Origin of the sequence: Pseudomonas sp. PI1 (assembly GCF_000812405.1) — a bacterium.
GTDB classification, from domain to species: domain Bacteria; phylum Pseudomonadota; class Gammaproteobacteria; order Pseudomonadales; family Pseudomonadaceae; genus Pseudomonas; species Pseudomonas citronellolis.
The window spans coordinates 1-218,355 of record NZ_JWMC01000009.1; the positions used below are offsets into that span (position 1 = coordinate 1).

Consider the following 218,355-nt stretch of genomic DNA (forward strand, 5'->3'; position numbering starts at 1 on the left):
AGCAATTTCTTCATGCGGGTCTGAACCAGCTTCAGGTCGTGCAGTAAGTTTGTTTTCTTGGATGGCTATAGCCAAGAAGTTATGATTGCCAATCCGGTCTTTGGACTGGCAGCAAAGGAACCCTTGATGGCCCTTACCGTGTTTCTGGGTCCTCCTTAGGGGCTTGGACCATGTGTACGCTTAACTACGGCAGCGGGAATTCAAAGTCCTTAACCTTCAGCAATGGGAATTGGTTTTACTCCGGGAGTGGAACGCAAGTTGTTTACTGCTACAAATAGTTTTGCCAATCCGGCATTTGGACTTCCCCTACGGGAGTTAAGCTCGGAGACAAAGTGATAGGCGGTTACGTGTCCTATCACGACTCCTCGAACTCCGGGTCTGCTTACTGTCCCGACGGGGCGGTTCTCATTGGTTTAATAAACGACAAAAGCCTCGACAGCTACCACATGGCCTGTCAAATGCTGGGGGAATAGCGATTGCCACTAACCCCATTGCCAATCCGGTATGTGGAAAATGAATGGAGGAGGCGCACCTACCTGCAAGGCATATACGATACCTGGATATTCGGCCAACGACGTAACAACGTATGCCTGCCCCGCGGGCTATACAAAGATCGGGTGGGATACTTACGGGCAGGGATGGCGGTCCAGTAGCTCCTCTGGGATTATCATTGGCAGTAACGACTACTCGACAATTTTTTGCTGTCAATTCTAACCATTTTGCCAATCCGGTATTATTTAGAACTACACAGGTCATGCAGTTATATTGATACCATAAACTCTCGAAAGCGCACAGCGGCTGTCGTTACAAATATCCCACAAGTCCTTGCTCAATCTTTATCAGGCAAATCTTGCAAGCTTGCCTGATCGCGGGGATAATTTGGCAGGTGTATCTTTAAGTAATACCGGATTGGCAATCATAACTTCTTGGCTATAGCCATCCAAGAAAACAAACTTACTGCACGACCTGAAGCTGGTTCAGACCCGCATGAAGAAATTGCTGTTGACGCAGGACTGGCTCCCCCATACAACCTGAATCCCTTGGTAGTTAAGCTGTTGACCCGGTGGTCTATCGCGTCCATTGCACCATGGGCACATGGGGTAAATGGAAAAAGAAATTCGGACGAAACAATAACCTGAGGAATGCTTGGCATTTCCTCTTCGAATACAACATCAATATATGGCATTGAGTCGCATATCTTCTCCGCTTGGTTCGACCAGAACGAGCCACAGATTGACGTGTATGCTCGGCCGCTCAGGATCTTAGTTTCTTCTGCTGCCCGCCAGACACCGGATTGGCAAAGCGCTATTTAAAACATGCCCATCTATACTTGGCGGGCCAAGATCCACGATAGGTATACATGTACCAATTTCCTCCACTGAGATAGATGTACCCATCCTCATCCTCACCTGCTCCAGATACTCCTGTGAGAGTGCAATACCAACTTGAATCTGCTAATTGACATGTCTTGGATGACAGATATGGCGGCTGGCATACACCAGATATTTGTTGGCTTAAGCCTAATCCACCAATTACCTTCCAAACACCGGATTGGCAAGAGGACCTCTAACTACAGCACAACAAGTTAGCCGACTGCCCTCCGCCCTCGGTGGTTATGTAGATTCCCGCGGCTGTTTCACCTTGCTCGCAATAAACAGGGTTGTTGTTTAGTTCGTAAATCCGCCTGCAACTTGCGTAGCCGCCGTATCCACCTACGAGGGATTGTGTTCCGTTGCCGCCGCGCCACACCCCGAATTGGCAACCTTGCCTGTATGAAAAATTCCAGATATTCCTCCTTCAAAACGCTTCACGGATGCAGTTTTGCCGAGGTGAGACTTTCTCCTGTTTTTTCCAGCTGCAGTTGGCCCAACGCCCCGAGCTCCGTGGCTTTGCAGGCAGGGATGCCCGCGACTTTCGCTGAAAAAAAGTATTATGCTGCTGCAAGCGGGTCGATCATGACGATGTCCGCCTCATGAACGATGTCCAGGTACTGATCCGGCTGGGGTATGGTTTCGGCGTCCCGTATCGAGGTCATCAGGCGCCTCAACAGTTGGTCCTGTGCCAAGGTAATCGCAGACTCCTTCGTAGCAGCTGAAGCCGTCAGCCCTTCGAAGTCCAGCAGCCGAATCGTCACGTCCTTGCTTGTCCGAGCTACAGAGGCGGGATACGGAACAAGGTGGTTGATGACCACCTGGCGGCCCCGGCTCTTACCTCCTTCCAATTTCTTGACGAGGCGCTGCGCCTTGAGATGGGTGTACCTTTTGAGCATTGAAAGCGATTTATGACCGCTGATCGCGGCGACCTCCATCATGTCCAAGGTTCCAAGCTCAAAGAGCCTGCTAATCGCCTCGTGACGCAGGTCATGGAAGTGGAGGTCTTCAATTCCAAGCCGGAGCAGCATGACTCGCCATGTGGTCTTGAGTCCGGCGTTCGTGTAGGAGAACACCCGGCCATTGCCGGCAACACCTAGTTGGATTAAGGCGTCTCGTGCCTTGATGGAGAGAGGGACATCTCGGCGAGTTCCGTTCTTCGTATCGGGGAGATGTGCAATGCGCGTTTTGAGGTTGATGTGTTCCCACGAGAGGTTGAGGATTTCACCTTGCCGCATCGCTGTTTCCAGGGCAACGATGATGATCGCGTAGAGCTCAGAGTTCCCATAATTGTGGGCGTAACGGAGGATCAGGCGTTCCTCTCTTGAGGTCAGCCGACGCTCACGGCCAGGCGGCATTTTGGGCTTTCTAACCTTGAGGACTGGATTGTCATCGCAGATGCCCCACTCGATACGTCCAAGCTCGAACAGATTCGACAGCAAGGACATCTCGAGGCGAACGGTAGCCGGCGAGATCTGTTGACCAGTTTTGCCATTGAGCTGCTGAAGCCTTTCATCTCTGTAAGTCGCGATGTCAACAGATGTGATCTCGCGCACGATTTTCTCACCCAGGAGCGAGTTGGCTATCTGCTGAATGCGATAGCATTCTTGCTTGTAGCCCTTCTTGAGAATCGAGACTTTCTCACGGTAGTGATTAAGGGCTTCGCGAAGAGTCTTGGTTGTCATGCATCTCGTCCAACTGACTTTGGATGTGACTGGCGAGCTCTAGAACGCTCAAGCCGAACACGTCGCTAAGGGAAACGATAGTGTCAAGCGTGGGCGAACGCTCCCCGCGCTCGAGGACCGAGATGTAGGTGCGATCTAGACCAGCTTCAAACCCAAGCTGCTCTTGAGTGAGGTTGGCAGTTTTTCGCAGGTTTCGAAGTGCGCGGCCAAAGGCCACGTTGTGATTACGAAAATGGATAAGGCTGTCCCAGCTTGACACGCGAAAAGCTGGAATTTTGGGGATTCAGACTATAGTCGTCTTCCGCTTATAAGCGGAATTCGTCCCTCTCTTGCCCTGCTCGCTTCTCGTATTGATGTCTTCACAAGATCGGCTTTGCATGCACCGACTTGAATTTCATCCCCCCCCTTTCAACTGATTCAGGCCTACCCACCAAGTAATCTGCAGCCCTGTTCTTTTGTCTTGGAGCTGCAATGAACAACGATTTTCTCAAGCGCGTTTCCCAGTGGATCGTAGGGGAAGATACGGGTCTTTCCGCTATAGCGATTTGGTCGAGCATGATGGGCGTCCTGCCCGAGGATGGCTTCTGCACACCGTCCGATCCTTCTGACCTGGGTCGATGCCTGCGCCTGCTGGAACTGGTACCCGAGTGGAAGGCGCGAATCTCGGAGATGGCCATCCACGGACGCGAATGGGCTGCTCTCGTTTCGCATTGGGAGGAACTCCATCAGCTGATGGACGATGAGGTGGGGATCGACTGGAGTAAGGGGAACAGTGCCCTGCGCACCTACGAACGAATGAAGGCCATTCAAGGACATCATCGAACCTGAATCACATTCGCACGGGTTCTGGCACAGCCGGAGCGCCCTGATCATCTCCGGGTGATCAATTGGCCAGTTGGCCAGCTCCATCGAACCGCCGCGATAAATCTGCGGCCGCGAGTGAGAATGAAACGATGCGCACCACCCGACTCAAACACAAAGTCAGCGCCCCGGGTCAGGGCGAACTGTTCGCCGTCGACCAGATTGCGGGCATCTACAAGGCCAACCCCGACAAGCCCCTGACGAACACCGCGCTCTACGAGATCGTCACCAACCACCTTGGCGTTTCTACGGAAGCCTTGAACGAGCTTGCGCCTGTTGGGGAGAGTGGGCAGAAACACAGCCTGGTTCGCCGCGCTATCCGGTGGACTCAGCAATCACTGAAACAGATGGGTATCATCGAGCGCGTCAACGGAGAGCGCGGCGTGTGGCGCTTGACCGAAGATGCCAAACGCGACCTCAATCCAGCGAAGTCTGGTGTGAAGGTGCTCGGCTTTCGTACTGACCTGGGCCTGGCGATCTGGGGGCCAAGCGCGGATATCTTCAAAAGGCTCACTGTACCGGTCGTGCTTGCGCTCCAATCTCCGCCGTACCCGTTGAGGAAGGAAAGGGCTTACGGCAACCCTGATGAGCGGGAAATCGTCGACTTCATCTGCGCCACGCTCGAGCCTGTGGTCGAGGCGCTGGCAGAAGAAGGCAGTCTCGTCTTGAACGTATCGCAGGATTGCTTCCTCCCGGGACTACCGGCGCGCTCGACCTATGTGGAGCGCCTGGTACTGGAAGTCTGTGATCGATTTGGACTCTACCTGATGGACCGGCTCATCTGGGAAAACCCCGCAAAGGCTCCTGGTCCGGTTCAGTGGGCCTCGAAATCCCGTCAGCAACTCAATGTGGGGTATGAGCCTGTACTCTGGTTCGCAAAGAACCCGCTGAAATGCAAATCGAACAACAACCGCGTCCTCCAGCCGCATTCCGAACGGCATCTGCGGTTGATCCAGAATGGTGGCGAGAAACGCCACACGAACTACGGTGATGGCGCATATCGCCTACGTCCGGGCAGCTTCAGCAACGAGACTGCCGGATCGATCCCGAAGAACGTGATCACCCGTGGACACCGTTGCGCCTACGGCACTCAACACCGCAAAGCCGCAGAGGCCCTTGGCTTGCCGACCCACGGTGCTCCGATGCCCTTTTCGATTCCCGAGTTCCTGATTCAGTTTCTGACTGAGGAAGGCGATCTTGTAGTGGATGCCTGGGCCGGTCGCAACATGACATCCCTGGCAGCCGAGTTGCTCGGCCGCACCTGGATGTCGGGCGAACTGATGCTGCAGCACATCCGCACTGGCGCTGAATTGTTCCGTGGACGGCCAGGGTTCTGGCTCAATCCACAGATTGCTGCTGCTTTCGGCCGCTGAATCCCACGAAGGTTCTTCGACTAGCCCCTTGCCCGTTATCCTCAAACACTGATGGCGCGCCGTGGGGTCGGCCCTCCAACTGGGGCGAATTGACAGCTATGCAGCCTCCTAAGCCCCGACAATGGTTGGGATTCAACACAACGGAGAATGGCGTTATGCGTGACACATGGGCAAAGGTCCTTCGCTTCAGTTTGGACTGCCTCGGGCATCCGGCCTCCCTTGGGCATATGCTGCAGCAAAACCGCGATCTGAGGTTCGATTTACCAGGACAGCCCTGTTCGATTGCCTCATCAGAGGTCGTTCGGTGGCACGAGTGGGGCAAGGGGAGCTACTTGACCGGAAACTGGCGAGCACCGGGGGAGCTGCTTGGATGGAAGGCTGTTGGAACCGAATTCTGCAGCTACCACTACACCATCGATGCGCTGGCCAACGTTGGCTACACAGAGATCGTCGAGTCCTGGGAGTGTGAGATCCAGGATGTCCAGGGGCTTTGTGCCTCCAAGTCGGAGCTTCGAGATTTCGAGAGCCTCGATGCTATGGCTGTGGCCAGGACGCAGTATCTCGTAGGGGAGATCACTCACGCGAACCTTGAAAAGAGCCTGGGGTGGTACGAGATCCGCATCCTTCATCGCGACTCCACCGACGACTTCTTTGCATGCCACCAGTGGGACGGCCGAGTTTTCTTGATGAACTCTGGGGGTTCCCATCATTTCGTGGCTGGCCGCTACCTGGCTGCCCGGTTGGAAGTTCCCGTTCCTCTGAAAGGCCTTCTGCGCGTCCACCGCCTTTCTCAGGCCGCGGTGTCTCGGCTGGTTGGCGAGTATGAGGTGTTTGCCCTGAATGATGATTCAGAGGCTTTCCAACGATTCTTCGATGCAATGAGGGAATACCGGGCCGGTTTCCTTTGGACACCGTTGCCTCGCCACCTCGACGGCCGGGCGGTATTTCTCCCTCGAGGGGATGCAAGGGCAATGAGGATAGTGCCCTTGATGCGCGCGGCGGGCCACTTCGATCTGGGTGCGCACCTCCAGGAACTATCTGCCAGGCCAGTACGTCTCCCGCGCATTGCCTCAGCTCGCCGGCAGATGGAGCCTGTTGAGTAACCTATGGATAGCCAGACCCCGACTTGGAGAGAGTTCAGGCCGAGCAGCTGGACGCGCCGGGATATGGCGGGTGCGGCCCAGCCGCATGATGAAAACGATCAGCCAGAAGCCGACTATTGGCTGGCGTGGCCGCCGTACATTACCGGTGACAAGTCGGATATTGGTCATCCCTCGAAGGTGATGCGCCGTCGATTCCGCTCCCGCGAAGCTGCGATGGCGTATGCCGACCGCACCTGGCCCATTGATCCTAACTCTACCTGGCCGACTTCGCCTTACCGGCCTCAAGCTCGAGAAGACTCATGAATACCTTCGCCGTAGATGCAGAGTCCCTAATTGCGGTTGCCATCCCAGAGCAGGTTGTCACCTCCTCATTGAGCCCCATCATCGAGATCCACACCGCTGGCCTCAACGACCTTCCCTACCCCCTGTCCACCGCCACGCTTTGGGTGGCATGCTGTGAGTCATGGCCTCATGCCGATCCAGACTGGGAGGGGCTGTATTTCATCAACCTGGCGATTCAGGCTGATCACATGTTCTCCCAGGTTGGGTCCGACAATCAGTTCCTGACGCTGGATGTGAGGCCGGGGACCGTTTTTCTGACCAATCCTCTGGCCCTTCACTGGCTGCAGCCGAGCGATAAGCAATTGAACCGGATCGCGGAAGGACTGCAGGAGCGACGTAATGGCTACATCGGCCTGCAGTGGGAAGTCGCCTATCACGAGATAGATGCGAAGGTTCTTTGGTTGAAGGAAGAGTTAGAGAAGCTCGGAAACGTCGAGCAGCTGGGCTGCGACATTGCCCCCTTGCTTATCCAACCGGAAGCGGACTATGTCCAGGCCCCACCTGGTCACGATTTCGTAATTGGACCGGAGGTTCGGGCTTTGCCCCGCCGTAAGAGCTGACCAACCATACCAAGCGGCACCGGTTCTGGCACAACCTATCCCACCGAATACTGCGCCCATCTAGAAACTGATGGAGCGCAGTATGTCACCCGCAAAGCAGCACACCGACAACCTGGCCAAGCTCATTCATTCGGTGGGCTACCACCCACCCCGCGAGGTCTTTCAAGACTTCTGCGAGATGGCAGCCGTGGCGGTCTCAAACGCAGTAGACGTGCTCCACCGGGAGGCCCGGGAAGCCCAGTACATGCGGCTGATCCAAAGGTACAAGCCGAAGGATCAATACCTATTCCGTGCAATGCTCGATGAGTTACAGCAGGCCCTGGAAAAAGACCCCAGCGATATCTTGGGAAGGCTGTTCATGGAGGTAGGCGGCTCGAATTCTCGGAGTGGACAGTTTTTCACCCCAGAATCGATCAGCCAGGTCCTTACGGACCTGACGCTTGCTGATACAGGACATGTTCAAAGTCTTATCGAGGAGCGAGGGTTCATCACCCTTTCGGAACCCTCTTGTGGGGCTGGTGCGATGGTCATCGCGTTTGCACTTCGCCTGCGAGAATTGGGCATCAACTACCAGCAGCACCTGCACGCCACCCTGGTCGATATCGACTGCAGGGCCGTCCACATGGCGTATCTGCAACTAAGTCTTTTGCATATTCCTGCCGTGGTGGTGCACGGAGACACGTTGACCCTCAAGCAGCACAGCAGTTGGTACACCCTAGCCCACGCTATGGGCCTCTTTGGTATCAAACTGCGCCGGGGGTTTAGTTTGGACAGTGCAAGGGGGCGGGAGTTGATTGGCAATCAATCTGGTCAGGAGGACGCGGACTCTTTGCATGATCGGAGGATGGCCATGGCGATCGGCTGATCAGGTCTCTTGTTCAGCGTCATCCAACGGACGGGGATTTGCGCGCGACCCTTTGACTTTGGAGCATCGGAAGCGCCCGTTATCCTCCCTTCTTCGATGTAAACCCAGGGGGATCGGTGTGAACGAGAAACAGAATGCGCTGATGGCCGTTGCAGTTGGTGCCGTGGTGCTCGCGTTTTCCGCGGGCGGCTTTTTCATCGCTCTGGGCGCGAAGAAGACGGCCGACCAGTACGCCAGAGAAGTCGATCAGCTGAAGCAAGAGATTGCTGATCTACAGGGGCGTGCCGGCGACGCCGATGCCAAGATCGAGGGTGTGGTTAGGCTGGTGAAGGAAGTGGTCGAGCTTGCTCGCAGCCCTGCGGCAGCTGGCAAAGATGGTAACGGGAAGCCTCCGTCGTCTGTGCACGCCAGCCCGCTGGGAGCAACAACTGGCGAGGCCAAGTCTGCCCCAGGATCTACTACTACCCCAAGCGTCGGTACCGGAGTCAGCGGCCCCAAGACCAAGGCTCTGGCCGAGCTGCTGGACACTGAACAGAAAGTCGATGGGCCGGTCACTCCTGACAAAGTCGATAGCCTGCTGGTGGAGCGAATCAGTAGCAACTGGCACCGTCCGGCTAGTGCAAAGGATGGCATGCAGGTCACCATCGAAATCGAGATGGATCGGAAGGGCGTGATCAAGCAAGTCCGTGTTCATCAGTCGAGCGGCAATAAGGCATTTGACACCTCCGCGGTCAAAGCAATCCAGGACGTCAAGGCAATCCCGGAAATAGCCTCCCTTCCCACCGACGTGTATCAGAGCCTCTACAAGAACAGAAAAGTGCTCTTCACCCCCGAAAGTCTCGGGAAGTGATCGCAGTACCGCTTAAGCCCAGCAATCGCTGGGCTGAGGCCGTAGAAGCGGGCTATTTTTCGCGGCTAATTGCAGGAGGAATCATTTTGGATTTCTGGTTTTTGTTGTTTTTTGCGCCCTTTTTGTTGCTCGGGCTGGGGTGGGTGTCCTCCAGTTTGGACAGGATCGCTAATGAGATGCGTCGATCAAATGACTTGAAAGAAGCTGAGCAGCGACGACTTCACGCTGCCGAGGCTGACTCAGCTGCCAACAAGGCGGATTAATCAGGGTAAAGAGCACTTACCCACCGCTGCGCCAAAAGGAGTTTCGACCAGTGCACCGCCTTACCCAACATACTGACGACCCCGCCGAACAGGTGCCTCTGGATCTGAGCGAGGACCAGCGGGCCGCCATCAAGGCCACAGTCAAGAAGGCGCAGCAGAGTCTCGCCATTTTGCCGTTCCTTCTTGAACAGAGCACCGTGCCTGGCCTGACCCGTGCCCAGGCGCGCATGGCGATGGAAACGACCGAATTTGAGCTGGCCACCCTAGGCCGCTTGCTCGGCGTCGATACGGAGTCGAAAGCGACTATCGAGCAGCGTTTCGGCGAACTGCGTCAGGCCAATATGCGCATTCGCGACTTGGAGGCGCTGCTGGGCCGGCAGATGCCGGCGGAGGCCATACAGCCGGCACTCGGCAACTTGGCCCGCCAGTTGCGCGATTGGTGGCGGCTGGAGGGCTTCGGCCATACCAGCGAAATTCAGTTCGGGGAATATAGCTTGCAGGTGAGATTTTCCCTGCAGTCCCTTTCTGCTCGACCGCTCACTGCCGGCGCTGAGCATCTGTCCCACGCCGAGCGCAAGGCGCTCTGGCTGGCCGACCTGGAGCGCCGTGGCTTTGTCCTGCACGACGACGACGGCAAAGGCGTGACCGACTGCCCGGCATCCCGCGATGCGCTTCGGGCGCTGTTTGCCCAGAGCTTCCCGGGGACGCACAAGATCGCCCAGTTCGTCAGCCGTGAAGGCGACCACGCTTCCAAGCTGGTCAGCGTCGAGGTGTACGTCTATGACCTGGCGCAAATCCTAACCTTGCCCGCGCCGCCGCCGAATGCCCAAGACGTTGACGCCTGAACCCATTGATCAGGTCAAAAAAAGAGAGGGGAATATGCCGAGTCCGGAGCATGACAAGCTGACAGCCATGGGGGCCAGGTGGTTCAAGAAGAACGGCTTCCCTGTGGTTACTACCGAAATTTGGGCAGCAGGGAGCCGTGAGCGGCCCGATGTTCTGGGATTCCGCTCCATGTGTTCCGGAGTGATTGAGGTGAAGGTCAGCCTCAGTGACTTCCGGGCCGATCGCTTGAAGCCGGAGCGGGTTTCCGGAGGCTTGGGCAATTACCGTTTCTACCTCTGCCCGGAGGGGTTGATACGGCCGGAAGATCTTCCTGCCCGTTGGGGCTTGCTGTACGCAAAAGGAAGATCTGTTGTGCCGGTGGTTAGCCCCCCTGGTAACCTTTGGCCAGGCGTCCCTCGTAACGCGCTCGAGGAGGACCTGGCGGCTGAGTGGCTCCCCTTCCTCCACCGCCCCGACCTCGATGCGGAACGGGCCGCCCTCTTCTCAATCGCGCGCCGACTCAGTTGAAGTCCCCGCTCCTTGCTGCCAGCCTGTCCTGAAGATCACGGAACAGGTTGTCAGCATGGCGGACAGCAGCATCTTCACCAACAGCCCCGGCCAGGACCAAGTCCTCAGGCCTTTCCAGCGGCTTATCTCTACAGCGTCGCATATCCGGCTTGCAGCGCCCTACTTCACTCGCCCGGGCGAGATATTGGAGGCTGCGGAACGTGGCGCGAAGATAGATCTCCTGGTGGGGCTCAATCCAGCGACGAATCCCGCCGCCCTGCGCCAAGCACTCGAAGCCGACAACTGCTCCATCCGGTACTTCACGGATGGCTTCCATGCCAAGATCTTCCTCTTCGATGGCGTGGCCATGTTGGGCTCAGCAAACCTCACGGATGGCGGCCTGGTCAGCAACCGAGAAGCAGTCGTTCTGCTCGACCAGCCTGGCGATGAAGAGCGGATCAGAGACCTCGAGGCGCTGTTCGCTGTGCTTTGGGACAGTGCCGAGGTATTAACCAGGCAGGTCTATCTGAAATTCAAGGATGCCTGGGAGAAGGCCAGTCGGATGGACAGTCGGGATACCCCATTCCAAAGCCTCGCTGATGTAGAGCCTCCAACTGTCCTTGCCGGCAGCGGACATAAGACCGCTCAGCAGCATTACCTCAGTGATCTGAGGAAGACTATCTATGAGCAATACCTGCCGGCGTTTGAGGAGGTCGCCGCAATCCTTCGTGAGCAAGGCACTCGCCGACCTGAATTCAACGGCCTTGCATGGGGACCGGAGGTGAACCGCTACTTGAACTGGGTGCGACTCGAGCACGCCCCAGGAGATGCTGCGTGGCAGGATGCCCCCATCCGCAGGCCTCAAGATCGAAGGACCCAAATCCAAACCTTGGTAATGGAATGGCTTTCCACCGCTACTCCTCGGATTCCAGAGGACTACTTCGAACTGCTGGAAACACTGCACGCGGTGATGGAGAGCCCGGAGTCGATTCGTGCCAGCAGCAAGGAGCAGATCGCTGCAGCACTGATGTGTGTCCACGCATTCTCCGAGCAGCTCCGTTTCACATTGGGTGGCGCCGAGGCTCTGCCGGCCAAGTTTTGGGAAGGGAACCGGGAGGACCTCGGTCGTGTTCAGGACACCCTGATTTACCTGATTCATGGCCACGAGGAGTTTGCCGCACGCATTGGCTCCGTACTTTACGATCCGAAGTACAAACTCGCTTCCTTCGGCCGATTCTGTGCATTGGAGCTGGTCGGAACGCTGAAGCCAGAACAGGTGCCCCCAATCAACGGACGCATGGCCAAGGCTCTGCGGTTTCTCGGGTTTGACGTCCGCGCCACATAGAGACTTCGGGCGATCGAGCATTTTCTCAGGCACCGGCTAGTATCACATTGCAACCATCGAGAAAGCTGCGGCCGGCGCTGTGGGGTGACTGAAAGTCAGCGAGGACGGGGCTCATACCTTTACGTCAAGGAGGACAGCGCATGAGCCTGTTACTCGGTCCCATCCTTCATTTCCGCGGTATCCACAACGATCTGTACCAAGTCTCTGCTCTTGTTGTCCTGGATAAAGGTGACCCCAAACCGAAGCCTGAGCCCACAAACTGCGTGGTCGACAAGGTCACCCGTATCGCTTCGATCCCATTCGGAAGTCCAACCCAGGATGTCTGGAGGGTAGACCTATCAACGTCTCAGAAAGCTGCTAAGTCGCAGCAGTGCTCCTGCAGTGTGTCAGGAGGCAAGGCGAGCTTCTTCGTTCCTGCCCTTGGGGAGTCTCCGAGGGTTGCCTATGGCTCGTGCAACGGGTTCTCTGCTGACAAGTACCGCAAGAAGGTGAAGGATAGGCAGAACGAACGCTGGTTCGACATGGCTGCTCGTCACAAGATCAAGGGTAAAGAATTCCATGTCCTGGTCATGGGGGGAGACCAGGTCTACACCGATGACTTGATGGTGATACCCGGAGAGATGAAGGACTGGGCAGATCTGTGGCATAGCAAGCAGGTAGCTGCGAAATGGTCACGAAAGCTGGAAAAGCAGGTCGACGAATACTTCACCCAACTCTATGTCCAGCGCTGGAATCAGGCCGGCCCGCGCGAGATGCTGCAGTCGATCCCCTACGTGGCCATGTGGGACGACCACGACATCACCGATGGGTGGGGCTCATATCCTCAGGACCTGCATGAGTGCGACGTCTACCAGAACCTCTTCCGGCTGGCGACGCGGTACTACAGGCTCTTTCAGCAGCAGCTGGCTGAGGATGAAGTCCACCCCTCTGCGGTACCTAACCAGAGTCCGCAGGCCAAAGGCTTCAGCCTTGCCTACTCCGGTCTCGGCGAGGTCGCTTTTCTGGTTCCGGATTTGCGCAGCGAACGTCACCCTGACCTAAAACGTCCTGACGGCCTTAGCCCGACACAGATTGTCTCGGAGTACACCTGGGAAGCTATCTTCGCCTGGCTGGATCAGCTCGATACCTCCAAGCACAAGCATTTGATCGTGTACTCCAGCCTACCGGTCGCCTACCTTGACCTGAATGCCGCGGAGGTGGCTCTCAATGCTTTGCCCGGGCAGTGGGAGCTCGAGGACGATCTCCGCGATCATTGGCGTAGCAAACCCCACCGTGACGAAAGGCAGCGACTGATCAAGCGCTTGCTGAACTTCTCGGCAAAAGGCACTCGGGTGACTATCGTCAGCGGTGATGTCCACGTCGCTGCCGCCGCTGTAATCGAATCGATGCTGCCACAGCATGGAAATGGTGCTGGAGCCATCTTCCAGCTGGTATCTACGGGGATTGTGCACACACCGCCGCCGGCAGTTGCCGTCTACTTCATGGAGAAGTTCGGGGCAGGTGAAGAGGTCATTGAGTACGGTGTTCACGCCCGCATGCTGCCGATCGGCTTCAAGGGCCACTACCTGGTACCAGAACGAAACTGGCTCAGCCTGGAGCCTGATGGGAAGGGGCGGATCTGGGCCAACTGGCACGTGGAGGGGCATGATCACCTACTGACCCAGGTGATCGATCCGGTCGTCCTTCCGACGATGCTTCAGCCTGTCGTTATGAATCAGTAGGCTTGCCTACTTGGCAATCTTGGCCGGCCAGCGAGCGCTGGCCAGAGAGGATTGAGGGAAGCGGGTGACCCTTCCCTCAACGCTGGTCAGGAGGTAGTCACCGGACATTGGTTCAATCCGGAGAGTGCCGTGCAACTCGCACTCGGCGCTGGCGCAGTTTTTCAATCTGACCGTGGCGTGTTCGGCTTCGAAGAATGTTGCCGCAAGCCGATCCATGTTCCAGATGGCGATCAAGCCCAGGATCAACAGCGGAATCACCACCTCGGTCTTGAAGCTTTTCAGCTTGTCGCCACGCTGCACTTCAGGACTTCTCCGGAGTCACAAAGTCACCATTCGGCCGGCGAAGCGCCACACGACCCCCATCGCGCAGGACGCTCCACTTCTCCTCCTTCAGGCTCCCGCCTGCAGCTACGTCGGGAAACTTCACGTGCACCTCGGTCGCTGTCGGCGAAACCTCAACACATTTGTTGCTGCCCTCATAGGGATTGGGCCCGAACAATTTGGCCATAACGCCGTCCTGCGGTGGGCAAGTGTCTTCCCCGGTGATCGGTGTGGCCTTGCCGCCGATCATGACCTTGTAACCCGGAACGAACACCAGGCTGATCGGCTTCTGCAGGTCGGGGTATTGGGCAATAAACGCCTGGCTGACATTGGCAGCCATTTCGGTTAGGGCATCACAGCCGGCTACCGATGTAAGTACGAGTGACAAAACGATGGCACGTTTCATAGGCGAACTCAGTATTGGTGGTACTGGTGATGATAACGGCCGAGGTGAAGATTTCTCGGGATAGTGACGGCCTGGGTGATTTGCTACAGGAGTACGAGGACTGATGTTGGGATTCTTCCAGGTTTGGCTTCTGGCACAGTGAGGGGGCCGGAGAATGGTCGTCACCTTTCAACAGCACCTCAGAAGGAGCTCCAAATGACCGACTTCACCTCCGGCTTCAACACCACCAACCTCAAGGTTCTTCGTGGCTTGATCAACAGCGCACTGGCCAACCTCCATCCCGAAATCAGCATTGAGGCTGGAAAAATCACCTACGACCCGCAGGGGACCTGCACGATCAAGGTCGAGGCCACGGTAAAGGGCGCAAAGTCCAAAGCCCAAACTGAACTCGAACAAGCAGCCAACCTCTACGGATACGACGTGTCCCAAGCTAAACCGCATACCAGCCTGGGCCCCTGCAAGCTGGTGGGTTTCAACTCCCGGGCCAGAAAGTCGCCATGGATCGTTGAGTGCCCGAAGGGGCGCTACAAGCTTGAAGACGATGTAGTTGAGCGGATGTGGGGCCAGAGCAAGCAATAATCACATTCGACACGCGAGGGCGCTGCCGGGACCACTGGCAGCGTTCAAATCGCACAGGTCTGCGTTAGGATGCTTAGACCCTTTCAGCGACCTTGACTATGAGTAAGCGACCCGACAACGACAATGCCGGCAACAAGGTGATGGCCATGGACTTCGAGTTGAAGTCAGCCCTCATCGATAGCGCCGCAGGTAGCCCGAACACCGACAAGGCCTACCGGCAGGCTCGTGAGCATTTCAAAAGCAATGGGGGGCTGCTTCCTGCCACCGAGGAGATGGTGGATCGCTACGTCCGCACTTTTGCTGGAGAGCTCTCTGTCAACACCCTGCAGTTGCGAGTTGCAGCCATTGCGAAGTGGCACCAAGAGTTCGGTTTCCCTGACCCAACCAAGAGTAAGGTGAAGCGGACCATGAAGGGCATCCGGGCGTTGTTCAACAAAGCGCCCAAGAAGGCCCTCCCCATCGCGATCGAGAATCTGCGCAAGATGATCGACTACCTAGACACCGCTGAGCGCGCCGCAATTTCTGCCGGCGATCTCGCCAAGCAGCTGGCCGCTTCACGCAATCGCGCGCTGGTGCTAATCGGCTTCTGGCGTGCCTTCCGAAGCGACGAATTGAGCCGGATCGAAGCACACAACATCACGGTGATTCCAGACCGGGATATGCGGATTTTCCTTAGAAAAACCAAGCATGACCGTGATGCACTTGGCCAGGAATTCATCGTGCCGGCCCTCATCGAGCTTTGCCCCGTCAGGGCATACACGCATTGGCTCGAAGACTCTGGTATTCACTATGGGCCCGTCTTCCGACCTATCACTCGCTGGGGGCGGATGGCGGATGAGGGGCTCTCGAGTTCCGCTATCGGTCCCATCCTGCGGCGAGTAGCCGAAGCCGCCGGCGTAGAGCAGCGCTACACCAGCCACTCCTTCCGACATGGCTTTGCCAACTGGGCGATCGACGAGGGCTGGGACCTCATCAGCATGATGAGATATGTGGGTTGGAAGAGTGTTCAGAATGCCCAAGGGTACGTTCAGCCCAAGTTCAATTTTGGCAAGCTCGCCATCGGTCAGCCGGCCTCGCTCAGTGCGCCGCGGTGGGAGCCTGGCCATGGTGAGGTCTTCCCAGGCATCGCGGAGCGTCTGGAAGACGACGAGTAACGTCGTGATAACCTGCTACACCTCGCTTCAACCAAGATTTTTCAGGCACATCAGATGAACGCAGCCCACCAAGCCACTACTGCCGGGGAAGACCAGCTGGATCTGTTCCGCTCGCCGCAATCCCCATCTGATCTGGAGAAAAAGGCGCCGTGGCCCGTGCCGGCGGATGGCTTATGTGGTGACCGTTGGTTGGAAACTGGTAATCCCTGGCTTGAAGATCAGGTTGCGTAAAAAAACCGCCCTTGTGGCGGTTTTCTCTTTCACGGTTGCAGTGACAACCTGTCATCCGGAGCTTCCACCGTCTTCTCAGGTGGAACTGGCACAACCCTCACCGAGCATGTAAGCGTGGAGCTTGCTGAGTCGAAATCACAGTCATCGATTTGCGACTTTCCTTGCGGCCTGGTCTTCGGCAAGACGAAAAATCCAGACGTCTGAGGTTCTGCGTCGAACCTCACGTGCTGGACCGGGTTGAAGACGCCAGGCAGGGATTGAACATACCACCAGGCGGCTAGGGCAACGCCTGACAATGTCGCCAGGTCCTGCAAGAACTTGAACCGCACGAGAAGGCTTAGCGCTACCAGTAATAGGCCGGCCGCAGTCACCAGGTAGCTCACGGATACAGCCGGGCCGTATAGGGCCAGCAAGGTGAAGCCTGCGACCATAGCGAATGCTGTTGCGGATGCGACCCTCTTCAACCAGTACGATTTCCAACGGCGCTCGAGTACGTCGAGCCAACCGGTGAACCGTCCCCACTGGACGGCGATTTGATCCTTCAATTTCTTCAACATCAGTAGGAATGTCCTTTCTGAGAACGATGGAGTTATGGGAATCGAATGAGATCCGGCGGAAGGGTGACGTTGAAGTGTTGTGTCAACCCACCACAGAATCGCTCCCATTCTTCGGGCCCGGCCGGTTCGTGAGTGCAGTCCAGGCATTGGCCCTCCCCCGCCATCTGCTCTGCGATCGTCCGATGAAGGTCAATGCCGGCATGCTTGGAAAAGCGACCAACGCTGTTGCCGTCCGAACAGTTGACCCAGACGGTACCGCCGTCATGGCTGACGAGAACCTCGTAGATCAGTTCGCTGCCTTCTGGCTGGATGATGATCTGCTGTTGCATGACCGCGTCCTTCAAAGAAATTAGGGCTATTCAGCCTGGGATGATTGGGGGCTGCCGCTCATGTCGCAGTTGAAAGGCAGATCCCTTACCGCACGCCATGCGTCGGCGTAGCCGCGGTCGTGAGACGCACTTGGCACCACGACGGTGGACAGGCATTTTGCCTGGACCTGCAGGCTATACGCTCGTACGACTTCAGCAGGCACCACCTCGTCGTTTTGGCCGATCAAGTGCCTCTGGGGGATGCCGGCGAGGCGAGCCGAGTATTCCAGTGGCGAGAGCGATCCGAGCAGAGGGGTGATGTTCTTGAGCTTCGTCCAGGTCACAGGATCGACATTCCCTGCGATGGTTTGAACTTGTCCAACGTCATCACGCTCGCCGGCTAGGATCAAAGCTATGGCAGCGCCGCCGGAATATCCCACCAGTTCGAAGGACTCAGTCCGGTACCGGGATTTCAGGTTGTTCAAGGCGGAGTTCATGGCATCAACAGACGCCCGCCCAAAGCGTTCGGACGTCCAGAGCGCTGGTTTGCATGCACCAGTGATGACGAACTGGCAAGGCCGGGCCAAGTACGCTGCTGGCGCGGGATCTTCAGCCGCGAATTGAGCCATCAGAGACGTGTGAGGTGTAGGATCTGTGCTCGGTTGTGTTCGGGTGGCCCAGGCATGGCCATCGCCCTCGATGTACACCCGAAGTGTGCGGTATCTGGTACCGGCGGGCACTAAGGCCTGGATATTGTAGGGGGATGAAAGCAATACCTCAGGGTGCAGACTGGACCCGCTCGAGATTTCCTTGAGGTTGACGTTGTTGGCGCAGCCTGAGAGGGCTAGGAGCGCGCCGGCGGCGAGGATAATGCGGTTAAGGGCGATGTACATCGGCTTTCCTCGGTCACATGGACAATGGCCCGCACGAGGCGGGCCATTGTGATTTGCGGAACGACTTCCTGGTATGTCCTAGAAGTCGTAGCGAGCTTTCAGCGAGAAGGTGTCGGCGTTGAAGTCGGCTTTGCGCAGGTAGTTGTACGAGGCACCGAAGGTCATGGCACCGACGCTGTACTCCGCGCCTACGCCAGCCTCGTAGCTGTTGCGAGTCGGCTTGGCGGCGTTGCTGACGAAGGCGTTGCCACCCAGTACGAATGCGCTGGTGGTGTCAGCCTGGTCGGCGGCGAAGTCGTGGTAGGTCATCAGGGTGACTTCCGGCTTCAGAGTGCCGTTGCCGACGTTGAAGTCCTTGGCGAAGCGCACACCGGCGCCCAGCTCGGCAACTTCGATGCGCTGGCCATCTACCGACAGTGCCGCGGAGGAGCCCTTCTCGGTGTAGCCGTCGATCTTCAGGTTGCTGTAGCGCAGGGCTGCACGAGGTTCGACGATGTAGCCGTCACCCACGTTGAAGCCGTAGCCGCCCAGGACGTTCAGGCCGAACAGGTCGGAATCGTAGTCGCCCTTCGCGGTGGTGCCAGCGATGTGACGCTTGGATTCGTTGTCGTTCTTGCCGAAGGTCAGGCTGGCGTCGACGAAGACCGGACCTTGCTTCCAGCTGCCGTAGGCGATCAGAGCCTGGCTCTTCACATCGGTGCTGTTGCCGTCGTCGGAGTCGACATCGCTGGTGGCGTAGCTGTAGGCCAGACCGAGGGTGGTCTGCTCGTTCAGCTTGCCGTCGGCGCCGATGATGATGCCATCAGTATCGGCGCTGAAGCCTTCGATCTGATTGCGACGGTTTTGGTCGGCATCGCTATGCAGGGCCTTGATCCATACACCGGTTTCTTGCAGAACGTCGCCGGAGGACATGCCAGACGAGGAGCCCAGACGGGAGTTGATGGCGTTGGAAACCAGCGATTGGGTACCCATCGCAGCTTGGGTAGCGCCGCCGTTCACCTGGGGTGCCAGTTGCTCGGCCAGCTTGGCGAGTTCAGCTTCAGAAGCGTTGGCGAAGGCCTGGAAGACCTGGTCGTCGCTGCTCATGTTGCCCATGACCGAGTCCACGAAAGGAGTGATGGCGTTCAGCGCGTTACGGCTGGAGCCCTGGCCTTTCAGGATGTCCTGAGCGGCGTCACCGGTTTTGCCGGTAACCACGGCGGTGACCAGCTGCTCGCCGATTTCGTAGGACTTGACCTGCAGCAGAGCGGAGCTGCTCTTTACTTCGAGCCCAGAGTTCTGAATGTCGTCCGCTGATACCAGGGTATACGCAGTGCCCTGGCGGGTACCGGTGAAGTCGCCCGGGTTGGCGGTGACATTTAGCTTGCTGCCGGCAGCGAAACTGGCGGTGCCGTCGACGCTGACCACCGGAGTGTTCACGTTGGTGCTGTCGCTCAGGCGGACCTGCAGAGCTGCTCCGGAGGCGATGCTCAGGTTGCCGGTCAGGTCGGTGTGAAGGTTCGACAGGTTCAGTTGGCCGCCCTTGATCTGAACGTCATCGGCTTCGATTTCGCCACCGATGAAGTTGGCGTTGCCATTGACCTGCATGGAGTCCAGGCCTTCGATGTCGCCGGCGATGGTACCGCCGTTGAAGCGAAGGATGGTCTGCATGTTGCCATCGATGGATTTCTCGCCACCCTGAATCAGGCCGCCGTTCTGGGTGATGATGAAGTGGTCCGTACCGCTGCCATTGCCCGGGCGATTGCCGATCTGGATGGCGATGCCGTCGGCAACGATGTTGCCGCTGTTCACGATGCCGTTGTTGCCCAGGTCGGAGTTGGGGCCGGTGGAGTCCATCACCAGGATGCCGCGAGAGTCGGCACCGCGAGCGATGATGAGGCCGGTGTTGACGATGGCGTTGTAGTGGGTGTCGTCGACGGAAATGCCGATCGCATTGTCGCCCGCAGCGGAAATGCCGCCGTTGTTCAGGATGTCGTGGCCAAACTGCACGTCGTCCAGTTCGATGCCAATGGAGTTGTCGCCGGACACCGAGATGTTGCCCTTGTTTTCAACATCGGCGCCGATCTTGGTCTGGTTGTTCAGGTCAGCGCCGTTGGAGAAGGCGGTAATACCCTTCGCGCCTTCACCAGTGGCGACGATGTTGCCGCTGTTGATGACATCGCCTTCCAGCTTCGTGTTGCCGATCTCGATACCACGGGCTTTGTCGGTTTCTACGCCGTCCGGATCATCCAGGACGTCGATATTGCCGTTGTTGATCAGGCTGTTGGCACGGACGCCGTCCATCACGATACCGACCGCGCCGGCCCCGGTCAGGTCGATGTTGCCGTTGTTGATGATGTCGCCGGTGACTTCGGTTCGAGTGGCGTTCTGGTCGTCGCTGATGTCCAGGTCCAACCCGTCGACAGCCGAGCCGCGGGCGGTGATGTTGGCGTTGTTGACCAGATTGCCGTTGATCTTCACGCCTTCGAAGCCAACCCCATCCTCGCCTTCGATGCGCTGAGCATTGCCAGTCAGGGTGACGTTTCCGTGTTCGCTGAGCGACAGGGCGACTTCGGTATCACCGCTGACATCCTGGGTCAGGTCGGTTACGCCCGAGACAGCGTATACGTGAGTGCTTGCTGCGATCGATGCCGCCAGCAGAGTCTTGCGCAGGGTGCTCTTGTTCACAGGTACTTCATTCCTTGTCTGATGGTTTTCAGCCTCCTTGCACCTGACGAAGTCTCTACTTCGGGCATCGTAGCAGTGGAGGTGAATGGCCAGCATAACGAGGCAAGCTGTGGATTCAAGCCAAGACGCGCTTTTTTTGGCGCCATTTTGCCAGCATTTTCATTTCTCATATTCGGGAATGAATCTGGCGTTATGGTCAAGAAAAATCAGTGGTTTATCAAACCTCCAGGGCTTCAAAGGCCGATTTTCGGCGGAAAATTGGCGCCCGATATTTGGATGTGAAGCTTTTCACAGATGGCATGGCCTAGTAATATCACTGCCCGATGTCTCAGAGCAGACACATAAAGCTCCGCGCGTATGCGATTACGCAACCGTGGGGTCCGTTGAAATGAGGGGGGAGCAGTGCTCTCTACTAAAGCCGGTACCAGCCTGTGGCTCGGTTCCTTCGCCTCCATTCGCCGAGAGCGAAGGGACGGTTTCTGCTTTAGTAGAGCGCACCTTTTTGGGTGTTCCCCCCTGATCCATTGGAGGGGGGTACCATGCTGTCGAGTGCGACGATTTCTGTCGATGATCTTCAGGCCAGGGCGCTGGCCGCGGATGAGGCTGCAAAGCAGGAGTTTCGGAACAAGGTTCTCTCGTATGCGAACGACTTCAGATTCGCGCTGAAAGAAGCCAGCCGCCTGTTAGGAGTTAGTGCCGGGTTCCTTCGCAATTATGCCGCCCGGAACAACATCGAGTTCTCAGATCCTGAGCTCCGAACCAAAGAGGAGAGCAAGTCGATCTTCAAGCAGTACGAGGAGATCCGCTTGTCTAAGGAACCCAAGCGCGTTGAGCCGCGAAAGCCGTTGCTCAAGCCAGACGAACTCCAGTTACCGCCGCAACTCGACCTGCTTTCCAAGAAAGCGCACTGGGAGCGCCAGAACAAGTTCCTGGAGCGCGTCCAAGAGCTGGCCCAGACCATGACCATGAAAGAGGTCAGCAAACTGGTTGGTGTCAGCCTTCGTTTCCTCAAGAACTTCTCCTACGAACACGACATTGAGTTCGTGGGTTCCAAAGCCCGGCCGGTTAATGAGGCGCTGTCCCCTGTCTTCATCGCTGAAGAGCCGCCTTGCCCCAAACTGATCCAGTTCCTGTCCCGCCCCATGCCTCGGGCAACCGACATCTACGAGGACGAGATCACCGAGAGCGAAGAAGTCCTGAACACCGAGCAGGTCGACAGCCTCGCGATTGTAGAGGCCGTCACCGCCCCCGAATCGAGCGAGTGCACAGCACCCACTGAAGCTCAGGTGGAGGTCGTTCAGGACCAGAGTGTGGGTGGGAATTCAGAGTTCGATCGTTATAGTCCGAAAGCTCCTGCACTCCGGAGTGATACCGACTTGAACATCCTTACCCTCCCCCACAATCGGGCTGATGAGACAATATCGACATCAGCTTCCGTTGACCAACTAACCGCCGCCGGAGCCTCTCCAGGCATCAACGGTGAGCGTTTACTGGGCAACCTTCCACTGCCAGCGACATTTGTGAATCAGAGGAGCCAGGGCGCAGCCTGGACGGCCTGGTATGGTTCAGCAAAAGCGGTGGCCAGCGTATTTGAACAGATATGCAAAGCGAAGATCTCCGCCCTCGGCGATACGCGGATGCTGATGCGTGTACCGCCCCACGCCGCGCTGACCTCGTTGTTCATTTCTCCGCAGTGCTTCACCGCGATCGTGGACGCATTTCCGGCCGATGAAGCAGCCAATCTTTTCCCCGCTAGCCGCTTGGAGGCCAACCTCAAGCATTTGCTCGGTGCTGAAGTGGGAGAGATACGATCACTCAGTAATGGAGGTAGCGCAGCGGAGGTTGCCCGGGCCGTAGAGTCGATCTGGCCTTGGACATCGCGTCTCCATGACCATGGCGGCTTTTCTCGGCACAACTGCGTAACCCTGCTAACGATTGGTGCTCTGCTGAAGGCATTCCACCGGCCCAATCTCGCGTCGACGGATGGGTTCCGCATCGACATGGCCATCACGACACTTCTGTCGCTGCTTCCTGACCCGCTGGATCGTCTGATCGCCACGTCGTCGACACGGGTTCGGCAGATTGGATATGCGGGCCTAGCGGGAGTCGAGGTGGCTGATGAAGCTGGTGCTGGAGAGTTTTGGCAGGCGGTAGGGACTGAAACCTTTATTGCCTGTGTCAATGAGGTCAAACGGCGGGCTCCCAAAATTGAGTCGGGCCTCACTCGCGTTTCGTCTTCGGAGCTGAAGGTTTTCGAACTGGAACGAACGCTTTTGGCGGCGCGCCCCGACTCCCAGGTGCTACACGAAATCTACTCCGACTTTGTCAGTAATACCGGCTCGCCCAACTGGAACAGCTTGCTCGACTCTCTGGAGTCCTACTCGGCCACGACCGAGATTCCGTTGGACGCCAAAGTCTTCACCCGTGATCTGTTCAACAAGCCTATTCAGAAACTGCCGACTCCAACCCTGGAGGCAGTACAAATCTTGCGAAAAGCCATCTGTACCAGTCTTCTGCAGGAGGAGCCTCTGGCGTTCCAACAGCGTGCAGAGAGGCAGATGGACGCAGTCCAGAAGGTTCAGTCGCAAATCAAGGATCTGGGTGACAACCTGACCGCGGCGAACATGCTCAAGCTGGCTGATCTTGCAGAGCAAGGCCGGACTCAAATACTGGCGAGTCGTGAGTGGTTCGAATCGGAAATAAAGACCTACGCGGCCGAGGTTCAGCACTGGCGAGAGTTCTTCGCAGATTGGCAACGCCTGGCGGCTCCTGCGGAGCAACTCAAGGAGAAGGCCAAGTCTAAAGGCAAAGAGCAGCCCGTTCAGGTAGTGGAGCCTGTTCCCGAATCTGACGTGGTGAAGGAGTTGCGAAGTGAGCTCGCTGATGCAGAGGACCGTAACCAGCATCTCGAGCAGGAGCTGAAGGTAGCGAAGAGTGAGGCTCATCGCCTTCGCCAGGCTGCGGATGCCCGGCCACTTCCCACTCAACAGTTCGCGCCTGAAGTCGAGCCATCTCTACTGCGCCGTATTGCAACTCGCAAGGGCATCACTCCGGTCGACGTCCTTGCGTACCTGCAGGTGACTTCCGGTGATCGCGTTGAGATTCTGGAGTCAGCGTGGAAGTCGGCGAAGGCGTCGGAGAAGTTTGCCTACTCCGAGCGCATGCTGGATCTGCTGGACACGCTGGTGAACCCCTACTTCGACTCCCTGGCTGCGGGCAACCCGGACTCTGTGTCACGCGAACTCCTTGGCGGCGCCTATGTCGCCAAGGAGTCGGATGCGACCAGCAATTGCGGCAAGATGCGCGCTCAGCGTGAATTCAGCTACCAAGGCCAGCGGATGTACTTCGAGCGTCATCTGCGGGTTGGATCTGGCATTGGCAACCAGGTGTGCATGCGCATTTACTTTCAGATCATCGATTCTAAGATCGTCATTGCGTACGCCGGAGAGCACCTGGAGATTGCCAGTACGAATTGAGCGGTGACGTCGCCCGGCGGGCCATCAATCGATGGCCGGCCGGAGCGAGAGTTTTTTCGGCGTTGGTCCCCCCGCTTTCCCCCCCTGACTACCCCGAGCCTTGAGTTTCTTCAGCGCCTGGTTTTGCCGTTTCCGTTGCAGGAAGGTTCCCATTCCGCGATATTCCAGGAACAGCTCAAGTTCTTCATCCTTGTTGGGCCGTATCAATGCGATGTAACCCTTGGAAATGTAGCGAGCAGGCTTGTCCTCCCGCTTTCCTCCAAGCAGAAGGCCCTTGCGATCATGATCAAGCACAAAGCCGATGAAGTGGGTTCCTGAAATCAGAATGATGGAAATCTCTACCTTGTGCTTCAGGCAGTAATCGAGGTAGCGATTTTGCTCGACTTGGGAGCGATCAATCATTGGCGTTGGTGTCTGTTGGGGCATACACATCCTTGTGCCCTCATTGTTGGGTTTTCATCAGGCAGCATAGAGCCGCGCCACATTACCGGGGACGGCTCCTGAGCATTTTTCATACCGGATACTATCGGATTGCCATCGGATTTTCCCCTCTGTCATGCGCTAGAAGGGAAAAACATCAGAGCATTCCTATTTGGTTTCGCGCCTCGAGTAGAAGGTTTGGCGCGGCTTTGACTGGCGTCGTAGTAAAGAATTCTACGGATCACCGTAAGCTAGGCTGATAATTGTCAATTCATGGGTAATTGCAGGAATACCGTTGACGATCGGTGTTTCATCGTGCTCGAGGAAGCTCCCGCCAACTGGTCGTGTATGAGGGAGAAAGCATCTCGCGCCGCATCGCCCAGCCGGCTTCCACTGGGATTGATGCTACCCGCAATGCCCCGCGTCCGAATCGTTCATTCACCAGGTCCATTGTTGCCATGAGGCTGTCGACGTTTCGCCGCGGTTGCGGGGCGAACATATCGTGAGTCAGACCCTCCAGCTGGCTGAGCCTGCACAGTTGTATGGTGCATTTCGAATATGCGAATCCGTCCCGGTAGATCCCGTGAAGGCCCTGGTTTGCGGCCTGAATTAGGTCGCGGGTGTCTGCAGTTGGTGTTGGTAGGAGCATTCTGGCCCCGTTCCAGTAACGTTCTGCAGGATCGGCAAACGGGCTGGTTTGAACCGAGACAACAAGTTCGCTGCAGACGGAGTCCTGCTCCCGAAGCTTTTCCGCTGCGCGAGTGGTGTACGCGGCCACTGCCTGGCGCAATTCCTCAAGCAGGTAGACACGCCGGCCGAACATCTTGGACGACACGATCTCTTTCTTCGGATCAGGATCATCGTGCATTTTCAGCCACTGCTCCCCGCGTAGTTCCCGGGCGGTTCGTTCCAGAACCTTCGAGAACATCCTTCCGATGTGCCTCGGGTCCGCGCTGGCAAGGTCGAATGCGGTCTTGATCCCTAGAGTCTCGAGTTGACTGGAGAGCTTACGGCCTACACCCCACACCTCCCCCACCGGCGCGAGTTTCAAGAGTTTTTGCTGGCGCTGAGAGTCCATCAGGTTCACCACGCCGCCGGTTGCCGGCCAATTCTTCCCTGCCCACTGTGCGAGTTTGGCCAACGTCTTTGTCGGCCCGATGCCCACCCCAACTGGGATATTCACCCACTGTCGAACTCGTGCCTGAATATCCCGGCCCAACTGCTCCAGGTCGCCGGGCATTCCAGTAAGGTCACACCAACATTCGTCAACTGAGTAGACCTCGATGCTGGCGACCAGAGTGCTAATGGTCCGCATCACACGATTCGACACGTCGGCGTATAGCGCATAGTTGCTCGAAAAGGCTGTCACTCCCCTCTGGTCGAGAAACCGCTTCACTTTGAAGTATGGGTCGCCCATCTTTAGGCCCAACGCTTTAGCCTCCCGACTTCGTGCGATGATGCAGGCGTCGTTGTTCGAAAGGACCACGACTGCCTTCTGTGCCAAGTCCGGACGGAAGATCCGCTCACATGAGCAGTAAAAGCTGTTGCAATCGACCAGGGCAAAGACGCTCACAGCATGCTCCTGAGCAGCATGCTGATCACTCCCCATAGTTCCACCTGCTCTTCGTCGGCCAGGATTTCGCGATGGCGGCCGTCGGCTCCTACCCGTGCAAGATGTAGTCGTTCCAGTGCTACCCGCTCCACGAGCGCCAAATGATGCTCATGGTTCGCCACCACTATTACTACATTGCCGGCGCTAGGCTCGAGGGCGCGGTCGACCACGAGTACATCGTTCCGGTGCACTCCGATCCCAACAAGATCGTCGGTGTCGACTAGCCAAAGCCAAATGTTGGGTGCACCCCATCCCACCGCGGCGTCAAGGGAGGGAGGAAATAGCGAGTGATCCTCAGCCGGGCTCTGGAAACCAGTGATCTTCAGGCGCTGCTGCGCCAGGGCGAGACTGGACAGCCGCCGGCCGGGAGACGTAAAGCAGTCCATCTGGGCGGTCGTCTCAAAACTGTATATGCGTACAGTATAGAGATCAGCCCCGGGTTGGCGTCAAGCTGCGCGCACTGGGTATGTCACTGTCAGCGGGGAGGATTTTGCTGAAGGGGGGCCATCCATGGCCTCTACCGTGCAGTATATGGCCGGTAAATGTCCCAGGCGCGACTGCGGGTTACCGCCGGTCAGTTCGAGTCAGCGTGCATCGATTGCTGCGAAACGTGGAGCAAACCTCAATATGTGTTGGACAGGGAGCGTGGGCAGGATGGGCGGAAGGAATGGGATTTTCGGGGCAGGCTGGTCGGGACTCATCCTGCTGGCAGGGGTGGCGCTACTTGCGCCTGAAGCCGCATACGCTGGGAAGCTAGGACAGGCACTGGGCTCTGCTGCTGGCAGCGTCGGAGGGACTGCGGTTGGAGGCGTATCTGCAGAAGCAACCCGACAAGCTCTTGCTGCCAAGGGCATGACCGAGGATGACTTCTTCCGAATGCTGTTCGCTCGAGGCATCCCTCGCGCAAAGCAAGATCTCCCCAAGATGGTCGACGCAGAAACAGAATTTTATGACGTGACTGGTAGCGGTAGGGAATGGGGATACTGGTATCGATTCCGTCGGTATGCATCTCGAGACCTGGACCCTGCAGCGGTAAAAAAGGCACTCGGCCCAGAGATCATTTCGAAAGTCTGCGCGACGCCGAACATGGTCTCCCCGTTCATGGAGATGGGGGGAACCTATCGGTACAACTATGTTGGAAGGGATGGCCAACTGATCATGTCAGTTCGGGTGAGTCGGCAGGACTGCAACTGAGTCCTGCCCGACTCACGAGTTCGACTCTTTACTGCGGAACAGAACAGGCCTCGTATTCCTCACGACTCGATGCGCAGTTTTTGCCGAGGCAGGTGGACTGTCGGAATTTTCCTATAGTGTAGATTCGGCCGTTGTAGGCGAAGCTATCAGTCGCGTTGGCAACCTCTCCGATGTACTGCCCTAGGTAAAGCCGGTACCCCTGTTTCGGCCCACCGGTGTTCGACACGCCATGATCCCAGCCGGTGGCGTAGACCCCGTTCTTTGTGAATGAGGACCAAGCACAACTCGGGGTGCTCTGTTTGGTACCGACGGCTTGCTGGGAACGTGCTGCCTGGACAGTTTGATATAGCGGGATCACCCCCCCAACGTTTCGGACCTGGCCAGTCACCAGGCTCACTTCCCGGTTTTGTTGGTACGCGATCTGGTTTTGGTAGCAAACGGCAGACTGAGTGAATGATGTTCCCTGATTGATCGTGCTCGCGTCGGGTGACCAGGCGCTGCAACTGTACGGGGCTCCAGAGTCCTGCCAGGCTGAGTACATCGCACTGGTAGATACCCACTTATCGGTGAACGGCACAGTGATCTGCCCTGTACCTCCTTCCGCCGGCGACGTCGCGCTCACGGTGGCCCCGCCAATTGTCTTCGACGAAGTGAGAACGACCGATGTCTGGCCGTTCGCATCCGTCGTCGTCGTCGCAGCACTGAGACCGCCGTCGCTGGTGGTCCAGTTGATCACTACGCCCCTGCCGGCGTTGTTCCCATCGTAGTCCTGGACTGTTGCCACCAACGTCGCCTTCTCACCGAGGGCAGCGAGGGAGCCCGGGGTTGCCTGGATGACAATCGTCAATCCCATGTTGCAGGACCGCCATCCATTCCCCGATCGATCGCAAACGACCTTTTGCCACCCACTAGAGCTGGACCCGCTACGGATGGGCTTCCAAGAGTCCGCTGAGACAGTCGTCGTTACGGACATCAAAAAGAAGGCCCCGGCCACTGCCAGGGCCTTAAGGTTTGCAAACATAGAGATTCCCCGCACTGTCGAACGCCAAAGAGCCTTTCGGGAAGCTGGCACACGATTGACCTGTGCTTACGATCGCCGGGCTCCAGATAACCGACTTCACCCACTTGCCCCCTTGGCAGGTGAGTTGCGCACCGGTGGATGTCGTAGCGACGAGCCCCGCTTTCGCGCAGCCCCCTCCCTCTGCAGCCGTGCCGGTGAACTCGACGTAGCCGGCGGTGCTGATATTTCCGGTAGCAGCGACCGTTTGAGCGTTGACTGCGCCGGCAGCGTTGAGGGTTTGAGCGTTGACCGCATTGACCTCGTTGATGTCGTTGTTACCCATCAGCAGGTTGGTACGCATGCGGTTCATTTCCGCGTTCGCCGAGGCCAGGCGCGAGAGCTTCCCGTCCAGGGCTGGTTCAGTCCCTGGAACCCCAACAGTGGTGCGGATCTGGTAGGTGGATGAGTTGATGATTTGAGAACCCGGTAAACCATTCACCACAACCCCGTCCCAGTCTTGGGTGGTGTTCTGATCGACACTGAAGGTGTACTGGGTGCAGGAGGTTGTGATCGGGTAGTTGTAACGGTTGATATTTGACACCCCTGCGAGCATTGGCGGGGTTGTCGCTCCGAGCGCCTGAATAGCATTCGAGCATGTAGCATCACCTGGCCAGGTGCCCTTCTCGCTTCGATAGGCCCGTGCGGCGTCGATGATCGCCTGGGTGTCTTGGACTGTGGTGTCCGCGCGTTTCTGGTTCACCCTGGTCATGTAGTTTGGCACTGCTGCGGCGGCGAGCATCGCCGTGATCGCAAGCACTATTGCCAGCTCCATTAAGGTGAAGCCCTGCTGGCATTCCCGCCCCATCTTCATTGCTCCTAAGCAGAAGTTGTAGGCACCAATGCTACGAGCACATTTGTTGGACTCCATGTCAAAACGACACGCTGAAATTCCTACGATGTAGGCGGTTTCGGTAAATCGTGGAGCAAACCTCAGATCTGGATTAGGCTGTTCCGGTCAGCAAAAAGGAGGGACTCATGATGACTGACCCTGGTCCGGAGCAAGCTTCCGCCAATATTGGTGAACAGCTCGAAAGTCCATACACACGGATACGCTATGCAGGAGAGAAAGCCCTGCATCGACTCTTGCCCATTGCCCAAGGCGACGGCATCCAGAACCAGGTGGTCAGGTCGCTGCTGCTGGGCTGTTACAACGGCCAGGATTTCCCGATCGATCCTGCCTCGTTGAGGGTGCTTAATCGCAGCGTCATGGAAGACTGCATAGCTCTGTTGCTGATGGACTCCGCCCCCGCGATGGAGGTACACCAGTACGTAGAGAACGGAAGTTCGGTTTACAATGGAATGGCTGAGCGTTGGCAGCCACCGAGCCGCATCCAAATGCAGATACCGACGTCGGAGGACGAAACATCAGAGGTCCTTCGGACCCTCGGGAAGAAGTCCCTGCAGCATTTAATCGCTGTGGCTCAAGGCTTTTCTGGACAGTGCCGCCATATCGCGCGGTTCTTGGTGGGGTGTTACGACGGATGCCGATACCCCTTCGACCCCACCAGGTTCCGTTGTATCGACCATGACCTCTTCCTGGAGTGCATCGCGGTAATCCGCCTGCTGTACGAAACCCGCCATGGGATCGACAAGAACATCCTTGAGGGGGTGAGCGTGTTCAACAGGCTGATTCAGGATTGGTCGATCGAACCCTATAGCGCAGACGCGGAAGCTGTGCGATGAGGGTAGGCCAAGCCACGCGGTGCAGCTTCAGTTAGGGATGCCGGAAGGGCCTGGTTCAAACGGAGGAACCTGCGCTGCACTGACATTCCCAGCGGACGGCATCGCATGGCCCCGGCGGCTGAATCGTCTGTGATGGAAAGCGATTAGGAAAAGGGCCAGGTAGATCCAGATCGAGTGGGCGACCGAGCAGAGCACGTAGAACAGTCGCAGGATCACCCGGTGCGCGCCCACCGCATCGGCGTAGTCGACGATTACCTTGTAGAGGCCTGCCTTCCTGTACAGAAGAACGGCCGCAATGCTTCCTGTCTTTTCATCATTGTCGATGCCGACAGTGGTCCCCATTTCGGTAAATGGCCGAGTGGAGAGGTCGACATAGGTGCCGAAGATCTGGCCCCGGAGCGGCGCCGGAAAGTCTTCAGCACGTAACGACGTGCCTGACCAACACGCCACCCCCTCTGCCTTGCACCCGTCCTGAAATTCCGCACTGGGAAGATCGAGCAGGTTGCGGTGCTGCCAGGCGATGTTCCAGTTCCACCCCGGGAGGGCAGTTTGGACTAGGGTGACGTGGAAAATCAGCGTAGTGCCGATCACGGCGGCCTGGGCTCCCAACATGATTATCCGATCAAGCGTCCGCCACCGTCTCACGACGACCAGCAAGATGAGCCCACTGGCAGCAATGCCGGCGAGGAACGTTGGAACGAGCTGCGGATTCGACCCTTCCGGAAGGAGCAGGTGGCCAAGAGTTTGGTTTTCCCCGTAGCGGAAGATCACAAGAGCAAGAGCGAAGGCGCCAGTGATGAGTTTGGGCGAAAGCGTGCGACGGAAGAACAGGATCATCGAGAGCGAGAAGGACAGGTAGAGCAGGAACTGCGAGTAATCGATGACCAGGTCGAAAGCATGCCGAGAAAACCACTCTTGGAACGTGCCGGACTGCAGCTCCGTCAGGCTGTAAGGCGATGAGTCTGGGGAGGGTTTTAGAAAGGTCTTGAAGAGGTTTTCAGACATCGGAGGGCACGCATACCAAGGATCGAAATCTGGATGCTACTTCCCGATCGCCCGAGTACCAGCGAAACCGGTCTTGGAAAATCCCTAAACCGTAGGTTGGGAGCCCGCAAGGACTTTCGGCCACGAAAATGGGAGTGCAACCGTTACCATCAGGCCTGTAGCAACCTCCCTGAAGGAGTCCTTAGATGCAGTGCCGATGCGGGGCCGCCACCAAAGGCCGAAGCTCTGTCGTAAATAAGCTGGAAGCCGAGTTGTCGTACCAGGAGTGTGATCCCTGTGGCCGAGTCCACATCGAGCACCTGAAAGTGCGCGGCCAAATCGTAGCCCGCGGCCGCGATGCCAGTGAAATATTCAACGGCGACCTCGAGCGCTTCCTCAGCACACCCCAGCAGGCCGGGTTTGCGTTTTAACCTCTGGAGATAACCCAGGCCGCCTGGTGGTGACTGCCACCGCCCTCTCGCTGGTCGTGCCGTGGCCGACACTGGTCAAGTGTCGCGCGGGCGGTATCATGGTTCAAACCATTGATCACGTTCAGCGAGACAAGCATGCCAGAAATCCAGGAACTCCCTCCTGAGGAGATCCCGAAGCAGATCACCGCCAGGCATGTTACCCGAAGTCTTGGGCAGCACCTTGAAGCCTTCCTGGCTGCGAACAACCTGGAGGGGTGGAAAGCCGAGGAGGAGTATGTCCTACGGGACGACCGCCTGGCCGATCAGCTTTTGCTGTTGACCCAGGTAACCGGCCTCTATATCGGGCAGTTCAAGCGTTACAGTACCCGCTTGCTGAAGCTCGCACGAAGGAATGGGGCTGAGATCAGGCTGACTGAGGTACAAGGCATGGTGGCGCGCGCCTTGGGTTATAACTCCTATCATGTTGCCTATAAGTGCCGATCGGTTGACGATTTCATCGACAACCTCTGGCCCCAAGGTGCGGCAATGAGTCTGGTGAGTCTGGACGGCGCCGTCGCCGGCATGCGTCAGCAGAGCGCAGTGATACAGCGCCTGATCGACCGATACCGCTTCAACAAGGAGCGCGACAGGATGGTCAACGCCGGTGCTAAGCCGGGCGGCCAGGCCGATCCTAAGATGGCCAAAAAGATGCAGGGTGAGCGCCGTAGGCGCCATAGTCTGCATCGGAGCGACGGGATCAAACTTCGCGATTGACCCAGGTGGTAACTGCGAGGTCTGTGACATTCAAACGCTGGCGGACTTTGAACCAAAAGAAATGCAGAAACCGGGCTTGAAACCCGGTTTTTTGCATTTTGGCGACTCTGTGATCGGGCCGGCGGTTCGCCTGCTAGTCCAGGCTGACAAGCCGCGTTTCGAGGGTGTACTTCTTCCCGGCCGCAGTCCAGAAGATCGTCGACTCGCCGCCGTTTACGGCCGCCCCAGTACCCGAAGTGGCTAGTTGAGTTGCGCCGATTTCAGGAATGAACTGGTCGACGACCAGGTCGAAGGTCACCGCCTTTTCGGACTGCCGCTTCTCTGGGACGGCATAGGGATGGATGGCCACGATGTATCCCGAGCGTGATTTTTCGAGCGCGCCCTCTTTCACGATATGCAGCTGACGCCATTCCGCTTGAGTATTGAGCTGCGCGGCAATTCGGGGCCGCTGCAGCACGCGCTCCTGCTTGTTGGCATCGATTTCCTTGATCACGAACTCGAACGTGGCCACCTGTTGGGCGGGCGATTCTTTGAAGCAGGTGGAAGAACAGCCGGCCAGCGTCAGTGCAGCCGCCAGGGCAGTGAGAGTGGCAAATGAGCGTTTGACCATTGTTACCTCGGGTCTATGGGGAGCGATCGAGGCCAACGGTATCGAGCGAAAACAGCAAATCCCAGTCAAGTTGATGGCGCGGATTCCTTGTTGATGTCGGATTGCCGCGACATGCCAGGAACAGGCCTACACTTTCGAAAAACTGCCGGAAGCATCGCGATGCTTACCCAACACTTAACAGTTGCGCAAAGCAAGTATTTATTCATCGGCAAGGACTGCATGGCGTACCGGTGCACCGATGGATTGAATCCGCAAGATCTGGAGCGGCACGAACTACGTCCGCTTGTGGTCGCAACGCTCAGCGTTGAGGGGCTTGGGATCTACTGGCAGCGCTTGTACTTCGGTGATGAACCCATCCCACTCGAGTCTTTTTTGTACTTGGCATGGACAGAGTTCCACACCCTCGGGGGCATGCCTGGCCACCTTCTTGTGGAATCGGAATTGCTGGACGATTACCCGTTGCGGCGGGTCCTGGGGCAGATGGATAAAGAGAAAGTCATCAAGAAAGTGGCCATCGGCCATGGGCACCCATTTGGATCAACCAGGAGGCAATCACAGAACCTGGTCAAGCACAGCATGGTTTCCCTGGAGGAGTTGACGGAGCACCGGCTGGAGAGTCAAGAGGCGGTATTGGCTCGCTTGAACCAGGGCTTGGAGGGTTATCACCGGGTATGGGAAAACTCGCCGAGGCCTGGACATGCAGAGGATGCTTTCCAGAACCACCGCCTGAGACCGGTGCACCTTCCGCACTGGCCGCAGCACCTGGTGGGGCTGGATATTGCCGATTGGATGAAGCGCCAGGCGCGATCGGTACCACCGATGGCCCCTCATGAGGAGCTCAAAATCAAATACCAGACGGGATGGATGGTTTCCGTGACCAAGAAACCCGTTGCAACTGAGATGCTCCGTGAGGCATTTCGCACCGTGATGATGACCGGTGACCGTGAACCTGCAGGGCTCTACGACATAGAAGATCTGCTCTGGTTTAGGTCGGTGGTCCGGGGGCTGCCCTTCCCGCCTCAAGAACTGTTCGGCTCTGCTCTGGAGCCAGGGAAATGGCCGCCTTTTCTGAACGGAAGCCTGGCCATCAATGGCGCGACCGCGGATCGACTGGAGTCCTTGCTGGAGCGCAGCATGGAGCGAAAGGGTTTGGTGCTTTTTCCGGAAAGCGAGGATGCGTTCTGTGATTCGCTGAACCTGCTCGGTGGGGGTGGTGATGAGCGCTGCTGTGCTGAGCTGGTCGGTGGACCGTACCACGGATCGTTTCGCGTCTTTGCCCTGGACGACGATGTGTGGCTGAACATCTTGGCCATCCCGCGAGGATCACCGGCAGACACACCAGATCTGTCGGAGTGCCTTCATCAGACGCTTGGCGAAATCGATATTGGGCCTCCGGGCCTGGCCGCCATCAACTTCTGGCTGGAGAACCTCATCCAGGGCCACTCGTGGAACCAGAGCTTGCTACTTCTGGGGATGGTGGAGGTCATGCTGTCGACCATAGCGCTATGGCGTGAAGCCGATCGGCCTGCAGATTGCAGGTAACTCCCAAGCCTAGCAGGTAAAGAAGGTGAGGTCGGCTGGACTGAGATTCGAGTTGCCTGCAGCTACGACATATCCGGGCGTGGGCTACCTGACCAACGGCGGACCTCAGCTAGTGCTTGATCATCCAGCTGTGCCTGTAGCAGTGTCCAGGGGTTGATTCCATAACTGGAAAGTCTTTCGGTATTACACCTCACGTACAACTGTTGTGCCCACTCGCGCAGTTCAGCATCACTCATCGCTCTGGGGGAGCCAGTCGAATTGTCCTCCATGAGGTTCAGTTGTTCCATACCGAGCATCCGGCGAATGAACTGCAGCATGCTCATTTCTCCTAGTAGTGGTTGTCGCCGCTGATTTGCACACACAGCGGCTGATGTCCCTATAGGGTACCGCACCGCCCAATGTCGGTAAGCCAAACGGTACCTCAGTGGCTGCGGCCGTCTGGGGAGGTATACTCCCTCGCCTCAATACATCGAGGTCGACCAGGTGTTCCTACGCCAATTTTTCCTGAAATTCACTCTGTTCTTCAGCCTCATCATGCTAGGGCATCTGCTCATCCCAAAGGAGGTGGCAGAAACCCTGGTAGTTGGTGCCTGGCGTTACATCCTGTGTTTTGCCGGGGGAGCATGCGGACTCTGAGATAGGATGAGTGTCCGAGCTGCAGAGCAGCGGCTCGACATGTCCAAAGGAGCCCGCGTGAATCTTCTCTCCCACTACTGCCGGCATTTCACCGGCGCCTTCAAGTTCAAGAACCGACAGGGTCGGACTTTCTTCTGGCTCTGTCTGCTTGCCGACGTATTCCTGGTATCCGTTTTGGTCGCTTTGAGCCCCTTCGGGTTGCTCGGCAGACTTCTGATCCTCCTCGCGCTTCTGGTCATCGCCGGCAATGCCATTCAGCGTCTGAAAGACGCCGGCGTCACCCCTTGGATGCTTCTGCTGTGGTTCATCCCCTTCGTTGGCCTGGCAATCCTGGCCATCCTGCTCCTACTCCCCGGCCGTAAGCCGGTCGACCTGCCGGTCGCGCCTCCCTCCTCGCCTTATGTTGGCGGGAAGTGAGCGCTGAGCTGGCCGCACTGAGGCAAACTTATAACAACATAGCCGTCGGCGCTCTCCGGCCCGGCGGTGCTCCCTTTTCCTTCCGCGCCGGCGTCACCTCTGCAAAAGCCCAACCTGGCCTACTACCCTCGCCCTTGGCAGCTCGGTCGAATCCGGAGTGACCTATAACAACATAACCTGCGGTGGGCCTGATGGCGGCGCCCCTCCTGATACCCCCTTACCCTGTCCAACCCTTTAAAGGGCCTACCTGCCGGTGCCGGGTTGCCTACGCCGCGCGTGGAAAGAAATGGGGAAAAGGAAAGAAAAGAAAGGAAAGAAAAAGGGAAAGGGTTAGACAGGTATGGGGGTGGGTTATGCGATGCGGAGGTCCAGGCGGGTGGAGATGGTGCAGGAGGAACGCAGAAATGGCCTGAACCTCCTAGGTTATGTTGTTATAGGAGGTGGACAGGTAGCGCCCTTCGATCGAGGGAAGCCGCCTTAAAGGGTGAGGTTTTACAGAGGAGGTTCAGGATGGCGGTTGTAGCGTCGTGCGTTATGTTGTTATAGGTAGAAGTCCTATTGCGGAACCACTCCGTTGTCAAACAATAAAAACTGTCGCAAGAATTGGGGGGGCGTTGCCTAAGCCAGGGCACAGTGGCCTGGGAAATGAGCCATGCGCCTGCGAGTACCGGTGCCGGGTGCGACACTTTTTATTAGTTCATGCTTGGGCGGGGAGCGCATTCCAGCAACCTGTCTATCGTTACAGCATACGAAGAAGCCACTCTGGCGCGGAGGCAAACAATGGAGCAAGTAAGGCTAAGTGATCTTGGTAAAATTTTTGTAGATGAAGATTCGAAAGGCTCTGTTTTGCGACCGAGGGTGTCTAGTCGCGGTTATCTTCTTGTCTGTGATGACGAAGCGGTTAGAGATTCAGCAGTCAATTACCTAAAAAGGATAGATTACTTCAGGTATTTAGATTTCAATGCTGAACCTCAAGGAAAGCATATTTCGGAAATGGTAATGCAAATTTATGGCGTTCGATACTACGATCAAAAGCGGCTAGGGTATGAGGTTTCATTGTTAGCGCCCAAGTGTTGCGGGGACTCCTTGGTCGTGGATAACTTCCAGGACATAGGCTTGCTTATTGTTCGCGAAGTAAAGCTTGCACTCGCCTTTTTGAGGTCGCTTGGCAGAGAACCATATTCGATAACTGTCATCGGAGTGGGATCACTAGAGTCGTTGGATATTATTAAACTTGACCGCCAGTTGAATGCCGCATGGACAACTTACGAGCTTGTTGGGGATTCTATTAAACAAGAATGACTAAGAACGGTCCCTGAACCGCGCATGAAAAAGGCTGCTCGACGGCGGCCTGGCGACAACAAAGATTATGAGTGATCCGAACAATCGACCTTGATGGTTTTGAAATGCCAATCTCCAGTGAGTCACTGGCTCATCCGCTAGGGGACAGCGAGCGCGAGATCGTTTGTATCTGTCACAGGTACGACGTCGGTGAGCAGCAACAGTACCTGCAGAGCATCACTGGAGAGAGTCTGGCAAGACGAGCCGCGCTGTATTGCCAGCTCAAGGCAGAAATGTGGTTCGGTAGCGCAGTGCAGGTGAGCACCAGCGGAATAGCTGAGGCGCTATCGGCGCTTTACGGCTACGAGAAATTAAGAGCCCAGCAACCCTATTCCATAGTCGACCTCTACCAGGTACGAGCAACGGCTGTCCTCGCCGGTTACCATGAGGACCTGGTGAATGATTCGACGCTTGAGCGCACTGGCCTGAGAGATTTCCTCGAGCCGTATGTGCTTGGTCGGTAACCCAGATCCGACGAGGTGAGGCCATGGATCAAGTCCAGCTCGAGGTAGGCGTCATGCCGAGATAAAGGGAAAATTCATTCATTTGGTACGTAAGGCATTGTTTTACAAAGAGATTGTAAGGTCTGCAGGTTGGCTGTAAGTCCATGGTCTATCTTTTCGGCTTGGCCGAGAATGGAGCTATCCATGGCATCCCTCGAACGTACTGCATACCCCGCTTTGTCACGCTCCTATTCGAGAGCTGACTTGCAGCGTGATTTCACATTCTCGGCGGAAGAAATCACCTGGGTGAAGAGCCGCTCTAATGCATCCTTTCGATTGAATCTCGCCGTCTTGTTCAAGACCTTTCAGGTCCTGCGGTACTTCCCCGAAATCACTGAAGTGCCAGAGTTGGTGGTTGATTTCATCCGTACCCAGATAGGCCTACGAAACAAAGTCGCCCTGTCGTCCTATAAGTGGATGCAGCTGTACCGCCACATGAGTGCCGTGCGGGAAAAGCTAGGGGTTCAGCCGTACTACGGCTCGGACGGTCAGGAAATCGCTGCTGCACATGCGCAGTTGTTGGCTCCTCTGCTCGATCAGCGAGCCGACATCATCAACGCTGTTATCGAGGAGCTGATTAACCGAAATTACGAACTACCGGCCTATTCAACGTTGAACGATCTGGCAGAGGCCGCTAGGGCTGATGCTCAAGAGAAGATTTTCAATCTTGTGGTAACCCGAGCCCCCATAGCGGTGATCTACCAGCTAAAGGACTTGCTGGAGACGGATTTCGGGCGCCGGCAAAGCGACTTCAACGCCCTCAAGCAGGCACCCAGAAAGCCGTCCCGTAAGCATCTTGAGGTGTTGATAGACCATTTAGCCTGGCTAGATGGCTTTGGCGATCTGGACAACATTTTCGAGGGTATCGTCGAAACCAAAATCCGGCACTTTGCCGCTCAGGCTGCGGCCTCGGACGTCTCGGAGCTGAAGGATTGCTCGCTACCGAAACGCTATACCCTGATGCTGGCCTTGATTTATCGCATGCGGGTGCGAACCCGGGATCATCTCGCCGAGATGTTCATCCGACGTATTTCGACGATTCACAAACGCGCCAAGGAGGAGCTGGAGCAAATCCAAACCCGGCAACGCCAAAAGTTGGAGCGGCTCGTGGCCACCCTGGATGGCGTACTGCAAATTCTGGCCCAAGAACCGAATAACGAAGAAGCTGGCAGTCTGATACGGGAATACCTCTGCACCGACGGCAGCCTCGATCGGCTACGAGACTCCTGCGCCGAAGTACAGGCCACCGGGGGAAACAACTACTTGCCGTTGATCTGGAAGCACTTCAAATCTCATCGCTCACTACTGTTTCGATTGAGCCATCTTCTGCAATTGGAGCCAACCACCCAGGACCGCTCCCTAACTCAGGCGCTCCTGCTCATTCAGGACAATGAGAATTTGCATCGGGAGTGGATCGATGAGTATGTCGATCTGTCGTTTGCATCGGAGCGTTGGGGCAAGGTCGTGCGACGCCCTGCCAGCGAAGGCCCACCGACCAATCGGCGTTACCTCGAAGTATGCGTGTTCTCGTACTTGGCCAGCGAATTGCGCTCCGGTGATCTTTGCGTCCTGGGGTCCGAGTCCTTTGACGATTACCGAAGGCAGTTGCTCTCCTGGGAGGATTGCCAGGAACGGCTGCCGGCATACTGCGAAAAGGTTGGCCTGCCCGCCACAGCCAAGGAGTTTACTGCATCGCTAAAGGCTCAGTTAGAGGAAGCTGCGCAACACCTGGACGACAAGTTTCCCTCTTGTCGCGGCGATGTTTCGATCAATGAAGCCGGCGAACCGGTACTGCGACGAGTGATGGCACGGGACATTCCGCCATCGGCCATCTCACTGCAAACGGCTATTGTCCAACGCATGCCGGCGCGGCACGTGCTGGACATCATGGCCAACATCGAACATTGGATTCAGTTCACCCGCCATTTCGGGCCGATGTCCGGCAACGAGCCGAAGCTCAAAGATCCAGCCGAACGCTACCTGATGACCATCTTCGCTATGGGCTGCAATCTTGGGCCCAATCAGGCGGCTCGGCACCTCGCCGGGAATGTCACGCCGCACATGCTCTCCTATACCAATCGTCGTCACCTCTCGTTGGAGAAGTTGGACAAGGCCAATCGGGAGCTGGTGGAGCTCTACCTGCAACTCGACCTGCCAAAGCTCTGGGGCGATGGCAAGGCAGTGGCGGCGGATGGCACCCAGTTTGACTTCTATGACGACAATTTGCTGGCGGGTTACCACTTCCGCTATCGCAAGATGGGGGCGGTGGCCTACAGGCATGTGGCCAACAACTACATCGCCGTATTCCAGCATTTCATTCCGCCGGGCATATGGGAGGCGATCTACGTAATTGAAGGCCTGCTCAAGGCCGATCTCAGTGTCGAGCCTGATACCGTCTACTCGGACACCCAGGGACAGTCTGCCACGGTCTTTGCGTTTACCCATCTGCTGGGGATCAACCTGATGCCGCGTATCCGCAACTGGCGAGACCTGGTGATGTGTCGGCCAGAACGTGGCGCTTCCTACCAGCACATCAATCGCCTCTTCACAGACACCGCCGACTGGCAATTGATCGAAACCCACTGGCAGGACCTGATGCAGGTCGCCCTGTCGATCCAGGCCGGCAAGATTTCCTCGCCCATGTTGCTGCGTAAGCTGGGCTCCTACAGCCGGCGCAATCGCCTTTACCATGCCGCTCAGGCCCTCGGTGCGGTGGTGCGCACGATCTTCCTCGTTAACTGGATCAGTAGCCGCGAACTGCGCCAGGAGGTCACCGCCAACACCAACAAGATCGAGTCCTACAACGGCTTCTCCAAGTGGTTGTCGTTTGGCGGCGATGTGATCGCTGAAAACGATCCCGATGAGCAACAGAAGCGATTGCGCTACAACGACATGGTGGCGTCCTCGGTGATTCTGCAGAACACCGTGGACATGATGCGTATCCTGCAGAAATTGGCGCACGATGGTTGGCAGTTTACCGATGACGATGTTTCCTTCCTCAGTCCCTACCTCACAAGCAACGTCAAACGCTTTGGTGAGTTCAACCTCAAGCTGAACCGCCCGCCAGAGTCCTGGATCAAGGACTCGGTGTTCCAGCAGGCGGCCGGTTCGCTTCGAGCTGGTGTACCCAGTCAGGCTTCGGTGGAGGAAACCCCATGATCGACATCCCGCCGGCGTCATTTCGGGGCACGCCCTATGGTGAGGTCGATGCCGCCGCATTGGATCAGTTGCGAGAAGGCTTTGACACCTCTCAGCTTCTGCACCTAGTGGGCGGACTGGATGCCTGTCTCGCTGAAATGGGCGGTGTCATCGCGCTGCGCGACTCGCTGCTGAGGCTTCATGCAATGGCACTGACACTTGTAGAAGGTGCCGCATTATCGGTGTCTACCGAGAATGCCTGTGTCTGGGCGGAAGCTGAAGCTCTGCAACTGGACCTTGAAGCGTTGGGCAGGTGGACCCGTTGCGCAAAGCTATGTCTTGATCCTTTGGTCAAATTGGTGCCGGACCACGGGGGCGAGGGATAGTTTGTCGCCGATGCGTTTACGCGCAAAGAGAAGCCGCCCAGGGGCGGCCAGAGGGGGAAGTACACGGATGAGCTCTCAGTATAGGTAGATTTCCAATGCATGCGCGATTGCGACCGGCGACTCGACGACCAAGCGCCTTGCATCGCGCTTTATAAGCGCAATTCAGCCGTCGCCCACCGCGTGCATTTTCCGATTGCTTTGCTAATGTCCATCCTTAGGAGATGGCATTCCTCCTTTTAACCGCCCTTCGGCTGATGATGCCTACGCATAACCCTTCATGGGTGGCGTAGGCATTGCCGCGTTGTCCATGAGTGCGCCCATGGACAACCAACATGCCTAGCCCCTGCACCTGCCCCTGCTCCCTTCGAGACCGCCTGCGGCGACTAACACTCGTACCGCTGCAGAGTCGCTATTTGTTGCCTGACTGTTCCTGCTTTACGGCAAGGTTTCGCCCGCCGGCGGAAGGCGGTGCGCCGTGAAAGGCTACCAATTGACTTTCTTTACCCAGCAGGACCGCTTGGTCCATCACAAACCTATCGCCGAGTGGCTAATGGAGGAGGCGCTGCGCCTTGGTGTGCATGGCGCCACGCTACTGGCGGCGAAGGAAGGTTTCGGCCACCACCACAAGATGCATGCCGCGCGCTTCTTCGAGTTGGCCGATCAGCCTTTGGAGGTGGTGATGGTCGTCACTGAGGAGGAAATGGAGCGGATCTTCACCCGTTTTGCCGAGGAGCACCTGAAGCTGGTCTATGTGAAGGCGCCGATCGAGTTCGGCGTCCTGGGCGAAGACGATGCAGCGGCAAGCGGAGGTCGCCATGACTGAGATATGGACCCAGGCCGCCTTATGGCTCGGCCTCGCATTGGTAGCGACGCTGGTATCGATCTTCCTGCGCATAGCCACGGCTTTGTCGGAGATTGTCGTGGGTACTATCGCGCAGTTGATCATCGGTGCGGTTCTGGGCATGACGGTCCTGCAGGGCGATGCTTCTTGGATCAAGTTCCTTTCGGGAGCCGGGGCCTTATTGCTGACGTTCCTGGCCGGTGCCGAGCTGGACCCGAAGGTGTTCCGCCGCCACTGGAAACAGGCGACGGTGGTCGGCCTGATCGGCTTCGTCGTGCCCTTTCTCGGCTGCGCGGCGTTGGCCCGCTGGGGACTGGGCTGGAGTACACAGGCCAGTTGGCTGGCCGGTATCGCCATGTCCACCACATCGGTGGCGGTGGTCTATGCGGTGATGCTGGAGCTGGGGCTCAACACCAGCGAGTACGGCAAGATCGTCCTGGCCGCCTGCTTCGTCAACGACCTGGCGACGGTGATCGCGCTGGGCCTGATCTTCGCTCCCTTCACGTTGAAGACAGCCGGTTTCGCAGGAGCCCTGACCCTGGCGGCGGTGTGCCTGCCGTGGATCACTCCACGTTTCTTCCGACGCTTCGGCGGGCGACCTTCGGAACTGGAGGCCAAGTTCCTCATGCTCTGCCTGTTCGGTCTGGGCGCCATCGCCACCTGGGCCGGGAGCGAGGCGGTCCTGCCAGCCTACCTGATCGGCATGGTACTGGCGGGCACCGTGGGTAAAGACCACGCGTTGATCCGGCGTCTGCGCACCTTGACCTTCGGATTACTGACACCGTTCTACTTCATTCGCGCCGGATCGCTGGTGTCGCTACCGGCGCTGTACGCCGCGCCTGCTGCGTTTCTCTTGCTGCTGTTGGTGAAGATGCTGAGCAAGCTGGCTGGCGTCTATCCCGCCTGCGTGTTCTACGGTTCGCCACGCCAGGAGCGGATGTACACGACCCTGCTGATGTCCACCGGGCTGACCTTCGGCACCATCTCGGCACTGTTCGGCCTGTCCCACGGGCTGATCGACCAGGGCCAGTATTCGGCGCTGGTCGCGGCGGTGATCGGTAGTGCGGTGGTGCCCACGCTGATCGCCAATGCCTTCTTCCTGCCACGGCACCTGCTGCCTCGCAACGACGATGTCGACACAAGCCAGGCTGCAGAGGGCAAGCCAAGTACCTTGCGGGATGACGACTTGCACCCGGACCGAGTGCATAGGAGGTGAATGATGATCCAGAAAATCCTGGTGGCCTATGACGCCTCGGAGGCCGCGGCCCTGGCGCTGAGCTTCGCCAACGAACTGGCCGAGCACTTCGATGCCAAGCTGTTCATCCTATCGGTGGCGCAGCCCCCCGAGTTTGGCGACGAGGTGGAGACCGAGGCGGTGATCGAGCGCTCCCGGTCACATTTCCATCACGCCTTCAACCTGCTCGGCTACCGGCGACTGGCGCCCGAGGATCGACCGACTACCCACGTATCGGTCGGTCGCCCGGCGGAGCAGATCGTGCGCTATGCGGAGGAGCATGCCATCGACCACATCGTGATCGGTCACCGAGGCCATTCCGGCTTCGAGCGTTGGCTGCTGGGTTCGGTGGCGCGCCAAGTCATCGACCACGCGCCGTGTGCGGTTACGGTGATTCGCGGCTGAGCCATCATCAGGAGAAAGAGCATGCTGGAGATCGATATCCCCGGTGTCGGGAACCTACAGTTGAAGCACCTGATCTGCGACTACAACGGCACCCTTGCTCTGGATGGCCGCCTGATCGACGGTGTCGCCCAGCGCCTCGAAGTGCTGGGGCGTAGTCTCGCGCTGCATGTCGTCACCGGAGATCCCCTGGGGACTGCGGAGCGGGAACTCGCGGCGCTCGACGTCAACCTGCTGGTGCTGTCCGATAACGACCAGGCGATCTTCAAGGAAGACTACCTTCGTACCTTGGGTATGCACGGCGTGGTGGCCATCGGCAACGGCAGCAACGACCGGCACATGCTGCAGAAGTCGGCACTGGGTATCGCGGTGATTGGTCCCGAAGGTGCTTCGTCGGTGGCTTTAGGGGCGGCGGACCTGGTTGCCCTGGACGTCCTGTCGGCATTGGACATGCTGACCCACCCGCAGCGGATCATTACCAGCCTGCGCTGCTGAACTCAAAGGGAAGAGAATCATGACCCGAATCATTCTGACCCGGCATGGCCATGTCGATTGGATCGCCCCTGAGCGTTTCCGTGGGCGCGCGGAGCTGCCACTATCGGAGTTGGGGCGACGCCAAGCAGAGGCGCTGGCCCAGCGGATCGCCGAGTCCTGGCAGCCGGCGGCGATCTACACCAGCACACTATCGCGTTGCGTCGACACTGGAGCAGCCATCGCCCAGGCTACAGGGGCACCAGCGCAGGCGCTGGATGGACTGGTGGACACCGACTACGGTCAATGGCAGGGCCTGACCCACGATGAAGTGCGACAGCGTTGGCCGGAGGAACACCGTCTGTGGCTAGCGTCTCCCGACATGGCGATGATTCCCGGCGGCGAGAGTTTGGCCGACGTGTTAGCGCGAGGAACCAGGGTGCTGCGCGAGGTCTTGCACCAGCACGCCGGCAAGACCCTGGTGCTGGTCGGTCACGACAGCATAAACCGTGTCTTGCTACTGCAATGCCTGGGCTTGCCGTTGTCACGTTACTGGCGCCTCAAACAAGACCCTTGCTGCATAAATGTATTCGTTATCGAGGAAGATGCATTTACTCTTCATCGGCTTAATGAAACCTATCACTTGGCTGGAGTGGCGGCTGGATCCTAATAACTTTTAGCTGGAGGGGAGCTGGTGCATTTCATCTATGCGTCAGAAAGGAAGATTGAGATTTAAAGTTTAAGTCAAGGCCCTGTAGATCCTTTGTTGCCATAACGTCAAATTGAGCAGTTTATGACTTAATTTTCACGTCCCGAGCTTTAGCCTGCATGGGCTCGGACTCGTAATGGCGCAGAATAATTTCTGATCAGGATGATATGGCTAGAGGGATTTCGCTGTCATAGGTATAGCGGCTCCGAGTGATTATCTCATTCAGATCGGAGTCTTGCGATGAAGTCGTTTAACCTTTCCTTAGGGCGCCCTAGGCGCTGGACGTATTTCGTCGCCCTATTGGCGGCTTTGATGCTGCTTGGTGGACTTTTTGAGTTGAAGCACTCAGGGCCTGAGAATCTATTTAATGACCCAGCTGGCCGAGCTGCCGTTCTAGACAGCTGGAAAGCTGGCAATCTTATTGTTTTAGTTCGCCATGCTGAGCGTTGTGATCACTCTCAGGTGCCATGCCTATCTACCCCAGACGGTATTACTGCCCGCGCCCAAGATGTCGCAAGTAGGCTGGGGCATGACTTTGAAAACATTGGACTCGCTGACGCTGACATAATGAGTAGTCCGTTGACTCGAGCGGAGCAGACCGCAGAGTTTATGTTTGGAAGTTCCGAGCCCCGGCAAGACTGGCTGTTCAATTGCCGTGGCTCGATGCTGAAGAAAGTCCTTGAACATAAAAGAATTCATCACAACCTGATACTGGTTACCCATAGTGAGTGCATCAAGGATCTTGCATCGAGCATGGGGACTCCGCTTCATGGGAATCCGGAATATGCCTCTTCGATGTTCTTGGCTCCCACGGAATCAAGCAAGGCAAAGATGCTTGGCTATCTCGATGCGAACCAGTGGAATATTGGAAAGTGACAATGCTTGATTTTTGATCGACGCCTTGCGAGGGTTTATATATTTTAAAATTCTGATAAGCGATTGGGGCTGCAGCGCAGGTGTCTGCCTTGTCAGTATCTGTTGATTTTACCTCTATCCATGTGCTCTTCAGGCGGCATAGGTGAACGTTACAGTGAGCAGTGATATGCAGGAAACACAAAGGAAATACATTTATGGCTCCGTACTGGTTCTTCTGCTCGTGTCAATATTGACCGTCCTCGCCGTCATGGTTTCGAAAGGGGCGACTCAAGCATTCGACTCTTCATTTATCATGGAGCTTCGCAACGGGCAGAACCCCTCATTGCCCCTAGGTCCAGCTTGGCTCAAGGAAATGGGACGTGATGTAACCTCACTTGGAAGCTATGTGTTTCTGCTGTTTGTGGTGTTTTCATCGCTCGGATACTTGATGATCTTGCGAAAGCGCGGCGAGGCAGCGCTTCTTCTGATGGCCTTTGTCGGAGGCTCACTGCTAAGCGCGTTTCTAAAGGTGTTGGTTTCTAGGCCTCGTCCGAATATCGCTACTGACGTTCAGGTGTTTACCGCAAGTTTTCCGAGCGGTCACGCAACCTTGGCAACGGTGACTTTCCTGATTCTTGGTGTCATATTCGCGGGTGCGCATGAAAACAAGGCACTCAAGGTTTACCTTGTTGCCATCATGGCGTTATTGACGCTGATGGTTGGCCTCAGTCGACTCTATCTGGGAGTTCACTACCCAACTGACGTTATCGCCGGTTGGTGTCTGGGGGGCGCCTGGGCTACAGCGTGCGGATTGTTTGCGTCGCGTCTGCGCGAGCGAGGCGCATACATAAAATGATGTCCTGGTCGGCTTTATAAAAAGTCAATCGTCCCTCGCTAGGGTAGTTCAATAGCCAGGCTCCGTTAAAAACCAGTGGTTAACCCTCTTTCAGTTGCACCTGCTTCATTTGCCGCAGTCGGCTCAGGGTTCGACCAAAGTCCAGTAACGACCCCCCCGAGGCCATTTGGTCCAGGGGGACTGAGGCGTAGAGTTGCAACTGCAATCGCCTGTCGTAGGCGATATCGATGAAGTTCAAGAAGCGTTTCCCGACGTCTTCGGGATAGTCCAACAGTGGTCCGAGCCCGCTCACGGCCATTTGCGGATAGTGCTCGATCAACCACAGGTAGTCAGCGGCCGAGTGTGGTTGCTCGAACAACTCGTCGAACTCGAACCAGGCGCGGCCGTCATCCTGGGCGCGCACGCGCAGCGGATGATGGTTGACCTCAAGCACTTGGTCGAAGCGGGACTGCGAGCCGAGACCTAAGCGCTTCTTCACTAGCGACAGGCTGTCATTCGGCGTTGGCCACAGGTAGCTGCCCCAGTTATCCAACGGCGTTAGACGCAACCGGTAGTCCTCTCCATTGTCCAGGGCCAGTACCTCGAAGCGCTTTTCGATCAGTTCGACGACTGGGCGGAGACGCTCGCCGTATAGGGGATCGTCGCACAGAGCGGAGGGCGAATAGTTGGATGTGCATACTAGGCCAACCTCAAGTTCGACCAACATTTGCAGCGTCGGCCCCAGCAGCACGGCATCGCCAATGTCATGGATATGGAACTCGTCGAAGCACAGTAGGCGGGTTTCTTCGGCGATGCACCGTGCGGCCTTCGAAAGAGGATCTGGTTGGCCGTTGAACTCCTGCATTCGCGCCTGCAATTCGTCCAGGAATGCATGGAAATGCACGCGGCGCTTGCCCACCAGTGGCGCGGCGGCAAAGAAGGCGTCCATGACAAAGCTCTTCCCGCGGCCGACGTCTCCCCACAGGTAGGCCCCAGCGGTGGGTTTGCGGAACCAGCCATGGTGCCCGTGGAGGAAATGTTCGAGCCAGTTGGCCAAATGCTCGATGGCGGCCTGTTGCTGCGGGTCAGCGCGATAACCGCGTTCCTCCAGGGCAACCCTGAAGTGGCGGTGGATGCGGGCTGCAATTCCTTCCGGAGCGGCGAATCGGTCGGCGGCACTCATATGCTTTCCCCTGCAGTCCTGGGCACGGCTAGGTTGTGTTGCTGCTTGGCCGTCCCTGGCCCGAGCCGTTCAATGCACGAAGGCCTGATGACCTGCATAGTGGGCGGTGCCACCGAGTGTCTCCTCGATGCGCAGCAGCTGGTTGTATTTCTCCACCCGCTCGCCGCGACAGGGTGCCCCCGCTTTGAGGTGCCCGGTACCGAAGGCCACGGTGAGGTCGGCGATGAAGCTGTCGACGGTTTCGCCGCTGCGGTGCGAAACCATCGCGCCCCAACCGTTGTTGTGTGCCAGGAGCACGGTGGTGTGGGTTTCGCTTAGCGTGCCGACTTGATTGGGTTTGATCAGCACGGCGTTGGCGCTGTGCTCCTGAATGCCGCGCCGAATGCGCTCGGCGCTGGTGACGAAGAGATCGTCGCCAACCAGCTCGATGCGCTCTCCCAGGGCATGTGTCAGGCGCTTCCAGCCATCCCAGTCGTCCTCGGCCAGACCATCCTCGATCACCACCAGCGGGTAGCGCTGCACCCAGTCGCCGTACATTCCGATCATCTCGTCGGCATCCAGCAGACGGCCTTCGGAGTGCAGGCGGTAGAAACCGTTCTCGTAGAGCGCGCTAGGAGCCGGGTCGATTGCCAGTTGCACGTCTTCGCCGGGTCGGTAGCCCGCCGCCTCGATGGCCTTCATCAGCAGGTCGAGCGCCTCGCTGTTGTTGTTAAGTGGTGGTGCGAAGCCCCCTTCGTCGCCAACGGCCGTCGAGAAGCCCTTGGCTTCCAGGGTGATGCGCAGTTGCCGGTAGATTTCCGCCCCCCAGCGCAGGGCTTCGCGGAAGCTACCGGCGCCGGATGGGACGATCATGAACTCTTGGAAGTCCGTGCCTTGCCAATGGGCATGGATACCCCCGTTAAGCACGTTGAACATGGGCACCGGCATGCGCCTGGCATCGTCGCCGCCGAGGTAGCGGAACAGCGGCTTGCCTGAGGCATTGGCGGCCGCGCGCGCCACGGCCAGGCTGACGCCGAGGATGGCATTACTCCCCAGTCGGGACTTGCTCTGCGTGCCGTCGCGTTGCAGCATCGCCAGGTCCACTCCAGTCTGGTCGAAGGCGTCATGGCCGCGCAGCAGCGGCGCAAGTTCACTGCGCACGTTGTGGACGGCGCGTAGCACGCCCTTGCCGGCATAGCGCGCGGGGTCGCAATCGCGTAGCTCGACCGCCTCGTGCTTGCCGGTGGAGGCGCCCGAGGGCACCGAGGCGCGGCCCCGGCTGCCGTCGTCGAGCGTCACGTCCACCTCGAGGGTGGGATTGCCGCGGGAGTCGAGGATTTCTCGGGCTTCTATCTGTTGGATCAGAGTGGCCATGGCCGTCTCCTGGATACTCAGGAATATGCCCACGCAAGACACCGTGGGAATCACTTACAACTGGGGACGCCGATAACCACCGGCCACGCCGCGCTTGGACAGCACCCACTGCCAAAGCTGTATATCGCGTGCGCGGAAAGCACCGGCACAAGACAGCAGGTAGTAGCGCCACATGCGCCGGAAACGCTCGCCGAGCCTCGAGAAGCTCGGCCAGGCAGCTTCGAAGTTGGCGTACCAGGCCATCAGGGTGCGGTCGTAGTACGCGCCGAAGTTGTGAAGGTCCTCGACGACGAAGAGGCGGTCTGCGGCATCACCAATCTGACCGATGGAAGGCAAGTCACCATTGGGGAAGATGTAGCGGTCGGTCCAAGGGTCAGGGCGGCCGCGGCGCTCGTTCTTGCCAATGGTGTGCAGCAGGAGCAGGCCGTCATCGGCCAGGCAACGGTGGGCCACCTGCATGAACGTCCGGTGGTTCTTGTGCCCGACGTGCTCGAACATACCGACGCTAGCGATGCAGTCGAACTTCTCAGTCAGGCTCCGATAGTCCTGCAGACGAAACTCCAGCGGCAGCCCACGATAGCGGTCGCTTGCCCAATTCGCCTGCTCCTGGGACACGGTCACTCCCACGCATTCAACGCCATAGTGCTGTGCCGCATAGGACATCAGGCTGCCCCAGCCGCAGCCGATGTCCAGCAGGCGCATTCCGGGCCTAAGCTGGAGCTTGCGGCAGATCAGTTCGAGCTTGGCTTCCTGTGCCTGCTCCAGGGTTGTTGCGTTTTCCCAATAGCCGCAGCTGTAGGTCATGCGGGTGTCGAGCATGGCCCGATACAGCTCGTTGCCCAGGTCATAGTGCTGCTTGCCGACCTGCCAGGCGCGCCGGCTGCTCTGCAGGTTGAGCAGGCGGTAGCGCAGTGCGTGAACGAGCAAGCGTAGCGGCTGGACTTCACGGTCCAGGCGGGCGCGAAGTAGACGGTGGAAAAACTCGTCGAGGTGTTGCGCCTCCCAGTCGCCATCCATGTAGCTTTCGCCCAACCCAAGACTTCCTTGGCCCAGCACTCGCTCGAATACCTGTGGTCGCAGCACCTGCATGTCCCAGGGACGCTGGCCATTGATCTCGATATCCGCCTTCTGCAGCAGCTCGGCTGCAATTCTCTGGAGGTCCGGGTCTTTGCCCGGCTGCGAGTCCATCGAGTGATTTCCCAAGGCTTCGCTCATACAGGGCTCCTTGCATCTTCGATGGGCATGGATGCGAGGCTGTGCCAGGCCCGATTCGGTTCCTTGGCGAGCGAAGTTCGTCGCGCGCAGAGCATCTCGAGATAGAAGCCAACCCGGTAAATCGAAGCGTCTATGGCAAGGCTCGCGTAGCGCAGGCAGCAGTATGTGTCCCAGGCTTCCCGTGGTTCCGAGAAGACCAGGTACTGCGCAGCATTTTCGATCAACAGCGCCGAGCGCTTGAGGCCCTGCGTGTAGAGAACGTGGGCAAGGTGCTCCTGCTGTTCTCGGGCAATGCCAGGCGCAGTCGGATAGGTGATCTTCAGTAGGATTTGATGCGGTGGAAGCAGCCGGAGAAAGTCTTCCAGATCCTCGGATACAAGGCTGGTTACCGATGAAGACCAAACGGTGCTGCTGTGTGGTGATGTGCCCACATTGACCTCCAGGAGCGAAGCCAACCGACGCCTTGGGGCGGATCGGGGCTGGCCTTGTTTCTGCCTGAACGAAGTGGGCCGCGGACATAAAAATGCCTACCGCACCCGCCTTCGCAAGTTTGGTAGGCATCATTAGCTGACGACGTCAGCGGTTAATGGAGAATGCCATCTCCTTTGAAAACTCTATCACCGGTGCGGTGGCTTGCAAGCCGCACCGGTGAGATGGTCAATCCTCCAGCAGCGCCTTGTTGCGCACGGCGCCCTTGTCGGCACTGGTGGCCAGCAGGGCGTAGGCCTTCAGGGCGGTGCTGACCTTGCGTGCGCGCGGGGCGGCCGGCTTCCAGCCTTTCTTGTCCTGCTCGACGCGGCGGGCGGCCAGTTCTTCATCGCTCACCAGCAGGTTGATGCTGCGGTTGGGGATGTCGATCAGCACCTTGTCGCCGTCCTGCACCAGGCCGATGGCGCCGCCCGCGGCGGCTTCCGGCGAGGCGTGGCCGATCGACAGGCCCGAAGTGCCGCCGGAGAAGCGGCCGTCGGTGAGCAGGGCGCACGCCTTGCCCAGTCCCTTGGACTTCAGGTAGCTGGTCGGGTACAGCATTTCCTGCATGCCCGGGCCGCCTTTCGGGCCTTCGTAGCGGATGATCACGATGTCGCCGGCCTTCACTTCGTCGGCGAGGATGCCTTTCACGGCACCGTCCTGGCTCTCGAAGATCTTCGCGGTGCCTTCGAACACTTGGATCGACTCGTCGACGCCGGCGGTCTTCACCACGCAGCCGTCGAGGGCGATGTTGCCGTACAGCACGGCCAGGCCGCCTTCCTGCGAGTACGCGTGCTCGACGCTGCGGATGCAGCCTTCGGCGCGGTCGTCGTCCAGGGTGTCCCAGCGGGTGCTCTGGCTGAACGCGACCTGGGTCGGGATGCCCGCGGGGCCGGCCTTGAAGAAGGTGTGGACCTTCTCGTCCTGGGTCTGGGTGATGTCCCACTGGGCGATGGCGTCGGCCATGCTCGGGCTGTGCACGGTGCTCACGTCGGTGTGCAGCAGGCCGCCACGGGCCAGCTCGCCGAGGATGGAGAAGATGCCGCCGGCGCGGTGCACGTCTTCCATGTGGTACTTCTGGATGTTCGGCGCCACCTTGCACAGCTGCGGCACCTTGCGCGACAGGCGATCGATGTCGCGCAGGTCGAAGGCGATCTCCGCCTCCTGGGCGGCGGCCAGCAGGTGCAGGATGGTGTTGGTCGAGCCGCCCATGGCGATGTCGAGGGTCATGGCGTTCTCGAACGCCTTGAAGCTGGCGACGTTGCGCGGCAGCACCGACTCGTCGCCTTCGCCGTAGTAGCGCTGGCACAGCTCGACGGCCAGGCGGCCGGCGCGCAGGAACAGCTGCTCGCGGTCGGCGTGGGTGGCCAGGGTCGAGCCGTTGCCCGGCAGGGACAGGCCCAGGGCTTCGGTCAGGCAGTTCATCGAGTTGGCGGTGAACATGCCGGAGCAGGAACCGCAGGTCGGGCAGGCGCTGCGCTCGTACTCGGCGACTTTCTCGTCGGAGCAGGAGTCGTCGGCGGCGACGACCATGGCGTCGACCAGGTCCAGGCCGTGGCTGGCCAGCTTGGTCTTGCCGGCTTCCATCGGGCCGCCGGAGACGAACACCACCGGGATGTTCAGGCGCAGGGCGGCCATCAGCATGCCGGGGGTGATCTTGTCGCAGTTGGAGATGCAGACGATGGCGTCGGCGCAGTGGGCGTTGACCATGTACTCCACGGAGTCGGCGATGATCTCGCGCGACGGCAGCGAATACAGCATGCCGTCATGGCCCATGGCGATGCCGTCGTCCACGGCGATGGTGTTGAATTCCTTCGCCACGCCGCCGTGTTTTTCGATCTCGCGGGCGACCAGCTGGCCCAGGTCCTTCAGGTGCACGTGGCCGGGCACGAACTGGGTGAAGGAGTTGGCGATGGCGATGATCGGCTTCTTGAAGTCTTCGTCCTTCATCCCGGTGGCGCGCCAGAGGGCGCGGGCGCCGGCCATGTTGCGGCCGTGGGTGGAGGTTTTCGAGCGGTAATCGGGCATGACGGGTTCCTGCAGGCTATGCGGTTTTCTTGTGTTGAGGCACCGGCTCGCCGAAAACCAGGCGTACCAGTGCCACAGAGGCGAAAGCGATGAGTATGGGAAGAGCAACGCAGATGAACAGTTCGGGGAGTTCTCGGAGAGCCACGGTGTGCTGGCCATGTCGAATGAGCTCAAGAATTTCTGCGAACTTGGCGGAGCTCAGTACAACCCCGCTGGAGTAGCAAAGCGCGCTGCCTAGCTGACGGGAGTTGTCGGGGCAGATACGTGGCAAGAGCCAGGCAAACCCCATGCTCAGGGGAACCAGTCCAAACAACCCGGCAATCGAGTGGGCAAACAACCGGCCAGCGACGACACCTAGAGACAAACTACCGGCAAGTAGAAGCCAGGGGCCTTTTTCTACAGCGTCTAGCAGGGCCACCCCATTGGTGCTTTTACTCAATGCGTCGCTCCGTAGGCCAATACCGATTTCTGTATCTCCTCGCGCGCTTCGTTTGCACTGCCCCAACGCTCCATGCGCACCCATTTCCCCGGCTCGAGGGTCTTGTAGTTCTCGAAGAAGTGCTGGATCTGCTTCAACACCAAATCGCTCAGGTCGGAGCACTCGTGGATGCCCTGGTAGAGCGTACTCAGCTTGTCATGCGGCACCGCAACGATCTTGGCGTCCGGCCCTGCTTCGTCACTCATGTACATCACGCCTACCGGTCGGCAGCGCAACACCGTGCCGGGGGCCACCGGGCAGGGTGTGATGACCAGAATGTCCAGGGGATCGCCGTCCTCGCTCAATGTGCTGGGAATGAAGCCGTAGTTGGCTGGATAGAACATCGGCGTACTGAGGAATCGGTCGACGAACAGCTGACCGCTGGCCTTGTCCAGTTCGTACTTGATCGGTGCATGGTTGGCCGGAATTTCGATGACGGCGTAGACGTCATCCGGAGCCGCCTTACCGGCGGGTAGGTCGGTGAAGCTCATGCTGCAGGTCTCCAATGACTGTCAGGCGGAAGGGGTTTCCCGGTCGGCCTTGCGCTTGCCCACGGTGCCCATCTCCACCGGGGTCTTCACGTAGAACAGGGCCAGGTCTTCGCGTTCGAGTCGCTCGAACAACCGTTCGCACTCCTCCTCCGAAACGGCCAGGCAGATCTCCACCGGCTGGTCGGCCAGTTCGAAGAAGTGGTAGGAGTGCAATCGCCCGGCGTGGCCGAAACCTTCGGAGCCGAGCACCAGGGTCGCGCCCTTGAGCTTCATGCTCTTGGCCAGGTCGACCATCCAGTCGGTGATCAGCTTGCCGCCGTGGCGGCGGCTTTGTTGGGTGAAGAACGTCACCAGATACCCTTGCATCGGTTTGCCTCCCTCAGCGTGCGCTGAGTAATGAGTAGGTCAGGAGCCCAGCCGCGGTGGCCAGGAGAGAGCCGGTGACATGCACGGCTATGGCGCCCATGGCCCAGCCGACGCGGCCGGTCTGGAGCAGTGCCATGGTTTCCGCAGAGAACGTCGAGAAGGTGGTCAGGCCGCCGCAGAATCCGGTGACGATGAGCAAGCGCCACTGCGGATCGAGCGTTGGATTGGCGGCGAAGAAGGCTACGGCCAGGCCGATGACGTAACCGCCGATGATGTTGGCCGCCCAGGTACCTGGGGGAATGGTCGGGAACAAAGCGTTGAGCTGCAGGCCGAGGAACCAGCGCAGCAAGGCACCCAATCCGGCACCGCAGGCGATCGCTATTACGGATTTCAGCATGCCCGATAGCCTTCCACGGAGGATGATTTCCAGAGGGAAAGAGGCTCGGTTGCAGGTTGATGAGGGGCGAGGTGAGAAGCTGGAGTCACGGTCCGGTCCTTTTGTAAAAGGACAGGACGCACGCCTACGCACCCTGTCCAGGGTTCACGTAGGCATCATCAGCACGAAGGCGGTTATGAGGAGGAATGCCATCTCCTGCGTGAAAGCTAGCATTTTTTGCCGCGCTCGGGAAACCCCTGCCTAACCAACAGCCGATGCTCAGCACCATTTGCGCGGCAGATTGTGTTGATTCTGATTCGAGCTTTTTTACACAGGATTAGCAGCTTCTCCATTGGTTGCAATGGATCAATTATCCACTCAATAATGTTACGGTCGTAACTTTTTTAGTGAACGGTAGATGAGTCAGAACTGGTTGCTCCTCACTTACAAGGTTCCCTCTGAGCCAGCCAAGAAGCGGATAGCGCTTTGGCGAAAACTCAAGGGCATGGGAGCTGTATACCTGCAGAACGGTGTCTGTTTGCTTCCCAAAAGTGACGACCATGTTCGCCAACTGAAGATGCTCGAACACGAGATCGATTCGATGGCCGGTGATTCGGTGATCCTCGAGACAGTCGCGCTGGATCGTCTGCAAGAAGAGAAGGTGGTGTCTCGCTTTCGAGCGGATCGTGATGAGGAGTACCGGGAGCTCATCGACAAGTGCAATGACTTCGAGGCGGAGATCGCGAAGGAAACTGCAGATTGCCACTTCACGTACGCGGAACTGGAGGAGAACGATGTCGACCTGAAGAAGCTGCAGAACTGGCTAGCAAAGATTCGCAAGCTGGATTTCTACGGCGCTCAGCTCTTAGTGGAGGCGGAGCAGCGTCTGCAGGAGTGTGAAGCGTTACTGGATACCTACGCCCAGCGCGTATTTGAGGCGCAGGACGAGAACCGATAGCCGAATGAGTGTCCGATTCGGTGCAGCCAACGGGTACTCAAGTCTCATTCAGCACTCGCGCTGCCGCAACCGTCGACGCTCTTGTCGCTACACAGATTGACTACGTTTGAGTCTTTTGGCGCTGCGCCATTGGCGTCGAGCTCCCAACCTTCGAGGTAGCAACATGAATGAAGTCCAAGAGCGAACTCCTGGGGAAGGCAGTGCGCTTGTTCGTGGAAAAAATAGATCTGCCTGGCTCAACAGAACCGTTGGAGGAGCTGGTGTAACCAGTGCCTTGGGGGACTTCTGCTACGAGACCACTACCGTGATGCTTCCCGGGTTCTTGGCTGTCCTGGGGGTACCCGCAGCCGCCCTGGGAACGATCGAGGGGATTGCCGACGCCCTGGCCAGCTATACGAAAATGTTCTCTGGCTATATTGCCGACAAGCTAGGGCATCGTAAGTTGCTCGTCCTGATCGGCTATGGCCTGACGCCAATCGGTCAAGTGCTACTCGCCTTGGCGGTGGGGTGGCCGATGATTCTAATGGGGCGTTTAGTCTCCTGGTTCGGCAAGGGGCTGCGCGGCCCGTTACGCGATGCCATCGTAATCCAGGCGGTGACTGCCGATACTCGTGGTCGTGCCTTCGGCTTCCATCGCACGATGGACACCCTGGGCGCTGTAGTCGGTCCACTGCTTGGCGTTGCACTACTGGGGTGGGCCCAGCAGCTGCATTGGGATGACTCAGCCGGACCCTTCCGGCTGGTGCTTTGGTTGAGCACTATCCCCGGCTTCCTCGCTGTGGTGGCATTTCTAGCCATGGTCAAGGATCCGGAGCACTCGACGAATCCAGAGCTGAAATTACTCCAGACCCTGAAAGGCTTACCCGTACGCTTCAAGCGTTATCTCGGGGCTGTTGGGGTGTTCGGAGTGGGCGACTTCAGCCACAGCCTCCTCATCCTCGCCGCCACCCAGTTGCTAAGTGGAACGCTGGGGGTGGTCCAGGCGGCGCAGGTCGCCGGCTTGTTGTATGTCTGGCGCAACGTGGTTCAAGTTCTGGCCTCCTTTCCCATTGGCGTATTGGCAGATCGACTGGGTTCGCTGCCTGTCCTTGTCGTTGGCTACGCGCTGGGTGGCATGACAGCGCTTTTGGCGGCGCTGGCTTTCTGGCTGCGGCTAGAGAGCGTGCCACTGCTGGCACTGCTGTTTGCAGTCGCGGGCTTGTACGTATCGGTACAGGAGGCGCTGGAGTCAACCGTTACCGCTGAAATGGTAGAGTCGGAAACACTAGCCCTGAGCTATGGAGCCCTGGGCACAGTGAATGGCACTGCCAAGTTTGTTTCAAGCGCGACGGTCGGACTGATTTGGAGCGCTATCTCGCCTGTGCTTGCGTTCATATGCGCTGCCGTTCTCATGGTCTGCGGCACAATCGCGCTTTCCCGAATTTCCGCTCAGAGGGACTAGTGGCACTGGTATCCCTATCAGCACTGCTCACCGAGCAAGATTCGTGCGCCTACTTGAAGGGCATCGTCATGCCGCTGCCGACACGGCGGGCAAGTGAGCTTTTAGATCCGCTACCGCTTCGTTGGAGCAAAACCCTGACCGAGGGTGATCATGGTTCTGATCCCACGAGCGATTGCAATCGGGCAATGTTGCGGGACAGCGCCAAGATCAGCTATGACGCCAGACCTTTACCGAAGAGATCAGCAGGATCGCTGCCAGCAAAGGCAGGAGGTAGCCCGTTGGAATCAAGCCCAGCAGTTGACCGCCGATGAATGTACCTAGAATCGAGCCTACTGCCATGATCAAGATAAATGGCAACTGAGCCCGAATGATCGAGAAGCTCTGGTCGCGGCTGTAGCGGGTGAAGCCTACGATCATGGTCGGCAAGCTCACCGCCAGTGAAAGGCTGCCAGCCAGCTTAATGTCGGCACCAAAGAGCAGGACGATTGTGGGGATCAACAGCTCGCCTCCGGCGACTCCCATGAGAGCCGCAACCACGCCTATGCCGAAGCCGACGATGATTCCCACAATGGCTAAGATCACGCCCTGAAGTAGCGGAGTGCCGGTCGTGCTTGCTTCATGGCCGAATAAAAGCGCAGCGGCGATGCCTACCAACAGCACCGCCAGAACACGATAGAGCGTCTGACTTCTGAGCTTGGTAGCCCACCCTGCTCCGAACCAGGCGCCTGCCAGGCTTCCGGCAAGTAGAGTGGCGATAATATCCCACCGTTCGAAAACAGCCGCGTAGGGAACGCTGAATGCTCGGAACGGCAGCGCAGTAGCTACCACTACCAAGCTCATTGCCTTGTTGAGAATGACCGATTCCAGTGCACCAAAGCCGAAGAGGCCGATTAGCAGCGGAAGTCTGAACTCCGCACCACCAAGCCCTATCAATCCCCCCAAAGCACCGATGACGGTACCGCTACCAAATACTGTTAGCTTGTTCTTTGCTCTGTTGGTGGCCATCAGTCGCCTTTCAGTAGGTCGCGCCTTGGCGAGGTATGGCCGCGCCTTGGCTAGTTAGGACTCGTCGACGTTGGACGATGTAGACGCCCTAGTGCTGATTTTTGAGGCAGGCAACGTATAGGCCAGGCAAGCAATTGTCCATGTGCGGCGTCGCTTGGCCGGGCATGGGGCGGCAATCGTGAACATGCGGCAGGGCGTCAGAAAACAGGCAGGCGACACGAAGAGTTTGTAGCCAGATGGGATCGCGGGTTACTCAGATTCAACGTCATGCGAAATAAGATTATGAGACGTCGTCTTCTACCGCTGCACGACTCTCAGTGTTCAGGCCAACTCGGACAAGGATCGGTACGGCAATGACCTGACAGGCCACACAAAAGACCACACAGGTCGGTACGGATAGATCATAGAGGAAGCCAATCACGCTGCTTCCGGCGAACCAAGCGATGCCGTAGCCAGCGGTGAACAGGCCAAACGCCGAGGCGCGACGCGCGGCAGGCACCATGGGTGCAACAGCGGCCGGAATAATGGACTCGTGGACACCCATGCCCAGCCCCCAGATAGCCGCGCCGAGCAACGCGAGCCAGAACCCGCCAAGCAGGGTCAGCGGTGCGAACAAGCTGCTGAGCAGGGTGAGGCCAACCAGCAACTTGAAGCCGTAGCGATCGAACAATCGCCCGAACAGCAGCGAGCCACAGCCGCTCACCGCCATCGCCACCGCATAGAAGACGGCAATCCATTGCGTGGGCACACTGTCGGTATGGCTGAAGTGGTAGGCCAACAGCGGATAATCGGCGAAGCCGGCCGCCACCAGTGCGGCAGCGCTCAGGTACAGCCAGAACACACCTGGTAGGTGGTTGTGCAAAGGCTGAGATGGTTGAGCCTCCAGATCCTGTGGCCGTGGGTACAGCCAGCGCGTCAGTAGAACCAGGCTGATATTGATGGCCGCGGGCACCAGCAGGAGGGCGAAGGCACTGCGATAGTCCCCCTCGCGCGCGAGCACTGCCGCGACCAGCAAGGGACCCAACAGAGCGCCGAATTGATCGAGCGCTTCGTGGAGGCCGAAGGCCCAACCGTAGCCACCGACATGTCGGGCCGCATGCGACAACATGACGTCGCGCGGCGGGTTACGGATCGCTTTGCCTACCCGCTCGAGAATGATCAGTGCAGCTGCGCTAGGCCAGCTGTGCGTCAGGGCGAGAGCCGGCACTGCACTCATCTGCAGCACATAGCCGAAGATGGTGATGGGCCAGAACTGGCCGGTACTATCGGCAAGCCGCCCCGAGACCAGGCGTATGCTGTAACCCAGCAGTTCGCCAAACCCGGTCACCACGCCGACTACAGTTGCCGTGGCCCCCAGGGTTGCCAGGTACGGGCCGATACTGCTGCGAGCGCCCTCGTAGGTGAAGTCGGCGAAAAGGCTCAGCACCCCTATCAGCAGGATGAAGCGCAGGGCAACGCGCTGTGCAGGGTCAGGCGGATTCGGCGAAGACTTGCGCATAAAGATCGGTCCCGAATGCTGTTGCCTGTGGTGCGCCTTCGACGACCCGGAAGGTGCGCCCGCCGTCGTCACGACGCTCCGCGCGCAGGAACAGCGTGCCCTCCGGCGGTGTCTGGTACAGGCTCTCGGCAAAGTCGTAAAGGTGCGTGACGAAGAACATCTTCACCCCGGCCTCGGCCAGTGCGCGGACCACCTGGCGGGCGATTTCCGAGCCCTCGCGTTCGTTGGTGGCGGCAAAGGACTCGTTGAATAACAGCATCGAGCGTGGGCTGAGGTGATCGATGATTTCGCTGATGCGATACAGCTCCTCGTCCAGTTTCCCGCGTTTCATGCTCGCGTCCTCTTCACGCTTGTAGTGGGTGAAGAGCCCATCGCAGAGGTTGGCGCACATGCGCTTGGCAGGTGCGTACATGCCGCACTGCAGCATCATCTGGGCGATGCCGATGCTGCGCAGAAAAGTTGACTTACCTCCCTGGTTGGCGCCGGTGATGACGAACAGATGGCGGCCATCACCGGCAAGATCGTTGCCGACCACCGAACGCTGCATGTTCAGGGCGAGACAGACGTCGTACAGTCCTTCGAACGCCTCGCGGTACTCCCCAGCTGCCGCAACCTCGGCGAAGCAGATGTCAGCCCGCAGCTCGCACAGGCGTTCGCGCAGGTTGAGGCAGCCGATGTAGAACGCCAATTCGGTGCGTAGCATCGCGAAAAAGTGGGTGATGTGCTCGGCGGCCTGGGCCAGGGCATTGGCGACTTCGTTGCAGCCCCGGTCCGCCAGTTCGGCCAGCGCGGTGGCGCCCGTCTCGTCGCGTTCGGGGAGTTCGAAGACGTAGCTCTCCGGCTTCTTCTGCAGGAGCCGTTTGTACCAGGGCCCCTCGGGCTTCGGATAGCGCCGCAGGCAGTAGTCGACGCCGCGATTGAGCGTACCCAGGCGGGCGCTAATCAGGGCGCCCTTGCGTAGCTTGAGCTGCTCGACGTGATCGTTGAGCTCGGCGAAGTACTGGTCGCTGATCTCTTCGCGCACCAGTTGGAACAGCTTGGCGAAGCCCTCCGAAGCAAACTTCCGGCCCTCGCCGTCGGCCATGCGGCGCAGGCGCCGAAGCATGTCGATCTGCAGGTGCATCAGCTTCAGCGAGCGATGCATGATGCTGCTGGGGTACTTGGTCATGAAGCTCAAGTAGACCTGCTTGTCGAGGTCAAGCACGTCCAGGGTGATCTGATAGAGCTCGCGCACTGCCGACTGATGGGCCAGGCAGTCGCGCAGAATCGCCTGACGATGCCGGACGATTTCCGGCGTCGTATCGAAGGCCGTCAACAGTGCGCAGCGGGCGACCTGGCGGAGGAACTTGTCGTCGTCAGCCATGGCGTCGAACAGGGTGTCCAATTCGAGGTCCTGAACCAGCGCTTCGGCGTGCTGCGGTGGCTCCCGCTCCAGGTCGAAATCCGCCTGCGGGAACATCAGGTAGGCTTTCATGGGCGCATGCGCTCCTTCACGCTGTCGTAGGTCAGGCGGTGTTTACGGGCGATGGAGATCGCGTAGGAGAGCCGGTCGGCCGGCTTGCGCACCACCTGGAAGGTCCGCCGGGAAGGATCCTCGGGGTCGACGCAGCTCATCATGCTGACGATGCTCGCACCCATCTGCGTGAGCTCGTGGATGAAGGTGACGCACACGCAGAGCGCATCCAGGTCGATGATTCGCTGCAGGATCTTCTGGCCGAGGAATGCGGCGTCGCTGGCCGTAGTTGAGGAGAAAATCTCGTTGATCAGGATCAGACTGCGGCCACTGGCGTGATTGAGGATGTCACGTGCGCGAATCAGGTCGTCCTGCAGCTTGCCGCGCAGGTCGCCCGGGCGCTCCTGCTTCTCGAACAGGGTGAATAGCCGGTCGAAGAGAAACAGCTCGGCACGGCTTCCCGGTACCAGGCAACCGATGCAGGCCAGGTGGTGCAACTGGCCGAACAGCCGGGCGAAGGTGGTCTTGCCGCCCTGGTTGGGGCCGGAGACGACCAGGATGCGCTCGCGTCCGGAGAGTTCGAAGTCATTGCATACGACACTCAGCGTGTTGGTCGTCCTCACCAGTTGGCTGGCCAGGGCGAGATCGAACGTGTCATGAGCGAACACGGCCTTACTGTCGGCCCACACAGTCGGGAAGCAGAAGTCGACACCAGCGTCCAGCAGCGGCTCGATATAGGCGAGGTAGGCCAGGTAGAACTGCACTTCACGGTCGAAGTCACGGATGATCGGGTCGAGGAAGTCGGTGTGCCGGGCGCAGAAGTCGCTCTGCTCGGCAAAGGTCTCCGGATAGAGCTTGGCCACCATGTCGAGCACGGCGGCCTCGACGTGATTCATGCCTGGCCACTCGTTGAACTTCGCCCGGTAGTCGCGCACCTCGCCCTGGCGAAACTTGGCGAAGGTCCTGTCGATGGCGATGCTGATGTCGTCGGTGGGGACGTACTTCTGCACCTTGACCCGGTTGTCAGTGATCAGCATCGAGTAGGTCGCGGCACCGAGGGCATCGAGCAGATGGTGGACATCCCGCTGCAGCACCACGAAGGGCTCCGACGTCAGGTAGTCGCTCAGGTAGCTGCGAAAGGCCAGGAATCCTTGCGATGCGACTGGGCGAACGGCCAGCGATGCCGAGAGCTGGGCGAGGACGTCGCAGTAGAGGCGCGTGGCCTCGAGGAAGCTGCGCTCTTTCTGCCGTTGGTAATAGAGCTTCTCCTCAGGCTGCAGGCATTTGCGCACGCGGTGCATACCCGCGGCGAAGGCCTCGACAGCGGCGCGCAGTTCCGGGACCTGCAGGTCGGCCATGACTTCCTGGCGATAGCGGATGGTGTCGAGATCGTCCAGGTGGCTGTAGAAGAACGGCTTGAGGTCGTAGAACACCCGGTCGGCGGTAATAGCGTCGACGATCTGGTCAAGGTTGAGATCCTTGAAGCAGGGCGGTGGGCTCGACGGCAGCGATATGGGGCGCTGGTCGGGATAGAGGATGCTGCGGAACCTGCCGAGGGCAGTGACAGGTGAGTTCACCGCCATGCAGGGGACAGTGCCGACGTCGGCGGCAGCGCTCGCGAGAGGCTGTATGACTGATGACATGATCCGATCCTCAACGGAAGGCGAAGGATCCGGGGCGGAACCTCCGTCTGGGTCATGTAGGCATCATCAGCACAAGGCGGTTATAGGGAGGAATGCCATCTCCTTTAACTACCTTTGTTTGCCACCGCCTCTTTGTCAATAGGCGTCTGCCAAAGTCAGGCCGGTGAACGCCTCGAATTCGTTGAGGCGGCCTTCTCGCGGACCGGAGATGGCGCGCGAATTGGGATCGACGCGGCCGTAATCGTCTGTGTAAAGTAACCGCAGGGTGTCGTTTGCGCAGCGCAAACAGACAGGTTTCATGTGTTGGTCGGGCCGCCACACAAGCTGCTGAGTATTAGCGACCATGAACCAAGCCCCTTCTTCCAAGGCGCTGCCGGCTGCGCAGCGTATCGCCGATAAGGCCTTTTCCGCCCTCGAAAGATTCCTCCACATCGAAGCCGTCAGCGGCATCGTCCTACTGATTGCCGCGGCCGCGGCACTAATCTGGGCCAACTCCCCCTATGCCAGCAGCTATACGCAGCTCTGGCATTTGCCGCTGACGTTTGGAGTCGGCGATCTCGTCATCTCGAACTCGCTGCACTTCTGGATCAACGACGTCTTGATGACCGTGTTTTTCTTGGTGGTGGGCATGGAAATTCGCCGGGAGATTCATGAGGGCGCACTGTCCAACCTCAAGCTGGCTACCTTGCCGATGGTTGCCGCGTTTGGTGGTGTCCTGGTGCCGGCGTTGTTGTATCTCGCGTTCAACAATACCGAGGGACTGCGCCAGGGATGGGCGGTACCGACCGCCACTGACATTGCCTTCGCCGTCGGCGTCCTGGCCTTACTGGGTCGCTCGGTGCCGAACTCGGTGAGGGTGTTCCTGCTGGCCTTGGCGATCATCGATGACATAGTCGCAGTCCTGATCATCGCGCTGTTCTATTCCGGCGGCCTGGACCCGATGGGCTTTCTGCTCGCAGGTGTAGGGATCCTGCTGGTGCTCGGCCTGCAATGGATCGGCGTAGGTTCGGCCTTTGCTTACCTGCTCCCAGGAGCGTTGCTCTGGTTAGGCCTTCTGAAGACCGGTGCGCATCCGACCCTGGCAGGTGTGGTACTCGGCCTGATGACGCCGGTTCACCCGATGAAAAGGTTGGGGGCTCCGTTGCAGCTCGCAACGCAGGCCATCAATGAGTTTGCTGCGCGAGAACAGGCTACCAATGGCCGAGGGGCGGAGCTGCTGGAGCCCGTCAAGCAACTCCGGCAGGCCCAACGCGAACTGCTTCCGCCGGTGCTTCGGGTTCAGATGGCGTTGCACACCTGGGTGGCCTATCTAGTGATGCCGCTGTTTGCTTTGGCTAATGCAGGCGTAAGCCTCGATGGCGTCAGCCTGAGCGGTGGTGTTTCTTTGGCGGTGACGTCTGGGGTCGCTGCTGCCCTAATCCTGGGAAAACCTGTAGGCGTGCTTTGCAGCAGTTGGCTGATGGTACGGTTGGGCTGGTGCCGATTGCCGCTAGGCATTTCTTGGTCCTGGATGGCACTGATTGGCTGCTTGGCCGGCATTGGCTTCACCATGTCGATCTTCATCGCCAACCTCGCCTTCGCGCAGGGGGAACTACTGAGCGCGGCCAAGTTGGGGGTGTTGCTCGCATCGGTAGTCGCTGGCGTGGCCGGTTTGCTATACGGCCGCGTACTGGTTACCCGCACGCTTAAGGCCGATGCGCGTGCAAGCTCTCCGGCCGACTATTGAGGCGCAAACTATTCTCGTAGCCGGATATCTGCAATGGGGTTAATGGCCAAGCAAGCGCTTCCGCCCCAGGGCAGTCGGTCTATGAAAGTGCTTTACTCTTCAATTTCTTTTCCTAACAAGGACGCCAGGGGTCTACGTGGGTCATAAGGTTTAGCACCCTGTGACGCTGTAGGACTCTCGTGCGGGCCTCGACAGCGATTGCGTGGCTCGCCTCGACGGTCATCTGTGCATCGACCTCCAGGTGCGCATCTACCACAATCAGGTCACCCATCTTCCGCGTGCGAACATCATGTACCCCGGCCACCCCCGGCGTGCTGCGCAGGGTTTCGACGATGGCATCTACCTCTTCCTTGTCTGCCCCTCGGTCGGTGAGGTCATGCAGGGCGTCCCAGGCAAAGTCCCAGCCCATTTTCGCAACCATGCAGCCAACGATGAGTGCGGCGATTGGGTCGAGTATGGGGTAGCCGGCCAGGTTACCAATGATGCCAATGGCGACCACCAGTGACGAGGCGGCGTCGGAGCGCGCGTGCCAGGCATTGGCCACCAGCATGCTGGACTTGACCCGTTCGGCCACCGCGAGCATATAGCGGAACAGCACCTCCTTGGAGACAAGCGCGACACCTGCCACCCAGAGCGCAGCAGTGTGCACGGTTGGAATAGTATCGGGATACTCAAGCTTGCGCACCGCTGCCCAGAGCATACCCACCCCGACCATCAGCAGAATGGCACCGAGTGCCAGCGAGGCGGCGTTCTCGAAACGCTGGTGACCGTAGGGGTGGTTTTCGTCCGCGGCTTTGCCGCTATGGTGGCTGGCCAGTAGCACGATGAAGTCGGCGACCAGGTCGGAGAGCGAGTGGATGCCGTCGGCGATCAGGCCTTGAGAGCGGGAAAACAACCCCACCGTAATCTGCACTAGGCTGAGTGTCAGGTTGACCAGGATGCTTACAATCGTGCTGCGTTTCGCCGCGCGGCTTCGCTCCTCGGAACTGAAACACGGGTCTTCGTTGTCGGTCATGAAATCAGGTTGATGCATCGCTAGGGGTGTCCATGCAGTGAAAGGTCCACCGTTGGTGGCGCCGGGCCTCAGTCAGTAATTATCGGGGCTACGCTGTCAAAGAGGCGTCAAGTACACGCGTTCCAGGGGGTTCCCAAAGGCCCGCTCTGTTCGACAGCGAGGCAACAGTCTTCCGGAAAGGAAGCGCCGCCGGAGAGGCGGCGCTTGCTGTTCATTGCCAGCCGTAGCGGCGGGCAAACCACCCCTTCATGGCCTGCACCACGCTGGCATAGCCGAGCAGGATTGCCAGCAGGAACGGGAAGTAGCTCCACGGCAGTGCTTGCAGCTTGAAGTAGCCGGCCAGCGACGACATCGGCAGCAGCAAGCCGACCACGACTATCGCCAGGGTCATCGCCAGCAACGGCCACGCCGCGCGGCTGTGCACGAAGGGCAGCTTGCGCGTACGAATCAGGTGCACCACCAGCGTTTGCGAGAGCAGGCCCTCGACGAACCAGCCGGACTGGAACAGGGTCTGGTGTTCCGGCGTGTTGGCGGCGAAGACGTACCACATCAGCGCGTAGGTGAGGATGTCGAAGATCGAGCTCAGCGGGCCGAAGAACAGCATGAAGCGGCCGATGTCGTCGGCCTTCCAGCGCTGCGGCCGGTCCAGTTGCTCGGCGTCGACGTTGTCGAAGGGGATGGCGGTCTGGGACAGGTCGTACAGCAGGTTCTGCACCAGCAGGTGCAGCGGCAGCATCGGCAGGAAGGGCAGGAAGGCGCTGGCCACCAGCACGCTGAACACGTTGCCGAAGTTCGAGCTGGCGGTCATCTTGATGTACTTGAGCATGTTGGCGAAGGTCTTGCGGCCTTCCACCACGCCTTCCTCCAGCACCATCAGGCTCTTTTCCAGCAGGATGATGTCGGCCGCTTCCTTGGCGATGTCCACCGCCGAATCCACCGAGATGCCGACGTCGGCCGCGCGCAGCGCCGGGGCGTCGTTGATGCCGTCGCCCATGAAGCCGACCACGTGGCCGCGCTGGCGCAGCAGCACGACGATGCGCTCCTTGTGCGCCGGGGTGAGGCGGGCGAAGAGGTTGCATTCGGCGGCGCGTTCGCTCAGTTGCCGGTCGCTCAGCGCGTCGATGTCGCTGCCTAGCAGCATGCCTTCGATGGGCAGGCCGACCTCACGGCAGACGCGGCGGGTGACGCGTTCGTTGTCGCCGGTCAGCACCTTCACTGCCACGCCCTGGGAGGCCAGTGCGCGCAGCGCGGCGGCGGTGGTTTCCTTGGGCGGGTCGAGGAAGGCGATGTAGCCGGTCAGCAGCAGGTCGCTTTCATCGGCAACGTGGTACTGCTCGCGGTCGGCCGGCAGCTGCTTAACCGCCACGGCGACTACGCGCAGGCCTTCGTCGTTGAGGCTGGCGGTGTGTTCGCGGATACGCTCCAGCAGTGCGGCGTCCAGCGGTATTTCACACTCACCCAAGCGCACCCGGCTGCAGGCCGCGAGCACTTCCTCGAGCGCGCCCTTGCAGATCAGGCGATGGCCATCGCCCCGCTGGTGGACCACCACCGACATGCGCCGGCGCTGGAAGTCGAAGGGGATCTCGTCGACCTTGACGAAGCCCTCGCCCAGGTGCGCCTCGCGCTCGGCGCCGGCGTGCTCGAGCACGGCGACGTCGAGCAGGTTCTTCAGCCCGGTCTGGTGGTGGCTGTTGAGCCAGGCGTCGTCGAGCACCGCTTCGCAGGGGGTGCCGAACACGTCGGTGTGGCGTTCGAGGACGATGCGATCCTGCGTCAGGGTGCCTGTCTTGTCGGTGCAGAGCACGTCCATGGCGCCGAAGTTCTGGATGGCGTCGAGGCGTTTGACGATGACCTTCTTGCGCGACAGCACCACGGCGCCCTTGGCGAGCGTGGAGGTGACGATCATCGGGAGCATTTCCGGGGTCAGGCCGACGGCGATGGACAGGGCAAACAGCGAGGCTTCCAGCCAGTCGCCCTTGGTGAAGCCGTTGAGCAGCAGCACGAGCGGCGCCATCACCAGCATGAAGCGGATCAGCAGCCAGCTGACCTTGTTGACGCCTTGCTGGAAGGCCGTGGGTTCGCGGTCGCTGCTCAGCACGCGCTCGGCGAGGTTGCCGAAGTAGGTCCGCTGGCCGGTGCCGACCACCAGCGCGCGGGCGCTGCCGCTGACGACGTTGGTGCCCATGAAGCAGAGGTTGTCGCGCTCCAGGGGGCTACCGGCGGCACCGCGGTGCGGGTGCGGGAATTTCTCCACCGGCAGCGATTCGCCGGTGATCGCGACCTGGCTGATGAACAGGTCCTTGGCTTCGAGCACGCGCAGGTCGGCGGGGATCATGTCGCCCGCCGAGAGCAGCACCACGTCGCCGGGCACCAGGTCGCGGAAGGGCACCTCGACGGCGCCGCGCCGATCGGCGCCGGCGGCACCGGGACGCAGCACGCTGGCGGTGTTGCTCACCAGCGCCTTGAGCCGTTCGGCGGCGCGGTTGGAGCGCGACTCCTGGATGAAGCGCAGCAGCGTGGAGATCAGCACCATGCTGCCGATCACGGTCGCCGCCTTGAAGTCGTCGGTCAGCCAGGACACCAGGGCCAGCAGGCTGAGCAGCAGGTTAAAGGGGTTGCGGTAGCACCACCAGAGGTGCAGCAACGGCGAGACCGGTTTCTCCTGGTCGACGACGTTGGCGCCGACCTGCGCGAGCCGGGCCTCGGCGTGGGCAGTGTCGAGCCCGCCGAGCGCACTTCCGAGGCGGCGCAACAGAGCTGGGGCTTCGAGTTCGGCCGCGCTCGCCAGCTCCCGCACGAAGTCCGGTGGCAGGCTGCCTCGGGTGCTGCCATTACGCAGCAATTCCAGGACCGCCTGGCGGCGGAAGTGACGGCTGAGGCCGTGGTCGAAGAGGGCCAGCAGGCGCCGGCTGAAGTGTTTGAAAAGCATGATGCACTCCTGGGCGGCCGCAGCGAGGCGGCTTCCCTGTGGGGTTGCGGAGCGCAGGAACTGCGCCGCCGCCGGTCAGGCCGGACGGCGGCGCGAAGGGATCTCGCTAGCCGCCGTCCGGCCCGGGTCTGGGTGAATCGGGACTGGGGTCGGGGTTCATGGCCGGGCTCCGGGATCTCCTGTTCGGGTGGGTGGGAAAGGCCGCATCAGTCGGAGGCCAGTTCGTGGACTTGCCAGCGCACTGAGCTGACGCCCTTCTCGAGGCTGATGCGGCTGACCAAGCGCTCCAGCTGGGTGGTGGCGGTGTGGTTGCCGAGCAGTTCGGCGCGGACTTCCAGCTTGCTCGGGTTGGCCTGGTCCTCACTGTGCAGGGACTGCAAGCGCAGGGCGGCACCGTCGAGGCTGTGCAGCATCAGGCTGCGCACCTGGATCTCGTCCTCGGCACGGCAGACGATCTCCACGCCATAGCGATGCACCACTTCGCTAGCCGGCACCACGTCCTGGTGGTTGAGGCGCTGGGCGATGTCGCGCAGCAGGATGTTGGCGCAGAGCACCACTAGGCTGCCGAGGGTCGCCTCAAGCAGCAGGCCCATGCTGCACAGCACGCCGATGGCGGCGGTGCACCAGAGGGTGGCGGCGGTGTTCAGTCCGCGCACGTTGAGGCCGTCGCGCATGATCACGCCGCCACCGAGGAAACCGATGCCGGAAACCACGTAAGCGGCAATGCGCGAGGCATCGGAGGCCAGGCCGGGGACGCTCTGGGTCATCAGCACGAACAGGCAGGCGCCGGTGCTGACGAGCGCGTTGGTACGCAGGCCGGTGAGGCGCTGACGCAGTTGGCGTTCGGCGCCGATCAGGGCGCCGAGAATGAGGGCTGCGGCGGCGCGCAGCAGGAAGATTTTCCAATCCATGATTCACCTCGTTCGCGGCACAAGGCCGCCGTGGGCGCCGGATACGGCGCAGGCAAGGGTCGATGGATTGCGAGAGGTCGCACGGCTTCGCCCGCGAGCTATGGCTGTCGCGGAGAAAGCGTGGAGGAGAATGGGGATGCGTCATCCCGATCGGGATGCGGATCGCCACTGTCCGCTGTGTTCAGCGAGACAGTGGCAGGGGTGTACTGCCGGACGTGCTCGCTGTTCAGACCTGTCGCAATCGACTAGGGCAACTGTCCAAGGCAGGACTCCTGTGTGGGGAAACGAAACGCGGCGCACGGTACGCCGACAGCCCTGCTCCGTCAAGCCCTTTGGAGGGCTTCGAAACAGGACAAAGTATGGCACTGCCAGCTTACCGAAAGCTTAAGCTGTAGTTGCTACAACGCTCAGTGCTGCTGCGCGTTTTCGCGAACCGGGGGCTGGCAGCGGGTGCTAAAGGCGTACTCGTAGAGTTCGGCGTAGCGACCCCACTCGATGGCGAACTTGAGCACGCGCGCGGCCTCCTCGGCGTTCATGTACTCCATCAGGCGGTCGAGCACGGTTTTTCCCGCAGCCCTCGGGCTCCAGGCCATCTCAGTCCATTCGAGGCTGGTCTGAATACTCATTGCACCGTCGCCACTCTAGAGTGTCGATGTTAGTGAGGGGGTAGGCAGATTCGCCAAAGGGCTGGCAGAAGAGTCAAGCGAGGCCCTCGCCGCGAGACCACCGAAGGAGATCGCCGGGTCTACGTAGCGCATCGCTGACTTGATGTCCTTCCAGCCCACATAGGTCATCAGCGCCTTGATATCCCAACCGTTGGCCGTGGCCCAGGTGGCAAAACCGCGCCGCAGCGAGTGGCTGGTGTACGTCTCGGCCGGAACACCGGCCCGCTGCAGGGTCTGGCGCAGCAAGTTGATCAGGCTGCCTGGGTTCAAGGCTTCCTCATTCAGGTGGCCCCAACGATCCAGTCGGCGGAATACGGCGCCTCGAACAATCCCCGCCGCATTTATCCATTCCAAGTAGGCCTGCACGGGGCAGAGGCGTTTCAACGCCGGTGCGTAGTGTGTGGTGCCCTGGTTATTCCGGTCTGCCTTGCTCCAAGGCAGGAACAGCGTCATGCCGGCACCGGCTTCGGCCTGGATGTGCTCGACCTGCAGGCGGCATAGCTCATCGCTACGAAAACCACGCCAGAACCCAATCAGGAGTAGCGCGACATCGCGCCGACAGCGTAGATGGCCGGCCAACTCACCAGCTTGGTAGGTGCGCGCAGCCTCCTGTTCCAGCCAGTGAATAGCCTGCTCCAGGTGCAGCAATTGCAGCGGCGCCGCCTGCTTGACCTGAGTCGGGTGCAACGTGCGGACGCCTTTGAGGACCTGGCGCACCGTGGGCGTCTTGGTCGGATCGGGAAATCCCTGGCTGACATGCCACTGGGCCAGAGCGGCTAAGCGTTGCTTGAGCGTGTTGAAGCTGAGGCTGTCGGCGTAGTCCACCAGGTAGCGGACGATGCTGTCGCTGGTGGCCGGCAGAAAGCCGCCCCAGTGCACCTCAAAGTGCTCAATGGCGGACTGGTAACTGCGCCGGGTGTTCTCTCGGGTACCGGCCTGTAGGTACCGCTCGACGTCGCTCATCGCCCCTTCACGCTCGTTTCGTACCGGGAAGCGGGTCATCCTCGCCCAAATCTGGTCTTATCATGGAATAACCCTCGATTATTTTATCAGAAAAATTGTCTTCTCTCAGGATCGATGGGTCTTATAGTTAGTATGTATATACATGGTATGTACGTTGGTACGAAATCGTAGGAGTAGCTCATGGCTCGAGGCGGCATTAACAAGGCACTGGTTCAAAAGGCACGGCGAGCCATCCTGACTCGCGGCGAACACGCCAGCATTGATGCCGTACGGGTCGAACTCGGCAATACCGGTTCCAGAACCACAATCCACCGCTACCTGAAAGAACTGGAGGAGGCCGAGCGAGGGCGTAGCGAGGCAGCAATTCCGCTGAGCGGCCAATTGACCAATCTGGTGGCGCAGATGGCGGAGCAACTGGCTGAGGAGGCACAAGCGGCGGTAGCCGAGGAGCGGGAGCAGCTAGCCCGCGAGCGACGGGACTACCATGAGCGTATTCATCACGCGGAAAGCCGTAGCCAGCAATTCGAGGCGCAATGCACGGCCCTCGCGGAGAAGTTGCAGGCCTTAGAGCAAAGCCTCCAGCAGGAGCAGCAGCAACGGCAGCAGGCCGACGTTGAGAAAGCTCGCCTGCGGCAGGCCAACGGCGATCTGGAAACCCGCGTGCAGGATCGCGATGGGCAAATTCGCTCGCTGGAAGAGAAGCATCAGCACGCTCGCGATGCGCTGGAGCACTATCGCCAAGCCAGCAAGGAACAGCGTGAACAAGAGCAGCGTCGGCACGAGGCCCAGGTTCAACAACTGCAAATGGAGCTGCGGCAGTTACAACAGACCCTGATGATCAAGCAGGACGAGTTGACACAGCTGAATCGTGATAATGCACGCCTGCTCACCGAAATCCGGCAGGAGCAACGAGAGCGGCATTCGCAAGAGAAGCTCCTGGCGCAGACTAACCAGGCGCTGGCCAACGCCGAACGCACGAACGCGATCTTGGAGCAGCGACTCGAGGCGCTGCAGGTTGAAGCAAACAGCCTTCGCGATGCATCGACGGAGCAGATACTGCAAGCGCAGAGCCTTAAGGAGCGCCTGATCGAAGTCACCACGCAGTTGAAGTTGCTCGAGCAACCTAGCAGCCCGCAGCTTGGTCCGGGACGGGGGACTAGCTGAGGTTTTTTCGTCGGCGAATGATTTTAAAACCGAAAGCCAGGCCTCAGAGAAAGAACATAATTAACAATGAGTTACAGACCAAATGAATGAATTTTCCCCTTATCTCGGCATGACCCCAGGTACTCAGAGCTGAAGCAATAGCGGCCGACAGGTCCTTTTCCAAAGGTCGGCTTCGGGACGAGTTCCGGATGAAGCCGAAACCTGATGCGACGCCGGTGGCGCATTACAAGAACGGTTATGGTGGGACCTTCGGTGTGTACCGAATCGCGGACTGCCTCCCAATGCGGGAGCGCAAGGCTGCTGCCCCCTCCCCCAAGCAAGTCCGGGCGGCGGCCATACTTGCACTGAAGGGCCGGATGCAAAGCAAGGTGGCCAAGGCCTCTCATGTCGCGGTGCAATGGCTGGCCACAGCACCTCTCGTGCTTGATGCCGAGACCACCAATGCGCACCCGACGCATGTGCTCGGCGCGGGCATGTTCGTGGGCTGCTCGGTATTCATAGCGGCGGGTTCCGTCGTGGGTTCCTTTTACAGTTTGAGGATGCTGCTGAAGCAGTCCGCGTGATGAGGTCAAGCATCTCGGTAGTGGACAGAGAAAAAACCTGATCCTCGCCGGAAAGTGCGCTCCATTTTTCCAGCCCAAGATCTTCGGCTAGTGCTGCACTGGTGACAGCCATAGAAGAGTCATCAGTGAAGAGCACCACCAAGATACCTCCAACAACGTCGACCTCCTGGACGCCGGGGAGGGTCGCTAGGCTTTGAGGAGAAAGCGGTGTGTAGTCAGTAGCCATCGTGTGTTCCTCTGTTACGCGATTGGGACGATCCAATCCTCAAGCCGGGTACGCGGTCGAACTCTCGGCGGTTGTTGGTGACAACGATCAGCCCCTGAGAGTTGGCGTGCCCGGCGATCATCTGGTCATAAGGGCCGATTTGTTTGCCCAAGCGGGCCAGCTCAACGCGGAGCTGACCAGTGTGGGCGGCAGCCTCCAGAACAAACCCGACAACCAAGCGAGGGTGGATGTCGGGTTTGCGTATTAACGCCCTCACTCTCGAGCGAAATGGCTCTTGAGGGCTCCCAGCGCACTTCGTTGGAACCTGAACTTCCGTTTCGAAGATCCGTAGGGAGCGCCTGGCACGATCAGGCATTCGCCCCGACGTCCATTCACCATTTCTTCCAGCTGGAGTCTGCAATCATCCGAACGCAGTTCGCGGCTGCATTTGATGTGCAGGGAAAATGGATCGCCAACTGGTTCATCGGGAATGGTCTCGTGCTCCCACGGCCCCGGCTGTTTGCATAGGATCAGGCCAACACGCCACATGCGAGCAATCTCTGCCACGTCGACCAGACTTTGCCCTTTAGCGCAGTGGTAGCGCTCATCGAGCACAACCAGGTCTCCCCTTTCAGGTTTCGTAGGGCTCAAATCAAGAGGCCCCACCATGTGTGTTTGAGCCATACGTTCTGGGCAAACGACAAGAGCGCAACGTCCAGGATACTTCAGCGAAATTCGATCCCAGACATCCTGCCAGCCGCACTCAGAGACCTCTCCGACAACTGATGTCGGTTGGTGGTGAAGAAGGCTTACCAGGTGCACCCGGCCGCGGCAGGAAGACAGGTAACGATCAGCAATTAGCAATGCTGAGGTGGACTTTCCTGCTCGAGTTCGCCCCGTTACCGAAATCATGGGGCGTGTCTCAGTAAGAGATACAGTGAATACGCCGCCGGCGTACAGCGGGAGAGCAAACCTGGCCAGCAAAGTCTCGTCATCATCGCAGGCGAGGAACTCCTGGATGCGATGCCAGGGGACCTGAGCGCCATGCGCGGCGGCAGCTTGGTCCAGAGCCTCATGGAGACTGAGCCCCTCTGACTTGGCCAGCTTTTTGGCATCCTTCTTCACCTGGTCGAGGGATGCGCCGGAGGGGAAACGGTTAGAAATGGTCAAAGCATGCTCCTTGGCGGCAATCTTGTGCCACGCCCACTAGACACATTGCCTAGGGCAATGCTTGGAGGAAGAGAAGTATTGAAGCCATGGCCTAATCCGGCCTTCGCCCAAGGTGGGCGTGCGAGCGCTGGCCAGCGCTCCACTGCGATACTAACCCAACTCCAGTGCATTTCCAGCGAGGCACCTATGGATGATCCACTTTCCGAACTGCATGCAGACTTCGTGTGGTGCAGGCTTTCTGATTACTGGGGGCCTGTGACCTGGTCGGCCGGGGATGTTTGGATTACAAGGGATGAAGATGGCTGGTGGCTAGACGATGACCGCTCAGCGACGGAAGACCAGGTCAGAGAGCTTCTACAGCGAGCTAGAGGCAAGGTAGAGCTTCATGGCTGCGGCCCCCTGCGCCCCAGGTAGGGTTTGCAACGTAACCTATTGATAATCCTTCCCACCTTGGTGAAGGAGAGGCTGGAAAGCGGACCGCGAAACCAGCCTGGGCCAGCGCCCTTTCACAGTACGATCAGTCCTGAACTGGATGAGGACTGAATCCATGGATCACCTAGACATACATCATCCGCCGGCAGCGACTGAAGACGACTGGCAAGCCCGATGCGGTGTACAGAAGAGCGTGCAAACCGACCGTTATGGTTGCGGGGTAGCGTGTTTAGCGATGGTTACCGGCTGGACATATCAACGAGCTCGGGAGCATTTCGTAAGCCAGGGGCTTGGCAAAAGGAGGCATGGCCGACCGCCCTTCTCTACGAGTTCGGGCGAGATGAGGATGGCGGTGGCCACGGCAGGACTTCTGACAGTGACTCGCCGGTGGCGGGGATGGGCCGATCTTCACGGCCTGGCGATAGTCAAATTGCGCGACATACGTCCCGGAGAAAGGGAACGATGGCACTGGGCTGTGGCGTTTCGACACCCCGAGTTTGAAATCGCAGTCTTCGATCCGCACCGAGAATGGCCGGGGTTCATTCAACCGCCAATGGACACCCTCTGCACCATCTTTGAGGCATTTCAGCCGAAAGGCGAATGGTTGCAGGTCGAGCAGAGCTTCCCCTTAGCACCAGCTGTCATGTGACGTTTATGGTGCATGTCTCCCATTCTGACCTGATGGGAGACACTCGTTCTGCAGAGCCTCAGGCCTGGGGCAGCTTCACTACTCCCCACCCACTGCCGCCGGCGAGGACCACTGGCCGGTCAATGTTGGGAAGGTGCAATTCAGGAAAGTCGCAGTAGCGCTCCATTGCACGGGCAAATCGCATGGCCAACTCGAAGCCATTGTCGCGCTGCTCGGGCACAGGAAGAGTCTGGCCCGAGACAATGTCGACCACCACACTCCCCAACGATTTGGAGTTAGACGACAAGGTGAGATGCCATGCGCTCTGCCCTTCAAGGAAGCTGCCGAAGATCGAGGTTTCGACGTCATCGAGCACTCGAAGCTGTGGCTCCCTGAAAAAGACCACTGCGGTTTGTGCCTTCGCTCCCTGCGGTGAAGTGATCCATTCATAAATCGCATAGCTGGTCTGATCAGGGTTCAGCTCAGGGTCAGGCGCCAAGCCAGTCATGAACACAGGGACCGAGCCGAGTTCGGAGTCGCTGAAATAGCCCAACCGTGCGACAGGTAGTCCAAATGGTACGTCGTAGTCACGCCCGTCGCTGAGCTCCAGGTTCCAGCCGAGATGCTGGAACATCGCCATGTACACCCGCTCATTGGTGAAGTGGCAGCCTCGGCGGTAGTTTTCTTCAGTACCAGGAACAAGCGCTCGATTTTCTTGATCCAGAGCGATGAGGATTTTGTCCAACCTCGAGGAAGGCGACTCACCCTCCTGATAAAGGGCCTCTTTGACGGCCGCGCGAAGCGGCACGAGTTCAAATGAGCCCAGGGGATTTGCCCATAGGAAGAAATTGGCGGTCGCCGGCTTCACACCGAACTCGTGGATCAGGATTGAGCGATGTTCTGCAAGAGTCGAAAGCCGAAGTTCCGGACTCAAATCCTCAGTCATGAACACGCAGTTCTGTTCTGGGTTGCAGGCCTCGACCATTGCGTTCCAGTGATGCCACCCTGACAGCCTCAGGAACACTTCACGACTTCGATCTTTCAGGCCTGGAAGGAATCCGGCCAGACACCCGACCCACGCACGAGCATAGTCCTCCGCAGGGAAGATCATCGGCTTGTCCAGCTGGGGGGCAGATGTATTGGTCTTGATCACAAAAACTCCTAGAGGCGGTGAGCACTCTGCTCACTCGCCATGATTCGACAAGCAGCTCTTCTGCCAGTCCGTGCCGTGAATTCGTACAAAGGCCTCCATTTCAGGAGACAGCGGACTCTCGATCCTGAAGTCTCCATAGGCCTCAAGAAATCTCCCCCACCGTTCTCGCAACAGCCCGCCGCGCCTGTATTTAGGCGCCAGCCAGATCCAGGATAAAGTCCAGGGGCTGCCTGATGGTTTCGTTTCCGTCTCGTAAAGGAATGCACAAGCGCCTGCGATCGTGCCGTCAGCACCAGCTGGAATCAGGTAGCCGTGCCAGTCAGCCGTTGCTTTAGTCGACATCGTTCCGGGCCACTGGACAAAGTCGTAGGCAAAGTCCGAGCGGAAACGCTGGGCGCGCTTCAATACCTCCTGATGCATCCACATGGGCACCGATGCGTCTACCCGCTCGGCGCCAGCGCCACACTTGAGCCTGGCCGCAAACCGCTTGTTCGGGCCCGGGTCCAGTAACCGCTGTGTTTCTCTATGAACCTGACGATGTGCCTCACGATCATTACGACTGCTGGGCAGGTAGGTCGTACCGCAGTAGGCACAGGTTTTTAGTGCCGAGTTGACGTCACGATATCGGGGCCCGGCTACTTCCAGCGACAACACATCCTCCCCTTGGAGCACCAATGTGAAGCGGTTTCCTAACTCATCCCGGTGGCGCTTGGTCGTTGGAAATGCCGGCTGGCGCTCCACATCTGACCGGAGGACTGTCGTGGTACAGCCGCGGGAAACCTCATAGGTGAGGATGAGGTACTCCGACTCCGTCAGCATGGGCTTGCCTGCCAGGTTGCCCTTTATCGCCTGCACCAGCTGACCAGGTGAGACAGCGAAGCCCAGGCGTTCCATGAAGATCAGCAGAGCAACGGCATCGGCAACGGCATAGCCATCCAACCACAACACATCGTCGTCGAGGCGCCTGGGCTTCCGGCACAAGCTGACTTTAGGGATTCTGAAGTAGGCAGCCAGTGCCTCTGCGTATCGGCCGGCCGCAGCAAACCCGCGGTACTCAGTCGCGATAATCAAATCATCGAAGTCGGATCTCGAAATACCGCCACACTCCAACAGTGCACGCTCGGCCGGAGTTAATCTCATCCGATCATCAAGCCGGGGGCGCTTCTCCGTCAGCAGTTTGTAGATCCGCTGCAACTGATCACTGGAAAGCTTGCCGGTCAAAAGCTACCTCTCGTGTCGCGGCTGTTTGGGGAACAGGCAGTCTAACGACCGCCGGGCAAATTCAAAGGCGAATTCCCCGAGTGGTCACGTGCGGGTAGAAACGGATCAAGCTACTTTGAGGTTAACCATCCCTCAGAGGACCTCCAGATGACAGCCACAAGGAAGAGGCACAGCGCTGCCTGGTTGATCTCTACGGCTTGGATGCTGATGACTACCGCTGCAATGGCGGCAGAGAACCCTACCCAGGGCGACCCATTCTCACCAACCACACTCAAGGACTGGGTATCAGTCATCAGCACCCTGATCACCATGGCCCTGGCGATTTGGGGTATCTGGAGCGGCTTGAGGTCAGCCCGAAATGCGATCCAAGAGAAGCGAAAGGAACACCGTCAGAAGCAGCTTGCCGCTGCACGGGACATGATGAAGGAGATTTTCACAGATCCACTCGCCCGCTCTGCGATGCGAATGATGGACTGGTCAGGCCGGACCTTCACCCATGAAGGCCAGACCTACGTCGTTCACTGGAGGGACCTCAAACCAGCCCTTGTCGTGCATGAGAAGGGGATGGGGTTCAGCAAGCAGCAGGAGTTCATTCGTGACTGCTTTGAGGCCTTCTTCGATCACATGCTGGTGCTCGAGCACTTCCTTGATCAGGACTACCTGCACGAAGCCGACATTGCTGTGCCCTTGGAGTATTACGCCGGGCGCGTCATGTCATTTCCTGATACTTATGACGGGTTCCTGCGGGCTTATGGGTACAGCGAAGCACGCGCATTGATGCAACGCCTTGCGGAAGGCGGAAAATAGGGCCGGCACCAGGGCGAAATCCCACATTTCGTGCAAAGTGCCCTTGCTTACACGGCCTACGATGGGGCTTTGTCCCTTGCTGTCTGCTCTGCAGGAGTCCGCATGAAACTGAAGGCCTCCGCTGGGGCAGAATCACTCCATCGGCGGGGGGAGCAGGATGTCAGAGAAGGGCTCAGGCACCACCACATTGTAGGGTTTCAGCTGTTCGAGGAGCCCTTTGTAGCCGAGCAACGGAATGGTTCGAGCAGGTTCACCAAGGTCGTTGCCAAAGAAGTTTTCCCAGTGCCCCAACAGCACAAGACGCGGTTTGGTCACCCTGAGGAGCCCTGTGGGGTAGTAACTGACTTGATTCCACCCTCCCCCGCAAAGGATCTCGACGTCGACGCGCTTTGAGTCAGAGATTATGGGTGGAAAGCCCCATGGAGGTTCAGCGGCGCTGTCTTGATAGTGAATGCGGTAAACCGGCCGACCATCCTCCCCGAGGAGGTCAATCATCCAGGCCAGAGTTACTTCACCAAGTCTCCAGTCCAGCAGACCAGTCGGCAAATCGTCGAGTTCCCAGTCGTACTCACCTGGGATGAAGTTATGGCCGAAGAGGTGCCCGGCATGCATGCTTCTAATAGGCATCACACGGATCGAACCCACGGAATTTGCTCCGTTTACGTCCCCATCAGTGATGACCTTCCCGTCGGAGTAAAACCATGTACCAGGTCGGGAGGGATCACGATGGTCGGTTATCTGCTGCTGACTTGGCACCACCACCGCGCCAGCGCCAAAGATCCGCTGTCCTGAGCTGTTCTTTGCTGCATGAAGAATGTGCTTAACCGTTTCAGACCCGTATACGACCGCTTTCGGAGAGTGCTTATCTACGACCCGCGGCACATCGAGAAGATGATCGTAGTGCGCATGACCCACCAGAAGCATCGTCACGTCTGCTGCAGGCGGCATGTGTCTGTCGACCTTCTCGTTGTCGGCTACCACTCGGGCCGGGGGTATCCCAGGAATGCCGAGGCTGGCCGGGTTGGTGTACGAAGGCGCCAGCAATAGCCCCTCCCCACGCCAATGTATGAGCCAGCCACCTACGCCAAGAAACTGAATCTTCGGCTCATCGCCCCAATGGTGATTCTGAACCGGTAACCCTTCTGAAAGCGGCTCATGAGTACAGCCGACCAGCAAACTCAATCCCAGTACGATCGATAGCCCTCGCATGGTCGGCACCCCTGCTGTCAAGGTTCGAAGCGGTATACGCGGTGGTAGAAGGCCCAAAGCATGGAAAACATCGCGACCAGCAATACCCAGTGGGTTACCTCTGGCTTGAACAATGGCAAGAGGAAACCCAGTTTGAAGTAGTCGATTCCAAGAAGGCATACCAATAGCATGCCAAGGACCAATAGCCCCCTGGGCCCCTTCATCATGCGAAGTGGATGGGCAATAACAGCAGAGAGGGGAACTCCAAGCAGTGCCAAATAGACAACCCAGACCTGCTCCGAAGGGATCGGCTCGTTTAAGAAGCGAAGACCAGCGAAACCCAGTAGCAGCGTCAAGCAGTCCACCAGGTCAGAGACGAAGGCGCGCCTGGTGTAGCCCTTCCCAAGATCATAGTGCCTGACCATCAGCCTGCTGAATTGCAGGCAGTGGTAGCCAATGAACCAGGCAGCCATACACAGAGACCAGCCGTTTGGGGACGCGCTCTCGAGAAATACCCTGGCATGCAAGGCACTAACCGTCCAGACAAGAGCGGCTCCCAGCGCTGCCGGGTAAAGCAACCCTGAAACGAGAAAGTACATGCGGGGACCGACTTCCATGATGCAGCTCCTAGGTAAGAGATGTTCAGCCTGCATTTTGACTGATCATAGAACCTGAGGAGTGAGGAAGTAGGAAGATCGAAAGGAGAGTCGAGGGGGCATGCCCCCTCGCTGGAGGTCATGCTACACGCTGGCGCTGCGCACGACGTTCCTGAATCTCTTGAGCATCGATGCAAAGGCTTGCAGTCGGCGCGACCAAAAGGCGCTTGAGCCCAATCGGCTGCCCAAACTCAGCGCAGTAGCCATAATCTCCTTCTTCGATCCTTTTCAGTGCAGCCTCCACGTCCAACAACTCTGCCTGGTCCCGCTTCAGCATCCGCATTTCCATCGCGCGCTGCTCTTCCGCGGAGGCAGTATCCGCCGCATCCGGGAGACGCGCCTCGGAGTCATCGCGGAACGCCTCTGCTCGTTGAGCGAGCAGGCCCTGTAGGTGCAGTTTTCGATTGAGAAGAAGTTCCTTGAAGAAAGCCAGTTGCTGGTCGGACATGTAATCCGACTCCGGCGCGGAAAGCAGTTGCTGCTGAGTGAGTAAGGTGGACATAGGCGATTCCTTGTGAAGAGGTGGATGGCCCGAGCTTAACGAGGCCTCTCCCCTCTTCAACTCAAATGCCTCCGCTAAATCCCCGGCTACGCAGTCTTGAACCACAGGACTGCACCGTTATGGTCACCGTCCACACCAGCAGGAGGACATTCATGGAATTCAAAGCGTTGGGCACTGGCCGTTCCACATTCGATGAGCACTACGGGGCGGCAGCCTATTCCCTGGGCGATCAGCTCGGTTTCATTTACTTTCGCTCAACCGGCATCGAGCCGAGCCATTGGGAAAGCCGTATCTATGAGAACGGCCTGGTAGCAATGGCGCCAGTGGCTACTGACACGGCTATCCAGGAGGCATTCGACAAAGTGGATCTCTGTGCCGCGCATGCCAGAGCTTTCTCCAGAGCGATGGAAGCTCTGAGCGCGCATGGTTGCTCCGATGAGGTGCTCTGTTTGCTAACAGCGGCAGAGGGGCAAATTCAGGAGTTGATTTCCGCTGTTTAGCGCTGAAAGAGGCTGCTACCCTTGTCGTGAGAGTCAAGAGGAACGCGCTATGCAAACCACCGTCAAAAGCGCTGCAGAAATCGAAGTCGGCCCATTCCGCTATACCGAACGAGCCTTCCTAGCTACCTTGCTTTGCCTGGCCATCGGAGCGCTGGCGTTGGCATCGATGCTCGGGAGTCACCCCACGAGCGATGCCACCTTGGGCACACGCATGCTGTCAGTGCAGATGATCGCTGCCTACCTGATCGTACCAATCACCAGTGTGGGCGGTTTCCTGTGCCACAGAGCCGGCTCTAAGGCCCTTGCCGGAATGCTCCCCCTTATTGGAGCAGGCTTCTTGGCCGGCGCGCTGGGCGCAAGCTTGATCTGATTTCCCCTTAGGCTCGGCATTGCCGAGCCGTTTTCTTTTTGTGCGGCGCGTCTATGGAATCCAATCGCTGCAGAAGACCAGATTCACTTGGAGGCCACCAGGCCGCCGTTATACTGCTTACTTCACCCCCTGATTTACATGGAGAAATGCGTGAATAAACAAGAACTTATCAACCAAATCGCCGAGTCCGCGGACATCACCAAGGCTGTCGCTGGGAAAGCACTGGATGCGGTGATCGAGTCCGTGACTTCCGCGCTGAAGGCCGGTGACACTGTGACGCTGGTGGGCTTTGGCTCATTTTTGGTAAAGGAGCGCGCTGCGCGCGAGGGTCGCAATCCTCAAACCGGGAATCCTGTCCAGATTGCTGCTGCGAAGATTCCTGGCTTCAAGCCGGGCAAGGCGCTCAAGGACGCGATCAACTGATCGCTCCATCGCAAGACAACCCCGCCCTTCGGCGGGGTTTTTTTTGATATCCCCCAAAAAAGGGGCACTCCCTTTCCATTATTGGATTGAACAAGGATTTCAAGACATGAAATACATCCACACTCCTGAAGCGAAGGCATTCCTGGTCGACGGCAGCACTTGGCCGGCCACCATAAACACTTCGCTCCCCCATTTCCTCGCCAAGGCATCCGGCATGCTCTTTGGCGGCAAGAGCAGCCAGGAGATCCGCCTGGCTGAAGGTCAAGTTCTACCCAAAATTGAGCATGCGCGCAGTCTGGTACTACGCCAGCTCCGCCCATTCCTGTTTGTCGACCCGACAGGGCTGTTCAACGGCATGGAGCCGGTTGCTGCATACGATAAGTCGCTGATCGTCGCAGACCAGGTCCTGGTGGCTGTTGATCTGCTTGAGGACTTCGACATTTTCGTTGGGCTGACCCGTCTGTATCCGGCCTTGGTGAACGATGCTGCGGCCGTGAGAGCCGAACTCGCCAACCAGATTGCCCGTAGCTACAACGGCGTCCACAAGAGCGTACGGAACGTGAATAGCGGCCGCGCGCACCCAAGCGGATGAGCATGACTGATCGAATTCCTGACGGGGCTGAAGCCCTCACCCGCGAACGCGGTACCCTAGTCGATATTGTTTTCCGTGATCCCGCCGGTCCTTGGTCGGTTTGTACCTTCCGGCGGGAAGACAACACCTCCTTCACCGGTACCGGCAATTTCGGCAACGCAATCCTCTATGAGGACTACATCCTGTACGGCAAGCGCGTACCGGATATCGACGGCGCTGATTTCGATGTCAGCCAGTTCACCTCGATGCCACCAGCGAAGGTTGAGTCACTGGTTGGATATCTCAGCGTCCTCACTGGCGTCCCACGCAGCGTTACGAGCAAGGCAGTCCAGCACTTCGGCGAAAGTCTGATTCCAATTCTGGACCAATCACCAGATAGACTCGTGGAAGCTGGAATCTCCCCGCAAGAAGCCCAGGTCTTAGGCCAGGTTTGGGCTGATCAACGAAGTGAGCAACTCGCACTCGCACAGATCGACGTCGAGGGTATTCCGCCGGCGAAGCTGGCAACCCTGCAACGTCGCTTAGGCTATGCCGCGAACCTCAGTGAGGTTCTGAAAGAAGACCCTTATCTGCTCTACGTCCATTTCGAGGACATTCTCTTCACTTCCGCGCTGAACCTCGCGAAAAGGTTTGGAGTGACCAACAACACAGTCTCTGCAGTTAAAGGCGCGGTGGTCGGCGTGCTCCGCCGGGAGGCTTGGCTCGGGCACAGCTACGTTGAAGGGAGGCCGCTCATCGAGTCGGTCATGAAGATGCTTCGACTCACCAAAGATGAGATCAAGCCCCTCATTGCTCAGGCCGTAACCGACCTCGCCATGGCCAAGGTTGTCCATGCCAGCGGCGGACAGCTACAACTCCTGAGCCTGCACGAAGCAGAAAACAAACTGGCCGGCCTCGTGCGGAAATGGGCAGCACTGGACTGCAAAGACGCCGAGGACCTGGTGCCCACCGAAAAGATGGCCACCAAGCTCTTGAAGCCACTGGGCCTTGAAAACGGGACTGCGAAGACGTTCTCAGCAGGACTCCGCTCGCTCTTGGGAGAACGTTTTGCGCTGATCCAGTGCGAAACCCTCTCAGACCAAATGCTGGTTATCAAGGGCCTTCAACTCTTCCTGAAAGCCTTCGGCGCAGACGCCATCTATTCCGCTTATACAAACGAGATGGCTGACGAGGTCAACCGACTGCTCGATGACGACAGTGTCGTCGTCACGTACTCGGCCTTGATAGGCATTGATCCAAAGACAGGGGTGCCTTCACAGCATGGCAAAAGACCGATCAACGCGGATGTGTTGATTCTTGCCGGGGCGGACTCGCTTGGGATAGAGGAAATGGTGAACGTCCTGCGCGCCGTACCAGATTCGAGCAGGGTTTTCCTGCTTGGGGCAGCAAAGGACCTACCAGCTCACTCCATTGGCCAACCGTTCGCGGAGCTCACCCAAGGCGGGCCGGCGCGAGTTTTCCAGGCGAGCTTTTGGTTGCCACCCAGATCACCGCAACGCGAAGCATCGCGGCGTATCTGGAGCGGGACGCTCAAAGCGAACGACGAAACCTTCGACCCAACCCAAGCGATATCTTGGCTGTCGGTGCCATCCGAGCTGCTCATCGAGACCTTACCTGTTGTGGTTAGGGAGTTCGCCCAGCAGCTACAGGTAGACCCGCTGCTCGATATTAGGGTTGTAGTCCCAGCCGCCAAGGGGCCTCGAGGTGAGGACATGGTGGGCCCGCTGTCTGCAGCGATCGCTCGGGAGTTCACTGGCGAGGAGCACCTGGTTGAGTTCCATGGAAAAGGGCTGTTCAAAGGATTGCCTTTCGTAGTTAGGCAATCCGTCGCCAGCACAAACCATCCACCCTTTTCCGTGTTCACCGCCGCTGAAATCAATCCAGAGCGCCTGAACGCTGTAGACCGAGCTGGTAACCATTACTTGCTCAGCCTGGCAGAGCGCCTCGATGTGTTCCAGGGCGCTGTCATGACGCCGAAGCTCATCCGGGGGCGAGTCTACGACGTTGTCGTCTTGGTGGTCGGCGAGGGCCAGCAGGACCTCATCAACACCACCCTCATCTCGACTCTCCTGAACAGTGCGAAGACCACCTTGCTGGTGGTTGGCGCACTCGACGGATTGCTGACGGGATATTCCCTGCGCGAACCGACTGTTGCCCGGTCTCTTCTCCCTAAACGGATAAATCCAGATGTCGATCAAATCAGCGCGCCTTGAGGCGCTTGCCGCCGAGCATGCGGAAATTCAGCGACAGCGAAATATCGCAATCAGCCTTCCGTTGGTAGGGGCAGCAATTCCATTTGTGCCGCTCCCCTTGACGGTGGCCATCGCTGCAGGCTGTGCTATCTGGTCCCTGCTGCTTGATCGGAAAGAAGCTGAAGCGTCTACCACGGATATCTGGGACGCCGGTTACATCGAAGCCCCGATTCCGGATTGCGACTTCCGCCGCTCCACTTTTCTGGGCAAGGCCATTCCTTGGACAGAGTGGAAGGATCGCGTTGACGCGATCACGAGTACGAAGGGCATCGCCACCGCTGACGATATCCGCCGGGAGTTGATCGACACCTATCCATCAATGATCCCATTCATGCTGTCCGACGACATCATGACTCGCCATGTAGCGCTGCTCGCTGCAACCGGGACCGGCAAGACCGAACTGCTTCTGGCAATCATCCAACAACAGATAAAAAAAGGGGCCGGCCTTCTGTTAATCGAAGCGAAGTCAGACTCTGATTTCTCCGGCTCGATTTACGGAATGATGGAAGCGGCCGGCCGGCTCGATGAGCTGCTGATCATCAACTTCGAGTTCCCGGAAATGTCGCATACCTACAATCCGTTCTTCTCGGGCGGGGTCCGCGCAACCATTTCCACTGCAATGAAGCTCCAAGCCAACTCCAAAGAGGAGTTCTGGACGGACATTGCTCGCTACTCCCTGACTGCCGCGGTGCTGTCGCTGAAGCTGCAGCCCGGGGAGCCAGTGTTCCACATCAAGGACATCATTGCAGTGCTGTCCGACTTCGACCTGCTGCTGAGCTTTATCCGCAACATACGGGTATCCGACTCCATCTATCACAGCGATGGTGTCGAGTGGCTGCACTCATACCTTCGCTTCTGGTTCGACGAAGAAAAACAGGTGTGGAACCTGCGCGGGTACAAGCAGTTGCTCCAAGGACTTGTGTCAAAACTTTCGGCGTTCGCCCACTCCGAATACTCCAGCATCGTCAATACCTACAGCCCGGATGTCGACCTCAAAGAGGCGATCCTCCAGAACAAGGTTGTTGTGTTGTCCATGTCGTCGCTTGCCGACAAAGACGGTGTGGAGCTATTCGGCAAATTGTTCATCTCTGATCTTGCTCGAGCGATCGGCGAAATCCAGCTCTCGAAAGCCAAACCGCTGATGATGTGCCCGGCCATTTTCGACGAGTACCCATCATTCATGGACGAGAGCCAGGTATCCCTGTTCCAGCTGGCGCGATCGGCGAATGTGCCCATCATCATTGCTTTCCAGGGCGTTGGCTTCCTCCAGAACATTTCCCCTGCCTTCGTCGAGATGGTGCTGGGCAACTGCTGGACACACCTGTACTGCGACATCCGGGATGCCCAGACGCGGGAGTTCGCCGTCAAGCTTGCGGGGACGATGATCAAAAGGTTCGTCCAAGAGTCCTCTGGCAGCAGCACGGGACAGAGTTACGCATCCGAGCAATCAGGTCTCTACACAAACGACTCGGAAGGCGCCAGCTCAAGTACCGGATACAAGGCGACGCGGGAGGACATCCTGCAACCCGAAGACTTTGCGTCGCTCGACCAAGGCGACGGGATCATTGTCGCGAAGTCGGGAACCTATCGTGTCCGCATGCCGTTGGTGAGGAACAGCTTCCCGAATGTCCACTTCAAGGACATGCGACTGGTCCGCAGGCCACGTCGAGCGCGCTCGGGCGTCAACGCCTGGCAACGATTCCACGAGAAGAACAAGGCAATGCTGGAAAAGCTGACTCAGGGCTGAATTTAGCATGCGAAACTCGAGCATTGAGGAGACACCATGAATTGGCAAGACAAACTGCGGCAGTGGGATTGGGACTTCGGGGTTGTATGGGACTGGTTTCTCGATATTACCCAGTTCCATGTGCAGCGAATCGGTTGGCCCGCTTACTTGGCCATCGCTGCCGTGATCATCTGCCTCGGGCTTGCTTTCCAGCCTACTCGCGGCCTGACCTCTCTGCTGATTAACGCCTTCGTCCGCATGATTTTCACCTACGTGCAGATCGTGCTGTCGTTGGTAACCGTGCAGTTGTTTGGATTCCTGGGCAAGGTGCTGCTTGCACAATTCCATCGAACCAGGCGCTGGGTTGGCCAGCTGTTCGACGAGAAAAAAACCTCTTAACTCTCTGCTCCCCTCCCCTCGGGCCGGCCCAAAGCCGGCCTGTCACTACCGACCCTCAAAAAAGGGGCACTCACTTTCCACTATTTGGGAAAGGAGGGCCCTTTATGAACTTTCACGCATGGGCTTTAGGGATCGGATATCTGGCGGCCATTGCCGTTCAGCCAGCATTTGCTGAATCCGACCCGTACGTAATCGATCAGCGCGATCCCCGGTATCAGCGTGCCATTGAGCACCTGTCTCTCGCTGCTCAAAACCTTCGCATGGCTCAGGACGAACTCAAGAAGGCCGAAGCCAGCGCCCCACTTCCAGGGCTGGATCTCGTAAGGATGCTCGCACAGGTCCGGCCCGTGGAAGAGACCATCAACGTAGTTCTGCAACCGGAGCAAAAGCGGCTCCGGTACCAGACCGTTACCCCCGATGGCCTGTTTTTCACCCCAACTCGAGTCGGAGATTGACCCATGCAAATGACTGGCCTCGCGCCGCAACTGAAAACGGAGGACCTCAAACGCTTTGCGTTGGGGATTCTCGCACTGGCGGTGACCATCTTCATCGTCGCCATGCCCGATATCGCAATGGCTGCGTTCGACGGCGATTTCGCGCCGGACGAGACGATCGCGAAGAACTCCAACAACAGCTTCCTCTACTGGTGGCGTCTGATTGCCAGTTACGGTCTCTGGGCCGGGTTGGCACTTCTGCTGCTGTCGGTGCTTTTCGCAGGCGCACGCGGCTGGTGGGTATTCGTGCTCGTGGTTCTGATTTCCCTCTTCGGTGAAACCGTAGTGGTCAAGGCCGGTAACCTGGCCGGCTTCAACATGGCCGGTGGTACTGGTTCCAGTTCTTCGGGGACCAAGTAACCATGCGCTTGAGAGTCACAACTGAAGCACCGACTTATGCCTTCGCGACGAGCCCGGTGAACTTCGGAGGCCTCACCCAAGAGGACCTTCTGTTCTTCATCGTTCCCTTGGTGATCGTCAGCAAAACCACAGGCGAAAACCTTTGGGCCTTTGCCGTTGCATTTTTCTGCCTGTGGCTCTTCAAGCGTTCCACGAGAAATAAGCCTCAGGGCTTCCTAGCCCTGATGGCCTCAACTTTCGTAGGCGACCTCTACGTAATGACGAGCGAGTTCCCTGCCCTTCAAAAGGCAGTCGGGAAGTTCGGTCGCTTCACTGCGCGGATCTGGCTCGAGATCGGGCTGATTCCCTCACCGTCTTACTGCAACCGATACGAGCCCTGACATGAGTGAGCAATACGGCGCACCGTTGAAGTATTTCAATTTGCTCGGCGCAAGTGATCTTCGTGCGGGCAGAGCCATCATTACGCTGATCGCCATCTCAGCGGTTTTTGCAGTCGTTATCGCCGTGCTGGTTGGCATGAATAGGGAACTGCAGGAAACAAACCGGAGATTGCAAAGCGAGCGAATCATGTATGGATTCCCAAACTCTGAGGGGATCTTTATCAGCGAGCGGCAGATTCCACAGAGACACATCATTGCATTCGTGGCTGTCTTCCTTGACAACTACTACAACTTCACTCCTCTGTCTGCTCGAACCAATGCCGAAGAAGCATTGAGAATGATGTCGCCACGTCTCCGCGCGCTGAAGGAAGATAGTTTGAAGATCGTTGCAAACCAGTCGGTTGAGCAGCAGATCACACAGGTATTCACAAAATCTTCTCCATATCAAGTCGAAGTTACCCCACAGGGTTATGTGGTGTCCTTCACTGCTGAACGCCACAGGGCCACTTTGAATAGGGTTTTCAACAAGGCTAAGTACAATGTGAAAATTCTAATCAAGCCAGTCAAGCCTTCGAAGTTCTACGAGTGGGCGGTTGTGGCTGATGACTTCGACATCCAGGAGATTTAGGGTTGAAGAAGCGACTGATAGCTGCCGGCCTTTGCGCAGCCATGTCAACCACGATATTTGCGAGCGACGAGTGCAACCGGAATCCGCGCACTGTTGTTTACAACAACTCGCCAGTTGACATTTACATTTCAAACGACACCCAGCGTGCAGAGGTTTTGTTCCCCGAGCCCTACCTCGACGGTATTTATGTAGAGGTAACTCAGGGCATGGACTTCTACCCGTCCCCTATCAAAAACAAGCTCGCATTTCAAGCGACAGATCCGCTGTATACGGGCCTTGTTTATGTCGATGCGCCGTCCAAGCAAACGTACATTCTCAAACTTATAACCCGGCCTGGTTGCGCAGACAGCCAAGTCACTATTTCGGGCCAGCCGATCGCTGATAGGTCCGCCATGGCGCGAGACTCCCGCGGAAGAATTAAAGGTCTGATGAACTATCTCTACGATGGGAAACTGCCTTCGGGATATCGCGAACAGGATTTTTCCCGACTTTCAGAGACTGATCGTGTTGTGTTTCGGCAGGGCTCGCTGGAATTCAAACTTCGCTCCCAAGTTGTGGGTCCGAAGTACATCGGCACTACTTACGAAGTCATCAACAACGGTCGCACGTCAACAAAAGTCGCCATTGATCAAATCGACTATGGCAACAAGGCCGTACGCGAGTCCCTTGGAATTGCCAGACAAGTTTCCATGCTCCCTTCCTCTCGGATACTAGGCCCCTCCCCCGAATACATTACCGAGGTCTACGGAGAGTCACATCGCGGGTTGCTATTCATCGTATCGGAGAAAGTACAGTGAGCGCCGATAACGATCAGAAGAAGAACGTAATAACGAAGCAACGCGGCCTATATATCGTCGCTGCAGTTGGTGCGCTTGGTGTTGCCATGAACTTCATGGGCGGCAACAGCGAAACCACAGGTGCGACTTCGGTTGACGCACCCAAGGCAGTTGAGGTTGGCAGTGACAAAGTCAACTCGATCACCATCCAGGATAAAGATGCTGCACTGACTCAGTTCGCCAAGAAGATCGAAACCCTTGAGGACAAAATCAAGCGAGGCGAGGAGGATCGCGAGGCTCTCAAGGCGAAGATGCTTGAGGACCAACGCAAAGCAGAGCAGAAATCGAACACTGAGATTCGAGCTCTCAGTGAAGAAGTTGCACAACTACGAAAAGATCAGGTTGACGGTGTTTACGGTGGTATCAACAAGCTGGACAAAGGCTCCAGCATGCCATTGCCACCCTCCTCTTCTGAAGGACTAAACCTCGAGGACTTTTCACTCGAGCCGCCAATGCCGGCAGTCTCTGCAAACCCATCGAACTCCAACCGTTACGGTCCGAACTATTTCCTGCTCAATGGCGGGGACGCGGGCGGTCAGCAATTCAACGGAAAAAGCGGAGGCGGCGCGGGCTCAACTGCTGAGACCGAGCAACAGCTGTTTGCCAACATGTCAGCTCCTGAGTCGAATGGCATTCAGCGCGCTGGCGTGAATACCTACAACGAGACCGACGCGACCCTGGCAAAGCTGAACGGCCGCCAGCCGAACCCGGACCCGATGCCGGCAGCCCAGTCTCTCAACGCCTCCCTGCCAACCCAGAGTCCGCGCGAAACGTATGAAGTACCCGCCTTCTCTTTTGTGGAAGTCACCACGCTTCACGGGGTTGCGTGCCCGATCGGCGCCAACGCTCCTGGGGCATCCGAAGAAGGGAAAATTCCCGCTCGACCGGTAGTCCTTCCGGTGCGCGGCATCTTCAAGGGTCCCAACGGCGCCGAACGAGATCTCGGCACTATCCACCTGATGGGCCTCTGCTCTGGCAACCGCAACTCCAGCTCGAATACGGGCCGCGCGACCATTCGCATCGAGCAACTCTCCTACTGGGACGAGACCGGTGGTGCCCAGACGGTCCCTGCAACCGGGTACATCGTCGATACGCGAGACAACGAGCAAGACGTCTACGGCCGCCTGGACAAGGCCTCAGGCCGCACCCTCGCACTCCAGTCAGCTGCAGCAGCCGCAGCGGCATATGCCTCCACCCTGAGCCAGGCCGAGTTCACTACGAATAGCGCGATGGAAAACGGAACCAGCTCAACCACCAGCCAGTTAACCGGGAACGCCACGAAGGCGGCGGTCAACGAGGGCATCGCCGGGATGTTCAAGAAGATCTCGGAGCGATTCGAGCGAGAAGCAAACGCTGCGGTAGACACCGTCATCGTCGAGCCGGGCATCAAGCTGCGCTTCGTAACAGACCAAACCTTCCGTGTTTTGAAACCAGCTGAGGCGTTCGACATTGACCCCGGCATGTACGACACCCTGATCTAGGAACCAGCCATGAACATCCGCCCATTCTTGGCCTTGTCCACCGCATTGCTTCTCAGCGGTTGTGCCAGTGAGGAGCCTTTCAAAAACAGTGCTTCGATGGACCAGATCTACGATGCGGTCCATGGCAGCGCCAGCAGAGACACGGTCTCGCTCCTGCGCCAAGGCCTGCGCGCGCGGCCAGAGCTTGGCTCATCGGAACCGTACTTTCCGATCCGAAACCCGGACGTTGTAGCGCCGGTATGGGTGGTGCCATACGCCGACGCTAAAACCGGCGTGAAGCATGGCGGCCGCTGGGATTACATCATCGTGGAGGAAGCAGATTGGGCAAACTGACCATCGGCTTCTGTCTCCTGGCAGCGGCATCCACGGCTTTGGCTGAGGGTGTTCCCCAGATGTACAAGGATGCCATTCGCGAACACCACACAAAGATGATCCTGGGATCAGGCCAAGACCTGACTGTTCTTCAACCTGACGTCGTTCTCTATCGGAAAATTTTCCAAAAGGAAAACACAACCGATCACCGCGAGCTGATTCAGGCAGACGAAATCCCGTGGGCACAACTCTTCAAGAACCAAGACCTCACCCTTGGTGAAATCGTCCGACTCTCGGCCGCAGCGTCCGGCTACGACTCTCGCTTCGATCCGCAAGTCAACCAAGACCAAGTGATCAAGCTCAACTCGCATCCCAACTCGCTGCGCGACCTTGCGGAATACCTCACCCGAGTCAGTGGCGCTCGTGTGACCGTTTACCCGGAAGGGCGCGTGGTTACAGCAACACTCAAGGGGCAGGGTTGATGGCCAAGGTAAAAATTGACGACCTGCATCTCTACGACACTGAGTTGGCTGGCCTGGCTCGCCGCGGGTATCAGGGCGGCATGCCCATCCAGTTGCTTTCCGATGCATTCCTGTACGAGAAGCATGGCAGCTATTTCCACACCATCGATGGTCGCTTCGCCAAAATCTGGAAGCTACGAGGTATGGATGCCTCGCTCCTGAACAACGATGACCTGTGGTCCCTCAGTAAAGGTCTTGGTGATGTACTGAACAAGTATCCATCTGGATCGGCCGGTCAATTCATTCGTCACACCCATCGAGATATTCGCGAAGTTCTTGGGATCTACCGTGCAGGTATTGAAGGCGGAGAAGATGAGTTCGCTCTCGAAATCGCGAACTCGATCGTCGAACGACAGATTGTTGCGGCAAGCTCGCCTGAAGGTTTCTTCACAAAGCTCTCCACCGAGGTCCTTGAGCGCATGCGTGAGGACTCTCTGGCCGAGATCGAGGATGAGAAGCTTCGAAATAATGTGCGGACTCTTCTCATGGGCGGAGACCCCTGGGCGGAAGAGGGAGAGGATGACGTTCGGGCCAATGTCACCGAGCAGATTGAGCGCGAAGTAAGCCAAGGTCGCTATCCCTTTGTAACGGACTTCTACCTGGTCTTGCTCTGGAGTCCGGATTACCTCTTCGGCAAGTTCATCGACAACACCGCGAAGAACGCACTGGCTTCGATGGGGCTTATCGACGCCAACAAGCTGGCTCATAAGGAATACACGAAGCACGCAAGACGCTTTGGCCAACTCTGTCATGAGATCGGCCAGGCTTTGGCCACGTTCGGGTTCCAGCCGGGCTCGCTTAACGGCCAAGGCCTCATCAACCTTCAGTACCAGCTTTTCAACCCCGTTCGCTGCTTCAAGGTCGACCCGCCCAAGTACCGGCCTGACTTGCCCATCCTGGATTGCTTGAAGAACCCGAGCCAAGTCGCGTACCGGGAAACTCTCAACAATGCCCCGATGTTCGCCTCTGTCGAAACTGAGGAGAAAGGCTGGACGATTCACGATTCTGGCGTCCCCTACTTCATCCGCCCAGTCTCGGTACTGGGTAAACCAACCTCGAGCTTCCCGGGCATGCTGCAGGTGGCCATGTCGGGCATCGAGAGCGAATCGCTGATCACCATCAACTGGAGCGTGCCCTCCCCAGTAGCGATGATGAGCCGCCTATGGACTCGTGGGCGCATGCAATCCGGGAAAGAAGCCATGAAAATTGGCGACAAGGATCTGCTGGCTCAGCAGCGCAATGACCTGGAGAAGGTTAAATCCAAGATCAGTGCGGAAAACGCCAACAACCGCGAGCAGTTTTTTGACGTGTCGCTTCACATCAACCTGATGGGGTTCGTCGAGGCCCAGGTCGATGATCAAGCCATGCAGTTGGAGAACATGCTTTGGCGTGTGGGGCACAAAGAATCCCTTCGCGGCGACGCTGCTGTCAGGAACAGCATGCCGTTGAACTTCCGCAAGAGCAGCATGAAGCTCTTCCGTCGTGACACCCCTCACCTCACGGAAAGCTTGTCCCATCTGTGTCCGTTCTTTGTTGAATACCAAGGCTGCTCCGACCCTGCAATCCTGATGAACAACAGGGCGGGACAGCCGATCTATCTGGACCTGTGGGGCCAGATGACGAACACCGCGCATAGCCTGATTTGCGGTAGTACCGGTACTGGTAAGTCGTTCACCTTCAACAACCTGTTGATGGCCTTGAGGGTGAAGTACCGACCTAAAGTCTGGATCATCGACAAGGGCGACTCCTACGAGAGCCTCTGCCTGGTTCTCGATGGCAACTACATTCGCCTTGCGACCGAGCCGTTCAAAGAGCCGATCACCGGGCGGACCATCAACCCCATCTGTATCAACCCGTTCTGGATCGGTAAAAACGACGACGGCAACAACGAAATGCCGACGTTGGAAGACATGTTCTTCATTGCTCGCATGCTGGTGATGATGATCACCTCCAGCGCTGCAGAGCAGTCCAAAACATCGGTCATTACCCCAGTGACAGTGCCTCTGCTGTATCAGGCACTCAACGAGTTCTATACCGACTGGGTAGCTACCAAGCCGAAGGACGAACCTCGTTTCAGGGACTTCATCCCTTACCTCGACAAAACTGAGTTCACTGAACAGTCGGGCAGATCGCTCGTCCAGGCGCTCACCCTCTACTACGGGGCCGGGCCATTTGCAGCTCTCTTTGACGGCTTCCTGCAGGTCCAATGGGAGAACGACTTTACCGTTCTCGAAACCCAGCGGATGGCAAAGTCTCCTGCCCTACCCGTAGTCACTCTGGCCCTGTTCCGCCAGATCGACTTGTACTGCAAGTTCAAGCTTGAACGTAGCCGCAAGAAGATCGTGGCTGTCGACGAAGCGTGGGCAACCCTTTCTGACCCGACTGCCGCATCGGCGCTCTCCAGCTTCTATCGAGAACTCCGCCGCTATGGTGCCGGCTGCTTGCTGATTTCTCAGACCGTGAAGGACTTCGTCAACCTGATCCGTGCTGAGTCAGGTGGGAATGGCGAGTCACAGGACGGCATCCTCGAGAACACAAGCCATTACTTCTTCCTGGCCTGCTCGCAGTCGGACTACGACATCGCGAAGGAATTCCTCGCATTTACTGCCGAGGAGATTGAGCTTTGGCGATCGCTTGCATCTCTGCCCCCGCTGTACAGCGAAGTCTTTTACCGGATGCGGACAACCAAATCCGAATACTACAGCGGTGTCTTCCGGCTCTTCGCCAGCCCCATGGCGCTTTGGATCGCCTCGTCCCATCCGGACGACTACCAAATGCGCGAGCGCAAGACCCAGGAGCTTGTGCAGAAGCACTCCATCTCCGAATCAAAAGCTCGCCAGAAAGCAATCTCCGAGCTCGCAAAATCTCACCCGTATGGTGCTCGATACCATGTCAATCAAGCTGCTTAAAACCCTCGCGGCGGTAGCCGCACTCGCCTCGCTCGCAGCTTGTTCGTCGAAGTACGAACCGCGCGAAACGATCATCGAGGAGCAGGCCAAGCCTATTAAGCCCCTCTACGCCCCCAAAACCGAACTCGAGCGCCGCGCTTACGAGGAAGGCGTCACACAGGTCCTCACAGATCTGAAGGGAAAGATGCGTGCACGCGATCGGTTCACCTGGGACCCGCCGATCATTCAGTGCGGTGTTGATATTCCTGCACGGGTGCAAAACGGAATGCTGGTCCCTGGCCACAAGGAATGCGTCCAGATCGCTCCAGGTCGCTGGACCGAAGAAGCACCAACCTATCTGCCGGTATTGGGAAATTAAGCCATGAGCAACAACGAAGAAAAACCTTCCCTGAAGGACCTCGTCAATAAGATCAGCTCGGGGGTTGGCAACCTCGCACGTAAAAAGCCAGGACAGGACAGCGCCAGCCAAGGCACAGAGCCCACCATTGACCTTGGTTCGGCGGCCGCGAAAGAGTCGCCTCAAGCCGACGCACACGGCGACGAACTGGAGCCCTTGGAACCGATCATTGCGGAAGAAGATGATCAGAAACCCAAGAAGACCAACAAGCTTTCCCAACTCACGATGGGGCAAAAGCTGATTGCAGCGATCTTGGTCGTGGGGCTTGTCCTCTTCGCCAAAGGTCAGATGGAGGGTTCCAGTACAAGCCAAACGCCTTCTGAGAATGAAGCAGCGCAGGAGGCCCCTACCTCCAGCGAGGAAGGAATGGCCTTTGGTACAGAACCCGCCGATCACACCCAAGCAGAACTTGGCGCCCAGGATGATCTGTCTCTGCCTATTGATGGTCCCGGTCAAACTTCGCGGAGTCTCAGTTCTGAACCAGAGCCATTCCAAAAACCAACTGAAATCAGTTCGGCTCCTCCAGCATTCGGTGGGCTGGACCAGCCATTGAGCGAGGCGGCACCCCACACCACCGCATCCCCTGACCTGGGTGTCCCTGCTCCTGCTCCTGCTCCTGCTCTTGCTCCTGTCGCGGAGCCTTTCTCGCCGCATGAGGATTCGCCGGCAAATCCTTTCGGTGCTCAAGCACCAATAGCAAGCCAATCTGGGGCCGCAATTACCTCTTCGATTGGCGCGGAAAAGCAGCCCCCCGTTTTCGCTGGAACCCCCAGCGTCAACCCGGATAGTGCTCCCGTAAAGGAAGCGCCGAAAAGCAATGAGGCTTTGACAAAGGCTAACGCTGACATTGCCGCTCAGGCTGAAAAGATCTCAGCCCTCGAGCAGAAGCTCAGCAAGATGGAAGCCCAACTCAAAGCTGAAAAGGCCAAGCAAACCAAACCGGCTGTTCAGCAACGCATCACCAAAGCGCCGACAAGAACCCCAGTGGCGAAGTCGTCGCCAGTCGCGATAAGCAAGGCTCGTCCGCGGATTTGTGTGAAAGCAGTAGCAGAGGCGGCCAGGAACTGCAGCACCTGTGTTGCACACGCCTTCATCGTGCACGCGGGAGCAGAGGACATGGTTGGCCAAGGCGATTTCCTTGATGGGTACCGCGTTTCAATCGTGGGCGATCGCTTGGACCTGCAAGACAAAAACGGTCAAGTGGCCCACAAGTTCTGGAGTTCACCAAATGGCTGTAGCGCGATCTAACGTCCTCCGTCAGGTCTCACCGGATGAGCAACTCAATCTGGAGCGCCTGGCCGACGAGGTGAATCGCAGCTACTTCGGAAATTCCATCAACATTCGCCCGCGCTGGGGCATCCCCAGCGCCTGCGAGTCCCCAGAGCCTAAGACTGAGATCAATCATCTCTCTCCACAGGAGCTGAAGGATTTGCAGGCGGGTGTTGAGGCCTACCACAAAAAAGATCTTCAACAAGCCAAAACACTCCTGGAGCAGTTTTCACCTAACGGCCCAAGAGACGCAGCACTGCTGTACGTACGAGTGCTCACCCTGCTGAAAGATCCAACCTGGCCGGATGTGGCCAAATCGGTGAACAGAGTTTGCGACGACACGATCTACGTCGCCCCGGGCAGCATCGAAATGGTCAGCGGCGAGGAGTCGCTTCTGGTTCATCCGATCCTCTCAAGATCGGCCGGCAATGGAGCACCGATTTTCGTCATCCGGTACATCATCCATCACGAGATGGTTCACAAGTTCCTTGGTACCTCCTCTACGGACCCTCACCCGGAAGCTTTTCGACGTCTTGATGCCTGCGCACGTGATCGGTCACGCGCTTTGCAGTGGTTGCGCAAGAACCATTTCACAACGATCGAGGATTCGGCCCGATGAGATGGATTTTGATTGCACTCCTGTTGATCACCTCGGCCACTGTCTCGGCCCAGGACTATGACTACCTCATCGACGCTACTGCAGCCAGATACGGAAATGATCGACTCGTGTTCCGGGCAATGGTGCAGAAGGAATCCAGAAAACAGCCGTGGGTATTCAACGTAGACGGCGAAGGTTTTTGGTTCCAAACCAAAGACCAGGCCGTCAATGCCCTGTGGGCACTCACCTCCGCACCCTGGCTTGTAAAGATCATCCCGGACAAAAACTCCAAAGCAATACGGAGGTTCTTCCCATCTGAACGAGCTGCAATGAGTTTCGCCAATAGCTATCAGCGCAGCAGACAGGCCCAGGGCTTCCCCGCTCTCCTTCAACGAATGGATGACACGAAAGAGGTCCTCGATGGGCAACTGCGCGTGCGCAAAGTCTGGCTACTCAATACCGATCTCGGAATCGCGCAAATCAACTACCGCTTTCACGGCAAGGGAAAGGCCTCTGTCCAGCAGTGGCTCGATCCTGCTTTCAATCTTGACTACGCAGCCCGCCATCTCACGGACCTGAAAAAGCGGTACGGATCAGATCTTCAGGCGGTCGGCTACTACCACTCCAAGACCAAAAAGTACCGCGACATTTACATGAAAGAGTTCATGCCGATCTATCACGAGGAGAGAGCCCGTGCGGGTATTTCTATTGCTGCTAAGTAGCCTGCTGATCAGTACCTCACTGAACGCAGCGGAGAAAGGTCCTTCAGAGGATCAGCGCGTCGGCGAAGGCCTGGTACTCATGCTCAAAGGGGAAAACCAGAAGGCCTGGGATCTTCTTTTCCCCGAAGCCAAAGCAGGCAACGTTACGGCGATGTACCACCTCGGGATGATGATGATGCGGGCAACAAATACCCCGGATCATTTGCAGAGGGCAAAGACCTTCTTCGAGGCAGCTGCCAAGCGTGGCCATAAGGGCAGTGAGGCAATGCTCCTGCAGGTACAGAAATCCTTAGCTGCAGCCACGCCAGGCACCCTCCCCTCGATTGCCGGGAGAAGCGGCCTCCCGGTCCCGGCAGATCTGGAAGGAGCTAAACGGCAAGCCGAACGCATGAGGCAACAGGTTGGCCGTTTCATAGATCCTCTACGTGAGGCCGCTGCAGAAGTGACGATCATGTCGTTCGTGTCCGACAACTCGGATGCGGTCGAAAAGATTCGCTCTGCGATCGACGAGGTCCGGGCCCGTTTTGGTGATCGAGTAGACGCTCAGTTCTACGTCGTAATCGATCAGGCCACATGGGACCCCAAGCGAGTTTTCAATCAGCAATCCGGCCAACTTCCAATGTTGGGGTTCACCCCTGACATGGGTGGGCGGATTGCCAGCCAGTACGGTGTGCGAAGCACGCCGGCACTGGTCCTCATTCCCAAGAACGGACAACCCAGGGTCGTCAACAACCCTGCCTCATTGGTTGCCGATCTCACATCGTTCCTGAACTGAGGTCACCCTATGAACCACAAGCTCAAAATCGGGCTCGCCTTCGTCGCCGGCGCACTGATTTCCAACGCAGGCACTGTCATGTCCAACGTGCCCAACGGCCAGGATGTCCTCGCGGAAGCCTTGTCTTCGGCGCTGGATAAGGTGAATCGGACGGCACGGGATCGTGAGATTGAAGAACTCGACAAACTCCCGAACATCCTCGACTGCCAAAACATGCAGTGGATGAAAAACTGCACAGAGCTCAATCGAAACGCGAAGAAAAACCCGAACGCGCCTCTGCGAATTACCAACAACAAAGGGCTCGAATTCAACTTCCAACCGGGCACCCCGAGTGCAGTCATTCGCCTACAGCTAGAACAGTCTCCCGAGGCCGCCAACGAGCTGGTCAGCTACATGGACCAAACCTGGGGCCAGTATAAGCAAGCGGCGAATCTCTACCAGATGGCGATGTGGCAACGCGGTGACCTACAACACATCAAGGGGCTTGACGCGGCCATGGAAGAGTCCGCGGCGAAGAAGCCCATCGACACCGACTCGTTGAGCATCTCGGTATTCACTGAATCCACCTGCCCTGTCTGCGACCGTCAGTTGGCCACTCTTGGCAGGCTAGTTCAGAAATATCCGAAGCTGAAGGTGCGAGTCTTCCAACTCGATCGAGATGCAAAGGTCTTCGCAGAGAAAGTGACCGCGCGTGGCTTGACCGGGCGGATGCTCAGCCAAGCAGAAAGAGACAACGTCACGAAGATGGGCATCACAGCCTGGCCCATCACTTGGATCGACAACATGAAAGTTAGCCGAAGAGAAACTCTGGTTGGCAACAGAACCATGAACCAGCTGGAAGGCCGACTGATGGCAATGACTTACGTGAAGAACACCACTGTTGCGAAGAAGGATTCCAAATGAAGCTGAACAAACTTGCCGTCATGGTTTGCAGTGCTCTCATCAGTTTCAGCACCGCAACGGCGTTTGCCGATTATGGATACGGTCCTATTGATGGCGACGGTAAAAGCGACAGTTCTGACTCGCCCTGGTCCCGGCGAATGGATGATGTGACCGGATTGTTCGGTGCAAGGCTTAGTGGGAGTGCCGTTAACAAAGCTGGTCGTGGTGGAAGCGGTAGTTTCGATACCTTCACCCCCTTCCAGGATAAGCAGCAGTTCATTGTTGGAGCGTATGGCGCTACCCAGGTGGGTGTAGGTTGTGATGGACTCAACCTCGGCACAGTCTTGGACGGTCAGATCGGGCAGTACGGCGACATGGTTGAGCAGTTCATTCAGAACGCGCCGGCGCTCGCCATCATGTACCTCGCTTACAGCCAGCCAACCGTGAAATCGGTAATCGACGAGCTTAACGCTGTCGGACAGTTTGGCCTGGATCTTTCGAACCTCACCTGCAGTGGTGTACGGCAGCGTGCCGACAAGGCTTACGAAGAAAACATGCAGGTGATGGCCGAAGCTGACTGCACTGTCGAAGAGGGCTACAAGTCCGCGAAGTGCATGTCTGGTGACGGGATCACCAGCAGCCTCATTACCCGAATGAAGGACACCAAAAACACAATTACAAGCCGAGCGACATCATTGATGAATGGCGTGTCAGGGATGACCGGCGGCCTGGTTGGCGTGAAAGGTGGAGGCTCTTCAAGTGGGAGTTCGTCGGGATCGAGCGGGGGAGGATCAGGAAATGGTTCTGGTTCAGGCGCAGGTTCTGCTCCATTGCCCAGCAAGAACTGCGGTGCCAAGCCCGAAGATGGCAAAACCTCCCTCGTGCTGGCTGCATCTGAGCTTGGTTGTGAAGACATCAAGAAATATTCGGGCTTACTGCCAAATTACAGTACCGAAGAGGACGCGCATACGGTCACTCCTCGGACCATTTCGCTTGAAGATGAATCGAAGAAGCTGACTCAGGAGTATCAAAGCCTCTACGCGAACGTATATCAAGCAGACCCAGCAACCTTCGAAAAAAGTGACGCTTATAAGGAGTTGGTGAATCGCGGCGGCATCGTCATCACCGAGACTGAATTTAAATTCATGCGCAAACTAGGCACTACAAATCCCGCATTGTTTGCCAAAGCCCAACAAAATCTCGCCACGCTGGCCATGATGAAAGAGCTAGACGAGGTCATTTCCAAACTTGAAGTGGGGGTAATGACCGGGCTGGCGAACCAAGTTGATGACCAAGCAATAAGCTCCAATGATCAGGCTCGGTATTCAAATGCATTGTCCTCACTTCGCAAAGAATATGAAATGCTCCAGAACAAGATTAAGCATGACATGGAGCGAAACAAACTAATCGAGCAGACAGCTAAGGCGGTAATAAATGGCTGATGTTGATGTCGATAATTCCGTCAAGGACTACGACTTCCTCAAGCTCGTAGATTCCAATTTTGCTGACTTGGTCGGTTACTACCTTGGTCTTTGGCAGGACTACCACACTCTTCTGGTTAACTCCGCCGGAGTCATTATCGGAGGTCTAGGTCTTGCCTGGACCTCCATCCTTATGATGAGGAGCCCTGAGGATAAGCTGAGGTCGGTTTTCACCGGTCTCACGGGCACCTGCCTAATGTTTTTGCTTCTTTCAGTCTCTACATTCACATTCCCCGGCACAGGTAGCTCTGTTCAAATGGCGCGCGGGGGGGGATGGTCCCTGACTATAGTCGGCAACATCTACGCAATCTTTAAGTCTGCACTTGACAAGGTCAATGAAGGAAAGATTACGGAAGATGCATTCAGCAGGGCCTACCACGTAACAAACCAAAACACCCTAAAACGTTTTGCTGACAGCCCTGTGTATCCACTTTATTCGGACTATTTAAACAAGTGCGAGCCTGCATTCATTGCTGCTAATGGGAAGTCCCCCGAAGCGTTAAGTGCAGGACGATATGTCGGCTTCTTCGGGTCTACCGGAATCGGTGCTAATGAGATTGAGTTCGAAGATAGCAGAGGCTTTCTGGACAAGGTCACGGGCAATGGCGAGGCCAATTATGATAACCCTACCAACTCCACTTGGCTGAAGCGTGATGGTGGCAATGCAGTAGTGGAAGGTACAAAGAAGGGTATGGCTATGCTCGACAAGATCGAGGGTGATAGCAATCCTTATGACGGCACGAACCCACCCCAAGGCTTCGAGATCCCAACCGAAGCTTATTGGGTGCAGAAGCTCTTTCCAGAAAAAGCTGGGGAAGTTGCTGACCAAGCATTGTCTCTTGACGCTAGCGACTCGAAGTACAAAAAATATTTGAACTCGGGCTTCAAAGAAGCACCAACTACTGGCGCAAAGCAGAACTTCTATCCCAAGACCTGCAAAGACATGTTCTTGATGATCGATATGGCACAGAGAAATTTCAACTCTGCCGTCCAAAAACATGCTCCTGCTTATCAGGAAAACTCATTCAGACGGGATGGTGATGATGCGGCGGCAATAATGCTCAATCACATACGAAATGAAGCATCTCAGCGGAAAAAAGGACAGTCGGAATTACTTACCTATGGCGGTATGTACTACCAAGATTCCGACGTCCGCGATCCAATGACCATGTTGTTCGAGAGCGGAACAACGAAATTTATGGATATAGGCAAAACCTTCAGAGAATGGATGCTTACTGTAAAAATCCCAATGATGATAAACGGTGCCGCCATGCTCGCTGCACTAATGGGTATTACATTCCCCATCTTTGCAGTTTTCGGCATCTTCTGGTCGACAAGGGTGATTTTTACTTCTGTTAAAATTATTGCTTTTTGCTTTATTGTTGCGTTCGTTAATGACCTCTGCTTAACAATGGCCTCCACAATGCTTGCAGTTAATGCTGAGACCATGCAAGGCTACAACATGGGCAACTATGCTCAAAACTCAACCCTATTAATATCGGCCGGAACAGGCCAGTACATTATCTTTGTTGCACTAACCGTTATTGAAATCATCTTCGCTAAACTTTTGCTCTGGGACGATGTTAAGAGTCTTGGAGGCTTCAATCCTGCCGGTGCAACTACAGGATTGGCGGCAACCGGCATGGCGGTCGTGGGAGCAGCAATACGAATTGCGGGAGCTGCTTTGCCTGGCGGAATTGCAGGTACAGCTGGGGCTCTAGCCAGTGGCGGTGCCAGTGCTGCGGGTGCCCCTGCCGGAGGTAATCCTGCACCTGGTGGGGGTGGCGGTAGTGGCGGCGGTGGTCCAGCGCAGCAGAAAGTACAAACTGCGGCCCAGGTTGCGGGCGGGATCGCCGGAGGGCTGGGAGGTGGTGGCGGTGGACAAAATGGCGGTGGCCCTGGGTCATCGGGTGCCAACGCACGTTCGGGAGTGAAAATTCCAACTCCGCAGGCTTCTCAGTCCTCCAAAGGCCAGCGTTCGAGCCTGGACGATCTCATCTGATAGACCAAATTCTGCTCAGGGCCCATATTGGGCCCTTTTTTTTGCTTGAAATCCGAACACCGGGCGGTATAACCATCGCCATCCGAAGATGGAGAATGAACGATGAAGGGAAAAATGATGTTGCTGGCATGCCTTCTGGTAAGCGCATGCGGGAATGGGGAAGTCGAGAACAATGCCGCCGGGGTTGCCTCCACAGGTCAGGTGGATGGGCACCCAGACTGGAAAATGCCTAACTCAACCGTCTACGAGATTGTGAACAGTCCAAACAAAAAGGCTACGTATGGCTATGAATTCCGTGCCAAACGAACCAAGGACTGGGAATCGGAAGGATGGACAGTTTGGGTTGCGTCCAACACCTACTCCGATGCAAAGGCACAGCTTAATAATGCCGGCCAAGCCGAGCAAAGCCATGTTCGAGCTCGCCGAGAAGGACGGGCTATGTGGGATCTGAAGCTGCTCCTAAAAAATGCTGGGCTTCCGGTGTCCATCAATTATCTGTCGTATGGCCAGATGCCTATGTCCACTGTGCGTACAGCTCAACGTGACCATGGCGTTGGGATGACATTCTTCGGAGACGAATGTGGCACTGGATTCCGGGAGTGTGTCGACCACTACTACTACTCGCCGGCCCTACGGCTGAAAGAGCGCGGTAAGGTATCGTTCAAAGAGTGGCTCGCCCCTTACAGCTACTTCCCTGACAACGAGTGGGGCCAGATGAATCAACGGACGATGCTGGCACAGGGATTTGGTGCAGACGAATCGTCGGCGTTCTACGACTGGTGGCCAACGATGGTTTTTCTGGTCAACCCCGACAATGAAGTCGTACGCGCTTGGCTTCCTCAAACCGGTAACGCCGCAACACCACATACCATTCTTCGCGCTGTAGTGGAGGAAATGGACGTGGACCCGAAGACAGTCTCATTGACCGGGGCTCGCCCAGCCCAGTACACCACCTTCCCCAACCATGCATACTTTGGCACCAGCATGGAGGACAAGGCGGTCCAGGATATCGCCAAGATCCTTGAGGATATTTCAGGATGATTGGATCGCTTCACTTCCAAATCAACGAAGAGTCGGTTCCCTGCTATGTCCTTGACATCGTTGGGAACCTGATTCGCCGAGCGGCCGTAGGTTCTCCACTTACGCTTATCCCCTACGCCGTTGAGTTGGTGACTCCGGCGGCTGAAGTGATTGCTCCACGCCCCTGGTCGGTAACGCCCGAAACGGTAATGTCCCGAGTCACAAAGGTTGCTCCTCTGGTGCCAGAGGTCGGCCGTGCGTACCCACGAAATTCGGTTCAGCAGATCCTCATGCCGTTCGCACCTCAGGTAGAAACGGATGAGACTGAAGAATCGATAATTCAGGCTATCGACATGCTGCCCGGGTTGGATGAAGAGTCGGCCAAGGCGGTAAGAGAGACTCTTGCGATCCACGGTATCCACCCAATCCCTGTGAGCGGTAACTACAACGAGAATCTTCATCAGGCCCGCGCCGGCGAGATTTGCGTTGGGGGGGTCGTCAAGGTCGCAGATGGCTGGTTTTCAAACATGAAGGTGTACCGGAAAGCACTGGTTCGTTCTGCTTAGGTTACGGGTCCGAACGTGTGCCACCAGCCCAACACCTGAAATTTTTTGGTGAATCCAATGCGCAGCATTCAGATGAACAACGACTTCGATTTCGATACAGACACCAGCTACCTTCAGCAAGACGATGCATTTTCGGTGAACGAAATGCTCTCGGAATGGCCTACGACGAAGAATGCGTTTGTGAAACGCCTGGCCAACACTTTGGGCCAGGGTGCGAATTTCGAAGCTCTACGCCTGCAGGACTTCATGGACCTGGTTGGCTCTACGGCCGTCGCTCGACCGCGTGAGACTGTCACATACGAGGTTCACCTTCGCGATAGGGACACCCTGCTTGTCGATGCTGCCATCACCTCGATCGCCAGCACGAATCCCCCTATCTCTGCGGACAACGCTGGCTTCTTTAAGTACGCCCTTCGCTGGTTTGCAAAAGAGCGTCCGAAAATCAAGCTCTCTGCTCGAGCTGACGGCCTTTTCTGGGTTCACCTGCCCGAGTAAATTCAGATAAAAAAAGGCTATCGGGAGTTCCAGATAGCCTTTTTTATTGCCAGTCTCAGAGGCCTATGTCCACTGATGCCATGGGGTCAGGCACGAATAAAGGAGCCGGAGGTTCAGGCGTCACGTCTTGCGGAGCAGCCGAGATCGCGCTAGCGACCGAGTTCGCATGCCCCACTGGCTCATCTTGCCTGGGATTTCCGGACGGCTCAGCCACCCCAGCGGCAGCATCTTGACTCAACATCGTCCGTGTAGATTCGGGGCACGATCTGGCAAGAGCATAATCTGTCATTGCCTGCATCACCGCTTCTGGAGCACCAAAGCTCAACGACACGTGGCGGTTGAGCATGTTGAGGAAGACAGTTTGCCGATTGCCATGCCCCAAGCCTTTGTAGAGGCGGAAGAGTTCGGGGTAGTAATCCTCTCTCAGAGTCATCTTCACCTCGACTGCGCGCTCGTCAGAATGCGCCGGCGGGGTGAAGTCACTCAACGTGACAGGCCACTGTTTCTGGCAGGCCGCTGAAATGCTGAACACCATCTGATTTCCGGCTCTGGGCCCATGTTGGCCCAGGGCTTCGATCAACGCATCGTGGTGGCCAGGGATGAGCTCCGCTCGGATCACGACTTTGCTCATCTGTGCGTTACCCCTGGCGGATCAAAGCATGCTCTTTGAAATACTGACTGACCATGAAGCGGTAGTACCCGCGGACAATCGACTTGTCAGGGTCTTTTGCGCTGTAGATCGGGCAGGTGATGTGGCGCTTCAAGAGAGTGCGGCCAAGAACGGTAGTTCCACCGCCGGCGGCTACCATCCCTTTCAGGAAATCAGTTGAGCCCCACAACTGCTTGATGAAGCGAGGAATGGTCTGATCGGTGAAAGCCTGGCGTGCGGGAAAGCTGATCGGTTCCATATCGATCTTGGTTCCACGCCAGATGAAGTGGCCTTCCCTCAGCCAGACATCCATCGTGTACTCGTTGATCTGGTTGTCTAATGCGAAGTTTTTCGGAAGCTTCGCTCCCTTCTTCGTGATGAGCTCGTTCAACTGCTCAGGGTTACTCAGAGAGGTGTAGATCGCTTTGTGGATGTCAGAGACTCCACTGGATTCGCCGTATCGGATATCACTGACACGACCATTATTGAACTGCCCACCGTCGATGGTGCCGTAGCCGATATCGATGATGCCGTACTTACCTTTGACCATTTCGTTGGGATCAAGCGGGTTACCATCTTCGTCCTCGAGCTCTGGATCGAACCATGGGCCAGCGAACTGGGGAAGGATCTTGACCAGCTCAGGATGGTAGCCGTCTTCTCGTGCCCACTTTTTCAGATCGGCCTCGAACTCAGCCGCGTGGGTGGCGAAGAATTCGGTCGGCAATCCTGTAGCGATGACCGGGTTCTTGATGTTCGCATCCTTCAGCACCTTCAGAAAGAGCACTCGAATCTCGTCGGATTTGTAGAAGCTCGAGTCTGTGCTTCGAGAGCGCGCACCCTCTTCCCTGCAATCATCACCCACCAGGTAGCGACGACCGTTCTTCGTGGTGAAGACTTCCCGACTGAGGGCTCCACCAAGACTGCTGCCGGCATAGGGTGCAACCAAGGATGGATATTCCCCGCTGGCATCGTTACCGGCCTTGTAGCTCGTCGAGCCGTTGCCCAGATCTATGGCAACCAATTGCTCAAGCTTCATAGACATTAAATCCCCTCATGGTCAAAGCAACGCTTGAAAAAGGCCGCGTAGTGCGAGCCATTCATCCATAGACGCTGCGATAGTTTTTTGTTGCCTAAGGATGCTGCCTGAATGCTTACCCAGGTAGCAGTGAGAGATGACATCACTCGTGATCCACTGCGTCGGCGGCCTCCTCTTCTGACGCCCTATTGCTTCAGCTACCTCACCAGGTGTCGGGTTTCGACCCAACTCTTTAGCCAAGCTCGCTTTCATCTCCGCGCGGAGCATGCTCCGCTTGAACTCTTCGATCGGCTCAGTTTTCCGGGCCCCAGTGACCCGATTAAAAATTCTGACCACCCTGAAGATCGGCTGCGATGGGCCCAGCGGATCACTTTGATCGACATCCTGGCGGCAGATGATCGACCTATATCGTACAGGTTGCCTGGCCTGGTTGAACTCGATTAAGGCCTCCTGAAGTTCTGAGTCGACCAACTCGAAACGGCCAATCAAGGTTTCAAGCTTCATTGGAGCGCTGCCCCCCAGCCGTTCAATCGCACCAACCCAAGCGCTGATCACCGAGCCAAAGCGAACGACGTCGATGTCTAGAGGCATTCCCAACGTATGCGCCCATCGACTCACACGTTCTGAAAAGTGGAGAAGGTCACCCAGGTCGTTGAGAAATTCAGTGGTAAGCCGTTTCCCCAGGAGCGAAGTTAGCAGATCGATTACGTCAGGCTCGGCATCAGGAAGGATGGCCTTTCGGTAGCTCTGCAGTCGCCCCTCAATCCGCTCGTTGCACTTAAGGTAGAGCCGGAGAGAGCCAGACGATTTTCGGGAGGCTCTCCATTTCCAGAATGTGGAGATGGTTCTCCCGTCTTGCTCAATTGGAAAACGTGAAAGAGCGATTTCAAGCTGCATGAGCTTTTCGGTAGCAGACCGGGCTGCGGTACGCAGGGAATTGAGGAGCGCCAGAAATGTCTCTGACCGGCGCCTTACCGAGTGCTCGTACTCATCAACATACCCTTTAGCCAGGGCATCACGGATTTCCTTCTTCAAAAGTCACCCTACTGAATGTTTTCTGTAATTTTCGGAAATTCTGGGCATTTTCTTCTCCCCTTATTCGCCTCTAATCGGCCTTAACCGGCGCAACCATCCTTTTCCCGCCCTAGAACTCCCCCATATCGCCCCGTAAGGCCCATTTCACGCCCTTTTACGCCCGGAATCCGATCTAAATTCCGTTGCCGCAATGAGTCTGAAAATCACCCATAAATGCCCTTAGCCGTCCTTTCTAGGCATCTCCAGGCAAACACCGGCCCTTAAATCCCTTATCCCGCCCCATTACGACATTTATGGCCCCACACGAACGCCTTCGAGAGCCAGAATTTCGCAAAATGACCTCTTCAGTAGGTTTTTTGGGTAAATTAGGCAAGCAATTCACCATTGAAACGGCAGGACGCGGGCCGACTGCGTTCCCCTATTTTTGGTTAAAACCCCGTCTAATGTAATAGTACGGATTTCTTAGGATTTTGCTTCTTCAAGGCACTTGCCCAATTTCCCCAATATGGAACGACTCTCCACCGTCCAGGCTGCTAACCACCTCCACATTTCTCGGCCCACCATGCGGAAACTGCGCAACACCGTTCTCCCTCCTGACGAGGTGTCAGGCAGTGGCAGGCCCTATTGGTACCGAAGCACGCTCGATAACTACCGAGCTGGCTTAGATACGCAGAAAGCCATTGCCCTATACATCACGTGCGTTGTTGACGGGATTGGACTTGGCGGTGACGTGACAACCATGCCGCTATTGAAAGACGTCCACTTAAGGGAGTACCGGCCAGCATCTGGAACCAGGACAGAGCAGTTGATCGAGGTCCTCAATGAGATCCAGAGGGTTAAACCAGCCGCGGTGGTCCTCCCATTTCAGCGGGTGCTGACTCCCCCCGCCGCGGTGGTCACTGATCTGTGTTACGACCTCGGGATTGCCGTCGTACTGCAAGGGAAGGCCTGATGCCGCTTACGGGCGCACGCAGTGGGCTACTTCGTGTAGCCCATTGAGGATGGCCAAGGTCTTGATGCCAAGGCGAGCGCTGGCACGATGGCTTGTTCGGTTAACCGGCGCAGAAGGATTGCTGCCTGCCCTGCTGAGCAGCCTGGTAAGGGGGACGTTCTTGTGGACTTGGCGCTGTCATCAGGGTAGCGCCCAAGCTCCCCTCTATATAGGAAGCAGACCAAGGGCTCACTCAGTGCTTAGTGCTGCCGTTAAAACCCAGTTTCGTACCAGCATCAATTGGCCGCGCACCGCAGTAGATGTTGCGAAGGGCACCAACCAGGTGCTCTCCCCCGCCAGCTCTTTCATTCAGATAAGCAACAATGAGGTCGAGATCTGCTGCATGGGTGTGGTCCATCCAGACCACCTCTGCGCACACGTCGCCATTGTCCTGATAGACCAGAGCGATTATTGACGGGACACCGTCCACGCTTTCCACCAACCAACCCCTCACTCTCTGCGCGCCGAAGGCGTGATGCCCCGCTACAGCCTTCATTGCATCGCTGTGTACACCGATCATCAGTTTTGTACTCCCATTTACACATTCCCGACCTTAACGACGATCGGTGCAATTTCCAGCCAGCAGCTAAAACCAACGTGTCACGCGCTGACGGTTTTCAGGCGCCAAAACCCTGATGAATACTGGCGTTGCGCCATACCATGGCTTTGACCCAGCCCACACAAACTAGGCGCGCATGTCACCAAATCGGCCTCGGACCCGCCTATTTCGCGGGATTTCAGCCACCTTTTTTGGGTTGCCTGTCCTTTTCTTGCCCCATAAAATCGCCGCGAACTACCAGCGGACAATCTGCGGATGGCCACTGGAGTTGGTGCAGTGACAGCTGAAAAAGCTGCACTCACTGTTTGAGGGGGGGGCCAATTGGCAATCAGCCGATTGGAGATTGTTGCGGTGTCGGCTTCCGACACCGCGACGCTTAGGACCGGCTGTTCTTGCCGGAGGAGGGGCCATGCGCTCACAGCGCAATAATTGGCTGACGGGATTGTCACGCGAGGAGTTCGCGCAGCTCGATCCGTGGGAAGTCGTCTGCCATCCCGAGTCAAGACCACAGTGGATCGCTGAGGTTCGTTCAAAGCTGCGCGTCAGCCTGACGGACGACGAGATCCTGTCCATCCTGCAGATCGGGCTCTACAAGGCCGTCGCTTCCGCGATCGAGCTTTATCAAGATGTCGAGCCTCATCAACGTGCTGCCCATATCATCGGCGCGGCTCTCAACTACATACGTTGGGACGGACGCGGGGATGTGCTTGCTGAAGTTCCTGGCAGCTCGGCTATCAATATGGGTGACCTAGTAACCGAACTTGGTCCTCGCTCCCATTCTCTGCAGTCCGACTACATGCTCGCATCTGCACAGTTTTCTGAGGCGTTGGAATACGCACCTCAATTTCTGGCTGATGGGGTCCTTCTACCGGACGAGACGGGCCAAACCTGCCACCAATACATCGAACAGATCCGCCACCTTCTTTCTGCCCGAGAGCACCACATCCTGCGGCTGGCTGTTATTGAGAATCAGGAGTCCGGCGCGATTGCTGAGATCCTGAAGATCTCAAGAAAGCAGACATGGAAGGTACGTCGCGGCCTGAAGCGAAAGCTAGCTGAGATAGCCAGTGAGGCTGGCGCCTCGAAGGAGTTCATCCGAGCGGTTTCGACAGGAGCAGCCGAATGCAGCGCCAGTCAATAACCGAATTCCTCCATGAAAAGGTGTATCCCGAAATAGATGCAGTCTCGGCAGGCTTGCTCGACCACCTGAAGCCGACAAAGCTTCAGACCTCAGGGACATACCGGATGCTCTGCCCGGCCTGCGGAATGCATGAGGCCTTCCATCATCCTGGAACCCACTTGATCCATTGTCCGCGTAAGAAGAACTGTGGCGAGTCGACGTCGCTGTGGGACGTGATGGAGAAATCGGGCTACTCGAGGAAGGAGATCGTAGAGCGCCTATGCGAACTGGCCCGAGTTGACCCCCCTTCGAACAAAAATCCTGAAGGTCGTATCAATGGCTCCCCTGCCCCCCTCTCCCCAGGGCGCGCCATTATCCAAGCGACCCAAATCCTGGCCCGCAAGTATCCGGACCTTCTTCAGCAGCTGCAGACGGATCGTGGTTACAACGATGAGCAGATGGCGACGATGCGACTTGGCGTCTATTCGTCCCCCGAAGAGGTTCTGGCTTTACTCGAGGAGCGCGGTATCTCCCGGGAAGTAGCCATCGCCAAGGGATACATCTTGGTCGAGGAGAACAACCCTTCGAAGTACCGGCGAACGATGAACAATCGTGTCATCGGTTACTGGCCGCATCCTGATGGGGACGTTCGTCTCTGGGGACGCCTGCCTTCCGGCAAAGGCGATCGATGGAACAAGAAGTATATGTTCGCCGACTCGCTCAAGAAGGACACCCCGTATCTGTTCAGCATGAGGAAGCCCGGTCCCCTAATTGCTGTTGAGGGTACTTTCGATGGCTGGTCGATCCAGTTCATGGGGTTCTGGGGTACCGCTATTGGGCAGGCTTCCATCAATGCTGGTCAGGCGGCCTTCCTCGCAGGTGAAGGTGTCACCGAGGTGGCACATATGGTGGACGGCGACATCGCGGGTTATGAAGGCGGAATCGTCTCGATCAGAAACTGCGAACCTGCTGGCATCGTCACAGCCATCGTCCCGCTTGGCCAAGGCATGGATGACCCTGATGCACTCCGAAAAGCTGGACGCACCGCCGAGTTCGAGAAGCTCATTGCCTCCAGGATGAACGCAGGCGAGTTCCTGGCTCGCATGTGCCACACCTATGCATCGGAATCTCCCCCGAACATTTCCGGCATTCGAAAGATCCACGCGATCGTTCCCATGCTTACCCCAGTTTCAACAAAGCACTGGAAGGACTGGAGCCAAACCTTAGGAGTCAGTGAGCCTAAGGACGTCGCCTCGGTGCGCCTCCTCTCCTCACTGGTCGATGGTGGCTTTGATCTCGACGAGGCTCTTGCCTTGGTCCTCAAACGCACAGGCTTCCGCATCACGCTCACACAGGAAACCGTCAATGGCTGAAGGAAAAGCAAGCAGCCCTGTTCGTCAGATCCTCACGTTGATCCTCTCGGTCACGCTGGTCCTTTACATCGGCAAGATCTACCTCCGTACGCCGGAGTATCGACACATCGAGGTCTGCTACCTGCCCCACAAGGCTGCCCATCTCTTCTGGGTTGATGTGTGGGGCGCTTTGGTGCCTGACGACACCGCCTCATATCTCAAGCACTCACGCGACCTTGAGGAATTCTTCAACTCCTGCGTCCAGCGCACTGCGCACTGGACCTGGCTCCGGTCTTTTGGCCCAAGCAACCAAGGTGACAACAATGGCTGATGAACGCAGCAATGAAGCTCTACACCCGACCAAAGAGGTTCGGATCACTGGCGAACGATCTGCAACCCTGGTGGGCATGGCAATCCAAGCCTCCCGCGTTGATACCACGATCCTCCAGATGAAAATGGCCGGCTCACCTGAGACTCGGCGCCGAGCAAATGAGGCTGCGGACCGATTCGAGCGCGCCTTGAACGCGTTCGATGCCGAAATGCGAGAGGTGAACAAAGACCTGAACCTCAACCGGAACGGCGGCGGGCAGTCCGCTCGATCCGCGCAACAGTCTGGCCAATCGAAGCAAGCCCCTAAACCTGTCCTCCAGAAAGCGAAAAAGGGTGGAGAGCAACAAGCTCAAGCCCAGGGCACCGCCAAGGCAACTCAGACCGGTCAGCAGAAGCAAGGCAGCAACGCCAAACCTCAGGGTCAGCAACAGAAGACCGCCGCCGGCCAGAAACCTAATGGCAAACCTCAACAGCCAGCGGGCGCGGCTTCCAAGCCACAGAAACCTACTGCACCAGCGGTGAAGGAAGCTACTCCGGCTCCGGAAGCAGCCGCTGAAGCCCAGGCATAAGAAAGGAGGGATGATGAGCAGTCTCAGCAATTTAAAGGAGGCAACCCGGCTGCTGCCGGGTTGGGTACCTCCGTTCCTTTTGTCGTGCCTGGTAGTTGGTCTGTATGTACTGGCCGTGTTCACTTATAAGGACAGACCGAGTGATCTCGTAGAGACGGCAACGACGGCTGCCATCGTCCTCTCCATCGTGATTGCTTTCGCTTTCCTGGTGTCGGCGATTGTTAAAGCCGATCCCGGGAAGCTGGGGAAGTCGATGAGCGATGGTTTCGCTCGCGGCCTTCACTTCGTTTGGGCAACAGCATCAGCAGGACTGGCAACCTACGTAGGCGCAGCTGGCATTTACAGAGCGGTGACAGACAACCTGGGTTTCAGCATCTCTGCCCTCCTGGTTGCTGCCCTGCTGGGAGGCGCCTATTGGGCTACGTCCTCCAAGAAAGAGACCAAGCCAGAAACCACGGACCCGATTTCCGGGATGTCTAAAGCACTTGCTCTCCCTGAAACGTTCGCGCAGACGCCAGCCCAACGGCCGGCCTTTCAGGTGACAATGGCTGATACAACACGCTTGGCCATACACCAAGCCGCACGGATCATCGCTTACAAAGGCAGCAATTGCCTGATCGATGGCAGTTTCTACGCAGACCTCGATCTCAATGCCCGTACCGCCAAGATCTTCTCGGACATGAACCTGATTGCTACTGGCCAATTCATCAATTGGCGCATGCACATGCTTCTGATTGGTAGCGCAGCAGAACAGGTCATCCGCGGCACCGCAAGCGAAGCAGCCTTCGATGACCTGCAGTCGTTCGACGACCTTGCTTCGAAGTTCTTGATGTTGGGCGACGGCCGCCATGCGTTCTACAGGCCAGCAAATGATGCCGAAGCAACGCTGAAGGCTTCACGCCTGGCGATGATCCGCAAGAACGTATGGTCGCGTTGCATGGCTGCCGTTGAGATGAACAAAGAGGCCATTATCCAACTCGTACGCCTGATGCGTATTCAGCCTTGCCTCACCCATGGAGACATCAAACACCTGCTTGAGAAGGTCGAGATGCCGCTTGATTTCCCCATAGCGGAGTTCGATACCGACGAGATGATGGAGCGCGCGCTGCTCGGGCTCGTCCATGAGGCCGAACCTGTGGAAGAGGATGATCACTCCCAAACATCGTCCCTGGACGAACAACCGCCAAGCACCCGACCGGACAATGTGCGGGAGTTTCAGCCGCGCAACACCACACTCCAGGCCTGAAGACTGGAAACCAAAAGCCCCGCAGAGTGCGGGGCTTTCATTTTGCGGATAAGTTATCCAAGCAAGGCGATCTCAACACGATCTCGCCCACTCCGTTTCGCACTGTAGAGCGCTTCATCGGCGGCACGGTGCGCTTCCTTCACGCTTACATTCAGAATCGCAACACCGGCACTGAACGAGCAACTGAACGAGGTCCCATCTTCGGACTGGAACTGAATCGTGGTAAAGATGGACCGCAGCCGATCCACAACCATTTTCGCCTGGCTTGGATTGGCACCTACCATGACAATGCCGAATTCCTCTCCCCCAAGCCGCCCGACATAGTCATCAGTCCGCAGCGAATCGGTGAGCACCTCGGCCAGGCCAACCAGCACCCTATCCCCCACTGGATGGCCAAAGGTATCGTTGACCGACTTGAAATGATCGATGTCGATCAGAACCAACGAACTTGGCGGGCCTTCGGCAAGAACAGTCGCGGCGGACGCCATAAATTGGCCGTGATTCAGGAGGTTCGTCAGGGGGTCTCTTCTCATCCTGGACTCCAATCCCTTGGACCTGCTGATTATCGACTTCAACGCCTTGATGAAGGCTCCTCGCTTCAGAGGTTTCTGGACGAAGCCGTCCGCCCCTCGGGACAAGGCGAGCAGTTGCTTCTCGGCGTTGGACTCCCGGCTCAGGAAAATAATGGGAATGGTGGCGTCCCTGTCCTGCCTGATGATCGAGGCAACGACGTCCCCGTTCGCCTCCGGCATGTGGAAGTCAGTCACCAAAACATCAGGTCGGAATCGGGATAGAGCTTCCAGCACTTGGCTTGGATGCTGGATGTGCTCAACGATCAGGCCTTCCTCGGTGAGGAATTTCCGGGCGAGGTAGGCATCGGTCCTGGAGTCATCCAGAAGCAGCACCCGATACCCTTCGATCTCGATGTCACGATTTCGGCTCCGGAATAGGGAGCGCAAGTTGCGGATGTCATCATCGAGTCCCAGGATACGAACTTGTCCGAGCTCCGTGGCTGTCCGACGCTGCTCGAATGTCAGAGGGCAGGACTCCACGACAAGCACGACCAGGGCATCAGACTCAGAGGTCATCACGATCTTGGAGATGAAGGGGATGGCCTCTGGATCGTTGAGCACTCCGTCACCGACGATGAGCATACTGGAGCGGCGAATTCCGGCCTCATCTTCGGGGTTGAAGGGGATCTGGTGGCAGAGCGTGATGACCTTCGCCCCCATACCTTGGAGGCCACGAGCTAACTCTTGCGCCCTGACCCCAAAGCCAGGGACGAATAGCGCCACCGGCCCTGACGTTTCAGCGGCTGCGTCATTCACTCGCCGGCTTGCGGATTGAAGCTCTTCCATCATGCGATCGACCTCAGAAAATACGGCCTCAGTCAACGAGGGCGCCTTACGGATTGCGGTGAGGACGTCTTGTACTCCAGTGACATAGCTGCCATCGACGTCTCTCAGAATGTGGGTTGCGGAAGCTAGGAGTTGGATAAACGCATCGCGGTGACGAAGGCTTGGCCTCGGCCGCACTTGTACCCACCAGGTTGTTTGCAAAGCGTGGTTTACAGAACTGATCATTGGGGAGGATCTCCTCACCCTAATAGTGTCCTTTGGGTGCCCCTTTTCCGCTGCCCGCGAATTCGCGTGGGAAGGAATTTCCTCTGCTGACGAATCCCTACACCATCCCGGCGGTGCAGGTCGGAATCCGTCCTGAGGGCTGTTCAAGGTCAGAGACAGGTTCTGGCACAGCGCCCGTCCCTGGAATATGGAGGCTACATAGGAGACAACAGCATGTACCCAATCAACCGTGATGCACTGGTCTGCCCGATGCACCTTCGTACCGCCCGGCTGCGCCTCAAAGGGATGTGGAAGGATTCTGACGAAGCAACCAATGACGTAGTACGTGCCCTAGAGGCTGGCTGGTTTCTGATCCCAGCTGGACGTGAGGGTAACTACACCAAACGGCAGTTTGAGGCCTTTGATAAGTGCTTCGCCGCGGCCCCCTGGGTGAAGCAGATCCAACATGAGGCTGGAGATTTTGACGAGAGGTTGCGGGCCCGCCTCGGTGCCAGATTTGAACGTCTGTTTTCAGGTGGACGGAAGCTGACTTCTCCCCTCACCCAGGCACTTGCCCTCCCCCATCGGGTCGCGCGACTACCGCTGAGCTTCGAGGCCGGCGCATTCGGCCCCGAGCTTCTGGTTTCATGCCTTGAGGATACCCAGAAGGTGTGCCTGCGGATTCAAGACGAAATGCAAGGTCTTGAGCCGGATTGGGTCCTGGCTGAATCCGTAGATGTGGGCGCCCTTGTTGAACACCTGAACCGGGCTAAGTGCGTCCACCTCCTGATACCGATTCTGGTGGCTACCAGCCCCAGCTACCTCCCCAGGGAGCAACAAGGATGGCTTTGGCAGGTCCAGGTCGGGAATCTTACCGTTACCGAATATCTGGACAGGATCGCGAGACGAGACCAGGAACATACCGACCACGTTTGTGAGTCGTGGAGGAGGCGATTCGCACAAATTCGCACCCTAGCTTCGGTTCTGGAGAGCCTTCCGTCTTACCACCAGGCGACTATTACCCGGCGTCTCCAGTCGGCTGATTGGAGATTCAGGGCGAAACGTTGGCAGGGAAGCTTGGTAATTGATCTCGGTGACCTTCATGAGGTCGGTGCGAGGCACCAGCTGCGCGATGGTTTCGAGTTGGTGAACTTCGTTTTGGCCCTGGACCAGGCCCTCGAACGGGCGGAACCGTGCTGGGACTCGTATCACCGAGGCGAACACAGCGCATTTGCCCAAGTCGAGCGAATGAGGGAGGAGATGGCCCAGGAAGGCCCGCCGCGGGGCCTAGGAGACGTTTTCAGGTCGAACCAATCGTCTCAGCTGGAATCGCCGTTAAGGGCCCTATAGGCGGCCAAAGCCGCCATCATGACAAGGACCGCCGGCCCGATGATGTGCAGATGCTTAGCGATGAAGGTGACAACTCCCCACCGGATGGGACGTCGACGCGCATCATCAAGAGCGTTTTGAAGGCTACTGCAGCGATTCGCCAGCGTGCTGATCTCGTGGCACAGACCACGTACGTGGCTGTCTTGGTGCTTGAGATAGTCGGCCATTCCCAGTTCTTGAATGTTCTGTTTCCAGGTCTCGACAAGGATGAGGTCACCGGCGCGCACCGGTCGCGATCTACCGTTCTCATGCTTCCCATCGTAATAATCGAACTGGAGACCGATCTGCTCGTAGAACCGGTTTCTGCGCACGTGATTGGACTCGTATGCTTGGGCATCGCTCAACCTGATGGGGTTAACCTGTGCATCTGGAAATTGGTGCAGGAACTGCACCACTCGCCACATGAGATAGGTCCCCAAACGGTGCCCTTGGAGGGCATCAGGCGTTACCGTGATGAACCCACGGTTGAAGCCGTCGCTGGCTCCGATCGACACCGTGTTCATGCTCCTGTTCACACCTGCAGCCAGGCTCCCCTTACCAGTCAAGGCATGGCTGCTGCCTGAGGCTGTGTACTCGATTCGGAAACCTGCCTCGTGCGGGGTGATCACTTCAGTACAGGTCACGAAGACCTTTGCGACCTCACACTCCGGCGCATTTCTGCTGCCGATGACCAAGACAGTGGAACTGACTCGCGGGTGACGGCTGACTGCCGGCCATGAGTTGATTTCTTGCTCCAGCACGGGTGCATGGTTCCCTAGGTTGTGGGGGGAGATGGATCTACACAGAGGGTGATTCTGGCACGCAGAGACGCCATTGAGGATGTAGATGCCATAAACCACAAAGGCATCTCACATGGAAACAACCATCAACAACCTCAAAGCCATCTCTGCTGCCCGCATACGGCTGAAGGACCTGCACACTCACGAAGATGGTGAGGGCGAAAATCTGGCTTGGTCCTGCATCGTATTCCTCAAGGGGAAGCGGTTGGGGAGCGTTCAGGACCCGGGTGAAGAAAAGCCCCTGTCGATCGAGATCGACTCCATCCAGCAAGTGGCAATGGTAAAGACGTTGAAGGAGCACGGGTATCAGCTCAACCTCGAGGCTGCTTCTCGGATCGACGCCAGCGATACCCACGAATTCCTGGAGCAGGCTCTACCGCAAATGGCTGACGAGGTGGAGTGGTTCAACAAGGCGAAGCCGCTCTTGAAGTCCAACACCTTGTTCCGCATCCGAGGTGACGAGGAAGGAACGTTCCGTCTGATCCTCGCGTTGTACAACGAGAAGACGGAGCACGCCCTCCAATCGCGGTTCGGCGATCAGCTTGAGGCTGTCCTGAACAACCAGTTGAAGGGGATCACGCTGTAGTGTGGGCTGGGCGGGCCTCCAATACGATTGTTGGGCACCGAAGACCAGTATTGGCGACCCGCCTGGCCCAGATACTCGCAATGCCCGGCTTCTGGCACCCTCCGCCAGACATGAACATGGACTCCATCGACACAGACGCGGAGTACACCATGACGCAACAGCCCCACATCACGTATCCGATACCCGAACAGTGGTGCTTGGTGTTTGCAGACTATCCACTGGGTGAGCCCGCCATGGACGCAATCCAGGGGCCGCTCTTCTTCAGCAGCAAACGAGAAGCGCTGATCGAATACCTGAAGTACCTATCCCCACGACTGGAGCAGGAAGGTGGCCTAGGAGAGTTCCTGGATGCCTTGAGCGATCTGGGCATGGTGCCCAAAACCCTGGTCGCCGACACCAGCGGGGAGTTGCTCCGTCTTGCAGAGACGGCCGAACTGGAGATCCTGGAGGGAATCTGCGCCGGCTACGGCCAGGACAGGACGTCTGAAGGTCGAGAGGTAATTTTCCTGCTCGAGGCTGTTCCACCCGCAAGGCAACCCTCATTCCCACCGGTAACTGCTCCGCTCGCACAATACCTGGCCAACGATGACACCTCGGAAGATGGGCCCCGGGTTTACGCAACTTTTCATCCTCAAGCCTGGCAGAACGACAACGCGGTAGGCGTAGACCCTGGCCCTACGCAGATTGACGTGACGCCCGAGGTCCTTGCGATGGACCGGCCCTATGTATTGGCGATCATGGACAACACCCACGAGTCTGACGGTTTCATTCACGCTCGGCTCGCACCTGAGTGGGTACGCGACTGGCAAGGCCCCTTCTACATCGAGTGCAAGGAATCTATCGAGAAGTTCTTTGCCGGCACCGCAAGCGTGGATAACTCCACCGTGACTGGCTAACCCCGCGCCAGCTGTGGATTACAGCCCACCACTTTGGCTCTGAATGACACCGGTCCCCCGGTAGTATCCGGGGCTCCGGCCTTCCTATCGTGAGGAACCCTATGCGCCCATTAGACGTAATTCTCTGCCTCGCGTTGGCAGCCACTTACCATCGGACCGACGCTGCCGTCGTGGCAACGGCGAAGCGTTTACTCAAGCGAGTAGAGCGCCGGGACAGGCAATCGCTCTTTGATGTGATCAACCACAAGACGCCGTGCCGTTACATCATCCACCACTTGGTGAACCTTCCCGATGAGGTCATCTGTATGGATCTGCCGGCTGAGCGCGTAGCACCACACATCAAGCTGTCGATGGCCAAGGCTCAAGCAGCCAGTGCCATCCAGAAACCTTCACCTGCCGCCTAACATCGGAATCAACTCGCAAAAGGAGCGACGGATGAGCCAACAGAACGCTCGTTGCCCGTACTGCAAGACCATCAACTTGCTCGCCGAACAGAGTCTGGCGGGCCATTTCATCCAGTGCCAGTGCTGTGGAGCGCGCGGCCCAATCAAGGACTCCGAGGCAGAAGCCATTGCCGCCTGGAATGGGGTAGACGAATCGCGCTCAAGCTCCACCGGCGACCTGCAGGTGCTCGGCTTCCTCAGTACCGAGGCAGTGGAGGCACTCCTAACCGATGCCGATGTAGCTGTCACCTGTTTCAACAAAGCCAGGATGATCCCTACCGGCGCGATCGCCGTTGTCCGCTATGACCATGCTCAAGCGCAGGTTGAACTCGCAGAGGCTGGGCAGTCACTGCTGACGCTTCCACTTGAGGGAGAGCCTCAGTCTCCATCCAATACCTGGGCCTCGCCCTTGAGATCGACTAGCGTTGAGCATGAGGAAGCCCCCGCTTATGAGCCATGATGTGATTGATTGTGAGGATATTGGGATGCCACCGCGCTTTGTGGATGCGTGGGGCCAGCCCAGAAGGAGCGGGAACAAAGACGATAAAGTGATGGTGACGTTCCAGATGACGACTATCGAGGAGCGTCAGACGCTGTTCCCATCACCGCGCCTGGTCGACGAGCCCATGTCGATAAAAGACTTCTCGGACGTCCCCTGCTACGAGCTCCACGTAAACGGTGTTTTGAAGGGGTTAGCGACAATCGACCACTCGGTATCAATCGTGGAGCGCGAGTTGATCATCCAGGTCGAGTTAGTTGCTATTCATCTTGATCGCGAACTCCGAAAGCAAGGTTTTGGGCGGGCTTTTCTGGAGTGCATAGGTCGCGAGGCCGGCATCGAGGCCATGACTCACATTTGGCGCGAAAGGTCCGCCGCCACAGCAGATAGGTTTACTGTGAATTTATCGTCTGACCCTATTACTGAGGAGGGAGCGATCGCCACCGAAATACTCTTGGGGATTGTGGAGGATTTGATTCTTAATATCTGCGCCAATTGGACGATCCGTCCCCAGGTCCGAGATGACAGCTAGCCGAACATAAGAGGCCATATGGAATTTTTCGACGGGAAAGGAGATGGCGATTTCATTACGCTTCGGCTGATCGTTGATGGCCGTCCTTTCCAAGACACCTGTGGTATTCGCATCCTCGGTCTGCCAGAGGTTGACGCAGCGATACGGGAGCTTTGCGCCCATCTTCGCGTGCCCCCCGAAGCGGTGCAAACCCGGAGCCAGTTCATACTTGCAATGGAGCATTTCATGGCTTCGGATCTGCCAGAAGCCCAGAAGGTCGTCCTGGTGCAGCGTCTGACCCAAGCGATTTTCAAGCGCTCCGCCGAGCAACTGGCGGATTCAACCGACCTGGCTGGCATGGTTGGCCATCGCGTGATGGCAAGAGCTGCTGCCGGCGGGCGCGTCACCCTGGCTGAGTTCGAGCAGGTGGCGAGGTTGGAGAATCATCGCGATCAGGTAGCGGGCACTCCCTTGGCATCCCAGGCGCCAGCCTGACAACAGCTGGTGGCACAGGGCGGGGTTGGGAGAATGCGAGGCTCAAGAGCAAAAGCAGGCCTTTCAAGAACGAGGTGATTGGCTTGCTGTAACCACTACACTCCGGAGTAGCCTTCATGTTCGATCTCAACACCGCCGGTGCACGTCAGGCTCTGCGCATGCAGCAACCTGATGAGGAAATGGAAGTTCGTGTGCGATATCAAGGCCGAATCTTCGACATCACGTTCCTCCCTGACGAGGATGGCACCCAACCCACAGACCCCAACGATCACCCGGTAACCGACGAGCAGGCAAAAGGATGGCTGCGCGGAGAGTGGTGGTATCACCACATCATGGTTCACATCCGCAACCATGACGGCTCGGAGATCGGCGATGTGAAGGCCACCTGTGACAGCTACAACCTCCTGCCCAGCTTCGCCGAACCCTACGACATCATCGTTCGCCTCTGTGATGAGCTCCTGAAAGAACACCCCTTCTGATCTACCACAGCCTCCACAATCGTCCCCGAGATTCGGGGGTGGACACTTCGCTGTAACCCCTCCTGCCCCCTGATACCCTGCAGCAATTGAACCTCCTTCCTCGGCGCTGAATGGCGCCGGGGCTCCTGCAATCTGACCAGAAGGAGATTCCGAACGATGCTGAACCTCTACGACCCGGCCGCCCGCCAGGCGCTGCGCATGCCGCGTCAGGACCAGGAACATACTGTCGAACTCCGACATCGCGGCGAAGGCTGGTGGGTGGACTTCAAAGTCACCTTCATCCCCGAAGACCCGAAGCAATGCGTTCAGCCCGAAACATCGGGAACCAATACGTTGGTACAGCCCGCCGCGGGGGAAAACGTAGAGTGGTGGTACCACCGCATGGTCGTAACCTTCCTGAACCTAACGGAGGAGCCGAACGAGAGAGATCCACTCTCGATTATTCGACATGAACGACTGATTTCTTCCAATGATCACTACGACCTGGTGCTCGAGGACTGCCGGCAGCTGATGAAGGAAAACCCGTTCTAGGTTCCGCCGGCGGCCGTAATGTGCGGAGGTGGTCCGCATACATTCGAAGGTGCTCCGAATATTTCGCCCGGTCCTGCGCATATTTGCGGTGCAGCTCCGCATATTGCTCCTCAGCCACGGCGCAAATCGCGCCTGCTTGGTATGCCGATTGGCTACCAATCTTCGGTTCTGACTGATTTCCGGGGTGATCGCCTTGCCCGGCATTGGCCGACTTACGTTGGAGGTTCTGGCACAGCCAGGCACGTCCGATGATGGCTCCATCAGACCTAACCCAGTCACGGAGCCGCCTCATGAACCCCGCATTCGAAAAAGCACTCGCCGCACGCTCCCTGTGGATCAACGTAGCTGTCTTCTCCAGCATCGAAGGGTGTGATTCCCAGGCCGAGGAGGCGTTGCAGGAGGCATATGACGCCGTCCACCAGCTGGCGAGCGATGACGTACTGATTCACCGCCACTACGGACCCCGGGCCCCGCTGCTCCTTCTGGACGTGCCTGAGTTGGCTGAGCAGTACAACCTGGCACACGAGCTGTACACGGAGCTGTACTACGAGAACTACCGCAACGGCTCGATTGGTCAGATCTCGGCTGGGTGGCTGAAACCGGCCTCGCCCCTAGATCAGCCGTACACGAAATGGCTGGTGGCGGTGGACAAGCAGGTAGCGGCCTTGATGGAAATTTCCTACTCGCAAGTAGCTGAGGCTACCCAGGGGCAAGCCAAGACCTTATTGCTGGCCTGGAGCCGGGGGATGGATGCAGACGAGGCTGCGGAGGCCGTAGTTCAGGCGCACATCGAACGTGAGTACGAGAGGGAGTTAGCGGAGGAGGAAGAGCGCCAGGCGCACTGGGAAGACATCCAGGATACATACGCCTCCATAGAGGCAGACCTCTGGGCTGGCTGGCGCGAAGAGTGCGTGGAATTGGGCCTGGTGGACTAGCGCCAACACTGCTACCGCAAAAGCAGGCTGTTCAATGAAAGGGGGTGACCATGATTCAGCTGACAACCGACGCCGCGGCCCGGGCGCTGCAAATGAAACGGCCAGACGAGCCGCATACCGTCCGAGTTGCCTACAAGGGGCACACCTTCGAAGTGACGCTGGCCACGGGGGCACCTTCCATTGCACCTCTCGACAGCACGCCCTGGTTGTTCGAGCACGATGACCCAGCCTTCTACATCGACGGCGAATGGTGGGAACACCACGTTGAAGTCCGATTATTGGTTCCCGATGCTGGCGCTTGCCAGACCCGAATGCCGGACTCCAAGGTCAGCGCCAGCATACCCAGCTTCATCAACCCCACCTTCGATGTAATTGTCCTGTGCGAGGACCTTATCGCGGAGTGGGTTCGCATGGGTTCTGGCACGCATGCTTCGCGCCGATGATTTGCTGGTCACATCGAAGCGAAAGATGTTCCGCCCGACGCACGGCCGAACAACTGGGGCTTTTCAATTCCAACGTGTGGGGTTCTACAATGAAGTTCAAACCGTTTCCTCATCGCTTGCGCCGACTCGATTTCAACCAGCGCAAGGCTTCCTTGTTCGAGCGAAAGCAGCAACGTGAGGCGAACGCTTTGCCGCTCTTTGCTGAAATGATCCGAGCGGAACAGCACGACTGGGAAACCGAGAAGGAGATTCGCCAGCGAAGGGATGATGCAACCTTGATCAACTGGCGAGCTCGGGAAGCGCGAGTCTGGCGCAAAGCCAGGAGCATGTTTTTCGCCCTACCGAGCGACGACAGGGCTTCGGTCATCCGCGATTGGAACACCATTTGGCGCAACGCATGGACTCCCACCAACCTGATTTACCTGGTGGAGAAGTACAACGGCGTCGGGGCCCAGCGTGAAGCCGCAATGCGAGAGGAGCGCCAGCAGATGGATGTCCGGATCATGGCCAGGCTCTCACACCAACAAGGCCTCTTTTGATCAACAGGATGGCGGGAGCACCAGTTTGGAACCTTACTCTTGGTTCCCAAGGGGGCTTCCCGCCACGCCACAATACCGGTTTCCAATACCTGTTCAGGCATGGCCCCGAATCATCGTTCAAACAATCGACGTGACCATCCTGTGCGCGAAGTGTGCGCTCAGCGGTTCTGGCACAGTGAGCCTGCCCTGAAGATAGCCTCATTACTTCAGGAGGCTATCCCATGCAACGCACCCACGCTCCCACTCAGTCCAGCTTGACCTTCTCGGCGCAAACGCCCCCAGCAAGCTCTGCTCTAGCCCTCTGCCCGGCGCACCTCCTACCGGACGCAGTAGTTGCCCTGGATGATCCCATGCTCCAGATCAGCGACATGGACATTCGCGAACACATGCGCGCTCGCTTCAGCTTCGACGAGATGCTCGCAGAGATGAGAGCTATCAGCCATCTGGCAGAGCAGCGCCAGCAATTCGGCTCCCGGGCTGAGATGGGCTTGGGCGGCCCGCGCAGCTACCAGGACGTGGGGACCGCGGAATCGGTTATGGACTGGATGCACGAACACGAACTGCGCAGGGTGAACCAGATCAAGCTGTCGCTCCCCAGCTCCGGCGAAGAAGCATTGGCCGCGCGCGAGCGCATCCAGAAGCGCATTGCGGCGCGCCGGGCAGCCCGCACCCCAGCAGCCGCCTAGTCGAAGTCCGAGAACAGGAACCAAACGATGACCATGAACACTCCCAGCGCCAGCAAAGTCCAGCCACATCTGAATCTCGGACCTCACTTCTTCAACGCCCTATCTTGGGTTCGGCAGACCACGTTCCCGGAGGATCTGGAGCGTGATCTGGTTGCCCTCGGCACGGCACCTGCCCTCGCCCAGGAGATTGCCGAGACCTATCGCCACTCGATGAGCAGGGATATCGTGCGCTTCTACGAGGAGTACGCTTACTCGGTTAGCAGTGCGGAGTGGCAGCAGCCGCTGGCGGCCTATATCTCGGCCCGCCTGGCCGACTACGACCGGTATGGCAAGCACGAATTACCGATGGCCAAGTACCTGCTGGCGCAACTGGACACCCCGCAATGAACGAACTGACGCAAGAACAAATCAAGGCCGTGTATCGGTCGGCAATCGATCCCAACGCCCGTGATTCCGAGGGCATGGACTGGTGGGAGGCTGTAGGCGCTGAAATTCGAGCCGTAATATCGGCGCCGACGGCGAAGGAAGCCAGCATGGTCATTGCCTGGTGGCATCATGACTGGAGCACTGTTGCAGATACCCCGCTCAAGGCAGCGCAACGCATCCGATCCTCGGCTCGAAAATCTGGGTTGTACGATGCAAAAAACTTAGAAGTAAACGCCGGTTAGATGGCGGGGAATTGTGATTCGTTTGATGAATTCCGACCAAGGCAGCTTCACGTCAGGAGTTTCATCAAAGCACCAGGTACGATTTCGAAAGCCATTTTCGTCGACCTGCTCAAGGCACTCGGGGTAGTAGGTGTGGTCAGGAAAACTGGCATGCAGGATCGCCAGGGCCTGGGCAGCGGAACGGGCCGCAACCAGATCGCTTATCTCGTTGTCGTTGTACGTCCAACCGACAAGCGGTTGATCGGCCAACTCTACTTCCATCTGCAGGACATCCTCAGCGCCTTCAAGGGCTATCTCCAGGAGAACCGGATCGATATCAGGATTTGCGTTATTAACTGCCGATCGCAGCACAGCTGCGCGTTCAGCCCAATAGTTGGGGCTGAACGCAGAGGGTTCTCTTAAAGGATTCATCATGATGCTTCCTCAAAAAGGGCTGTAGTGATTATGCGGAACGCCCTGACGGCGTCACCAGATAAACGGTTGATGTGGGGCTCGGATGACTCTGCAGCGGTCCAACACCCACAATTAACGCCAACAAGCCCCCTGAGGATATCCAGCTGACGAATGGCCCTGCCACCAGATCGCTAGATGCCTTGGCTGGGAGCCTCATTCGCCGAAAGGCTGAATTTCAGGGCCTAAGTTTGGATGGCAATGCGCCAGCCTGTTGGATACCCTGCCTTCGCCTCGTATTTTAGGAGTTCAATCCTTTGTTCAGATTACTCATGGCCTTCGTCTGGCCAATGCTGGTCATCTGGGCCGCTCTGCAGGTCGGCCACTCTCTTCAGGTAATCGATCCTGCCAAGGTAATCGTGCGCGACAAGGCGGCCTGCGAAGCCTTGCAGATCCCCTACGACACCTCATGCCGTGTGGTTGGTCGGGTGGAGGCAAATCTCGACGGGACCTGGTGGCTTCAACCGAGGGATGCGGGTGACATATACATTCGCCTGCCGGAGGGCTCCTTCCCCTATCTCTACAGCCCCGATGATTACCACATCCGCGGCGGCAAGCCGGCCACCATAGCCTTGGTGGTGGTGACCGCTCTGCTCACGCTCCTCGGCCCGCTGATCAGCTGGCGCATTCAAGCACGCAGGGCAAAACGTGCACCGGGGCGCGGGGAGACGATCTGATAGGTCACCCTGGCCTGGCTGGTGGCACATCCCCTGGCATGGAGAATATCCATGTACTGCCACCACAGGAGCCCTCCCCCATGATGAATAATGATCGCCGGCTGGCCTGGCTTGATCTTGAGTCAACCGGATTCACTGAGCTGCATAAGCAGATGGTGTACCGGCACCGAATTTTGGAAGTCGGGGTTCTGGTAACCGACGGCCAGTTCAACGTCCTTGCCCAACACGTCGTGGTTGTCCATAACGACCCGGCTGACGTCCTTCCCTTGTGCGACGACATTGTACGGAGCATGCACACTCGCAATGGCCTCTTCGACGATGTGTCGGCTTCCTCAACCGACTTGGCCAGTGCTGAACAGCAAATCATCGAGTTCCTGGTAGAGCACGGCGTGCAAGCCAAGGCCTCACCGTTGTGCGGCAGTGGTATCCACTTCGACCGAATGTTCCTTGAGGCCCAAATGCCGGCGCTCAATGCGCACCTTCACTACCGCAATCTGGATATCAGCGCGGTGAAGGAATTCCTCAAGACGATCAGCCCAGCATTCGAACCAGCCAAACGCCAGAGCCACCGCGCGCTCGACGACATTCTGGAATCTGTCGAAGAGGCCCGCCTGTACCGGGATCTACTCGCGCCTATCCTCGCAGCCTGAGCTGGTGGCACACCCCGCCAGCGTAGACCATGTGCTCATCAAGACATTCACCAGAGGACGAGACATGGTCATCCCAGAGCTGGAGGCGCTCAATGCAGCCGAACAGGAAGAAGAGTCAGCACTCCAGGCCTGCCTGGCTTTCGCCCGTGCCGTTCTGCCGGTAAGTCTCCTCGTACGTTTCCAGTGTCCGGAGGGTGAGAAGGCCCTCCAGCAGGTTGCGCGGTCCATTGATCTGCCAACTCTCCCCGCAGAACAAAGTCATCTTGCCCCTATGGCATCTGAGGCGCATGCGCTGCTGAGCAAAGAACCGGGTTTCACTGCGATTGCCGGCCGCTGGCAACGTGCGTACGACCTTTACGACCTCGCCTTGATTGACTTCATCGTAGCCGAGGAAGAGCGCGCCGCGAACGAGCGCCAGCACGCCCAGGAGCTTGCAGATACCTACGCTTTGATCGAGCAGGAGCTATGGCATGATGTTCAGGTTGAGAACCTGGAGTTGGGGTTGATGTAAGTTCATTGCATGGCAGTGGAACCAAATCCCAACACCATCCCTCATGACTATGTCGCCTTTTATCCACTTGGTGCTGAGTGGCAGGCCCAATTACCTCATCAAGGAACGCTTATGACTAAAAAATGGATTGAACTGGAACTTCTCGCAGACTCGGACGCCCGGCTGCCGGTTGTCGAAGGCGGCAGGATTACCGTCGCCGAGGCCAGCATTCGCACCATCACCGGCTACTCCGACCAGATGCTGGGGGACGGGTGCATCCTCGTCCTGGACACCATTGCGAAGAACGGTGGAAGCCGCCTGATTCGCGTCCGTGACGCCTATAGCGAAATCGAAACCCAACTGTCGGACCTGACCGAGTGGATTGAGGTGGACATCGTCAACGACTCTCTGGCGAAGCTCAGCAGTCTCCAAACCGTAGGACTGCTGCGACGGGAGGGGATCAAAGCTCTGAACGAGGTCAAGGACTCGTTCACCGGAGCGCGCAGCCAACTCACTCTGGATACCGTTGGTGATCACGGTGTTGCCCGTGCTCTCCTCCTCAAGCAGTCGTACGAGGATCTCAAACCGGCGCTGCCCGAGCGTAGCGCCGTGGTCAAACATCACCAGGACGCCTAGGAGATACCAGTGGCACGTGCCCGACTCCACCTGATCTGCGGCAATTGCGGGTGCGCCGATATGTGGACCCACTGCATTGAGCCGAAGGGTACTGACATCGACGGTGAGCTGTTCCCGGCGGTTTACCTCTCCTGCGGCAACTGCGCAACGCTACATGATCTTGCAGATAAGGCCCCCAACTCGAAACCAAACCAGCGTCTTGAAGAGATCCATGAGCCACGCTAGCCCAACCGAAAAGAGACCGCGCTACACGCCCGTGTTCGCAGTCCTCATCTACGCATTCATCCTCTGCACCACAGTGCTGGTGGCCGGGATGACCATCCCATGGGACATCGGCACCTACATCACGCACTGCCACGCTGTTGTCGGGTGCTTGCTGGCATTACCCGTCATCGCCAAAGGCAGGCAGTTCAAGGAAATCGGGCGGGGAGTTGGCGCATTGCTGGTCGCCGGCCTGGTGATCGGCTTCACCCTTCTCCGGAGTGTGTTCGGGGTGCAGCCGTTGCCCGAGGACGTCGACTTCCTCGATCTACGCCCTTTCGCCGCGGCGTTGATCGTCATCTCTCTCGGCATCTTGGCCGAGTTACTGGTGCGACGGAGCTTTTGGCCAGGTTTCAGGGCACTTGGGCGGTAAGCTAGGCCTTTCCCTGACAGACATAGGATTTGAAGGATGCCCATTACTGAAGCTGGCAGCGCTCCGGCCCGATCTTTGGCCGTGATTGGCGTATTGACCTACTCCGCGATTCTGGTGGGGCTGTCTCTACTAGCCGCCTGGCTGATCTCGGGCCCGGTGGGTAGCACTATCTCGAATTGCTTCGCGCTGGTCCTGGTAATGCTGGTCGGTACTGGACGAAAAACCCTGAAAGCTGCATACGGCACCCCCTTGATGTCCTTCATGGCCATCGTCTCCGGCATTGTCTTTTCTGCGGTGTTTATCGTGGTCGCCGCTGGCCTCAAGGCGGATGTAGCGCTAGCGTTCGACGTTACCTCGCTCAGTGACTTCGATGTCAGCCTCATCGGCGCTGTGTTGGTCGTTTTCACCGCCCACTTTGTGGCGCATTTCCTGGTCAGGGCATTCTTCTGGCGGGAGTTGGCCAGCTGGGCTTGATCAGGAGGCAGCAGTTACACCAGAGCCCGCCACAGTGCGGGCTTCGTGCTTTCTGGCATCGACGAAATGCCCGGTTCTGGCACACATGAGCTCGGGGGAAGATAGCCACATCGAATCCAAGCCACCGAGCCAAGAGACTTCCGCCATGAAACACACTCCAGCACACATCGCCATCCAGGCCCCCGAGTACAAGGCAGTCAAGCAAGTAATCGCCGTCAACCTGGTGGCGCATGGCTGGACCGCCGCCAGCCAGCTCGATATGGACATCTGCTGCCTGGTGGCCTCCCAGGACTACGAGACCGCCGTTGGCATCAAGACCGCCACGCTCAGCCTCGAGCCGCGATCGGAAGGCTTCCAGCTGGTAGGCAACTACCAGAGTGAGGGCAACAACGTTCTGAGCACCACCTGGCTGAACATCCCCAGCGGCATGACCTCGGAACAGATCGCCGAGAAAGTGCCGGAATTCCTGGAGAAGGTCGACCGCGAGGTCAACCGCAGCTACGCCCGCCGCTTGTTCCTGCTCTGATAGCAGTAGTAGCCACTCCCCCAGGGCCCGCCTTAGAGCGGGCTCTGCGCATTTTTAGGGTCCGAATATCGGGAATTGATGTCAGGCGATAGGGGTTCGAAAAATACTTCGAAATTTTCTCGGCGCCGGTTCTGGCACACACGACCTCCCCTGAAGATGGCTCCATCGACCACACAGGAGCACTACCCCATGACCACCAAGACCATCGCCGCCAACCTGATCACCGAAACCGCCCAAGCTGCTCTGGCTGGCTGCAACTCCCTGCGCAGCATCCACGACACCGCCAAGAAGCTGATCACCGGCAAACAGTTGGGCTTAGACTTCGATCCGAAGCGCCAGAACGCCTTCGAAATGCCCACCGCCCTCCTCGTCTGCAATGTCGAAGAGGCAATCCGCAGCGAATTCGACCAGGATGCCATCCGCGGCTTCGCCGATTCCTACAAGGCCGGCGAGCCCGTCGAACCGCTGGGCGTTGTCGCCGAAAACGGCAAACTGCGCGTAGTGACCGGTTTCACCCGCCACGCCGGCCTGATGCTGGCCATCGCCGAAGGCGCCGACATCAAGCGCGTGTGGGTGAGCCAGGTGGAAGGTGGCCGCGCCGTTGAGATCGTGCGTCAGTGCGTGAGCAACCAGCAGGTGCCGGTTTCCCCTCTTGATCTGGCCGAGGCCTACCGCGAGCTGATCGACGACCACAAGTTCACTGTCGCCGGTGTCGCGGCCGCGGTGCACCGCAAGGTCAGCCACGTTCGCAAGATGCTGGCGCTGGTGAACGTGGCCCCTGAGGTCAAGGAGATGGTCGAGAAGGGCCAAGCTTCCGTCTCTACTGCCCTGGCCGCAGAGAAGCAGTGCAAGGCCAACGGCGAAGACACTGTGGTGCATATGCAGGAGCAGCTCGCCAAGGCCCAGCGCAACGGCTCCGCGAAGATCACCGCGAAGTCCGTTGGTGCGCCGTCCGCCCTGTACGGTCGCAAGGACCTGGACGTAGCAGCCCCGGTGCTGGTCCAGCTGGCCGACCAGCTGGAGAAAGCTCTGCCCTTCATGGCCACCCCGGAGAGTGTGAAGGTCGAACTGACCCTCAGCGGTGCCGACCTGAACCTGCAGGACCTGGCCAAGGCGCTGGCCAACATCCGCGCGGCCGTAAAATCTGCCCAGAGCGGCACCGAGCCGGCGGCGAACGTCGGCTAATCCAAGCCCCCTGACAACTATCGCCCCCACCCACTGGGGGCTATGGGCGGCCGGGACTTACGGAGAGACAAACGGAATGGCCACATTTGCTTTCTGTGACTTCGATGACGCGCTAGATGTTTTGAGGTCAGCCATTACGGAAGCATCCATCACCACCCTGATCGACCAGATCGATCAGCAATTTAATGCTGGATATCTGGATGTGAGTCCAGCGCAGTGGGGGCATCTGGCCTCTGAGGTGATGGTCAGGCTAGACCATGTCCGGCAATCAGCTCCGTCAGTTTGAGAGAGATACACGATGAGCATTCGCCTGGAACTGCAGTGCATCAACCAGGAAGACCCGAGCACCGACGACTGCTACAGCATGAACGAGCAGGGTGTGTTCGAAACTGCTGACGATACTCAGGCCGATCTGATCCGGGCCTACAAGTACCTTCAGGACCTGGCCACCCGTAAGGGCTGGAAGGCAGCCAAGCTTGCCCAGGGCAAGAAAGGCATGCTGTGTCCGAACTGTGTGAAGCTGTATGAGGCACAGACTGGCCACATTCTGAGTTGAACGCTCCACGGAAGTCGCTGGGCAACCACAATGCCCGAGGAGGGCAAGACAATGGCTGTTGTCAATGTTCACGAAGACCTGATTCGCCGCATGCGCGAACGTAAGTATTACGACCTGAGCCAATGGTGCGCCGAAGAGCTCGAGGAGACCGAGCACGAAGCGGAGCAACAGGGTGAATGGCGGATTGCCAAGGAGATCCGCGAAGAAATTGAACGCCAGAAGGCGTACTACCCCTGAACAAGCTTCCGGCTCGCCGGCGCATGACCGAGGAATGGACATGGCAGACAAACTCTACAAATGCAGCCGCTGTGATGGCGCTGGGAAAATCTGGCTGTTCACTGCCGTTCTCGGTGGTGTCTGCTTTCAATGCGGCGGCAGCGGAAAGCAGAAAACTAAGCCCAAGCCCAGGGCTGTCAAATGGGCCGTCTTCGGGCACAGCCGCGAGACAGGAAAAATCGGGCGCCTCTACAACGTGAGCGCACGCACTCAGGCTGAAGCGATCAACAAGGCCCGTGACACCTACGATCGCGCAAGTAGTGCTTGGCGTGACGAGTGGAGCATGCAACAGGCTTTTGCTCAAACCTGGGCCGAGCTGCAAGAGGCCGGAACGCTGGAAACCGCAGGCATCAGCTGATCCACCTCTTCCACCCAGCACCACGAAGGAAAGTACGATGAAACGCTTTGACGATCGAGCAACCTGTTTTCACTCGGGCAAGAAGATCAGCCCGCCCATGAATGAGCGCCGCCTTTGCGCCTGCTGCGGCTTGCGAATCGTAAAAGGCTTCATCGTTGAGATTGGACATGTCGGCGAGGACTGCGCAGGAATCATCGAGCGTCGAAGTCGCGACAGGGACTTCCATGGTGCAACGGTCAAAGACTTCGCCGAGCGGTATAAGCGAGCGACGGGCTGGACAATCAAGCCAGCAGTTCTCAGAACTCTGGAAGATCACTACCCCTGAGAATCGAGGCAACTGCCTCGTTAAGCTAGACAGAGAACTGATGGTTGGGATTACACCCGTTAGTCATAGTAAAATGAACCAAGCCATAACGTACTATTTCATTGCGCTCACGCAATAAAGCGATATTAAATACAAGGTTAGCTATGCAACAAGACAAACAAAGTTCAAAAAACAAAAGCTTTGCATCCAACGCTTTAGCAGTTGCTCTATTAATTATATGTGCCGTAATTGGCATGTTGTTTTATGGCCAAAATATCATGGCCACTGCTACTCAAGGCATGGGTAAACTGGCTGCGAAGCATCTGACTTATGAAATTCCCAATGCCTTGATTTTGCTTGAGGCCCGTCGCGGCCCCTGTGCCACTATCCCAATCACTTCTGAAGAGCTAATGAAGAGGGGAGCGCCTAAGCAAACAGCGAACGGCTCCCCCTGGACTGCAAGCTTCACCGGAGAGTCTGTCGAGGTCATATACCCCTACAGTGACGAGGACGACTATCGAATGACGAAACATGATTTGTTGAAGGTCATTCAAGAGAGTTCAAATGTTCAAAAGGCTGAGATAGCTGTTGAAGGCGTCAAGGTCACTTACTCCTGCCAGCATCCGGTAACTAAATCATGACCGATTCCCTAGGCCCTTTGAGCCCCGAAGAAGAAGAAATGATCCGTCGGCATCGCGACGAGAAGGCCCAGCGTGCCGCGGCATTGGCATTCCGCTTGAAAGCCCTCAAGGTGGCCGCTGAGTACGAAGCCTGGCTGCAACAGGATGAAGAGTGTGGGGATTCGTTCTCGACGTTCGTGAACCGATTCGGCTACCAGGACAGCGATTGCCAACCCATGCACGAATACGTCAAGCGAATCCATAAGGCAGCAACTCCTGACTGAAGGTAGGTTTTTGATGGAAGGAAGACAGTTCATCAAGAGCGTGACCGGGAATTACCCCGTTTACCCGGGCCATCCCCTGGTACTGGCAACTGCGATCATGGAGTTCTACTCCGACTTTCCGACGGCCAATGCGCCTACAAAACATGGCTGGTGCGCCGCCCTGAGCGATAGCCGCATCCCTGGAGCCGGGGACCACGTCGGTGCCGCGGTGCGCTGCTTGAGTATTGGAGCTGAAGGCGGTTCAGTAGATGAGATGGTGGCCGCCGCGGGCAGTTACTGGGAGCGAGGGCAGGCCGGCGGGCACCATGGATATGTCTGTGCCGGCATCGAGCAGGCCAAGGCCGTTGAGCCGAAGTTCCGCGAGCTGGCCGAGCGTTGGTTCCCGAACTGACCCACCCTCCCCGATCAAGGCCCGCCGATTTGGCGGGCTTCTCGTTCCTGCAGGGAAGGTCGGGCCCTACGGTTGGGCCTGAAGCTACGCACTAGCCGTAGTGAGGCTCGGATTCATGCCCGAGGTTCCGAACTCACCGTGCTTCGAGGAGGAGTGCGTTCAGGCCGAAATTTCCGGCCCGGGAGCAGTTGGAGCTTGAGGTTCGGTTTCGAGTCCCGAGATCGGTCTCGAAGCTTCCGAAAGTGGGGTATCCGAGTATTCAGGGTCATCCATTTTTCAAGCTCGGGCATAAAGCCTTCGCCAAGCACATCGCGTATGCACTTGTAGATTGCAGACCTGAATTGCAGATCAGAGAGTAACTTGATCTCCTTCCGCCGGCGGTCCCACTCGGTTTTCAGTTTCCAACTCCGGGCGCCTTTCCCGTTCTCCTCCAGCTCACGGTTCAGTTCGACCAGGGCGTCATAGGCCCTGAGTTTCGATACCTGGATGGCTTGCAGGAGTTGTGTATCGGTGAAACCGTTCTGCTGGGCCCAGAGCGGAAAATCTTGACCATATACACCCGCTTCCCAGAACTTTGCTCGGGTCACTCCCACAGCGCCCACGATCTCCGGGTACAGCTTCGAGAACTCGGAGAGATATCGCTCTCGTTGGTAGTCGTGCACGCGCGCCAGGGCGGCCTCGCCGGCGAGATGTAGAACGCCACGGGCAAGCGCCTGGTCGGTTCGGATTTCCAGCCGTACATGCATCTCGCTTCGCAACACTTCGATCTGCGTATAGAGGTAACGCTGACCGTCACGGTCTTTGCGAGCCACCGCGGCTTCCAACCTGCGGTTCAGGATTCCAATCGCGCCAGCGCACAGGGCCACGACGGTGCCGTGCCTATAGCTGCTCCTGATGAACTCCAGGAATCCGGCCTCGCTTTTCAGTGCTGATTTCAGATCAATCCACGGCATAGGAAATCTCCCCTATTGATTCCCCGAGGCTACTGCAATCCTGAGGAGGTACATGCTCAAAGGCTACGGCTGATTTCCGGATCGCAGATGGTGGCACGGGAGGACCAGCCCGATTCTTGCCTCAGTTGATCAACGAACAGGCACTTGAGGCGATGAGCACACAAAACACACAGATCGAACTCGGCCAGTACCCAACCCCGGCCTGGGCTGCAGCCGCGATCGTACGAAAGAACTTCAGCCACCTCAGCGCCAAGGATTTCGTCCTTGAGCCAACGTGCGGCCCAGGGCGCTTTCTGCAAGCGGTTCCCCAATATGTGCCGGCGCTGGGGATAGAGATCGATCCGCATCTCGCTCAGCAAGCACGTGACCTGACCGGCAGGCCGGTCATTACCGGCGACTTCTTCCAGGTGGAGTTCGAAGAGCGTCCAACTCTGGTCCTCGGTAATCCGCCTTTCGAAACCAAATTCATCGAGCGATTGCTGGATCGTGTACACGGCCTACTGGTCGACAATGGCCAGGTGGCATTCGTCCTACCCTGCTACTTCCTCCAGACAGCGGCGAGAGTGTGTCGGTACAACGAACGCTGGGCCATCCAGCAGGAGATGCTGCCCAGAAACCTCTACGCCGGGCTGAAGCATCCCCTGACTTTCGTGACGTTCACCAAAGACCAAGAGCGCCTGATGATCGGCCTCAGCCTATACCACGAACTGGCGTACCTGCAGGGCTTGCCGAAAGATGTGCAGGAGGCCATGAGTCAGGGCCCAGCCACCTGGCGCGAGGTCGTCGGGCAGGCCCTCGATCTGTTCGAGGGTGAGGCCCACCTGAGCCAAATCTACGAATACGTTGCTGAACGCCGGCCGACGGCAAACCCGAACTGGAAGGAGCAGGTCCGTAAGGTCTGCCAGCAGACTGCGCGCCGAGTGGGCCCCGGGCGATATGCGAAGCCGGACCAGCTGGACATGCTGGCCGCATAGCTGATCGAACATCTGGAGAGACACCGCATGACCACAACCAATCAACAGCGGGCGGTTCAACGGAAGCAACCTAAGAAGGTCAGCCCCGAAGAACTGCAAGCCATGATCGCCCAGTACCAGGCCGGAGAAGTGATTGCGTCCCGGCTACCCTTCACATTCCCCTCGGGCTTTAAGCTCACTGAGGTGGTCCCGCAATGCAAGCTGTGCGGGAGTGAAATCAGAAAGCAAGACTTTAGGGGGATCTGGAACCAGGTACTGCCGGATGTCGTGGTGATCGATGGCCACGGAGTGTGCCGGTCCTGCCGTTGCATCACAGCATTTCTCATCCGAGTCCGAGGGGAAAGCCCTGTGGTCCTGGAATCGATCAGCGATGAAGGCGTTTGGCAGCAATACACCCAGGACCAGACGATGTGGGCGCGGATCAAGCGCCAGCTCCGATTGCTGACCTCCCGCTTCTGACACACTCCGATTGACCTCAGACTGGTCTCATCGCTAACACGCCATGGAGCCCCATCATGAGCCTCAATCCAACGATCATGGACGAAGCCAAAACCGAAGTTCTGAGCTGTCTCGACAACGCGAGCCGGTCTATCCACGAGTTTCACGACGCACCAGCGTTCATGACCTGGTGGGAACAGTACGGTTCTGGTGATCTCGGCCTGACCCACGACCAGAAAATCGACCTCTACTGTCAGCTTCGGGTTGAGGTCTACACCTTCCAGGGCTGCCTCGATGAGTACCGCCGCCTACTGACGGGAAAACCAGACATAGCAATGAGAATTGGCGATTGCCATTATGCCTACCTCAGCGCCAGCGGGGAGCTAATAGGCTTGACGGTGAACCGCAATAGCACGATCGACGAGGCTGAGCCTTACGACTTCGATAGCAGCGCGTTCAATACCTGCGTTGGGGGCTGGATGGATGAGGATTACCGCCAGACACGCAAATGGATTACCGAGCCTGAATTCGTGCCGGTGACAGTCGATCCTCTCCCTGAGAAGTACATAGAGTTTGACCATGCTGGCCAGCGCTGGTCATTCAACCGAGATGAACTCTCCATGCTTGAGAGTGAAGACAGCTGCTTCCACTTTGTGGCGTATCACTTGCTGTCGGAACCGACGACTGAATCGGTGATCGCTTTCATTGAATCGAATGGGTTGGGTTAACTCTCACCCCCATAACACTCCGCAGGACAAGCATTTCGAGCGAGTGGATTAGGACACTCGCTTTCCCCCTCAAAACTCTCATCAAGCGAATTTCAGCCGGTCGCTTTCGTTGGTAGCCAAATTTCGGTCGCGGGACAATCCGGGGACCATCTCTAGAGAAAACCCGTGGTCAGACGACACTGAAAACACCTCGGCGTGTTCTTGATCCTGGCGACAGTGGCGGGAGTGATCAGCTCCTGCTGGGGTAGTGGCACACCTCAATGAACTTACTGCGGCAACAGTGGACCTGAGCGTTGCCGGATCGGGTGAAATCTTGGTGTACGGGAACCCTGCCCAACGCGATCACCGTGTCGCCGGCTCCGGCAAGATCAAATTCAAGTAACTCCCGCGAATAGGAACCGAATCATGAGCAAAACCAAAACTGGACCTCAGGGAGGCACCCCTTTGAGCTTCGATGAGCAAGGGATCACCGGACGTTACAACGGACAGGGCCTACTCGAGGTCTTCATTCCGGCAGGGGTCTCACCAGAGCCTGTAAGCAAAAACGATTTCTGGGCCAACGTAGCGCATTACTCCCTGGTCGCTGCAGCTATCACTCTCACGCTGCAAACCCGTCAAGACAAGGTGAGCCTGAAGGACCTCGTATCCATCCTCAGCGATCTGGAGAAGATGCTGGTGCTGGTCGAAGCAGCGGAACCCGTGCCCAGTGACTTTACAGGCGCATTTGAATGGGTTCGCTCCTGTCTTCAACATTGGAAAGAAGATACGGATGGCGCGTGGAACTTCCGCCACTTCAAGATTCTGCAACAGGGGCTCCTGGCCCGGCTGACCACGATCCTCGATTCCAAGGATCATGTACCTGAAGTACGCCGCTATTCGATCGACACCGACGGGAACGGGGCCTTCGCAGAAGTGGTACTTGCGGAAGACTACGAGCGTACCGTCCTGGCCATGCAGTCCGCTGAAGCGGAGCGCGATCAATTCAAAGCCGAGCTTGAGCGGCTTAAAGATCAGGCACCTGTCGCATTCATGTTCAGGGGGCCCGATGGCCGTCTTCGTATGGATGCCTGCCGCCACAAACCCAGCGAACCAGGATGGGAAGGCGTGTACGGAGAATCCAGGCCCGCCCGGACATGAACCGGCTTGAACGCTCAAGCGAAGAACTGACTGCATTGCTTGCCACGATTTCGCAGGCCGAAGCCCAGCCTGTCTGAGCAGGGGCCTGGTTCTGGCACACCCCGAGGACGCCGATGATTGCTTCCGTGAAATCCCATTCCTCCACCTCTTCAGGAACTGCAAGCGATGAGTAACGAAACGGAAAGCACCATGCCGGCGACCCTCCCCCAGCAGCCGGAGGTTCTCGCGTACCTCAACTACCACAAGCAGGACGTCGCCGGCCTTTCCTTCTCGCCACTTTCAGGGCGGTGCAAGCAGCTGATGGCCGTTGAGCAGTACCACCAGAGTGTGGATGCCCTGACGTCCCAGCTGGACATCGCTTTGCAGGACCTGGCTACGGCTCAAGCCGAGCTGCAGCGTAACAAGGTCACCATTGCTGGGATGAATGAGGCCCATGCCAAGCTCGCAGGGTTGTATGAGGGGGCTCTCTCGCAGATCAAGACGCTTACTGCCACGCCCACCTTCAACCTGTGCCGCTGCGGCGATCAACGTCTTCCGGCCGTGACCCTGGAACGCAACTCCCTGGGACCTTTCTGGAAAGCTGCATGCCCCGCCTGCAAGCATTCGGTATCGACCTTCACCGAGCCCGGCCTCGTCCAGCTGTGGAACGCACTGTCCAAGGTGCCCAGGCCCATACCTGCACCCACCGACGTAGAAGGGCATGTCGGTTTGGTCACCTACACCGCCTTCTGGAACACCTACGTGTCCGGCTACGAGGATGGGAAGCAGGACTCAAGGGCCAGCAACTGCGCGAAGTACAACCCAAGCGGGGCAGCTCACAAGTCCATGGCCCTGCTCGCCAGCCTGGCCCAACCGGAGCAGAACGCCCATGAGTGAGACCCAGCACAACCTGAGCACATCGGCCGGCGGCCGCGGCTACCTGGTGGATTACTTCCAGACCAAACTCGGGCGCTACGACTTCACCCGATACATCCGCGATCGCCTGGCTGCTGATTTCGCCTGCATTTTGTCCCAGCACCTGACAAAAGAGCAGGCCGAAACCGACACCATGCGCGCGGAGCTGCAGGCGCTGCGCGCGGATCGGACGGCAGGTTGGCGTTGCTTCCATTGTGGCGAGCACTTCCTCGACGAGGCCGCTGCCGCCCTTCACTTCGGCACTCATGAGATGCAATCGCCGGCCTGCCTTATCGACGTGGCGGAGTACCGCGAGATGGAAGCACGTATGCGCAGCTACAACGACGAGGATGCCGAAATCCACCGAGCAATGGCGCGCCAGCGAACCCAACATCAGCTCGAACTTCGCCGGGCTGAAGAGCAGGGCTATTCCCGGGGCCTTAAGGACGCCGCGGATGCCATGGAGCGCCAGCAAAGCTTGCATCAACTTGAGCTAAGCCGCGCTGAAGGGCTGGGTTATTCCCGGGGCCTCAAGGAGGCTACGGAGCAGATCCTCGACAAGCAAATGCAGGAGGACTAGCAAATGAGCCGGAAACAAACCGCCGAAGACAAAATCGCCAAGGTACTGGACTCGTATCACGCCTACCTGAAGGAATGGAAGTACGACGAAAAAAAGTCCCTCTTTTCTTCTGGCGGGTGGGTTTTCAAGGGCAAGAACCACACCGCCCACGAAATGAACAGCAAGATCCTCGCCCGCCGAAATCAGGACGTGCAGAAGATCCTCAAGATCACTTCCGAATCGAACGCCGGCATGGGTGACACCTCGCTCTCTGCACAGTGACAGAGGCGCCAGCATCTCTTCATTCCCAATCTCGTGGAGCTAACATGTCTTTCATCCCTTCCCCGTCGAAATCCGGCGGCCGAACCGAAGCCGACGTAACACCGCAAGCTATGGGCCTTGCGATGAACGGCTATGAGATCCGAAATGCTCTGGAGTTCCTAGCCCCGGAGCGCACCCCTGAGCAGATGAGTCATCGACTGGTGATCGAACTGCACTCCGCAGCTCAGGAGATCCGCTGTCCTGAGTCCGGCCTTTACGCGCGCCACGAGAGACTCCCAGACGACATCGCCATCTACCTGGTTGACCATGAGCCCGCCCAGGTCCTGCCCACCCAGGGTATAGCGCCGTACGACAAGGACGATCTCGATGCTGACGATCAACCCCAACATGTGCCCAGCCTCGTGCTGAACGGCTATCAGTTGCTGAACGCCATCGAGTTCCTGGCCCCGGACAACACAACTGAGCAGCTCGAGCAGACGTTGGTGATCGAACTGCATGACCAGGACGAGGACTTCCCTGTGGCAGGCTTATACGCATACCACGAGGAGTGCCCTGAGGAAGGGGCAATACTGCTGCTCGAGCACCAGGAAGGAGTGCTGGCCGGAGGTGGTCAAGAAGAGACCTACGAGACCAAGATTGCGAACACCCTCGAGCTGGTGAAACAGGCTGCAGATGCCATCCAGGTTTTCACCGGGCACGACAGCAGCGCGAATCTGCGGCACCACTATGGCGAGAAATGGTGGGAGAAGTTGGACGACTTGCGTGACAAACTGCGCGCAATCGGGAAGAGCCTCCCGCTCGCCCACTCCGACCAGTTGCTGGCGCTCGACAAGCAGTGCCGGGATGATGTCGGTCGCGCGTTGGGGCTCATCCCTTCGGAAGATCGTGGTTTTGCTTGGTCCTATCTGCTTGCCGCAATCAAAAAAAGAGTGGGCTCACACGTCCTGTCCTCGATCAAAACGGCAGTTGAGCAAGCTGGCGCGCATGAGGCAGTTCAGGATCAACGACATTCTGATTGGTCGTGCTTCGATCCAACGTTCGTCATTGAGTATCTGCGCGAGAGCAGCACCTTCGATGCTGACCTCATCGGGAAAATGTTGGAGTACGCCACTCGCCCTGTCGAAGCCGGGCAAGCCTCCCCTAGCCCTGTGCTTGGGTGTGACTACCGAGGCAAACATTTCGGAGCGCCGTACCTGGATGCTCAATGCCAGAATGGCTACCTCTGGGACGAAGATAGCTGCGATGAGCCAGGGGGGCCGCTGCTCAACGGCGGTGATATTCCGTGCCCCAAATGCAATGCCGCGGAGTACGCGGAATATCTGCGCCTGGACGAGGACGACAATACCAGCCCGGTGCCTGTTGGCGATATCGAACTGGCACGCAAGCTGTTCGAAGAAATGGCACTCATTGCGGATGACGAGAAATGCATCCACATGCTGGCCGGCGCACTTTCCAAAGCACAGCCCCTGGCACCCCGCGACGATATTCTCTCCCGAATGAGCGAACTGGAGTCCGTCGCCAAAGAAGGCAGGCCGAAGAAGATCGTTGTCCGACTGAAGCATCCCGACAGCGAACCCAGCGGTTGCAGCAGCCTGCTCAACTACCACGAACCGACGCGCCAGCAGTTGATTACTGCCGGTATCCCGCTGAGTCGGCACACTCGGAATCCTATCGTTTGTTTCGGGATGATCGGGTGCAAGACGACGGCCGATGGTGTTATCGAATACACCTGGGGGGAATCCCAGGAGGTCCTGCTCGACAAATCCATCCCGACTGTAGACATGACACGTCCGGCCTGGCTGATTCCGGAACTCAAACCTGACGTTGTGGGTGCTCTGCTGCTGGGAGGAATCAGCGGCTCGGAGTACGGCGACAACGACATTCAGGTTGATTCCAAGGTCGTCGAGCGGCTCCAGGCCGAACGTGTAACCACCGAAGACGATGTAGTGGTCGAGCTGGTAACTGCCGACCAGTACAAGCGCGACGTCGCTGGTCTGCAAGCACGTGTGGATCTCTTCGACCGGCTGGCGGTCGCTAACAAGGCCCTTGCCGACTCGTTCCAAGCTGAACGGGACACTGCACTGGCCAGCCAGGCGGCTCAAGTCCGCGTGATCCCGGCAAACTGGAAGATCGAGCGTACCGGCGAGCGCATCATCGTCCAGCACCTGCACAACGGTGCCGGCTATGCCGCCTCCCGTGCGGGTGAATCCGGCATTGCCGAGGCGGTACTGTTCCTCCTCGCTTCCGACCTGGTTGGTGATGGCGTTGTCGCCCAGGAGGACGAGGCATGAAGCGCCGTCCAACTGGGTTCGTTGCGACCTGCCAGTGCGGCGTTGCCATTGGTGCGATGGACATCAATCGCACTGAGCGAGCGGATGCGGGCAGGCTGCTCGGCAAATGGCTGTACGACGGTTGCACCGTCGAACCGCGCTTCGCCGGCACCTGGTCCGCGGAAATCGGTCCGTGTAAGTGCCCCAAGGCACAGGGAGACCAGCATGAATAAGGTGCAACGCTACAGCGTGGATGCAAGGCATCTGCACCCACAAGGCTTCCTGACCGGCCAGGGTATGGGTGAGGTCGTCTACGTCGAAGAGTTCGACAAGGTAGCCGCCGAATCCCAGGCAAACGCCAATGCGCTCGCAGCGGCACGGAAAGAGATTGCCACTCTCCGCGCCATGCTGGGGTTGGCACCGGAGTGGATGGCCCTCACTGGCCCGGGGCAGGTCAAACAAGGGGACATGCTTCGCTTTAAGGTCGGAGACAGCGGGATCGAAGCGCCAGCGCAACTGGTACTTCACGAGGGAACCGGCCGCGAAGAAATCGTCTACAACCGTGGGAAAAACCACTATTTCATCACCGCCATGGCCGTCGATGGCACCAGCTCTCACAAGAGCGTCATGGTGAAAAGCGGCCAGGCCCGGGCGGGTAATGAACAGCTTCTGCGTCGACTTGGACAGGTCATCGCTTGGCAATGCTTCGGCGACTGCAGGATGTTCAGCGAAGAAGCGGTGCCGGCCCCTGCGGAGGTCATTGCAGAGCTGAACGCTGTGCTGAAGGGCGCGGAGTCCGTCCATGCCTGAGAAGCTGAAGCCGGTTTGTCATCGTGCGTTCTTCTTGAGCGCTCCCCAGCACTGGGGGCCATGCAGCAAGGAGCACCATGACATGGTCAAGGCCAACCCAAAGGAATGGCCTGATTATGAGGTGCAGGAGCTTTACGTCCTTCCTGCGAATCATGTGGTCCTACCGCGGGATCTGCTGGAGCGCATTGCCCACGACGATGAAGGCATGTCCGATCTAGCCGACTTTGAAGAGTTGAAGCGGCTCCTTCGTCTCCAGCAACCGTAACCCCGACCTCCAAATCCACATCCTGGGCGTTATTGTCCAGCACACCCCACCAGGAGAAGCACCATGGATCTTGTTCAACTGCTTGACGCGATCCGCGCTTACTACGGCGATACCAGCCGCAGTCGCGAGGCCACCCGCGAAGGTCTTGAAGAGGCCCAGAGCGAAATCGAGACCCTGATCGACAGTTTGGCTGACTAGACAAAGCCTACCGGTGGCTTCTGGCACGCACTGATCAAATAGAAGATGGGCTGAAGTCATAACACTCCAGGAGAACCCCGACAGTGCATCAAACCCCTGAAACCGCCCCCCTCACGGCCATGACGGAGTCCCAAGTGCTGGCATGGATCGACGAGCAGACCTGGTATTCGGACCTGCACAAGCCTACCCCGTCGAACTTGCTGTATTTCGCACGCGCCAGGGGGAATGCCAACCTGACGGACATCGATGAACGCCGGTGGGTGCTATCCCATACCCCGGCCGGATATGAGTTGAAGTGCCTGGACTAACGCCTTCCCCGCCTGAGCCTGCCAGGTAAAACAGGCCCGATACCCTTGGCAGTTCGTCACGGCTCTGCCAGGGGGCATCGGAGAGAGAGTTGAATCGCGGTACCAGCTCGTTCTCCCATGCAGCCCGGAAAATTAGTTCGCCCCGCAGGGCGTAATGGAGCCCCTATGGCATTCGAGTACGTGCGCCAGCACTATCAAGTCCCAGCATGCGTTGGCCGGCGCGTTACCGCTTACGGTGAACCAGGCACGATCATGGCGGACCACGGCCATTACATCGGCGTGGTTTTGGATAGCGACCCGAAGAAGCGGATTCGGAATTACCACCCCACGGACGAGATGGTGTACGGGGAAGTTACGAGTGACCTCCCCCTCCGCCAGTTTGAAGTCCTGATCTGGGGGAGGAATTGGTGGGATTCTGCACGGCAAACCATGCAAGTTTGGGCTGCCAACCACGCCCAGGCCAAATACAAGGCGTACCAGGAACTGGATGACTGTTTCGAGGACGCAACTGCGATGTTCGGCTTCAAAGCCCGGCTGGCCTGATCATGCAAGTCAACGCGCGCGAATGCGAGGCTGCAGGGCTTGATCCGAAGGAGGTCCGCAGGATAGCTGCCGGACTGAGCCGTTATGCCCGCGAGGCTGCAGCCCTGGGTTTGGAGATCTTCGGCGGTTCAGGAACCGGTGACCTTCGTACCGAGGCAGATGCCCGACGCGCCGGACTGATTCTGGCACGCCTGGATGGATCGTTTAATGGTGGTGACGGTGCATCGGATTACGACGAAGACGGACTTCTCCGGGGCGAAAGCTGAGTACCGGGCGCCAATCAGAGGACATGTGCATGAGTGATGCAGCAAAGACCTTACTCCACCACGTGACTGGCTGGCGCTCCGGCGGTTGCGCCGATGAGCCGACCCGAGGCTACGCATTCCACGCAGCACGTGCTTGGGCACAGGCGATCATCGCCGGAGCCGAATAACGAACCGCTCTGTTCAGGAGCAACCAGAGAGACCCGATATGGAACAGCTGACTATCGATGGAAACCCGGTCGAAAAGACAATCAACCTTCGTTGTTTCCGAGTGGACGACCATGACTACTACGCCGCCGCCGACGAGGCCGAAGCCCTCCGACTGCACTCCGACCTGACGGGCATTGACTGTGAGGAAGTCGACAGTTGCACCGAGGTTGTCGGCGATCTGCTCGACAAACCATGGCAGGAAGAAGACAAACCAGGTGTCGCTGTCGGTACGCTTCGTCAATGGCTGGCCGAGGCCAAGGAACCTGGCTGGCTGGCCGGTACCGAGTAAGGAGCCGGTCATGACCACCGAAACCCATCGGGACTATCCCTCACTGGAGTGCCCACTGTGCGAGCGACTGACAAAGCCGCGGAGCCTGAACAAGGATGGCAGCGTCACCTACAGCTGCCCTCCTGACCATGTGAACCACGGCCAGCGATACACCTGGCGAATCGCAGAAGGCGGTGAACTGGTCGAGAAGCGGTAAGGAACCTATGAGCAAACTGTTCAATGCCGAAAAGGTATTGTGGCTCGCAGCCCAAGAGAAGCCCCTGCATGTATCCCCTAAGGAAGCCGCATGCTTCAGTGACCTAGACGGAATCGTCGAGGAGCGACTCGCCGCCGGCCATTTGGAAAAATGCGGCTCGGACGACTCGGGGGACTACTACCGCTGCACCAGGGCCGGCCTGATCGACCTCTACAAAATGAAGATCGCTTGGCGGAAGAAGAACGGCAAGTCGATCGAAAAGGAAATGGCCAAACTCAACGAACTGCTGGCCAGCGCCAGCTGATCTTACCTGTTCCATCGCCCGCGCCTGCCGGGTCCCCGCCGCAGGCCCGCTACCCCCTCGGGGGTATCGGAGAGTGCGATAACCAGCGTAAGCCGGCCACTCTCCAATACCCCTCACCTAAACCAGGCTGTTCAGGAGCAGATCCATGGCTGTGCCGATTAACTCTATTCAGGTTGGCCGCGTCTTCGAATTCCCTGGCGGCGCACGCCGTGTCGTGAAGCTTTCCCCACCGCTCGGTACCGGGTTCAACGTGGAGTGGGAGTACGCCGATGGTCAGAAACGCCAGGGTAAGCACGGCGGTTCCCAGTGGGTGCATTATTTCCGAAGGTCTGCGAAACGGGAACTGGTGGTAGACGGCCCCGGCGGTCAAACCCGTGCACTGCGAACTTCCGAAGTTGTTCCTGTCCTGGACGCACCGATCGACGTCTCCATCCATACGACCTGCCCTAGAAAGTGGGCCTTCGTGGACCTGGAGACGGGTGAGGTCTGGAAGCACGACGGACAGACGTTCATCCGCGCTTCCACTGATGAGGTAAAATCGGTGACCCGTGCGCTTGGAAGCTGCTGAAAGCTGCCACGTCAGTTCAAATAATTAGAGACGAATCATGCGCAGCATATTCTCAAACCCAATCTTCGAGCTTGTAGTTGCCGGCATCGTCATTGCTGCGCTTGCCTCAGGCAGCATGTACATCTGCGCCAACCTGTTCGAAGAGTTCTATCTCCTCGCCCTCAAAAAGGGAGATACGGCATTGGTTGAACGAATCCAGCTCCAGATGGTGTTCGGTGCAGTTTTCAATCTGGTCGTTGTCTATTTTCTGCACAAACTCTACTCGGCCCTATTCCTTAGTGGGGCCAGGCTCAACGGGATGTCTGTCAACAGGGAGCCGATCATCCGATCAGCTCTCAACAAGGTGATGTTTGGCTCCTGCATCTTCGGCATGGCCTCTGTTCTGTCGGTCTTTACTCTGAAGTTCTGGAGGTAATCGCCTTGCGCTGGCAGCTAATTGAAGCAGTAGTCTTGGACAAGCCAGCCGAGGGCGATCCATGCAACGGTTGCGGCCTTTGCTGTATCGCTCAGGTCTGTGACCTCGGTATCGCGCTTGGTGATGATCGGAACTGCCGTGCATTGATCCAGAATGCGGACAACACCTTTTCTTGCGGCCTGGTGCTCGACCCTTACCGCTACTTGGACGCTGATGCCGTTAAGCCCTGGCGGATCATCGATGAGATGAGCGGGAGCAATGCTGGCGAGGAGGCGCTGAAGAAAATGAACGCCGAGGGCCTCGGCGCTGGGCGAGGCTGCGATTCCGATGATGAAGAGGCAGCGCAGATCCTCGAAGAGGCACATGCAAACTGGCAGTTGAATCTGCCTCTGCATTGATGCCCTTGTGGCACCCGCCCTAACCGGTATGGTTGGAATAGGGAGGATTGGAGAGCGGCCTGACCGGAACCCAGTAGCACCGTCCGCGGACACGGCCCCAGGGATGAGGCTGGGATAGCGCAAGATGCGCCCTCGCAGCGGCGGCAGAGAGCGCTGGCAGGTGTCAGCAGGCTGCTCTCCAATCCTCCCCCTACAGCCCCATCCTGGCGACAGTTCATTTCATGCAATCAGGGCCCAATATATGGCACAAAGCCTCGACGAATTCATCGAAGAGATGAAGAAGGACCTGGAGTCCTTCGCCTCGGAATACCGCAAGTCCCACGCGGAAAACCCGGAGCACTTCCCGCTTGTTCTCGACGACAACAACGAAGGGCTATGGCTGGAGTTTCTGGTGGACCATGCCACCAGGGATCGTAGTTAGGCATATTCCGGCAGCTACTGGTGGCACTCGACAGCTCCGGTAGGATAGCCCCATCAACTCAACCATTGGATGGAATAGAAAATGATCGTGAAGGTATCCCTCACCGCCGACGAACTCGCTGACATGGACATGACGGAGCAACAGTTTCATGACCACGTAGTGGCAGCCTTGGATGACGCGCAACCCGATCTGCCCGGGTTCAATGTCGAAGTAGAAATCCAGGACTGACCTATGGCCGCCAAGCAAGAGAAGTCGATCGCTTTCGAAGCAGGCCGCCAGGCCTACCACTGCGGGGTACCGCTTGAGCAGAGCGCACTCCGCAAACTGCGCATCGGCAGTGCCCAGTACGAAGATTATGTCGACGGCTACGAATGCGCGAAGGCAGAGACATCAAAGCGCCAGCAGTAATTCGTGGCGACCGCTTAGTAAAAGGCCCCTCAAAATTGAGGGGCCTTTGCGTTATGAAGCCATGCTCCCTTTCAAATTTCGCATGCGAAACTGCCAGCAGGGCTCCGAGGCCTCAATTTCACTCCAAATATCAAGAGCAGGGATAGTGGCACTCCCTCTGGGCCGTGACTATGGCAGCATCTTCTGCCATGGAACACACCACATGAAAACGCTGGATCTTCAAGGCAATCTGCTCAACCTGTACGTGGCCCTGGCAATGGGCGGCTTCGACGAGTCCTCTGGCAGCTGGGCACCCTTCGACTATTGGGAAGGCACAATCCGATATCGGAATCAGGAGTTCAGTCCCCTTCCGCGATCGGGGCTGCTGATCAACCGGCCGGTGAACCCCAAGCTTTCCGCGTCGCAGACCCTATTCACGGTTACTGCCTGGCCATCGTTTGGAATCAGTTCGGTCCCGAGGTTCCGGACGTATTTGAGTCGTCATGGGCAGGCTGTGTCCCTCTGGAGCACTACAATGTTCCGCTCGACACCTCGGTGGACTTTGACGGGGTTGTGCAGCCTCTGCAGGTTCAGAAAGCAGCGGAGATACTGCGCACATCGCCCCTTGATGCCAGCCAGGCCGGCCCGCTGATGCAAGCCGCTTTCTTCCTCGGAGTCCAAGTTGTCCAGATCAAACCCCAGGAGCCTGGGCGTCGCTGGTCGATCCAGGTGGGCAACAGGGCTGATAGTCAGATCCTGGCTTCAGCTCTCACCGCTGCTGGTATTGCTGCAGAAGCCGCCTCTCACCACGCCTTCCATGCGGTGTACTTCGAGTACGGGCAAGACTAGGACACTGGTCTCAACTGCAAAGACCTACGCCAGCAAAAAGCCCCTGCTTTGCAGGGGCTTTCTTCGCCGTTACTAGGATTCAAACCAACGGATCTGATGCCGGCGGATCAGCAAAGAGACTGGGCTGCTCTTCAACAGACATGCCTTCCGAAACTTGGAAGTGAATCCCGTCGTAGATAGCCTGAGCCTTCTTCGGACCGATCCCCTTCACCGCGCACAGCTGCTCCACCGACGCATTGATCACCGCATGTACGGAACGGAAGTGCTCGAGGAGTTTGCGCGCGGCAACTGGGCCACAACCATTCAAACCCTCCAAGGTGAATAAAGACTGGCCAACGCCGGCGGGCACCTTACCTTTGCGAGTGGCAGGCACGTAGTCGAGTCCTTCCTGCTCGTGCTTGGCTAGCCGGTAGATCATGCCTGCCGCACGCCTGGGGGCTTTGTACCAGAGCACTGTTTGTTGGAGCACGACCGCTAGGTAGCTCAGCGCTCCATCCAATGCATCAGGATGAATCTGAGCCCTGGTGGAGTAGACGTCGCCTTCAATCAGCCAGATCCGGCGCTTGAAGTTCATCATCATCTTGCTGGATTGGTTGATGAATCTGCCATCGGTAACGCTCATGCAGAAGTCGAGGGCGGTTTTCCGCTCCAGCACCAGATCGGCGCTCAGGACGTAGTCCCCAACCTCCAGATTCACGATTTCGACCTCTGCGCCCATCTCGCGCAGGGCGTCGGGAATACGTGATGGGACCTCCCGGGCGTCCACAAAGATCTTGACCATTGCATTTCCTGACCGAATTTGGGGATCGACCTCAATATAACGGGTGACTCAGCTCTGACCACGTCGAAACACTGCCCTGGAGAGCAGGCCATTCAAGGCGATAAGCAGTTGTCTTGCAGGCTCGATATTTCTCAGGGTAGGGGTGGCGGCACACTCTCATCGCTGTAAAGATCGCTTCATCAACCAAATACGCGCTTTGGAGAGCTCCATGAACACCCTGACTTCCCCTGTAATACAACTGGCCAATCTCGGCTACGACCTGGTCAATGGTGCCATGCGCTTTGAGGCCGCGATGTCGATGGGCGCCTCGATCATTGTCCGTGACGAAAATGGGAATGACCTGCAGATCAGCTGCAACGAAGGCAAGCTGGTTGTGGGCGCTGCCGTGGCAAAGCAAGGGCTGACCGTACCCGCCATGATGGTACGCCGCAATGATCGGCAACCCTGCGACAGCAAAGGTGGGATGAGCGTGACTCCGGCTCATGTCGCCAAGAAACCCAATGTGCCGGCGGCCATGCTGCGCCTGCTGGCACGCAGCCAAAAGTAATCCGGTCTAGGTCTAGAACCGGCCTGGCCAAACCCAGCATTCGGAGACAAAACATGCACATCAGCATTTTCCATTCGGTACAGGCACCCCTGGATGGCCACCGCTTCGCCTATGGAACCCTGGCAGAGGACTACCAGGGCGACGACGTGATCGCCAAAGTCGTGTTCTTCAACGGTACCGCCCAGATTGCTGGCCGGTGCAACGTGAACATCAACAAGGGCCTGATGCCCAGTTCCGAGGACATCATCAAGGCATACGTTGGCCGGCAATTCACCTTGCTGGACAACCAAGCGATCGTCGACGAGTTGCAGACAGCCTTGAAAGCTGAGTCGAAGAAGCGCGCGCAGGGTGTAGCGCACATCAATCTCGCAGTTCTCGCCGGCGAGGTGCTGCACTGGCGACAGCTTGGCTGCCTCCCTGAGAGCGGCAAGTTCAGAGATTTGGCCCGCATCTGCGCGGAATATGCCAGTAGTGGCTCTGAGTACCAGGAAGCCGAGCGCCTCGTTGAAATCGAAGCGTTAAAGCATGCCCAGTCGGCTCGGTAAATCGTAGAGGCCCTCAATGCTCGTTGACGATGATGATCTGTCGCTTGACCGGATGGACGACAATCCTTCGGAAATCGACGCTGACGAAGAAGCCCTTGATGCCCAGGACGATGAACTGGCATCCACATGGACGGATACCGAGGATTAATTGATGGCTCGGAAAGTAGAGAAAGCGCGCCGGCTTGAGGTGAGTGCAGGCTCGGCAGAATTGGTTTGTGTTCCCTCCGACAATTTCGATTTCAACGTGAAGGCCTGCGCAGATGCGGTCGCGGCGTTTAAGAGAATCGATCCCACCCTGGCATTCAAGGATTGGGAGGAAGGCACCACCGGATACAGCATTGAGCGGGCACTCGCTGATGCTGCCCGGCGCTGCCGTGTAGTCACGGAGCGTGAAGGAGAAACCAGCTCTCGGCGTGCCGCGCGCCTTAAAGTGTTCCGGCCGGGACAAGAAGACCTGGAGTGTGTGAAAGCCTCGGACTACGACAAGGTGGTAAAGGCTTGTACCGCGGCGGCCAAGATTCTGGCTCGTCTGGACCCTGACCTGAATTTCAGGGACTGGCAGGATGGTTCTGGCCGCATCATCGAGAAGGTCCTCGCCCCTGCCGCACGTAAGTGCAAAGCAGTGGCAGACGCAGAAGCCCTCTGATCTCCATTTTGGAAACTGAACTCATGGATGCGAACCTCAATCTCAAAGCGGCCCTGGCGGTCGCACTCAAGACGGCCGAGACTCAGCGCGCCACAGTACCTGCCTTGCCTGAAGGCTGGATTCAGGCTGCAAGCCAAGCATTCGTGGCTGATGACAGCCAGGCAATCGAAGCTGCAGCCTTGACCATCATCGATGCGCATTCTGGATACGCTGCCAGCTGGGACAAGCGCCCCTGGCTTGCTGACCTGCGCACCGCGGCGACAGAGCCACTCGCGCGGCGGCTGGCGAAACGCCTGGTTGCCGAGGAAGGCCATGAGCGCGCGCTGCATGCCTACATGCGCCGCACAGGTGCTGATGAGCCTCGAGCTCGCAGCGTACTGGCGAGCTTCTGATCCTCGTACCTGGTGGCACAGTCTGGCCGGCAGTACAAATTCGACATAGCTACCTACCAGAACAGAGGTCTAACGATGATCAACGAAACCACCTATGCAGGGATCAGCGTTCCCAAAAGCCTGATGGAACAGTGCAAGGCGCTTATCGCCAACGGAAAGGTGATTGACGCTATCAAGGCTTTCCGTGCTGAGACGGGGTGCAGCCTTCAGAATGCGCGCCGCGCCCTCGAGCTTTGAGCAAGGATCAGCTGCATCATGCGCCCTCAACAGAAAACTGTCCTGGGAAGCCACCCGACCAGCCTGCCGCCACCCAGTGATGACGAACTGGCCGACATGAAGGCCAGCGGCTACTTCTTGGACACCAAGAGATTCCCTTGCGGGCGCGTCGCCGGCGTTATCAAGTTCATGTTCACCTACGCCATCGTGGCCGACGTCACCGTAACGAGCTATTCAAGGCGTTGGTGCTATTCCGACCTGATGGCTACCCTCTGCGCCCTAGAGGACTGGGATGACTACGAGACCAGGCCCGAAGGTTGGCATCGAGAGACTCATTCTGGAGAGCGCCGGAGCGCTGACGGGAAGGTCGAGTTCTACTAAGAACGATGGTTGTGGCACCGTTCGACCAGCAAGATCATGGGCGCAGCGTTCCAATCCGCTGTCAAAACAAAAAATCACAAGGAGACTCACATGGAAACCAGGCTCTGGACTGTTGCCCGCTTCCCTGTTGGTAGTTGGACCACAGGTGGAAGGCCAGAGGATTCTGACTACGAATTCAGCGAGGTGTACCAGATCCCGGCGGAGAGCCGGGAGAAGGCCACCAAGAAGGCTCAGGCAGTTCGCTCCCGGCTTAAGAAGAAGGGCCTTCCCTTCCCGACCCAAAAACAACCTTACCGCGAAGATTTCAAGTAGCGGCAGACTGCAGGAAGGAGTTGAGCATGATGGAAGAGTTCAACGGTCGGCCATTGACCGACGAGCTACGCCGGTTGGCCAGGAAAAGCATCGGCGACTGTCAGACCGTCATGGTCCTGGCCGCCGACGCAATCCAGAATCGCACGCCGGCAGACTTCAAAGGCAGACCTCTCCACCTGGCCCTCGGCAGCTTGGCCCATCGGAATATGGGGGATGCCAAGACGGCGATGTTGGTCGCGGCCGATGTACTTGAAGCCAGGCTTACCCAGCCATGACATCTTTCATTGCCGCCGGCGTACGTTAGCCACTCGCAGTTAGGTAGTGGTGGTCGTATCCTCGATGGCTCCATCCCTCAGGAGCCATCATGGAAAGGGAACACTTCCTCGCCCAGCCAGATGTCGAACAATTTGTCCGCTGGCTGACCAACCACCTACCCACTCTCCAAGTACACCTCAAGTGCCTTCCCAGTCAGTTCGTTCCCAGGGGGCTAGATGTGCAAGTTCAAGGCATCGAAGCCGTACAGGGCCAATACCAATGGAAGGGCAAATGGGCAACAGTCAAAGTCCGGCTGGATGCTCTTCGGGAAGACCTCAGATCGGCAGTACAGGCCGAAGACCAGGACGATACGTTCAGCGCCTGTGCCGCCATTCTCGATTGGGGGAATGTGCCGTCTTCGAAGGGCTTTCTCCTGGAACTCAGCCAGAATGGCCAATTGGTCAAGTACCTGACCGACCGGCAACCCCTTTTGAGCCCTGCAGGCACTCAGAAGCTTTCAGATCTCACCAAACAACGGTTCAGCAGATTCAACTCGGGCCTGACTAAAGTCCATGCGCTTTTGGATACGGATGGTTCCCCCATCTATGACGGAAGAGTCGGGGCGGCGATCGCTATGCTCTACCACCTGTATAGGGGTTCGTCAGAGGCTCGGGCCGCCGGCCAGGCTTCGCACCGGATGTTCGGCTGGGGACCGGGGCTCGACGATCCAGAATCTGACAGGATTCGACAGATCCGCAATCCCGCAATGCTCGGGCGCGGTTACAACGGGACTCCCCAGCTCCTCTACCAAAGCCCTCACATTTGGGCGCAGCGCCAGCTGATCCTGGGCTGGATCATGCGAGCCGTGCTCGAGCGGACTACCTTGTTCAAAGGTGAGGACAGTTCCCTGGCTCACCGGTGCCATGCCTTAGAAGCAGGGCTCTTCATGATGGGCTATGACCTTCGCGCGCTGATCCCTGGGGGGTGGTCGATACCTGACCCGAAAAAGAAGGTCTATCGTCGCCGCAGGGATGCTGGCACACCTCTGGTAGCCTGACGATATGACTTGTCCGAACTACTAGATCAGGATCATCAAATGGAATTCCACGAAGTTGTCCGTCTCGTCAGCACCGTTTCCACGCATGCAGCCAAGGTGCTGTCGGAGGCACTGGCCAAACCCCGTGCCGGCGAATGGCTGGCGCTGGTCGACGATGAGGCCCTGCAAGCGCACTCCGCGATGGAGCAAGCCTTGCGGGAGGTGCGCGAATTGAAGCGCAAAGTGAGTGAAGACGCTCCGGAAGAGGCTTACGACTTCCTGAGCCGCTGCGACAACACCTTCGAATACTCGCTGGCCACCATCACTCCTCGCCGTGGAGATGAACCGGCGGAGGCTCATGCTGGCCGTGCAGGATCAGCTAACCGGCAGTTGACCTACCTGGTGAAGCTGGCTGGCGTTTACATCACGGCATGGGATGAGAATGACGCACAGATGCGCGACTACTTCGAAAGTGGTTGCCTCTGCATCCTGAAGGACAAGACCCTGCAGAAAGCGCCAGCCGAAATGTCCAACGAAGACGCAGTGAAGCTCTACATGGACAATTGCAAATGCAGCCGGCACCCGGAGCATGGTCTCCGGAAGGGTTAACCCTACTCGCCTTCCCCAACGTTGCCCTCGTTGCGTTGGTCGCCCAGTACCTGCTGGGCGACCTGCTCGATGAACTCGAACACCTCCTCAGGCACCGTGTACTGGAACTGCTTTCGCCGGTTTTTCGAAACGATCCCCTGGTTGGTCAGGCACATCATTACCAGCTGTGCCAACTCACTGCCGCGAACATCAAATCGCTCGTCTACGGCCCTATAGACAGCGTCAAAGCACTCCAAGAACGCAGTTTCCTCCCTTAGCTCAACCTCCAATGCATGTCTGGCCATTACCATAGTGAAGGTCACGCAAGGCGTAGCATCCCAGAAGCGGTATACCGCCGGGTGCCCGCGGAACTGGAAGGCTAGTTGGCCATAGTCGATCCACTGCACATCCCAGAAGTCTCGTACCGGGCGCGAGAACGTCTGTAGCGCTTCCAGGTACATGCGCTCTTCTCGCTTCATGGCCACGGACACAGGCAGCAGTAGACCATTCTCCAGCGCGCCGGCACGGCAAAGCGCTTGGTGGATGAGGAAACGAGAAAGCCGGCCATTGCCGTCCATGAATGGATGCAGGAATACGAAACCGAAGGAGATGATTCCCGCGGCAACAAGTGGATCGATCTGCATGGGGGCCTCGTTGGCAAACCCCATCAGGCTCTCCATCAGTTCCCTGCAGAGCTCAGGTGGCGGCGGCACATATGTCACCCCTGCAGCACCTTGAAGAGCGCCAGCGAGGTGGTTCTGTTCATGCCGGAAGGCAGCGGCAAGATCGTAAGGATTTGCGACTGTCGCGTTTTGGAGCCCAACCAGGTATTCCTCAGTCAGCGGTTGGCGCTCATGGGCCTGGCGCAGCAGTTGGATAAAGCGCCGTGACTTGTCTTCCGTTGGAGCCTCACGCTCGATCGCGAAACTGTCCTTCGTCTCGCTCAGGTAGGCCCAGTTGATGGCGCGATCCATCATTCCCGGCGGAAGAGACTCCATGAAAGCTTTCGCGCGGCCAAGAATATCGTGCTCGAGCAGCTCGGTTATGGCAGGCGTCCGCTCCACGGTGGCGCAGTAGGTGAGATCGCCAAGGCCATTGAATTCAACTCGCCACTTCGAGTTCCGATTGCCCGGCCTTGTGATGTAGCGCTCCGGATCGAACAAGTGGACGAAGGGCCCGCGGACGGGGGAATGCTGGGCCAGTTGCTCGCCGGTGAAGGCTTCTCTCAAGAAGCTGGCCTTTCTGATATAGATCCCGTTGGGTGCGGCCTGTAGCGCCCGCTCAAACTCTTCAACCGGAATCCGCGGGAGCGTTTGTGCGAGAATCGAAAGGTTGATGCCCTCATGCTTTAGGGCAAACAGCACATTCCCCAGTATGTCCTCCGGGGCTGGTGCGATGGCAGGCGGTACGGCCAGGGTTTGGCCGATGCGCTCAAGACGAGTCACAGGCTGTACAATGGCTGGAAGACTTAGTGGTACAGCCGAGAGCGCCAGCCGCTCGTGAAGAAGTGCGTATCCTGCTGCCTGCATCCTGGAATTCCTTACATTTCCACCCTGGTTCCCAAGTTTTTCTTCACTCGGCCAAGAAAATCTTTAGTTCTGGGGAGTATGCCGATTTTTTCTTTACCTGCCAGCTTCAATCCGAAACAGGGGTAACGAAAATCTTACCCTCCGTCGCTTCTGCCACATCCCTCACCCGCTGACGATATGCCTCATCAACCACGAATGAGGTTTTCATCATGCAACTGCGCAACACCACCGACCAAGACATCCACCTGTCCGCCGATCAGCTCGAGCAGAAATACAGCCCCGCCGGCGGCGGCCAACACCCGACGTTCACCCGTGAAGACTGGCGCAACGCCGTCGTAGCAGACGACACCACCAGCGGCTACTGGTCCTGGGTAAATGGCCAGATCCAGTCGCTCCTTGATGACTCCCTTCTCGAGCCCAGCGCCAGCAAGGTGGTTGAACCCTCCATGGACCTGGTGGCTGACGAGAAAGGCGTCCGCCAACTGCACTTCGTAGCAACCATCCATGGCAGCGTGGACGTGAACGATGGCAAACCAGGTAGCCCGAGCGTCACCGAGAGCGAACTCGGTCGCCAGATCAGCGATTCCATCAACACCATGATCGGCAATGGTGGCCTGACCGGGGACACTCCGGCCGTCGTCGACAGCAAATCGGTCAGCATCTGCGTCGCCGAGGTGCTCCATACCTCCCAGCAGACCATCTCCATGCTTCGTGAACAGGGCTACGCCGTTGTGCTGTTCAACAAAGACGAACTGGGCAATGCCAGTGCATCTGCACTTCAAAACCGCCTCATCGAATTGGCCTCCGACGAGATCCAGTACTTGCAACCTGCAGAGTGATTTTCAGCGCCCTGACTTGGAGTGAGCCCTGGCAGCCCGGATGGTTTACTCGCTCGACCTTGTGAATTTGCGGAGTTGAATGGATATGACCGAACAAGCCCTCATGGCAACCGAAGCCCTTCCGACCCAGACCTACCGCGATCCCCGCGATGGGAAAGTCATCTGGAGCAACAATGGAGAGGCCTGGCACAACGAAACCCTGGCCGAAGTCCTCAAGCGCAACGACCACCTGCTGGTGGGTTCCACCGTCTTCCGCGGCGAAATGCAGTATCCCGATCCTGCAGACTACGTCCCCGACGTCGATGACGTCCTCATTCACATGCAAGAAGAGGCAGAGGGAAGTGACTGCGGCGAATGGGTGGAGGACTACCCGGAGCCTTCTGATGAAGCGAAAGCCGAGCTGAAGGCTCTGCTTGAACCGATCAAAGCTTGGGCGCGCCTGCATTGCCGTCCCGACTTCGGTCTTGTCGAGAACGTCCAGGAGCACGTTCTTACCCAGGAAGACATCGATCAGGCCATGGAGACCGAGGCGTGAACACCTACATTCCCTCCCAGACTACTCCCAACCGGCTTGGTGCTGATTCCCGCGCTTGGTCTGCTCGGGTTCGAGCAGAGATGCAGGAAATGCTCCAGGAATGGTTCAACTCTGCCACTCAGTGCGAGGAAGCCGACGTCGACCACGAGTTCAATCGTGCCCTGGAGCACCTGATGATTTTCGCGGAGCGCCCCCAGGACCTGGTTGCTGAAGACGCCTCCTACGATCTGGCCACACTCCCACGCTTCGACCAATTTTGCGAAGAAAGTGAAACTGCTCGCTTGTCTGGTGAAGGCGCCTTCATCCGCTATGAACATGCGGCACAACTCGTTCGCGCATTGGAACTCAAGGTCTCCCAGGCTGACTTTAACTACGACAGCGATCGGGCTGCCTGGCAACGTCGGGAAGCCGAACTGCTGGCGCTCCTGGGCTCCCCGACCACTACCCCAATTCACCAGTGTCGAGAGATGCACAACCCGCTTTGGGAAGATTGCACTACTGAAGACGCTGAGAAGGCGCGCGCAGAGGGCCTGGAGGTTCGTACCATGTACTGCCTCCCTGAAGACGCTGTACGGGTGGGGTTGGAGCAGGAGAACCAAGATCTACGCTTGCAGTGTGGCGGCATGGAAATGACCATCGATGAGCTCCGCGGCTCGCTCCGTCAGCTCCAGCACCAGCTGGCCGAGATCTCGACGGACGCAGTTCAAGGCGTTGAACCGGTTGCGAAGTGCGGCCGCGGCCCGGTGGCCTCTTTCTGCCACCTGACGGACTATGGTCGCCAAGTGCTGCCCGAGGGGCGGCATTCTCTCTACCTGGCGGCCCAAGTAAAGAACGGTGTCCTGCTGATCCCCGACAATCTGCTCAGTCACCGACAAAGCTGGCGTGCAGCGTTCGAGCGCCTGATTGAGCTGGAACCAGAAAGCCATCAACCTGATTGTGATGAACGTGGATTCTGGAAGCATGAGTTGAGGGCATTCGACCATATGTACGCCGATCTGGACCGCATTAAGGCAGCGCACCGCGACAAGGTGTGATGCCTTCTGCTGAATAGCATCGGGCAAGCCTGAACGCCTCACACCGCGCAAACCCAGTGGGGCGCTACCGGCCCCACTCCCCTTCAACCGGCTCAAAGCCCCCGAGTACCTCTCCGTTTCGTATAATCGGAAGTTTGTTGGCCACGTAACCGACACTCTCCCATGCATTTCGATCTCAATTCCCTTGCTGAGCATCAGCACGAAGGCCTCAACGGCACCTTGCAGGTATTCCAACGGGGGAACCGTGCCCAGGTTCACATGGCATGCGGCACGGGCAAGACCCGCTTGGGCCAAGCAGTGGCGTTCGCGACTGCTGCTGATTGTGTCCTGGTACTCCTGCCTTCGCTTTCGCTGATCAGCCAGACACTGGCCGCCTGGATCAGCCTTGGTCAACTCCCTTTGGATCGCATCCTATGCGTCTGCAGCGACCCATCCGTTGCGGAGAGTGAGGATGAGGATGTGGGCATCGTGGACCTGCCGGTAGAGGTCACGACAGATCCATTGGCTATTGGGACGTTTATCGAGCGGCGGTCGACCGGCCCGCTTTATGTCTTCTGCACCTATCACTCAGTTCCCACCCTCGCCGCAGGCCTACCGGTCGGGTTTCTCTTCGACCTGGGAATTTTCGATGAGGCGCATAGGACCGCCGGCTACGTCGACGCTGGCTTCACCTTCGCGCTCCATGACCATTCGACCCTGAAAATTGGAAAACGACTGTTCCTCACCGCGACGCCAAAGCATCTGCCGGAAACCGCGCGAGCAGGCTTCGAGGTCTACTCGATGTGCAACGAAGAGGTGTACGGCCCGGTGGCCTACCACCTTTCGATGCAGGAAGCGATCGCCCGCGGGATCATTTGCGATTTCCAGGTGATCATCACCGTTGTGGGGGACTCAGGGCCCAAGCTACGCGATGCGTACGAAGTTGTGGAGGAAGACTGGGCAGGGGCCAACGCTACAATCCATGCCGTAGAACTGGTCAGGGCGATGCAGCAAGTCGGAGCCCGCAAGGCCTTCACGTTCCACAATTTCATTTCACAGTCGCGCCTGTTCAGTGACACCTTGAACAAGGTGGGAGATCGACTCGCCCCCGGTATTCAGGGTTGGCACGTCGACGGCAGGATGGCCGGTAGCGAACGTCACCTGATCTTGAGGCAGTTCATAGAATGCGACATGGGCGTCGTCTCGAATGCCCGTTGCCTTTCCGAAGGGACCGATGCACCGGTCGTTGATATGGTCGGCTTCCTCGATCCGAAGGAGTCTTCAACCGATATCGTCCAGGCCCTCGGCCGGGCCTTGCGTCGTGCCCCTGGAAAACTGAAAGGGTATGTTCTGCTCCCTGTCCGCTTGAAGCTTGGGCACGGAGAAACCGTCCAACAGGCCCTTGCGCGATCTTCGATGAAGCACATCTGGAGAGTGCTCTCGACGGTGGCCGAGCTGGATGACCGGATAAAGGACGAACTGGTGCAGATCCGCCGGCGGGTTGATCCCGATTCGTGGGGAATTACTCCAGTCAGCTCCCTGCTCGACAAGCTGGAGGTGCACGCCCCGGCCGAACTGCTCGAGGCGGTGAAGGAGTTCATCCAGCACCAACTGGTTGACCGCCTCACAGTGTCTTGGGAAACCTCATTCGGTCATCTGCAACGGTATCTGGAGGAGTTTGGGCATTGCGCCGTGCCTAAGCGGTACGTGACAGCCAATGGCTCCCGTCTTGGGCTCTGGTGCGCCCAGCAGCGGACCCTACACGCTCAAGGAGTTCTGGCAGATGACCGGCGCGTTCAACTCGAAGCGATCGGATTCGATTTCGATCCACACGCCACGTCTTGGGCCGAAGCATTCCAGGAACTGAGGCAGTACAAGAGGAATCAGGGCCATGCAAACGTCCCAGCCGGCCACGTCACTGGGACCGGGCGCAACCTCGGGACCTGGTGCAGCGAACAGCGAAAGGCCTACCGCGCTGGCAGGCTCTCCGATAGTCGCGAGGAGCAGCTCCGGTCTGAAGGATTCGCTTTTGATGTCAACGAAGACCTCTGGGAAGAGAACTTCAAGGCCCTGCAGGCCTTCATCGAGCAGAATGGACACAGCAACGTCCCGGAAACCGTAGAGGGATCTCGGGGCATCAAGCTAGCCGACTGGTTGAGGAACCAGAGAACGCGCCGAATCACTTTGGCAAGAAAGCGGCGGCTCGAAGGGGTGGGAGTCAGCCTGCAGGCTGTAGCTGAATCATCCTGGGAGGATGGTTTTGAAGCCCTCCTTGAATACTTTGAGGACACGTTGAGTCCCAGCCCGCCTCTGGAATACGAGAGCCCCGGTGGGTTTGCGCTAGGCACCTGGGTGAGTTACCAGCGCCAGCGCTATCAAGCCGGAAAGCTGGAGTTGAACCGCGTATCCAGGCTTGAGCGCCTCGGGTTCGTGTTCAACATGGAGTCAGCCGCGTTCGAAGACGGCCTGATGCAACTCCGTCTGTTCCAGTCCACTCATGGCCATTGCGACGTTCCGACCACTTATGTGACCGCGGCCGGCTACAAACTCGGCTCGTGGTGTTCGAACCAACGCACCAGGTTGAAATCCCGGCCCGAAGATCCGCGGGCAAAGGCATTGATTGATCTGGGCTTTAAGATGGACCCGATTGCAGCAGCCTGGGAAAAGCATTTCACCCTAGCCACGGCGTACGTGGCCGAACATGGCTCAATGCCCTCTACCTACCAAGCCTCTTCCGGTGAGAAGGTGGGAGCCTGGCTCTACCGGCAACAGCAAAAGCTGAAGAAGGGCACGTTGCCAGAGGAGCAGGCCAGGCTGCTTGCAGATTCAGGCTTGGCCTGACTCAGTCCTTCTTGGGAGCGGTGCGTCGCCACTTCTTAACCTGGCCCTCGCGGTACTTTCGCTCCGCGTTTCCGTTCCAGCGGGCCATGACATAGGAATGATCTTCAGCCACCTCGGTAACGAGAACCCTGTAGACCGCCTGCCGGCGGAGAGTGGTATTGCCGGCCTTCTGCGAGACGACATCGTAAAGGACATCGTCCTTCTTCAGCGCGGTGATGGCGACCATGTTCTGAACTCCTTGTTGGTGGCTTGATTGCCTAGAGTCGGCATCATTCCTCGGTGCAGATTGTGCCAGAAGCCTCGGCTGATTCGGAAAGGTGGCCGAGTAGTGGCCTTTTGCAAGCAAATCACGTTGATCTGTTCGCCGACCCTTGATAAATTCGCCTCGTTTACTGCCTGAAATTGCTTTTAGGCACCGCTCCTACGCCCTTGCATTCAAGGGGGTTTGAGCGGATCACTCGGTTGGCAGAATTCTGCAAATCTGGTGATAGATCCACCCAGGCACCACAACCACGCGCAGTCATGCAACCTGCTGACTGCCAGTCCCCTCGCGGCTGATTCTTTGGCCGCGCGCCAGGAATCTGCCTTAGATCCCTGGCAACCGAGCCCTGGGATTCATCGTCCTTTGCTCGGAATGGAGACTCCTCATGAAAAACCTTTTCCTGATCGCCCTCATCGGCCTCGTGATCTATGCAGTTCACTCCCAAAAAGTGGAGAAGGCTGCAGAAGATGCTGCACTCGCTCAGGCTTGCAACGCTGAACGACTCGCTGCACTGAACCACAAGCCGGGTGATTCGATCCCTAAGCGGAACCTCGCCTGCATCTCTTTTGAATCCAATAAAGAGAAAACGGTGTATGCTCCTCAGGGCTGACCTTAAGCTGCTCGCCCCTGGCTGTTGCGCTAGGTTTCCTGGGTGCAGTTCCCTCGGGACCGGCACCATCAGGGTGAAGTTGTGATGCCTCTAAACCTACCCCGCCAGGGGTAGGTTTTCCTTTTTCTGCGGCCCTCTCTATCTATCTCGCCTTTGTCGATCGCCTTCATCCCAGGTGATGAACTCCAGCCCTTCCACTTCACTTGAACCCGCCGGCAAGAGGCATAGCCTATCCGCCACTGGATGCTGTTGGCACACCAAGTCCTGCGAGAGGATATCGGCTCCAGCTGCCCTATCCCCAAGGAGGAAACTAGGTGAGCAAGCAAGAACGTCTGGAGCACGCCAACCAGCTGATCCAAGTCATCGCCCGGCACGGCCGGCGCTTTTTCTTCGATGATACGACCAACACCACTGCCCGACTGGAGCTCGACCAGCGCGGCAAAGTGTGGTTTCACGACCACTACTCCAAAGCCCGGGTTTACACCCACCCTGCAACATTCGGGAACGGCTGGCACGGTTTTACCCACGGCGGAACCATGCGGAGTCTGGTTGAAGCGATGCGTGACTACATCCAACACGGCCGCCAGATCCCCGTGTTCTGGCTCGGTTTTCAGCGACAGTCCGACAAGTCCAATATCTGGGGCTATGAGGACGAGGCGATGTCCGCCGTCAGGATGGAAGGCAGCGCCCTTCCCATCATCCACGGGAAACCTGAAGAGGTGTTCGACTGATGGCAGAGTTCACCTTCACCGCGCACCTCTACAAGAATTTCGGCATCGCACTCCAGGTCTGGGATGAGGAAAGCCTTCCCTACTGCACACTCTCTGTGAACATTCCGGATGCCCTGTTGAAAACGGATGAATTCTGCGTCAACTGGGATGTCGACGAAGACCTGGCACAGCAGCTCCTGGCCACCGGCCGATTCGAGGACACCGGACTCGCCTGTACTGCCGGTCATGCCGTTGCACCGATCTGGCGTTTAGTCTGCCCGGAGTTGCTCGAGCATGTACGGCAGCAGCGGGATCTCGCGCGGCACCACGTTCAGCAATCCTGACTGGCATCCCCTCAATGGTCCATGCCACTGGGCATGAGCTGGGCCTCAAGTACGGAACGAACTTTTGGCCCGTTTCATGCCTACCTCATCTCCATCAAATGGAGTTTCCCCACGAAGGAACGCACTACCCTCATGCAAGACCCTGTTCAAATCGAAAAACTTCTTCGCGCCAGAGAGCGCATCCTCGCTTTCATCGACCTTGACCAAAGAGCCCTAGAGCGCACTCCCGGAATTCAAGCGCTGGAGCTATCCCTGACGAGCTGGCGTCGCCAACTCGTGAGCATCGACTCCAAATTCACCGCGCTGACGGGGCTCTCTCCGCAGCAATACCAAGCGGAAAGCTGATCAGCCCCTCGGATTTCGGGGCTTTGGCGTTATGATGTCGGCCATCTAACTCCCCGATCCGAACCTATGAATGAACTGATCTCAACCATCGACGTTTCCAGCTTGCCGAAGCGAGAGGCACTGGAGGCGACTGCCCAGGAAAATGCCTTCCGCATCGCACGGGACGCTCCCTGGATAGTGAATGCAGGCGAAATGGCGGCTGAAATCGGTGATCAGAAGGGTAGTCTCAAGGCGAAATACATGCGTCTTCGGAAGCTTGGCGATCGGATTGCAGAGGCCATCGGCCCTCATTCGGCCTGCCAGAAGACCTGCAGCCACTGCTGCCATATCGCGGTGGCCATCCATGAAGTTGAGGCCGACATCATCGCCGAGGCGACTGGCAGGAAGCGCACCCAGTCTCCCTCCGGGGAGCCGGTAGGTGAACTCGCCAACCGTTACTTCCGGCAACCCTGTCCCTTCCTGAAGCAGAATGCCTGCTCTATCTACAACTCCAGGCCCATGGCGTGCAGGCTTCACTTCTCCATTTCGGGCACCAATGCTATGTGCGATACGCGCATCGCCCCTGTCGACTCGACGGCGATCAATCTGAACCTCAATGACTTTTGGTTCGGATACATGTCCGTGATGCACGTGTCGCCGATGGAAGATGTTCGGCACTACTTCCCCAATCCCCAAACCAGGAAATGAACCACCGTATGGATACTGTTGGCCGTGCCCGCCCACAAACATGCACCCGGAGTCTGGACGAACTGATCGCACGTCGCAGCAAAATCGACAGGTATGCCTTTGCGCTGGCCGCAACTGCGATCGCGCTGGGGTTCATCGGATACCAGGCTCCCTCCGCTGTTGCTCGCCACCTGGGCTTGGTTGGGATGATCGTGAGTGTCTTCTCGACGACCTACCTGATCGACATGGCCGACGGAATGACGAACACCGTCCGCGCGCTGACGCCGAAAAAGGGCCAGAGCCTCAAGACTGTACCCACCCCTCCCCAACACCAGCCGACCCAAGCTGCGTGAATTCCACAGCCGGTGACTGCAGCGCCGGCTACGGCTTCTGGCACGCGAGCCCGCCTCCGAGACTGGGCGAAACTCAAACAGTCCATGAGGTTCACCATGCACAAGTTTCGACGCTCTCTGATGGCGGACGAGATATTCGAAGGTACTGATCTTCGCACCCAATGGGAGCTCCACGCCCCTATCGACAAACGCACATTCTTCGCCCTGGGCGATATCCTGATCTGCTTAGGTTGGATGACCTGGTGCGTTATCGGTGATGGTCGTCAACTGCTGGAAGCAAGCCTATCCACAGCAGTCGTTTTCTGGATATCGAACACCATTGCAGCGATATGCCTCTTGCTTGCCTTCAACCGGATCGGCAAGGCCATGGAGATAACAAGGGAATATAAGCGCCAGGCCGCCCTCCTCAACAACTGGCTTGCCCAGGGTTCGTATGACCATATCAGCGTCGACCATGGCGTTCTGCAGCTGGAAATCCAGACATTCCCGCTCGACAGACTTCAGATCACGGCTGTTCATGGAGAGCTTGACCCAGACTCCATTCCCTCCCTGACTGTCTATGGTGTGACCAGGGACAGCCACCAGACGAAAGACAGCCGCGGCAATCGACATTCGCATTTCGTGGTTGCGGTCGACTTCCTAATCGGCCATCAAGAAGCTGGAAGGCGTGTGGCGGAGGCAATGGCATTCGTTGGGAACGAAGCTGTTGGTACCAGGTTACAGCGGGGTTTCGGTGACGCTGCCGGCGAGCAATTGCTACGGGCCTTGAACGAGAAAGCCAGAGACTTCAGCCCAGTCTAGGAATTTCCGCCCCCCATTTTCGCTTTTCATGGCCCAGATCAGGGAATGAAATAGAGGCTAGGGCTCCTGGCCCTATAAACGTCCGTTTCCTACCGTGCTCCCGAGAGGCAAGCCATGGAAAGCGAGAATCACCGTCAGACGCCAGCACTCCCCGCCGTGACCTTGGACCATGTTCAGGGCTTTGGGGAGCAACTCTGTAGAGCCATTCGTGAGCTACGGTGTGACCCGGAGTTCAGTGCAAAGAATCTTCGCACCGCATATCAGCAGGGCCACAAGGATGCTCTCGAGCAAGCTGAAGACGCCACCCGTGAGGCGCTTGAGCGACTAATGAATGGGCTCGCCGGCGGGGATAGTGGCACCGCGCAGAGTGGGTGAGCATGGCTCAAATTCACCATTGAGCTACTGTCATGTCGAACCTTATCCCCGCAGAAATCCTGGCCCCAGAAGTAGGGGCTCTTGTCAATTACGGCACCGACAGTTTCGGCAAGGAACCAGGTCGGTACCGGGTAACCGGCTACATGTGCCGCGTGGAATCGAAACCTGATTTCGGTGACGACTTCCTTGGCGAGATCCTCTTCGACTCTTGCAGGGACTTCCAGGGCGGCAAGATGCGTTACTGCCTTCGCGAGCAGGCAACGCATGTGACCTTGACCGGTATCGCCGGCGCAATCGCCCCCATAGAAGAATGCACCGTCACGGGCATGGTTCCGTGGCCCGACGAATTGCTGAAAGAGGCTCGAGAGAAAGCCCGAAGAAAAGGTGAGCGCGGTGAAATGCTGTTCTGATCATTCGCTGGGCGTCGAACGGTCAGAGACTGAACGTCTGGATTGGGTTCTGAAGTATCGACCTGAGTTCTCTGACGGTTTCCTTCGTGTTCGACTGGAGGCTGCAGCGGCACCTGATGGGCTCTCGGGCATGTTCATGGCTGTCGGCTTAGATGCCAGGAGCTGCATCGATAACGCCCTCGCAGGCTTCCTGGTGCGACTCAGATAGCCCCATCAAAAAGGCCGGCAAAGCCGGCCTTCGTGTCTTTGCCTTGATCATCCTTGCGCCGGTGGTTGCACCTCCCCTCTCTTGCACAGCGGTTTGAGTGCTGCACGGAGAATCTGCCACCAACTCATCACGGGCGGTTGTGGATGGCGGTGAATCCCTTCTATTTGCACCTCACCGTCCGCTGGTACCGCCAGGAATCTCCTGGTAGAGCGCACGACGCGGGCCGTAAACTGGTTTTGGAAGCCAAACCGGCACCCCATAGCCAGCATGACCAGCGTGGTGCCGCCCGCGATCAGGTATCCGAACGCAGCATATGCCAGAACCAGCTCGTGAGGAGATCGCAGCTGGAAGTCACGATCGAATTCAACTGGCGAGCTAAGAGCGTCGAACACCAGTAGAAGCAACGCAACCGCCGGGGCACACATCACTGCGAGCTTCAGCATCCGAAGCGCCGTTTTCAGGACTTCCACACCCTGGGAGACATACACCACCCAGTCGCGCTTCACCGTCGCGGTGATCTGCTCCATTTCCTCGTGGGGGACCTGCCCTACCTCCACGCCATTCACATAAACCAACCAGTCGATTTCCGGCTTTGCCATTCAGGCCTCCTATTAGGGATTGGCAAGGCGCGACGACCTTGCATCCATGAGGCTATTCCGCCTGTATAGCTGGTACCAACCAAAGTACCCGTCTCCAATTCACGAACCGCTTCTGGCACACCCCTGACCACCGTGTAATGACCTCATCAACACAACGGCCACAGGTGTCCACCTATGAAGATTACGAACTCATTCACCCGCCAGGTTGGCCAGCTGGAGAACACTGATGATCCAGCCACCCCGATCCTGTTCAGGTCGATCCATCCTGCCCAGGACCAAGATCTGCTGAGCAGCATTCAACACGACGTGGGCCTGGCTCCCGGGCTTGCCCTGCTCTATGACGACGAGCATGTCCTCATCTATGACCAAGAGGAGGTCAACCTCCTTCCAAGTGAGCACCAGAATTTCTATCGCGCTGCCAGTAGCGCCAGCACCTGGCTTGGGATTGCCTGGGAGCTCTGCGTAAACACCGACAACCCGGACTCACCGATCGAGGTACTTTCAAGCGGCTGCCGCGAGCACATCGAGCGTCTGGCAACTGCCCTCAATGATTCGATCCAGCCCTCCACTTCGGTACTCGTCCCTCTGCGCAGTGTCGTTCATGAGGTGGACCCGAATGGCAGCCTGTATGCCGTGACCTGCAGACTCGCAGATGATGATGATGATTCTGTCTATCACGTGCGCTGTGCGGATGAGGGAACCGCCCAGGAAGTGGCAATCCGCAACCTCTACGAAGAGGCGGGCTCTAGCCCGGACCCCACTGCTGAAGGTCATCGTCAGCACTACATCATCACCTCCCAACTGGTCGCCACCCCGGTCGCGAGCACCATCTAACCCCTACGCCCCGGGCTGACCGGGGCTCATCGTCCTGGAGTCTTCCACGTGTCCTACCGCGTAATCCCCAATGAGCATGCTGTACAGCATTTGGAACTGAAGATCGGTCGCCAAAGCTCGAACTTCGCAAACAACCTGTATTCGGTCATGAATTCGCTGATGGAGGGCAAGTTTTCTGGCGGTCTCTGGGAGCTCCGCGAGTACAACAACGGTGCAGTTGCCATGGTTCTGCCGCAAGCAGACCGTGTGGTGGTCGCATCGCAGGCTTGCCAGCGCAATCTGGAGATGTCCCTGGAGGCCCTGTCCCTCATCGCGAATTCCATGCTTCTCGTAGGCCTTTGCGAACAAGCGGCCTTTCATGGTCATGAGGAAGAAGCACTACACCTGCGAAATCTCAACGACGTACTGCGCGATGCGGTCGATGGTCTCATGACTTGCGTGCTGAGGGACGGAGAGCTGCAGGAACCCACAGAAGCGGATCGCCTTATGCCGATGGCAAAGCATCCGGAAAGGGCTCAGTTCCGTCGGTTCATCGACTGAGTAAGGGGCCTGAAAGAAAATTCAGCCCCTGGTGGTGGCACAGGCTGAGCCGCTCGAACATGGCTACATCAACGAACAAGCGAGTAATGAGCCATGAGCCAGCAGCACTCCCCACTCCAGCAACTCACCGCCCTCGGCTACGCCGTGGCATCTGGAGCCATGCGCTTAGACGTCGCAATGTCGATGGGCGTGTCCATCCTGGCGCGTGACGATCAGGGTGCCATTCTGCAGATCAGCTGCAGCAAGGGCATCCTGGCTATCACAGCCGCCAAGCAAACTCCCCAGCTCACCGCCCCGGCGATCCTCTTGAATCGCGTCATCGCATAACCAACCCCCCAAGAGCGCGTCTCTAGAAGAAGGACCACAACGATGAACATGGTTGAAGTACAAACTGAGGAGCTGATCGGCGCGGCACTGGACTGGGCCATCGCAACGATTGAAGGCCTGCCGATAAAGTACGACCCGATGGCTTTCGGAAATACAGCGAATGGAGGCTACTGGATCTGGGATAAAGCGCCTGGCGGCATGATGGCCAAGATCGGCGACAAATACAGCCCCTCGAGCAACTGGAGCCAACTTGGCCCGTTGATCGAGAAGCGCGCCATCGTCCTGGGCAACCACGAATCGGGAGACCCGAGCCGCCAAGGTGAATTTTGGGGGAGCGCTCATTGCTTCGACTCGGGCACCAGCTTTGAAACCTACAAGGGCGTCAAGGTGGCCGCCTGCCGCGCTATCGTCGCCAAAGAGATGGGCCCCGTAGTGCGAGTCCCGATAGTGCTGGTCCAGCCGGGCTGAACCGCAATCTCGGCTCCTGATCATCCCGTCCGTTAACTGAGGGGGCGCCTGCCCCCTAACCCTGGTTCAACTCCAGCTATTGGCACTGAACTTAGCCCCTGAGTTGCGCCCAGCGGCTCCCATACCTCCCCTGAGCAGCAACTCGAAACTTTTCCTTTACCCCGGTTCTGGCACAACCAAGTGCCCCTGAAACTGGGCTCATTCCGATATTCATCGCAGTGAGCCCAGCACCATGACCTCCGCGCAAACCAAACTGAACCAGTCGATACAAGCCGGCCTATTCGACGCCGCAGAGCCTGCCCCGGTTCTTCTGCAGGTGGTAGACCTGACCTTCGACGAGAAGGTGAAAGCCGCGGTTGAGGCCATCAAGCAGCAGGTGCGCGAAGGTCGTCGCCTAGTGGTGGCCTGGTCGGGAGGCAAGGACAGCAGCGTGACACTGAATTTGGCGTTTACCGCCCTGCGCGATCTGATCGCTGAAGGCCACAGTGTTCCGGCACTGCACGTAATCCATTCGAACACTGGTCTCGAAAATCCAGTGATCGAGATCTACAACAAAGGCCAGATCAGGGCGATCAAGGCTTACGCCAAAACTGCCGGTATCGAGACTCGTGTTTGGGTGGCCTCCCCAAATCTGTCCAACGACTATCTCGTTGGCCTGCTGTCCGGCCGCACGATCATGTCGGTGGGCAACAACACCAAGTGCCAACAGATGATGAAGAAGTCAGCATTGGACCGAATCAAGCGCCAAGTGCGTGCCTGGATAGCCGAAAAGGATGGAGTCAAAGCGAAAGACGCAAATCTGGTAAGCCTGATCGGCACACGCTTCGAGGAAAGCGCGCAGCGCGCTGCACGGATGAAGGCTCGAGGTGAGAGTTCTACGGAAGCTGTCGATGCGATGGAAGATGGTCAACTCGTGTTGAGCCCGATCGCCGAATGGGATGCGTTCGACATCTTCACCTACATCGGGCACGTCCGCTCCGAGAAGATTGAGGCCTACTCCGACTTCGAAGAGTTGGTTGATATCTACCGGGACGCCAACGGCGGGGACTGCATGGTCAACCAGTACATCTCGGGCCGGGAGCAGAACCGCCCACCCTGCTCCGCCAGGACAGGTTGCTGGGCCTGCGGACGTATCTCGAAGGACACCAGCGCCGAAAACATGATTTCGGCTGAGGGCGGAAAGCACGCTTGGATGAAGCCCCTGCTCGACCTGCGGAACTACATGCTGGCGCGACACTTCGATCCGTCTGCGCGCTGCTGGCTGGCGCGTACGATCAACGAAGAAACCGGGACAATTAAGGTCGTACCCAACGCTTACGCTCCGGGATATACCCTGGAGCTGCTGCGCCTGATTCTGACGATACAAGTCCGGGAGCAGATCGCTGCACGCAAGCTGGGCATTGCTCCCCGCTTCCATCTTCTTGACCACCGCCAGCTAATCGCTCTGGACTGCCTCTGGGGCCGGTACCAGTACCAACGCAGCTTCATGGCCCTGCGCACCTGGAAAGAGATCTACGAGCAAGGCAAGCGTTATGACATTCCCGATCTTGCCTCGATTCCTAAGTACACCGAGAAGGACGTTTCCTTCCGTGCAGAGGTTCCCTTCGCGGATGAGGAATATTTCGCCGCGTGGCGCGGATTCCGCAATGTGGAAGCTGCTGCCGTGGATTGGGAAGACACCACCGTTCTTCCGAACGGCAAGATCGTTCAGAACGCGAACGTAGGTGACGAGTTCGAGATCGACGAAGAAGGTGCGGCATTGTTCTGGGAGTTCGACCTCGACTATGCCCTGAACCGAATCTCGGTGCTGGATAACCCCTCTGGCGTTGTCCATTACCTGGTCGGTCTCGGAACTGTAACCCTCTACAAGGGCAGCCTGGGAGAGTGGGATCGGATGATGCGCGTGGGCAACCAGGCCTGGTTCCACGGGCTGATGCCGATCATCAATGACCCGCATGCGCTGGTCGAAACCCTGCAAGCAAAGTTCCAGAAAAAGGAAGAAGACAAGCGAAATGCCCTGATCGGGCAGCTGGCGCTGTTTCTCTAAACCCGAACTACGAGGATGAAACTATGGTCCTGATCACCAGCCTGGCAATCGAAGAGGCAGCAGAAACGCTGACCGAGGACGGAGGTCGATTCGGCGACACACTCTTTGGCGGCCAGGTCATTGAGGCTGCCCGCGCACTGCTCAAGCAGCAGACCGAGGATCAGGGGCCGCCGCTTCCCCTGGGTGAGTTCTTCGAACGCAGGGAGGATATGGGCCAAGGACGCTTGCGGTTGATCCTGGACGGGGACTCTGACGTTTGCGTAGCAGTGATCAGCGACGAGGGTGAAATGGCAGACGTCGAGTTCTGTGTGCCCTTCTCCGGCGGCGGCCGCTCCCCGAAGGTCCGTGAAGCGCTGTTGAACCTGTGCCGCGCTATCCGCGACGAGAACGAAACCAACCCGATCCCAGACTAGCACCGGCCGACAATGACCAAGCGCTTCAGTAGTACAGCCTGAAAACCTGGGCCTCGGTTTGGCTCGAATAACGCCAGCGGGCCGATAGACTAACAACCCCATGGACTGCCCTGAGAGGTCCTCAGTCGCATGAACGTGGACAGAATGAAGGAAAGAAAGTGAGCAACAGTCAATTCCCACTATATGCCTCACGAATCGCAGACAAATTCGTGGTTCGCTTCCCGGACGGAATGCGCAACAAAATCGCGGACGTTGCCCGGGGGAACTTCCGCAGCATGAACTCAGAAATCCTTGCTCGGCTCGAAGCGAGCCTTGAGGCCGAATCTCAGGATGGGAATGAGAACCTTCCTGCAGCGAACGGCGAAGGTCTGTCCGCGGATGAACTTCGCCTAATTGCCCGTTTCAGGAAGCTCGACGTGAAACAGCAGTCCGCGCTGGTCGAACTCCTCACACCAGTGGCCCAGGCTCCTCACCTCGCCAAAGCATCCTGATCGGTTAAGCCCGTCTGTTGAATCCCAAGCCCCATCAAGTGTGGGGCTTGGGCCGTAAAAGAGGCGTGTTATTCGCGCCCGCGATAATGTAGGGAATGACAAATGACTGATACGCCCACAGGAAAATGCACTCTCAGCGATCCGATACCATTCAGTGGAAAAGGGAAAACTCCCATTGCTGACGCATATGCGGAAGCAGAAATGATGTTGGCCGAGTATCGTCACGCCCTCAACGATGGTGTCGGCGCGGACATTGATCGATATGAGTTGATCTGTTATCCCGACTTCATGGGCAAAAAGAATGTAGGGGTTGCTTACAGCACCGAGCTTCAGCGGGTGTATCTGCTATTCATCGGCGCAGATCGCCCTGAGCCAGATTATGAACCAGTGTGGCTGCTCGACCAGGCAAAGGAACTCACACTGCTTTCGCGCACATTGGTGGTGCCGGATCAGACCTCAAATGCGTCCACGTTCTGGGGAGGAATCAAGCGCGGACCTATCATTTCGTACCGTTTCAAGCTGGCCGATGCGCCAACATTCATCAACTTCTAGGGATTTCGGATGAGCCAACACATTGTTTGCGTGCCGTGCGCGAAGTCCAATGGCTTGGTCCGGGTTCAACTTGGGTGGGACAAGCCAATGGCAGAGTTCTACCTAGTCGTTTTCGCGGAGCCGCCTGCGGGCCAGCAATACAGCGATGAACGGATCATTTACTCCAACCTCGACGACCCACGTTCTCATGCCCAGGAGCTTGGCTATTTCAAGGGGGTGGTCCGTGAACTGGGCTGCGACGTCCCGGAGTCTATGTGGCGAGCTGCATACCAAGATAGAGAGTTCAACGTCGTCAACAAAACCGTCTTTTACTCTCAGAGCGGGGATGTAGTTGAGCATCTCTAAGTTGCTATGAACCAGCTGGTGGCACACGCGACCAGGTAATTGAATGTAGGACCTGACGATGTCCATGGGGGGCTCGTCGAGCGAAAGGAACCATCATGTTCAAGAACGATACCTTCAGCCGCATCGGCAGCTATCACCAGATATCCGCGTCGGTTTACAACCTGATCCTCGGAGCGGTACTTCTCTGGGGCTTCGCCCTGAACTGGTGGATGGTAGCAACCATCCCGACCGAAACCATCAAAGCGATCAACCCGTTGGTGTTCATCATCGGATACTTCGCCAGTGCGATCGTCGGCTGCATCATTATCTTCAGCTCGAAGAACCCGATCATTAGCTTCTTCGGCTACAACATGATCGTGGTTCCGATCGGCCTGGTATTGGTCATGTTCATTCCCGGCCACTCGCAGGAAAACATCATCGCGGCAGTCCGTGTCACCACCCTCCTCACGGTATCCATGATGGTTCTGGGAACGCTGTTCCCGGCCTTCTTCAAACGGATCGAGGCTGCGCTTTTCTGGGCGTTGTGCATCACGATCGTGGTTGAGCTGCTGCAGATCTTCGTGTTCGACGTAAAACTGGGCGTAATGGACTGGATCGTCGCAGCCATTTTTTGTGGATACGTAGGTGTGGATTGGGGGCGGGCCAACCAGATCGAGCGGACCGTCGACAACGCGGTGGACAGCGCGGCATCGCTCTACCTGGACATCATCAACCTGTTCGTGCGGGTACTGGAGATCATCTCGAAGAAGTGAGTCCGCCGTCCCGGTCCATAACGGATTTCAGCCCCTCAACTTGGCTCGTACGGGTCGCCACCACTTCATAGGATAGGAGTCTCCACCATTGGACTCCTATCCATATGAACCAGAACACTGACGCTACCAAGCCCCAGGACACCGAGGTTTCGTCTCAGACGCAACTGGCAATCCTCCTGTCTATCCGCGGTGGACTCACCAGCGGGTTCACCGCCCAACGATGCATTTCGCAAATCGCTAAGGTCGGTCCAGTTGGTAACTGGGAGGCTGCAGCTTCCAAATACGAAGTTGGCAGCTCGCTGGCGCAGGCCCTGTTGACTTCGGGAGCCTTCAGTTCCGATGTCCAGTTGCTGATCGGCTTCATGGATGACCACCAGGTCAATCCCGTCCAGCAACTTGACCCCGCAATCGACTATCTCAAAGCAGTCCTGTAGGAGCTCATGATGCTTCGTTTGATCATTTTTGCGGTGTTCGCTCTGACCTACTATCTCGGCCGCTTCAAGAGTGACTGGCTGTACGCCTTGTTCGACCAGGACATGACCGCTGACCCGGATCGAATCTTCGGTCTGCTGACGACCATGGGGGCCGGTGCCCTTTGCCTTCTCATCCTTATGTTCGTTGCCGGCTGCATGGCTGTCGGTCAGCGGAGCGCCGTCGACCAAGAACAGTAGGCTCTCTCAAGCTGCCAAGGCAATGATCCGCCTCATTGAACGAAGCACCTGAAAAGGTGCTTCACCCCTCAATCCAGGGTTTAAATACCCTTTGGAGAACGAATGCCAAAACTCCCCATGCTTGCTCTTGCCGCAGTCGCGGCCGCTGTAATTTCGGTGCCTGCATCCGCCGGCGATCGCATCACGATCCAGACCGAAGTCACCAAGGGCGGCGTTGTGCTCAGCAGCGGTACCCAGGAAATCTCGAAAGGGGCTACCGCCCATTTCAACGATGGGCGTTTCAAGGAAATCGATACCAACGTGACGGTGACGTGCCGGGAAGGCATCAGCCGCTGGTTGAATCCCTTCAAACCCGCCTGTGACAAACCGACTCGAGAGAAGGAAAAGGTGCCCGTTGGGTTCATGGCCGATATTACGGCTCGAGAAGCGTCCGACGACAAATTTGCCGTCTCTGTCGACGGTAGCTACGTTCAGGTCCTCGAAGAGCAAAAACTCAAACTCGGAGACACCGAACTCGAATCTGCATCCTTCCGTATCCAAAGTCTAAACAGCAGCATGGTCGTCATGGCTAATTCCGAGGTGGAAATTGCTAACGGAATAGGTGCTGATGAGATCAAGCTGAAGGTAAAGGTTCAGCGCCTGTAAGGCCTTCTACCAGGGCCGCAGGGCAATTCACTGCGGTTCTGGCACGCATCGTCTGCCCTGAAACTGTGTCCATTCTGAACACAGCCAGGGGATACACGATGACTGCAGTACGCAAACTCCAACCGTCACCTGAGACCCATACGGTCGAAGGGATAGCAGCCATGTACGCTCACGAGCTGGGCGGGCGCGCCGGTCGAGAAATCCAGGTGCGGGACTATCACCTGCATTTCGCCGAAGCTCTCCTGGCACGCGATGCGTATGCGCTCAATTTCCTGGCAAACGGATTGAACAATGTCGGCAAGGCAGTGTTCACCGCGGTTACCGGAGTCCAGCTGCCGCGCACTCAATCCGGCACCTGGGCCACTATCCTCGAATGGGCCGGCGTAGATCCGAAGCAAGACGACCTCAAGAAAGCCGAGCATCACCTGCAGGTTCTGCACACAAGCCTGTGCTCACGTTTCTCTGAAGTAGACCGCCTCACCCGCTTCGCGGAGAGCGGATACGCACAGGGCTTCGTTCAGGTGATCAAGGATGGCCGTCGCTACCTCATGGCTGATGCAAGTGGAAAGGTAGGGCTCAACCTGAGCACTCGTGGGCTTCACGGTGAACACACCCGTCCCTACATCGAGGCCTACCTTGCTGTCCAAAAGATCAAAGTTGAACTGGGCCTGCAGAAGGAGCCGGTGTACGTGCCTGCAGACGCGCCTGCAGGCAACCATTCGCCAGCGCCCAAGCCTGCTCCGGCCACCCAGCTGACAGAGCAGCTCGGCATGGGCTTTTAACCAAGCGCCAGCTTTTCAGAAGGTGGAGATGGCTTGAACACTCCACCTGCTCATGATCTTTTCATCACCAGCGGGCCAGCCTTGGGCCCGGCCTAAAGGGAACTCCATGAAAGACTCGCTCCTCACGCGCATCCGCCGGTCCCTGCGCAACAAGTATGTGCAGTCAATGATCGGGTGCGCACTCACCTTGGTGCTGTTCGGCGGATACTGGGCGTACAACCAATTCCTGCAACCCCAGGGGCCTGATACGTCTGCTGGTCAGCACCAGGCAACGATCATGGATCAGATCAGCAAGAACCCCTCCCGGTGGACCGATAACAGGAAAACGCTGGACAACCTCATGGAAGACGTCCGTCTAGGGAACGTCATCGAAGCTGACATCGGGAAGGAAGACATCTACATCACGACCAAGGACGAACGGGCCTATGTCGTGAGCGACCAGTTCGGCCAAGTAGCCCGGCAGTTGCTCAACTTGATCTACAACGAAAAGACTCCGTTGTTCACCATTCAGGAACTGAAGATCGGCCCTCAGATCAGCGCAGCCCGTTCGCTGGACGTAGCGGTTCAACTGATGATGGTCCTCTTCTTCGGGTGCATGCTCTGGCCCATGTTGAGCCCCTACCTCACGATCCGTAGGAAAAAAGCGACATCCAAGGTCACCTTCAAGGACGTGATCGGGTGCGATGAGGCAAAGCGAACCCTGATGGACATGACCGCATGGCTGCGGACCCCAGAGAATTTCGCCCTGCTGAACGCGCGACCACCGAGAGGGGTTCTGTTTACCGGCGACCCAGGCGTAGGCAAAACGCTCTTGGCCAAGGCGCTGGCAAATGAGTGTGGCGTGAACTTCATCGAAGCGAATGGCAGCAGCTTCAGCAGCATGTTCTATGGCGTTGGCATCCAGAAGGTAAAGGGCCTGTTCCGAGAGGCACGCCGCAAAGCGCCGTGCATCCTGTTCATCGACGAAATAGACGGGATTGGCCGGCGCGTCGACCAAGGGCGCCTTGCCGATGGTGAAGGGAACCGCATCGTCAATCAGTTCCTCACCGAGCTGGATGGGTTTAGCGAAAATGCTGGGGTGATGCTGATCGCCGCAACCAACCATGTCGATGCCCTGGACAAAGCTCTTCGCCGGGAAGGTCGATTCGACCGGACCGTTCATGTCCCCCTACCGACGCTCGAGGACCGGGTACGCTTACTGCAGCTGTACCTAGGCAAGACCAAGCCGGCAGAAGACCTGAACTATGACCGCCTTGCCAAGAACTGCATGGGGCTGACGCCAGCAGCTATCGCCTTCGTTGCGAACAACGCAGCGCTTCTTGCCGCTCGCAGCAGCGATACCGAAGTTGGAATGCACCACATCCTGGAAGCAATCGAGATCCAGCGCATGGGTGAAGCGGATGAGAACCAGAAACTGGCAAGCCCTGAGGACCGTCGTAGAGTGGCAGTTCATGAAGCTGGTCATGCACTGGTTGGCGCGCTTCTCAACACCGGACGGGTGGAAAAAGTCACCATTCTCCCCCGCGGGCCTGCGCAAGGCGTCACCCTGATTCTTCCGCTCGAGGACAAGCGACTGCATTTGCAGTCCGAGATTCAGGCGCAGCTCGCTATGGTTCTGGCCGGTCGCGCTGCGGAAGCTAACGTCTTTCAGGAAGTATCCACTGGCGCTGCCGGGGACCTGCAAGAAGCCACTAGGATAGCCCTTTCAATGGTGACCAGTTACGGGATGTCCAATGACGAAAGCCTCACCAGCCTGGCGACCATGCGAGAGCTCGGCATAGCGATCGATGCCCGGATCATCATGGAAAAGGTGGATACGCTGCTGAACGCTGGGTATGAAAAGGCGTTGGCACTGATCGAGAACTGCCGCCCAGAGCTGGATTTCATCGTCGAGCAACTGCTGGCGCACGAGACCATTGGCGGCGAAGTCGTATATCAGGCCCTGGAGCCAATCGGGTTCCCGGTACAGATTGTGGAGTCCGCGGCGGTCGCTTGAAGGCGCCGGTGGGGCCGGGATTACTCCGGCCCAGCTGCTTCTGGCACAAGAGCATGCGGCCGATCCTGACTGCAAACCACAACAGGAGCACGGCCATGAAACTCCAGCACGCCCACCTGCTTTATGGATCGACCACCATTCCGGTGCTGCCCACCACCTCGACTCCTATCCCCGAGGAGTTCGATTTCGCATCTCCCGAAGGCTGTGCGAAGAGCATCTTCGCCATCATGGGCCGTGCAGCCGGCGGACACTCGATAGATGCCTGCCAACTGCGCATCAATCGCGAGCGGGGAACTGCCAATCTCATCGGGCGCGGAGTGCATGTCTTCTACCGAGACGACTCCCTTCCCCCGCTGACCGTCGATGAAGCACTCGAACTGGTGAGCAGGAAGGTCCAAGAGACCTTCCACCTCGGTACAGTCGCACCCTGCTAGAAGCCATAGGGTGAGGAGCCATAGGGGCTCTGTTGTGGCCCCTTGTAATCCGTCAGGAACTCGTCGAAGCGCTCCAGCATCTGCACAAAGATGTGCAGGGACCTCGTTGATTCGTCGCGGAACACCAAATTCCCCTCCTCGTCCACCTGGTGGTAGAAATCGAACATTCCCTCACCCATCAATGCCAGGGCAGGCATTTCGGCCAGGCGTCCAGCCATCCGAACGATCTCACTTTCCCAAACCTGAATTTCCGGAGTGAATGTCCAGTGCGGATGGTAGGCGTTCCAGGGCTTGGCCATGTACAGGCCGGCCCGGTTCCGAATCAGTCGAGCAAACTCAGTGTCGAACTTTACAGTGGAGTTGAACCGATCCCCGGGCGATACGTTGAACTTCGCCTCCCGGAACTTCACTCTGACCTGCCATACGTCGTTGAGAAATTGCGCCGCGTTTTGATGATCGCGGGTGAGATCACTGCCAACCATCAGAGCTTGAAGGCGGCGTCCTCCGGCTTGGTGAGCGTCTATTGCCAGGCGCTTCCAATGGAGCAGCATGTCAACCGGGTAAAGGCACGCACTGTGATCGATCATGCGATGGCACACCGCGCACAGCCAAATCCCATTTTCATAGCCGTGACGATCCACATCCATCGGCAGATCGTAATATCGGGCCGCGTGTGGGCGCGCTCCGCAGATATGCGCAGCATCGCCCGTCAGCTTGTCTTTGCGCCGGGCCCGGTCGTAGACAAAGGTCTGAATCCCACAAAATGGGGCTGAACAGTAACCCCCAACATCCCGCCGTAGATCTTCTTTTACCCGCGGAGGAAATCCATCATCTGTCGTGCTCATGCTATTTCTCCTGAGCCTCTAAGTAATGAGCAGCCGCCAATTAAACCGGCACCGGTGGACGAGGATAACCGGGAAATTCACCGTTGCGTTTTGGCATAGCCAAGCTAGAGTCGGCCGTTACCATCATGAGCCTCAGCAACTCCTGGAGGAGCTCAATGATCACGCCATCGGAAAGCTGCCCGGTGTGGCAGCGCTATCTCGAAATCGTTGCCGCAGCTGGAGCAATGCCCAACCACCTCCCGGACAAGAGTTCGCTCTATCATCGGCTCCTCGCCGGCAAGCAACCACTGGTGCTGCCTCCTCCCCTGTCCCATTCTTACCCCTGGTACGACGTTGTGGAGTCCGAAAAGGTCTTCGCCCCATTAGACGGGCCAGTCGCTTACGAGCCGCTGACTGAGGACGAACCGCCCGTCGATGCGGTATGGATCGATCAGACCCCCTGGCTTGTTGTCGAACGGATTAGCAATTCGGAAATGATCGTCTCGCAGCCTGGCTGGCTGGATCTCGGGTTCCGATGGCGCTACTGGCATAAACCAATCCGCGCAGATCAATCCGAGGCATGCATGATCGCCCACTATGATCGAGCTGTTGGCCGCATCACCACCAGTGCTCAGCTCGACCTAGAGTGCCGGCACCAAGCCGAGCATTGGAAGGCGCACCTTGAAATTGCCGTATCCGCCTTCAGCAATGAGGTCAAGCTGATGGGGATCGACCCCGATCTTGAGGATGCAGAAGATACCCTAAGAGGGCGAATGAACAGGGCTGCGGCTCAGATGCGTCTTGACCGGGCAGTAAGGGATGCGCGGACCCGAGTGGAGAAAGGCCTGCCTGCGGTGCCGTCTGATGCGGAGGTCGAAGCCTACGCGCATCGCTACCGGACAAACCTCCTTGAGGGTTCATTCCAGGAGCAAGATGGCTGGCTATATGTTGACGGCTGGGCGTTGCAGCGAATCTCGCCAGAGAAACTCGGGCCTGAACACTATTTGCCTGGCGCACCGGCTGCCCAACCGCAAGAGAGCCTGGAGGACTGAACTGTGCTCCAACCCTGCAATGAAACTGCGAGAAATCTGCTACTTCGCCTCGAAGCAGCTGGCCTGCGGGAGAGAGCTACCCCCGGCCTCGACGGTATCGGCAGTTACTGCATCGGCGTTCGGGCCACCAACGCCATCGAGGTGTTCGAGCTTGGGAGGACTCTGGGAGCTGATTTCGGCAAGATCCGCGTCGAAAGCTATGCGGAGGGCCACATCATCGCGTTCCCGGAAGCGCTGGTAAAACTGGATCATGGTTCTGCCTGAGCATTTCCAGTTCGGTCTGCTGCACCGGTTCTGGCACAACCGGCGCAGCCTCACCATAGGTCCATCGAATTCATCAACGAAGGATCTACTCCATGAGCACCAATAACCCCAACGCTCTCGACCTCAATCGCGCCATCAACACCTATTCCAGTGACGAGGCGGAGCGCCTGGCCTATCAGCGCATGCAGGAGGTCGGCTTCAAGATTGCTGACATCCTTATAGAGATGCCTCTCGGGACCATGGCTGATCTGGGCCAAGGCGAGTGCCTGTTCGTAGCCCCGTATGCCGGCCGAATCGAGGTTTTCTCTACCCCGGACTGGCATGACAACTGCCGCTGGGGTGATGTCAACTGGTTCTTCCTGAATGACTATCAGGGCCTTTCCGCCGAGGATCTGGACGAACACCGGGTCACGATGGAAAACTGGCTGAAGAACCCGGTATTCCGGCAATGCGTGCCTGCGGACAACGCATTCAAGGTCGTAGCTGCTCAGGAAGACTGGGCGCAGAGTCAAACCGGGGCTGCTCCCTCCCCGCTGAATCGCTATGAACATGACAACGTCAAAAGCCTCATCGGCGGCTACATGGTCACTTCCAAATCCAAACCGCAGGAAACGCGAGTGGAGCAATTCAGCCGGGCGAAAGCTGAGTTGATCGGTCACCTGGAGCGCCAGCTCCAGCAGGTTAAAGGCTTCACCTTCGCGGATCTGTCCAAGAAAGTGAGTTGAGCTCAATCCCAACTCCATGAACCCCGCTTCGGCGGGGTTTCCTGTTCCTGGGTGAGGCCTAGGCCGAATTTCAGCCCTGCCATTTCGCTTGTGCGCGCGCCCACGGCCAGGACACTAGGGCCTTTCTCACCCAGGGAGCCAACATGATCAGCATTCGAGACAAGAAGGTTTTCGAATCCGCGGACGAAGTCCAAATCGAAGTCCACCAGGACGACATCCATCTCGCTGCCCTGGGGCAGTTCACAGCTGTACGTTGCGGCTACGGCGGCCACACTTCCTTCACGGTCATTCAAGAGGACAATCCCTTCGATTCCAAAAAGCCCCTGTTGCAGGTGAAGGAGGGCTACAACACACTCGCGTGGTTCACCAGCGAGGTAGAAGCCAACAAGCTCCTAGCCCGCCTTCGTGAGGTGTTTCTGGAGATAAGGGCAAAGCAGGAAGAGAATTACCGGCATGAGCCGGACTCGATCACCGTCAAAGTGATCAAGCGCTCAATCGAGTGGATCGGAATCGTGCTGACAGCGCTGGTAATCGCCTTTGTCGGCGGCATGACTGCATATCCCGGTTGGAAGATGGGCGAGGGGCTGTACCACTCTGTGATCAACAGCTCTGAGACGTCGGATGGACTGAGCTTCGACTCGGCCGGGGAGCTGCTCCCGCCGGCAGAATCACCCGAAGCCGATTCTGGGTTGGAGCCCAATCAGCCCAGCGAACCGCTACCGGCCAAAGACTGATAATCAAAAACCCGACACACACTCAAAGAGGCGTGTCGGGTTTTTCCCGAATGTCAGGCCTCGCCTGCGCGTATGGCTTCGTAGATGACTGCCAAGAGAGGCTTATGGTCCTCGAGCGAACCATCCTCATCCATCTGGTCGTATGCCGTCAGCGTGTCGAGCCAGGTGAAGAACGCCTCGAAGTCGTCATATCCGCTGATCACATCAAGAGAATGACCGTCTTCTGCCAGCAAGCCTGATACCTGGGCCATCAGCTCACGATAGGAAGGCAGGGCCCCATCCAGCTCGGTTGCGAGCTCATCGAGCTTTTCGTTGTAGCGCTGTTCGAATGCGGAAATGTTGTTGGCGTTCTGCATGATGCTGGCTCCTGTAGCTGGGGCCCCTTGCCCCGCGATGGAGTCACTATCAAGCCGTCCTTCTTGTGCCAGAAGCATTCTGCCAAATCTTTTGATGATCGGCATTTTCCCCTCGGTTCTGGCACCTCCCCTCTTCATGGAACATGAGCACTCGATCAGGAGAGAACCATGTTCCCGAAGCAAAAAAACTTCTACCGAGGGACCAAAGCCCGAACCACTAACTTCCAGCCCGCAAGTCGCGGAACTTTTGGTTCCGGCCTGTATTTCGGGGATCAAGCCTGTGCCGATGAATACGCAGGACCTGGCGGCTCTGTCTGGGAGGTCAAGCTCAACATGAGCAACCCTCTCCACTGCCTGGCCAGCCTTGAGCATGACTACGACCTGGACAGTCCGGCCGTTCCCCTCATCGAGCAGATTTTCTCGATCGAGACTGCAATTGAGCTGATAACCAGGGCTATTGAAACCGACGGCTATTTTGGAGTTGAGATTCAGCAGCGACTTGAGCAGCTCGGTCATGACGGACTTGTGGCCACCTACCCGGACGGCAGTTACGAGGTAGTGGTCTTTTCCCCTGCACAGGTCCTGGATGTTCGTCGACTGGATAGCCGCGCAGCTTGACGTCTCCTACAAGGAAGCGTGGAGTTCACACTCTGAATTCAGGGGGTTCAGGCACGCCAGCAGGTGGCAGATTATCGGCTTGGCGAGTCGGGATTTCAGCGTGCCATTTTGGCTTTGTGCCACCCGTCAAATCGCGCAACCTCTTCCCACCCCCAGCCAAAAGGAATCAGGCAAATGGTCAAATTCACCCCCGAACTTCTCGACGGTTACACCTACATGCTGGATGGCGATCGTACGGTGGACACTGCCGTTCAGGAGTTGAAGGAGGCATTTTCTCCGCAGGCAATCTTCGATTCCGCGGAACGCAGGCTGATCAAGCTGAATCCTGGTACCACCCAGGACCTGCATGCCTACATCAGTGTCGGATACAACCAGTTCGGCGCAGACGCCCGAGCAGTAGCATTCAAAATTCTGGTAACCGATACCGAACAGACTGCTGGCACTGCTCTCCTCTGCGCAGAGGGCTATTTCATCGCCACGACCTGCAAAGGGTTGGATCTGGTCATCGCGATGGACAATATCAGCCAGGACGTTTACCTAGCCGGGGAACTCTTCAGTCAAGGATGGCCACGCCGTAATGGCACCTTCACGCTTTTCACCCAGCTGATCGTTCACCCCGATCTGCGGTCCCCTGTACTCCATGACCTGATGCTGGAGCTCGAGGGGGGTATCTGCTCACTATCGCCGGACATCCCAACTCTCTCCTCGGGGCTCATGCTGGTTTTCAACCGGGATTCTGAGCCGACCAACGTGCTGCTGGAGCAGTGCAGTATCTGCACCGTTCACGAACAACGGGACCAACTCCGCCTGTTCAGCATCCCAACGGAATCTTTCGTCACCGATCGACCCAGCGCACGCACCACTCGCAAGCGAGTTTGCGAGTTCCGGTTCGACGCTTGCGCTTAATCGCCCTCCTCCGTTGCCGGCAGGATCTCACCCGTTAGGATCTCGCCGGCAACCGCTTTCTGCTTATCAGTCTGACCTGAGGTCCCCATGCCCATTCGCCATTGCATTGTCCATTTCATCGACAAGAAACCCGACGGGAACCCGGCGGCACTCCACTCCCGGGATGCCGAACTGGAACACAACGAGGCCGCAGATAACCTGCTTGCCGATCTCAACGATGCCTACAACGCCAAGGCAACTAAAGGTTGGGGGCTTTTCCATGGTCAATCGGGGGCCTATCCACTGAGTGGGTGGCTGAGCGAGTACCTGGATGGCGGACAGGATTTCGTGAGCTTCAGCCGCCAGGCAGCCGAGCACTTGGTGAGGCTGATGGAAGAATCGAGCCTGACTGTCGGGGGCCATTTCCTGCTGGCGCATTACCAGCAAGGCATGACTGACTACCTCATGCTCGCAATGCTCCATCACCGCGACGGCGTCGCGCTGACCGAAGGCCTCGAGGTAGCCGCCATCAAGCATCTCGATGTGGGGCAACTCCACCTTGCCGCAAGGATCAATCTGTCTGAGTGGCGTAACAACCCCAAGTCGCGCCAGTCCATTTCCTTCCTCAAGAAAGGTGGCCGCAAGGCTTTCGACTACTTCCGCGACTTCATCGGTTGCGAGGAAGGCCACGATGCTCCAAGCGAGACGCGAACTCTGCTGAAAGCATTCTCCGACTTCGTTGAAAGCGAAGACCTGCCAGAAGCAGCTGCCAGGGAGAAAACCGACACGCTGGTTGATTACGCCAACGCCCAAGCGCGACTCGGGCAACCGGTAACCCTGGACGAACTTTCGAGCCTGATCGACGAAGACCGACCGAAAGCCTTCTACGACTACATCCGGAACAAGGACTATGGTCTGGCTCCGGAAATTCCTGCGGACAAGCGGACTTTGAAGGAGTTCCAGCGCTTCACAGGACGTGCTGAAGGCTTGGCCATCACCTTCGAAGCCCATCATTTGGGATCGACGGTTGAGTACGATGAAGAGCAGGATATGCTGATCATCCGCAACATTCCGCGCCAGCTCAAAGACCAACTCGCGAAGCGGAAGGACTCTCAAGGGGCCTAAGCGGCCCCGACCACTCTTACCACGTGAATACAGCATTACAGGAGAAGTGGGTGACCAGTCTGCAACCGGACCAGATCCTCAAAGGCGTCAGAGCAACGTACGAGTCGATGCTGCACTCCTCACTCGGGCATGGGCGTACGAACGGTACCTGCCTCTACGCCGCCATCCTCTGTGAGGCCCTGCTACGAAAATTCGCCGCTCTGGACCCAATTATTCGAGGTGGTGACGGTAAGAGGGATGGTGGCCTGGTTATTGATGGGGTTCCGCACGGCCACTACTGGGTTGAAGTCGAATATCAGGGCGGAATCCACGTCGTAGACATCACTGCAGACCAGTTCGGCCTCGACGCCATGGTGTTTGCCCCGAAAGACAGCATTTCTGCTGCATACGTGGCAGGTGACCAGGCGACTGTTGACGCTCACGTCCGGGACATGAGGAACAAGATCAAAGAAGAATATGCTGATCGGGAGCTCCCTTAGCAAAGCCAGGCAGAGATGACTGCATGACCTTTGTCCGGGAGGATTCTGGCACACAGCCGGCCCCCTGAGACTGGCGACTTTCAAACAGGGAGTCGCCCATGCTTCTACCAATCGCTCTCTTCGCATCCCTCATCTGCGCAGCGCTGGCCATGACTTGGCTGGCCCACACTCTTCCAGTAGCCTTTGCCACTGAAATTCAAGGTGTGGCAGCTATCCTGGCACTGCTCGCGCTTGCCCTCCTGATCACTGCATGCCGTCCGAACCGGTACCTTCAATGACTACCAAGAACAACAAACCAGAAGTCCTCGATGCTCGCTGGGCTGACTGGAACCACCAGGTGGTCACCATCAAGAGCGGGCGCAAACATGCCTGCAAGGTCCCTTGCAAAGATTGCCCATGGAGGCGTGATTCCGTCGGAGTCTTCCCGGCCGAGGCATTCCGACTTTCCGCGGCAACCGCCTATGACATGAGCGACCGAACCTTTGGCTGCCATACCACCGGGAAGGAGAAGCCAACTACCTGCGCGGGCTTCCTCCTCAGGGGGGCCGATCACAATCTCTCGGTTCGGTTAAATCTCATCAATGGTGAACTGGACATGAACCAGGTTTCGGACGGCGGAGTCGATCTGTTCGACAGCTATGCAGAGATGGCCATCGCCAACGGCGTCGACCCCGAAGATCCGATTTTGAAGCCCTGCAGGAACAACTATTCCTGACCGGGACCTGGCTTCTGGCACACCAGCCCAGCCCTGATCATGGCTCCATCTCATAAGGAGCCATGCGATGAACGTAACCTTCACCTACAGCTACAACCACAGCATCGTGCCCCCTCGCTGCCGCCTGCCTCGTACAGTCCGCGAGCACGACGGACTGATCACCGTAGAAATTCGGGAAATCCCGCCGGAGCAAGCCCCGGTGGCGATCATCAGCCGAAACAACAGCGACCAGGGGCACGATCCAGTGGAATACCGCACTTTCGAGGGCTGCCTCTGGACGAACTGCAAGCTCTTCGCCGGCGCGCGGGACAACAAAGCGGAAGGAGGCCCGAACGCGACCCATCGCATGCCAGAGCCTGAGATCTCTCTGGTGACGGAAAGCGTCACGCTGAGCCATTGGGAACAGGGAATCTACATCGGCGCCTATCAGGGAAAGGCCGGGATTGACGAATATCTGGAGAGGTGGGCACGCGATCGGATCATCATCGATGGCCAACTGTTTTTGCCGGTCGGAGAACCCATGTATGTGGTGATGACCTTCGGCCTGTCAAACAACCACGGCGGTACGTCCCTCCATTGCACAGACTTCTTGAACGCCAACATTAAGGATTCCTCCTACTTCTCCATTTTGGAGTTCGATCGAGCTCTGGAGTACGCCCGTCAGGTGGCAGCAAACCGCGGCGACACTATCAAATTCTCCGTCGATCCTGGCTTCGAGTTTCAGGTCCTGATCCCCAAGGCCGTTCAGTGGAAGAACCCTGGCTTGTCAGTGGCTACATGACCGCGCCCTGACTCCTCACCCGCCATCACCCGAGCTTCTAGCGTGCTCAATAGAGACCTTGTGCTGGGTGATGGTGGCACGACCTACCTGGTCAGAAAATTCCCTCATCAAATACACACCCGAATCAGACACATACCGTCTGAGCCGATGAGGAGATGAAATGGCTAAGTTATCCAAAGAAGCGGCGAAGCGTCACAAGCAGGCGCTCGACCTGGTTTACTCGGACAAGAGCCTGCGTCTCGAGGACCGCTATTTCATCTTGGAACATTTCCATGAGTCCGCGACCAACATGAATGGTCTAGCCGGCGCATTCTTCACGCCAGAGGGACTGGCCAACGATTTCTCCATCGAAGTCCCGGAGTGTGAGTCCTTGATTGACCTTTGCGCAGGCATCGGGAGGCTGGCTTTCGCCTGCCGCGAGCGTGCAAAGCGTATCGTGTGTGTCGAGATTAACCCTGAGTACGCTGAAGTTGGGAAGCGAGTGCTCCCAGAAGCGGAGTGGATCGTTAGCGATGTGTTTTCAATCCCGGATATGGGGCGTTTCAGTACAGCGATTTCGAATCCACCCTTTGGATCTGTGAAGACTGGCCAGGCGTTCGACGGTCGCTACACAGGGGCAAGTTTTGAGTACAAGCTCATCGAAGCCGCATCCAAGATCGCTGATCACGGCGTGTTCATCATCCCGCAGACATCCGCCCCATTCCGGTACTCGGGCCAACGCTCCTATAGCGTCGAGATTACGCGGGAGTGTGAGAAGTTCATGAGTCAGACCGGTATCGTGCTCGACCATAATTGCGGCCTGGACACATCCGCCTACAAGAACGAATGGCACGGCGTCAGTCCGATCTGCGAGATCGTCTTGTGCGACTTCACCCAAGACCCTGCCGAAATCCCAGCCGCTCCGGCAGAGGCAGAGCAGAATTCCGTGTCCAAGGCTGTAGTCGCGCCTCCTGCACTAATCCCGCCACCGGCTCCAGCGCAGAGCGAACCCACGCTGGCGACCGTGCCCGATCGTGCTGTAGCGCCAGCACCAACTGCACCGGCCCGAATGAAAGCCTCCAGGAAGCCAGACACAGGTTCTGCCAACCCGCAGTCCTTTGCCCAGCTCTCCCTTTTTGATGCAGCGTAGAGGGCTTTTTCCGGGCGCTTCTGGCACACCCCCTGCGCCTTAAGAATGGTCATCAGTCCCCGGACTTCGCTGGAATGAAACCCAAGCATCCGGACAATTAAGGCAGACCACTCTGGAGAATCAGCCCGTGATGAGCACCACCGTCTACCATGCCCTCGAGCAGATCGCGAATACCCCTGGCACCAACGACAAGCTGGCGCTACTGAAGACCCACGTCGACAGCGAAGCCTTCCAGCGCGTCCTGATCTACATGCTCAACCCATTCATCACTTTTGGCATCCGCCCGGCCCGGGCTAGCCAGTTCGGGGCCGAGGAGTTCAGCCAGGAAACCTGGTCGATGCTCGACCAATTGGCCGCCCGAGGCCTCACCGGACACCGCGCTGAGGAGGCGGTTACTCGGGCATTGACGTCCTTGAACCCAGAGTCCTCTGAATTGCTCTGGCGCATCCTTTCCAAGGACCCGCGCGCCGGCTTCAGCGAAACCAGCGTCAACAAAGTCTGTTCCGGGCTTATTCCTGAGTTCAGCTACATGCGCTGCAGCCTCCCTCACCACACCAATCTTTCGGAGTGGAACTGGGCTGCTGGTATCTACTCGCAGGTCAAAGCCGACGGCATGTTCGTCAACGTGACGATCGAAGCCAATGAGGTCAGCCTCACCTCGCGCGCTGGCACCCTTCTCCCTGGAGCACCGTTCCAAGAACTGCTCGACGGGCTTCGTCAGCTTCCGACCGGGCAAGCGCATGGTGAGCTGCTCGTCGAATGCGACGGCAAGATTCTCCCCCGTGAGGTCGGCAACGGCATGCTGAACTCGGTAGTCCAGGGCGGCCAGTTCGACCTTGGCTGCCGGCCGATCATCAAATTGTGGGATCAGATCCCGCTGGCCTCGGTCAAGAAGGGTGGGCGCTGCGACACCCCATACAAGGACCGCTTCGGTCAGCTGACCGATCTCGTAACGGCGCTCGCCCACTCGGCGATCTCGATGATCGAGACGCGCATCGTGTACTCCTTTAAGGAGGCCATTGACCACTATGTGGAGCAGCTTGAACTCGGACTGGAAGGCACGATTATCAAGAAGCCCGAGGCTATCTGGTTTGACGGTACCAGCAAGGATCAGGTCAAGCTGAAGCTCGAAGCCCCCTGCGAGCTTGAAGTGGTTGATTTCCTTCCTGGTAAAGGAGCAAACGCAAAGACCTTCGGGTCACTGCTCTGCAAGAGCTCCTGTGGCCAGCTGGTTGTAGGAGTAAGCGGCTTCAAGAAGAAGAAACGAGAAGAGATCCATCTCAATCGGGATACGTGGCGCGGGATGATCATCACTGTACGATCCAACCAGATCATGCGTCCGAAGAAGCCAGGCAAACCATACAGCCTCTTCCTCCCCCGCTTCGTCGAAGAGCGCTTGGACAAGTCGGTTGCGGATGATCTGGTGCGGATCGAGGAGCAGTTCGAAAACGCTATCCGCATGGCTGCCTTGGGATTGGCTGCCTAATCTCAGACACGAAAGGGGCCGCCTAATGGCGGCCCGATCTTATTGGCCTCTTAAAACTCAAAGCATCCGCAGGGGCACGTCAGCCAGGTAAGTCCGTGCGAGCAAATGCCCTCCTCTCGATCCCCTGCCTGATCCTCAGCCTCTTCTTGAGGACTACGGTATCCGTACTTCTCCCGGGCATATTGAAAAGCTTCGATCGCCTCTTGGCTCGCGGTTTCTTCATCTCCAAACTCGCTGCGCATGGCAGCGCAAAAGCAGGTGAGCACCACCATTTCGTACGTCGGATATCGCTCTACCGCCTGGCGGTACAACTCGCCAACTCGGTTTTGAGTTCTGCTCGGCAACATCTGCACTACACAGTCATCAGCTCCTCGAACCCACGGCCGGATCTGCTGCTTGACGACATCGCTCCAATCTTGGGAGCTCACCCCCATGAATTCGGTTTTCATCGATTTCTCCCAGAATCTGGGCAACCGTAACAACACCGCTCCCGCGGCTCACGCCAAAGTAGGTTTGTGAAATTCGTTCGTGGCTGGTGTCACTAGCCATGGCGTGGAGAATTCACGGTGTGCGGTACGGCAAGCTCCCTACCATGCCCAAGGTTATGATCCGTCAATGTCAACACAACGCCTGGAGTAGCAGGGAAATGCCTTTGAATCACACCGAGCTTGAAGATCGTTGGCATCGGCTCTGGCGCGCGCTTGGCGCAGCACCTGCTGCAGGTGCCTTCGACTACCTCTGTATGCAATACAGCGAGCCCGGACGGCACTACCACACCCTTGAACACATAGCCGCGTGCCTTGAACACTTCGACTCTTGGCGTCATCTGGCCGACAAACCTCACCTGGTTGAACTGGCGCTGTGGCTTCACGACGTGATCTACGACACGCACCGAGTGGACAATGAAGCTTGCAGCGCTCAGTACGCCATCGCCTTGCTCACAGCTGCCGGCGTTCCCGAGTACGCCCCAGCTGTGGAAGCGATGATCATGGCGACCACCCACCAGACTGGCTCCCAGGCCGATGATTGCGGCCTGGTGCTCGACATTGATTTGGCGGTTCTGGCACAGCCACCACAGGCGTATAAATCCTACCAACAGGCAGTTCAACAGGAATTTGCCTGGGTACCGGATGACCTTTTCCGTGCCGGACGTGCAGACGTCCTACGGGGACTGCTGAGCTCTCACCCGCTGTACGGCCACCCTGAAATCTCGGCCGCATGGGAAGCGATTGCAAGGTCGAACATCGAATCCGAACTGTTGGAGCTGGAAGGCCCGCAGTCCAAGTAGCTCATTCAAGAGGTGAACTATGTGCAAGCTGAACGCCCAGGACCGGGCGACCCTAGAGAAAGCCAAGGCCCAGGCTGCAGAGCTGGTTGAGGCCCTGACCAAGCTCGGCTCAGCGAAGAACGGACTGCTCGGTCTCGAGGGACTGGATCTCCAGCAGCAGGCAATTTCCATTGAAAAGCGACTGGGCGCGATCCAGTCCGTAACGGAGTAATCACAATGCCGACCAAAACGACTGGCTCGGAACTCAAGGCCTTCTACAACGACGACGGGTTTTGGAAGCCGAATGGTGAAGATGATGTCTGGCATGAGGAGCTTGAGCTTGAAGTTAACGGCCAGGTCATGAATGACTCCTTCTCCATCGGCGAAGACCTCAAGCCAGAGGACCAGGTTCGAATCATGGCTGGGTGGGTGCAGTCGAATGACGGTTCTGTCGACGTTTCCTTCGAAACCTACTTCAAGCGCTGGAAGAAGAAGCAAGACACGGTTTTCCTCTCGGTCCAGGCACCGAAGGACAAGCTGGATGCCATCAAGGAGGCGATCATCGCCGCCGGCGGAAAAGTAGCATGAGCCTCTCAATAGAGGGGTTCGCCAAGGTCCAGCAGTGGCTTCTAGATGAGGGATTCTGCAGGGATGAGGTGGCCACCGCTGAGCAGGTCCAGGCAGTAGCCCAGAAACTTGAGGGTGAAGGGAACCGTCTCATCAGCCTTGCAGAAGACATCCGTATCCAGTTGTCCGCGGCACGCCCAGCGGACAAAACGGCATGGTGAGGTGAACATGTCCTGGGCAGATCGAGCGGCACCGATAGTGGCAGAAGTCATCAACCGCGTTGGCCGGAAAGACATGACTGCATTGCGCAAGGCTCTCGCCGAGGCATACCCCTGGGGAAACCGCGCAAACAGGCCTTACAAAGCGTGGCTCTCTGAGGTCAAGCGCCAGCTCGGGCACCCGCTTAACGCCCCCAGGACTGACCTCAACAACCGGCAAATCGATTTCTTGCAAGATCAGTGATCATTCTCTCCCGCGCCGGTTCTGGCACACCGTCAGCCCCCTGAAGATTTCCTCAGTCCACTCAACTGAGGAAGTCACATGAACAACACATCCGTCAGCGCCGGCCTCGGCTTTATGCGTGCCGCTTTCAACGGTATAGGCAAATCGGTCGGTGATCGGGAACGCTCCAAACTTCTCCATGAAGCGATGGAAATCGCGATCAAGGGCAAGATGGCCTTTGATCTGGATGACGTTGAGCCGATGAAACGTTTGCAGATGACCACTTCGGTCGGCGTTTTCCGCCCCTTCTCGGACCACAACTACTTCACCGCATGCCTGGCAGGGGGAACGTTTTGCCGGCTGTGGGAAAAGGCCTTCGACTTCAAACCATTCAAAGCCCCGCTGGTTGCGATATCGACTTCCGAAGTCCTGAAAGACAATCGGGTTGCACCAGGTGTCGCACTGCTGGTGCCCGGCGATGACACCGACCTGATGATGCCTCGATTCCAGGACCTGCAGGTGTGGTGGTGCACCAGTCTCAGTACCAGCAAAGACACGATTACCCTCAGTCGTTATCGACTGACAGAGGACCGTCGTTACCCGTTCTCCCGTGAGGGGCATCCGGCAAACCTCAAGCGCCTGACCCGGGCAACCTGGAAGGACTTCGTCTGCGGCGCAAATGGTGCTGAGCAATGATCCCGCTCTACCCAGCGCTCGACCTCCCCGCTCTTGATGTAGCTCGTTTGCGCCGGGGGCTAGCCGTGCAAACCCGGATTTTCTTCGCCGACAGCATTCCTGGGAACAAGGCAAAGGTCATTCGCTTTTGGGATACCCCAAAGGGCGTCTTTGTCCGCTGTAACTACGGCAAGAACCAGGGTGGGCAGTCGTTGCTCAAGACCATGCCAGCCAACGTGCTGGCCCTGGCCGATTAGCTCACGGCTTCCGGCACGCGCTCGGTCTCCCGAGCATAGACCTGATCAAATACGAGTACGTTCGAATGATTTCTACGATTCCGCCCAAATCCCAGCTCGAAGAGCTGATCGGCGATTCCCAGAACCTCACTGTTGGCCGGCGTGAATTTGCTGTTTCAAACATCCGCCGCGAGGGCGATCTTGGTCTGTTTGCCACGTTCAAAACCAAACGCGCGGAGTTCATTGCGATGAACATTCCCGCCCGTGTCATCGGGCGTCCCAACGCCGAAGCCTGGAGTGTGCTGTCCCTTCGTAACCGAGGGAGCAAGATTGTTGACTTCGCGATCGATCAGGGCCGCGTCCTGGTACTGGTGTGACAAGAGGAAATGCTCATGCTGACCATCTTCATGGCGTCTGCATCGCTGGCTTGTTGGGTATGCACCGAACGAACGGCTCAGCGAGGATTCGGATTCACCCCTGCGAAAGGTCTGGCAAAGCTGATCGACAACGTGCCTCATCTACTTGCGTTCGTCGCCTCGGCCGGCCTGGCAGCTCAAAGCCCCATCCTCGGTGTTGTGTTGTTGGCCATGCACAACGTGGTTTTGCTACTGCTGGCTCTGATGGTGAGAGCCGACACCTTGGATGCTCGATCCCCACGGCTTCGAAAGCGCAGTGATGCGTTGGCAACAATGGACGGCCGCCGTATCTGGAGGCTTACCTCCATGTACACCACGATCCTCATGATTGTTCTTGGAGTGCCGGCGTTCTCGCTGCTGCTGCACCTGCTGAACTGAGCCGACGATGGCCCACGAAATATAGGCCACCCACTTGGCTGGTGACACACACCGTCCAGCCTCACCATGGGACATCGATTGAAGGAGTCACCTCATGAGTACCAAGATCAATCACGGCCGGATCAAACGCCGCGCAACCCTGGAGCAGGCACTTGCCGAGCTTGTACGGATACGCCCTGCTTTCATCCAGGAAGCTCGCAAGGCGGTGGCTACCGTCATTGCTCGAAAGCTCGCCTTCGGCCGGGACCTGGCGGAGAACTACTGCCTTGTCGATGAGGACCGCAATCGCTGGTCCCGAAACCATGTGTTAGGCCAGATCGAGGACGCCTACCGTAATCAGGACAATACGATCAAAACCATGAATTGGGACTTCATAGGTTCGGTATCAGTTTTGCCGTTCCGCGGTGATGTTCTGATGCTGACGTATTGGCGCAACCATGCGCCGTTCGCTCGCCTGATTGAAGACGCGGGATTCACTGACTACCACTACCAGAACTCAACCGACAGGCCTGACACAATCAGCGAAGCTGAGTGGGACACCAGGAGAGATGCGTGGGATGAGGCACTACCCACCGGCAGGGCAGTCGATGTCGCTTTCGAGTTCCAGCTGGTGGATTGGTACGACATCATTTCCGCAAGATATGACGCCGATCTGATCCGAGCCTGCGCTCCCAGCGAAAAGGCCCGCAGGGAGCGAGTCGCTTACCACCTCACGGAAATCGAACAGTTCCACGGATGTGATACGACACAAGGCGCAATGCGCATTGTTCGCAAGGTTCGAGAGATCTATCCAGATCGGGTAACGTCGATTCATCTTTGCGCAACGCCGCTGCAGGAGGTGTGAAGCATGCCCAGCCCGTTATTTTCGCTGTTGCTCAACGCCGCACTACACAGTGCCCAGCTCCGCGTCTGCCGTGCGATCTACTCTGACCTTTTTGGGACGGGAAGCCTGTATGAGCCTCGCCTACAAGGTTACTACTCCACCCTGGACCTGGCTCGAAAGGCTATTCAGGAACTTGCGGATTACTGTCGACGGCAGAGCATCAATGCGAGCAGCCATCCATTGTTCGACTCACTCGACTTGAAGGATGAATTTCTTGCCCGTGTAGAGCTAGGACGGGAATTCGTCCTGGACGATATCACTCCCAGCCAGATCTATGAGACCGGGGAGAAAGGCTGGATCGTTCAGTTCCAGGGCTGGATGCTGCGTCGAGGCAAGCTGGAAGAGATGACCGACAGCTACGGTCTACCAGCGTTTGCTCATCCCCTGGTGCTGATCAGCCCAACTGGTGAGCGCCACACTTTAGAAATGCCCGACGCTAGGATCGAGCGCGCACGTCTTGCCTATTCGCTGATAATGGGCACCGAATATGTGGGCGACGATGGACTTGGAAGCGACCCAGAACATCCGTTCGAGCGAGTGGCCTAGCCGCTTCTGGCACATGCAGCTGCGGGAGATCCTGTTGGCCTCTTACCAATAGGATTAGACCATGCCGTTCTACAGACTTCCCAACTCCAGCGAACCACATTCTGTCCCGCCTCTAACCACTGATTCCATGGATTTCCGGGCTTACTGGAAGGGCAACGAAGCCATTCTGATTGCCCGGCCGGGGCGCGGGCTCATCCTGCGCTGCCCAGAGAGCCCGCACTTCAAAGAGGTCAACTTCATGGTTGGAGGTGAAGTCTGCTCTGCACCACTCCATGAAGATGGTCTGATCGACGTTGATGAGATCGGGTGCCTAGATCCCCGAGGTTGGGACTTTGAAGGAGAGGGATGGGTTGTTCGGCAGTTGAACAAGCCTGAGCTCATCGACATTCGCCTAAGACCCTACGGGGAGGTCAGCGACCTGTACTTCGAACATGATGACTTCGAGATCCGCGACCCAACGCTCAGCGAGTGTGGGCGCTTTAAGGTTGAGCCCAGACATTACGGGTTCATGAAGATTTCGCCCGACGATACCCTGTGGTACCGGCCTGTTCCACAAGGCAGCCTTGTGGTGACCCCCACGCAAGTAGTTCTCATGGATGAATCGGGACAGATTCTTGCTGCGAGGGACATCGACGCGATCCCGGTACCTGGCGAGGAAGAAACGCCAGTCTGAACCCTGGCCTGCTTCTGGCACACTTCCAACCCCTTGATCCTGTGACCAACACTTTCATCACAGGATCAACGAAATGTCCTTCCTGCGCCGCTTCATCAGCACCACCCCTGACATCGACAGATTGCTGGCAGCGAATGCTGCAGTTGCTGTCGGAGTCAGCGGTGGCCAAGACAGTCAGGCTTGCCAACTGGCCGTACACGAACATCTCAATTCGATCGGCCATACCGGCCCCCGCATTGCCGTGCATGCGGACTTAGGCCGTGTTGAATGGGATCAGAGCCTTCCGAAGTGCCAGGAGATGGCAGAGTTCCTGGGATGGGAGCTTCTGGTCGTGCGTACCGGCAGCGGCGACATGATGGATCGCTGGTTGACGCGCTTTGATAACAACGTGAGGCGCTACATCGACCTCGAGTGCGTTCAGATGATCCTGCCCTGGTCTACTGCCTCGATGCGTTTTTGCACTTCCGAAAAGAAAGCAAAACCGATTGCGAGCGCCCTCAAGAAACGATTTCCCGGCCAGGACGTAATCAACGTGGTGGGTGTGCGACGCGAAGAAAGCGCGAACCGGGCAAAGCAACCCGTAAGCAAGCCGGATAGCACGCTGGTCACCCGGGGTAAGGAGGGGGCGACCTGGAACGCGATCATCGATATGAAGCGGGACGAGGTGATCGACTTCATCGAGTCATACGGACTGGCCAGGCACGTCGGCTACACCACCTACAACATGACCAGGATTAGTTGCGCATTTTGCGTGCTTGCTTCGGCAGGGGACCTGAAGTCGTCGACTGGGTATGAAGGGAACCACGACATTTACAGGGAAATGGTCGGGCTCGAAATCGCATCCACCTTCTCGTTCCAATCCGGTAAATGGCTGGGAGACGTGAGGCCTGATCTCTTGACGCTAGACATGCGCCAGGCTCTGGAGGATGCAAAGCGTAAGGCCATCACCCGCCAAAATGCGGAGGCTCGCCTTCCGAAGCACTTGCTGTATGTGAAGGGATGGCCTGTTGCGGTACCTACCCACGGGGAGGCCGAACTGCTTGCCGAGGTGCGATGCACTGTTGCCGATGAACTTGGCTTGGCCATCAACTATCGAGATGCACAAAGCATCATCGTCCGGTACGAGGAGCTTATGGCCAAGGCCGCGGCGAAGGGTAAGGGCCTCTCCCCTACTTTCGAACAGCAAGCCTCAGGCCTGCTGATTCCTGTTCAGCAGATCGATGCACAAGAACACGCCTGGCCCTTCTGAGGCCAGGCTCCCTATCTCAACGGCCACTGGCATTCGAAAGTCAGCCTAACCGCTGGCTTGTTCAGGCATTCGGTAGATCCTCTTACATCGACTTTCGATGGGGCCAGGCTGGGCTGTCAAAATTTCTACTCTACGGTTTGGCCGGATTGATGCTGTTCGCACGCTTGAATGGCAGCATTCGTTGCCTGGATGACCTCATCCAATCGACGGCGAATTATCGGTAAATCGCCGATGGTGAGAGCTCCACCAATTGCCAACACTGAACTCAATTCCTTCGCGGCCTGTGATGCCTCGGTTTCCAGAGATCCGGGTTCTTTTGTGCTCATGAGCTTTCCTATGCCAACGATTTGTTCAGACCGTCACGGAGGCAGTGCGCCTGATCCTCATAACGATCGGAGCGGTCCAGAATCTGTCCGCAGGAATTCGTGATCTGCCAGAAGCAGTCACCTGTTTCAATCTCGTCAACTAACAATTCAAGCATCCGACTGTTGTCGACCTGTACGCTGTAAGCGACCTCAAAACCATCTAATTCTTCACGCTCGATGCTCATTGGCTTTTTCCTATGTGATGAGATCGCCGAGAGTGCCACCTTGATCTGCCAGAAGCCTCGCTCCAGGCATTTCGCTGAACATGCTCGGCAGCGACTTGGAGGGTCAGTAGTCGGCGGTTTCCTCAGTAACTGGGAGCCAGGATAACGGCAGTTCGCCCAGTCCCCACTCCATGTACCGATCATCTCACAGCGATAGGGAATGCAACCTCATAACAAGGCTCCAGACACCGACAACTCCTACCCGAATGTCAGTCGGCAACGGTAACTAGGGTATGGATTCCAGACTGCGGCTTTGGTTTGGGCTTCCGGGTATTGAATGGCAGGATCGCTACGCTTCTGGCACTGGCCGTAAGCACGCATGCTGAATGCGATCAATTACTACGGCCACAACATGAAAAGCATCATCGCCATTCTTCTAGCCGGCATCTCCATCAACTTGGCTGCCTCCCCCGCTCCGGTGCCGGCGGACGATCCGCGCCTTCAGCCTGCAGCAGTGACGTTCCTCAAACCGTCTGAGGATGGCGGATTCCCTGAAATCTACATCGACGGCTATATCCATCAGCCAACGGTGGAAGCATTCAAGCGCGTCGGCAATCTCAATGGGGCAGGCCTGGGAATGGTCTACTTCAACTCGCTCGGCGGGGACCTGGTTGCCGCAATTGAACTCGGCCAACTCATTCGAGAACGAGGCTTTTCAACGAGAGTAGGCCGACGAGGCTCTGCGGGCACTCCACAACCTGGTCGCTGTGAGAGCGGTTGCCCATTTGCATTCGCTGGGGGGCGCTTTCGCTTCCTGGATGAGGATTCGAAGATGGGCGTACACCGTTTCTATCGGGCTGCCGGGCAGCAAGCAAACGACCTGTCATTGGCGCAGGTCGCGTCGACACTGATCGCAACTCACCTCAGCGCAATGGGAGTTAGCCTGAGTCTAATGGACCGTATGGTCTCGGCTGGTAGTGAGAGCATGCGGTATCTGACTCCGCAGGAGGCTTATGACCTGGGCCTGATCAATGCGGGTGAACTGCCGGCGCGGTGGGGTATCGAAGAGGTCCAGGGAGCCATCGTACTGGTGGGGACTCAGGAGAAGGTGCAGGGTACAGGTAAGATCGCCTTGGCCTGCAGTCAAGATGCCAGTGTCGAACTAGCTGCCCTTTTCAAGTCCTGGTACTCCCCTTCGCTGCTCCGGAGAATGGATACCATCACACTCACTGTCGATGGGGCTCCGACCGGCCAAGCCTTGGCCGAATTGAATCCTGAGCTCCGGAACGGATTCCTGACATTCACAACAGAACCTTCCGCAGAGCAATTGATGGCAATTTCGCGAGCCAGGACTGTTGGGTTCCGGTACGGCAAATCCGGGACTGATCTTCGGGCTGGATTCGACGTTGAGGTGGATGGCGCCTCGTCCATGATCGGTAGCTTTATTCAGCTCTGCCAAGGGAAAAGGCTACGACTGGCTGCCCGGCTTTGATTGGATTATTTTTCGCGGATGGTTCTGGCACACACCAACCAAGCTGAAAATTTCCCCATCGCAAACAACACCTCGGGGAAAAGCCATGAGCAAACTGAACACCCTAACCTTCTTCTCCAACAGCACCTGCTACCTCTCCCATATCGTATCAGGTATCAGCTTCAAGACACCAAGATTGACAGCACCACAACCAGAATCTGCGGCACTTGGCAGCCAGCACAAGGGCCTCTGCATTGACAGTCAATCCAACGCAAGAAGATTGACATAGTCAGCCGTTAAATCAGGTGGCATTGACAGGCTCTTGGCCTCGCAGGCGGCCCATTTGTCAATCTGCCAAAGCCGCCCGGGCTCTCCCTCGCTGAAACCCAAGACCTACTTCAACTTCTTGCGCCCCAACTACTGCAGCCTCTCTTAGTTGTTGCATTGACGCACGAGATGAACGCCGAACCTGAGCGAGCAATTTGTAAGTTGCTCGCAAGCAGCAGAAGACCGGCGAACAAAACCCGTACGACACCGAGTCGAGAAAGCAGCGAACCAGCCGGCTACAGAGAAGCGACATTCAGGGATCGACCGATACTGTTGAAAACAGTCAGTACCGTCTCGATTTGCTCACACAAAGCCGCGGAAACATTTAATTGAGGCGATGCTCCGCACAATCTGGAGAAAATCGGTGTCAGGTCTGGGTCAGATTTCAACAACGCCACCCACTTTCACCGGCAGAACTTGCAGAGGAAGTATTTCAAAAGAGTCGGCCCAAGGCTGCCGATGGGAACCGTCAGAAAACGGCCGATTCTGTTGAAAAAGTGGCTGCTTCCCCATGCCGTCGGCAGAATTGCTCTGTCAGCGAGCGCGGGGGCGAACAGCATGATGGGACAGTTACCGGGAGGGCAGCAGCGTCTGTTCTACTCGTTCAATCTGGAGGATCACGTCCCGGCCTAGCACCTCCTGCGCAGCATCGACCAGTGCCTGGATCTCAGTGACCTGCGCGCCTACCTGGCGGATTTCTATAGCCCCATCGGGCGCCCCTCGATTGATCCGGAATTGATGGTGCGCATGCTGGTCGTCGGCTACTGCTATGGCATCCGTTCCGAGCGGCGATTGTGCGAAGAGGTGCATCTAAACTTGGCCTATCGCTGGTTCTGCCGGCTGGGGCTGGAAGACGAAGTCCCCAATCACTCGACCTTCTCGAAGAATCGCCACGGCCGTTTCCGTGACAGCGATCTGTTCCGCTGGTTGTTCAATGAAGTGCTGCGGCGCTGCATGGCGGCCGGCCTGGTCAAGGGTGAAGGTTTCGCCGTCGACGCCAGCATCATCAAGGCGGATGCCAGCCGGCAACGTGGGGCGGCAGGAGATGAAGTCGATTGGCGTGATCCAGCGCTCAACAGTCGCGCCGTGCGCGAGTATCTCGAAGCCCTTGATGACGAGGCGCTGGCTGAAGCTCTTCCCAAGAAAATTTCGCTCACCGATCCGCAGTCCCGTTGGACAGCAGCGCCAGGCGGCCCGGCTTACTTTGCCTACTCCACGAATTACCTGATCGACACTGAGCACGGCGTGATCATGGATGTGGAAGCTACCCCGGCGCACCGTACCGCCGAAGTTGATTCGACCAGGACGATGGTCGCGCGTGTAGAGGAGCAGTTCGACCTCACGCCAGAGCGCCTCATTGGCGATACCGCTTATGGCACTGCCCCGATGCTGGCCTGGATGGTCGAAGAGAAGGGCATCGAGCCGCACGTACCGGTGTGGGATAAGACCGAGCGCAAGGACGACAGCCTCTCCAGTAACGACTTCCACTGGAAAGTGAGTGAGGCAGCCTTGGAGCTGCTTGAGACTCAGGTTTATGATCACATGATTTCAAAATGCCTGTATGGGGTTGCCTCTCATGGATGAACAGCTCGAACGCTTATATGCTACTGCTTGTTTTAATTTCTGCTTCTACGTTTAACGAGCCAACATTGTGCACCAAGGCGTATGCCAACGCTGCTCTCACAGAAGTTGTGAAGCTCCAGCTCGAACAGCCTGAAATCCTGAGCACGCTGCTCAAAGGTGGAAACCAAGGCACAAAGTTATTTGTGCACCGCCCCTATTAGGTGAGAAGATCACTAGATTGGAGACACCTACGAACCGTCATCGCGTTAGCATTACAATAAATTTATAGGTCGCATCATGAGCGAGAAAAAGACACTAGTAACGCTAGAGTTTGACTTGGAAAGTAATCGCTTTGTCGGCAGCTCCGATGCGATCACGGACAGTGACAAAGATATAAGTAGAAGAATTATAAATTCTCTATCTCGGACATTTTCAGATATTTCTAGCGCATGGATCAAAGAATTTGAAGAAAAGGTTTCAAGTGGTGAGTGCGCTGAAGCTTATGAGGTTTTCGAAAAAAATCAAAGCCTTTTTCAGTTCTCTAAAAGCACAGATATCCTCATTGCCCTACTAAAGCTAGATGCATCAAAGCTAGAAAAAGAGCAGCGCAAGGAGTATTTGTCATTTCGAGTCGCATATTCTGCTCATATTGGCAAGCGGCATTTGACTCAAAATGACTTGGACTCATTACTAAATGAGTTTCGCGACGAACTTGATCCTATATTTATTCAAAATCTTTTTCTTGAAAAAGCAAATGTTGCCGCTCAAGAAAATCTTCGCAACAAAGCGTCCGTTCTATATAGAAAGGTTATTGAGTTTCCCGATGCAGATCCTGGAACCATTGCGTGGGCCTATCAAGGACTATCCTTAATTTCTGATAATGAAAAAGACCGGATTTCTTTCACTGAGAAAGCCGCCGACAAGCACTTGGAGAGTGGCGATCGCCAACAAGCAATTGTTAATTTCTTGGTTCTATCGGAATCAATGGAGAATAATAGTAGTCCTGAAAGATCCTTGGGGTTGATTGATCGCTGCATTGATCTTTATAACTCAGAAAAGCTACTGGATCGCGACCTTATCGGCTCCTTAAATTATAAAAAAGCACAGTATCTACACCGTATCGGTCAGCCTCAGGAAGCTATGAGCTATGCAATTAAATCAATTGAACTGCGCAAAGGTTTAATAGGTAATGAGATAGACCTTCATGCCAATTTCTCCCTTGCCAGCATAATTGCTGAAGAGATAGGCGATCATGAAACCGCAGAAAATTACAAAGAAGAGGCGCAATGTATCTCCAGCCTAATTGATGATCCAGAGTTCGATTTGCGGATGCGACTCAGTGATGCCATGACGAGCAATGGCGCCATCAATGAAGAGTTATTCTCTGAGATTATTGCGTTTCAAGATGAGTCAATTCTTTCTGCCGCACTGCTTTACCAATCGTGCACAGCCGACCTAAGGAGACGCTGAACAATTTACCTCTTCAGTCCGCATTCCATTTTCCAACCGATTTTTTCAACCTGACGGTCTTATTTTGCGTTTATGGGCCGATTTCAGGCCCTGTTTTACTGATTAGCGGGTAAACCCCGCCTTTCAGACGGATTTATCCCGCCACCCGTTGCAAGTACCGCTTTGCCAGCATCAGATTGGCCAACCCGAACAGACTGAATAACTGCGCCGTATTCTTTTCCAGTCCACGGTAACGGACTTTGCGATGGTTGAAGCGCACTTTGATCACTTGGAACGGATGCTCTACCTTGGCACGCAGTTGCGCCTTGGCGTATTCGATCTTGCGCTTGACCCGGAACAGCACGCTGTCTTTGCCGTGATGCTGGTAGCTGCTTGGCCGTGCTGCAATCGACCAGATAACGTCCCGTTCAGCATACTCCGCTCGCTTGGCCGCACCGGTGTATCCAGCATCTCCCGAGACATAGGTTTCGGCACCGTGCAGCAGCTTGTCGACCTGGGTGACATCGGCCACGTTAGCCGCGGTCCCCACCAGGCTGTGCACCAGCCCCGACGTGGCGTCGACGCCAATGTGGGCCTTCATCCCGAAGTGCCACTGATTGCCTTTTTTAGCCTGATGCATCTCAGGATCGCGCTTACCTTCTCGGTTCTTGACCGAGGGCGGTGCGGCGATCAGGGTGGCATCGACGATGGTGCCTTCCTTGAGCAGCAGACCCCGACTGGCCAGATGCTGGTTGATCGTTTCAAACAACACCCGCGTCAGCTGATGGGTTTCCAGCAAGCGGCGAAAGCGCAACAAGGTAGTGGCATCCGGTGCCGACTCCCGGCCCAGGTCGATGCCCATGAAGCCACGAATGGCCTGGCTGTCGTAGATGGCATCTTCGGTGCCTTCATCGGAGAAACCGAAACACTGCTGCACGACATACATGCGCAGCATGCGCGACAACCCAATCGAGGGGCGTCCGCGCTTGCCGGTGGTGTCGCGGTAGAACGGCGCCACTTGAGCTTCCAGCTGTGCCCAGGGCACCAACTGCTCGATATCCGCCAGGAAGCGATCTCGTCGGGTTTGCTTTTTCTTGCCGGTGTATTCGAGTTCGGAGAAGGTCTTCTGCATAGCGCGTAACGAGGCTCACGAAGAGGGGGCTGATTGAGGGGGTCAGTGTGCCAAGGCTCTGAGCGGTTGGCTATTTATGCAGCGTCTCCCTAAGCACTGAAGAGGCATTAGAAAGCTTGGATAGGGCCAGGTTAATTCTCGAGAAAGACAAATACGGCGATAAGCGACTGCTTGAGATTGTCTATTTTGCTATCGCAGAAAGATACCGAAAGGAAGGAATGATTTCCGAGGCCCTTGCTAATTATAAGATGTCATTATCCTATAATCAGTTCTCAAGCCCTGCAGCGCAAAACTGTCTTGCAATGCTATTTGATGCCAATCTATGGGTGGAGGCAGAGAGCCTTTTGCGGGATCGAATTGAGATGGTCGGCGAGCTCCCTAATATTTGCTTTGCGTATGGCAAGGCTTTGTGTGAAAGCGGAAATTATACTCTGGCGCTCAGGTATCTTATTAAGTCTGATGCAGGTATTAAGCAAAGAGAAGTATACATTTCCAAGTGCCTAAATAACTTAAGTAGCCATGAGCTGGCTAATTTCACTGACCACAATATCGCCAAGGAAAAGCCAGTCAGTGCCGATGTTTTCTATACTGCCCTAGAGGAGTTCGCAGCCTCTATTAGTTCAGACTCAAGGATGCACTTCTGGTATCAAGATAAAGAAAGCAAAGACTACAAGTGGGTTAGTAAGCCTGAGGAACTAGCCAAGCAAATGCTGATTACCTTTCTCAATGGAAAATTCGGAAAAGGCGAGATGGAAATTCTTCAAGAACCTAGAGCGGGTGCGGGATTCATTGATTTATATGCAATATTGCCTGGTGGACTCAGGGTGGTTGTCGAGCTTAAAATGTGCGGCGGCGGATATACTTCCACATATGCAATTTCGGGTGAGGGTCAAATTATTCACTACCAAAATAATAGGAATACTAATCTTGGCTATCTGGTCGTCCTCGATGGTCGCATGAGGGACTTTGGGATGGGGTTTAAAAAGCTTCAAACAATTAATACTCATACAATTTACAGCGTTGCGGTAGATATGCGCCCTAAGATAGATAAGAAAAAATCGAACTGACCTCTAGCGAAGAGATGTATTGCTTGCTTTTAAGCAAAATCTAAGCTGTGAATAGAAGGGAGTCTATAAGCATCTGCGCTGACAACCCTGACGGCCAGAAGCCTGCAGTACCCCCATGCGATCATTGACGAGTACGTGCAGCAGGGCCTCAACAGCATTGCACTACGCCCGTTGAGCCCCTATGGATTCGCCAAGAAATCCAGTCAGCGCCTGGACTACTCGATGTCTGGATACATCGATTTCTACAAGGTCGCGCTGGCCTACCTGATCGAAATCAACCAGCAGGGAGCGTACTTGTCCGAGAGGCAGGGAGCTACCTAAACTGCCGGCGTTCTAAGAAGGAGCTAAGAGCATATGGCTACGGTCACCAAGCAAATTCAGAGCGCGGACGAGGCGATTTGCCGAAATATCGAATCGCTCGCTGACCAGCGTGCACTGCTCTCGCAGAACGTGCTTGCTCAGCTCCGGAATCTAGTCGAGGGTGTAGCAGTTCGTCTCCATACAGGCTCGCCTGATGCCGAATTTGATTACTCCGCGGTTGATCCAGGGCTAGCTTTCGTTAAGAGCAATGGAAAGCTCAATTTCCTCGGCAGGTTTCACAAGCTGATCCAGCAAAGTGCTTCTCACTACACGCTGGACGGGGACGCATCCGAGCGGCTGATGCTCAAGTACTACGAGTACCTTTGCCGCATCCGTAGCTTGCTTCAAGATCGCTGTGGGTTGGCCGTGCTGAGAAACCTTGAGGATTTTCCGGTCGACCTCGATCCATCTCTTCGTGAGTACCATGAGAAGATCGCTACACGGATTGATCTGGCTCGGTTACCCCCATCCGACAGCCCTCGGGATCGATACTACATCCATAAAGGAAACTCTGAAAAAGACTTTCTGATTTGGCAAAATACCGCGACCCCACCCACCGAGTTTCCCGATGAAGCAGATGACCTTCGCCGACGCCGAGTACGCTGGCAAGCGCAAGCAAACCCGCAAGGAGTTGTTCCTGATCGAGATGGATCGGGTGGTGCCGTGGAAGGGCTTGATTGCTTTGATCGAGCCACATTATCCGAAGGGTGAAGGTGGCCGTCCGGCCTACCCGTTGATGGCGATGCTGCGTGTGCATCTGCTGCAGAACTGGTTCGGCTACAGCGATCCAGCGATGGAGGAAGCGCTGTACGAAACCACGATCCTGCGCCAGTTTGCCGGGCTGAACCTGGAGCGCATCCCCGACGAAACCACCATTCTCAACTTCCGCCGCTTGCTGGAGAAACACGAGCTGGCGGCCGGCATCCTCGCTGTCATCAATGGCTATCTGGGCGACCGCGGCCTGTCGCTGCGCCAGGGCACCATCGTCGATGCAACGCTGATCAATGCGCCCAGTTCGACCAAGAACAAGGACGGCAAGCGCGACCCGGAAATGCACCAGACCAAGAAGGGAAACCAGTATTATTTCGGCATGAAGGCCCACATCGGCGCCGATGACGAATCGGGTCTGGTGCACAGCGTAGTGGGCACGGCGGCCAATGTGGCGGATGTCACCCAGGTGGACAAATTGCTGCATGGCGACGAAAACGTGGTCTGCGCCGATGCAGGCTACACCGGTGTCGAAAAGCGGCCCGAGCATGAAGGACGTGAAGTTATCTGGCAGGTGGCGGCACGCCGCAGCACCTACAAAAAACTCGATAAGCGCAGCGTGCTGTACAAAGCCAAGCGCAAGATTGAAAAGGCCAAGGCTCAGGTGCGCGCCAAGGTCGAGCATCCGTTCCGGGTAATCAAGCGCCAGTTCGGTTACACCAAGGTGCGCTTTCGCGGCTTGGCCAAAAACACGGCGCAACTGGTGACACTGTTCGCTCTGTCGAACCTGTGGATGGCGCGCCGACATTTACTGACGAATGCAGGAGAGGTGCGCCTGTAATGCGGGAAATGGCCACCGGAGTGGGGTCCGGGTGGCGAAAACGTAAGAAATACTCGTCGAATTGATTGTTTTTTGATCATTTGGCGAGTTTAAAAGTTGCGCTAGGTGGTATGCCGGGGAAATACATGGCTACTTCAGACCATCCATAAAACACGTCCGTTTTTCATCTTCGGCCGGATTTACTACGAGGCAACCCTCTATCGCGCTGTAAACAAGGTGAGCAAGTTCGACCGCATCATTGCCTTCACTGATATCGATATGACCGATAAGTACGCGGCAATGCTGATGCTCCGGCGGGATTCGATCGAGGTGCTCGGTCAAACAATGCCGATAACGATCATCAGTGAGTGGGAAGTTTCAATTCGCCCGTGTGAGTTTGACAATTTCGCGCGCCTTTTCGGCTTCGCTACTAAAGTGCGTGCGTCCTCGACGGAGTATCGTTACCTGATGGACAGGCTAACCGTTGGTTCAGGAAGCCTGCTGGATCTTCTTGATCTCTCCGATGAGAAGTACGCCAGGGTGCGAGCGGACGCTATAGCTGGCAATGCGCTGCCGCTGATCTTCCCTGTACTGGATACAGCGCGTCGCATAGTAAGGTCGTCGGCACCTGGCCACAACGTCGTTCGATATCTCATGCTGCGGATGCAGAATCAGATACTCAAGTCGCAGTACAACCGAGACAGCTGCCGCCTTCTTTCTGGATTGAGGCTTCCGTACGGCTGCATTCCATTTGACACCATGCCGTTTTGTACCTCGTTGTCCTCTCACAATCCTCGGTACTGGGACCTCGTCGAGAGCCTTGACACGACTGGAAGAGTCCACGAACTGCTCGCTCGACGCGTGAAGAACAACGTGGAACGTCATGGAAGCCTTTACACGCCCGTGGCAGACCTTGAGGGTTTCGGAGATGTCGATGGATTAATCTCGACCTACAACACGAAGCTCTACCATAAGCATACGGAGCGCCAGCTCCTGCTTGGTAGGGGGCACGTTTTTGTCCGTGGGTACGAGAACGAAACTGTCTTCATCGTTGAGCAGCTTCAGGGATACGCCTCGACGAGGATCGAAGGCTTCACTCAGGCCGTCGAGCGCTGGCTCAATGTAACACCTCGTAGCATCGACGACCCGATAAAGAAGAACGCTCTCAAGCAGTTGTTCAGCCAGTCGCGCGTCGCACTGATTTACGGGGCAGCTGGCACTGGTAAATCAACGATGGTTGACCACATAGCTCACTATTTCAACGATAAGGAAAAGCTCTTCCTCGCGCATACAAATCCAGCGATCGACAACCTAAAACGCAAGGTGACCGCGCAAAACGCCGAGTTCCGGACAATCAGCAGTCAAATTGGTAAGAGGGCCTCCGCCACTGAATACGACCTTCTCGTAATAGACGAATGCAGCACCGTCAGTAATGCAGATCTTATCAAGGTACTGGAGAAAACTTCTTTCAGGTTGCTAGTGTTGGTCGGAGATGTCTACCAGATAGAGTCGATCCAGTTCGGCAACTGGTTCGAGATCATCAGGTCATTTATTCCAAGCACATCGGTGTTCGAGCTGACAACCCCCTTCAGAACCAAGAACGACTCACTGTTAGGCTTCTGGAACAAATTTCGCGCTATTGAAGATGACCTCACCGAGGTCATGGCTCGCAATGGGTACTGCAGTGTGCTCGATAAGACGCTATTCGAGCCTCAGGGGTTGGACGAGATCATCCTGTGCCTGAACTACGATGGCCTCTACGGGATCAACAACATCAACCGATTTCTGCAGACCAGCAACCCTGGAGCAGCAACCACTTGGCGTGTCTCGACCTACAAGATTGGAGACCCAGTTCTCTTTCACGAGACCGAACGGTTCCGGCCAGTGATCTACAACAACCTCAAGGGGCGCATCGTTGGTATCGATAGTGTTCGTGGCCGAATCCAGTTCGACATAGAGCTTGATCGACCACTTAGCGAGTTCGACGTAGATAATGACGAACTTGAGTGGATACAGGGCTCGACCGTGCGCTTCTCTGTCTACGACTCCAATGCTAGCGACGAGGACGACGATTCCCTGAACACCACCGTACCATTCCAAGTTGCTTATGCTGTGTCAATCCACAAGGCGCAGGGTCTTGAATACGATTCCGTCAAAATCGTCATCACCGACGCCAACGAAGACGACATTACCCACAGCATCTTTTACACAGCAATTACCCGAGCACGTGAGCGACTGCGGATATTTTGGACCCCCGAAACACAGCAAAATGTTCTAGCGCGTATTAGCCTCAGCGCGAACACAAAGGATATTGCTATTCTCGCTGCCCGTCGCGGCCTTACACCAGTACGCAAATGAGCTGCCAGAGCAAGCACAAGAAGCTAAGGCTGATGCCAAATTCTTTGGAAAGAGTTCAGGTATGCCCGTAGGCTAAAGTCTTCGATGTCTGCTGCCGGTGAGGAGCCATCGGTGGTCAATGTCTGCTTCTGGCCCAGAGTGTGTAAAAACGCTTCGTCAAAATTGAAGTACTCGCGTCTACGTGAAATCTGGAGTTTATCGGCACGTCAGCAAATGTGGATTTCTCCCAGATGCACGATTTCTAGCTTGTGTTTGAGTACCTGCCGCACTTGAAAACGTTTTTACACAGTCTCGGCCAAAAGCGGTCACCGAATGTCTACAAAAGCAGGGGTAATTCAGCCTGGACTACCCCTGCTCTGGCGGGCGTTCCAGCCTAGACCTAGCAAATCGCGATACGGCCTAGCCTATGAGCGTGGTTTGGCTCTCGCTGTCGGTTCCGCTTCCATAGGGTCTTCAGGCCACCAGTGTTTAGGGTATCTGCCTTTCAGGTCTTTCTTCACCTCAACGTAGGTATTGGCCCAGAAGCTCGCTAGGTCCTGAGTTACCTGCACAGGTCGTCGTGCAGGCGACAGGAGGTGCAGCAGCACAATCTGGCGACCACCGGCGATGCGCGGCGTGTCGGCGAGGCCGAACAGTTCCTGCAGGCGCACAGCGAGCACCGGCATCTCGTCGCTGTAGTCCAGGCGAATGCGTGAGCCCGAGGGCACCTCCAAAGTGCGCGGCGCGAGTTCGTCGAGGCGCTGGGGCAGCGGCCAGGGCAACAGGCTCTGGAGGATGCCGGCCAGGTCCAGGTTGGCGAAGTGGCTGAGCCGACTGACCTTGCCCAGCCAGGGCTGCAGCCAGTCTTCCAGGCTGGCCAGCAGGGCGCCGTCGGACAGATCCGGCCATTCGCTCTCGCCCTTGGCGGCGAGGTCGAGGCGGCGTAGCAACGCCACCCTCGCCTGCCACTGGCGCAGCTCGGGGTTCCACGGCAGCAGCTCCAGGCCCCTGCGCCGCACCAGGCCCAGCAGCGCCCGCGCGCGGGCCTCGTCGTCCAACTGGGCCAGGGCTTCGCGCGCCAGAACCAACTCACCTACCTTGATCTGCCGTTCGGCACGCAGCACGCCTTCGCGCTCGTCCCAGTCCAGCAGGTCCTGGCGGCTCACCTGCTCGGCCAGGGGGCCATCGAACAGCGCGGGGTCGAGGTCGGCGGCCAGGTAGATGCGTTCCTCGCGCTGGCCCTGGCGACTGCCGAGGTCGGCGATCACCAGCCACGCTTCCTTCATCAGGGCATCTGGCTCGCCGAAGATGGCCGCGCGGCCGTTGGCCAGGCGGTAATCGGCTCCGCCCGCGCGGCGTTGCTGGGCGATGCGGTCCGGGTAGGCGAAGGCCAGCAAGCAACCGAGCCAGCGCGGGTGATCGGGGTCGGCCACTGGCTCGCTGGGCGCGCCCCGCAGGTAGACGCGGAATTGCCGCGCCAGCTGGCGGGCGCGCTGTACGCCGCTACGGGCGCCGCGAGCGGCCCGGTCGCCACCGGCCAGCAGGGCCAGGCGACTGTGCAGGTCGGCGCCACCGCCCCGCAGGATGTCGCACTCGCCCAGCAGCGCCGCGAGGTCGCAGGCCAGGGTGCCGAGCCCCAAGGCCTGGCCACGCAGCAACAGGTGGGCAATGCGCGGGTGGGCCGGCAGCTCGGCCATGGCCTGGCCATGGCGGGTCAGGCTACCGTCCGCGGCCAGGGCACCGAGGCGTCGCAGCAGGTCGCGGCCCTGGGCATAGGCAGCGGCTGGCGGCGGGTCGAGCCAGGCCAGTTCATTGGGATCGCCGACACCCCAGCGCGCCAGCTGCAGGGCCAGGCCGGCGAGGTCGGCCTGGAGGATTTCCGCGCTGCCATGGGCGACCAGCTGTTCATGCTGGGCCTCGGACCAGAGCCGATAGCAGGCGCCCGGCTGCAGGCGTCCGGCCCGGCCGGCGCGCTGGGTCGCGGAGGCACGGGAGATGCGCTGGGTGTCCAGGCGGGTCATGCCGCTGGCCGGGTCGAAGCGCGGCACCCGCTCCAGGCCCGCGTCCACCACCACGCGGACGCCGTCGATGGTCAGACTGGTTTCGGCGATGTTGGTGGCCAGCACCACCTTGCGCTTACCCGCGGGCGCCGGCTCGATGGCCGCGCGCTGGGCCGCCAGGTCCAGCTCGCCGTGCAGCGGACAGAGCAGGATCTCGGGGCGATCATCCAGGCGCTCGGCCAGTTGTTCGGCGACGCGACGGATCTCCGCCTGCCCAGGCAGGAACACCAGCAGGCTGCCGAGCTCGTCGGCCAGGGCCTGCAGCACGGTCTGCACCACCTTCGGCTCCAGCGCCTCGCCCGGCTGGCTCGGCCGTCCCCAGCGCTGCTCGACCGGGAACATGCGGCCCTCGCTGCGCACCACAGGCGCCTCGTCCAGCAGGCGCGACAGGCGCTCGCCTTCCAGGGTGGCGGACATCAGCAGCACCTTCAGCGGCGGCTCGTCACGCAGCAGGGCGCGACCGTTCAGGCAGAGCGCCAGGGCCAGGTCGGCGTCGAGGCTGCGCTCGTGGTATTCGTCGAAGATCACCAGGCCGACGCCTTCCAGCGCCGGGTCTTCCTGCAGGCGACGGGCGAGGATGCCCTCGGTCACCACCTCGATGCGGGTGCGCGGACCGACCCTGGACTCCAGGCGGATGCGGTAGCCGACGGTCTCGCCCACCGCCTCGCCTAGTTCGCTGGCCAGGCGCTCGGCGGCGGCGCGGGCGGCCAGGCGGCGGGGTTCCAGCATCAGGATGCCCTGTCCCGCCAGCCAGGGCTCGTCCAGCAGCGCCAGCGGTACGCGAGTGGTCTTGCCGGCACCGGGCGGCGCCTCCAGCACAGCTTCGTGGCGGGCTTGCAGGGCGGCCTTGAGGTCAGGCAGGACGGCATCGATGGGTAACGGATTCATGGGGACTCCCGGGCAGACCGGGCAGTATAACGTCGAACCAATCAACGCTTATCGAAGGCCAGCCGGGATGGAGCCCAGTCGCGCTCGCCCCGGTTGGCTGGTATGCCTAGCCCTCAGCTTTTGCCAAAGAAATTGCCTCACGAACATCGCTTTCTTTGAAACCAATCTTGTCCACCCACTTACGGAAGAGTCCGGGAGCTTTCGCGACACAATGACCAAAAAGGTTTCCGGTGAAGTAGAGTCGCAGTGGAAGCCGGAAGCGGTTGAAGGCAACTTTGAACGCCTACTGAAAAACAGTGGAAACTCAGGAAAATACCTGCTGAAGGCTGACGGGAGAGCGGTTGAGCTAGATGTTGACATCTTCGCCTACCGGGACGGTTCCATGGTCGAATATGAGTTCCCGTACAGCTACAAAGCCAAAGGCGATGGCAGCGTTACTTATTCCCAAGCGGAAATCGATGCGTTGATTGATCGTATCGAGGAAGTGGCCGCTAACTGAGTATATGCCTGGAAATGGGGCTTCCTTTTTGATCTAAATATGAGGGTGCCCCGTTTCTGGAACAGTCTTTTGGAAGAATATTGCCGTTTCAGCTAAAACAAATTTGTACTGGTTAGGCGGGGATGGCTGTCTTTACCAATGCGAACCGACAGACGGTGCTTCGATTGGCTGGGGTAATAAAAAGCCCCTTCAATGAGGGGCCTTTTGTGTGATTGTGGCTTGTATTAGTCGTTGGCGACGTCATTCGATTTTCTGAATGATACCGGCCACTTGATTTGCCGGGTACGTAGAAGTGCCATCACCTCGCAGTTCGCAGTTCGCAGTTCGCAGTTCGTAGTTCACCTTGAACTCATACTCCACCTGGGAGCCATCACGATACGGATACACCTCCAAGCTAACCTTTTGTTCATCGGATCCCGCCGGTACCCAGTATACTGATGTATCGGAAGCACCGCCTGTAGCTGGCTGGAAGATCTGGTCAAAGTTGGCCTGCACAGCGCTCACATCCCAGCTGACATCCACATCATACCTCATCGTTCAGAAGGATTTTTGCCGCTCGCACCATTTTTTGATGTTGCTTGGATACCATCGTCGGCTGCCCTTCTTGGAGGGCAGCCGGAATCCTTTCGGGAAGTCCGTTAAATCCAACTTAGTAAATGCCACCAGAAATAATCCAGCGGAAAGAGCAGTACCACGGAAAGGCCAGCTAATATCAGGCATAAACGGGCAGCGTGGCGTATTGAGATGCCTGCCAGTGGCATGGCCATCATTAAAGGTACTGACTGGTAAGTGAAGACAATGGTCGAGAAGCCCAGAACCTGAGTCATGATAACGGCTTCCAGGCTGAATCCGGTCAGTTCACTGATTTGCCCGGCCAGGGGCGTCAGTGTTGCGGGAATGCCGGCCAGGGTTGTTAAGGTGCCGGTTATTGTGGCGGCCAGGGCAAGAGCCATGAAATTGAGGAAGTTTTGGCCTGGCTCCAAGGGTAACCAGTCAAGCACATGCCCGCCCAGAATGGCGCTGATGTCCTGGTAGTTAATCAGTGCCGCGATACCCAGCAGCCCGGCAACCACCAGAATAGAGCTCAGATTCACCTTCTGGTTGAAGCTTTTGGTTGAAACCATTCCAATACCAGGCAGTAAAAGCAACGTTGCTGCGGCCAGGCCAATCCATGCGGCGGAGATGCCATGCAGGGAGTCCGTCAGCCAGAACCCCAAAGTTGTCAGCATGATAAGCAGTAAGCGCCATTCCCGGCCTTCGAGCCTGGTCTGCCCAGACGGCGGGGTGCTTCGTTCAGGTTTGTCGGGGTAGAGCCAGAGAATGACGGCAATCAACAGCAAGGCTTTTAATAGTCCAAGAATCGGGAAGTGCAGCAACAGGTATTCGCCAAACATGGGGCTCCAGCCGTGAATGTTTTCGGCCGAGCCGATCATGATCATGTTTGGGATATTGGCCGGCAAGATGGCAAAGGTGGGCACATGACTGCCAAAAGCTGCCGCCAGGCCAGCCGCGGTGTGCCCGTTGGAGCCCGGGGAAAAGCCGCAGTTCGCGGCAATGGCGAGGGCAATCGGTATAAAAAGCACGATTCTGCCCACCGATGACGGCATAACAAACCCGAGCAGAATGCCAATAAAGACGATGCCGGCAATCAGCCTGTTGTAACTGTTATCCAGGTAGAGCGTGAAGAAGTCTGATATTCGCTGAGCGAGCCCGGTTTCGGTGATGGCAATGCCGATCACCAGGCCAGAAACAATCAACCAGCAGGCGGTGGACGTCAGCCCCGAGAAGACGACTTCGGCGGGTGCCAGCGACAGCAGCATTGCCAGGGCGAGCACCAACAGGGCCGAAACAAACTCTGGCAAGGCGCTGGTGGCAAACAGCACCAGCCCGGTCATGATCAGAAGCGCGGAAAGTCGTTGCTGTTGGTCAAACCAGCTGGCCAAGGGCGAGGCCATTAATGCCAGAGCCAGAGCTGGAATGAGTGCCGCTGCAATCCATTGAGATCTGTTGAAAGGCAAGGTTTTCATCAGTCTCTGGTCTCTCTGCGTTTAACGCACATTGTCGTTCTTCCTCGGAAACAGCCAGAATGAGAACCACCTGGTCATGCGTGGCATCAGCACATAACTCATCAGCCCCATCACCACCATGGTCACCAGCATGGTGCGGATCAGCAGCGGGATTTGCGCCAGCAAGTCGCCAAACAGGGCGAGCACCACGGTGACCGCCGGGTACAAAGCCAGCCAGCTGACAACGGTCATTTTCCACTTGGGCGGAGGCTGAACCGGGTTCTGGCCGGGCAGGGTAAACCAGGTGACGATGCCGGACGTGGTTTCCCGCTCGCTCGGCTGCACCAGCAGTGCCTCGATTTGCTCGAGTAGCTCGGTTCGTTCCTCCGATTCTTCCCATTTTCTGAGGCTGTCACGGTCCTGGAACTTGAAGACAATGCGGTATTCCGGGTCTTCCGGGGATGAAGGGCGAAACATGGTGGCGCCCAGGTAGCCGGGAAAGCTGGCGGCGCGCTTTGTCATCTGGCTGCTCAGCCTTTCAAATTCGCTTTCCTGGCCCTTTTTCACGCGCCGGGAGACCACCACGGTTAACGGATCAAAGTGTTCCTGGTTGTTTGCTGTCATCGCTTGCATCCTTGAGTTGGTAACGGTTTAACCGGCAGCCCGGGTGTCAGGCGCCAGGTGTTGAACCAGATATTTCTGGCGAAGCACGTGATACCCCACGGACTTGCCAGCCTGTACGGTTTCGGTCAGCGTTTGGGCGGTGTCGCTGGCCAGCCGGTGGATATCCGCCACTTCCTCGCTGATTTGTTGCACTGTCTGGCTTTGCTGCTCGGTGGCGGCGGCAATTTGCTGGTTCAGTCCGTCGTTGTCGTTCAGCCCGGAGACAACCGTTTGCAAGGCCTCCACGCTGGCCTGCATTTGCTCCACGCTTTGGTTGGACTGCTGTTTTCCGGTTTCGATGGACGCCACCACAGCCCGGGAGCCTTCTTGCAAGGTGGTGATCATGTCCTGGATTTCGTCCGTGGATTGCTGGGTGCGCCTGGCCAGCGACCTTACCTCGTCTGCCACCACGGCAAAGCCACGTCCGCTCTCTCCGGCGCGGGCGGCTTCGATGGCCGCGTTGAGTGCCAGCAGGTTGGTTTGCTCGGCAATGGCGACAATCACATCCAGAATGCGCCCGATGGACTGGCTGCTGTCATCCAGTTTGCGCACCACTTCCATGGAGTGATCCAGCTCCTGCGCCAGCTCCTGAATGCTTTTCTGGGCCGCATTGGCGTGGGTGGTTGCGTCATCGCCCGCCTGCCGGTTGCTGTTGCTGAGCGTGGCTGCCTGCTGTGTGTTGCTGGAGACCTCCTGAAGGGTCGCGCTGAACTCTTCCACCGAGGTTGCAACGGTAGACAGGGCTGCCTGCTGCTCGACAGAGGCCTGGGTGCCGCTTTGCAGCAGGGTGTTGGCTCGCATGACAAAGCCTTCGATTTGCTGGCCGCTGTCAGACACGCGGGTGATCATTACATCCAGTCGGACCCTCGCCAGGCGCAGAGCCAGCTCGATTTGCCCGATCAGGCCCGGGTGTCCGGTGTAAACCAGTTGCTTGATCGGGTGGTGAACCAATTCCCTGGCCTGTGCGGCCAGACGTTCCAAAGGGCGGTTCAGCACCCATAGTGCAGCGAGCATGGCTCCGCTTCCGGCCAGAAAGGTGAGTGTTGTTATCAAAGGGCTGAACAGATAACTGGCGATCAGCGCGGGCACAAATGCCAGGGCTGCAATCAGGGTTTGCAGTAGCGCCGGAGGCAGTAACGGTATCTTCAGCTGGCGGGGCGTTTTGCCACGGCCCCGGGCCCGATAGACATCTTGGGTGCGCTGAATAGTAAGCGGCGAGGGCAGCTGGTAGATGGCCTGATATTCGATTATCGAGCCGCTGGTATCGGAGATGGGCGTGACAAAGGCGTCGAGCCACATATCTTTTCCATCGGCGGTTTTGTTGCGGATCATGCCCATCCAGGACTCATGCCGCCCGAGCGTTTTCCATAAATCGTTCAACGGCCCCTTGGGCATGTCCGGATGCCGGAGGTTTTCGAACGAGTGCTCTTTGAGCTGAGCTTCGCTGTATCCCACCAACTGACAGAAGCCTTTACTGGCGTAAGTGATCCGACCCTGGCTGTCAGTCAGGACCAGCAGCTGCTGTTTGGTCTGTTTTTCCATCTGGATAGATTCGTAACCAGACATGGTGCCACCCCTTGTTGAAACCCGTATTGAAACTGAAAAAGGGGCCCGCAAACGCGGGCCCAAAGGAGAGCCACAACGATTTGCAGATCATTGGCCCATAACAAACTGGCTATCGGGATAACGGGTGTCTGGTGTCACGAAGCTGTAAGCGATGCGCGGAACGCAGGCTGGAGAAGTGTTCATGTCGGGTCACCGTCTTTGTTGTTTGTGTTAGCGACGGCTGTAATGAAAGCAGGATGTGTGCCGGTTAATTCTGGTTCTTTTTAAATTTATGAATTAACTGGGAAATGTATTTTAAGGAGGTGTGGGTGAGGGTTTTGGGCGTGGGGATACAAAAGACTGTTTGATCAAATGGTGAAATTTGGGCCGGGCATTCTTTATTTCATAAGATCGATAGCAACCTCCCTGTTGCTGTGCGTGAATGACGGGGCTCAGCCGTCCAGAATCCCGGCTTTTTTCAGGCGATACGCCAGAGCAGGGCGAGTCAGCCCGAGTAGACGGGCGGCCTTGGAGACATTCTGATTGGCCTCCTCCATGGCTTTTTGCATCAAAATGCCTTCGACCTGGTCGAGGCTGATCTGTTGGGCGAAAACCTGTTCAGGCCAGTCCGCTTTCTCCGTGCTGCTGTCGCCGGCTGTTATGTTTCCCTCTGCATCCACGCGCACGATGCCGGCCTGGCTCACCTCGGGTGGGGTGACGAACAGGGCTTCCTGACTGATGGTTTCGTTGTTGTCGGTCAGGATTACGCCCCGCTCAATAACGTTTTCCAGCTCGCGAATGTTGCCTGGCCAGTGATACGCCAGGCAGAGTTCTTGGGCCTTGTCCGACAAGCCGAGGGTTCTTTTGTTGTACTGGGCGTGGAACTTCTCCAGAAAGTGTTCGACCAGCAATGGCAGGTCTTCCAGCCGGTCTCTGAGTGGGGGAATCTTCACCGGGAAGACGTTTAACCGGTAGAACAGGTCTGCCCGGAAACGCCCTTCTTCCACGGCTTGTTCGAGGCTTTCGTTGGTGGCGGCTATGACCCGCACATTCACCTTGCGGGTTTTATTGTCGCCGACCCGCTCCAGTTCACCTTCCTGCAAGACCCGTAACAGCGTGGCCTGGGCGCGAGGGGTTAACTCAACAACCTCGTCCAGAAAAATAGTGCCGCCATTGGCTCGCTCGAAACGGCCCTCCCGGGACTGGTTGGCACCGGTGTAGGCGCCTTTTTCAACGCCGAACAGCTCTGCTTCGATCAAATCCGGCGGAATGGCCGCACAGTTCACGGCCACGAACGGGTCCTCCGAGCGCTCGCTGCGCTGATGAACGCTGCGGGCGATCACTTCCTTGCCGACACCGGTTTCCCCCAACAGGAGTACGGAAACTTTGCCCTGGGCGGCCTTGTCGATCATTCGGCAAACCCGGTTGTACGACGGGGACTGTCCGATGCCGTAATACTGGCCCTGTTGCTTGTGCAGGCTGCTACGCAATGATGTCAGCTGTTCCTGCAGATCGTAGAGCTCTTCGATGAGTGGGTCGTCTTTGAAATAGCGGGAGAAGGCCTCGGCGTTTTCCCACTCCTCCGCCGGCCGGCCTTCGATAATGCACTTTTCATCACCGCAGCCACGACAACTGATTTCCTGGAAAATGATCTCCCGTCCCATGAAGGAGGAGCTGTAAGCGCAGGCATAGCCCAGTAAAACCCAGCAGGCCGGTTCATCCATCTGTCCCAGCTCGGTTTTGCAGATTTCCACCTCCCAGGAATTTTCCCATTCCAGAATACCGTGCAGGGCACCGGTTTCCCGGTCCAGGTCCAACTCGTGAGGTATAACTTTGACCATGCCCCTGAGTGCATGCAGCTGAGGGCCGGCCAGGAAAGTATCTATGTCGTCGGAGTCTGGCCGGAGTTTCCGTGCCAGCTCAGCGTCTTTAACGCCAGAGGTGTAACCCAGACGCAGGAAGAAGCCTTTGGCTCTTTCCACGCCCATGCTGTTGACGATCTCGCGACGAAAGGCCGCCAGAGACGCAAGGCTCATCAACAGAACCCGCTGCTCACCGAACCAGATCTTCCCTTCGTTGCTGTGAAACTGAATCTGATCCGTCAGATCCTTGAAATCTGTGTATTGGAGATTTGGCTTGTAGGTTTCAGCCATGACAGTCCCCCATTGTTGTTGTCAGTCGGGGAAGGCGTTCGCCGCCTTTATTTTGAACCCGCTATCTAGCCCATGATCGACGCCAAAAATCAATCCAAGGGTCAGGAGTTCAACCAAATCCTGCGGGCCAGGATACGTGTGACCAAATAGTCAGATCCGGGTTCCGTTTCATCATTTGATCAAATTTGCATAGGTATTTTTGCGAACAAAAAGTGACCTGATAGGCCGGATTAGAACGCCTGGTCTAAAGATAATCCCTTCTAAAACAGCCGGCTAAATGAAGTTCAGTCCGGTTTTCCCGTTGCTGGCACAGCCGTTGCTTACCCTCCCTACAGCCAAATACAAATACAACGGGGCTAACCATGACTACCGAGATTCAACACAAATCGTTTGACGAGCTGACCCGTTACATCCGGGTGCGCAGTGAACCGGACGACCGCTTTGTCGAGTTCGACTTTGCGATCGGTTACCCGGAGCTGTTCGTGGAGCTCGTGCTTCCCCGCGATGCATTCAAGATTTTCTGCGAGCACAACAAGGTCGTTCACATGGACGCAGAGATGATCCGCGAAATTGACGAGGACATGGTCAAGTGGCGGTTCGGTGAGCGGGGCCAGCGTTACTGAGTCAAGCAAGCAACACCCACAATCTGATCCACAAAAACAAAACGGAAAGGTTGATATGAGTATCGAAATCAAAACCACCTCGGTGGAGCCCATTCGTCACACCTACAGCCACATTGCGCGCCGATTTGGTGACAAGCCGGCGACTCGCTATCAG

General features: G+C 57.5%; 260 protein-coding genes, 5 pseudogenes and 4 riboswitches (1 of these 269 only partly in view). Of the genes and pseudogenes, 197 read left to right on the forward strand and 68 right to left on the reverse strand.

The window, feature by feature from the left end; all coding sequences use genetic code 11:
- Positions 1-507: 507 nt before the first annotated feature.
- Positions 508-714 (forward strand): annotated as a pseudogene (locus RN02_RS34145) (shufflon system plasmid conjugative transfer pilus tip adhesin PilV); the annotation flags it as partial.
- Between the two features lie 1,216 nt (positions 715-1,930).
- On the opposite strand, the gene RN02_RS02450 reads toward RN02_RS34145, so the two are convergent.
- Positions 1,931-3,055 carry a site-specific integrase gene (locus tag RN02_RS02450; RefSeq protein ID WP_042931316.1) on the reverse strand — a complete coding sequence of 375 codons (1,125 nt, stop codon included), beginning with the start codon at positions 3,053-3,055 and terminating at the stop codon, positions 1,931-1,933.
- Positions 3,024-3,314, reverse strand: coding sequence for a helix-turn-helix domain-containing protein (locus RN02_RS31985; RefSeq protein WP_244632834.1), 291 nt, complete (start codon positions 3,312-3,314; stop codon positions 3,024-3,026). The genes RN02_RS02450 and RN02_RS31985 overlap by 32 nt, the downstream gene beginning before the upstream one ends.
- A 212-nt stretch (positions 3,315-3,526) precedes the next feature.
- Here RN02_RS31985 and RN02_RS02455 point away from each other — a divergent pair, with 212 nt between their 5' ends.
- The 10 genes from RN02_RS02455 (at position 3,527) to RN02_RS02500 (ending at position 13,670) form a co-directional block, all read left to right on the forward strand.
- Complete coding sequence (locus RN02_RS02455; protein ID WP_021018625.1) at positions 3,527-3,883, forward strand: hypothetical protein; 357 nt, start codon at positions 3,527-3,529, stop codon at positions 3,881-3,883.
- Between the two features lie 125 nt (positions 3,884-4,008).
- Positions 4,009-5,289 (forward strand): site-specific DNA-methyltransferase, encoded by a 1,281-nt coding sequence (locus tag RN02_RS02460; RefSeq protein ID WP_021018624.1) that lies wholly within the window; start codon positions 4,009-4,011, stop codon positions 5,287-5,289.
- Between the two features lie 332 nt (positions 5,290-5,621).
- On the forward strand, positions 5,622-6,392 hold the full coding sequence (locus tag RN02_RS02465; RefSeq protein WP_202034894.1) for a DUF6685 family protein: 771 nt from the start codon (positions 5,622-5,624) through the stop codon (positions 6,390-6,392).
- Positions 6,393-6,691: 299 nt separating this feature from the next.
- Positions 6,692-7,294 carry a hypothetical protein gene (locus tag RN02_RS02470; protein WP_021018621.1) on the forward strand — a complete coding sequence of 201 codons (603 nt, stop codon included), beginning with the start codon at positions 6,692-6,694 and terminating at the stop codon, positions 7,292-7,294.
- A gap of 82 nt (positions 7,295-7,376) precedes the next feature.
- Positions 7,377-8,159, forward strand: a complete 783-nt coding sequence (locus RN02_RS02475; RefSeq protein ID WP_010792955.1) for an N-6 DNA methylase — start codon at positions 7,377-7,379, stop codon at positions 8,157-8,159.
- Positions 8,160-8,277: 118 nt separating this feature from the next.
- Entirely contained in the window at positions 8,278-9,009 is a 732-nt protein-coding gene (locus RN02_RS02480; RefSeq protein ID WP_021018620.1) for an energy transducer TonB, read from the forward strand.
- The gene (locus RN02_RS33045) at positions 9,006-9,272 is read left to right on the forward strand and encodes a hypothetical protein (protein ID WP_125862946.1); all 267 of its coding nucleotides are present in this window, start codon (positions 9,006-9,008) and stop codon (positions 9,270-9,272) included. The genes RN02_RS02480 and RN02_RS33045 overlap by 4 nt, the downstream gene beginning before the upstream one ends.
- 50 nt (positions 9,273-9,322) lie before the next feature.
- Positions 9,323-10,117: a hypothetical protein gene (locus RN02_RS02485; protein ID WP_043312968.1), complete on the forward strand. Its 795-nt coding sequence runs from the start codon at positions 9,323-9,325 to the stop codon at positions 10,115-10,117.
- Positions 10,118-10,680: 563 nt separating this feature from the next.
- Positions 10,681-11,949, forward strand: a complete 1,269-nt coding sequence (locus RN02_RS02495) for a phospholipase D family protein (protein WP_010792951.1) — start codon at positions 10,681-10,683, stop codon at positions 11,947-11,949.
- A 140-nt stretch (positions 11,950-12,089) separates the two neighbouring features.
- A complete protein-coding gene (locus RN02_RS02500) occupies positions 12,090-13,670 on the forward strand; it encodes an alkaline phosphatase D family protein (protein ID WP_010792950.1) in 1,581 nt (526 codons plus the stop codon).
- A 6-nt stretch (positions 13,671-13,676) separates the two neighbouring features.
- On the opposite strand, the gene RN02_RS02505 is transcribed toward RN02_RS02500, so the two are convergent.
- Together RN02_RS02505 and RN02_RS02510 are read right to left on the reverse strand one after the other, a co-directional pair.
- Positions 13,677-13,970: a hypothetical protein gene (locus RN02_RS02505; RefSeq protein WP_010792949.1), complete on the reverse strand. Its 294-nt coding sequence runs from the start codon at positions 13,968-13,970 to the stop codon at positions 13,677-13,679.
- Position 13,971: 1 nt separating this feature from the next.
- Positions 13,972-14,397, reverse strand: a complete 426-nt coding sequence (locus RN02_RS02510) for a hypothetical protein (RefSeq protein WP_021018618.1) — start codon at positions 14,395-14,397, stop codon at positions 13,972-13,974.
- A gap of 195 nt (positions 14,398-14,592) precedes the next feature.
- On the opposite strand from RN02_RS02510, the gene RN02_RS02515 reads away from it, so the two are divergent.
- The 3 genes from RN02_RS02515 to RN02_RS33680 all read left to right on the forward strand — a co-directional run bounded on the left by RN02_RS02515 (position 14,593) and on the right by RN02_RS33680 (position 16,361).
- Positions 14,593-14,976, forward strand: coding sequence for a hypothetical protein (locus RN02_RS02515; protein WP_043312972.1), 384 nt, complete (start codon positions 14,593-14,595; stop codon positions 14,974-14,976).
- 98 nt (positions 14,977-15,074) lie between these two features.
- Complete coding sequence (locus RN02_RS02520) at positions 15,075-16,130, forward strand: site-specific integrase (protein WP_010792946.1); 1,056 nt, start codon at positions 15,075-15,077, stop codon at positions 16,128-16,130.
- 54 nt (positions 16,131-16,184) lie between these two features.
- On the forward strand, positions 16,185-16,361 hold the full coding sequence (locus tag RN02_RS33680) for a hypothetical protein (RefSeq protein ID WP_021018616.1): 177 nt from the start codon (positions 16,185-16,187) through the stop codon (positions 16,359-16,361).
- Between the two features lie 29 nt (positions 16,362-16,390).
- On the opposite strand, the gene RN02_RS02525 is transcribed toward RN02_RS33680, so the two are convergent.
- The 4 genes from RN02_RS02525 to RN02_RS02540 all read right to left on the reverse strand — a co-directional run bounded on the left by RN02_RS02525 (position 16,391) and on the right by RN02_RS02540 (position 20,786).
- Positions 16,391-16,918 carry a hypothetical protein gene (locus RN02_RS02525; protein ID WP_021018615.1) on the reverse strand — a complete coding sequence of 176 codons (528 nt, stop codon included), beginning with the start codon at positions 16,916-16,918 and terminating at the stop codon, positions 16,391-16,393.
- Positions 16,919-16,950: 32 nt separating this feature from the next.
- Positions 16,951-17,247, reverse strand: a complete 297-nt coding sequence (locus RN02_RS02530) for a hypothetical protein (protein ID WP_021018614.1) — start codon at positions 17,245-17,247, stop codon at positions 16,951-16,953.
- A 26-nt stretch (positions 17,248-17,273) separates the two neighbouring features.
- On the reverse strand, positions 17,274-18,119 hold the full coding sequence (locus tag RN02_RS02535; RefSeq protein ID WP_010792944.1) for an alpha/beta hydrolase: 846 nt from the start codon (positions 18,117-18,119) through the stop codon (positions 17,274-17,276).
- Positions 18,120-18,197: 78 nt separating this feature from the next.
- Complete coding sequence (locus RN02_RS02540) at positions 18,198-20,786, reverse strand: autotransporter family protein (protein ID WP_021018613.1); 2,589 nt, start codon at positions 20,784-20,786, stop codon at positions 18,198-18,200.
- Positions 20,787-21,325: 539 nt separating this feature from the next.
- On the opposite strand from RN02_RS02540, the gene RN02_RS02545 reads away from it, so the two are divergent.
- Positions 21,326-24,262: a hypothetical protein gene (locus RN02_RS02545; protein WP_010792942.1), complete on the forward strand. Its 2,937-nt coding sequence runs from the start codon at positions 21,326-21,328 to the stop codon at positions 24,260-24,262.
- Between the two features lie 24 nt (positions 24,263-24,286).
- On the opposite strand, the gene RN02_RS02550 is transcribed toward RN02_RS02545, so the two are convergent.
- From RN02_RS02550 to RN02_RS34525, 5 genes are all read right to left on the reverse strand, one after another.
- Positions 24,287-24,688 carry a hypothetical protein gene (locus tag RN02_RS02550; protein ID WP_172405642.1) on the reverse strand — a complete coding sequence of 134 codons (402 nt, stop codon included), beginning with the start codon at positions 24,686-24,688 and terminating at the stop codon, positions 24,287-24,289.
- A gap of 304 nt (positions 24,689-24,992) precedes the next feature.
- On the reverse strand, positions 24,993-26,255 hold the full coding sequence (gene umuC / locus RN02_RS02555) for a translesion error-prone DNA polymerase V subunit UmuC (protein ID WP_010792940.1): 1,263 nt from the start codon (positions 26,253-26,255) through the stop codon (positions 24,993-24,995).
- Complete coding sequence (locus RN02_RS02560) at positions 26,252-26,680, reverse strand: hypothetical protein (protein WP_010792939.1); 429 nt, start codon at positions 26,678-26,680, stop codon at positions 26,252-26,254. Before RN02_RS02560 ends, umuC begins: the two co-directional genes overlap by 4 nt.
- Positions 26,681-27,516: 836 nt before the next feature.
- Positions 27,517-28,341, reverse strand: a complete 825-nt coding sequence (locus RN02_RS02565; RefSeq protein WP_038405176.1) for an Ig-like domain-containing protein — start codon at positions 28,339-28,341, stop codon at positions 27,517-27,519.
- Between the two features lie 151 nt (positions 28,342-28,492).
- Positions 28,493-29,416 (reverse strand): prepilin-type N-terminal cleavage/methylation domain-containing protein, encoded by a 924-nt coding sequence (locus RN02_RS34525; protein ID WP_269465862.1) that lies wholly within the window; start codon positions 29,414-29,416, stop codon positions 28,493-28,495.
- 107 nt (positions 29,417-29,523) lie between these two features.
- Between RN02_RS34525 and RN02_RS02575 the strand changes: the two genes are divergently transcribed.
- Positions 29,524-30,231, forward strand: coding sequence for a DUF7673 family protein (locus RN02_RS02575; protein WP_034036499.1), 708 nt, complete (start codon positions 29,524-29,526; stop codon positions 30,229-30,231).
- A 27-nt stretch (positions 30,232-30,258) separates the two neighbouring features.
- Here the strand turns inward: RN02_RS02575 and RN02_RS02580 are convergent, their stop codons facing one another.
- The gene (locus RN02_RS02580; protein ID WP_010792934.1) at positions 30,259-31,236 is read right to left on the reverse strand and encodes a hypothetical protein; all 978 of its coding nucleotides are present in this window, start codon (positions 31,234-31,236) and stop codon (positions 30,259-30,261) included.
- Between the two features lie 545 nt (positions 31,237-31,781).
- Between RN02_RS02580 and RN02_RS02590 the strand changes: the two genes are divergently transcribed.
- Positions 31,782-32,399 carry a hypothetical protein gene (locus tag RN02_RS02590; RefSeq protein WP_010792932.1) on the forward strand — a complete coding sequence of 206 codons (618 nt, stop codon included), beginning with the start codon at positions 31,782-31,784 and terminating at the stop codon, positions 32,397-32,399.
- Positions 32,400-32,532: 133 nt separating this feature from the next.
- Here the strand turns inward: RN02_RS02590 and RN02_RS02595 are convergent, their stop codons facing one another.
- Positions 32,533-33,009 (reverse strand): hypothetical protein, encoded by a 477-nt coding sequence (locus RN02_RS02595; RefSeq protein ID WP_021018588.1) that lies wholly within the window; start codon positions 33,007-33,009, stop codon positions 32,533-32,535.
- 159 nt (positions 33,010-33,168) lie between these two features.
- On the opposite strand from RN02_RS02595, the gene RN02_RS02600 reads away from it, so the two are divergent.
- Entirely contained in the window at positions 33,169-34,551 is a 1,383-nt protein-coding gene (locus RN02_RS02600; protein WP_010792930.1) for a hypothetical protein, read from the forward strand.
- A 62-nt stretch (positions 34,552-34,613) separates the two neighbouring features.
- Here RN02_RS02600 and RN02_RS33050 read toward each other — a convergent pair whose 3' ends face one another.
- On the reverse strand, positions 34,614-34,868 hold the full coding sequence (locus RN02_RS33050) for a hypothetical protein (protein ID WP_010792929.1): 255 nt from the start codon (positions 34,866-34,868) through the stop codon (positions 34,614-34,616).
- 376 nt (positions 34,869-35,244) lie between these two features.
- On the opposite strand from RN02_RS33050, the gene RN02_RS02605 reads away from it, so the two are divergent.
- The 12 genes from RN02_RS02605 to RN02_RS02650 all read left to right on the forward strand — a co-directional run bounded on the left by RN02_RS02605 (position 35,245) and on the right by RN02_RS02650 (position 46,340).
- Complete coding sequence (locus RN02_RS02605; RefSeq protein WP_010792928.1) at positions 35,245-35,604, forward strand: DUF805 domain-containing protein; 360 nt, start codon at positions 35,245-35,247, stop codon at positions 35,602-35,604.
- Positions 35,605-36,384: 780 nt separating this feature from the next.
- Positions 36,385-36,906 carry a TniB family NTP-binding protein gene (locus RN02_RS33055; protein WP_126610436.1) on the forward strand — a complete coding sequence of 174 codons (522 nt, stop codon included), beginning with the start codon at positions 36,385-36,387 and terminating at the stop codon, positions 36,904-36,906.
- A gap of 71 nt (positions 36,907-36,977) precedes the next feature.
- Entirely contained in the window at positions 36,978-37,409 is a 432-nt protein-coding gene (locus RN02_RS02610) for a hypothetical protein (RefSeq protein WP_176492062.1), read from the forward strand.
- A 183-nt stretch (positions 37,410-37,592) separates the two neighbouring features.
- The gene (locus RN02_RS02615; RefSeq protein WP_043312975.1) at positions 37,593-40,607 is read left to right on the forward strand and encodes a Tn3 family transposase; all 3,015 of its coding nucleotides are present in this window, start codon (positions 37,593-37,595) and stop codon (positions 40,605-40,607) included.
- A complete protein-coding gene (gene tnpC, locus RN02_RS02620; RefSeq protein ID WP_043312977.1) occupies positions 40,604-40,972 on the forward strand; it encodes a Tn3 family transposase post-transcriptional regulator TnpC in 369 nt (122 codons plus the stop codon). Before RN02_RS02615 ends, tnpC begins: the two co-directional genes overlap by 4 nt.
- Before the next feature lie 208 nt (positions 40,973-41,180).
- A riboswitch (Fluoride riboswitch) is annotated at positions 41,181-41,243 on the forward strand.
- Positions 41,244-41,447: 204 nt separating this feature from the next.
- Complete coding sequence (locus tag RN02_RS02625; RefSeq protein WP_043312980.1) at positions 41,448-41,795, forward strand: DUF190 domain-containing protein; 348 nt, start codon at positions 41,448-41,450, stop codon at positions 41,793-41,795.
- Positions 41,788-43,029, forward strand: coding sequence for a cation:proton antiporter (locus RN02_RS02630; protein ID WP_043313102.1), 1,242 nt, complete (start codon positions 41,788-41,790; stop codon positions 43,027-43,029). The genes RN02_RS02625 and RN02_RS02630 overlap by 8 nt, the downstream gene beginning before the upstream one ends.
- Entirely contained in the window at positions 43,030-43,452 is a 423-nt protein-coding gene (locus RN02_RS02635) for a universal stress protein (protein WP_236695137.1), read from the forward strand.
- 21 nt (positions 43,453-43,473) lie between these two features.
- A complete protein-coding gene (locus RN02_RS02640; RefSeq protein WP_043312982.1) occupies positions 43,474-43,944 on the forward strand; it encodes an HAD family hydrolase in 471 nt (156 codons plus the stop codon).
- Positions 43,945-43,963: 19 nt separating this feature from the next.
- Complete coding sequence (locus RN02_RS02645; protein ID WP_043312984.1) at positions 43,964-44,590, forward strand: histidine phosphatase family protein; 627 nt, start codon at positions 43,964-43,966, stop codon at positions 44,588-44,590.
- Positions 44,591-44,869: 279 nt separating this feature from the next.
- Positions 44,870-45,505, forward strand: a complete 636-nt coding sequence (locus RN02_RS33060; RefSeq protein ID WP_152623714.1) for a histidine phosphatase family protein — start codon at positions 44,870-44,872, stop codon at positions 45,503-45,505.
- A gap of 142 nt (positions 45,506-45,647) precedes the next feature.
- Positions 45,648-46,340 carry a phosphatase PAP2 family protein gene (locus tag RN02_RS02650; protein ID WP_152623715.1) on the forward strand — a complete coding sequence of 231 codons (693 nt, stop codon included), beginning with the start codon at positions 45,648-45,650 and terminating at the stop codon, positions 46,338-46,340.
- A gap of 79 nt (positions 46,341-46,419) precedes the next feature.
- Here RN02_RS02650 and zapE read toward each other — a convergent pair whose 3' ends face one another.
- The 9 genes from zapE to crcB all read right to left on the reverse strand — a co-directional run bounded on the left by zapE (position 46,420) and on the right by crcB (position 54,298).
- Positions 46,420-47,502 carry a cell division protein ZapE gene (zapE, locus tag RN02_RS02655; RefSeq protein WP_043312986.1) on the reverse strand — a complete coding sequence of 361 codons (1,083 nt, stop codon included), beginning with the start codon at positions 47,500-47,502 and terminating at the stop codon, positions 46,420-46,422.
- A 69-nt stretch (positions 47,503-47,571) separates the two neighbouring features.
- Entirely contained in the window at positions 47,572-48,855 is a 1,284-nt protein-coding gene (eno, locus tag RN02_RS02660) for a phosphopyruvate hydratase (RefSeq protein WP_043312987.1), read from the reverse strand.
- A 54-nt stretch (positions 48,856-48,909) separates the two neighbouring features.
- The gene (gene cfa, locus RN02_RS02665; RefSeq protein WP_043313108.1) at positions 48,910-50,043 is read right to left on the reverse strand and encodes a cyclopropane fatty acyl phospholipid synthase; all 1,134 of its coding nucleotides are present in this window, start codon (positions 50,041-50,043) and stop codon (positions 48,910-48,912) included.
- 23 nt (positions 50,044-50,066) lie between these two features.
- Entirely contained in the window at positions 50,067-50,525 is a 459-nt protein-coding gene (locus RN02_RS02670; RefSeq protein WP_152623716.1) for a hypothetical protein, read from the reverse strand.
- Positions 50,526-50,617: 92 nt separating this feature from the next.
- Positions 50,618-50,683: riboswitch (Fluoride riboswitch) on the reverse strand.
- Between the two features lie 44 nt (positions 50,684-50,727).
- Positions 50,728-52,566 carry a dihydroxy-acid dehydratase gene (gene ilvD, locus RN02_RS02675; RefSeq protein WP_043312991.1) on the reverse strand — a complete coding sequence of 613 codons (1,839 nt, stop codon included), beginning with the start codon at positions 52,564-52,566 and terminating at the stop codon, positions 50,728-50,730.
- Between the two features lie 16 nt (positions 52,567-52,582).
- On the reverse strand, positions 52,583-53,005 hold the full coding sequence (locus RN02_RS33065; RefSeq protein ID WP_152623717.1) for a hypothetical protein: 423 nt from the start codon (positions 53,003-53,005) through the stop codon (positions 52,583-52,585).
- Complete coding sequence (ppa, locus tag RN02_RS02685; RefSeq protein ID WP_043312995.1) at positions 53,002-53,535, reverse strand: inorganic diphosphatase; 534 nt, start codon at positions 53,533-53,535, stop codon at positions 53,002-53,004. The genes RN02_RS33065 and ppa overlap by 4 nt, the downstream gene beginning before the upstream one ends.
- Before the next feature lie 21 nt (positions 53,536-53,556).
- A complete protein-coding gene (locus RN02_RS02690; RefSeq protein ID WP_043312996.1) occupies positions 53,557-53,901 on the reverse strand; it encodes a DUF190 domain-containing protein in 345 nt (114 codons plus the stop codon).
- Between the two features lie 13 nt (positions 53,902-53,914).
- Positions 53,915-54,298 (reverse strand): fluoride efflux transporter CrcB, encoded by a 384-nt coding sequence (gene crcB, locus RN02_RS02695; protein WP_043312997.1) that lies wholly within the window; start codon positions 54,296-54,298, stop codon positions 53,915-53,917.
- 142 nt (positions 54,299-54,440) lie between these two features.
- Positions 54,441-54,503, reverse strand: a riboswitch (Fluoride riboswitch).
- A 192-nt stretch (positions 54,504-54,695) separates the two neighbouring features.
- Between crcB and RN02_RS02700 the strand changes: the two genes are divergently transcribed.
- The gene (locus RN02_RS02700) at positions 54,696-55,235 is read left to right on the forward strand and encodes a Chromate resistance protein ChrB (protein WP_043312998.1); all 540 of its coding nucleotides are present in this window, start codon (positions 54,696-54,698) and stop codon (positions 55,233-55,235) included.
- Between the two features lie 163 nt (positions 55,236-55,398).
- A complete protein-coding gene (locus tag RN02_RS02705) occupies positions 55,399-56,676 on the forward strand; it encodes an MFS transporter (protein WP_082033708.1) in 1,278 nt (425 codons plus the stop codon).
- A gap of 207 nt (positions 56,677-56,883) precedes the next feature.
- Here the strand turns inward: RN02_RS02705 and RN02_RS02710 are convergent, their stop codons facing one another.
- The 5 genes from RN02_RS02710 to RN02_RS33070 form a co-directional block, all read right to left on the reverse strand.
- Positions 56,884-57,681: a sulfite exporter TauE/SafE family protein gene (locus RN02_RS02710; protein WP_043312999.1), complete on the reverse strand. Its 798-nt coding sequence runs from the start codon at positions 57,679-57,681 to the stop codon at positions 56,884-56,886.
- A 280-nt stretch (positions 57,682-57,961) separates the two neighbouring features.
- Positions 57,962-59,179: an MFS transporter gene (locus tag RN02_RS02715; RefSeq protein WP_052267634.1), complete on the reverse strand. Its 1,218-nt coding sequence runs from the start codon at positions 59,177-59,179 to the stop codon at positions 57,962-57,964.
- Complete coding sequence (locus RN02_RS02720; protein WP_043313000.1) at positions 59,151-60,653, reverse strand: MutS-related protein; 1,503 nt, start codon at positions 60,651-60,653, stop codon at positions 59,151-59,153. The genes RN02_RS02715 and RN02_RS02720 overlap by 29 nt, the downstream gene beginning before the upstream one ends.
- Positions 60,650-62,275, reverse strand: a complete 1,626-nt coding sequence (locus RN02_RS02725; protein WP_082033709.1) for a MutS-related protein — start codon at positions 62,273-62,275, stop codon at positions 60,650-60,652. Before RN02_RS02725 ends, RN02_RS02720 begins: the two co-directional genes overlap by 4 nt.
- Before the next feature lie 50 nt (positions 62,276-62,325).
- A riboswitch (Fluoride riboswitch) is annotated at positions 62,326-62,387 on the reverse strand.
- A 23-nt stretch (positions 62,388-62,410) separates the two neighbouring features.
- Positions 62,411-62,620: a hypothetical protein gene (locus tag RN02_RS33070; RefSeq protein ID WP_152623718.1), complete on the reverse strand. Its 210-nt coding sequence runs from the start codon at positions 62,618-62,620 to the stop codon at positions 62,411-62,413.
- On the opposite strand from RN02_RS33070, the gene nhaA reads away from it, so the two are divergent.
- Entirely contained in the window at positions 62,619-64,001 is a 1,383-nt protein-coding gene (nhaA, locus tag RN02_RS02730; protein WP_177331040.1) for a Na+/H+ antiporter NhaA, read from the forward strand. The two genes, RN02_RS33070 and nhaA, sit on opposite strands and share 2 nt — an antisense overlap.
- 112 nt (positions 64,002-64,113) lie before the next feature.
- Here nhaA and RN02_RS02735 read toward each other — a convergent pair whose 3' ends face one another.
- The 5 genes from RN02_RS02735 to RN02_RS02755 form a co-directional block, all read right to left on the reverse strand.
- Positions 64,114-65,016, reverse strand: coding sequence for a cation diffusion facilitator family transporter (locus RN02_RS02735; RefSeq protein ID WP_236695139.1), 903 nt, complete (start codon positions 65,014-65,016; stop codon positions 64,114-64,116).
- A gap of 211 nt (positions 65,017-65,227) precedes the next feature.
- Positions 65,228-67,945: a magnesium-translocating P-type ATPase gene (mgtA, locus tag RN02_RS02740; protein ID WP_052267635.1), complete on the reverse strand. Its 2,718-nt coding sequence runs from the start codon at positions 67,943-67,945 to the stop codon at positions 65,228-65,230.
- Between the two features lie 206 nt (positions 67,946-68,151).
- Positions 68,152-68,856: an MgtC/SapB family protein gene (locus tag RN02_RS02745; protein ID WP_043313002.1), complete on the reverse strand. Its 705-nt coding sequence runs from the start codon at positions 68,854-68,856 to the stop codon at positions 68,152-68,154.
- Positions 68,857-69,263: 407 nt separating this feature from the next.
- Entirely contained in the window at positions 69,264-69,482 is a 219-nt protein-coding gene (locus tag RN02_RS02750) for an AAA-associated domain-containing protein (RefSeq protein ID WP_043313003.1), read from the reverse strand.
- Between the two features lie 15 nt (positions 69,483-69,497).
- On the reverse strand, positions 69,498-70,484 hold the full coding sequence (locus RN02_RS02755; RefSeq protein WP_052267636.1) for a site-specific integrase: 987 nt from the start codon (positions 70,482-70,484) through the stop codon (positions 69,498-69,500).
- 180 nt (positions 70,485-70,664) lie between these two features.
- On the opposite strand from RN02_RS02755, the gene RN02_RS02760 reads away from it, so the two are divergent.
- The gene (locus RN02_RS02760; RefSeq protein ID WP_043313005.1) at positions 70,665-71,648 is read left to right on the forward strand and encodes a DNA-binding protein; all 984 of its coding nucleotides are present in this window, start codon (positions 70,665-70,667) and stop codon (positions 71,646-71,648) included.
- A 188-nt stretch (positions 71,649-71,836) separates the two neighbouring features.
- Positions 71,837-72,211 (forward strand): hypothetical protein, encoded by a 375-nt coding sequence (locus RN02_RS02765; RefSeq protein ID WP_236695140.1) that lies wholly within the window; start codon positions 71,837-71,839, stop codon positions 72,209-72,211.
- A 215-nt stretch (positions 72,212-72,426) separates the two neighbouring features.
- On the opposite strand, the pseudogene RN02_RS34160 reads toward RN02_RS02765, so the two are convergent.
- From RN02_RS34160 to RN02_RS02775, 4 genes and pseudogenes are all read right to left on the reverse strand, one after another.
- Positions 72,427-72,636 (reverse strand): annotated as a pseudogene (locus RN02_RS34160) (hypothetical protein); the annotation flags it as partial.
- Positions 72,637-72,689: 53 nt separating this feature from the next.
- The gene (locus RN02_RS32000) at positions 72,690-73,586 is read right to left on the reverse strand and encodes a hypothetical protein (protein WP_010792921.1); all 897 of its coding nucleotides are present in this window, start codon (positions 73,584-73,586) and stop codon (positions 72,690-72,692) included.
- Positions 73,587-74,725: 1,139 nt separating this feature from the next.
- Entirely contained in the window at positions 74,726-75,799 is a 1,074-nt protein-coding gene (locus RN02_RS02770) for a hypothetical protein (RefSeq protein WP_010792920.1), read from the reverse strand.
- Positions 75,800-75,829: 30 nt separating this feature from the next.
- Positions 75,830-77,020 (reverse strand): hypothetical protein, encoded by a 1,191-nt coding sequence (locus tag RN02_RS02775; RefSeq protein WP_010792919.1) that lies wholly within the window; start codon positions 77,018-77,020, stop codon positions 75,830-75,832.
- Between the two features lie 207 nt (positions 77,021-77,227).
- On the opposite strand from RN02_RS02775, the gene RN02_RS02780 reads away from it, so the two are divergent.
- Complete coding sequence (locus RN02_RS02780; RefSeq protein WP_223271182.1) at positions 77,228-77,827, forward strand: hypothetical protein; 600 nt, start codon at positions 77,228-77,230, stop codon at positions 77,825-77,827.
- A gap of 132 nt (positions 77,828-77,959) precedes the next feature.
- Here the strand turns inward: RN02_RS02780 and RN02_RS02785 are convergent, their stop codons facing one another.
- From RN02_RS02785 to RN02_RS02795, 3 genes are all read right to left on the reverse strand, one after another.
- On the reverse strand, positions 77,960-79,036 hold the full coding sequence (locus RN02_RS02785) for a hypothetical protein (RefSeq protein WP_010792917.1): 1,077 nt from the start codon (positions 79,034-79,036) through the stop codon (positions 77,960-77,962).
- A 17-nt stretch (positions 79,037-79,053) separates the two neighbouring features.
- Positions 79,054-79,632 (reverse strand): hypothetical protein, encoded by a 579-nt coding sequence (locus tag RN02_RS02790; protein WP_010792916.1) that lies wholly within the window; start codon positions 79,630-79,632, stop codon positions 79,054-79,056.
- Between the two features lie 118 nt (positions 79,633-79,750).
- On the reverse strand, positions 79,751-80,173 hold the full coding sequence (locus RN02_RS02795; protein ID WP_010792915.1) for a TraR/DksA family transcriptional regulator: 423 nt from the start codon (positions 80,171-80,173) through the stop codon (positions 79,751-79,753).
- 152 nt (positions 80,174-80,325) lie between these two features.
- Between RN02_RS02795 and RN02_RS02800 the strand changes: the two genes are divergently transcribed.
- From RN02_RS02800 to RN02_RS02930, 27 genes are all read left to right on the forward strand, one after another.
- Positions 80,326-80,673: a hypothetical protein gene (locus RN02_RS02800; protein ID WP_010792914.1), complete on the forward strand. Its 348-nt coding sequence runs from the start codon at positions 80,326-80,328 to the stop codon at positions 80,671-80,673.
- 49 nt (positions 80,674-80,722) lie between these two features.
- A complete protein-coding gene (locus RN02_RS02805) occupies positions 80,723-81,043 on the forward strand; it encodes a hypothetical protein (protein WP_010792913.1) in 321 nt (106 codons plus the stop codon).
- Positions 81,044-81,175: 132 nt separating this feature from the next.
- Entirely contained in the window at positions 81,176-81,466 is a 291-nt protein-coding gene (locus RN02_RS02810; protein WP_255251287.1) for an HU family DNA-binding protein, read from the forward strand.
- Positions 81,467-81,572: 106 nt separating this feature from the next.
- On the forward strand, positions 81,573-82,058 hold the full coding sequence (locus RN02_RS02815; RefSeq protein WP_010792911.1) for a hypothetical protein: 486 nt from the start codon (positions 81,573-81,575) through the stop codon (positions 82,056-82,058).
- Positions 82,059-82,060: 2 nt separating this feature from the next.
- Positions 82,061-84,271 (forward strand): helix-hairpin-helix domain-containing protein, encoded by a 2,211-nt coding sequence (locus tag RN02_RS02820; protein ID WP_021018575.1) that lies wholly within the window; start codon positions 82,061-82,063, stop codon positions 84,269-84,271.
- Complete coding sequence (locus tag RN02_RS02825; RefSeq protein WP_010792909.1) at positions 84,246-86,057, forward strand: type IV secretory system conjugative DNA transfer family protein; 1,812 nt, start codon at positions 84,246-84,248, stop codon at positions 86,055-86,057. Before RN02_RS02820 ends, RN02_RS02825 begins: the two co-directional genes overlap by 26 nt.
- 36 nt (positions 86,058-86,093) lie before the next feature.
- Positions 86,094-86,435: a hypothetical protein gene (locus RN02_RS02830; protein ID WP_010792908.1), complete on the forward strand. Its 342-nt coding sequence runs from the start codon at positions 86,094-86,096 to the stop codon at positions 86,433-86,435.
- 104 nt (positions 86,436-86,539) lie between these two features.
- Positions 86,540-86,890, forward strand: coding sequence for a hypothetical protein (locus tag RN02_RS32010; protein WP_010792907.1), 351 nt, complete (start codon positions 86,540-86,542; stop codon positions 86,888-86,890).
- A 3-nt stretch (positions 86,891-86,893) separates the two neighbouring features.
- Positions 86,894-87,289: a hypothetical protein gene (locus tag RN02_RS02840; protein WP_010792906.1), complete on the forward strand. Its 396-nt coding sequence runs from the start codon at positions 86,894-86,896 to the stop codon at positions 87,287-87,289.
- Between the two features lie 2 nt (positions 87,290-87,291).
- Positions 87,292-87,669, forward strand: a complete 378-nt coding sequence (locus RN02_RS02845; RefSeq protein ID WP_010792905.1) for a hypothetical protein — start codon at positions 87,292-87,294, stop codon at positions 87,667-87,669.
- A gap of 1 nt (position 87,670) precedes the next feature.
- Positions 87,671-88,297 (forward strand): hypothetical protein, encoded by a 627-nt coding sequence (locus tag RN02_RS02850; RefSeq protein ID WP_010792904.1) that lies wholly within the window; start codon positions 87,671-87,673, stop codon positions 88,295-88,297.
- Between the two features lie 2 nt (positions 88,298-88,299).
- A complete protein-coding gene (locus RN02_RS02855; RefSeq protein WP_010792903.1) occupies positions 88,300-89,094 on the forward strand; it encodes a hypothetical protein in 795 nt (264 codons plus the stop codon).
- Positions 89,091-90,614, forward strand: coding sequence for a hypothetical protein (locus RN02_RS02860; RefSeq protein ID WP_010792902.1), 1,524 nt, complete (start codon positions 89,091-89,093; stop codon positions 90,612-90,614). Before RN02_RS02855 ends, RN02_RS02860 begins: the two co-directional genes overlap by 4 nt.
- Before the next feature lie 9 nt (positions 90,615-90,623).
- Positions 90,624-90,947, forward strand: a complete 324-nt coding sequence (locus RN02_RS02865) for a TraV family lipoprotein (RefSeq protein WP_010792901.1) — start codon at positions 90,624-90,626, stop codon at positions 90,945-90,947.
- Positions 90,935-91,408: a hypothetical protein gene (locus RN02_RS02870; protein WP_010792900.1), complete on the forward strand. Its 474-nt coding sequence runs from the start codon at positions 90,935-90,937 to the stop codon at positions 91,406-91,408. Before RN02_RS02865 ends, RN02_RS02870 begins: the two co-directional genes overlap by 13 nt.
- Complete coding sequence (locus tag RN02_RS02875) at positions 91,408-94,356, forward strand: VirB4 family type IV secretion system protein (RefSeq protein WP_010792899.1); 2,949 nt, start codon at positions 91,408-91,410, stop codon at positions 94,354-94,356. The genes RN02_RS02870 and RN02_RS02875 overlap by 1 nt, the downstream gene beginning before the upstream one ends.
- Complete coding sequence (locus RN02_RS32015) at positions 94,337-94,714, forward strand: hypothetical protein (RefSeq protein WP_019438451.1); 378 nt, start codon at positions 94,337-94,339, stop codon at positions 94,712-94,714. The genes RN02_RS02875 and RN02_RS32015 overlap by 20 nt, the downstream gene beginning before the upstream one ends.
- A 3-nt stretch (positions 94,715-94,717) precedes the next feature.
- The gene (locus RN02_RS32020) at positions 94,718-96,001 is read left to right on the forward strand and encodes a hypothetical protein (RefSeq protein WP_042933845.1); all 1,284 of its coding nucleotides are present in this window, start codon (positions 94,718-94,720) and stop codon (positions 95,999-96,001) included.
- A complete protein-coding gene (locus RN02_RS33075) occupies positions 95,982-96,641 on the forward strand; it encodes a hypothetical protein (protein ID WP_010792896.1) in 660 nt (219 codons plus the stop codon). Before RN02_RS32020 ends, RN02_RS33075 begins: the two co-directional genes overlap by 20 nt.
- Positions 96,638-97,342, forward strand: a complete 705-nt coding sequence (locus RN02_RS02890) for a transglycosylase SLT domain-containing protein (protein ID WP_010792895.1) — start codon at positions 96,638-96,640, stop codon at positions 97,340-97,342. The genes RN02_RS33075 and RN02_RS02890 overlap by 4 nt, the downstream gene beginning before the upstream one ends.
- Positions 97,314-98,117 (forward strand): sel1 repeat family protein, encoded by an 804-nt coding sequence (locus RN02_RS02895; protein ID WP_010792894.1) that lies wholly within the window; start codon positions 97,314-97,316, stop codon positions 98,115-98,117. Before RN02_RS02890 ends, RN02_RS02895 begins: the two co-directional genes overlap by 29 nt.
- Before the next feature lie 9 nt (positions 98,118-98,126).
- The gene (locus RN02_RS02900) at positions 98,127-99,020 is read left to right on the forward strand and encodes a TlpA family protein disulfide reductase (RefSeq protein ID WP_010792893.1); all 894 of its coding nucleotides are present in this window, start codon (positions 98,127-98,129) and stop codon (positions 99,018-99,020) included.
- Positions 99,017-100,441 carry a hypothetical protein gene (locus tag RN02_RS02905; protein ID WP_010792892.1) on the forward strand — a complete coding sequence of 475 codons (1,425 nt, stop codon included), beginning with the start codon at positions 99,017-99,019 and terminating at the stop codon, positions 100,439-100,441. The genes RN02_RS02900 and RN02_RS02905 overlap by 4 nt, the downstream gene beginning before the upstream one ends.
- Entirely contained in the window at positions 100,434-102,482 is a 2,049-nt protein-coding gene (locus tag RN02_RS34425) for a hypothetical protein (protein ID WP_010792891.1), read from the forward strand. The genes RN02_RS02905 and RN02_RS34425 overlap by 8 nt, the downstream gene beginning before the upstream one ends.
- 102 nt (positions 102,483-102,584) lie before the next feature.
- Positions 102,585-103,523: a hypothetical protein gene (locus tag RN02_RS33085; RefSeq protein WP_010792890.1), complete on the forward strand. Its 939-nt coding sequence runs from the start codon at positions 102,585-102,587 to the stop codon at positions 103,521-103,523.
- A complete protein-coding gene (locus RN02_RS02925) occupies positions 103,520-104,068 on the forward strand; it encodes a hypothetical protein (RefSeq protein WP_019438448.1) in 549 nt (182 codons plus the stop codon). Before RN02_RS33085 ends, RN02_RS02925 begins: the two co-directional genes overlap by 4 nt.
- Before the next feature lie 72 nt (positions 104,069-104,140).
- The gene (locus tag RN02_RS02930) at positions 104,141-104,563 is read left to right on the forward strand and encodes a hypothetical protein (RefSeq protein ID WP_174218841.1); all 423 of its coding nucleotides are present in this window, start codon (positions 104,141-104,143) and stop codon (positions 104,561-104,563) included.
- Positions 104,564-104,618: 55 nt separating this feature from the next.
- Here RN02_RS02930 and RN02_RS02935 read toward each other — a convergent pair whose 3' ends face one another.
- The 4 genes from RN02_RS02935 to RN02_RS32025 form a co-directional block, all read right to left on the reverse strand.
- On the reverse strand, positions 104,619-105,194 hold the full coding sequence (locus RN02_RS02935) for a hypothetical protein (RefSeq protein ID WP_019438447.1): 576 nt from the start codon (positions 105,192-105,194) through the stop codon (positions 104,619-104,621).
- Positions 105,195-105,201: 7 nt separating this feature from the next.
- Positions 105,202-106,248: a ParM/StbA family protein gene (locus tag RN02_RS02940; RefSeq protein ID WP_225317896.1), complete on the reverse strand. Its 1,047-nt coding sequence runs from the start codon at positions 106,246-106,248 to the stop codon at positions 105,202-105,204.
- Positions 106,249-106,269: 21 nt separating this feature from the next.
- Positions 106,270-107,283 (reverse strand): hypothetical protein, encoded by a 1,014-nt coding sequence (locus RN02_RS02945; protein ID WP_010794288.1) that lies wholly within the window; start codon positions 107,281-107,283, stop codon positions 106,270-106,272.
- 1,184 nt (positions 107,284-108,467) lie between these two features.
- Complete coding sequence (locus RN02_RS32025) at positions 108,468-108,794, reverse strand: hypothetical protein (RefSeq protein ID WP_010792885.1); 327 nt, start codon at positions 108,792-108,794, stop codon at positions 108,468-108,470.
- Positions 108,795-109,242: 448 nt separating this feature from the next.
- Between RN02_RS32025 and RN02_RS02955 the strand changes: the two genes are divergently transcribed.
- The 5 genes from RN02_RS02955 to RN02_RS02975 are packed head-to-tail and all read left to right on the forward strand — an operon-like array spanning position 109,243 to position 113,450.
- Positions 109,243-109,974: a hypothetical protein gene (locus tag RN02_RS02955; RefSeq protein ID WP_010792884.1), complete on the forward strand. Its 732-nt coding sequence runs from the start codon at positions 109,243-109,245 to the stop codon at positions 109,972-109,974.
- Positions 109,956-111,326, forward strand: coding sequence for a hypothetical protein (locus tag RN02_RS02960; RefSeq protein WP_010792883.1), 1,371 nt, complete (start codon positions 109,956-109,958; stop codon positions 111,324-111,326). Before RN02_RS02955 ends, RN02_RS02960 begins: the two co-directional genes overlap by 19 nt.
- Positions 111,319-111,636, forward strand: coding sequence for a hypothetical protein (locus tag RN02_RS02965; protein WP_010792882.1), 318 nt, complete (start codon positions 111,319-111,321; stop codon positions 111,634-111,636). Before RN02_RS02960 ends, RN02_RS02965 begins: the two co-directional genes overlap by 8 nt.
- The gene (locus RN02_RS33090) at positions 111,629-112,204 is read left to right on the forward strand and encodes a hypothetical protein (protein ID WP_019438444.1); all 576 of its coding nucleotides are present in this window, start codon (positions 111,629-111,631) and stop codon (positions 112,202-112,204) included. Before RN02_RS02965 ends, RN02_RS33090 begins: the two co-directional genes overlap by 8 nt.
- Before the next feature lie 13 nt (positions 112,205-112,217).
- Positions 112,218-113,450, forward strand: a complete 1,233-nt coding sequence (locus tag RN02_RS02975; RefSeq protein ID WP_010792881.1) for a hypothetical protein — start codon at positions 112,218-112,220, stop codon at positions 113,448-113,450.
- Between the two features lie 53 nt (positions 113,451-113,503).
- On the opposite strand, the gene RN02_RS02980 is transcribed toward RN02_RS02975, so the two are convergent.
- Complete coding sequence (locus tag RN02_RS02980) at positions 113,504-114,844, reverse strand: GGDEF domain-containing protein (protein ID WP_236695143.1); 1,341 nt, start codon at positions 114,842-114,844, stop codon at positions 113,504-113,506.
- Positions 114,845-115,246: 402 nt separating this feature from the next.
- Between RN02_RS02980 and RN02_RS02985 the strand changes: the two genes are divergently transcribed.
- The gene (locus RN02_RS02985; RefSeq protein ID WP_010792879.1) at positions 115,247-116,362 is read left to right on the forward strand and encodes a hypothetical protein; all 1,116 of its coding nucleotides are present in this window, start codon (positions 115,247-115,249) and stop codon (positions 116,360-116,362) included.
- Here RN02_RS02985 and RN02_RS02990 read toward each other — a convergent pair.
- On the reverse strand, positions 116,332-117,141 hold the full coding sequence (locus RN02_RS02990; RefSeq protein ID WP_019438440.1) for a hypothetical protein: 810 nt from the start codon (positions 117,139-117,141) through the stop codon (positions 116,332-116,334). The two genes, RN02_RS02985 and RN02_RS02990, sit on opposite strands and share 31 nt — an antisense overlap.
- Positions 117,142-117,253: 112 nt before the next feature.
- Here RN02_RS02990 and RN02_RS02995 point away from each other — a divergent pair, with 112 nt between their 5' ends.
- The 14 genes from RN02_RS02995 to RN02_RS32030 all read left to right on the forward strand — a co-directional run bounded on the left by RN02_RS02995 (position 117,254) and on the right by RN02_RS32030 (position 124,891).
- On the forward strand, positions 117,254-117,766 hold the full coding sequence (locus RN02_RS02995) for a hypothetical protein (protein WP_010792877.1): 513 nt from the start codon (positions 117,254-117,256) through the stop codon (positions 117,764-117,766).
- 116 nt (positions 117,767-117,882) lie between these two features.
- Complete coding sequence (locus RN02_RS03000; protein ID WP_177331041.1) at positions 117,883-118,662, forward strand: hypothetical protein; 780 nt, start codon at positions 117,883-117,885, stop codon at positions 118,660-118,662.
- A 101-nt stretch (positions 118,663-118,763) separates the two neighbouring features.
- Positions 118,764-119,066, forward strand: coding sequence for a DUF7740 domain-containing protein (locus RN02_RS03005; protein WP_010792875.1), 303 nt, complete (start codon positions 118,764-118,766; stop codon positions 119,064-119,066).
- Positions 119,067-119,097: 31 nt separating this feature from the next.
- Positions 119,098-119,565 carry a Lar family restriction alleviation protein gene (locus tag RN02_RS03010; protein ID WP_021018571.1) on the forward strand — a complete coding sequence of 156 codons (468 nt, stop codon included), beginning with the start codon at positions 119,098-119,100 and terminating at the stop codon, positions 119,563-119,565.
- A complete protein-coding gene (locus RN02_RS03015) occupies positions 119,555-120,136 on the forward strand; it encodes a hypothetical protein (RefSeq protein ID WP_021018570.1) in 582 nt (193 codons plus the stop codon). Before RN02_RS03010 ends, RN02_RS03015 begins: the two co-directional genes overlap by 11 nt.
- An 18-nt stretch (positions 120,137-120,154) precedes the next feature.
- Complete coding sequence (locus RN02_RS03020; protein ID WP_021018569.1) at positions 120,155-120,610, forward strand: hypothetical protein; 456 nt, start codon at positions 120,155-120,157, stop codon at positions 120,608-120,610.
- Positions 120,611-120,726: 116 nt separating this feature from the next.
- Positions 120,727-121,089, forward strand: a complete 363-nt coding sequence (locus tag RN02_RS03025) for a hypothetical protein (protein ID WP_043313012.1) — start codon at positions 120,727-120,729, stop codon at positions 121,087-121,089.
- Between the two features lie 156 nt (positions 121,090-121,245).
- Positions 121,246-121,620, forward strand: a complete 375-nt coding sequence (locus tag RN02_RS03030; protein ID WP_021018567.1) for a hypothetical protein — start codon at positions 121,246-121,248, stop codon at positions 121,618-121,620.
- Positions 121,621-121,910: 290 nt separating this feature from the next.
- Complete coding sequence (locus RN02_RS03035; RefSeq protein ID WP_021018566.1) at positions 121,911-122,555, forward strand: hypothetical protein; 645 nt, start codon at positions 121,911-121,913, stop codon at positions 122,553-122,555.
- Positions 122,556-122,605: 50 nt separating this feature from the next.
- Positions 122,606-122,998, forward strand: a complete 393-nt coding sequence (locus RN02_RS03040; RefSeq protein ID WP_010792869.1) for a hypothetical protein — start codon at positions 122,606-122,608, stop codon at positions 122,996-122,998.
- Positions 122,999-123,087: 89 nt separating this feature from the next.
- Positions 123,088-123,537, forward strand: coding sequence for a hypothetical protein (locus tag RN02_RS03045; protein ID WP_010792868.1), 450 nt, complete (start codon positions 123,088-123,090; stop codon positions 123,535-123,537).
- A gap of 350 nt (positions 123,538-123,887) precedes the next feature.
- Positions 123,888-124,223, forward strand: a complete 336-nt coding sequence (locus RN02_RS03050; RefSeq protein WP_019438438.1) for a hypothetical protein — start codon at positions 123,888-123,890, stop codon at positions 124,221-124,223.
- A gap of 27 nt (positions 124,224-124,250) precedes the next feature.
- A complete protein-coding gene (locus RN02_RS03055) occupies positions 124,251-124,610 on the forward strand; it encodes a hypothetical protein (RefSeq protein ID WP_010792866.1) in 360 nt (119 codons plus the stop codon).
- Positions 124,607-124,891, forward strand: coding sequence for a hypothetical protein (locus tag RN02_RS32030; RefSeq protein WP_019438437.1), 285 nt, complete (start codon positions 124,607-124,609; stop codon positions 124,889-124,891). Before RN02_RS03055 ends, RN02_RS32030 begins: the two co-directional genes overlap by 4 nt.
- On the opposite strand, the gene RN02_RS33095 is transcribed toward RN02_RS32030, so the two are convergent.
- Positions 124,871-125,305 (reverse strand): hypothetical protein, encoded by a 435-nt coding sequence (locus tag RN02_RS33095; protein WP_021018564.1) that lies wholly within the window; start codon positions 125,303-125,305, stop codon positions 124,871-124,873. The two genes, RN02_RS32030 and RN02_RS33095, sit on opposite strands and share 21 nt — an antisense overlap.
- Before the next feature lie 308 nt (positions 125,306-125,613).
- Between RN02_RS33095 and RN02_RS03065 the strand changes: the two genes are divergently transcribed.
- The 16 genes from RN02_RS03065 to RN02_RS33830 all read left to right on the forward strand — a co-directional run bounded on the left by RN02_RS03065 (position 125,614) and on the right by RN02_RS33830 (position 133,402).
- On the forward strand, positions 125,614-126,018 hold the full coding sequence (locus tag RN02_RS03065; protein WP_019438435.1) for a hypothetical protein: 405 nt from the start codon (positions 125,614-125,616) through the stop codon (positions 126,016-126,018).
- An 80-nt stretch (positions 126,019-126,098) separates the two neighbouring features.
- Positions 126,099-126,668 carry an oligoribonuclease gene (gene orn, locus RN02_RS03070; protein WP_043313014.1) on the forward strand — a complete coding sequence of 190 codons (570 nt, stop codon included), beginning with the start codon at positions 126,099-126,101 and terminating at the stop codon, positions 126,666-126,668.
- 64 nt (positions 126,669-126,732) lie between these two features.
- Entirely contained in the window at positions 126,733-127,179 is a 447-nt protein-coding gene (locus RN02_RS03075; protein ID WP_021018563.1) for a hypothetical protein, read from the forward strand.
- Between the two features lie 111 nt (positions 127,180-127,290).
- Positions 127,291-127,794 carry a hypothetical protein gene (locus RN02_RS03080; protein ID WP_019438434.1) on the forward strand — a complete coding sequence of 168 codons (504 nt, stop codon included), beginning with the start codon at positions 127,291-127,293 and terminating at the stop codon, positions 127,792-127,794.
- Between the two features lie 211 nt (positions 127,795-128,005).
- Entirely contained in the window at positions 128,006-128,428 is a 423-nt protein-coding gene (locus RN02_RS03085; protein ID WP_010792860.1) for a hypothetical protein, read from the forward strand.
- Positions 128,429-128,464: 36 nt separating this feature from the next.
- Positions 128,465-128,902, forward strand: coding sequence for a hypothetical protein (locus RN02_RS03090; protein ID WP_019438433.1), 438 nt, complete (start codon positions 128,465-128,467; stop codon positions 128,900-128,902).
- A 145-nt stretch (positions 128,903-129,047) separates the two neighbouring features.
- Positions 129,048-129,428, forward strand: coding sequence for a hypothetical protein (locus tag RN02_RS03095; RefSeq protein ID WP_010792858.1), 381 nt, complete (start codon positions 129,048-129,050; stop codon positions 129,426-129,428).
- Between the two features lie 189 nt (positions 129,429-129,617).
- Positions 129,618-130,613 (forward strand): ParB/RepB/Spo0J family partition protein, encoded by a 996-nt coding sequence (locus RN02_RS03100; protein WP_019438431.1) that lies wholly within the window; start codon positions 129,618-129,620, stop codon positions 130,611-130,613.
- A gap of 76 nt (positions 130,614-130,689) precedes the next feature.
- Positions 130,690-130,899 (forward strand): hypothetical protein, encoded by a 210-nt coding sequence (locus RN02_RS03105; RefSeq protein WP_019438430.1) that lies wholly within the window; start codon positions 130,690-130,692, stop codon positions 130,897-130,899.
- 12 nt (positions 130,900-130,911) lie between these two features.
- On the forward strand, positions 130,912-131,169 hold the full coding sequence (locus RN02_RS03110; protein ID WP_010794346.1) for a hypothetical protein: 258 nt from the start codon (positions 130,912-130,914) through the stop codon (positions 131,167-131,169).
- Positions 131,170-131,220: 51 nt separating this feature from the next.
- Positions 131,221-131,406, forward strand: a complete 186-nt coding sequence (locus tag RN02_RS03115) for a hypothetical protein (protein ID WP_019438429.1) — start codon at positions 131,221-131,223, stop codon at positions 131,404-131,406.
- Positions 131,407-131,446: 40 nt separating this feature from the next.
- The gene (locus RN02_RS03120) at positions 131,447-131,803 is read left to right on the forward strand and encodes a hypothetical protein (RefSeq protein WP_010792854.1); all 357 of its coding nucleotides are present in this window, start codon (positions 131,447-131,449) and stop codon (positions 131,801-131,803) included.
- Between the two features lie 37 nt (positions 131,804-131,840).
- Positions 131,841-132,128, forward strand: coding sequence for a hypothetical protein (locus RN02_RS32035; RefSeq protein ID WP_019438427.1), 288 nt, complete (start codon positions 131,841-131,843; stop codon positions 132,126-132,128).
- Positions 132,129-132,271: 143 nt separating this feature from the next.
- A complete protein-coding gene (locus RN02_RS32040) occupies positions 132,272-132,748 on the forward strand; it encodes a hypothetical protein (RefSeq protein ID WP_021018559.1) in 477 nt (158 codons plus the stop codon).
- On the forward strand, positions 132,745-133,011 hold the full coding sequence (locus tag RN02_RS03125) for a hypothetical protein (RefSeq protein ID WP_010792853.1): 267 nt from the start codon (positions 132,745-132,747) through the stop codon (positions 133,009-133,011). Before RN02_RS32040 ends, RN02_RS03125 begins: the two co-directional genes overlap by 4 nt.
- Before the next feature lie 13 nt (positions 133,012-133,024).
- The gene (locus tag RN02_RS33830) at positions 133,025-133,402 is read left to right on the forward strand and encodes a hypothetical protein (protein ID WP_043313016.1); all 378 of its coding nucleotides are present in this window, start codon (positions 133,025-133,027) and stop codon (positions 133,400-133,402) included.
- Between the two features lie 113 nt (positions 133,403-133,515).
- Here RN02_RS33830 and RN02_RS03135 read toward each other — a convergent pair whose 3' ends face one another.
- The gene (locus RN02_RS03135) at positions 133,516-134,355 is read right to left on the reverse strand and encodes a hypothetical protein (protein ID WP_021018556.1); all 840 of its coding nucleotides are present in this window, start codon (positions 134,353-134,355) and stop codon (positions 133,516-133,518) included.
- A gap of 116 nt (positions 134,356-134,471) precedes the next feature.
- On the opposite strand from RN02_RS03135, the gene RN02_RS03140 reads away from it, so the two are divergent.
- From RN02_RS03140 to RN02_RS33845, 24 genes are all read left to right on the forward strand, one after another.
- Positions 134,472-135,329: a class I SAM-dependent methyltransferase gene (locus tag RN02_RS03140; RefSeq protein WP_228778165.1), complete on the forward strand. Its 858-nt coding sequence runs from the start codon at positions 134,472-134,474 to the stop codon at positions 135,327-135,329.
- Positions 135,330-135,356: 27 nt separating this feature from the next.
- Positions 135,357-135,788 carry a hypothetical protein gene (locus tag RN02_RS03145; protein WP_043313020.1) on the forward strand — a complete coding sequence of 144 codons (432 nt, stop codon included), beginning with the start codon at positions 135,357-135,359 and terminating at the stop codon, positions 135,786-135,788.
- A 56-nt stretch (positions 135,789-135,844) separates the two neighbouring features.
- Positions 135,845-136,495 (forward strand): hypothetical protein, encoded by a 651-nt coding sequence (locus tag RN02_RS03150; protein ID WP_021018553.1) that lies wholly within the window; start codon positions 135,845-135,847, stop codon positions 136,493-136,495.
- A 405-nt stretch (positions 136,496-136,900) separates the two neighbouring features.
- The gene (locus RN02_RS33105) at positions 136,901-137,632 is read left to right on the forward strand and encodes a hypothetical protein (RefSeq protein WP_061363311.1); all 732 of its coding nucleotides are present in this window, start codon (positions 136,901-136,903) and stop codon (positions 137,630-137,632) included.
- Positions 137,633-137,797: 165 nt separating this feature from the next.
- On the forward strand, positions 137,798-138,508 hold the full coding sequence (locus RN02_RS03160; RefSeq protein ID WP_043313023.1) for a hypothetical protein: 711 nt from the start codon (positions 137,798-137,800) through the stop codon (positions 138,506-138,508).
- The gene (locus RN02_RS03165; RefSeq protein WP_010792845.1) at positions 138,501-139,106 is read left to right on the forward strand and encodes a hypothetical protein; all 606 of its coding nucleotides are present in this window, start codon (positions 138,501-138,503) and stop codon (positions 139,104-139,106) included. Before RN02_RS03160 ends, RN02_RS03165 begins: the two co-directional genes overlap by 8 nt.
- 3 nt (positions 139,107-139,109) lie before the next feature.
- Positions 139,110-139,367 (forward strand): hypothetical protein, encoded by a 258-nt coding sequence (locus tag RN02_RS03170; RefSeq protein WP_043313024.1) that lies wholly within the window; start codon positions 139,110-139,112, stop codon positions 139,365-139,367.
- Positions 139,368-139,411: 44 nt separating this feature from the next.
- Positions 139,412-141,658: a hypothetical protein gene (locus tag RN02_RS03175; RefSeq protein WP_043313025.1), complete on the forward strand. Its 2,247-nt coding sequence runs from the start codon at positions 139,412-139,414 to the stop codon at positions 141,656-141,658.
- On the forward strand, positions 141,655-141,870 hold the full coding sequence (locus RN02_RS03180) for a hypothetical protein (RefSeq protein WP_010794360.1): 216 nt from the start codon (positions 141,655-141,657) through the stop codon (positions 141,868-141,870). The genes RN02_RS03175 and RN02_RS03180 overlap by 4 nt, the downstream gene beginning before the upstream one ends.
- Positions 141,863-142,447 (forward strand): hypothetical protein, encoded by a 585-nt coding sequence (locus tag RN02_RS03185; RefSeq protein ID WP_021018548.1) that lies wholly within the window; start codon positions 141,863-141,865, stop codon positions 142,445-142,447. Before RN02_RS03180 ends, RN02_RS03185 begins: the two co-directional genes overlap by 8 nt.
- Entirely contained in the window at positions 142,440-142,712 is a 273-nt protein-coding gene (locus tag RN02_RS03190; RefSeq protein ID WP_021018547.1) for a hypothetical protein, read from the forward strand. Before RN02_RS03185 ends, RN02_RS03190 begins: the two co-directional genes overlap by 8 nt.
- 63 nt (positions 142,713-142,775) lie before the next feature.
- Positions 142,776-142,910 carry a hypothetical protein gene (locus RN02_RS34430; RefSeq protein ID WP_010794363.1) on the forward strand — a complete coding sequence of 45 codons (135 nt, stop codon included), beginning with the start codon at positions 142,776-142,778 and terminating at the stop codon, positions 142,908-142,910.
- Between the two features lie 134 nt (positions 142,911-143,044).
- Positions 143,045-143,218: a hypothetical protein gene (locus RN02_RS33835; RefSeq protein WP_162835984.1), complete on the forward strand. Its 174-nt coding sequence runs from the start codon at positions 143,045-143,047 to the stop codon at positions 143,216-143,218.
- A gap of 165 nt (positions 143,219-143,383) precedes the next feature.
- The gene (locus RN02_RS03200) at positions 143,384-143,761 is read left to right on the forward strand and encodes a hypothetical protein (RefSeq protein WP_010794365.1); all 378 of its coding nucleotides are present in this window, start codon (positions 143,384-143,386) and stop codon (positions 143,759-143,761) included.
- Between the two features lie 2 nt (positions 143,762-143,763).
- Entirely contained in the window at positions 143,764-144,027 is a 264-nt protein-coding gene (locus RN02_RS33685) for a hypothetical protein (RefSeq protein WP_060476988.1), read from the forward strand.
- Positions 144,028-144,232: 205 nt separating this feature from the next.
- Complete coding sequence (locus tag RN02_RS32045; protein WP_021018544.1) at positions 144,233-144,523, forward strand: hypothetical protein; 291 nt, start codon at positions 144,233-144,235, stop codon at positions 144,521-144,523.
- A 10-nt stretch (positions 144,524-144,533) separates the two neighbouring features.
- Positions 144,534-144,719: a hypothetical protein gene (locus tag RN02_RS32050; RefSeq protein ID WP_021018543.1), complete on the forward strand. Its 186-nt coding sequence runs from the start codon at positions 144,534-144,536 to the stop codon at positions 144,717-144,719.
- A gap of 7 nt (positions 144,720-144,726) precedes the next feature.
- Entirely contained in the window at positions 144,727-145,023 is a 297-nt protein-coding gene (locus RN02_RS03210; protein WP_010792831.1) for a hypothetical protein, read from the forward strand.
- Between the two features lie 145 nt (positions 145,024-145,168).
- Positions 145,169-145,591: a hypothetical protein gene (locus RN02_RS03215; RefSeq protein ID WP_021018542.1), complete on the forward strand. Its 423-nt coding sequence runs from the start codon at positions 145,169-145,171 to the stop codon at positions 145,589-145,591.
- 37 nt (positions 145,592-145,628) lie between these two features.
- On the forward strand, positions 145,629-146,006 hold the full coding sequence (locus tag RN02_RS03220) for a hypothetical protein (protein ID WP_021018541.1): 378 nt from the start codon (positions 145,629-145,631) through the stop codon (positions 146,004-146,006).
- A gap of 35 nt (positions 146,007-146,041) precedes the next feature.
- Positions 146,042-146,404: a hypothetical protein gene (locus tag RN02_RS32055; RefSeq protein WP_225877066.1), complete on the forward strand. Its 363-nt coding sequence runs from the start codon at positions 146,042-146,044 to the stop codon at positions 146,402-146,404.
- Positions 146,405-146,645: 241 nt separating this feature from the next.
- A complete protein-coding gene (locus tag RN02_RS03230) occupies positions 146,646-146,825 on the forward strand; it encodes a hypothetical protein (protein WP_010794374.1) in 180 nt (59 codons plus the stop codon).
- An 81-nt stretch (positions 146,826-146,906) separates the two neighbouring features.
- Complete coding sequence (locus RN02_RS33840; RefSeq protein WP_010792826.1) at positions 146,907-147,053, forward strand: hypothetical protein; 147 nt, start codon at positions 146,907-146,909, stop codon at positions 147,051-147,053.
- A gap of 3 nt (positions 147,054-147,056) precedes the next feature.
- The gene (locus RN02_RS33845) at positions 147,057-147,233 is read left to right on the forward strand and encodes a hypothetical protein (protein ID WP_010794375.1); all 177 of its coding nucleotides are present in this window, start codon (positions 147,057-147,059) and stop codon (positions 147,231-147,233) included.
- Between the two features lie 907 nt (positions 147,234-148,140).
- Here RN02_RS33845 and RN02_RS03240 read toward each other — a convergent pair.
- Positions 148,141-148,842, reverse strand: a complete 702-nt coding sequence (locus tag RN02_RS03240) for an ERCC4 domain-containing protein (RefSeq protein ID WP_021018537.1) — start codon at positions 148,840-148,842, stop codon at positions 148,141-148,143.
- A gap of 208 nt (positions 148,843-149,050) precedes the next feature.
- On the opposite strand from RN02_RS03240, the gene RN02_RS03245 reads away from it, so the two are divergent.
- The 11 genes from RN02_RS03245 to RN02_RS03285 all read left to right on the forward strand — a co-directional run bounded on the left by RN02_RS03245 (position 149,051) and on the right by RN02_RS03285 (position 153,781).
- Positions 149,051-149,389: a hypothetical protein gene (locus RN02_RS03245; RefSeq protein WP_043313029.1), complete on the forward strand. Its 339-nt coding sequence runs from the start codon at positions 149,051-149,053 to the stop codon at positions 149,387-149,389.
- A 53-nt stretch (positions 149,390-149,442) separates the two neighbouring features.
- On the forward strand, positions 149,443-149,934 hold the full coding sequence (locus tag RN02_RS03250) for a hypothetical protein (protein ID WP_021018535.1): 492 nt from the start codon (positions 149,443-149,445) through the stop codon (positions 149,932-149,934).
- Positions 149,935-149,950: 16 nt separating this feature from the next.
- A complete protein-coding gene (locus RN02_RS34435) occupies positions 149,951-150,082 on the forward strand; it encodes a hypothetical protein (RefSeq protein ID WP_010792820.1) in 132 nt (43 codons plus the stop codon).
- A gap of 3 nt (positions 150,083-150,085) precedes the next feature.
- Positions 150,086-150,580, forward strand: coding sequence for a hypothetical protein (locus RN02_RS03255; protein ID WP_021018534.1), 495 nt, complete (start codon positions 150,086-150,088; stop codon positions 150,578-150,580).
- A 23-nt stretch (positions 150,581-150,603) separates the two neighbouring features.
- Positions 150,604-150,972: a hypothetical protein gene (locus RN02_RS03260; protein WP_010792818.1), complete on the forward strand. Its 369-nt coding sequence runs from the start codon at positions 150,604-150,606 to the stop codon at positions 150,970-150,972.
- 75 nt (positions 150,973-151,047) lie between these two features.
- Entirely contained in the window at positions 151,048-151,209 is a 162-nt protein-coding gene (locus RN02_RS33850; protein ID WP_019484790.1) for a hypothetical protein, read from the forward strand.
- A gap of 18 nt (positions 151,210-151,227) precedes the next feature.
- A complete protein-coding gene (locus tag RN02_RS03265) occupies positions 151,228-151,569 on the forward strand; it encodes a hypothetical protein (RefSeq protein WP_010792816.1) in 342 nt (113 codons plus the stop codon).
- Positions 151,570-151,659: 90 nt separating this feature from the next.
- Positions 151,660-151,881 carry a hypothetical protein gene (locus tag RN02_RS03270; protein ID WP_043313031.1) on the forward strand — a complete coding sequence of 74 codons (222 nt, stop codon included), beginning with the start codon at positions 151,660-151,662 and terminating at the stop codon, positions 151,879-151,881.
- Positions 151,882-151,907: 26 nt separating this feature from the next.
- Positions 151,908-152,156: a hypothetical protein gene (locus RN02_RS03275; protein ID WP_043313032.1), complete on the forward strand. Its 249-nt coding sequence runs from the start codon at positions 151,908-151,910 to the stop codon at positions 152,154-152,156.
- A gap of 89 nt (positions 152,157-152,245) precedes the next feature.
- Positions 152,246-153,193, forward strand: coding sequence for a hypothetical protein (locus RN02_RS03280; RefSeq protein WP_043313034.1), 948 nt, complete (start codon positions 152,246-152,248; stop codon positions 153,191-153,193).
- Between the two features lie 39 nt (positions 153,194-153,232).
- Positions 153,233-153,781 carry a hypothetical protein gene (locus RN02_RS03285; protein WP_043313035.1) on the forward strand — a complete coding sequence of 183 codons (549 nt, stop codon included), beginning with the start codon at positions 153,233-153,235 and terminating at the stop codon, positions 153,779-153,781.
- Between the two features lie 2 nt (positions 153,782-153,783).
- Here RN02_RS03285 and RN02_RS03290 read toward each other — a convergent pair whose 3' ends face one another.
- Positions 153,784-155,289, reverse strand: coding sequence for a Fic family protein (locus tag RN02_RS03290; protein ID WP_043313036.1), 1,506 nt, complete (start codon positions 155,287-155,289; stop codon positions 153,784-153,786).
- A 209-nt stretch (positions 155,290-155,498) separates the two neighbouring features.
- Here RN02_RS03290 and RN02_RS03295 point away from each other — a divergent pair, with 209 nt between their 5' ends.
- The 4 genes from RN02_RS03295 (at position 155,499) to RN02_RS03310 (ending at position 160,517) form a co-directional block, all read left to right on the forward strand.
- Positions 155,499-156,128, forward strand: a complete 630-nt coding sequence (locus RN02_RS03295; protein WP_043313037.1) for a hypothetical protein — start codon at positions 155,499-155,501, stop codon at positions 156,126-156,128.
- Between the two features lie 85 nt (positions 156,129-156,213).
- The gene (locus RN02_RS03300) at positions 156,214-156,663 is read left to right on the forward strand and encodes a hypothetical protein (RefSeq protein WP_043313118.1); all 450 of its coding nucleotides are present in this window, start codon (positions 156,214-156,216) and stop codon (positions 156,661-156,663) included.
- Entirely contained in the window at positions 156,660-157,697 is a 1,038-nt protein-coding gene (locus RN02_RS03305) for a hypothetical protein (RefSeq protein ID WP_228778166.1), read from the forward strand. Before RN02_RS03300 ends, RN02_RS03305 begins: the two co-directional genes overlap by 4 nt.
- Before the next feature lie 162 nt (positions 157,698-157,859).
- Entirely contained in the window at positions 157,860-160,517 is a 2,658-nt protein-coding gene (locus RN02_RS03310) for a DEAD/DEAH box helicase (RefSeq protein WP_043313038.1), read from the forward strand.
- A gap of 1 nt (position 160,518) precedes the next feature.
- On the opposite strand, the gene RN02_RS03315 is transcribed toward RN02_RS03310, so the two are convergent.
- Positions 160,519-160,743 carry a hypothetical protein gene (locus RN02_RS03315; RefSeq protein WP_052267637.1) on the reverse strand — a complete coding sequence of 75 codons (225 nt, stop codon included), beginning with the start codon at positions 160,741-160,743 and terminating at the stop codon, positions 160,519-160,521.
- A gap of 421 nt (positions 160,744-161,164) precedes the next feature.
- Here RN02_RS03315 and RN02_RS03320 point away from each other — a divergent pair, with 421 nt between their 5' ends.
- The 8 genes from RN02_RS03320 to RN02_RS03365 all read left to right on the forward strand — a co-directional run bounded on the left by RN02_RS03320 (position 161,165) and on the right by RN02_RS03365 (position 165,393).
- The gene (locus tag RN02_RS03320) at positions 161,165-161,389 is read left to right on the forward strand and encodes a hypothetical protein (RefSeq protein WP_043313040.1); all 225 of its coding nucleotides are present in this window, start codon (positions 161,165-161,167) and stop codon (positions 161,387-161,389) included.
- A 314-nt stretch (positions 161,390-161,703) separates the two neighbouring features.
- Positions 161,704-162,120 carry a hypothetical protein gene (locus tag RN02_RS03330; protein ID WP_023111049.1) on the forward strand — a complete coding sequence of 139 codons (417 nt, stop codon included), beginning with the start codon at positions 161,704-161,706 and terminating at the stop codon, positions 162,118-162,120.
- Positions 162,120-162,443 (forward strand): hypothetical protein, encoded by a 324-nt coding sequence (locus RN02_RS03335; RefSeq protein ID WP_043313044.1) that lies wholly within the window; start codon positions 162,120-162,122, stop codon positions 162,441-162,443. Before RN02_RS03330 ends, RN02_RS03335 begins: the two co-directional genes overlap by 1 nt.
- A gap of 132 nt (positions 162,444-162,575) precedes the next feature.
- Positions 162,576-162,788, forward strand: a complete 213-nt coding sequence (locus RN02_RS03340; protein ID WP_043313046.1) for a hypothetical protein — start codon at positions 162,576-162,578, stop codon at positions 162,786-162,788.
- Positions 162,789-162,854: 66 nt separating this feature from the next.
- On the forward strand, positions 162,855-163,475 hold the full coding sequence (locus tag RN02_RS03345; RefSeq protein WP_043313048.1) for a YkgJ family cysteine cluster protein: 621 nt from the start codon (positions 162,855-162,857) through the stop codon (positions 163,473-163,475).
- Between the two features lie 8 nt (positions 163,476-163,483).
- The gene (locus RN02_RS03350) at positions 163,484-163,807 is read left to right on the forward strand and encodes a hypothetical protein (protein WP_043313050.1); all 324 of its coding nucleotides are present in this window, start codon (positions 163,484-163,486) and stop codon (positions 163,805-163,807) included.
- Positions 163,808-163,903: 96 nt separating this feature from the next.
- Positions 163,904-164,608, forward strand: coding sequence for a hypothetical protein (locus RN02_RS03355; protein WP_043313051.1), 705 nt, complete (start codon positions 163,904-163,906; stop codon positions 164,606-164,608).
- A 407-nt stretch (positions 164,609-165,015) separates the two neighbouring features.
- Positions 165,016-165,393: a hypothetical protein gene (locus RN02_RS03365; RefSeq protein WP_023111044.1), complete on the forward strand. Its 378-nt coding sequence runs from the start codon at positions 165,016-165,018 to the stop codon at positions 165,391-165,393.
- Positions 165,394-165,648: 255 nt separating this feature from the next.
- Here the strand turns inward: RN02_RS03365 and RN02_RS03370 are convergent, their stop codons facing one another.
- Entirely contained in the window at positions 165,649-166,200 is a 552-nt protein-coding gene (locus tag RN02_RS03370) for a hypothetical protein (protein WP_043313053.1), read from the reverse strand.
- 174 nt (positions 166,201-166,374) lie between these two features.
- Here RN02_RS03370 and RN02_RS03375 point away from each other — a divergent pair, with 174 nt between their 5' ends.
- From RN02_RS03375 to RN02_RS03410, 8 genes are all read left to right on the forward strand, one after another.
- Positions 166,375-167,034: a hypothetical protein gene (locus RN02_RS03375; RefSeq protein ID WP_019437735.1), complete on the forward strand. Its 660-nt coding sequence runs from the start codon at positions 166,375-166,377 to the stop codon at positions 167,032-167,034.
- A gap of 48 nt (positions 167,035-167,082) precedes the next feature.
- Positions 167,083-167,574 carry a hypothetical protein gene (locus RN02_RS03380; protein WP_019437736.1) on the forward strand — a complete coding sequence of 164 codons (492 nt, stop codon included), beginning with the start codon at positions 167,083-167,085 and terminating at the stop codon, positions 167,572-167,574.
- 93 nt (positions 167,575-167,667) lie between these two features.
- Complete coding sequence (locus RN02_RS03385; protein WP_019437737.1) at positions 167,668-167,901, forward strand: hypothetical protein; 234 nt, start codon at positions 167,668-167,670, stop codon at positions 167,899-167,901.
- A gap of 42 nt (positions 167,902-167,943) precedes the next feature.
- Positions 167,944-168,369 (forward strand): phage protein NinX family protein, encoded by a 426-nt coding sequence (locus RN02_RS03390; protein WP_010792793.1) that lies wholly within the window; start codon positions 167,944-167,946, stop codon positions 168,367-168,369.
- 232 nt (positions 168,370-168,601) lie between these two features.
- Positions 168,602-170,416: a phosphoadenosine phosphosulfate reductase domain-containing protein gene (locus RN02_RS03395; protein ID WP_010792792.1), complete on the forward strand. Its 1,815-nt coding sequence runs from the start codon at positions 168,602-168,604 to the stop codon at positions 170,414-170,416.
- 23 nt (positions 170,417-170,439) lie between these two features.
- A complete protein-coding gene (locus RN02_RS03400) occupies positions 170,440-170,829 on the forward strand; it encodes a hypothetical protein (protein WP_010792791.1) in 390 nt (129 codons plus the stop codon).
- A gap of 158 nt (positions 170,830-170,987) precedes the next feature.
- The gene (locus tag RN02_RS03405; protein ID WP_019437739.1) at positions 170,988-171,320 is read left to right on the forward strand and encodes an Arc family DNA-binding protein; all 333 of its coding nucleotides are present in this window, start codon (positions 170,988-170,990) and stop codon (positions 171,318-171,320) included.
- 102 nt (positions 171,321-171,422) lie between these two features.
- Positions 171,423-171,872, forward strand: coding sequence for a hypothetical protein (locus RN02_RS03410; RefSeq protein ID WP_026031883.1), 450 nt, complete (start codon positions 171,423-171,425; stop codon positions 171,870-171,872).
- A 102-nt stretch (positions 171,873-171,974) separates the two neighbouring features.
- Here RN02_RS03410 and RN02_RS33690 read toward each other — a convergent pair whose 3' ends face one another.
- Complete coding sequence (locus RN02_RS33690) at positions 171,975-172,283, reverse strand: hypothetical protein (RefSeq protein ID WP_157763368.1); 309 nt, start codon at positions 172,281-172,283, stop codon at positions 171,975-171,977.
- Between the two features lie 29 nt (positions 172,284-172,312).
- On the opposite strand from RN02_RS33690, the gene RN02_RS03420 reads away from it, so the two are divergent.
- The 7 genes from RN02_RS03420 (at position 172,313) to RN02_RS03450 (ending at position 177,497) form a co-directional block, all read left to right on the forward strand.
- Positions 172,313-172,969: a Bax inhibitor-1 family protein gene (locus tag RN02_RS03420; protein ID WP_010792788.1), complete on the forward strand. Its 657-nt coding sequence runs from the start codon at positions 172,313-172,315 to the stop codon at positions 172,967-172,969.
- Between the two features lie 104 nt (positions 172,970-173,073).
- Entirely contained in the window at positions 173,074-173,403 is a 330-nt protein-coding gene (locus RN02_RS03425) for a hypothetical protein (RefSeq protein ID WP_010792787.1), read from the forward strand.
- Positions 173,404-173,412: 9 nt separating this feature from the next.
- A complete protein-coding gene (locus RN02_RS03430) occupies positions 173,413-173,640 on the forward strand; it encodes a hypothetical protein (protein WP_010792786.1) in 228 nt (75 codons plus the stop codon).
- Between the two features lie 102 nt (positions 173,641-173,742).
- Positions 173,743-174,285 carry a hypothetical protein gene (locus tag RN02_RS03435; RefSeq protein WP_010792785.1) on the forward strand — a complete coding sequence of 181 codons (543 nt, stop codon included), beginning with the start codon at positions 173,743-173,745 and terminating at the stop codon, positions 174,283-174,285.
- A 161-nt stretch (positions 174,286-174,446) separates the two neighbouring features.
- Complete coding sequence (locus RN02_RS03440) at positions 174,447-175,067, forward strand: hypothetical protein (RefSeq protein ID WP_010792784.1); 621 nt, start codon at positions 174,447-174,449, stop codon at positions 175,065-175,067.
- Positions 175,068-175,173: 106 nt separating this feature from the next.
- Positions 175,174-177,063: an AAA family ATPase gene (locus tag RN02_RS03445; RefSeq protein WP_010792783.1), complete on the forward strand. Its 1,890-nt coding sequence runs from the start codon at positions 175,174-175,176 to the stop codon at positions 177,061-177,063.
- A gap of 95 nt (positions 177,064-177,158) precedes the next feature.
- Positions 177,159-177,497: a hypothetical protein gene (locus tag RN02_RS03450; RefSeq protein ID WP_010792782.1), complete on the forward strand. Its 339-nt coding sequence runs from the start codon at positions 177,159-177,161 to the stop codon at positions 177,495-177,497.
- Here RN02_RS03450 and RN02_RS03455 read toward each other — a convergent pair.
- Positions 177,494-178,342 (reverse strand): HNH endonuclease, encoded by an 849-nt coding sequence (locus RN02_RS03455; protein WP_010792781.1) that lies wholly within the window; start codon positions 178,340-178,342, stop codon positions 177,494-177,496. The genes RN02_RS03450 and RN02_RS03455 overlap by 4 nt on opposite strands.
- Before the next feature lie 155 nt (positions 178,343-178,497).
- On the opposite strand from RN02_RS03455, the gene RN02_RS03460 reads away from it, so the two are divergent.
- The 4 genes from RN02_RS03460 (at position 178,498) to RN02_RS03475 (ending at position 181,096) form a co-directional block, all read left to right on the forward strand.
- Entirely contained in the window at positions 178,498-179,373 is an 876-nt protein-coding gene (locus tag RN02_RS03460; RefSeq protein WP_010792780.1) for a hypothetical protein, read from the forward strand.
- 3 nt (positions 179,374-179,376) lie between these two features.
- Positions 179,377-179,637, forward strand: a complete 261-nt coding sequence (locus tag RN02_RS33110; protein ID WP_010792779.1) for a hypothetical protein — start codon at positions 179,377-179,379, stop codon at positions 179,635-179,637.
- Between the two features lie 92 nt (positions 179,638-179,729).
- Positions 179,730-180,362: a hypothetical protein gene (locus tag RN02_RS03470; protein WP_010792778.1), complete on the forward strand. Its 633-nt coding sequence runs from the start codon at positions 179,730-179,732 to the stop codon at positions 180,360-180,362.
- 143 nt (positions 180,363-180,505) lie between these two features.
- Positions 180,506-181,096, forward strand: a complete 591-nt coding sequence (locus RN02_RS03475; RefSeq protein WP_010792777.1) for a hypothetical protein — start codon at positions 180,506-180,508, stop codon at positions 181,094-181,096.
- 53 nt (positions 181,097-181,149) lie between these two features.
- Here the strand turns inward: RN02_RS03475 and RN02_RS03480 are convergent, their stop codons facing one another.
- Positions 181,150-181,452, reverse strand: coding sequence for a hypothetical protein (locus tag RN02_RS03480; protein ID WP_010792776.1), 303 nt, complete (start codon positions 181,450-181,452; stop codon positions 181,150-181,152).
- 168 nt (positions 181,453-181,620) lie between these two features.
- On the opposite strand from RN02_RS03480, the gene RN02_RS03485 reads away from it, so the two are divergent.
- The 8 genes from RN02_RS03485 (at position 181,621) to RN02_RS03520 (ending at position 188,670) form a co-directional block, all read left to right on the forward strand.
- A complete protein-coding gene (locus RN02_RS03485) occupies positions 181,621-182,070 on the forward strand; it encodes an ADP-ribosyltransferase-containing protein (RefSeq protein ID WP_010792775.1) in 450 nt (149 codons plus the stop codon).
- Between the two features lie 174 nt (positions 182,071-182,244).
- Positions 182,245-182,976, forward strand: a complete 732-nt coding sequence (locus tag RN02_RS03490) for a hypothetical protein (protein WP_043313056.1) — start codon at positions 182,245-182,247, stop codon at positions 182,974-182,976.
- A gap of 87 nt (positions 182,977-183,063) precedes the next feature.
- On the forward strand, positions 183,064-184,080 hold the full coding sequence (gene yejK, locus RN02_RS03495; protein ID WP_043313057.1) for a nucleoid-associated protein YejK: 1,017 nt from the start codon (positions 183,064-183,066) through the stop codon (positions 184,078-184,080).
- Between the two features lie 50 nt (positions 184,081-184,130).
- Positions 184,131-184,559, forward strand: a complete 429-nt coding sequence (locus tag RN02_RS03500) for a hypothetical protein (protein WP_010792757.1) — start codon at positions 184,131-184,133, stop codon at positions 184,557-184,559.
- Between the two features lie 274 nt (positions 184,560-184,833).
- The gene (locus RN02_RS03505; RefSeq protein ID WP_010792756.1) at positions 184,834-185,274 is read left to right on the forward strand and encodes a DUF6283 family protein; all 441 of its coding nucleotides are present in this window, start codon (positions 184,834-184,836) and stop codon (positions 185,272-185,274) included.
- A 67-nt stretch (positions 185,275-185,341) separates the two neighbouring features.
- Complete coding sequence (locus RN02_RS03510) at positions 185,342-186,055, forward strand: hypothetical protein (RefSeq protein WP_010792755.1); 714 nt, start codon at positions 185,342-185,344, stop codon at positions 186,053-186,055.
- A 160-nt stretch (positions 186,056-186,215) separates the two neighbouring features.
- Positions 186,216-187,184, forward strand: a complete 969-nt coding sequence (locus RN02_RS03515; protein WP_021018460.1) for a methyltransferase — start codon at positions 186,216-186,218, stop codon at positions 187,182-187,184.
- A gap of 130 nt (positions 187,185-187,314) precedes the next feature.
- Positions 187,315-188,670: an ATP-dependent DNA ligase gene (locus RN02_RS03520; protein ID WP_019484834.1), complete on the forward strand. Its 1,356-nt coding sequence runs from the start codon at positions 187,315-187,317 to the stop codon at positions 188,668-188,670.
- A gap of 50 nt (positions 188,671-188,720) precedes the next feature.
- Here RN02_RS03520 and RN02_RS03525 read toward each other — a convergent pair whose 3' ends face one another.
- The gene (locus RN02_RS03525) at positions 188,721-189,119 is read right to left on the reverse strand and encodes a hypothetical protein (protein ID WP_021018458.1); all 399 of its coding nucleotides are present in this window, start codon (positions 189,117-189,119) and stop codon (positions 188,721-188,723) included.
- A gap of 197 nt (positions 189,120-189,316) precedes the next feature.
- On the opposite strand from RN02_RS03525, the gene RN02_RS03530 reads away from it, so the two are divergent.
- The 12 genes from RN02_RS03530 to RN02_RS03585 all read left to right on the forward strand — a co-directional run bounded on the left by RN02_RS03530 (position 189,317) and on the right by RN02_RS03585 (position 196,001).
- Positions 189,317-189,958, forward strand: a complete 642-nt coding sequence (locus RN02_RS03530) for an HD domain-containing protein (protein ID WP_010792752.1) — start codon at positions 189,317-189,319, stop codon at positions 189,956-189,958.
- Between the two features lie 19 nt (positions 189,959-189,977).
- A complete protein-coding gene (locus RN02_RS03535) occupies positions 189,978-190,169 on the forward strand; it encodes a hypothetical protein (protein WP_010792751.1) in 192 nt (63 codons plus the stop codon).
- A gap of 5 nt (positions 190,170-190,174) precedes the next feature.
- Positions 190,175-190,525 carry a hypothetical protein gene (locus RN02_RS03540; protein WP_010792750.1) on the forward strand — a complete coding sequence of 117 codons (351 nt, stop codon included), beginning with the start codon at positions 190,175-190,177 and terminating at the stop codon, positions 190,523-190,525.
- Positions 190,522-190,725: a hypothetical protein gene (locus tag RN02_RS03545; protein WP_010792749.1), complete on the forward strand. Its 204-nt coding sequence runs from the start codon at positions 190,522-190,524 to the stop codon at positions 190,723-190,725. The genes RN02_RS03540 and RN02_RS03545 overlap by 4 nt, the downstream gene beginning before the upstream one ends.
- A 319-nt stretch (positions 190,726-191,044) precedes the next feature.
- Entirely contained in the window at positions 191,045-191,641 is a 597-nt protein-coding gene (locus RN02_RS03550) for a hypothetical protein (protein WP_010792747.1), read from the forward strand.
- Entirely contained in the window at positions 191,638-191,877 is a 240-nt protein-coding gene (locus RN02_RS03555; protein ID WP_010792746.1) for a hypothetical protein, read from the forward strand. Before RN02_RS03550 ends, RN02_RS03555 begins: the two co-directional genes overlap by 4 nt.
- A 65-nt stretch (positions 191,878-191,942) precedes the next feature.
- Positions 191,943-192,233 (forward strand): hypothetical protein, encoded by a 291-nt coding sequence (locus tag RN02_RS03560; RefSeq protein WP_019484842.1) that lies wholly within the window; start codon positions 191,943-191,945, stop codon positions 192,231-192,233.
- Between the two features lie 15 nt (positions 192,234-192,248).
- Entirely contained in the window at positions 192,249-192,650 is a 402-nt protein-coding gene (locus RN02_RS03565) for a hypothetical protein (RefSeq protein ID WP_010792744.1), read from the forward strand.
- 94 nt (positions 192,651-192,744) lie between these two features.
- On the forward strand, positions 192,745-193,494 hold the full coding sequence (locus RN02_RS03570; RefSeq protein ID WP_010792743.1) for a hypothetical protein: 750 nt from the start codon (positions 192,745-192,747) through the stop codon (positions 193,492-193,494).
- 3 nt (positions 193,495-193,497) lie between these two features.
- Positions 193,498-194,079: a hypothetical protein gene (locus RN02_RS03575; protein WP_010792742.1), complete on the forward strand. Its 582-nt coding sequence runs from the start codon at positions 193,498-193,500 to the stop codon at positions 194,077-194,079.
- A gap of 61 nt (positions 194,080-194,140) precedes the next feature.
- Entirely contained in the window at positions 194,141-194,752 is a 612-nt protein-coding gene (locus tag RN02_RS03580) for a hypothetical protein (protein WP_010792741.1), read from the forward strand.
- Between the two features lie 73 nt (positions 194,753-194,825).
- Positions 194,826-196,001: a phosphoadenosine phosphosulfate reductase domain-containing protein gene (locus RN02_RS03585; protein ID WP_010792740.1), complete on the forward strand. Its 1,176-nt coding sequence runs from the start codon at positions 194,826-194,828 to the stop codon at positions 195,999-196,001.
- Between the two features lie 125 nt (positions 196,002-196,126).
- Here the strand turns inward: RN02_RS03585 and RN02_RS33115 are convergent, their stop codons facing one another.
- Positions 196,127-196,327 carry a hypothetical protein gene (locus tag RN02_RS33115; RefSeq protein ID WP_021018457.1) on the reverse strand — a complete coding sequence of 67 codons (201 nt, stop codon included), beginning with the start codon at positions 196,325-196,327 and terminating at the stop codon, positions 196,127-196,129.
- Positions 196,328-196,335: 8 nt separating this feature from the next.
- Entirely contained in the window at positions 196,336-196,551 is a 216-nt protein-coding gene (locus RN02_RS03590) for a hypothetical protein (protein WP_010792739.1), read from the reverse strand.
- A 358-nt stretch (positions 196,552-196,909) separates the two neighbouring features.
- Here RN02_RS03590 and RN02_RS03595 point away from each other — a divergent pair, with 358 nt between their 5' ends.
- From RN02_RS03595 to RN02_RS33125, 4 genes and pseudogenes are all read left to right on the forward strand, one after another.
- Positions 196,910-198,022, forward strand: coding sequence for a hypothetical protein (locus RN02_RS03595; protein WP_038405156.1), 1,113 nt, complete (start codon positions 196,910-196,912; stop codon positions 198,020-198,022).
- 85 nt (positions 198,023-198,107) lie between these two features.
- Entirely contained in the window at positions 198,108-198,290 is a 183-nt protein-coding gene (locus tag RN02_RS34170) for a hypothetical protein (RefSeq protein WP_236695145.1), read from the forward strand.
- 596 nt (positions 198,291-198,886) lie between these two features.
- Positions 198,887-199,819 (forward strand): annotated as a pseudogene (locus tag RN02_RS03600) (transposase); the annotation flags it as partial.
- 369 nt (positions 199,820-200,188) lie between these two features.
- The gene (locus RN02_RS33125; RefSeq protein WP_152623719.1) at positions 200,189-201,361 is read left to right on the forward strand and encodes a hypothetical protein; all 1,173 of its coding nucleotides are present in this window, start codon (positions 200,189-200,191) and stop codon (positions 201,359-201,361) included.
- A gap of 133 nt (positions 201,362-201,494) precedes the next feature.
- Here RN02_RS33125 and RN02_RS03605 read toward each other — a convergent pair whose 3' ends face one another.
- Positions 201,495-202,472, reverse strand: a complete 978-nt coding sequence (locus RN02_RS03605; protein ID WP_033991331.1) for an IS5 family transposase — start codon at positions 202,470-202,472, stop codon at positions 201,495-201,497.
- Between the two features lie 218 nt (positions 202,473-202,690).
- Here RN02_RS03605 and RN02_RS33130 point away from each other — a divergent pair, with 218 nt between their 5' ends.
- The 5 genes and pseudogenes from RN02_RS33130 to RN02_RS03625 all read left to right on the forward strand — a co-directional run bounded on the left by RN02_RS33130 (position 202,691) and on the right by RN02_RS03625 (position 207,785).
- Positions 202,691-203,539 (forward strand): hypothetical protein, encoded by an 849-nt coding sequence (locus RN02_RS33130; RefSeq protein WP_152623720.1) that lies wholly within the window; start codon positions 202,691-202,693, stop codon positions 203,537-203,539.
- Between the two features lie 72 nt (positions 203,540-203,611).
- Positions 203,612-203,842 (forward strand): annotated as a pseudogene (locus RN02_RS34175) (His-Xaa-Ser system radical SAM maturase HxsB); the annotation flags it as partial.
- Positions 203,843-203,893: 51 nt separating this feature from the next.
- Positions 203,894-204,610 (forward strand): hypothetical protein, encoded by a 717-nt coding sequence (locus RN02_RS34180; protein ID WP_236695146.1) that lies wholly within the window; start codon positions 203,894-203,896, stop codon positions 204,608-204,610.
- A complete protein-coding gene (locus RN02_RS03620) occupies positions 204,531-205,448 on the forward strand; it encodes an IS5 family transposase (RefSeq protein WP_236695150.1) in 918 nt (305 codons plus the stop codon). The genes RN02_RS34180 and RN02_RS03620 overlap by 80 nt, the downstream gene beginning before the upstream one ends.
- A gap of 216 nt (positions 205,449-205,664) precedes the next feature.
- Positions 205,665-207,785, forward strand: a complete 2,121-nt coding sequence (locus RN02_RS03625) for an ATP-dependent DNA helicase (protein WP_236695148.1) — start codon at positions 205,665-205,667, stop codon at positions 207,783-207,785.
- A gap of 404 nt (positions 207,786-208,189) precedes the next feature.
- Here RN02_RS03625 and hrpB read toward each other — a convergent pair whose 3' ends face one another.
- Entirely contained in the window at positions 208,190-210,712 is a 2,523-nt protein-coding gene (gene hrpB, locus RN02_RS03630) for an ATP-dependent helicase HrpB (RefSeq protein WP_043313066.1), read from the reverse strand.
- A 211-nt stretch (positions 210,713-210,923) separates the two neighbouring features.
- On the opposite strand from hrpB, the gene RN02_RS03635 reads away from it, so the two are divergent.
- Positions 210,924-211,211 carry a hypothetical protein gene (locus tag RN02_RS03635; RefSeq protein WP_043313068.1) on the forward strand — a complete coding sequence of 96 codons (288 nt, stop codon included), beginning with the start codon at positions 210,924-210,926 and terminating at the stop codon, positions 211,209-211,211.
- 240 nt (positions 211,212-211,451) lie between these two features.
- On the opposite strand, the gene RN02_RS33140 is transcribed toward RN02_RS03635, so the two are convergent.
- From RN02_RS33140 to RN02_RS03655, 6 genes and pseudogenes are all read right to left on the reverse strand, one after another.
- Positions 211,452-211,733 carry a hypothetical protein gene (locus RN02_RS33140; RefSeq protein ID WP_046617739.1) on the reverse strand — a complete coding sequence of 94 codons (282 nt, stop codon included), beginning with the start codon at positions 211,731-211,733 and terminating at the stop codon, positions 211,452-211,454.
- Between the two features lie 116 nt (positions 211,734-211,849).
- The gene (locus RN02_RS03640; RefSeq protein WP_046617738.1) at positions 211,850-213,238 is read right to left on the reverse strand and encodes an SLC13 family permease; all 1,389 of its coding nucleotides are present in this window, start codon (positions 213,236-213,238) and stop codon (positions 211,850-211,852) included.
- A gap of 21 nt (positions 213,239-213,259) precedes the next feature.
- Positions 213,260-213,841 (reverse strand): antibiotic biosynthesis monooxygenase, encoded by a 582-nt coding sequence (locus RN02_RS03645; RefSeq protein WP_043313069.1) that lies wholly within the window; start codon positions 213,839-213,841, stop codon positions 213,260-213,262.
- Positions 213,842-213,868: 27 nt separating this feature from the next.
- Positions 213,869-214,894: a methyl-accepting chemotaxis protein gene (locus RN02_RS03650; RefSeq protein ID WP_442965422.1), complete on the reverse strand. Its 1,026-nt coding sequence runs from the start codon at positions 214,892-214,894 to the stop codon at positions 213,869-213,871.
- Positions 214,895-215,122: 228 nt separating this feature from the next.
- Positions 215,123-215,446 (reverse strand): annotated as a pseudogene (locus RN02_RS34645) (PAS domain-containing protein); the annotation flags it as partial.
- A 431-nt stretch (positions 215,447-215,877) separates the two neighbouring features.
- A complete protein-coding gene (locus tag RN02_RS03655) occupies positions 215,878-217,578 on the reverse strand; it encodes a sigma-54-dependent Fis family transcriptional regulator (RefSeq protein WP_043313071.1) in 1,701 nt (566 codons plus the stop codon).
- Between the two features lie 362 nt (positions 217,579-217,940).
- Between RN02_RS03655 and RN02_RS03660 the strand changes: the two genes are divergently transcribed.
- Positions 217,941-218,201: a phenol hydroxylase subunit gene (locus tag RN02_RS03660; RefSeq protein WP_043313072.1), complete on the forward strand. Its 261-nt coding sequence runs from the start codon at positions 217,941-217,943 to the stop codon at positions 218,199-218,201.
- Between the two features lie 55 nt (positions 218,202-218,256).
- Positions 218,257-218,355 carry the 5' portion of an aromatic/alkene monooxygenase hydroxylase subunit beta gene (locus RN02_RS03665; protein ID WP_043313074.1) on the forward strand. It continues 903 nt past the right edge of the window, so 99 of the gene's 1,002 nt are visible here — the first part of the coding sequence; the start codon lies at positions 218,257-218,259; its stop codon lies beyond the right edge, outside the window.

Bases quoted from the DNA above. Each gene is read 5' to 3' on its own strand.
- RN02_RS02450 (WP_042931316.1), bottom strand. From the start codon at position 3,055: ATGACAACCAAGACTCTTCGCGAAGCCCTTAATCACTACCGTGAGAAA.
- RN02_RS02455 (WP_021018625.1), top strand. From the start codon at position 3,527: ATGAACAACGATTTTCTCAAGCGCGTTTCCCAGTGGATCGTAGGGGAA.
- RN02_RS02460 (WP_021018624.1), top strand. From the start codon at position 4,009: ATGCGCACCACCCGACTCAAACACAAAGTCAGCGCCCCGGGTCAGGGC.
- RN02_RS02470 (WP_021018621.1), top strand. From the start codon at position 6,692: ATGAATACCTTCGCCGTAGATGCAGAGTCCCTAATTGCGGTTGCCATC.
- RN02_RS02475 (WP_010792955.1), top strand. From the start codon at position 7,377: ATGTCACCCGCAAAGCAGCACACCGACAACCTGGCCAAGCTCATTCAT.
- RN02_RS02495 (WP_010792951.1), top strand. From the start codon at position 10,681: ATGGCGGACAGCAGCATCTTCACCAACAGCCCCGGCCAGGACCAAGTC.
- RN02_RS02500 (WP_010792950.1), top strand. From the start codon at position 12,090: ATGAGCCTGTTACTCGGTCCCATCCTTCATTTCCGCGGTATCCACAAC.
- RN02_RS02510 (WP_021018618.1), bottom strand. From the start codon at position 14,397: ATGAAACGTGCCATCGTTTTGTCACTCGTACTTACATCGGTAGCCGGC.
- RN02_RS02515 (WP_043312972.1), top strand. From the start codon at position 14,593: ATGACCGACTTCACCTCCGGCTTCAACACCACCAACCTCAAGGTTCTT.
- RN02_RS02520 (WP_010792946.1), top strand. From the start codon at position 15,075: ATGAGTAAGCGACCCGACAACGACAATGCCGGCAACAAGGTGATGGCC.
- RN02_RS33680 (WP_021018616.1), top strand. From the start codon at position 16,185: ATGAACGCAGCCCACCAAGCCACTACTGCCGGGGAAGACCAGCTGGAT.
- RN02_RS02525 (WP_021018615.1), bottom strand. From the start codon at position 16,918: ATGTTGAAGAAATTGAAGGATCAAATCGCCGTCCAGTGGGGACGGTTC.
- RN02_RS02530 (WP_021018614.1), bottom strand. From the start codon at position 17,247: ATGCAACAGCAGATCATCATCCAGCCAGAAGGCAGCGAACTGATCTAC.
- RN02_RS02535 (WP_010792944.1), bottom strand. From the start codon at position 18,119: ATGTACATCGCCCTTAACCGCATTATCCTCGCCGCCGGCGCGCTCCTA.
- RN02_RS02545 (WP_010792942.1), top strand. From the start codon at position 21,326: ATGCTGTCGAGTGCGACGATTTCTGTCGATGATCTTCAGGCCAGGGCG.
- RN02_RS02550 (WP_172405642.1), bottom strand. From the start codon at position 24,688: ATGCCCCAACAGACACCAACGCCAATGATTGATCGCTCCCAAGTCGAG.
- RN02_RS02560 (WP_010792939.1), bottom strand. From the start codon at position 26,680: ATGGACTGCTTTACGTCTCCCGGCCGGCGGCTGTCCAGTCTCGCCCTG.
- RN02_RS02565 (WP_038405176.1), bottom strand. From the start codon at position 28,341: ATGGGATTGACGATTGTCATCCAGGCAACCCCGGGCTCCCTCGCTGCC.
- RN02_RS34525 (WP_269465862.1), bottom strand. From the start codon at position 29,416: ATGGAGTCCAACAAATGTGCTCGTAGCATTGGTGCCTACAACTTCTGC.
- RN02_RS02575 (WP_034036499.1), top strand. From the start codon at position 29,524: ATGATGACTGACCCTGGTCCGGAGCAAGCTTCCGCCAATATTGGTGAA.
- RN02_RS02580 (WP_010792934.1), bottom strand. From the start codon at position 31,236: ATGTCTGAAAACCTCTTCAAGACCTTTCTAAAACCCTCCCCAGACTCA.
- RN02_RS02590 (WP_010792932.1), top strand. From the start codon at position 31,782: ATGCCAGAAATCCAGGAACTCCCTCCTGAGGAGATCCCGAAGCAGATC.
- RN02_RS02595 (WP_021018588.1), bottom strand. From the start codon at position 33,009: ATGGTCAAACGCTCATTTGCCACTCTCACTGCCCTGGCGGCTGCACTG.
- RN02_RS02600 (WP_010792930.1), top strand. From the start codon at position 33,169: ATGCTTACCCAACACTTAACAGTTGCGCAAAGCAAGTATTTATTCATC.
- RN02_RS33050 (WP_010792929.1), bottom strand. From the start codon at position 34,868: ATGCTGCAGTTCATTCGCCGGATGCTCGGTATGGAACAACTGAACCTC.
- RN02_RS33055 (WP_126610436.1), top strand. From the start codon at position 36,385: ATGGAGCAAGTAAGGCTAAGTGATCTTGGTAAAATTTTTGTAGATGAA.
- RN02_RS02615 (WP_043312975.1), top strand. From the start codon at position 37,593: ATGGCATCCCTCGAACGTACTGCATACCCCGCTTTGTCACGCTCCTAT.
- tnpC (WP_043312977.1), top strand. From the start codon at position 40,604: ATGATCGACATCCCGCCGGCGTCATTTCGGGGCACGCCCTATGGTGAG.
- RN02_RS02630 (WP_043313102.1), top strand. From the start codon at position 41,788: ATGACTGAGATATGGACCCAGGCCGCCTTATGGCTCGGCCTCGCATTG.
- RN02_RS02635 (WP_236695137.1), top strand. From the start codon at position 43,030: ATGATGATCCAGAAAATCCTGGTGGCCTATGACGCCTCGGAGGCCGCG.
- RN02_RS02640 (WP_043312982.1), top strand. From the start codon at position 43,474: ATGCTGGAGATCGATATCCCCGGTGTCGGGAACCTACAGTTGAAGCAC.
- RN02_RS02645 (WP_043312984.1), top strand. From the start codon at position 43,964: ATGACCCGAATCATTCTGACCCGGCATGGCCATGTCGATTGGATCGCC.
- RN02_RS33060 (WP_152623714.1), top strand. From the start codon at position 44,870: ATGAAGTCGTTTAACCTTTCCTTAGGGCGCCCTAGGCGCTGGACGTAT.
- zapE (WP_043312986.1), bottom strand. From the start codon at position 47,502: ATGAGTGCCGCCGACCGATTCGCCGCTCCGGAAGGAATTGCAGCCCGC.
- eno (WP_043312987.1), bottom strand. From the start codon at position 48,855: ATGGCCACTCTGATCCAACAGATAGAAGCCCGAGAAATCCTCGACTCC.
- cfa (WP_043313108.1), bottom strand. From the start codon at position 50,043: ATGGACTCGCAGCCGGGCAAAGACCCGGACCTCCAGAGAATTGCAGCC.
- ilvD (WP_043312991.1), bottom strand. From the start codon at position 52,566: ATGCCCGATTACCGCTCGAAAACCTCCACCCACGGCCGCAACATGGCC.
- ppa (WP_043312995.1), bottom strand. From the start codon at position 53,535: ATGAGCTTCACCGACCTACCCGCCGGTAAGGCGGCTCCGGATGACGTC.
- RN02_RS02690 (WP_043312996.1), bottom strand. From the start codon at position 53,901: ATGCAAGGGTATCTGGTGACGTTCTTCACCCAACAAAGCCGCCGCCAC.
- crcB (WP_043312997.1), bottom strand. From the start codon at position 54,298: ATGCTGAAATCCGTAATAGCGATCGCCTGCGGTGCCGGATTGGGTGCC.
- RN02_RS02700 (WP_043312998.1), top strand. From the start codon at position 54,696: ATGAGTCAGAACTGGTTGCTCCTCACTTACAAGGTTCCCTCTGAGCCA.
- RN02_RS02705 (WP_082033708.1), top strand. From the start codon at position 55,399: ATGAATGAAGTCCAAGAGCGAACTCCTGGGGAAGGCAGTGCGCTTGTT.
- RN02_RS02710 (WP_043312999.1), bottom strand. From the start codon at position 57,681: ATGGCCACCAACAGAGCAAAGAACAAGCTAACAGTATTTGGTAGCGGT.
- RN02_RS02715 (WP_052267634.1), bottom strand. From the start codon at position 59,179: ATGCGCAAGTCTTCGCCGAATCCGCCTGACCCTGCACAGCGCGTTGCC.
- RN02_RS02720 (WP_043313000.1), bottom strand. From the start codon at position 60,653: ATGAAAGCCTACCTGATGTTCCCGCAGGCGGATTTCGACCTGGAGCGG.
- RN02_RS02725 (WP_082033709.1), bottom strand. From the start codon at position 62,275: ATGTCATCAGTCATACAGCCTCTCGCGAGCGCTGCCGCCGACGTCGGC.
- nhaA (WP_177331040.1), top strand. From the start codon at position 62,619: ATGAACCAAGCCCCTTCTTCCAAGGCGCTGCCGGCTGCGCAGCGTATC.
- RN02_RS33070 (WP_152623718.1), bottom strand. From the start codon at position 62,620: ATGGTCGCTAATACTCAGCAGCTTGTGTGGCGGCCCGACCAACACATG.
- RN02_RS02735 (WP_236695139.1), bottom strand. From the start codon at position 65,016: ATGACCGACAACGAAGACCCGTGTTTCAGTTCCGAGGAGCGAAGCCGC.
- mgtA (WP_052267635.1), bottom strand. From the start codon at position 67,945: ATGCTTTTCAAACACTTCAGCCGGCGCCTGCTGGCCCTCTTCGACCAC.
- RN02_RS02745 (WP_043313002.1), bottom strand. From the start codon at position 68,856: ATGGATTGGAAAATCTTCCTGCTGCGCGCCGCCGCAGCCCTCATTCTC.
- RN02_RS02750 (WP_043313003.1), bottom strand. From the start codon at position 69,482: ATGAGTATTCAGACCAGCCTCGAATGGACTGAGATGGCCTGGAGCCCG.
- RN02_RS02755 (WP_052267636.1), bottom strand. From the start codon at position 70,484: ATGAGCGACGTCGAGCGGTACCTACAGGCCGGTACCCGAGAGAACACC.
- RN02_RS02760 (WP_043313005.1), top strand. From the start codon at position 70,665: ATGGCTCGAGGCGGCATTAACAAGGCACTGGTTCAAAAGGCACGGCGA.
- RN02_RS02765 (WP_236695140.1), top strand. From the start codon at position 71,837: ATGAAGCCGAAACCTGATGCGACGCCGGTGGCGCATTACAAGAACGGT.
- RN02_RS02780 (WP_223271182.1), top strand. From the start codon at position 77,228: ATGACTACCGCTGCAATGGCGGCAGAGAACCCTACCCAGGGCGACCCA.
- RN02_RS02785 (WP_010792917.1), bottom strand. From the start codon at position 79,036: ATGCGAGGGCTATCGATCGTACTGGGATTGAGTTTGCTGGTCGGCTGT.
- RN02_RS02790 (WP_010792916.1), bottom strand. From the start codon at position 79,632: ATGGAAGTCGGTCCCCGCATGTACTTTCTCGTTTCAGGGTTGCTTTAC.
- RN02_RS02795 (WP_010792915.1), bottom strand. From the start codon at position 80,173: ATGTCCACCTTACTCACTCAGCAGCAACTGCTTTCCGCGCCGGAGTCG.
- RN02_RS02800 (WP_010792914.1), top strand. From the start codon at position 80,326: ATGGAATTCAAAGCGTTGGGCACTGGCCGTTCCACATTCGATGAGCAC.
- RN02_RS02805 (WP_010792913.1), top strand. From the start codon at position 80,723: ATGCAAACCACCGTCAAAAGCGCTGCAGAAATCGAAGTCGGCCCATTC.
- RN02_RS02815 (WP_010792911.1), top strand. From the start codon at position 81,573: ATGAAATACATCCACACTCCTGAAGCGAAGGCATTCCTGGTCGACGGC.
- RN02_RS02820 (WP_021018575.1), top strand. From the start codon at position 82,061: ATGACTGATCGAATTCCTGACGGGGCTGAAGCCCTCACCCGCGAACGC.
- RN02_RS02825 (WP_010792909.1), top strand. From the start codon at position 84,246: ATGTCGATCAAATCAGCGCGCCTTGAGGCGCTTGCCGCCGAGCATGCG.
- RN02_RS02830 (WP_010792908.1), top strand. From the start codon at position 86,094: ATGAATTGGCAAGACAAACTGCGGCAGTGGGATTGGGACTTCGGGGTT.
- RN02_RS32010 (WP_010792907.1), top strand. From the start codon at position 86,540: ATGAACTTTCACGCATGGGCTTTAGGGATCGGATATCTGGCGGCCATT.
- RN02_RS02840 (WP_010792906.1), top strand. From the start codon at position 86,894: ATGCAAATGACTGGCCTCGCGCCGCAACTGAAAACGGAGGACCTCAAA.
- RN02_RS02845 (WP_010792905.1), top strand. From the start codon at position 87,292: ATGCGCTTGAGAGTCACAACTGAAGCACCGACTTATGCCTTCGCGACG.
- RN02_RS02850 (WP_010792904.1), top strand. From the start codon at position 87,671: ATGAGTGAGCAATACGGCGCACCGTTGAAGTATTTCAATTTGCTCGGC.
- RN02_RS02865 (WP_010792901.1), top strand. From the start codon at position 90,624: ATGAACATCCGCCCATTCTTGGCCTTGTCCACCGCATTGCTTCTCAGC.
- RN02_RS02875 (WP_010792899.1), top strand. From the start codon at position 91,408: ATGGCCAAGGTAAAAATTGACGACCTGCATCTCTACGACACTGAGTTG.
- RN02_RS32015 (WP_019438451.1), top strand. From the start codon at position 94,337: ATGTCAATCAAGCTGCTTAAAACCCTCGCGGCGGTAGCCGCACTCGCC.
- RN02_RS32020 (WP_042933845.1), top strand. From the start codon at position 94,718: ATGAGCAACAACGAAGAAAAACCTTCCCTGAAGGACCTCGTCAATAAG.
- RN02_RS33075 (WP_010792896.1), top strand. From the start codon at position 95,982: ATGGCTGTAGCGCGATCTAACGTCCTCCGTCAGGTCTCACCGGATGAG.
- RN02_RS02890 (WP_010792895.1), top strand. From the start codon at position 96,638: ATGAGATGGATTTTGATTGCACTCCTGTTGATCACCTCGGCCACTGTC.
- RN02_RS02900 (WP_010792893.1), top strand. From the start codon at position 98,127: ATGAACCACAAGCTCAAAATCGGGCTCGCCTTCGTCGCCGGCGCACTG.
- RN02_RS02905 (WP_010792892.1), top strand. From the start codon at position 99,017: ATGAAGCTGAACAAACTTGCCGTCATGGTTTGCAGTGCTCTCATCAGT.
- RN02_RS34425 (WP_010792891.1), top strand. From the start codon at position 100,434: ATGGCTGATGTTGATGTCGATAATTCCGTCAAGGACTACGACTTCCTC.
- RN02_RS33085 (WP_010792890.1), top strand. From the start codon at position 102,585: ATGAAGGGAAAAATGATGTTGCTGGCATGCCTTCTGGTAAGCGCATGC.
- RN02_RS02925 (WP_019438448.1), top strand. From the start codon at position 103,520: ATGATTGGATCGCTTCACTTCCAAATCAACGAAGAGTCGGTTCCCTGC.
- RN02_RS02930 (WP_174218841.1), top strand. From the start codon at position 104,141: ATGAACAACGACTTCGATTTCGATACAGACACCAGCTACCTTCAGCAA.
- RN02_RS02935 (WP_019438447.1), bottom strand. From the start codon at position 105,194: ATGAGCAAAGTCGTGATCCGAGCGGAGCTCATCCCTGGCCACCACGAT.
- RN02_RS02940 (WP_225317896.1), bottom strand. From the start codon at position 106,248: ATGAAGCTTGAGCAATTGGTTGCCATAGATCTGGGCAACGGCTCGACG.
- RN02_RS32025 (WP_010792885.1), bottom strand. From the start codon at position 108,794: ATGATCGGTGTACACAGCGATGCAATGAAGGCTGTAGCGGGGCATCAC.
- RN02_RS02955 (WP_010792884.1), top strand. From the start codon at position 109,243: ATGCGCTCACAGCGCAATAATTGGCTGACGGGATTGTCACGCGAGGAG.
- RN02_RS02960 (WP_010792883.1), top strand. From the start codon at position 109,956: ATGCAGCGCCAGTCAATAACCGAATTCCTCCATGAAAAGGTGTATCCC.
- RN02_RS02965 (WP_010792882.1), top strand. From the start codon at position 111,319: ATGGCTGAAGGAAAAGCAAGCAGCCCTGTTCGTCAGATCCTCACGTTG.
- RN02_RS33090 (WP_019438444.1), top strand. From the start codon at position 111,629: ATGGCTGATGAACGCAGCAATGAAGCTCTACACCCGACCAAAGAGGTT.
- RN02_RS02975 (WP_010792881.1), top strand. From the start codon at position 112,218: ATGAGCAGTCTCAGCAATTTAAAGGAGGCAACCCGGCTGCTGCCGGGT.
- RN02_RS02985 (WP_010792879.1), top strand. From the start codon at position 115,247: ATGTACCCAATCAACCGTGATGCACTGGTCTGCCCGATGCACCTTCGT.
- RN02_RS02995 (WP_010792877.1), top strand. From the start codon at position 117,254: ATGGAAACAACCATCAACAACCTCAAAGCCATCTCTGCTGCCCGCATA.
- RN02_RS03000 (WP_177331041.1), top strand. From the start codon at position 117,883: ATGGACTCCATCGACACAGACGCGGAGTACACCATGACGCAACAGCCC.
- RN02_RS03005 (WP_010792875.1), top strand. From the start codon at position 118,764: ATGCGCCCATTAGACGTAATTCTCTGCCTCGCGTTGGCAGCCACTTAC.
- RN02_RS03010 (WP_021018571.1), top strand. From the start codon at position 119,098: ATGAGCCAACAGAACGCTCGTTGCCCGTACTGCAAGACCATCAACTTG.
- RN02_RS03015 (WP_021018570.1), top strand. From the start codon at position 119,555: ATGAGCCATGATGTGATTGATTGTGAGGATATTGGGATGCCACCGCGC.
- RN02_RS03020 (WP_021018569.1), top strand. From the start codon at position 120,155: ATGGAATTTTTCGACGGGAAAGGAGATGGCGATTTCATTACGCTTCGG.
- RN02_RS03025 (WP_043313012.1), top strand. From the start codon at position 120,727: ATGTTCGATCTCAACACCGCCGGTGCACGTCAGGCTCTGCGCATGCAG.
- RN02_RS03030 (WP_021018567.1), top strand. From the start codon at position 121,246: ATGCTGAACCTCTACGACCCGGCCGCCCGCCAGGCGCTGCGCATGCCG.
- RN02_RS03035 (WP_021018566.1), top strand. From the start codon at position 121,911: ATGAACCCCGCATTCGAAAAAGCACTCGCCGCACGCTCCCTGTGGATC.
- RN02_RS03040 (WP_010792869.1), top strand. From the start codon at position 122,606: ATGATTCAGCTGACAACCGACGCCGCGGCCCGGGCGCTGCAAATGAAA.
- RN02_RS03045 (WP_010792868.1), top strand. From the start codon at position 123,088: ATGAAGTTCAAACCGTTTCCTCATCGCTTGCGCCGACTCGATTTCAAC.
- RN02_RS03050 (WP_019438438.1), top strand. From the start codon at position 123,888: ATGCTCCAGATCAGCGACATGGACATTCGCGAACACATGCGCGCTCGC.
- RN02_RS03055 (WP_010792866.1), top strand. From the start codon at position 124,251: ATGACCATGAACACTCCCAGCGCCAGCAAAGTCCAGCCACATCTGAAT.
- RN02_RS32030 (WP_019438437.1), top strand. From the start codon at position 124,607: ATGAACGAACTGACGCAAGAACAAATCAAGGCCGTGTATCGGTCGGCA.
- RN02_RS33095 (WP_021018564.1), bottom strand. From the start codon at position 125,305: ATGATGAATCCTTTAAGAGAACCCTCTGCGTTCAGCCCCAACTATTGG.
- RN02_RS03065 (WP_019438435.1), top strand. From the start codon at position 125,614: ATGGCCTTCGTCTGGCCAATGCTGGTCATCTGGGCCGCTCTGCAGGTC.
- orn (WP_043313014.1), top strand. From the start codon at position 126,099: ATGATGAATAATGATCGCCGGCTGGCCTGGCTTGATCTTGAGTCAACC.
- RN02_RS03075 (WP_021018563.1), top strand. From the start codon at position 126,733: ATGGTCATCCCAGAGCTGGAGGCGCTCAATGCAGCCGAACAGGAAGAA.
- RN02_RS03080 (WP_019438434.1), top strand. From the start codon at position 127,291: ATGACTAAAAAATGGATTGAACTGGAACTTCTCGCAGACTCGGACGCC.
- RN02_RS03085 (WP_010792860.1), top strand. From the start codon at position 128,006: ATGAGCCACGCTAGCCCAACCGAAAAGAGACCGCGCTACACGCCCGTG.
- RN02_RS03090 (WP_019438433.1), top strand. From the start codon at position 128,465: ATGCCCATTACTGAAGCTGGCAGCGCTCCGGCCCGATCTTTGGCCGTG.
- RN02_RS03095 (WP_010792858.1), top strand. From the start codon at position 129,048: ATGAAACACACTCCAGCACACATCGCCATCCAGGCCCCCGAGTACAAG.
- RN02_RS03100 (WP_019438431.1), top strand. From the start codon at position 129,618: ATGACCACCAAGACCATCGCCGCCAACCTGATCACCGAAACCGCCCAA.
- RN02_RS03105 (WP_019438430.1), top strand. From the start codon at position 130,690: ATGGCCACATTTGCTTTCTGTGACTTCGATGACGCGCTAGATGTTTTG.
- RN02_RS03110 (WP_010794346.1), top strand. From the start codon at position 130,912: ATGAGCATTCGCCTGGAACTGCAGTGCATCAACCAGGAAGACCCGAGC.
- RN02_RS03115 (WP_019438429.1), top strand. From the start codon at position 131,221: ATGGCTGTTGTCAATGTTCACGAAGACCTGATTCGCCGCATGCGCGAA.
- RN02_RS03120 (WP_010792854.1), top strand. From the start codon at position 131,447: ATGGCAGACAAACTCTACAAATGCAGCCGCTGTGATGGCGCTGGGAAA.
- RN02_RS32035 (WP_019438427.1), top strand. From the start codon at position 131,841: ATGAAACGCTTTGACGATCGAGCAACCTGTTTTCACTCGGGCAAGAAG.
- RN02_RS32040 (WP_021018559.1), top strand. From the start codon at position 132,272: ATGCAACAAGACAAACAAAGTTCAAAAAACAAAAGCTTTGCATCCAAC.
- RN02_RS03125 (WP_010792853.1), top strand. From the start codon at position 132,745: ATGACCGATTCCCTAGGCCCTTTGAGCCCCGAAGAAGAAGAAATGATC.
- RN02_RS33830 (WP_043313016.1), top strand. From the start codon at position 133,025: ATGGAAGGAAGACAGTTCATCAAGAGCGTGACCGGGAATTACCCCGTT.
- RN02_RS03135 (WP_021018556.1), bottom strand. From the start codon at position 134,355: ATGCCGTGGATTGATCTGAAATCAGCACTGAAAAGCGAGGCCGGATTC.
- RN02_RS03145 (WP_043313020.1), top strand. From the start codon at position 135,357: ATGACCACAACCAATCAACAGCGGGCGGTTCAACGGAAGCAACCTAAG.
- RN02_RS03150 (WP_021018553.1), top strand. From the start codon at position 135,845: ATGAGCCTCAATCCAACGATCATGGACGAAGCCAAAACCGAAGTTCTG.
- RN02_RS33105 (WP_061363311.1), top strand. From the start codon at position 136,901: ATGAGCAAAACCAAAACTGGACCTCAGGGAGGCACCCCTTTGAGCTTC.
- RN02_RS03160 (WP_043313023.1), top strand. From the start codon at position 137,798: ATGAGTAACGAAACGGAAAGCACCATGCCGGCGACCCTCCCCCAGCAG.
- RN02_RS03165 (WP_010792845.1), top strand. From the start codon at position 138,501: ATGAGTGAGACCCAGCACAACCTGAGCACATCGGCCGGCGGCCGCGGC.
- RN02_RS03170 (WP_043313024.1), top strand. From the start codon at position 139,110: ATGAGCCGGAAACAAACCGCCGAAGACAAAATCGCCAAGGTACTGGAC.
- RN02_RS03175 (WP_043313025.1), top strand. From the start codon at position 139,412: ATGTCTTTCATCCCTTCCCCGTCGAAATCCGGCGGCCGAACCGAAGCC.
- RN02_RS03180 (WP_010794360.1), top strand. From the start codon at position 141,655: ATGAAGCGCCGTCCAACTGGGTTCGTTGCGACCTGCCAGTGCGGCGTT.
- RN02_RS03185 (WP_021018548.1), top strand. From the start codon at position 141,863: ATGAATAAGGTGCAACGCTACAGCGTGGATGCAAGGCATCTGCACCCA.
- RN02_RS03190 (WP_021018547.1), top strand. From the start codon at position 142,440: ATGCCTGAGAAGCTGAAGCCGGTTTGTCATCGTGCGTTCTTCTTGAGC.
- RN02_RS34430 (WP_010794363.1), top strand. From the start codon at position 142,776: ATGGATCTTGTTCAACTGCTTGACGCGATCCGCGCTTACTACGGCGAT.
- RN02_RS03200 (WP_010794365.1), top strand. From the start codon at position 143,384: ATGGCATTCGAGTACGTGCGCCAGCACTATCAAGTCCCAGCATGCGTT.
- RN02_RS33685 (WP_060476988.1), top strand. From the start codon at position 143,764: ATGCAAGTCAACGCGCGCGAATGCGAGGCTGCAGGGCTTGATCCGAAG.
- RN02_RS32045 (WP_021018544.1), top strand. From the start codon at position 144,233: ATGGAACAGCTGACTATCGATGGAAACCCGGTCGAAAAGACAATCAAC.
- RN02_RS32050 (WP_021018543.1), top strand. From the start codon at position 144,534: ATGACCACCGAAACCCATCGGGACTATCCCTCACTGGAGTGCCCACTG.
- RN02_RS03210 (WP_010792831.1), top strand. From the start codon at position 144,727: ATGAGCAAACTGTTCAATGCCGAAAAGGTATTGTGGCTCGCAGCCCAA.
- RN02_RS03215 (WP_021018542.1), top strand. From the start codon at position 145,169: ATGGCTGTGCCGATTAACTCTATTCAGGTTGGCCGCGTCTTCGAATTC.
- RN02_RS03220 (WP_021018541.1), top strand. From the start codon at position 145,629: ATGCGCAGCATATTCTCAAACCCAATCTTCGAGCTTGTAGTTGCCGGC.
- RN02_RS03230 (WP_010794374.1), top strand. From the start codon at position 146,646: ATGGCACAAAGCCTCGACGAATTCATCGAAGAGATGAAGAAGGACCTG.
- RN02_RS33840 (WP_010792826.1), top strand. From the start codon at position 146,907: ATGATCGTGAAGGTATCCCTCACCGCCGACGAACTCGCTGACATGGAC.
- RN02_RS33845 (WP_010794375.1), top strand. From the start codon at position 147,057: ATGGCCGCCAAGCAAGAGAAGTCGATCGCTTTCGAAGCAGGCCGCCAG.
- RN02_RS03240 (WP_021018537.1), bottom strand. From the start codon at position 148,842: ATGGTCAAGATCTTTGTGGACGCCCGGGAGGTCCCATCACGTATTCCC.
- RN02_RS03245 (WP_043313029.1), top strand. From the start codon at position 149,051: ATGAACACCCTGACTTCCCCTGTAATACAACTGGCCAATCTCGGCTAC.
- RN02_RS03250 (WP_021018535.1), top strand. From the start codon at position 149,443: ATGCACATCAGCATTTTCCATTCGGTACAGGCACCCCTGGATGGCCAC.
- RN02_RS34435 (WP_010792820.1), top strand. From the start codon at position 149,951: ATGCTCGTTGACGATGATGATCTGTCGCTTGACCGGATGGACGACAAT.
- RN02_RS03255 (WP_021018534.1), top strand. From the start codon at position 150,086: ATGGCTCGGAAAGTAGAGAAAGCGCGCCGGCTTGAGGTGAGTGCAGGC.
- RN02_RS03260 (WP_010792818.1), top strand. From the start codon at position 150,604: ATGGATGCGAACCTCAATCTCAAAGCGGCCCTGGCGGTCGCACTCAAG.
- RN02_RS33850 (WP_019484790.1), top strand. From the start codon at position 151,048: ATGATCAACGAAACCACCTATGCAGGGATCAGCGTTCCCAAAAGCCTG.
- RN02_RS03265 (WP_010792816.1), top strand. From the start codon at position 151,228: ATGCGCCCTCAACAGAAAACTGTCCTGGGAAGCCACCCGACCAGCCTG.
- RN02_RS03270 (WP_043313031.1), top strand. From the start codon at position 151,660: ATGGAAACCAGGCTCTGGACTGTTGCCCGCTTCCCTGTTGGTAGTTGG.
- RN02_RS03275 (WP_043313032.1), top strand. From the start codon at position 151,908: ATGATGGAAGAGTTCAACGGTCGGCCATTGACCGACGAGCTACGCCGG.
- RN02_RS03280 (WP_043313034.1), top strand. From the start codon at position 152,246: ATGGAAAGGGAACACTTCCTCGCCCAGCCAGATGTCGAACAATTTGTC.
- RN02_RS03285 (WP_043313035.1), top strand. From the start codon at position 153,233: ATGGAATTCCACGAAGTTGTCCGTCTCGTCAGCACCGTTTCCACGCAT.
- RN02_RS03290 (WP_043313036.1), bottom strand. From the start codon at position 155,289: ATGCAGGCAGCAGGATACGCACTTCTTCACGAGCGGCTGGCGCTCTCG.
- RN02_RS03295 (WP_043313037.1), top strand. From the start codon at position 155,499: ATGCAACTGCGCAACACCACCGACCAAGACATCCACCTGTCCGCCGAT.
- RN02_RS03300 (WP_043313118.1), top strand. From the start codon at position 156,214: ATGACCGAACAAGCCCTCATGGCAACCGAAGCCCTTCCGACCCAGACC.
- RN02_RS03310 (WP_043313038.1), top strand. From the start codon at position 157,860: ATGCATTTCGATCTCAATTCCCTTGCTGAGCATCAGCACGAAGGCCTC.
- RN02_RS03315 (WP_052267637.1), bottom strand. From the start codon at position 160,743: ATGGTCGCCATCACCGCGCTGAAGAAGGACGATGTCCTTTACGATGTC.
- RN02_RS03320 (WP_043313040.1), top strand. From the start codon at position 161,165: ATGAAAAACCTTTTCCTGATCGCCCTCATCGGCCTCGTGATCTATGCA.
- RN02_RS03335 (WP_043313044.1), top strand. From the start codon at position 162,120: ATGGCAGAGTTCACCTTCACCGCGCACCTCTACAAGAATTTCGGCATC.
- RN02_RS03340 (WP_043313046.1), top strand. From the start codon at position 162,576: ATGCAAGACCCTGTTCAAATCGAAAAACTTCTTCGCGCCAGAGAGCGC.
- RN02_RS03345 (WP_043313048.1), top strand. From the start codon at position 162,855: ATGAATGAACTGATCTCAACCATCGACGTTTCCAGCTTGCCGAAGCGA.
- RN02_RS03350 (WP_043313050.1), top strand. From the start codon at position 163,484: ATGGATACTGTTGGCCGTGCCCGCCCACAAACATGCACCCGGAGTCTG.
- RN02_RS03355 (WP_043313051.1), top strand. From the start codon at position 163,904: ATGCACAAGTTTCGACGCTCTCTGATGGCGGACGAGATATTCGAAGGT.
- RN02_RS03365 (WP_023111044.1), top strand. From the start codon at position 165,016: ATGTCGAACCTTATCCCCGCAGAAATCCTGGCCCCAGAAGTAGGGGCT.
- RN02_RS03370 (WP_043313053.1), bottom strand. From the start codon at position 166,200: ATGGCAAAGCCGGAAATCGACTGGTTGGTTTATGTGAATGGCGTGGAG.
- RN02_RS03375 (WP_019437735.1), top strand. From the start codon at position 166,375: ATGAAGATTACGAACTCATTCACCCGCCAGGTTGGCCAGCTGGAGAAC.
- RN02_RS03385 (WP_019437737.1), top strand. From the start codon at position 167,668: ATGAGCCAGCAGCACTCCCCACTCCAGCAACTCACCGCCCTCGGCTAC.
- RN02_RS03390 (WP_010792793.1), top strand. From the start codon at position 167,944: ATGAACATGGTTGAAGTACAAACTGAGGAGCTGATCGGCGCGGCACTG.
- RN02_RS03395 (WP_010792792.1), top strand. From the start codon at position 168,602: ATGACCTCCGCGCAAACCAAACTGAACCAGTCGATACAAGCCGGCCTA.
- RN02_RS03400 (WP_010792791.1), top strand. From the start codon at position 170,440: ATGGTCCTGATCACCAGCCTGGCAATCGAAGAGGCAGCAGAAACGCTG.
- RN02_RS03410 (WP_026031883.1), top strand. From the start codon at position 171,423: ATGACTGATACGCCCACAGGAAAATGCACTCTCAGCGATCCGATACCA.
- RN02_RS33690 (WP_157763368.1), bottom strand. From the start codon at position 172,283: ATGGACATCGTCAGGTCCTACATTCAATTACCTGGTCGCGTGTGCCAC.
- RN02_RS03420 (WP_010792788.1), top strand. From the start codon at position 172,313: ATGTTCAAGAACGATACCTTCAGCCGCATCGGCAGCTATCACCAGATA.
- RN02_RS03425 (WP_010792787.1), top strand. From the start codon at position 173,074: ATGAACCAGAACACTGACGCTACCAAGCCCCAGGACACCGAGGTTTCG.
- RN02_RS03430 (WP_010792786.1), top strand. From the start codon at position 173,413: ATGCTTCGTTTGATCATTTTTGCGGTGTTCGCTCTGACCTACTATCTC.
- RN02_RS03435 (WP_010792785.1), top strand. From the start codon at position 173,743: ATGCCAAAACTCCCCATGCTTGCTCTTGCCGCAGTCGCGGCCGCTGTA.
- RN02_RS03440 (WP_010792784.1), top strand. From the start codon at position 174,447: ATGTACGCTCACGAGCTGGGCGGGCGCGCCGGTCGAGAAATCCAGGTG.
- RN02_RS03445 (WP_010792783.1), top strand. From the start codon at position 175,174: ATGAAAGACTCGCTCCTCACGCGCATCCGCCGGTCCCTGCGCAACAAG.
- RN02_RS03450 (WP_010792782.1), top strand. From the start codon at position 177,159: ATGAAACTCCAGCACGCCCACCTGCTTTATGGATCGACCACCATTCCG.
- RN02_RS03455 (WP_010792781.1), bottom strand. From the start codon at position 178,342: ATGAGCACGACAGATGATGGATTTCCTCCGCGGGTAAAAGAAGATCTA.
- RN02_RS03460 (WP_010792780.1), top strand. From the start codon at position 178,498: ATGATCACGCCATCGGAAAGCTGCCCGGTGTGGCAGCGCTATCTCGAA.
- RN02_RS03470 (WP_010792778.1), top strand. From the start codon at position 179,730: ATGAGCACCAATAACCCCAACGCTCTCGACCTCAATCGCGCCATCAAC.
- RN02_RS03475 (WP_010792777.1), top strand. From the start codon at position 180,506: ATGATCAGCATTCGAGACAAGAAGGTTTTCGAATCCGCGGACGAAGTC.
- RN02_RS03480 (WP_010792776.1), bottom strand. From the start codon at position 181,452: ATGCAGAACGCCAACAACATTTCCGCATTCGAACAGCGCTACAACGAA.
- RN02_RS03485 (WP_010792775.1), top strand. From the start codon at position 181,621: ATGTTCCCGAAGCAAAAAAACTTCTACCGAGGGACCAAAGCCCGAACC.
- RN02_RS03490 (WP_043313056.1), top strand. From the start codon at position 182,245: ATGGTCAAATTCACCCCCGAACTTCTCGACGGTTACACCTACATGCTG.
- yejK (WP_043313057.1), top strand. From the start codon at position 183,064: ATGCCCATTCGCCATTGCATTGTCCATTTCATCGACAAGAAACCCGAC.
- RN02_RS03505 (WP_010792756.1), top strand. From the start codon at position 184,834: ATGACTACCAAGAACAACAAACCAGAAGTCCTCGATGCTCGCTGGGCT.
- RN02_RS03510 (WP_010792755.1), top strand. From the start codon at position 185,342: ATGAACGTAACCTTCACCTACAGCTACAACCACAGCATCGTGCCCCCT.
- RN02_RS03515 (WP_021018460.1), top strand. From the start codon at position 186,216: ATGGCTAAGTTATCCAAAGAAGCGGCGAAGCGTCACAAGCAGGCGCTC.
- RN02_RS03520 (WP_019484834.1), top strand. From the start codon at position 187,315: ATGAGCACCACCGTCTACCATGCCCTCGAGCAGATCGCGAATACCCCT.
- RN02_RS03525 (WP_021018458.1), bottom strand. From the start codon at position 189,119: ATGAAAACCGAATTCATGGGGGTGAGCTCCCAAGATTGGAGCGATGTC.
- RN02_RS03530 (WP_010792752.1), top strand. From the start codon at position 189,317: ATGCCTTTGAATCACACCGAGCTTGAAGATCGTTGGCATCGGCTCTGG.
- RN02_RS03535 (WP_010792751.1), top strand. From the start codon at position 189,978: ATGTGCAAGCTGAACGCCCAGGACCGGGCGACCCTAGAGAAAGCCAAG.
- RN02_RS03540 (WP_010792750.1), top strand. From the start codon at position 190,175: ATGCCGACCAAAACGACTGGCTCGGAACTCAAGGCCTTCTACAACGAC.
- RN02_RS03545 (WP_010792749.1), top strand. From the start codon at position 190,522: ATGAGCCTCTCAATAGAGGGGTTCGCCAAGGTCCAGCAGTGGCTTCTA.
- RN02_RS03550 (WP_010792747.1), top strand. From the start codon at position 191,045: ATGAACAACACATCCGTCAGCGCCGGCCTCGGCTTTATGCGTGCCGCT.
- RN02_RS03555 (WP_010792746.1), top strand. From the start codon at position 191,638: ATGATCCCGCTCTACCCAGCGCTCGACCTCCCCGCTCTTGATGTAGCT.
- RN02_RS03560 (WP_019484842.1), top strand. From the start codon at position 191,943: ATGATTTCTACGATTCCGCCCAAATCCCAGCTCGAAGAGCTGATCGGC.
- RN02_RS03565 (WP_010792744.1), top strand. From the start codon at position 192,249: ATGCTGACCATCTTCATGGCGTCTGCATCGCTGGCTTGTTGGGTATGC.
- RN02_RS03570 (WP_010792743.1), top strand. From the start codon at position 192,745: ATGAGTACCAAGATCAATCACGGCCGGATCAAACGCCGCGCAACCCTG.
- RN02_RS03575 (WP_010792742.1), top strand. From the start codon at position 193,498: ATGCCCAGCCCGTTATTTTCGCTGTTGCTCAACGCCGCACTACACAGT.
- RN02_RS03580 (WP_010792741.1), top strand. From the start codon at position 194,141: ATGCCGTTCTACAGACTTCCCAACTCCAGCGAACCACATTCTGTCCCG.
- RN02_RS03585 (WP_010792740.1), top strand. From the start codon at position 194,826: ATGTCCTTCCTGCGCCGCTTCATCAGCACCACCCCTGACATCGACAGA.
- RN02_RS33115 (WP_021018457.1), bottom strand. From the start codon at position 196,327: ATGAGCACAAAAGAACCCGGATCTCTGGAAACCGAGGCATCACAGGCC.
- RN02_RS03590 (WP_010792739.1), bottom strand. From the start codon at position 196,551: ATGAGCATCGAGCGTGAAGAATTAGATGGTTTTGAGGTCGCTTACAGC.
- RN02_RS03595 (WP_038405156.1), top strand. From the start codon at position 196,910: ATGCTGAATGCGATCAATTACTACGGCCACAACATGAAAAGCATCATC.
- RN02_RS34170 (WP_236695145.1), top strand. From the start codon at position 198,108: ATGAGCAAACTGAACACCCTAACCTTCTTCTCCAACAGCACCTGCTAC.
- RN02_RS33125 (WP_152623719.1), top strand. From the start codon at position 200,189: ATGAGCGAGAAAAAGACACTAGTAACGCTAGAGTTTGACTTGGAAAGT.
- RN02_RS03605 (WP_033991331.1), bottom strand. From the start codon at position 202,472: ATGCAGAAGACCTTCTCCGAACTCGAATACACCGGCAAGAAAAAGCAA.
- RN02_RS33130 (WP_152623720.1), top strand. From the start codon at position 202,691: ATGATTTCCGAGGCCCTTGCTAATTATAAGATGTCATTATCCTATAAT.
- RN02_RS34180 (WP_236695146.1), top strand. From the start codon at position 203,894: ATGGCTACGGTCACCAAGCAAATTCAGAGCGCGGACGAGGCGATTTGC.
- hrpB (WP_043313066.1), bottom strand. From the start codon at position 210,712: ATGAATCCGTTACCCATCGATGCCGTCCTGCCTGACCTCAAGGCCGCC.
- RN02_RS03635 (WP_043313068.1), top strand. From the start codon at position 210,924: ATGACCAAAAAGGTTTCCGGTGAAGTAGAGTCGCAGTGGAAGCCGGAA.
- RN02_RS03640 (WP_046617738.1), bottom strand. From the start codon at position 213,238: ATGAAAACCTTGCCTTTCAACAGATCTCAATGGATTGCAGCGGCACTC.
- RN02_RS03645 (WP_043313069.1), bottom strand. From the start codon at position 213,841: ATGACAGCAAACAACCAGGAACACTTTGATCCGTTAACCGTGGTGGTC.
- RN02_RS03650 (WP_442965422.1), bottom strand. From the start codon at position 214,894: ATGCTCGCTGCACTATGGGTGCTGAACCGCCCTTTGGAACGTCTGGCC.
- RN02_RS03655 (WP_043313071.1), bottom strand. From the start codon at position 217,578: ATGGCTGAAACCTACAAGCCAAATCTCCAATACACAGATTTCAAGGAT.
- RN02_RS03660 (WP_043313072.1), top strand. From the start codon at position 217,941: ATGACTACCGAGATTCAACACAAATCGTTTGACGAGCTGACCCGTTAC.